We start from the raw sequence: 182077 nt of genomic DNA on the forward strand, positions 1-182077 counted from the left end.
AGATAGAAGTACCAATTATATTCTCATAGAAGCTATTAAAAATTTAAATATAGATGAGGTGTGTTAAAATGAAATTTCTCAAAAATAACTTTAAAACTATGCTATTTTTAGCGCTTGGCATAATAGTTACAATTGCTCCAAATGCATATGCTATGCACATAGCAGAAGGATTTTTGCCTCCAGCTTGGGCAGGGATTTATTTCGTACTTTCAATACCTTTTATAGTTATTGGACTTAAACACATAAGAAAGCAAACTGAAAAGAATGGAGATTTAAAAATGCTTTTAGGGCTTGTTGCAGCCTATGCCTTTATACTTTCAGCTATGAAAATTCCATCCGTTACAGGAAGCTGCTCTCATCCAACAGGAACAGGTCTTTCAGCTATAATATTTGGACCATTTATATCATCAGTGGTAGGACTTGTAGTACTTGTTTTTCAAGCACTTTTCCTAGCCCATGGAGGGATTACTACTTTAGGCGCTAATACATTTTCAATGGGAATTGTGGGACCGATAGTTGCTTATCTTTTATATACTGTATTAAAAAATAAAAATAAGAAAGTAGCAGTTTTTACGGCAGCATGCTTTGGAGATTTAGCCACTTATTTAGCAACTTCCGTACAGCTTGCATTAGCATTTCCATCTCAAACAGAAGGATTAATGCACTCATTTATAAAATTTGTATCTATATTTTCCATAACTCAAATACCTTTAGCTATAATAGAGGGAATTATTACAGTTATATTATTTGAATTCATTTCTAAATATTCTTCTAAGGAATTAGAGATATTAGGAGGGGCAAGATAATGAAAAGAAGAACTTTAGGTTTAATTACATTATGTATTGCAATAATTGGATTATCTCTTCTTATTGGAACTGCTAGAGGAGGAGAATTTGGTGGAGCAGATGGACAAATAGAGGAAGTTATAAGTGAAGTGAATCCAAATTATACTCCATGGTTTGAAAGTGTATGGACACCACCTTCAGGAGAAATAGAGAGTCTTTTATTTGCAGCACAAGCATCCATAGGAGCGGGATTTATGGGATATTACATAGGAAAGAAGAAAAATGCTAAAGCTTATAATGGCTCTTGCCAGAAGGAGTAAGCTTGTATATATACATCCTTTAGAAAAGGCATGTCTTGCAATAATTCCTATAATAATAATGGGATTTGTTAAAAATCCCATTATTATAATTATAAATATTTTGATATTTATAACATTACATATAAAAACTAATAATAACTTGGAGATAGTAAGGAAGTTTTCAATAGAAATTGCCTTATTTTCTGTGTTTTCATCCATTACTTTTGTGCTTGATTATGGATGGGGGTTTGTATTGGTAATAATTTTGAGAAGTATTTCTGCAGGATTATGTCTTTCTTTTTTTTCATTAACTACTCCCATAGATCAGATATTTTATGTTTTATCTAAAAGAAAAAGCCTAAGGGATATATGTGATATAGCTAAGTCCATGGAAAGATTTCTTGTAGTAATAAATGAAGAATACAGCATAATGTACAACTCCATGAAATCTAGGGGAGGATTTGACAGTTTTAGTTTAAAAATAAAGAGTACGGGAAAACTAGCAGCGCTTTTATTTGTAAATACAATGGAGAGATGGAAAAATATAAAAGAAGGAATATACAGCAGAGGGTATAGAGGATACATGCCTTATATTTCTAAGGAATTTCATTTTTCAATGCCGAGATTTATGTTTGTAATGATGTACGACTTAATTTTAATTACATTAGCATTTTATTTTAAATAATTTATGGAGATGGTGGCTTAAATGTTAGGAGTCATAGGTTTAAAGTCCAATGTGAAATTGGAGATAAGAGAAAAACTTTCTATAATACCAAAGCACTATGGAAGAGCCCTAGAGGGTTTAATGGAAGTCTGTGAAGAAGTGCTAATACTCAGCACCTGCAATAGAACAGAAATATATTATAACTCAACTAAAAGTTATGAAGAAGTAATTTTTAAGATATTTGAAAAGCTTAACTGGCATGAAGATTATTTTAAGTACATATTTCATTATGAAGAAGAAAATGCAATAAATCATATAATGCAGGTTGTATGTGGATTTGATTCTTTAATACTTGGAGAAGATCAAATACTTGCACAAGTTAAAGAATCGTATAAAATTGCACTAGAATATAAAAGCATAAAAAAAGATCTTCAAAAGCTTTTTCAAATGGCAATCACTTGTGGGAAGGAATTTAGATGTAAAACTGAACTCTATAAAGTGCCTGTGTCGTCAGCATCTATTTCTGTAAGTCAAGCAAGAAGAGATGGAGCTAAAAGTTTTATGGTGCTTGGCTATGGCGAAGTAGGAAGTTTAGCATGTAAATACATTATGTCAGGCAGCTTCGAAAAGCTATATATTGCAGTAAGAAATACTTCAGTTGTAAATATAGATGATTCAAGGGTAAAGGTGATAAGTTTTAATGAGAGAGCAGATTACTATAAGTACGTAGATTCTATAATAAGCTGTACTTCTGCACCTCATACAGTGGTATATAGTTCAGAATTACCACTAAAGTCTCTTAGTATATATGATTTAGCAGTGCCAAGAGATGTAGATGAAGAAGTGAATTATATGGAAAATATTAAGCTTTATGATATAGATAAAATAAGTTTTATGAACGATGAGAATTGCAAAAGAAGAGAAGAGATAATGAAATCTAATATGGATATAATTCATAAATATAAACAGGAATTTTATGAGTGGAGAAGTATTAAAGAAGTTTCAGGAGACATTTTAAAGCTTAAATCTCAAGGTGAAAAAGTATATAAAAGTAGATTGGAAACTTTTATAAACAAAAAGGATACCAAAGACAGTGAAAAGTTAGCTGAAGTCCTTTTAAAAAGCACTTCAGATGCTTATATAAATAGAGCTATTGAGGTGTTAAAAGAAGAGAAGCTGAAAGGCAGGTATGAGGAATGCTTGAAGCTAATAGAGAGAATATTTTACCAGACGGAATAAATGATATGTTTTTATCTATTGTTTCTTGTAAGATAAATGTTTTAATAGTAGGAGGAGGAAGAGCGGGATTTATAAAAGCTAAAACTCTTACTGAAAGAGGCTGCAATGTTACGGTAGTATCTCCAGAGCTTTCCTCTGATTTTAAAACCTTAAAAGAATATAACAATATTAAATTTATTAAAGATACATATAAAAGAGAATACATACGAGATAAACATTTAATAGTTATTGCAGTTCCAGAAGAATTTGCAATTGAAGTAAAGAAACATTGTGAAGAAGAGTTTAAATTGTACATAGCTTCTTATAGTTTTAGAGAGGGAATAGCAGTACTCCCTTATCAAAGAAGTACTAAAAGTATGAGTTTTGCTTTGAAATCCATGAAGGCTAGCCCTAAAACCACTAGATTCATTGGACAAAAGCTTGAAAAAACCTTAACGGAGTATGATGATTTTATGGAATATTCCTGTAGGCTGCGAGAAAAATTAAAAAGATATGAAAATAGAGAAGAAATACTGAACTTTATATCAAGTGATGATTTTTATTTCTCTTATACTAAAAATAAACAAGATTTAATACTTAAAATGTTTTTTGGAGATGATTTTAATGAATATAATAGTAGCTACTAGAAAGAGTGCTTTGGCACAAACTCAAACAAATCTGGTTATAAATGAGATAGAACAGAAGCATAATGTAAAATGTGAAAAGCTTTTAATAGAAACTACCGGAGATAAAATACTTGATAGAACGTTAGATAAAATAGGTGGTAAAGGGCTTTTTATAAAAGAAATTGAAATGGCACTTTTAGAGGACAGAGCTCACATTGCGGTTCATAGTATGAAAGATATGCCATACGAGCTTCCTTTAGATTTTATAATAGGAGCAATTCCTGAAAGGGAAGATGTACGCGATGTTTTAGTATCAAGGGATAATATGAGGTTTAAAGACTTGCCTAAAGGAGCAAAGATAGGAACAAGCAGCCGTAGAAGAGCTTCAGAACTTAAGCTTTTAAGGCCAGATTTGGAAATAGTTCCTATAAGAGGAAATGTTCAAACTAGAATAGATAAAATAGAGAAGTTAGGACTTCATGGAACTATACTTGCTGCAGCAGGGCTTAAAAGACTTCAAATGGAGCATGTAATAGCAGAATATTTCAATCCACAGGATTTAGTTCCAGCAGTAGGACAGGGAGCTCTAGGGATAGAAATAAAAAGTGGAAGCCCTTATATAAAATATATAGAAAACTTAGACGATAAGCATACAAGAATATGCGTAGAAGCAGAAAGAAGCTTTATGAGAGCTTTAAAGGGAGATTGTCATTCAACAATTGGTGCTTATGCACAAATTTCTGGAAGTGACATGAATATAGTTGGAATATTTGAAGTCAATGGTGAAGTTGTGAAAAAAGATATAACAGGAAACGTAGAGGATTATATAAATTTAGGTAATAAATTAGCTGAAAAAATAATGGAATAACTTAAGGAGGAAATTATGGCAAAGGTTTATCTTATAGGAGCAGGTCCAGGAGATGAGGAGCTTATAACTCTTAAGGCAATAAGAGTTTTGAAAAAATGTACAGCTGTAATGTACGATAGATTAGCAGGCCCAGGAATATTAAAATATTTAAATGAGGATTGTGAAATATATTATTGTGGAAAGGAACCGGGATGCCACTATAAAACTCAAGAAGAAATAAATGAAATGCTAGTAGGACTCGCTAAAAAGGGCCATGTAGTTGGAAGAATAAAAGGTGGAGATCCTTATGTATTTGGAAGAGGTGGAGAAGAAGCCTTAGCATTAATTGAAGAAGGCATAGAATTTGAAACTGTTCCAGGCATAACTTCTGCTATATCTGTATTAAGTTATGCAGGTATCCCTGTAACTCATAGAGCTATTGCTCAAAGCTTTCATATATTTACGGGAATGACAGCTGAAAAGGCAAATATAAACTGGAGTGGGGCAGCAAAATCAAACGGTACTCTTATATTTTTAATGGGATTTAGAAACTTTGACATAATAAAGTCGAGGCTCATGGAAAATGGAGTTAGTGAAGATACCCCTGCAGCAATTGTTATGAGAGGTACTACTTCAAAGCAAAAGAAGGTTATAGGAACTTTAAAGGATGTAAAAGAAAAGGCAATAGAGTCTGGTATAACTTCTCCTTGTATTATAGTTGTGGGAGAAGTAGTGAAATTCCATGATGAGTTTAATTGGTATGAAAAGAAGCCTTTATTTGGACAAAATATATGCATAACTCGTTCTAAGGAGCAGTCACAGGAAATAAAAGAGAAGTTAATAGATTTGGGAGCTCAGGTTACTGAAATTAATACTATTAAAATAGTAAATACAAATTCTACTTTAGATACATATAAGGATAAAATAGAAGATTATGATTATATAGCACTAACAAGCGTAAATGGAGTAAATGTATTCTTTGATTATTTAATAAAAAACGAAATTGATTTAAGAAATATAAAAGCTAAGTTCTGCGCTATAGGACCTGCAACAGCTAGAGTGCTAAAAGCAAAAGGAATACTTCCTTTTATAGTAGCAGAAGAATTTGTAGCAGAAGACTTATTTGAGAAAATGAAAGAATATATAAAACCAAATGATAAAGTACTTCTTCCACGTTCTGCAAAGTCTAGAGCTTTCTTAAAAGAAGCCTTAACAGAAAAAGGCTGTAATGTAGATGAAGCACATACTTATGATATAGAAAAGGGTGCCTCACCAGAAGAGGGAGTTTTTGAGGAAGTGGATACGGTGCTTTTCACAAGTCCTACAACTGTGAGAAACTTAATTGATATGGTTGGAAAGGAGCAGGTATCTCAAAAGAGATGCATAGCTATAGGACCAATAACCGCAAAAGAATTAGATGAAAATGGAATAAATTACGAAGTGTGTGAAGAATATACTACTGAAGGAATGGTGAAGCACTTAAGTGCTAGCAATTAGGTCTAAGGTACTAGGAGTTATTTAGTAACTAGTGATGATTAAAATGAAAGAAGGGTTTTGTTTTGTTTAGAAGACATAGAAGACTTAGAAAAAATGAATCCATAAGAAGTATGGTTAGAGAAACGGTTTTAATGCCAGAAGATTTTATATATCCATTATTTGTAGTTGAGGGAGACAATATAAAAAGAGAAATAAGTTCCCTTCCAGGAAATTATCATTATTCTCTAGATAGGTTACCAGAAGCTATAAAAGAAGTTGAAGAAGCTGGAGTAAGAGGAGTAATCCTATTTGGAATACCTGATCATAAAGATGAAATAGGATCAGGGGCTTTTAACAGTGAAGGAATAATTCAAAAGGCTGTAAGAAAAATAAAGGAAATATCTAAAGATATTTATGTTATAACAGATGTATGCATGTGTGAATACACAAGTCATGGACATTGTGGAATAATTCATGATCATGATGTGGATAATGATGAAACTTTAGAATACATAGGAAAAGTTGCATTATCTCATGTTGAAGCAGGTGTTGATATGGTAGCACCATCTGATATGATGGATGGAAGAATTCAAATTATTAGAGATGTATTAGATGATGCTGGATATAAGAATGTGCCAATAATGGCTTATAGTGCAAAGTACTCATCAGCTTTCTATGGTCCTTTTAGAGAAGCAGCAGGATCAGCACCAGAATTTGGTGATAGAAAGAGCTATCAAATGGATCCAGCAAATCTAAGAGAAGCAATGCTTGAAATAGAAGATGATATAAATGAAGGAGCAGACATAATAATGGTTAAACCAGCTCTTTCATATTTAGATGTTATAAGATGGGCAAGAGATAGATATGATCATCCAATAGCAGCGTATAGTGTAAGCGGCGAATATGCTATGGTGAAGGCAGGAGCAAAGCTTGGATATATAGACGAAAAGAAAATAGCATTAGAAATGCTAACTTCTATAAAAAGAGCTGGAGCAGACATGATTATAACTTACTACGCAGTAGAAGCAAGCCGTTGGATTAAGAATAGTTAGCCAGCATTCAGTAACCAGTGACTAAAGAATGTAGAAACTTTGCTATGTAAAGTTTCATCCAAGACTGGTAACTGGTTACTTAAAAGAAAGAGGTGTAACGTAGAGTGAGAAATCTTGAGATATTTAGAGAATCAGAAAAATACATGCCTGGTGGAGTTAATAGCCCTGTTAGAGCTTTTAAAAGTGTAGGTATGAATCCTCCAATACTTAAAAGTGGTCATGGTTCAAGAGTTGTAGACGAGGAAGGTAATGAATACATAGATTTTGTAGCTTCTTGGGGACCTATGATACTTGGACATAATGATGAAGATGTAATAAAGGCAATAGAAGGTATGCTTAAAAACGCAATAAGCTTTGGAGCGCCTACAGAAATTGAACTTAAACTTGCAAAGCATATGTGTGAAACCTTAGATAATATAGATATGATAAGAATGGTAAACTCAGGAACAGAAGCTACTATGAGTGCTATAAAGCTTGCTCGTGGATACACTAAAAGAGATAAAATAATAAAATTTGCAGGATGTTATCATGGACATTTTGATGGATTTTTAGTAGAAGCAGGTTCAGGAGTTTTAACAGAAGGGATACCAGGTTCCCCTGGGGTGCCAGAAGCAAGTGTGAAAAACACTTTAATTGCACAGTATAATGATTTAGCAAGTGTTAAAATGCTCTTTGAAAAAGAGGGAAATGAAATTGCAGCAATAATTGTAGAACCTGTAGCGGGTAATATGGGAGTAGTACCTGCAAAGCTAGAATTTTTAAAAGGTATGAGACAGCTTTGTGATCAGTATGGAAGCCTTTTAATATTTGATGAGGTAATGTCAGGATTTAGAGTAGCTTACAAGGGAGCTCAAAGCTTATATGGTGTAAAACCTGATTTAACTACATTTGCAAAGATAATGGGGGGTGGACTTCCAACTGGTGCTTATGGTGGTAGAAGAGAAATTATGAGTCAGCTTTCCCCTATGGGACCTGTTTATCAAGCAGGAACCATGTCAGGAAATCCAGTGGTTATGGCAGCTGGGTTTGCAGCGCTTACAAAGCTTTATAAAAACCCTAAGTATTATGAACATATTGAAGAAATAGGAACACTTCTTAAAAAAGGTGTAGAAGAAATTGCAAAGGAAAAAGGTCTTCCTGTAGTAGTAAATAGGTGTGGTGGAATGATTACCTTATTCTTTACAAAGAAAGATAAAGTTGAGTATTATGAAGATGTTAAAACCTGTGACACAGACCTTTTCACAAGATACTTTAAGCACATGCTTGAAAATGGAATATATCTTCCACCTTCACAATTTGAAGCTATGTTTATTGGAGTTAAACATAGCAGAGAAGATATAGAAAAATTCCTAGATGCTTTAAGAAAGTTTTAACGGGTGTCTAATATGAAAGCTATAATGATATCTTCAAATAGCAGTGGTGGTGGAAAGACCACCGCTACATTAGGACTTATGAGAGCCTTTATGAAAAGGGGAAATGAGGTTCAAGGTTATAAAGTTGGGCCTGACTATATAGATCCTGCTTTTCATAGTCGCATAACAGGTAAAACCTCAAGAAATTTGGATTTATATCTTATGGGTGAAGAGGGCACTAAAGCTTCCTTTAGCAGAGGAAAAGGAAATTTAGGAATAGTAGAAGGAGTTATGGGACTTTACGATGGCAAGGGAATAGACTCTAAATATTCCACTGCTCATGTGGCGAAAGTCTTAAACCTTCCTATAGTGCTTATAATTTCTCCCAAAGCACAAAGTGCTACTTTATGTGCAGAAATAAATGGACTTATAAATTTTGAAAATGCAAATATAAAAGGCGTTATATTAAATAATATTTCTGAAAGTTACTTTAAGCTTTTAAAAGCTGCTATAGAATATAACTGTAATATCAAGGTATTTGGATACATCCCAAAAGAAGAGAGCTTAAAGCTTGGGAGCAGACACTTAGGACTTATACAAAGTAGTGAAATAGATGATTTAGAAGAAAAGATTGAGTTATGTAGTGAGCTTATAGAAAAACATGTAAATCTTGATGAGCTTTTGCAAGAGTTTAGTGAAGTGGAAAGTTATGAAGATAAGTTTCATATAGAAAATAAAAACTTAAATATAGCTGTAGCATATGATAAAGCATTTAGTTTTTATTATAAGGAAAATCTAGAACTCTTAGAAGAAGCCGGAAAGATAACTTATTTCAGTCCTTTAGAGGATAAGAAACTTCCTGAAAATACAGATTTTGTTTACATAGGTGGAGGATACCCTGAAGTATTTATAGAGCAATTAAGTGATAATAAGGAACTTATTTGTGATATTAAAGATAAGCTTCAAAAGGGTACAAGATGCTATGCAGAATGTGGTGGACTTATGTATCTTACAGAAGCAATAGAAACTAAAGAAAACAATTTAAATACCGTAGAATTTTTTAATGGAAAATCAGTTATGACAACAAAACTGCAAAACTTTGGCTATGCTGAAATAGCTATAGATAAAGAAAACAGTATTTTACCTAAAGGAACAAAAATAAACTGCCATGAATTTCATAAATCATATATAGATAGCAGTGAAGAAAAGATATATAAACTGACGAAAACTATGTATGATGGTACTGAAAAGAATTGGACATGCGGTTATATAAAAAATAATACACTAGGCGGTTATGCACATGTACATTTCTTTGGGAACTTAGAGTTTTTAGAATATCTGCTAAAAAATTAAAGGGTGGTGTTTTTATCAATGGATTACATAAAAAAACCAATGGACATTGAAGTAAAGAGTTTTGAAATAATTGGAGAGGAAATGGGACCTCACAATTTTGATGATAGAGAGCTTAAAATAATAAAAAGACTTATACATACTACAGCAGATTTTGAATTTAAGAACATTACATATATTAGAGAGGGAGCTATAGACTCAGCTCTTGATATTTTAAAAAAGGGAGTAACTATATATACTGATACCAATATGGCAAAGTCAGGTATAAATAAGGCTGCCTTAAAGAAGTTAAATTGTAAAGTTGAGTGCTTTGTAGATAGAGAAGATGTAGCAGAAGTTGCAAAGGAAAGAGGAATAACTCGTTCTATGGCAGCAGTTGAAAAAGCAGTGGAAGAAGGAGTAGAGTTCTTTGTATTTGGGAATGCTCCAACAGCTTTATTTAAATTAAAAGAGCTTACACTAGAAGGAAAAGCTAATCCAAAGTTTATAATAGGAAGTCCAGTTGGATTTGTAGGAGCTAGTGAATCCAAAGAAGAGATCGAAAAAATGGATACTCCTATGATAACTATAAGAGGAAGAAAGGGAGGCAGTAATGTAGCTGCAGCCATTGTAAATGCTCTTATGTATATGATTGTAGAAAGATAAATTTTAGGTGATTAAAATGCTTGATATGTATGTAAATTGCGATGGAAAGAGACTGAGATGTGGATATACTACAGGTTCTTGTGCAGCAGCAGCGGCAAAAGCAGCTACATTATGTCTTTGTGAGAATAAGGATATTAATGAAATAAGTATAGATACTCCTAAGGGAATTAGGCTTACAATTCCAGTAGAAAAGCTCATAAGAGGAGAAAACTATGTGGAATGCTGCGTCATAAAGGATGGCGGAGATGATATTGATGCAACTCATGGAGCAGAAATATGGGCAAGAGCAGAGAAAAAGCCCTCTGGATATAGTTTAAAAGGTGGAAAAGGCGTAGGAGTAGTTATGGGAGAAGGCCTTTATGTAAAAAAAGGAGAACCTGCCATAAACCCTGTACCGCGACAAATGATAAATAAAGAAGTTACAGAAGTACTTCCAAAAGACTTAGGTGTGGAAATAACCATATTTGTGCCTAAGGGGGAAGAAATTGCAAAGAAGACTTTCAACCCTAGACTTAACATAATAGGAGGTATATCAATCCTAGGTACATCAGGGATTGTTATGCCTATGTCAGAAGATGCACTAATAGCATCAGTTGAGTTAGAAATAAATCAAAAAGTTGCAAAAGGAGCTAAGGAACTTATATTAGTATTTGGCAACATGGGAGAAACTAGAGGAAAGTCATTAGGACTTGATGAAAACAAGATGGTTGTAATTTCAAATTATGTAGGAAAAGCCTTAAATTCATGTATTGAGAATGAAGTATATGATATTACAATAATAGGCCATATAGGAAAGCTTTGTAAAATTGCAGCAGGATGCTTTAACACTCACAGCAGAGTATGTGATGTAAGAATGGAAGTAATAGCGTTAGAACTAGCTTTAATGGGATATCCTAAAGAAGTTGTTGAAAAGGTATATGATGAAAAGACTACAGAGGGAGCAATTAAATTAATAGAACAAACTCCTTCAATTACAAAGGAAGATGAATATAAGCTTTATAAGATTATAGCTGAAAAAGTAAAAAGCAGAATTGAAATATTTACCTATGGCAAGGTTAAGCCAAAAGTAGTTATGTACAGTATGGAAAAACAACTTAGTATCATAGATTAAAAAGATATATAAAACAGTAAAAGGAAGTGTTTGTGTGGTTTACATAGTAGGTATAGGACCAGGAAGCAAAGAATACATACTTCCTCAGGCTATAAAAGTCTTAGAAAGCTCAGATGAAATAATAGGCTTTGGAAGAGCAATAAATTCTCTAGATTTTATAGATAGTAAAAAGGTTAAGGTAAATAAAATAAGCGATGTTATTGAGTATTTAGAAGTAAATAAACATAAAAATATTGCAGTGGCAGCTTCAGGAGATCCATTATTTTATGGAATAACTAATTACCTAAAATCTAATTATGATGGGGAAATAGACATAGTGCCAGGAATTACTTCCTTTCAGTATTTAGCGGCTAAACTTAATAAGCCTTGGCAAAATGCTTTTTTAGGAAGTCTTCATGGTAGAGAACAAAGTTTCATAAAGGGAGTTTTAGAAAATAATTTAAGTATTTGGCTTACAGATAATAAAAACTCTCCAGAAGTTTTAGCAAAGATACTTTTAGAAAATGGATTAAACCCATATATCTATGTAGGAGAAAACTTATCCTATGAAGATGAAAGAATAGAAAGTGGAACAGCAGAAGATATTAGAAGTAAAGAATTTAAGGGACTTTCTATAATGATAGTAGAAAGAGAAGAAATGGACACAAAAGATAAAGAACTTCATTTTATAAAGGATGAGGAACTCATAAGAGGAAATTGTCCAATGACTAAGGAAGAAATAAGGATACTTAGCATAGCAAAACTTAATTTAAGAGAAGACTCCTATATACTAGATGTAGGAGCAGGTACAGGATCTATAAGCGTTCAAGCTGCAAAGTTTTGTCCAGTTGGAAAAGTTGTTGCTATAGAAAAAGATGAAGATGCAATAGATACTATAAAGAAAAATGTAACTAAATTTAAGCTGAATAACTTAGAACTTATCGAAGGAGAAGCAATGGAAGTAATAAACAGTATAAATTACTCATTCGATAGTATATTTATAGGCGGCAGCGGTGGAAATATTGAAGACATCATAAAAGAATATGGCAAAAAACTACTGCCTGGTGGAAAGATGATTTTAAACTTTATAACCATAAATAATTTATATAAAGCAATGGATGCATTAAAGAAATTAGGATATAAAGTTAGCTGCACTCAAGTTTCTATAAGTAAAACTAAAGGCGAAAGTTATATGTTATTTGGAAATAATCCAATATTTATAATAGAAGGAGAAAAATAATGGCTAAGTTATATGGAGTTGGCGTAGGGCCAGGAAGCGAAGAATTAATTACACTCAAAGCGCTAAAGGTTATAGAAAATGCAAAAGTTATAGTAGCACCATCCCCTAAAGAAAACGGACAAAGTGCTGCTTTAAATATAGTGAAAAACTTTGTAAAGGAAGATACAGAGGTAATAGTAAAGCAATTCCCTATGGGTGGAGAAGATCAAGAAGATAAGATTTATGAAGCTTTCAAAACAATAGAAGAAAGACTTCATGATGGACTAGATGTAGTATTTATAACTATAGGAGACCCATTTGTATACAGCACCTACATATATCTTTTAAAGTATATAAATGAAAAGGGATACGAAACAGAAACAGTACCTGGAATAACATCCTTTTGTGCATCTGCAAGCCTTGCAGGGGAAGCTTTAGTTATAGGAGATGAGCCACTTCTTATATTACCATCTACAAGACTAGATACAGTAAAAGAAGAACATAAGTATTTAGTAATAATGAAGGTATATAATAATGAAGAAAGCGTAATTAACTTCTTAGAAGACAAAGGTTATGAATATGTATATGTAAAAAGAGCTTACAGAGAAGGACAGGAAGTAATAAAAGATAGAGAAGAGATACTTAAAAATAAAGATTATATGTCACTTATAATTGCACATAAGAACTAGTTAACTATTAACTAAATAGAGCGGGGGTAAATAAAATTGAATAATAACATAAATGTTTATTTTATAGGAGCGGGTCCTGGAGATGTGGATCTTATAACTGTTAAGGGAAGAAAGATACTTGAAAAAGCTGATGTTGTAATATATGCAGGATCACTAGTTAGCAAAGAACACTTAGATTTTTGTAAGGAATCAGTAGAAATGCACAATTCAGCATCCATGACATTAGAAGATGTTATAGATGTTATGAAAAAGGCTGCAAGTGAAAATAAAATGGTAGTGAGACTTCATACAGGGGATCCTTCCATGTATGGAGCTATAAAAGAGCAAATGGATGAGCTTAATAAATTTGATATTAAATATGAAGTTGTACCAGGAGTCAGCTCTTGTTTTGCGGCAGCTGCAGCTATAAAAAGAGAATTTACACTTCCAGGAGTTACTCAAACACTAATACTTACAAGAGTAGAGGGTAGAACACCAGTACCAGCAGGAGAAGATTTAGAAAAGTTAGCATCAACTGGGGCTTCTATGGCAATATTTTTATCCATAAGCATGATAGAAAAAGTAGTAGAAAAGTTAAGACGTGGGTATGGAAAAAATGTTCCTATAGCTATAGTTGAAAGAGCTACTTGGGAAGATGAGAGAGTTATACTAGGAACTTTAGATGATATAGCAGAAAAGGTTAAAGAAGCTAATATAACAAAATGTGCACAAATACTTGTAGGTGATTTTATAGATACTGAGTATGATAAGAGTCTTTTATATGATAAAACTTTTACTCATATGTTTAGAGAAGGTGTGTCTAAGTAACCTAGGGCCGTCTTAATAACTTGAGAGGTGCTGATTTACTATGAATATAGCAGTGATTTCCATAACTAAAAATGGGGATAACTTAGCAAAAAAAATAAGAGAAAAGTTTAATATAGATTTATTCTCTAAAAATCTTTCTAAAGACTTTAATTTTAAAGAAGTAGTAAGAAATTCTTTTGAAAACTATGAGGCAGTGATATTTATAACTTCAACTGGCATAGCAGTAAGATCTATAGCTCCTTACATAACTACTAAAGATAAAGATCCTGCAGTGATTGTTATAGACAATTTAGGTAAGTTTGCAATAAGTCTTCTAAGCGGACACTTAGGAGGAGCTAACAAACTTACGGAAGATATAGCTTTAGCACTTAAAGCGGAGCCTATAATAACTACTGCTACAGATAATTTAGGGATTACAGCTCCAGATATGATAGCTAAGGAAAGTAATCTTATTATAGATAGCTTAAAAGATGCTAAGGATATAGCAGCTCTTTTAGTTGATGGAAAGGAAGTTGGATTTCTTGATGAAGAAGAACTAATTTCCTGCCCATCAGGTTATGTTTCCGAACTAAGTGAGTGCAGCGGAGTAGTTTATGTAACAAATAAAAATGAATTGGAGTGCATAGAGGAAAAGAAAATTCCTAAGAGGTTAAAGCTTATAAGAAGAAATATAATACTCGGCATCGGATGCAGGAAAGATTATCATATAGGCTCTATGAAAGAAAAAGTTTTAGAAGTTTTAAAGGAGCAAAACATAGATGCAAGAGCAATAAAATGTATTGCTACAGTAGAGGTTAAAAAGGATGAAAGAGCTATAATAGAACTTTCAAAATACTTAGATTGCGATATGAAAATATTCACTATAGAAGAAATAAAAAAGGTACAACATAAATATGAAGGAAGTGCCTTTGTAGAAAAAACATTAGGAATTACATCCGTATGTGAGCCATCAATTGAACTTGCAGGAGGAACTGTTGAAATTTCAAAGATGAAACTTGATGGAATGACACTAGCAATAGGAAAGGAAGTGTAGTTTTGGGAAAACTATATGTAATAGGAATTGGTCCAGGAGGCTTAGAACACATGACATTAAAAGCTAAGCAGGCCATTGAAGAAAGTAATATGATTGTAGGATATACAAAATACATAGAATTTATAAAGCCATTATTAGAGGGAAAAGAATTAGTATCAACTGGTATGAAGGGTGAAGTGGAAAGATGCAAAAAGGCATTAGAGCTTGCAGCAGATAACACAGTAGCTATTATAAGTACTGGAGATGCAGGAATATATGGAATGGCAGGACTTATATTAGAACTTAAAGAAAATCAAGACGTAGAGATAATACCAGGGGTTACAGCTTCTTCTTCAGCAGCTTCTGTAGTAGGATCTCCACTTATGCATGATAACTGCAATATAAGCTTAAGTGATCTTATGACACCTTATGAACTTATAAAAAAGAGAGTGAAATTAGCAGCAGAAGCAGATTTTATAATATCACTTTATAATCCGAGAAGTAATGGAAGACCTCATTACTTAAGAGAAGCTATTGATATAATAAGTGAGTTTAGAAACGGTACTACTCCTATAGCAGTAGTTAAAAATGCATTAAGAGATGGACAGGAAATACACTTATTTACACTAGAAAACTTCAATGAAGAAGTAGTAGATATGTTTTCTATAGTAATTATAGGAAATAGTCAGAGCTATATAAAAGATGGAAAATTTATAACTCCAAGAGGATACAAAGTTGGTTAATAGTCAATAATTAATAGTTGTAGAAATTCCGTTTAGGCGGGATTTCTTCGATTAAATAAGGTGGTGTTATTATGATTTGTGTTATAGCTGGAACCACTGAAGGTAGGGAAATGATTAAGGAATTAAATAAATACACCGATGATATTTTGGTGTCTACAGCAACATCTTATGGTGGAGAGCTTTTAAAGGAATATAGATATAAGTTATTAAATGATAAACCTCTTAATAGTCAGGATATGCAGAAGATGTTTGAGGAAAATAAAGTTAATGTTGTCATTGATACATCGCATCCATATGCAGTAGAAGTTAGTGAAAATTTGATGAATGTATGTAGATTAACTTCTATAAAATACATAAGATTAGAAAGAAAAGGTGTAGCTTATAAATTTATAAATGAGGATAAGGTTATAATAGTAGAAAGTTATGAGGAACTTTATTCTCATTTCAAAAATATTACAGGCAATATATTAAACACTACAGGAAGCAGAAATTTAAATAAAATTTTAGGATTAGAATTACCTAATAGGATAATACATAGAGTTCTTCCTTCCTTAAAAGTACTTCAAGAATGCTTAGAATTAGGAGTTAGTGTAGAAAATATAATTGCTATAAAGGGACCTATAAGCTATGATTTAAATAGAGCTTTTATAAAAGAATATGATGCAAAGGCAATACTGCTTAAAGATAGCGGGCCTGAAGGTGGAACGGAAGAAAAAATAAGAGCAGCAGTAGATGAAGATATATATACTTTTATTATTGGAAGAAAAACTTTAAAGTATGATAATATATTTTATGATGTTAAGGATGTAGTGAAAAAATTGGAAGGTATAGCTTAAATAGAGGGACTTATTATATTAGAATTTGAGCTATAATAGCGGAGGTATTATAATGAAAACAAAAAAATTAGTATTAACAGCACTATTTGTAGCGCTTTGTTTTATAGGAGCCAATATTAAGGTCATGGGATCAATAGCCTTTGATTCAATGCCAGCATTTTTAGCTGCAATTATGCTAGGTCCAGTATATGGAGCAATAGCAGGAGCATTAGGTCACTTTTTAACCGCATTAACTAGCGGATTTCCACTTACGCTACCAGTACATTTAATAACTATGGCAGCAATGGCTTTAACCATGGCGGCATTTGCTGTAGTATATAAAGCCTTTCTAAATAAGAATAAGGTTTTTGCAATTATATTTTCTATAATAATTGCAGTTATTATAAATGGACCTTTAGCACTTTTAGCCTTGACACCACTCTTAGTGCCTATGATGGGCAAGGCTGGGATTATGGGTCTTGTACCTATACTATCTGGAGTGGCAGCGATAAATGCACTTATAGCAATACTTGTGTATAATTTTTTACCAAGGAGTTTGAAGGAATATGAAAATAACTAAGGTAAGGGATCTAACTTTAATAACTTTAGATGAAAATAAAACTATGGTAGTAGCTTGTGATAGCTGTGGGAGTATAGGAATGAAAGAGGGAGATACCTTAAAGGTACCTTCCTTTTATGTAGGAAAGTTAATTGCGAGAGGGCCAATAATGGAAGTAATGTGTGCTGGAGCAGAGGTCATTACTATTACAGATGCAGTATGTAATGAGATGGAACCTACAGGAAGTGAAATAATAAAGGGGATAAAGGAAGAATTAAAATTAGCAGGTATAGCTGATATAGTTTTAACAGGAAGTACAGAAGAGAACTTTAAATCTATATCTACAGGCCTTGGAATTACCGTTATAGGAATAGCTGAAAATAAAAATTTAAAGGTCAATGCTATAAGAGAAAATTGTAAAATTATTTCCCTGGGAATCCCTAAGGTAGGAGCAGAAATAGGGTTAGATAAAGACTTAGATATAGCAAACTATGATGAGTTAAGAAAGCTTTTAAGCTTAGGTGGAGTATATGAAATAGTACCAGTAGGTTCTAAAGGGATACTTTACGAAGTATTGCAGCTTGCAAAGAAAAATAATATGAAATTTGTATTAAATGAAGAAGTAAAAGTAGATATACATAAAACTGCAGGACCTTCTAGTGTTGTAATAGCTGCAGTAAATGATGAAGTATTAAATGAAATACAAAATAATGAAAAAATAAGTATAATAGGTAAATTAAACAAAGTTTAGATTTGTTTAATATATAGGAGGATAAAATGAAAAAGGGAATATTAGTAGTAAGTTTTGGAACAAGTTATATGGAGACTTTAAAGCTTAATATAGAAGCTTGTGAAAATAAAATAAAAGAATCTTTTGAAGGCTATGAAATAAGAAGAGCATTTACATCAGGAATGATTATGAGAAAGCTTAAACAAAGAGATAATATACATATTGATACTGTAGAAGAAGCACTAACTAAAATGGTTAATGACGGATTTGAAGAAATCGTTGTGCAGCCTCTTCATATAATGCCAGGAGAAGAATACGATGATATAAAAAGAGATGTGCATAAATTTAGTCGTATAAATAAATTTGAAAACATAGTTTTAGGAAGACCAGTGCTTTATAGTGAGGAAGATTATAGAATTGCAGTAGAAGCATTAAAAGAGCAGCTTCCTGAATATGATGATAAAAAGGCAGTTGTTTTCATGGGACATGGATCTACACATTATGCTAATGCTTGCTATTCCATGCTTCAATACATACTTGATGATATGGGAGTTAAAAATGTATATATTGCAACAGTAGAGGGATTCCCAGAACTTAGACATGTAATGCCAAAGCTGAAGGAAAAGAAAATAGAAGAAGTAACTTTAATGCCATATATGCTTGTGGCAGGAGACCATGCGCAAAATGACATGGCAGGGGATGAAGAAGATTCATGGAAGGTTATATTAGAAAATGAAGGCTTCAAGGTTGACATATACCTTCATGGCTTAGGAGAAAATTCTGCTTACAGAGATATTTATGTGCAGCATGTAAGAGATTGTATTTAGTGCCACCCACGTGACAAGTGGCAAGTGAGAAGTAAATAATGATTAATTAGTATTTATAAAAGGGGATATTTCAAAAGAAATTTTCAATTTCTTTGAGATATCCCCTTTTAATAGAGTTTTTATGAATTTATAATGGTTTTTAGGTAAGTTCTTGTACAGGGGAAGCTTTATCAGATTCTTGGGGGGGTAAAGAACTTTCTTTTTTCTTAGAATTCAGCCGTTTTAATTCCACCCAAAGCCATATTCCAGTTATAACTGAAGACAGTAAATCAGATAGTGGAGCAGCGTATAGTACTCCATTTAGCCCAAAAGTTTTAGGTAAAATCATTACAGCTGGTATAAGAATAATCAATTGTCTCATTAAAGTAAGGAATGTAGATGCTTTTGCCTTACCAACTGCTTGGAAATAGCTAGCACCAACTACTTGAAATCCAACTACAGGTAAGCAAAAAAACCATATTTTGAGAGCATTAGTTCCAAAGAAAATTAATTCCTTATCGCTATTAAACATCTTAATTAAAGCTTCAGGGAAAATTCTTGTTATAAGCCAGCCTATTATTGTGATAGCAGTCGCAGCAGCAATAGCCCATTTTAAGGTTTCTTTTACTCTATGTGTTTTTTTAGCTCCAAAGTTATATCCGATGATTGGCTGAGCACCTTGATTTATACCAAAAATAGGCATGAGCATAAATGTTTGTATGCTATTGATTATTCCCATACCTGAAATTGCTATATCTCCACCGTATAAAATAAGACTTTTATTTAATGTAACATTTAATATACCATTACAAAACTGCCTTAAAAAGGAGGGGATACCCGTTTGTACAATTCTTTTCATAACATGAAGTTCCGGCTTCATATTATCTAACTTTAACTTAATGGAACACTTTTTTCCCGTAAAATATGAAAGAATCCATATAGTTGTTAAAAGCTGCCCGCCTACAGTTGCTAGTGCTGCTCCAGTCATTCCCCACTTGAAGCCATATATAAAGATAGGGTCGAATATAATATTAAACCCAGCCCCGAAAAACATTGTTATCATTGCAATTTTAGGGTTTCCATCAGCACGTATAAAATTATTAAGTCCCATACTTAGACACTGAAGAATTGCTCCCCAAAGTACAATCATCATATATTGTTTAGCATAAGGCATTACCTCAAGGCTAGAACCAAGTAATTTTAATATAGGCTCTAAAAATATAACACTTATAATTGTATATATAATTGAAGAACCAATTATAAGTGTTACAGCATTACCTAAATATTTTTCGGACACTTCAGGTTGTCCTTCACCTAATTTAATTGAAAACATCGTTGAGCCACCTATACCAAAAAGTGATGCAAGTGCCATTATAATTAGTGTTATAGGAAAGCTTATAGTAATAGCTGCCAGTCCTAAGGAACCTAGGTCAGAAGCATTTCCAATATACATTCTATCAATAATATTATAAAGAGAATTTACAACCATACCCACCATGGCTGGAACAGAAAAGGATACAAGTAAACTAGTTATTTTCTCTTCTCCAAGCCTATTTGTTTTCTTCACAAATTTCACCCCCATTTGAAAATAATTCTGCATAGTTTGTACTTCCTGCTTTTTCGGACATGGACTTAAGAGAATCGAGTACAATATCGATAGTATTTTCATCCATACCATTAGTAATAAGCTTAGTCCATCCTCGTAGGGCTGAATAAATAGTTTCTTTATAAGACTTTCCCTTATCAGTTGTAAATACCTTATTAGCCCTTTTATCAGCTAAGTTTTTTTGGCGTATTAGTAAACCTTTTTCTTCAAGAGATTTTAACGCTCTTGCAGTAGCAGCTTTGTCAATCAAAAGTAATGATGATAATTCTTCCTGACTAATACCTTCATTATTATATAGCTCTACCATAAAAATATATTCCGAAGAGCTTATATTTAAATCTTTTAGAGCATAGTTTATATATACATGGGATTGTCTATATAGTATAGAGACCAATTTTCCAACACTTTTCTCTTTCATATCTTCCTCCACTAATTTTCTTATTAATTAAATTATAGATAAATATAGTTGACGGGTCAACTATATTTATAAGCTAAGATTTGATAATTAACTTTTGATATAATACTTTGAAATAAGTGGGTTTAGGAAATTTAAAGATGAAGTTAAAACAAAAGGAAATTGCAAAGCAATTTCCTTAATTTTTTGGATTTTTATTGTCACTAATTTTCTTTATATCCCCTGATTTTTCATCCTTATTTTCTATGTATTTTTTTACAAGGTTCACATTTTCAGATTTAAATACAGCAACTTTCTGATCAAAGTATATCTTCATAGTAGCTATTGTAGGCGATGCTAAAAGCATTCCAATTATGCCTAAATATCCTCCACCTATAGTTAATCCAAGGATAATAAAAAAAGGTCTTACTCCAATGCTTTCTCCAATTAATTTTGGATCTAAATACCAAGCATCGAACTGTTGAAGAACAAATAGGAATAAAAACATTGTAATTGCCATCATAGGGGATACAAATAAGCCTATAAACAGTCCTATAATTTCTCCTACTAAAGGACCAAGATAAGGAACCATATTTGTTACTCCTACAATTAGAGATAATAATCCAGCGTAAGGAGCTTTCATTATTAATAGGCCGACTAAGGCAATAGTCCCAATAATTGCGGAATCTATAGCTTTAGTTCCTATATAAAGTCCTATCATTTTATTGTAAATTTTTATCCAGTTTATAAGATGGGTTCCATTTTTCTCCTTAAGCAGCATGTAAATCAAAATTTTAGTACCTCTTTTAAGTCTTTCTTTATCAAGAAGGACGTATATTGCAATCAAAAATCCCAAAACAACCTTTACTAAACTAGCAGTAGCTGAAAATATAGAGGAAACAGATCCTTCTAAAATTGTCATAAGTGTTGAGCCAAATTTTGATGATAATACAGATAAATAATCCAATAATCCTACATCTTTTATTAAATCATATAGATTTTCATTTTGTAATGCAGTATTAATCCATCTTTGTACTATTTGCATATATTTAGGCACTTCCGAAGTCATGGAAATTATACTATTTACAATATTGGGTAAAATATAAATAAATGCTAAAGTTATTAAGCTAAGCACAGTTATATAGGTTAACGTAATAGATAATCCTCTGTTGAATTCAAGTTTTTTTTCAAAAATATTCATTAATGGATTTAAGCAATATGCAATTATTAAAGCATATACAAAAGGTAATATTATAGATAAAAATCTTGTGATAAATGTAAAAAAAACACCATAATTTTTTATAATAATATATCCTACTACTACTGTTAGCACAAAGATTAATATATCCTTAAATTTTATATTTTTATTAAAAACCAATTTAAATACTCTCCTTCTTTAGTAATTACTATAGTATATTATATCATATAACATTTTCCATAATAAATTTAATATGGGGTATTATGATATTATCATTATCAATAGTATAAACCCAATTTAAAAGTGTCGCATTTTCTTTACAATTGTGCTATTATGATAATAGTAAAACATGTTAAATTAGTTGAAATGTGCTGGTTTATTTTAAATTCAAAATTTTTATAAATCATGCAGAAAACGTTTCAAATGAAGGAAAGGGGAATATACATATGGAAACAAAAGGTTACGTTCAAGTGTACACAGGAAATGGTAAAGGAAAGACTACAGCAGCCCTTGGACTTTCATTAAGAGCTGTATGTGCAGGAAAAAAAGTATTTTTCGGTCAATTTACAAAGGGAATGAAATATAGCGAATTAGAAGCAGTAAACATACTTCCTAACTTTAAAATGGAGCAGTTTGGAAGAAATGCATTTATAATGGGCAATCCTACTAAAGCTGATATTGAGGAAGCTAAAAAGGGATTTAAGAGAGCAGAAGAAGTTTTAACTTCTGGAGAGTATGATGTAGTAGTTTTTGATGAAATAAATATAGCATTATTTTATGAGTTATTTACAGTAGAAGAAGTTTTAGCTTTAATAGATAAGAAGCCTGAGAAAACTGAACTTATACTTACTGGAAGATATGCAAAAGATGAGATAATAGAAAGAGCAGATTTAGTTACTGAAATGAAACAAATAAAGCACTATTATACTCAGGGAGTACCTGCACGTAAGGGTATTGAAAGTTAAATAAAATAATAAGCGATGCTTTTACTGTGTAATTGTAAGGCATCGCTTATTTAATATATAATGCTTTTTTTATTTATATAAATATGCTAGAATTAGCTGTGTAAATTTATCATTTTCAATATTTTCATAAGAGATATTTTTTGGGAAAATGGGAATAAATATTTTAGAATGTACTAAAGAATAAACAAGTAAAAGAACAATAAATAAGGAGAGATAGTATGAATAATAGAGAAAAATTAGAAATGCTAAATAGAAATCAAAAATTGTTGAATGTATTATTTACTCTTACAACACTCGCATCCATTTTTGCAAGAAATTATGAAGGAAATTTAACTATGGTTGCAGTAGTAGTAGGATTTATGGTTGCAGCATTTGGAACTTATGTATATATAACATTTAAGACAGGGTTATTAAAAAGAGTAAAATTTAATATCGCTGCATTTTTAATATTAGTATTTTTAGTAGGAAATACTATATATGAATTATTCATACACTAAAATTTATAGGAAATATATAAGGAAACATCTTAATGAATTAAGATGTACTGATTTATAACGAAATCACAGATTTCTATAAATCATGCATGGTATGGCTAAAAGTCATACCATTTTACTTTTGGGGAAAGTTTGGTAAAATGTAAATATATTATTTTTTGAAAGGAGCCTGGGATATGGAATATATGAAGAACTATGAAAACTGGCTAACGGATGAACATATTGATGAAGAAACTAAACAAGAACTTAGAGGAATAAAAGAAAACTTAGAAGAAATAAAGGATAGATTTTATACAGATTTGGAATTTGGCACTGCAGGGCTTAGGGGGAAGATTGCAGCAGGTACAAATAGGATGAATATACATATAATAAGCAGGGCAACTCAAGGGCTTGCAAATTTTATAATAGAACAAGGCAGTCAAGCAATGAAAAGAGGAGTTGCTATCGCATATGATAGCAGACATTTTTCTGATAAATTTGCTAAAACTGCAGCTCTAGTACTAGCTGGAAATGGCATAATGGCTTATCTTTTTGAGGGATTGAGGCCAACTCCAGAGTTATCATTTACGGTTAGAAGATTAAATGCAATATCAGGCATAGTTGTAACAGCAAGCCATAATCCAAGAGAATATAATGGATATAAGGTTTACTGGGAAGATGGGTCACAAATTATTTCTGAAGTTGCAGATCCTATAACAAAGCATATAAGTAATATAAAAAGTTTTGGTGAAATAAAAAAGATTACAGAAGAAGAAGCTCTAGAAAAGGGTTTGTTGAAGATATTAGGGAAACAAATAGATGATGAATACATTGCTAATGTCAAAGCTTTGAGCCTTAGAGATGAAATAGATAAGGATATAAAAATAGTATATACTCCACTAAATGGAACTGGGAATATACCAGTTAGAAGAGTGTTAAAGGAAAGAGGATTTTCAAATATAATTGTGGTTCCTGAACAGGAAAACCCAGATCCAGACTTTACAACTGTAGGGTATCCAAATCCTGAGGATGTAAAAGCATTTAAGTATTCAGAGAAGCTAGGAAAAGAAATAGGAGCAGAGCTTTTAATAGCTACAGATCCAGATTGTGATAGACTTGCAATAATGGTGAAGGATAAAAATAATGAGTATATGGCTTTTAATGGAAATCAAACAGGAGCTATTTTAATAAGTTATATATTATCAAGTATGAAGGAAAAAAATAAGATGCCAAAGAAAGGCTGTATAATTAAGTCAGTAGTTACAGGAGATTTAGGGAAAGCTATAGCAAATAAATATAACGTAAGAACTTTTGAAACTTTAACAGGATTTAAAAATATCTGTGGCAAGGAAAGAGAGTTAGAAGAAGAAGGAATGTATAAATTTATATTTGGATATGAAGAAAGTATAGGGTATGTTACAGGAACTTTTGTAAGAGATAAGGATGGAGTAAGCTCTGCCATGCTTTTATGTGAAGCGGCAGCTTACTATAAAAGTATAGGAAAGTCTCTTATAGATGTATTAAATGAAATATATAAGGAATTTGGATACTATAGAGAAAAGCAGATATCTCTTGTATTAGAAGGAATAGAAGGTCAAGAACGTATAAGTAGAATGATGAAAGTTTATAGAAATGAATTTCCAAAGGTTATAGGAGAATCAAAACTTGCATCATATACTGATTTAGATGAAGGTAAGGATTATGATTTATTTACTGGAAAAGAAACTGAAAATATTATTGGGAAATCAAATGTACTCAAGTTTATGCTTGAAGATGGCTCATGGTATGCTGTAAGACCTTCAGGAACTGAACCTAAGATAAAAATATACATTTATACCAAATCAAATACTTTAGAAAAAGCAGAAGAAAAAATAAAGGTTATAGAAGAGATTGTAATGGGGAAACTTAACTCTGTGGAATAAAATGTGTTAATATTTCTATAGTAACAACTTAACACAGCAAAGTGAAGTTGAAACTTTTGAAATAAAAAGTTTCATAAATCAATCTATATTATATATACAAACCGTTGATAATTTGATAAAATAAAAAAGTAAAAAAATAAATATGCAATTTATGCAAAAAAAAAATTCAAAAAATGTTGTTGAATTGGGGGCATTTATAAAATGAACATGCAGAGTTATGTAAATGAAATCTTTGAAACAGTTAAAAAAAGAAATCCTGGCGAGTCAGAATTTCATCAAGCAGTAAAAGAAGTATTAGATTCGTTGGTACCAGTTTTAGAAAAACATCCTGAATATGTTGCAGAAGGCATAGTTGATAGAATTGTTGAGCCTGAAAGAATGATAATGTTTAGAGTTCCATGGGTAGATGACAATGGTAAGGTTCAAGTAAATAGGGGATTTAGAGTTCAATTCAATAGTGCTATAGGACCATATAAAGGAGGACTTAGATTACATCCTTCAGTTAATGGAAGTATTATAAAATTTTTGGGATTTGAGCAGATATTTAAGAATTCCCTTACAGGTCTCCCAATAGGAGGAGGTAAAGGGGGCTCTGACTTCGATCCTAAAGGAAAATCAGATAGAGAAGTTATGAGATTTTGCCAAAGCTTTATGTCAGAACTTTATAGACATATAGGACAATTCACTGACGTACCTGCTGGGGATATAGGAGTTGGTGGAAGAGAAATAGGATACTTATTTGGACAGTATAAAAAGTTAAAAAACAGCTATGATGCTGGAGTTCTTACTGGAAAAGGACTTAACTATGGTGGAAGTTTAACAAGAACAGAAGCTACTGGTTATGGATTGATTTATTTTGTAGAAAGAATGCTAAATGAAAAAGGAAATTCTATAAAAGATAAAACTGTAGTTGTTTCAGGTTCTGGAAATGTGGCTATATATGCAATTCAAAAAGCTCAAGAACTAGGAGCTAAAGTTGTAGCTTGCAGCGATTCAGCTGGATATATTTATGATAAAAACGGTATAGATGTTGAGATCGTAAAACGCTTAAAGGAAGTAGAAAGAAAGAGAATAAAAGAGTACTTAAGTTACCATAAAGATGCAGAATATCATGAAGGATCTACTGGTGTATGGACAATAAAATGTGATGTAGCTCTTCCATGTGCAACTCAAAATGAGATAGATGGAAGTTCCGCAAAGACACTTATAGACAATGGTGTTATAGCAGTAGCTGAAGGAGCTAATATGCCTTCTACACTTGAAGCTACAGAACTTTTCTTAAAAAATAATGTGTTATTTGGACCAGCAAAGGCTGCTAATGCAGGCGGAGTTGCAGTTTCAGCATTAGAAATGTCTCAAAATAGTATTAGACTTTCTTGGACATTTGAAGAAGTAGATGAAAAGTTAAAGCAAATAATGATAAACATATATGAAAATGCAAGTGCTGCAGCTAAGGAATATGGAAAAGAGGATAACCTAGTTGTAGGAGCAAACATAGCAGGATTTAAGAAGGTTGCAGATGCAATGGTAGCTCACGGGGTAATATAATAAATTTTTGAAAAATTATTAAAACCCCCTTGACATTATAAAAGAGAATATTTATAATTGACTCATTAATAAAAATTCACAGACTATGAAGAGAAGAGTAAGTATAAGATGTAGTTTAAGCGAGCTGGTGAAGGTGAAAGACCAGTACGAAGTTTATACCGAAGAACATCTCTGAGTTTCTAACCCAAATCTAGATTTTAGAAAGTAGGCTTAGACGGAGAACCGGACTGTTAAAACCGGAAAGTATTAATTATGATACTTTTATCAAAGTTGAGCTTGTTGTAAAGCTAACTAGGGTGGTACCGCGGAATTATAACCTTTCGTCCCTTATTTTTTAGGGATGAAAGGTTTTTTGTTTTATACAAATACATATAAAACTGGCCAGTTTTATAAAGTAAAGAGCATAAATTTAAATATTAAGAAAAGTTTTATAAAATCTAAATAATTAAATTGGAGGAAATAACTATGAGTAAATATGAAGAAAGATTAATTATACCAGAAGGATATAAATCAAATTTAAATTTAAAAGAAACAGAAATAGCTATAAAGAAAATAAAGGATTTCTTTGAGCGATCATTATCAGAAAGACTTAATTTAATAAGAGTATCTGCACCGCTATTTGTAAGAAATGATAGGGGATTAAATGATAATCTAAGTGGAGTAGAAAGACCTGTAAGCTTTACAGTAAGAGATGATAATGAAGCAGGTGCTGAAATAGTTCACTCTTTAGCTAAATGGAAAAGAATGGCTCTATATAGATATGGTTTTAAGGTTGGAGAAGGACTTTATACAGATATGAATGCTATTCGTAGAGATGAAGATTTAGATAACATTCACTCTATATATGTAGATCAATGGGATTGGGAAAAGGTTATAACTAAAGAACAGAGAAATGAAGGATTTTTAGTAGAAATTGTATCAGAAATATATAAGGCATTTACTGAAACAGAAAACTATGTTAATAGAGAGTATCCATTTATAGAAAAAATACTTCCAGAAAAAATAACCTTTATAACTTCTCAGGAGTTAGAGGATAAATTCCCAGGATTTACTCCAAAGGAAAGAGAAGATGCTATCGCAAAGGAACATGGTGCAGTATTTATAATGAAAATAGGAAAAGTACTTGAATCTGGAGAAAAGCATGATGGAAGAGCTCCAGACTATGATGATTGGGAATTAAATGGAGATATATTATTATGGAACCCAGTGCTTGGTAGAGCGTTAGAGCTTTCTTCTATGGGTATAAGAGTAGATGAAGAATCACTTTTAAAGCAGCTTAAACTTGCAGGATGTGAAGAAAGAAAGAACTTAGAATTCCATCAAATGCTTTTGAATAAGAAACTTCCATACACCATAGGCGGAGGTCTTGGTCAATCAAGAATATGTATGTTCTTTTTAAGAAAGGCTCACATAGGAGAAGTTCAATCTTCCATATGGCCAGAAGAAATGATAACTAAATGTGCTGAATATGGAATTGATATACTATAGAAATATTACGACGTTTTTAATGTTAAATCTTCCGCATTGGTTCTGCATTTAAGAAAGCGTTCACTGCGCAAAGAATCTTTAATATCTCTCAATTTAAATCACCTAAACTTTCTAAACTCGCTGTAGCTCAGACAGTAGAAAGTTCTTTACGGTGTTTTAAATTGAGAGATAAATAGCTTCTAATTGCTTGTTCAATGCTTTCTACAATGCAGAACCAATACTAAATTTACACTTATTAAAGGGCTGATAAGCCCGCAGACCGATAGGTCGTAAGATATTAAGTATTCTATTTTTTATCAGAAATCTTTTATTGTACTACCATATCTTTAACTTGTAAATTTTTTATTTATTTAGTATAAGTTCCTGTAATGTTAAGGACTGCCGTCCTAAAAGATCTTTATGTACTGATTCCTAAGATATCTTAGAAATTCAGTTAGCTGAATTTCTTCCTGCAGCAGTTCACATGAAGAACCTTTTAATGCTCTGGGAGTATAGAATTTTCATCGTAGAAGACATTGAATAAGCTTTAAAACGGCTTTATTTATAGATTTAAAATACCGTTAAGAGCCTCCTACTGTTTGAGCCTACGGCGAGTTTAGGAGGTTTAGGAATTTTAAATTTATAAATATTAGCCGTTTTTAGCGAAATGAACGTCTTCCTAGATGAAAATTTTATGAAACCCAGAGCATTAAAAACGTCGCAATATCCTCATAAGTTGCAACAATTTTAACACCTTTTATAGCTTCTTTGAATATATTAGTTGTAGTAATAATTTTTTAAGGAAGAATTATGAGGAATAGTAATATTTCGGAAGTTCCATATCAAAGACCTAATCCTACCGATGAAGAAAGGCATATCCAACTTAAATACACCCTTAATGCTGGGGGGAGACCTGAAGATTATGAAAACATACTTGAACTTTTAAGTCCACCAAAGGATATAACAACTATAGCTCCTAAAAACAGTGGTAAAAATGTTAAGGTTGCAGTTATAGGTGCTGGAGAAGCTGGTCTTGCAGCTGCATTTGAATTAAAAAAAATAGGATGTGATATTACTATTTTTGAAGCCTCTAACCGTATTGGAGGCAGAGTATATACTCATTACTTCGATTGTGAAGGGAAATATCCAGCTGAACTAGGTGCCATGAGAATTCCAGCTTCTCATGAAACTGTATGGCATTATATTAACTTGTTTAAGCTTAATACAGATGTATTTGTCACTAGGAATGTAAATGGATTATTTTATATTAGGAAGAGATGGGCTAGAAATGATGCTGAAGGCCTTAGTGTTATGGAAAATATATATCCTGCCTTTAATTTAACTCCTGAAGAAAGGAGAACTCCCTGGCAACAGCTTGTAGGAAGAATATTTAATAAATATGTATTGTCATTGCCGCCTGAAATTAGAAGAGAGATTATCGAAGTAAAACCAAAGTATTCGGAAGCCATAGAAGCAATGGATTGGCTGAACTATGAAATGGCATATGAAAGGTCAGGACTAAGTGAAGATGCTATTACTATGTTAAGTTATTTATCGACTTTTGATGTAGCATTCTTTAATGTTGGATTAGTAGAGGTAATGCAAGAAGCTTATACCGCTGATTTTTCATTTACTTATAGAATCCCTCAAGGTAATGAAAAGCTTACTGCAGCCTTTTGTGAAGCATTAATGAATAAGAGTGATAGTGCTTTTGCAGGAATTAGCTCAACTGAACTTGGAAATGTTAGCTTTCAAATGAATACTGCAGTTGATGGAATATATAAAGATCCTGATAAGGAGGGAATAATTTTAGAATGTAGAAAAACCCAAGATAATAGCATAAAATATGAAGATTTTGATTATATAGTATGTGCTATACCATTTACAAGCCTTAGAAGAATGAATATAACTCCTTTATTCAGTGTAGACAAAATGCATGCTATTGCTTCCCTAAATTACGAATCTGGACAAAAGACATACTTTTTTCTTAAAGACAGATTTTGGGAAAAAGGAAACAAAAATCAAAGAATTGTTGGGGGAAGCACTGGCAGCGATTTGCAAACAATAGCTACGTTTTACCCTTCAGATCACTCTATGCCTGTTCCGGGTAAGCTTAATACATGGGAATTAAAACCTGGGGCATCTCCCAATCAGCCTGGAGCCTTACAAGTATCCTATAATTGGGGAGAAGATGCAGAAAGAGTTGGGAATAAAAAGATAGACCTTCGTATTATGGATTTTATAAAACAAACTGAAATGATTCATTGTCTTCCTAGAGGATATATAGAAGAAAATATGATAGATTATGCCTCTATATACTGGCCTGATGTTCAATATATATGGTCTGGAAGCTGTCTTACAAAGCCTAAGGATAAAATTCTATTTTCTTATGTTGTTACTCAGCCTGAGATGAATAATAGGGTCTTCTTTGCAGGGGAACACATATCTCAAAAGCATGCATGGATTCAAGGAGCGCTTCAAACAGGAATGCTCGCGGCCAATGGAATTGCAGAGCAAATAAAGGCAAGAAAATAGCAAGAAAAAGCTCCCTGTCTTAGGGAGTTTTTTTCTTGCTAGCTGTTTGCTGCTTTATGTTGCTTAGCGATATTTTTACTTACAGGCAACACATGAGGTTTTCCTGTGATTGGATTTTTTATAAGACATACATGCATATTATAAACTTCTTCAAGATTTTTTTCCGTAAATACAGTTTCCACAGAGCCATGGGCTTTGATGTATCCATCTTTTAATAATATTAACGAATCGCTGTATTCTGCTGCTAAGTTGAGATCGTGAAGTATAGTTATAACCGTAATATCTTTACTTAAGAACTTTATAGTGTCTAGTATTTCAATTTGATGCTGTATATCTAAGTTTGATATTGGTTCATCTAAAAGAAGTATATCCGTATCTTGAGCTAGTGCTCTAGCAATTATAACTCTTTGTCTTTCTCCGCCGCTTAATTCATTTATATTTTTATCTTTAAGCTCCCAAGTATTTGTCATTTTCATACAGTCTTCAACTATTTTAAAATCTCTCTCTTGTTCATTCTGAAATCTTTTAAGGTAAGGAGCACGTCCCATCATAACTATATCTAATGCAGTGAATTCAAAATCGATATTTGTGTTTTGAGGAACGGAAGCTAAATTTTGAGCTAAATCCTTACTTGAAAGTGAATTAATATCATTATTATCTATATATACTTTTTTATTACTCACGGGAACGGCCCTAGATATGTTTTTTAAAAGCGTTGTCTTACCAGATCCATTAGGTCCTAAAATAGTATAAAATTTTCCTTTAGTAAATTCTAAATTTATATTATGAAGTATATTCTTATTTCCGTATCCATAATTTAAATCTTTTACAATAAGAGAAAAACAGTTTTCAGTAGGCATTAAGTCACCTTCTTTTTATTTTTTATTAATAAATATATAAAATAAGGAGCTCCAAATACAGAGGTTATGGCTCCCACAGGAATTTCAGCAGGTGGCACTAAAATCCTGGCTAAAGTATCAGCTATTATCATAAATATAGCGCCACCTATAGCTGAAAAGGGAAGAAGGGTTCTATGATCTGGACCTACAAGTAATCTTAGCATATGAGGAATAATAAGACCTACAAAGCCTATTATTCCACTTACAGAAACACAGGCAGCTACAATTATAGATGATATTACAAGTAATATTTTCTTAACTTTATCAACATCTACGCCAAGGCTTGAAGCTGTCTCATCACCTGTAAGCATTATATTCAAATCACGTGCATATATAATCATTAAAATACATCCAAGTATTATAAAAGGCAGTAATGACAATACCTGTTTCCAGTTGGCTGAAGCTATGCTTCCCATAGTCCAAAATACTATTTGTTCTACTTGCTCTCTATTAAATATCATTATGAGTGAAATTAAAGAAGATAATAAAAAGCTCACAGATACTCCAGCCAGCAGCAGTACATTTGTTGGAATCTTTGTACCAGTTTTAGCTATACTATACACTATTATAGTAGTAAGTATAGCGCCGAAAAAGGCAAACACAGTTACAAGGTTCATTCCTAGAAACATAACTTGAAGCCCCATAACTATTGCGATAGCGGCTCCCAATGCTGCTCCTGAGGAAATTCCAAGGACATAGGGATCTGCCATAGGATTCTTAAATATAGCTTGAAATGAAGCTCCTACCACGGATAGCCCCGCACCTATAAGTGCAGCCATAAATATCCTTGGAAGTCTTATATTTGTTATAATAAGAATCTGAGTATTTGATACATTACTTAAATCTATAAAGGCACCAATAAAAGGGATTTTAGATAAAAGTATTTTCATGGTTTGAATAAAAGTTATATTAGCGACACCTAAAGTGCTAGATAGTATTATTAGCACCAATAAAATAGCTATAGTTACTAAAAGTAATGTTCTATAGTAGATTCTTTTTTTGTCAATAGACATTAAAATCCCCCCATTAGGTAATTAAAGACTATTTAAACGCTTCAGGGTGAACAATTTTTGCCATAGCTTCAAGTCCATCAGCTAGTCTTGGTCCCTGTCTATCAAGCATGTTATTATCTATTTCAAATAAATTTCCTTTTTTAATAGCATCTAAATCTTTATAGCCTTTAGCTTCTTGAAGTCTTTTCTTGTAATCGAAATATACGGGACATATAACCATATCTGGATTTTTTTCTAATACTTTTTCTACACTATATTTCCAGTTAACAGCATCCTTAGCTATATTGTTACCACCAGCCATAGTTATCATTTTATCTATGAATGTATCTGATCCAGCAGTAAAATCTCCATATGGTCCAAAATCTATAACGTAGTAAACTGATGGAGTTTCTTTTCCTGCAACCTTGGCTTTAACATCTTCAACTTTTTTCTTCATATTGTTTATTACTTCAAAGGCTTTATCATTAGCATTTAAAACTTCACCTAATTTTTCAATAGTATTATAAGCGCCTTCGAAATCTTCCTTTCCATAAAGAACTACTACCTTTACCCCTAAAGATTCAAGTTTTTCTAGCATTTCCTTTGGAAAGTGAGTTGATCCTATAACTAAATCAGGTTTTAAGTCTACAATTTTTTCTATATTAGGTTGTTGGAGTGTACCTATGGATTGCACATCTTTTACTTCTTTAGGAAAGTCACAGAAATCTGTTCTCCCTATTAATTTATTCATTTTTCCTAGATAGTATATTGTTTCAGTAATATTTGGACCTACAGATATTATCTTTTGTGGCTCTTTATCTATAGTTATGTCTCTTCCAGATGAATCTTTAATAGTTAAAGGATATTTAGTGTTCTCTTTTTTTTCTATAGTAGCGTTTTCTTGATTATCTTTTGTGGCATTTTTATTATTTCCACAGCCAACAAAGGAAAATGCTAAAATAAGAGTTAAAATTATTGCGGATAATTTTTTGAACTTAGTGTACATTTAAAAGTTCCTCCTTAATGATATGTATAAATAAAAAGCCATTATCTTATTAAGATAATGGAGTTCTTTTACAGGACTACCATTAGCTTATCCACGTAAGCTAAATGAGCTGTGTTTACAGGCAGGTATCCTGGCTTAGATTCATTGCATATTAACGCCTTCCCCGATTGAGTGGCATAATGCTAATATACTCATCTTTACAGTGGCGGGACCGCAGAAGTATTTAACTTCTTTCCCATTTAATCCATTTGGAACCTATAAATTTTATGTATTAAATTATATTATAATATATGACTAAAAGTTATGTAAAGCCTACAATTTTGACTTTGTTTTATGTAGTATTTCCATATAAATTTAATTTTATTATAACCCGAATTGAGTTTAACATTTATAATATTATATGTCAAGATAACAGAATTAAATTCATGAATATGTTTTCATAGAAAGTTTTTTGATAATTATTAATTTAAATTGAGATGTGTACTTGCATTTATTTTTTTACGTTGATAAAATTAACATTAATTAAAAACTCGCATTTTGAAGTTCTGGTAACTTAAAATTGATGACTAGTAAAAGGAGTATATATTATGGAAGCGACAACCATTTATCCAGGCAGTATTGGAGAAATAGTTCAAGGAAGATATAATGGAATAGATGTATTATGTTCATGTCCTATAAATCTTTTCACCGAAGTAAAAGTATGGGAAAGTGAATCTCCACATGTTAAAAATAGATATAGCAAATCCTCTAAGTTTTTAAATAATATACTTGTAGAATGGGGAGAGGAGCAATATATACATACTCTAGATATTCTTATTAAATCCTCTATAACAAGAGGAAAAGGATTTGCTAGCAGTACAGCAGATTTATGCGCACTTTATCACTCCCTAATTAAATTATTTAAAAAGCCTTTTAATCAGGAAGAGCTTGTTAGAAATTGTATAGCCATAGAGCCTACAGATAGCATAATATTTAAAGAACTTTGTATATTTGACTATAAAAATGGAATGTATACTGAGGAGCTAGGAAAATATTTGGAGTTTGATATATTGGTATTTGAGGGAAATAAAACAATAAATACTATTGAGTTTAACAATAAAAAATTGCCTTCTCTTAGCAATATAGATGATTTGATTCCAATTTTAAAGGATGGAATTAAGTCTCGCGATATAAAAAAAATTGCTCATTGTTCTACTCAAAGCATTATAAGAAATGAAAAAAGACTGTCCTATGAGATACTTCCTACTATACTTAATATATGTGACGAATTAAATGGATATGGAATAATTGGAGCTCATAGTGGAGATGCTCTAGGAATAATATATGAAAAGGACGTAAATTTAAGTATTTTATCAAAATATAAGGATAAGCTTAAAAATTATAAAACATATTCACTTAAAACTATTAAATTATAAAGCTATTTAAATACATATAAAATTACTTGGTGTAAAAGATTACATATGGAAGCAAGAAGAATGTAGAAAAAAGAAGAAAAGGGCAGTAAGTTTCATATAAGTAAAGGTAAATTTGTCTTAACAAAAGTTTTATATTTGCTTAATGAGTGCTTTTTCTATAAAATAGTATAAATTTAGACGGTATAAACTTTATACAAATATACAAAAGTTTCGCGGTAATAAATACCACAAAACAGGAATATGCCTTTCGTACCTTGTTTGGATGAGAGGTTTTTTTATTTCAAAACAGGGGGGCTTTTTATGAATATTAATAAAAATACTAAAAACATAATTATCACAGGTTTTGCACTGTTTTCTATGTTTTTTGGAGCGGGTAATTTAATATTTCCACCAACACTTGGATTTATATCAGGAGACAAGTGGATATTTACTATGATAGGTTTTTTACTTACTTGTATAAGTTTGCCGCTATTAGGAATAATAGCAGTGGCTTTATGTGGGGGAAGTACAGAAAAATTTACAAATAAAGTAGGAAATAAATTTGGCAAGTTTCTTTGCTCAATAATAATGCTGTCTATTGGACCATTATTTTGTATTCCAAGAACAGGAGCATCCACTTTTGAATTAGGAGTTCAACCTATGTTTCCAAATGCAAATCCTATAGTAGTATCCATAGTTTTCTTTGCAATAACACTTATTTTAACATTAAATGAAAGTAATGTAGTGGACAGAGTAGGATCGATACTAACACCAGTTTTACTTATATCACTTTTAATTATAATAGTAAAAGGTATTTTCTTTCCGATGGGTGAAGCATTGAGTAATGATATAGTAATGCCTTTTTCAAGAGGATTTACTGAAGGATATCAAACTATGGATGCGCTAGGATCTATAATAATGGCCCAAATGGTAGTAGGAGATTTAATAGTTAAAGGGTATAAAAATAAAAAAGAGCAAGTTTCTATAACAATAAAATCAGGTATAGTTTCAGCAGTATGTTTAGCCATTGTATATGGTGGGCTTTTATATATTGGAGCTACTGCAAGTGGGATATTTGATAAGGATATTTCAAGAACAGCTCTTCTTATAGGAGTAACATCTAACATACTTGGACCGTCAAGTAAAATAATTTTTGGAGCAGCAATTTCAATAGCATGTTTAACTACTGCAATAGGACTTACTGCAACAGCTGGAAATTATTTCAGTAATCTTACTAACGGCAAATTAAACTATAAATTAGTAGTTACTTTAATATGCATATTTAGCGCATTTATTTCAAACTATGGAGTGGAAACTATAATTAATTTTGCTGTACCAGTGCTAGTTACTGCATATCCTGTAGTAATAGTTTTAATAATTATGAACTTATTTAATAATTACATTGAAGATACATACATTTATAAAGGTGCAGTTTATACAACTTTAATTATAAGTCTTGTAAATTCCCTTAATACTTTAAATATAAATATACCTTACGTTACTGATTACATAAATAAATTGCCAATGTCTACTCAAGGATTTGGATGGATAATACCATGTGCGTTAGGTGCTATACTAGGAAGTTTATATGGTAGAAGTAAAAAGGCACCATCCTTGTTAAAGGAAATCGGTCAAGAATCCTGATTTTAAACTTAATTAATATTATAACGAAATTTTAAAGGGATTTGGATTTTTGTCAAGTGGTCAAGTCATCACCCTCTCAAGGTGGAGTCGTGGACTCAATTCCTCTAGGAGCTGCAATTAAAAACCCACGGAATATTCCGTGGGTTTTTAATTTTAATAATGTTTAAGGAAATTATTACATTCCTCTTGCATATTATGTATTAATAAGTAATGGGAGGAATGCTTTTTGAAAAAAACCTATGTGTTGGACACCAATGTAATATTGTATTCTCCTGGAGCAATATTTTCCTTTGGCGAGAATGATGTAGTTATACCAGAAGTGGTTCTTGAAGAGTTAGATGCATTTAAAAAAGATAAAAATGACTTAGGTGCAAATGCTCGTCATGCTTCGAGAATTTTAGATAAACTTAGAATAGAGGGGAATTTAAATAAGGGAGTAGTACTTCCCGGAGGAGGAAACCTTAGGGTGGAAATGAATCACCAGGATGCTATAATTCCTCCAACCTGGGATAAAACTAAGCCAGATAATAGAATATTACAGGTGTGTAAGGGATTACAGGAAGCTGGAGAAGATGTATGTTTAATTACAAAAGATATATTTGAAAGAATAAAGGCAGACTCTGCCAATATAGATGTAGAAGATTTTCACGAAAAGGTAGTTCCAGAAAATGACAACCAATACACTGGAAGAATAGAGTTATATGCATCTTCATTAAAAATAGATGATTTTTATGCAAAAAAAATCCTAGATATAAAGGATGTTTTTTATTATAGAAAGGAAACAAATGAGTATGTTGAACCTTGTCTTTATAATAATCAGTTTATACTGATACATTCACTAGAAAATCCAAGACAATCTGCGGTAGGAAGATATAATGGAAAATCTATAGTTCCGTTATATTATAAAGATAAAACACCTCTTGGAATAGTACCAAGAAATTTAGGTCAAAGATTTATGTTAGAAGCACTATACACTGATGCAGATAAGGCTCCACTGGTTATAGTGAAGGGACCTGCAGGTACAGCAAAGACACTATTTTCCTTAGCTGTAGGACTTGATAAGGTAATCGAGGAACAAACAAAGCAATACAGGAGAGTACTAGTTTGTAGGCCTAATGTTACCATGGATGAAGAAATTGGATTCTTACCAGGAACAGAACAAGAAAAAATATCACCTTTCATGAGACCTATATTTGACAATTTAGAGATATTAGTGGATTCAAATGAAAAAGAAAGATATAAAAATGAAAGTGAGCTTACTGATAAAATAAGAGAGCTATTTGATAGAAGAATAATTACAACAGAAGCTGTCGCATATTTAAGAGGTAGATCTATAGTTAAGAATTGGATGATCATTGATGAGGCGCAAAACCTAACCCCTAAACAGGTGAAATCTATTATAACTCGTGTTGGAGAAGGCACCAAGCTTATATTAATAGGAGATCCTGAACAAATAGACCAACCATTCTTAGACTCAAGATCTAATGGATTATGCTATGCTTCAGAAAATATGAAAGGAAGCGAGCTTTGCTATCAAGTTACTTTAAAGCATGATGAATGTGAAAGGTCACCACTCGCATATGAGGCGGCTAAGAGGCTTTAGTTATAACTAACATCCTATTTAGGTTGTTTAAAAAGGCTGTAAATTGCAGCCTTTTTAAAATTACATAATTTAAATATCGTATTTAAGTAGCTTGAAAACTACTTTTACCATTAAATAATAAATAAATGCATTAATTTCTATTTAAAAATATCAAAATTTATTGTACAATAAAAAATGTATGTATTTATTAAGAAAGGAACGATAAGCGTATGGGAAAAAAGAAAAAGGTGAGGAAGAAAAAAAAGCTTTCATTTAGGATATTTTTCTTGTTCCTACTTTTTGAATTTGCATTTTCAGCAGCAACAGGACCTTTTATAGTGTTTTACGGACCGTTTAATAATGTAAAAAAGACTATAGTAGGGGCAGCTATGAGCACTCTAACTCATCAATATATAGCTACCACTTTTCTATCAGATCAAAAGATTAAGGATATTTTAAAAGATGATGTAATAGAAGAAATAAATCAAAATGAAGATGTACAAGACTTAGAATTTGAAAATAACCATGACTCAAATATAGACAGATATGATATAGAAGGTAAGAAATTTAATGGATCCATGCTTGTTATTCATGATCCTACTAGGGTAAAGGTTGGATATAGCAGCAAAATTGGTAAGTCAGGAGAACTAACAAGTCAGATAGCAAAGGCTAACAATGCAGTTGCAGCTATAAATGGCGGGGGATTTGTGGATCAAAGTAATGATGGAAATTGGACAGGAACTGGTGGACAGCCTGTAGGACTTTTAATGAGCAATGGAAAAATGATTCATAATGATATTAGTAATCGTGACGCCAAAAATGACACAGTAGCTATTACTTCTAAGGGAGTACTATTAGTTGGAAAATATACTTTAAATGAATTAGAACAATTAAAGGTAACAGAGGCAATGACCTTTGGACCAGCACTAGTAGTAAATGGACAACCTACTATTAAAAATGGTGATGGAGGATGGGGAATTGCTCCGAGAACAGCAATTGGACAAAGAAAAGATGGAGCAATACTGCTCTTAGTAATTGATGGAAGGCAAGTTTCTAGTATAGGAGCTACTTTAAGAGATGTACAAGATATTATGTTAGAATATGGAGCTTATAATGCTACTAATTTAGATGGAGGTTCTTCTTCTACTATGTATTATGATGAAGAAGTAATAAATAATCCTTGTGATCCATTAGGAGAAAGATCAGTTCCTTCTATCATATATGTTACACCTTAGAAAGGAAGATTTTATGAGCGCTTTAAAGAGAATAATAGGGTGGATAATGATTTCACTCATAGTTCAATTCGCAGGATTGTTTTATATAGATAATATTTATTTATCTAACAATGCACCTGTAAAGGTAAAAAAAATAGAGGATAAATCAAATAATAAGAAGAAGGATGCAGAGGTAGCTATACCGGAAAATGCTGAAAATATTAATATGTCTTTTGATGGTAAGTACGCGGCTTACTATGAGGAAGATATTTTAAAAGTTGTAAGTACTAAAACAGGTGAAAAAAAAGATATATATTTTGAAGAAGGAGTTAAGGTATCGTATTATAAGTGGCTTTCGGATAGAAACAGAATGCTTATAGCAGAAAAGCATTCTACTCAAAATGGAATGGCACTTAGACTTTCATATTATGATATAGACAAAGATACTAAAGAAGAGGTGAAAGATCTTACCTGGGCGGATACACAGTCAGAGGTAGAATCCATTGAAGCATCTACTCTTACTAATGTTATACACATTAAAGTATCAAGAGGAAGCGGAAGAAGCAGTCTTTATTGGATAAATATAATGAAGAATATGAAGCAACTATATACTAATGATTACTTCATAGGGGAAATACGTACATTAAATCACGAAGATAAGCTTTTATATGAGGGAAAAACATATAATAGAATATATGCTACAAATGTAAATAATTCCATTAAAGTTGATGGAGTACAGGTACCGAAGCTTTTAGGAGTGGATGAAGAAGATAATATATATATAGGCTCAGAGGAAAATGGAAATATAGTTAAAGTGTACTATGGAAACATAGAAAAACCTACATCTGAATGGAAAACTGTTGAGCTTACTGAACCGATTGACAAAGATGATATATATATATCTAAAAAAGGACAAATATTTTTAAATGACAATTTGAAGGGTATAATAAAAGAAGCATCTACAGGAAAACAAACGGCGTATAAAGGTACATTCCTTCAAATATATGATGATGGGGTTGCATCTATTAGTGAAGGAAAGCTTCAAAAAACTGAGTTGAAATAAAATTTTTTGTAGTCATTAATGGACATTAATTATCTAATAAATAAATTCCGGATCTTTCCGGAATTTATTTATTTATTCAGATAGGTTTCTTTATGATATAATATAAAATTAAGACAATAAATATATAAATTGAAATATGGTAATTTATAAGGAGAACATAGATTTTTATAAATTATAAAGGAAAGGATGACGACTTTGGGCATAGATTTAATGAGTAAAATATTAATGATACCAGCTATACTTATAGCATTTACATTTCATGAATACGCTCATGCATATGTAGCAGATAAATTGGGGGACAAAACCCCTAAGTTTCAAGGAAGACTTACTTTAAATCCAATAGCGCATATAGATCCTATAGGATTTATAGCCATACTTATAGCAGGTATTGGGTGGGCAAAACCTGTAGAAGTGAACCCAAGGGCTTTTAAGAATTATTATAAGGATGATTTAAAAGTTTCTATAGCAGGACCTTTAGCAAATATTTTAGCAGCAGTTATATCAGCAGCTGCAATGTTTTTAATTTACAAGATTGGGGATGTATTTCCCATAAGCAGTAGGAATGTGTTATATATATTGATTAGAATATTTAATACATCTGTATATATAAATTGTATATTGGCAATATTTAATTTAATACCAATACCAGGACTAGATGGTTTTCATGTTATAAGGGATATTTGGCCATCAGTATTTTATAAATATTCAGATGTATTATATAGATATCAGTTTGTAATATTCTTATTATTTATAATGACTCCTATCTCAAGAATATTGGTTTCAGGGCCAGCAGGTATGATATATGGGCTTATAATGACTATGTTTAATTTGTAGAATATAAATGTATTATGATTTATAGTTTGGAGGTAACAGTATGAGACTTAGAAAAAAGTGGTGGGCACGTCCAGAAATGGAAGCATCACCTTTAGTAATAACAAATCCACGTGAGTATAAGGGAAAGTGGAAAGAAGAATTTAAAAATGATAATCCTGTGCATTTGGAATTAGGCTGCGGTAGGGGAGGATTTATTGCTCAAAAGGCAGTACAAAACCCAGATATAAATTATGTTGCTGTAGATTTAAAGGATGAAGTGCTTATATATGTTTTAAAGAGAATTGAAGAACTAGAGATTACAAACGTAAGAATAGTTCCCCTAAATATAATGTTTATAAGTGAAGTATTTGATAAGGATGAAATTGAAAAGATATATATAAACTTTTGTAATCCATGGCCTAAGGAAAGACATAATAAAAGAAGACTTACTCATAATAGGTTTTTGGCGGAATATAAAAACTTCCTTAAAGCAGGAAGTGAAATTTGGTTTAAAACTGATGACACAGATTTATTTAATGCTTCACAGGAGTACTTTAAAGAAAGTGGATTTTCAATTAATTATTTAACTTATGATTTACATGAATCTGACTTTGATAAAAATATAATGACTGAATATGAAAAGAAATTCACTCAGCTTGGCATGAAGACTATGTTTTTAATTGGAAGGCTATAGATTTGTATAAAAAATTTATAAAATGATAACCCCAGAGCTTTTGCTCTGGGGTTTATCTTTATGTTGTATATAGTAAAAGTTCCTTAAATAAAGCACTAACAACGTTAGACCAATTTTGGCTTTGAGCATATTTTTTATTTACCCAATAAAAAGCATCTGTGTTTGCTGGCTTGTTTTTACATAAATTCAAAACTGTTCTAGCAGCAATTCTTGAAGTATCTTTTATGTTTGTATTATAATGCTGCCAACTATAAAATACATTATATGGGTTGTTAGCTATTGTATATGCCTGCTTATTAGTTTTAGGTACAAAGGATTGCTCTACACCTGTTATAGCGAACAGTATCAACGGGTTTAAATTAAACTCTTCTGCAGTAGATAATATAGTAGAGAAATAAGGTTCCTCTGCAAGTAATGAGTTTCTACCTACTAAGTATTTACGTAATCTAGCTGTGTTTACATCATGATAAGCAAAGTACGTAGGAATTCCTGAAGCTTGATTTTGAGCATTGAGATATGAGCTTACTGATTGATTTCCCCTTGATAGTTGTTTTGATGAAGTTCTTTTTACATCATCTTTTGATGGGGTCACTACATAATTATAACTATCAGAAACTCTTTTGTAGGCACCTAATGATAGCCATGTCACATTTTCATTTTTAATATTTAATGATAATTTACTTTTAATAAAAAGTTCATTTAAATTTTCTAAGTTGAAGCCTGATGCAAAGAAAATAGATACAATAAGCGCTGAAATAATATAAGTCTTTAAAATGCTCTTAATGTACTTACTCGGTTTACATTTCATATAATCACCTATACCTTATAATAATTTATTTGTATGATTTAAGGAAATTTATAAATTTAATAATTTACAAAAGTCTTTGATTTTGCTACAAATCATTTACCTCAATTTCTTTGGAGCATTTCCTTAAAAATCAATACGGACTAATTTACTTTAGATGGATACAAGTGAAATTATACCCACTTTTTATTTTTATAAACATAAAACATAAAAAAATTAATAAACTTTGAAATCAGTAGCTTGTAGAATGGATTCTTAAATAATTTTAGGAAGGCAGGAAATACTATAAAAAGGAGGTGGTAAGTTATGAATAAAGATAATAATCAAGCTAATAGCATAGTAGCAGTAGGAAAAGATGACGATAATGAAATAGTAAGTTATAAATTAGACAATGGAGAAATTCTTTCAAGAGAACAAGCTATATCAATGGCAAAGGAAGGTGGAATAAAAGGTGTGTCTGTTTCGACATCAAGAAAGGGAGAAGAATATTTGAGAAGTCTTCCAGATGATGATGAAAGCAATAATTTAAAGAATTTGCCAAATATAGAATAGTAGTTAATAGATAGCATTGCGACATTTTTAATGTTGAACCGGTCGTATGAGATTTGCATTTAGAAAAGTCGTTCACTGCGCAAAGAAGCTCTAATATTTCTGACTTCAAACCAACTAAATTTTCTAAACTCGCTGTCGCTCAAACAGTAGAAAATTCTTAACGGTGTTTTAAAGTCAGAAATACAGAGCTTCTAGTTGCTTGTTCAATGCTTTCTACAATGCAAATCTCATACTTGTGTTCAACATTAAAAATGTCGTATTTTTTCTACTTAGCGTTCTTAGCAGCTTCTAATATCTTATCGTGGTTTGGCTGCTCAGTTATTTCCTCAACGTATTCAACATAAACTACCTTATTGTTGCTATCTATAACAAAAGCAGCTCTTGTAAGAAGTCCTAATTCTGCAACATAAGTACCATAGTTCTCGCCAACCATTCTATCTTTATAATCGGATAATGTAATTACATTTTCAATTCCATGAGCTGCACACCATCTAGCCTGAGCAAAAGGTAAATCCATAGAAATTGTATATATAGTTACATTAGGAATAGAGGTTGCCTTGTTATTAAAAGTTCGTGTTTCAAGGTCACAAGTAGGAGTATCTATAGATGGTACTGTAAGGAGAATTCTAACTCCCTTTGTATCTTTTAATGATATAGGAGTTAAGTTATTATCAATAGCTGTAAAATCAGGAGCAGAATCACCAACTTTTACTTCAGTTCCTTTAAGAGTAACAGGTTTATTTTGAAATTTAATGTTCATTTAAATACCTCCCAGCTAATTAATATTAGGTAATAATTGCTATTATTAAGTATATAATAGCACTAAGTTTGGAGAAAATCAAATGTTTATGGGTAAATGTTTTAATAAATTTATAAGCACAACGTTAATAGTTTATTACTTTTTTATCAAAGTATTCTCTTTAAGAAAATAACTTATATTAGTTTAACTTTAAAATTGAACTTTCATACTTTATAATAAAAATAAGTAATGGATTTTTAAATAATAGATAATAATTTAACTCGTGAGATTTCTTGGGATAAGTAAATCTTATTAAGTAAAACTAATTATTATTTTAAAAGGATTGGTGAACAAGGTGGATTTAAATTTAAATGGAAAAGTAGTTTTGATTACTGGAGGAACAAGAGGAATTGGAAAAGGAATAGCTTTAGAATTTGCTAAGGCAGGAGCAATTCTTGCTTTGAATTATAGAAGTAATCATAAAGAAGCTAAAGCCACATTGGAGGAAATAAAGGCTTTAGGATGTTATGCAAGGATATTTAATTGGGATGTTGGATCTTATAAAGATAGTGAGGAAAATATAAATAAAATAATAAAGGAATATGGTAAAATTGATGTACTTATAAACAATGCTGGTATTTCAAAAGTTAACTTATTTATGGATAGCAGTGAAGATGATTGGGATGATATAATGAATACTAATTTAAAGGGAATATTTAATTGTTGTCGTCAAGTAGTGCCGCATATGGTTAGTAATCAAATAGGTTCTATTATAAACATATCTTCTATGTGGGGAAATGTAGGGGCATCTTGTGAGGTTATATATTCTGCATCAAAGGGTGGAATTAATGCATTTACAAAAGCACTTGCAAAGGAACTAGGACCAAGCGGTATAAGAGTAAATGCCATATCTCCTGGGGTTATAAATACCTGTATGAATAATTGGCTTTCAGATGAGGAAAAAGAAGGGTTAGTAGAAGAAATACCATTGTGTAAATTTGGGGAATGTGAAGATATAGGAAATACTGCAGTATTTTTAGCAAGTAATTCCTCAAAATATATAACAGGTCAAATAATTACTGTAGATGGGGGAATGTTATAATGTTAACACAAATTATATTAACAAATAATTTTAAATCCAGCACCAGCTGTAAAGTTAAAAGAAGAGTATGTAAAGTTAGTTGATTATATAGTTCCTAATGAAACTGAAGCAGCAATACTAACTGGAATTGAAGTAAATACCATTAAAACTGCTAGAGAAGCAGGTAGAAAACTTTTAGATTTAGGTTGTAAAAATGTTATAATCACTCTAGAATCTAAGGGAGTATTACTTATAAATGATAACGAAGAAATATCTAAGGAATCCTTTAAAGTTAAGCCAGTTGATACAACAGCTACTGGAGATTCATTTATAGGTGCATTTGCCTATTCCTTATCTAATGGAGTAGAACATGCTAAGGCTTTAGAATATGCATGTGCAGTACGTGCAATAACAGTTACTAAAATAGGTACTTAGCCATCACTTCCTAATTTCTCAGAAGTTAAGGAATTTATAAAAGAAAGACAAATAGAAAAAGTTAATTAAGCCAAATAAAAACTCACATTGGTAAATGTGAGTTTTTATTTCAGATAATATGTAGTAAAATAAAGAAAAACCAGAAAAACCAGTGCCACCCACGTGGCAAGTGGCAAGTTGCATATTTAAAGTATGGGAGTGATTATTATATGGATAATATATGGCTTAATGTGAAAAACGGCACGGATATTAGAGGGGTAGCAGTTGAAAATGAGGATAGACCTGTAAATCTTACAGAAGAAATGGTTAAAAGCATTGGAAAAGCATTTGTAGTTTTAATATCCAAAAAGAAGAATAAAGATTTAAAGGAATTAAAGCTATCCATAGGAATGGATTCTAGAATAACCAGTGAAAAATTAAAAGAAATATTAATGACAGAAATTAAGACTTTAGGATGTACTATATATGATTGCGGAATATGTTCAACTCCTGCAATGTTCATGACCACAGTGCTTGAGGGATATAAATTTGATGGAGCTATAGAAATCACAGCAAGTCATCTGCCATATTACTATAATGGATTTAAATTTTTCACAGATAAAGGTGGATTTGAAAGCGGCGATGTTACTGAATTACTTGAAATAGCAGAGCAGGGTGATTTTCCACAATCCAGCTTAAGTGGGAAAGTTATAACTGTTGATTTTATGGAAGTTTACAGTGAGTTTTTAAGAAATAAAATAATTGATGGCATAGATGATAACAAAAATAAATTAAAACCACTTAAAGGTTTTAAAATAGTAGTGGATGCAGGAAATGGAGTTGGAGGATTTTTTGTAGAAAGAATTTTAAGCAAACTGGGAGCAGATATTTCAGGAAGTCAATTTCTTGAGCCCGATGGAACTTTTCCTAATCACATACCAAATCCTGAGAACAAGAAGGCAATGGAAGCAATTAGAGAAGCTACATTAAAAAATGACGCTGATCTTGGAATTATTTTTGATACAGATGTGGATAGAGCAGCTATAGTTGATAATAAAGGCAGTGAAATAAATAGAAATTTAATTATTGCACTATCCTCTGCAATTGTTCTTGAAGAGTACCCAGGTTCTATAGTAGTTACAGATTCTGTTACAAGCAATGGTCTTAAAAAGTTCATAGAAGCTAAAGGCGGAGTTCATCATAGATTTAAAAGAGGATATAAAAATGTTATCAATGAAGCTATAAGATTTAATAAAGAAGGCAAAGAGTCTCATCTTGCCATTGAAACTTCAGGTCATGCTGCATTAAAGGAAAATTACTTCCTAGATGATGGAGCATACCTAGTGGCTAAAATACTTATAAAAATGGCTAAGCTTAGAAATGAAGGCGGAAAGACATTGTCAGATTTAATTGCAGACCTTGAAGTGCCTTATGAAAGCGTAGAACAGAGAATTAAGATTAACTGTGAAGACTTTAAAAATTATGGATTATCTGTTTTAGAAGATATAAAGGAATACGTTGAAGGTGTTTCTGGATGGAATATGGAGCCTAATAACTTTGAAGGTGTAAGAGTAAATTGTGATAAGAAAAACGGTAATGGATGGTTTTTATTAAGATTATCCCTTCACGAGCCTGTTATGCCTTTAAATATAGAGTCAGATGAAGAAGGCGGAGTTGAAAAGATAATGGCTAAGCTTACTGAGTTTTTAAAAAAATACAACAAACTAAATTTATAATTTTATAGCCACTGCACTAAAGTGCCACCCAAGTGGCAAGTGGCAAGTAATATTTTGGAAAATTCATGTTTTAAAAAAGACTACCTCAAAATAAAAGTTTGAGGTAGTCTTTTTTTATAGAACTTGCCACTTGCCATGTGGGTGGCACTTTTCTATAAAGCTAAGTTAAATATGTTTACGATGTCTTCTTTATGAAGCTTTACAAAGTTTCCAAGTGGACCATTTTCAGTTCCCTTGGCAGCCATTTCTTCAAATCTATCTAAAGGCACATTAGCTTCAGTGAGAGAAACGGGCATTCCTATTTTCTTAAAGAAATCTTTAGTTCTTTCAATTCCTTCAAGTGCAGTAGCTTCAAGATTATTTGTATCAATTTCTACATCCCATACTCTGTTTGCAAATTGAGCAAATCTATTTACATCCTGCTTATATACATATTTCATCCAAGCAGGGAATAGTATTGCAAGACCTGCACCATGAGTGATGTCATAAATTCCGCTTATTTCATGTTCCATGTCATGAGTTCCCCAGTCTTCAACTCTTCCAGTTCCAAGTATTCCATTGTGTGCAATAGTACCTGCCCACATGATTTCGGCACGAGCTTCATAGTTCTCAGGGTTTTCTAGTACTATAGGAACATTTTTAATTATAGTTCTAAGAGTAGCTTCGCTTAATCTATCTGTTAAATCTACATTAGGTTCATTTGTAAAATATCTTTCAAATATATGTGCCATCATATCTGCAGCACCAGCAGCAGTTTGATATGGTGGGAGAGTATAAGTAAGCTCAGGATTCATTATTGCAAATACTGGTCTCATAAGGTCGCTTCCAACAGCTCTTTTGTACCAGCCATCTTCATTTGTTATAACGGAACCTGTACTAGCTTCACTTCCAGCTGCAGGTATAGTTAAAATTACTCCCACAGGAAGAGTAGAATTTACTACAGCTTTTCTTGTATAAAAATCCCATACATTTCCATCGTAAGATGTACCTATTCCAATAGCTTTAGCAGAATCAATTACACTTCCTCCACCAACAGCTAAAATTAAGTCTATATTATTTTTATGACAAAGCTCTATGCCTGCACGTACTAAACTTAATCTAGGATTTGGCTTAACTCCTCCAAGTTCAAATATTTCTATGCCTGCATCCTTTAAAGATTTAATTACTCTATCATAAAGACCAGATTTTTTTATACTTCCACCACCGTAGTGAAGTAAAACTTTTTTACCATATTTTTTAGTTTCATTTCCAACTTCATTTTCTGTATCTTTACCAAAAATAATTTTTGTAGCATTTTGATAACTAAAATTAATCATGTTTTTAGCCTCCTTAGTTATACTTCTATATAAAGTTTATTATATCATTTTTAGCGCCACTCAAGTGACAGGTGGCAAGTAAAATTTAGATTGATAAAAAATTTATATACAGCATGTTTTTTATAAGCTTTAACTTGCCACTTGCCATGTGGGTGGCACTTAAATATTGACTATGTTAGGAAATTTTGTTATATTAAGATATATAAGTACATACATTTTAAAAGTTTTATAGGGTTCCGCAACTTTAAAGTAGAGCTGGTCTGGTCCGAGATAAAACGTACAGTTTAACTGTATACACGGAAGGATAAAAGCCTGGGAGGTATTTCAAATATCTACGTTGGCTTTTTTATTTTAGTGATTTTTAAGAGAGCTAGCAATGTATTTGCGAATAAATATTTTTATACTGATAAGTAATTATTAAGGGGGAAAGTTATGCAGTGGATTTTTTTAGTAATAGCAGGAGTTTTTGAAGTATGGTGGGCCATAGGGCTGAAGTATTCACATGGATTTACAAAATTAGTGCCAAGTTTATTCACAGCAGTAGGAATGGCAGCAAGTTTATACTTTTTATCATTAGCATTGAAAAACCTTCCATTAGGAACTGCATATGCAGTTTGGACTGGAATTGGTACCGTTGGAACTGTGATTTTAGGAGTAATATTGTTTAAAGAACCGATAGACATCACTCGATTAGTTTGTATTGGATTTATAGTAGTTGGGATTGTTGGACTAAAATTAGTATCACCTCATTAATTAAAGTTTATAGAAAGATTTTTTCACTTCGATAAATATATTATTATGACAAAATATAAAGAAATAAAGTTTATAATTATGATATACTCTTAAAGTAGTATAAAAGTTTGCATGTGTAGGAGTGAAAATATGAAGTTTAATAAAAAGTATCTTTTGGTTTTAGTTGTGGCAATTTTATTTCTTAATGGGTGCAGTAAATTTTCTAATACTACTTTAAAAAAAGAAGTAGTTATGGATGAAAAGATTCAACAAAGTTTGGATGCATTTTTTACTTATTTTTCTGAAGCAAACGTAAAGGATTTTAAAGAAAATGAATTGACAGAAGAAGAAATGATAAATTTCTCAGTGTATTATAACTTTATAAATGCCTTTGATAAATTTACTGTTATTAAGGAAAGATGTTGTGCACTTATTGAATCAAAGTATGTAAAAGAAAGTGAAAGTTATTTCTTTGGCAAACAAGCTTCAAGGCATGAATCTACAAGTAAATATGAAATTTTAGATAATAAGTATAAGGTGTTTTTAGCAAACAAAGGGGAACTAACGATTTCGAAAACAGATAAACTATATGATTTGGGAAATGAAGAATATTTAGCTCAGTTAAGTATCTATAATGTTAATGGATTTGAGGAAGATTTAAAGAGCATTTTTGAAGAACTTAAAAAAGGTGATAGTAAATTTATAAAACTTAAAGGTAAAAAAATAGCTAAGATAAAAAAGATAAATGAAAATGGAAATGAAAGATTTATTTTATTGTCTTATGAAACTGAGCAGGATAAATAAGCAGTATAATAAGAAAAACAAGAAGCGTCCTAATGATTTAGGATGCCTTTTTATTTTTAAGAAACTGTTAAGATTTAAGAGGCTTTAATAATAAGATTTTTATGTTAAGCTATAATTTGAGCATAATACTATATTAAATTAAATAAATGTATTAAAATATATATGTTAAATTATTGAGGGAGAGATTAAATATGGAAAAGGAAGTTATTTTGATAGTAGATGATGATATAGAAATAGCAAATCTTATAGCTATATATCTTCAAAATGAAGGATATGAAGTTATTAAAGCAGAAAATGGATTAAGAGCATTAGAAGTATTAAATAGTACTAATGTTGACCTTATATTATTAGATATAATGATGCCTCAAATGGACGGAATACAAGCTTGTATGAAAATAAGAGAAGAAAAGAATATGCCCATAATTATGCTATCTGCAAAAACTGAGGATATGGATAAGATATTGGGACTTACCGCAGGGGCAGATGATTATATAGGAAAGCCATTTAATCCGTTAGAACTTATAGCTAGAGTAAAGTCTCAGCTTAGAAGATATAAGAAGTTTAATGGTTCTATTTCTAGTGTAATTAGTGAAAATATTATAGAAATAGATGAACTTAGTATAAATGTAGATACACATCAAGTTAAAGTTGGAGAAAGAGAAGTAAAGCTTACTCCAAGGGAATTTGGGATATTAGAGCTTTTAGCAAGAAATAAAGGAATAATCTTCAGTAATGAAAAAATATATGAAAGAGTATGGAAGGAAGAATTCTTTAAATCAGATAATACTGTTATGGTGCATATAAGAAAACTTAGAGAAAAATTAGAGGATGATTCTAGAAATCCTAAATACATAAAGACTGTATGGGGTGTAGGATACAAAGTAGAAAATATATAATTTAGAGGTGAGATATGAAACGGTTATTTTATGGTTTGGTAAGATTCTTTACTGCACCCATTAGATTGATGTTAAGACCTTTAAAAAAACCTTATAGAAAAGTTGAAAGAAGGGTAAATCAAAACTTAAGATGGCAGCTTATAGTTGTATTTGCTATATGTTTTTTTGCTTCTGTAATGATGTTTTTCCTGGGAAATTCGTTTTTTCAAAAGAGAAGCTATTACACAGATATTGATTATTCAAGAAGTATACATGATATGCAAAATCAATCCTATTATATTGTGAGTGAGATTTATAATAAACAGATAAGCTCTAAGGATAAAGAAGATATAGAAAATATAATAAATAAGCATAATAACAACAATACAAAAATACTTATATCTGACCTAAAGGGAAAAATACTTTATAAATCTTCTAATGCTGAAGAAAGTTACATAGACATATCTATGGCCTTGAAAAATTCTATTAAGTTTAATCAATCTATGAATACCGAAGGCTATGAAAATTATAAAGGGGAGTTTATAGCTTTTTATCCACTGCAGTTTAAAGATGGAGAAGTGTCTTATGTAATATTAAAAGGTGTACCTATTGGAGATATAACTCGTAAGGAAATAAATAGGCAAAATTCATTTATAGCTCTGCTTTGGGCAGTTATGTTTTTTATTGGGTTGTTTTTTATAATTACAGGAAAAAGGGTTCAGTATTTGCAAAGTATAGCAACAACTATAATGAGTATGTCTAAAGGAGATTTAAAGCAAAGGGTACCTTTAATAGGAGAAGACGAATTAACGGTACTTGCACAAAATATAAATTTTATGGCTGAAGAGCTAAATAATAAAATAGAAGTAGAGAGAGAATTAGAGAAAACTAAAAGCGAACTTATTACTAATGTTTCTCATGATTTAAGAACACCTTTAACATCTATACTTGGATATTTAAATTTGATAAAGGATAAGAAATTTAGTGATGAAAATCAGCTAATGGAGTATTCGGGGATTGCATATAACAAATCTGTTAAGCTAAAAAAGTTAATAGATGAGCTCTTTGAATATACTAAGTTATCTGGAGAAGGAGTAAAGTTAAATATATCTTTAATATCACTAAATGAATTATTAGAGCAGCTCTTAGAAGAATTTGTTCCGGTATTTGAAGAAAATAATTTAGTGATAATAAAAGATATAAGAAAAGAAAATATTAGGCTCTACGCAGATGGAGAAAAGATAGCAAGAGTTTTTGAAAACTTATTAGGAAATGCTATAAGATATAGCTATAAACCTGGAGAAATAAGAGTAGGTTTGTATGAAGAAGATAAAAAAGTTGTTTTTTATATAAGTAATAAGGGCAATAATATTCCAAAGGATGAACTAAATAAGATTTTTGATAGATTCTATAGGGTGGAAAAATCCAGATCACAGTCTACTGGAGGAAGTGGACTAGGACTTGCCATATGTAAAAATATTGTTAAACTTCACAAAGGATCTATATATGCTAGTTCCGAAGACGATACAATTACTTTTAAAGTATATTTAAATAATAAAGCTGAATAACATAGCATAATAATTAAAAAATAAAGTAATAAACGCATATTTATGAAAAATGAGGCACAATGGCCTTATTTTTTTATTATAAAAATACACAATATTACAAACTTTTGGTATAATTTATTTGAAATACTTTTTAAGGGGGCAGGGAAGATATGAAAGATTGCTTTGGGGAAAGTGATTTAAAAGGTAAGGATATAGATAAAATAGATGAGCTGAAAAAGCAACTAATAGATAAGGAAATTGAAATTAGATATCTAAGAGAAAAATTGAAACATGAGAGGGAGAAAAGAGAGCAGAGTGAAAATGCTTTAAAGGAAATTAAAAATGCAGGGGAGATAATTTTAAGTTCCATCCCAGATTCAGTGTGTTATATAGATGCTTCAGGGAGATGGGTATATGCTAATGATATAGCAGAAAAAATTTTAGAATTAGGTAATAATTATAGGGGAAAGACAAATAAAGAACTTGGTGAAGTAAATAACTTTTTAAAAGATACATATAATTATTTTGATCATTGCCATAATCGAGCTTGGGAAAGTAGAAGTATTTTAAGGGAAGAGGACAGCATACCTCAAAAGGATGGCAGTGTTAAAATATTTGATACAGTAAAAGTACCTTTCTTTAATAAAGATAAGAGTGGAAATGGAATACTAATAGTTGCCAGAAATATTACAACTCAGAAGGAAGCTGAGTTAAGATTAAAGCAAAGTGAAGAAAGGTATAAAAGGCTTGTAGATGTTATGCCTGAAGCAATATATGTATTAGATGAAAATGGGAAAAATATATTTTCTAACAAGGCAGGCGCAAGACTTGCAGGGGTAGATAATCCAAAACAGCTTATAGGCATGGATTATAGGAGATTTTTATCTAAGGATTATCATGAAATATCACAAGAGAAATTCAGTAAACTTACTAGTAATAAAGTAAATAAAACTATACGCCTTGAAAGAAAATTTGTGACAATAAATGGTGACTTAATAGATGTGGAATGTAACTGTATTAAATACAAGTTTGAAGATAAGGATGCTATTCTAATTGTAGTAAGAGATGTAACGGAAAAAAAGAAAAATGAAGAACTTAAAATAAGAGTAGAAGAGAAGACTAAACAATTAAATGAAATAGTGGAATACGATAAAGTTAAGACGGAGTTCTTTTCAAACATATCCCATGAGCTAAAAACTCCTGTGAATGTCATATTTAGTGCCATTCAAATTGTTGAGATGATTTTAAAGGAGCATAAATGCAAAAATAAATGCACTGTGGAAAAATATATTTGCACTATGAAACAAAATTGTTATAGGTTAACAAGATTAATAAATAATATACTGGATATTAGTAAAATAGATTCGGGATACTGTAAATTAATCATGCAAAATGTTGATATAGTAGACCTCATAGAAAGTATAACATTATCTGTAGTTGAATATGCAAAGTCTAAGGAAATTTCAATAATATTTGATACTGATGTTGAGGAAAAAATAATGGCAGTGGATGTGGATAAAATTGAAAGAATAATTCTTAATTTGCTTTCAAATGCAATTAAGTTTACGGACAAAGAAGGAAATATATTAGTAAGTATTAAAAATGAGGACAACCATATTGTGATTTCTGTAAAGGATGATGGCATAGGCATACCAGAGGAGAAGCAAAAAAATATATTTGAAAGATTTATTCAAGTTGATAAATCATTATCAAGAAATAATGAAGGAAGCGGCATAGGGCTATCACTTGTAAAATCCTTAGTAGAAATACATGAAGGAAGCATCAGAGTTAAAAGTAATTTAGGGAAAGGAAGCGAGTTTATTATTAAAATTCCTGTAGCTAATATAAATAATGAAGAATCAGAAGTGAAATATACTGACGTAAATATTGAAAGGATAAGTCTGGAATTTTCGGATATTTATTTTAATTAAAAATTTACACTTTTATTAATAAGAGTTTACATTTTTACTAAACTGCACATGATATATTATAAAGTATAGGGTTTTACAATAGAAGGGAGAACGTTTATATGAGAATTTTAATAATAGGTGCAGTTGCAGGTGGAACTACAGCATCAACTCAAGCTAGAAGAAATGACAGCAATGCAGAAATTGTTATATATGAAAAAGATAAAGATATATCTTACTCAGGATGTAGTTTGCCTTATTATATAGGTGGATTAGTAAAAGAAAGACAGTATATTGTTCCAAGGGATAGTGAGAGATTTAAAGAAAAATACAATGTAGATGTAAAGATAAGGCATGAAGTAATAGCTATAGATGCTGAAAATAAAAATATAACAGTAAAAAATTTAGACACTGGTGAAGAATTTAAAGACAATTATGATGAGCTTGTTATAGCTACAGGTGCTAGTCCATTTGTACCAGTAAAACAGTGGCTTCAGCACGAAAATGTGTTTACTTTAAGAAATGTGGTAAGTGCAGATGAAATTAAAGAATATATCTTAAAAAACAATACTAAAAAGGCACTGCTTGTAGGAGCTGGAGCTATAAATTTAGAGCTATGCGAAAACCTTCAGGAACATGGAATAGAAATAACAGTACTGGAAGCTCAAAATCAAGTTATGGGACCATTAGACGAGGATATAGCTTTAAAACTTGAAGAGTATATAAAAGATAAGGGAGTTATTGTATACACAGGGGAAAAGCTTTCAAGTATAGAAGGAGAAAAAATAGCTACTAAGGTAATAACGGATAGAAGAGAAATTGAAACTGATATAATTATACTAGGTATGGGAGTTAGACCAAATACGGATTTAGCACAAAAGTCTGGAGTGGAAATAGGAAAAACAAAAGCTATACATGTAAATGATAGAATGCAAACCAATATTCCTCACATATATGCAGCAGGAGATTGCATAGAGGTTTATTCACTTCCTCATGATGATTATGTATATAGATCATTAGGTTCGCTTGCAAATAAAACAGGTAGAATAGCAGGTAAAAATGCCACAGGAGAGGACATAACCTTTAAAGGTATATTGTCCACAGGTATATTTAAAGTATTTGATATGACTATTGCTATGGTTGGAATGAACGAAAGGGAGGCTAAGGGATTAAATAAAAAGTTTAAATCCTACAGTTTTGAAATGCCAAGTAAACCTTTCTTTATGCCAGGAGCAGGGAAAATGCTTATAAAGGTGATAGTAGATGAAGACACAGATAAAATACTTGGAGTACAAATTATTGGAGATGATGGAGTAGATAAAACCATAGACATATTTTCAACTTGTATGATGTTTGGTGCAAAATATAATAGAGATTTATCTAATTTGGACTTAGCCTATGCTCCGCCATATTCTCCAGCCTTAGGCAATGTTATTCAAGCAGGAATAATTATGGAAGGAAGCCTTGGAAAGTAAATAGTAATCAATGGAGCAATGAATTTGAAGCTAATCTCTAGAGCAATAAAGTATACTCAATTTTTTAAAATATAAAAGCTGAACTTTAAACTGCAATAATGCAGTTTAGAGTTCAGCTTTTTATTAGGAAACTATAATCTAAAGTAAACAAAAAAAGGTATTTTAATTTTCCATTATAAGGCTGTTGACATATTATTAAGGTGAATGGTAAAATGAGTTTGCGAATATGAAAATCATTATCAATTGCAAAGAATAATTAATTTCAGTATATATTTAGATTTTTTACATACTTAATTAAGTTAATAGATTTCAATAGGAGGCAACATAAAATGAAAAAAAGAAGAATTTTAGGATTAATTGCAGCAACTATAGTTTCACTTAGTATGTTAGCAGGATGCGGTAATAAAAGTGAAGAGGTTAAAACACAAGATGATATAAAGAAGGTTAGCACGTTAAAGGGAGATGTTAGTATACCAGCTAATCCTAAACGTATAGTAGATATATCAGGAGTAAGTGAAGAATTATTAATTTTAGGACATACTCCAGTAGCTACTGCAAATTCGGATGCATATAAAACAAATGAATTTCCAAGCTATACAAAGGATAAAATGGGAAATGTAAAGATTGTTGGATATTATATGATGGATACAATGGATATTGAATCTATATTAGAAGCAGATCCAGATTTAATAATAATGAGCCAAAGACAAGAAAAAATTTATAATCAATTAAAAGACGTGGCACCAGTTGTTATGATGAAGGATTATGTTAATGACTGGAGAGCTAGGATGACCGACGTGGCTAAATTATTTGGTAAAGAAAGCGATGCTCAAAAGTGGTTTAATGAATATGACAAAAGGGCTCAAGAGATAGGAAAGGAAATCATTCAAAAGAACGGTAAGAAAAGCTACTTAACAGTACTTGCCAGCGGAGATCAATTTTTTATCTTTAAGGATTCAGGTATTGGTTCAATAATTTATGATGATATGAAATTAGCAAAGCCTTCTAATATACCAAATCAGGATGGAATAAGCTTACCAGTTGTGACTATGGAAGGATTATCAGAAATAGATGCTGACCACATAGTAGTTATAGCAACTGAGGCTGATAAAAAGAATTTAGAAAATAGCTCTGTATGGAAAAGTATGAGAGCTGTAAAAGAAGGAAATGTAACAATACTTGATAGTACCCCATATTTTGGTCAAGGATATTTACCAATGGGAAAAGAATTATTACTGGATTTAGTAAAAGAAGAAGTTATAAAGTAATTATTTAGGATGACCTGAGGCTTAAAAAGCCTTTTGTCATCCTCTATTGTTTTGATAGATAGGAGGTTTAAAGTGCTAATGAATGAATTAAAATACATGGATGATAAAAAAAGTATGAGTAGGATTATTATAACTTCTCTAATAATTATTATTGGACTCATTATATTATTTTTAGGTATGGGATTATCTATATCCTTAGGGGCTAAGGATATAAGTTTATATACAGTTTTTAATAGCATTTTTACAGGAAAAGAGGGAATAAACTCTCAAATTGTAAGGGATATAAGAATGCCTAGAGCAATTTCTGCAGCTTTTGTAGGAGCGTTTTTAGCTATATCTGGTGCTATTATGCAAGGGATTACTAGAAATCCTATTGCAGAACCTTCAATAATGGGAATTACTCAAGGAGCTACATTTACCATATCTATAGCCTTTGCAATGCAAAAGGGAATAGATAGTGTAGGATTAATGATTTTTGCTTTTATTGGAGCAAGTATTAGTGGACTATTAGTATATTTTATAAGTTCTAGATCTATTAAGGGTGTAGATCCAGTAAAGCTTGTTTTAGCTGGAACTGCCCTAGGAACCTTATTGATATCTTTAGCAACAGCTATAGCAATGTATTTCAATTTATCACAACAATTAAGTTTTTGGATTTCTGGTGGATTAACCACTGCAAAGTGGCCAGGTGTGAAAATGTTGTTAATTGTAGGTATCGTCGGAGTAACTGCTGCGATGATTATGTCTTCTAAGATAACTATTTTAAGTTTAGGAGAAGAGATAGCAATTGGACTTGGACAAAACACTAATGCAATAAGATTTATAAGCATTGTAATTGTAATAATATTAAGCGGCAGCGCAGTAGCGGTAGCAGGAAATATTGCCTTTGTAGGGCTTATAGTGCCACAAATAGTGAGAAGTTTAGTAGGGCCAGATTATAGATATATAATACCTTGTTCTCTTATAATAGGAGCTGTTTTACTAGTGTATAGTGACATTGTAGCTAGAATGATAAATCAGCCTTATGAAACTCCTATTGGAGCGCTAACTGCATTAATTGGAGTACCATTCTTTATATATCTTGTTAGAAAGGAGGCTAGAGAACTGTAATGGAGATGATGAGCAAAGAGAAAAAATTTATTAGGACAATAGGTATACTAGCCGTTTTAATATTTCTAACATTTATTATAAGCTTAAATCTAGGCTCCTTTTCTATAGAGCCCTTGGAAGTTGTGAAAACCTTATTTGGACAAGGAACTAAAAAACAAGAAATAGTACTTTTTAATATAAGACTTCCAAGAATAGTAATAGCAATTTTTGTAGCTACTGCTTTAGCTGTATCTGGCACCATTCTTCAAGGTATAACTAAAAATGATTTAGCTGACCCAGGAATACTTGGCATTAACTCTGGGGCAGCATTAGCTGTAGTTATATATATTTATTTTATGAATGGAAATGTTTATGACGGTGTTAGTAATTTAACTATATTTACCATGCCCATAGTAGCTTTGTTTGGAGCAGCACTTGGAGCGTTTTTAGTTTACTCTCTTGCTTGGAAAAAGGGTATAAATGCAACAAGATTGATTTTAATGGGTATAGGAATAAATGCAGCATTTAATGCTTTGCTGATAGTATTTCAACTTAAATTTACTACCCAGGAATTTAATAGAGTAATGGTTTGGATTTCAGGAAGTATATGGGGGACAAACTGGGATTATGTTTTAGCAGTAATGCCGTGGATATTAATTTTTATGAGTTTAACTATTTATAAGACAAGATATTTAGATGTTTTAAACTTAGGAGATGAGCTATCTGTAGGACTAGGTGTACAAGTGGAAAAAGAAAGAAGATTATTGCTAATATTTACTGTAGCTTTAGCAGGGGGTGCTACTGCTGTTGCAGGAAGCATTTCTTTTTTAGGACTTGTTTCTCCTCATATAGCTAGAAAATTGGTTGGACCTAAGCATAAAGTATTGATACCAACTGCAGCCTTGATTAGTACACTAATTTTACTGGCAGCGGATACTATTTCAAGAAACATGTTAGCACCTATAGAAATACCTGTTGGAATAGTGGTTTCAGTTATTGGAGTACCATATTTTATTTACTTAATGATAAAAGAGTAGTTAGGAGAGATTAAAATGAATAGTATAAGCACAAAAAACTTATCTATATCCTATGGAAATATAGACATTGTAAAAGATTTAAATTTGAATATACCTAAAGGAAAAATTACTACTATAATTGGTGCAAATGGATGTGGAAAATCCACCATATTAAAGACTATAGCGAGAATGCTACAACCTAAAAGTGGAGCAATTTATGTGAATGGTAAGGATATACAAGGACAAAGCTCAAAGGAAATAGCAAAAGTGATGGCAGTTTTACCACAAACTCCACAGGCACCTAAGGGGTTAACTGTGGATGAATTAGTGGCCTATGGAAGATTTCCTCATCAAAGTGGATTTGGGAAATTACAAAAGGAAGATAGAGAAGTTATTGATTGGGCTTTAGAGGTTACAGGAATAAAGGAATATAAAAATAGACCTATAGAGGCTCTATCTGGAGGACAAAGACAAAGAGTTTGGATAGCAATGGCGCTGGCGCAAGAAACAGAAATACTTTTATTAGATGAACCCACAACATATTTAGATTTAGCTCATCAATTAGAAATATTAAAATTGTTACAAGATTTAAATAAAAAACAAAAGAGAACAATTGTAATGGTTATTCATGAGCTAAATAATGCAGCAAGATTTGCAGATTACATGGTAGGTGTTAAAAAAGGAAAAATAGTTTGTCATGGAGCTGCAGAAGAAGTAATGACTAAGGAAAACTTAAAGGAAATATTTAATATAGATGCTGAAGTAGTGAAAGATCCTAGAGACAATAAACCGGTATGTATTACCTATGATTTGATATAAATAGAGGAGTGAATTAATGTTTTTTAAAAGTAAATTTATACAGTCAATCATTTTATCCAGTGTTTTTTTGCAGCTAGGAGTGTGGATTAGAAATTTTTCAGTTTTGCTATTTGTTATGGAACAAACTAACAGTAACTCCTCTTCAGTAGCTTTAGTTTCAACGGTAGAGCTTCTTCCTATATTTTTGTTTTCTTTAGTTGGAGGTATTTATTCAGATAGGTGGCTGCCTAAAACAACAATGATACGGGCTGATTTTTTGAGTGGGCTGTTAGTTTTTATTATTCTCATGGCTATTAGTCTTGGTGCATGGAAAGCGGTATATCTTATAGTATTTATATCTGCTAGTTTAGCACAGTTTTCACAGTCATCTAGAATGAGATTATTTAAGATGCATCTTAAGGAAGAACAAATGCAAATGGGAATGGCTGCATATCAAACCTTTATGGCAATACTTGCAATTATTGGTCCTGTAATAGGAACTTTTATTTATAATAAGTTTGGCATAAATATGGCAATTGCGGCAACAGGTATGTGCTTTGTTTTTTCTGCGGCTGTACTGACTTTAATTCCAAATGATAAAAAAATTCCTAGTGAGAAGGTTCAAGATGATTTTTGGATTCAACTTAAGGAAGGCTTGCAGTTTATAAGAAATGAAAAAGTTTTAACTTTACTTGGAGGGGTTTTCACAGCATTTGGATTTGCTGCAGGAGTAATCCAACCTCTTGGGGTTTTTATTGTTACAGAACGATTAGGATTGCCTAAGGAAAACTTCCAATGGCTTTTATCAATTAATGGATCTGCAATGCTTATTGGTGGTTCCTTTGTTATGATGTTAGCTAAAAGGATTAGTCCTGAAAGACTATTATTTATGGGCCTTTTGATTAATGCTATAAATGTTATTGGTATTGCATTATCAACTAATTGGTACTTAACTTTAGCAATTCAGTTCATAAATGGGTTATTTACCCCTTGTATTCATATCGGGATAAATACTTTGATATTAAATACAGCAAAAGAAAAGTTTGTAGGTAGAGTTAATGGGATTTTAACTCTTATGTCAATAGCAGCTATGGTTATTGCCACTAGTTTAGCTGGTTTGATAAAAGTTAAGCTTTCTCTAGTAACCATGTACGGTATATCTTCAGTATTTTTTGTTCTAGGGGTGTTAATAACTATACCTTTGTCGCAGGTTATAATACTAAAACAGCAAAAATTAGCAAGTTAAGTCTTTGGTTTTACAGTGCAAAGAAGATATATATGTAAAAGAGCATCCTAGGATTTTAGGATGTTCTTTTTGTGGTGCGCCAAGTATGGTCGACAGCTTGGTGGTGAAAGGCCACTAAGTTTAATGGGAATAAGTGTACTTAAGTAATGTAATTATAGCATACTTGGATAATGATTGGTAATTTATCCATATTATATATATAATAATAGGGGGATGTGCTTACCTAGAATTATTAACAAAGTAACAAGTACTTTATACAAAAGGGGGAGGAGCTTAATGGGTGTATATTTTTATATTATTTTAAATATAGTAATGAGTTATTGTTTATTACGTAGCTTATACGAAAGGATTTATGCAGGGAAGTTTATTATTAAGACAAAGCGAAAAAAGATTCCAGTAATAAACACTATGATGGCAGTATTATGGGGATATGCTGCAGTGAGGAGTTTTTTGGATTATTTTGCAGGTAGAGTTGGTGATATTTATGAAACTCTTCAGGGAGTTTTTTGGATACAGCTATGTATTTCACAATTTTTAGGCAGATTATCATTAGGAATAGCTGAAGGCGGTATATATTCCGGTGATTCTACGGTTTCTTATTTCACTAAATGGAGTAAAATTAAAAGCTATACATGGATATCTGATAATGTAATTGGATTTGAAACGCTCACAAGAAAAGGTAAAATTTTCAATAAAGAATTAGAAGTAGACTCAGAACAAAAGCAAGAAGTAAATAGAGTATTAAAGCATAATTTAAATGAAATAGATAGAGAAGTCAATGAAAGAGGAAGTTTTAAGCTCAAAGTATTAATTACTTTAACTATTGCTGTTATGGTTGGATTGAATGCAAATTTAATTAAAATAAGTAAACCATATATGACTCGGAAAATAAAGTTAAAAGAAGGCGAAGCTATATTAATACTAAAAAAAACATGGAAACCTTTAGCTGAGCTTAGTAAAGAAAATATAAAGTCGAGAGGAGAGTTTGACAAGCTGTTTCAAGAAACTATGACTAAACCAATGATAGATGAGTTATATGAAATACTTGTAGATAGAGACAAGTCTACATATGGAGATATTAAGTTTAAAGAAAAGGTACGTATACCAACTGTATATGATACAAAGATGTCCATAGAAAAGTCATATATAAAAGCTCCAAGATATATAGAGGGAAATAATCAAGTTATTACAGAAGAACTTATAATTAAAGAACTGTTGGAGCCATATGAAGATGGCTCGACTAGTTTCACAAGAAAGAGTACTTTTATAAAGAATAATAATGATGAATGGATACTGGATAGCACAACTGGGGTGCAAAGCCTTGGATCACAATAAAAAATAAATAAAAGATAAAAGTTTATGCTGAGTTACTAAATAGAAAGGAGTATTTGATTTTAATGTATTTTTGGAGTGTTTTAAATATAATGGCGAGCTATTTTTTATTATTTAGCTTATATCATTGAATTTGAAACCCTTACGAGAAAAGGCAGCATTTCTAATATAGAATTAGAAGTAAATTCAGGGCAAAAAGAAGAAGTAGATAGGTTTTTAAAGGAGAAACTATTGAAATGATTAAAAACTAACCAAGGAGGTGCTTTGAGTGAATGTTATATTTTTCTACGGCTCTATGATTGCTGTGATTGTATTTGTTAACAGCATGGTATTTGTGTTAAAAAAGGTTAAAAATAATGAAGATACTTCTGGTGGCACAGTATTAATGTGTATTTCATTAATGTTTATTATGTATTCTATATTTTTATTTTGTGCAAAATAATAAGGAGAAATAAAATGAGGTTTAAATATTCATTGAATAAGTACAAAAGTATTCATATTACTGTTATAGTGCTGATACTATTCTCTGCTTATTACACAGTTTCTTATGTAGTAAATAGTTTTTACTATAATCCATGTCAAAAATCGGTAGGTAAATATCATGAGGATTTATATTTTGATCTAAAGGTTTTTAGTGAATTAAATTTACCCGGATATGCAGTGGTGGGTGCGGATTCAGAGAAGTTAGGATTTGGAAAATATAATATACATATTGAACAATTAAATTTGTTTAATCGTGAAAGAAAGTATATTGATTTTAAAATTAAAAGAGATGATAAATTTGGCAATTTTCGGGATATCCTTGGTAGTGATTATTTAGGATTTACAGAGATTAAGCAGCCCAATATTGACATATCAGTACGAAATAAGGAATTTATTAATCATATTAAGGAGTTAAATCCTGTTTCGTATGTTTCTGCATATATAGCATTAACAGAAGATTTAAATCTAAAGGAATTTGATGACTTAAGTAGAAAGTATAATAATAAAATAAGTTTTAAGTGGGTAGGAGTACGTACTGAGGATAAAGGTAAGCCAACTAATTATTTGTCTGGATTTAATCCTAATTTTAATGACGGATCTGTTAGTTCAGATAGTGCAGATAAAAATAAGTATCCATATTTACAACTGATAGATTGCATGACAGATGAAAAAGATATCAATAAATTTAATAATGGTTCAATGGTAGAAGCATACACTAAACATTTTACTTCACTGCTTAAATATATGAATGACAGAGAAAAGGCAGTTACTGCATTGGAGTTTAATAGTGTTAAGATAGACTACTATAAAAATGCTTTAAATTATGTTGAAAAGAATGGAATAAATATTTATGGATTTTTAGTTTATGGCGAAGCAAGAGAGTTATTAGAATTTATAAACTATGGGAAAATTAAAGGTATAGAAATTAATGGCGTTTTGCCTTCCAAATATAAAAAGTAATATTTTATTTATAATAAATAGTGGTGTACTAAAATAGAATTAGTACGCCTTGTTTTAGTGATGACTGTCTGAGCAGCAAGAATCCTAAATTTGTTTAAGTATATAAACTAGTAAAAGTAAAATACTAAAGAAGAATGTAAAATCAATTTTCCAGAACTAATTTTAAAATACATGTAATGGTCAGGAGTGGAAAATTAATGAGCTTTTTTAGTATAGAAAAAGATATGGGAATTGACTTAGGTACAGCGACAATCTTAATATACATTAAGGGCAGGGGAATTATTCTTAAAGAACCATCCATTATTGCTTTAGATAAAAATAATAACAGTGTGCTAGCAGTAGGTGAAGAAGCAAGAAAGATGTTTGGAAAAACACCTGATAATATTGTAACTATCCGCCCAATTAGAGATGGTGTAATATCAAATTATGATGCTGCTGAAAAAATGCTTAAAAATTTAATCAATAAGGCCTGCGGTATTAAACGGACTCCTGCTCCAAGAGTAGTAATCTCTGTTCCTTGTCACGCAACTGGAGTTGATAGAAGGGCAGTAAAGGATGCAGCAATAAATGCTGGTGCAAAAAAAGTTTATTTGATTGAAGAGCCAATGGCAGCTGCTATAGGAGCTGGTTTGAACATCACAAAAACAAGTGGAAATATGATTATAAACATTGGTGCTGGGACTACGGATATTGCTGTCATTTCACTTGGTGGAATAGTAATAAGCACTTCCATAAAGGTTGCAGGAGATAGGTTTGATGAATCAATTATTCAATACATTCGTAAAAAGCATAAGACTGTAATTGGTGAAAGGACTGCAGAAAACATAAAGATTACTATAGGTTCTGCATATAAGGCAAAAAAAGAGAGGTTTATGGAGGTAAGCGGAACAGATGCCATTACAGGTTTTCCAAAGAAAATAACCATATCCTCGGAAGAAATTAGAGAAGCATTAAAGGAAGCAGTGAATACTATAGTTAAGAGTATACATTCAGTCTTAGAAAAAACTACACCAGAGGTCTCAGCAGATATATATGATAAAGGAATTATCATGACTGGCGGTGGAGCTTTATTAAATGGATTAGATATGATTATTCAAGAATCAACTAAGATACCTGCTCATATTGCAGAGAATGCAGTTTCATGTGTAGCTTTAGGCACTGGAAAGGTTTTAGACTATCTAGATAAGTTAGACATGGCATATGGTGAAGATGCTACATTATAAATAAAGGTGTGCTAAATTAAGCACACCTTTATTTTAATGATGGCATCCAGCAGAGCAGCCTGACCCCTTTGAACTGCATCCTGAACACCCAGAACCGCAGCCACCAGATTTGCCAGAACAACCTGTGTCCTCTTTTAAGGGAATAGATTTAATCATAAAACCATTATTTCTATAAACCAATTGAACTTCTTTAACCTTTTCTGTTAAAGCTTTAGGATATATTATATTTAGGTCTTCTATAGTATCTTTCATTTCTTCATTAGATTTTTTATTCAAATTATCTAAATAAATGCCTACCTTAGGATTACAGCAGCTAGATTCCATAGAAAACTTTACACAGTCAAATTGGTCATCATTTTTCAATATATTTAAAATTTTATTATAAGCTTGTTCTGATATTTTAATCTTTAATTTATCCATAAAAATCACTCCTTTTAAGATAATGTTGAATTAGAAGTAGGAGATTTGTTAATTAGTATTTATTATATAACAAATACAATACTATTCTAACTTTTGTGGGCTGTCAATTGGAAATAGATGAAAAACTTAGCGTTTAAGTGTTATATGTAGGAAATATAGTAATATTCAGAAAATACGGGCAAGATTAATTGGAAATGTTTTTGCAGAAATAAATTATTTTGGATATACTTAAGTTGGTTACATGAGTAACTAACCAACTAAGTGTTGTTTTTAAAATTGATAAAGAATTATTAAAAATTAAATGAATTTTAGGAGGAAAATTTTATGTGTAAAGAAGTTTGGAACAATTATAAGAAAGGTTTCAAATTTTTACTACCATTTATTTTAGTGAAGGTATTGTTTGAAAGTACTAGACTTAATTTAGAATTTGACAAATATGATTTCTTTGGAAAAGGAGGAAACTTACTAAAAAATCTCTCAGTTTCCAAGCAAATAATAATAAATGAGGCAATACCGATTTTATTTTATATATTTATAGGATCATTATTTTACTCATTTTTAATGGTGGTTATAAAAGCTTTACTAAATAAAAAGGATATAAATTATAAGGAAAATTTCAAAGAAAGCCTGGGCTTTTATTTAAGATATTTGGGGTTAAATATAATTATTTCTGCTATATCAACAGGGCTAATTGTTTTAGGATTTTGGGGAATATTGATACCATTTATGGTTATTTTATTAATACTTTTTAACGTGTTATTAATTCCATGTGATGCGTATTTAATATATTACAATACAAGTGTAGGAGAAGCCTTAAAAAAAGGAACGGCATTGGGTAAAAAGCATTTTGGAGAATTATTATTATTAGGCATTACGGTAAGTATTATCCTAGCTATCATAGGAGGAGTAATGGCACTAGCAAATATAAGTCCTAAAATTAATCCAATAGGCTCTGTATTGATGAATTTTGCATCAGCAAGTATCGGGATTTATTTATATATGTTCACCATGACTATTTGTAAAAAAGAAGAAAAAGTAGAAGAAAAAATAATAGAATGTTAATTTATTAAAATTATGGGATGGGTAGTGAAGATTTGTAATTTCTATTATGAATTTTCATCGTCCATCCCATTAAATATATATCAGTAGTTTATTGGGGGTAACGAAAATTATGAATAAGCTAATATACATGTTTAAAAGGGATTTAGGTATATATGCTATTATTGTTTTTACATTTATAAAAGATTATTTGCCAACATCAAATATTTTTGTACTTGTACTGGCAGCAATACTAATGGTAATCCTAATAGTAATTATATTTTCAAGGACATATAGTGAATTTAATATATTATTGTTATTTCAAATTTCTAGAAAAGAGTACTATATAAGCACTGTAATATATAATTTTTTATTCTCAGCTATAATATCATTGATATTGGCTTTAATAAAAATAAATTTTAATGGTGTACCTCAAAATGACCATAAAATGTTTTTATTTTACTTTACATTAGCTTTAGTATTTTTAAGTGCTAAATTATTTGATGAACTTTTTAAACAAAGTGATTATACAGCAGTAAGGTATGTAGTAGTTGTTGTATATTACTTAATATTTTCTAATGTATACTCTCCTGTCTTTTTTAATGATGATTTTAAATTAAGTCAGTATTATATCATTTGTAGCATAATTATAGCCTTTAACTATATAACAAGTTATTTTGTTCATAAAAGTGTTGAAGTTAAAATTATGGGAGAGGCAGAACAGTAAGCTATGAAATTAGTTAATAAAGGCATTTCTATAGGTTAAGGAGGCGAAGTTTTGATAAATAAGTTAATATACATGCTTAAAAAGGATAGGAGATTTTACATTATTTTATTTGCAATATATTTGGTAGAAATATTTGGAGGAAACTTAATATATCAAATGCGAGAATTTATTGTGGGTACGATAATAGCAACTACGATAATTATCCCTATATTAAGGAAAGTTGGAAGATTGGATGAGTTTTTATTGTTGGGCATTACTAGAAAACATAATTATATACTAACTGTAATATATGATTTTTTATTTTCAGCTTTGGCATCAGTGGCAATAACTTTAGCAAAAATACAAGTTGATGGTATACCTGAAAGTTACTTTAACTATATATTTTTATTTTATATTATAGTCACTTTAGTAATTTCTAGCACATCTTCATTTAATCAAATCTTTGGTCATAGTGATTATTCAGCAGTAAGGATTATAGTTTTTATTGTGTATGTATTGATATATTTCACAACATATTCCAAAGGCTTTTCTGCTGAAAATTTTACAAACTTTAATAAGAATTTGGTGAGTGATGAGGATATTAAGTTAAAAGAATATTATATAACCTGCCTTATAATTATAGGATTTAACTATATAACAAGTTATTTGGTTCATAAAAATGTTCAAATTAAAGCCATAGATCAGACAGAGTAGTAGATTGCGAAATTGAAATAATTAACTAATAGGGTGGTGAAATATTTTGCTTATTAATCCTAATGATATAAAGCCCATATATATGCAAATTGCAGATGGGATAGAAGATGACATTTTAAGAGGAATTATAGAGGAAGAAACACAGGTAATGTCCACAACGGAGTTTGCTCAAGTTTATGGTATAAATCCAGCCACCACAAGAAAGGCAATGAACATATTAGTAGATAAAGGCATTTTGTATAAAAGAAGAGGCCTTGGCATGTTTGCAACTCTTGGAGCAAGGGAAAAGATTAAAACATGGAAAAGGCAGGAGTTTTTAAATAATAAGTTGAAGAGTATTATAGAAGAGGGTAAAAGCATAGGTATTTCTGCTGAAGATATAATAATTTGGCTAAATAAGCTAAAGAACTAGGGCAAGGAGGGAGAGCTTTGATAAATAAGTTAGTATATATGTTTAAAAGGAGCAGTAGGTTTTATATTGTTTTATTTATAATATCTATATTAGAAATATTTCAAGGCCATTCAATAGATGGATTGCTAGGAATTATAATAGGTATGTCGGAATGGATTATTTTATATAAATTGATAGCAAATAGAAATAGAGGAATGAATGTTTTTTTAGGCTTTGGTGGAACAAGAACAGAATTCTATACACTGACTGTAATATATGATTTTTTAATGTCAACTATAATATCAATGGTAATAGCTTTCACAAGAGTAAAAAATAATAATATAGATAAAAATTATTTTATTTATGTATTTTTATTTTATCTTGTGGCTGTTTTGGTATTTTTTAGTACCCTGGCATTTAGTCAAATTTTCAGGCATACCGATTATTTAATGGTGAGATTTGGGATGTTGTTTTTCTATGCATTTATATTTATTGCAAGATACTCTGTAAGTCTTGTTACTGATAATTTTACAAATTTCAACGAGGAGTTAATTTCCTATCCCAATTTTACATTAAAAGAGTTTTATATAATGTTCCTTATAATTATAGGATTTAACTATATAACAAGTTATTTAGTTAATAAAAGTACTGAAATTAAAATTAAGGGGGAATTAGAGTAGTGAGTTATGCAATTGAAATAAGTAATTTAAAAAAAAGGTTTTGGAACAAACAGGTTTTTGAAGATTTAAATTTAAATATAGAGGAAAATAAAATATATTGTTTGGCAGGGAGAAATGGTGCTGGAAAAACCACTTTGTTAAGGTGTATTGCATCTCAGTATATAAAAACAGGGGGAAGTATAAAGGCCTTTGGAGAAGAGGTATTTGAAAATAAAAATGCTTTAAGTAAAATATATCTTTGCCAAGAAAATGCTTTGCCGGCAGACATGACAGGAAGGGAAATATTAAATGCAGCTAAGGTGTTTTTAAAATATTGGGATGAAGAATTTAAAGAAAGACTCATAAAAAAATTTAATGTGGAGCTTCACAAGACCTATGGGGACCTTTCTAAAGGAACGAAATCTTGTTTGAATATAATAGTAGCATTGGCAAGCAGAGCACCAATCACCATATATGATGAAGCATATGCAGGACTAGATCCATTAAATAGAGAACTATTTTATGAAGTGCTTTTAAAGGATTATGATGAAAATCCAAGAACGATAATTTTTTCAACTCATTATATAGAAGAAATAGAAAGCTTGTTTGAAAAAATTATATTTATGAATAATGGAAAAATATTATTTAATGAAGATATGAATGTAATTGATGAAAAGGCTTTTTATATAACTGGAAGAGAAGAAGAATTAGAAGATGTTTTAAGAAATGCAAAAGTGATATGTAAAGAAAAAGTAGGTTCCCTTATAAGAGCAGGTATATATGATAGCATAAGCTATGAAGAAAAAGTAGAGCTTCAAAATAAAGGACTTACTCTAGAAAAAATGCCTATTCAAAAGTTATTTGTAAATGTACTAAAGGAAGGTGGGGGAATTGAGTGATTTTAAGGAAAAGTTAAAGTTTATTATGGACAGTTCAATGATGCTTACTATTTTAGTAGGTGCAGTGCTGTCATTTCCAATTATGGGTGTTAGTGTAAAGAGCAGGGCAATGAATATAGGTGCCTATTCTTATATTTATATACCATTACTATTGTTTCAAGCATACTACAATAGATATGCATACATGAGGAATTTTTCGGTAACAAGGGATGAATATTTTAAAATTGGTCAAATTTTAAATGCAATAATTTCTTTATCAGTTTGGTGTATATTTTTGATAATGGTTTTTATAATGAATGAAAAAGTTAATATTTCAACTATGTTTTCAACTTTGATTAAAATTGCTTTTTTCACAACTCTAAGCAATACCTTAAGTCTTTTAGTGTTAAATAGTCCATTTATTGCTTTTATAGGTTTTGGAGGTATATTTGCAATAAGGTATGTGTCTGAAACCTTTTATTTTACCATAACCAATACAATGACAAATATTATCTTTATAATTTTAACTATATTATGCAGTGTAATTTCTAGATATATATTTAGAAATATAGATTTTAAGCTAAAGTAAATTAACTAAAAAAATAGGGTATTTTAAGCTGGATAAAAGGGATATTTTCAATTAATTTACAAGTGTAATTTCAGCAATATTTTTCGACAATAAATTATAAATGGAAATAAAAAAAATAAGCCCTTTAGGCTTATTTTTTTTATTTATCTGTTTTTAATTCTTCAAGACAAGCTTGACAGATGTTTTTACCTTTGTAGTTTATAACATCTTTAGCATTTCCGCAGAATATACAAGATGGGCTGTACTTCTTAAGTATTATCTGCTCTCCGTCAACGAAGATTTCCAACGAATCCTTAATTTCTATATCTAATGTTCTCCTAAGTTCTATAGGAATAACAATTCTTCCTAACTCATCAACTCTTCTAACTATACCAGTAGATTTCATAACACGGTTCCTCCTAAAACAATATTCGACTTTTATTAATTAAATAATAACAGTAATAACATAAATAGTCAATACATTTTTGCAAGTTTAAATAACATTAATAAAACTACTTATGCTTTTGTATAGAACTGAGAATAACGCAGTTATTTTAATATTATTAGTAAATTTTAATTTTTAATTTATAGAACATAATTTTTGTGGCATAATAATTAGTACGAAGTAATATTTGGTAATTTTTATTAAGGAGGAAAGTTATGAATTTAGAATTAAATAAAGAATACAGTGGATTTAAACTTTTAGAAAAAAATCATGTTAAGGAATTAAACTCAGATGCTTTTATATTCGAACACCTAAAAACTGGGGCAAAGCTTTTAAAACTTGTAAATGACGAAGATAATAGGGTGTTTTCAATATCTTTTAGAACTCCTCCAGAAAATAGTACTGGTGTTGCACACATACTTGAGCACTCAGTTCTTTGTGGTTCAAGAAAATTCCCAGTAAAGGAGCCTTTTGTGGAACTTATAAAGGGTTCTCTAAATACATTTTTAAATGCAATGACCTTTGCAGATAAAACTATGTATCCTGTAGCTAGTAGAAATGAAAAAGATTTCTTTAATCTTATGGATGTGTACTTAGATGCAGTGCTTTATCCAAATATATATAAATATCCAGAAATATTTATGCAAGAAGGTTGGCATTATGAGCTTAAAGATAAAAATGATCCATTAACTTATAAAGGTGTAGTTTACAACGAAATGAAGGGAGCTTTCTCATCACCAGAATCAGTGCTTATGAGAAAGATATCTCAATCTCTTTTCCCAGATACAACTTATGGAGTGGAGTCTGGAGGAGATCCTGAATTTATACCGGATTTATCCTATGAAGAGTTTATAGATTTTCATAAGAAATATTATCATCCTTCAAATAGCTATATATATTTATATGGTAATGGAGATACATTAAAAGAGTTAGCTTTTATTAATGATAATTATTTAAAAGAATTTGACAAAATAGAAATCCACTCTGAAATTAAAGAGCAAAAGCCTTTTGAATCCATGCAGGAAATGAAAGTGGAGTATCCTATATCCGTAAACGAAAAAGAAGAAGATAAATCGTATATGAGTTTGAATTTTGTGGTAGGAAAAGTTGTAGATAAGGAATTGTACTTAGCCTTTGATATTTTAGAGCATCTTTTATTAGATACTCCTGCAGCACCGCTTAAAAAGGCTCTTATAGATGCTAATTTAGGTAAGGATGTATTTGGAGTATTTGACAGCAGCATACTTCAGCCTAGCTTTAGTATTGTAGTTAAGAATTCTAGTGAAAACCAAAAAGAGAGATTTAAAGAAGTAGTATTTAACACTTTAAGAGAGTTGGTTAATAATGGTATAAATAAAAAGCTTATAGAGTCTTCCATAAACATTAAAGAATTTAGACTTAGAGAAGCAGAGTATCATGGATATCCTAAGGGCCTTGTGTATGGAATAAAGGCTATGGACAGTTGGCTTTATGATAAAGATCCATTAATGCATTTAGCTTATGAACCTCAATTAAATAAAGTAAAAGAAGCATTAACTACCAATTACTTTGAAAAGATTATAGAAAAGTATATATTAAATAACTCTCATAGTTCCATTTTAATATTAAATCCTAAAAAGGGCATGGCAGAAACTGTAGAAGAGGAAATAAAAAGAGAGCTTAAGGAATATAAAGATAGTTTAAGTGAAAGTGAATTAAATAAAATAATAGAGCAAACTAATAGATTAGAGGAAAGACAAACTTCAGAGGATAATCAAGAGGACTTGAAAAAGTTACCACTACTATCCATAGAAGATATAAATAAGAACTCGGAAAGGCTTCCATTGGTAGAAGAAACTTACAAGGATATTAAAGTTCTGAAACATCCTTTATTTACCAATAAGATAGCATATATGAATTTTTATTTTAATAGTAAGGCAGTTAAACAAGAATTTATACCTTATATAGGAATTTTATGTGCAGTACTTGGAAAAGTAGGTACAGAAAATTATAGCTATGAAGACTTATCAAATGAAGTAAATATACACACTGGAGGAATAAGTTATGGTTCAATACCTTATTATGATAATAATAATATAGATAACTTTATTCCTATGCTTAAAGTTAGATCTAAGGCTCTTGTAAGTAAGCTTCCTGAATTATTTAATTTACTAAAGGAACAAATAGTAACTAGTAAATTTGATGACTATAAGAGACTTAAAGAAATTATACAGGAGTATAAATCTAGAGTGGAAATGTCCTTGTTTGATGCGGGACATATGGTAGCAGCAGGTAGAGTAGCTTCTTATTTTTCTCAAAGTGCAGCTTATTCAGAATTTATTTCTGGGCTTAATTTCTATCATTTCCTAGTTGACTTAGATAATAACTTTGAAAGCAAAAAAGAAGAAATAGTAAGCACTTTAAAGGAAATAAGTAAATTAGTATTTAATAAAAATAATCTTTTAATAAGTATAACTCTAGAGGAAGAGGATTATGATAAGTTTACTGAAAGCTTACCATTATTATATGATTCACTAAATGATGAAAAAGTTAATTATAATGAATATAAATTTGAAACTGCTGCTAAAAATGAAGGGCTTATGACTTCAGGAAAAGTTCAATATAATTCTAAGGGATTTAACTTTAGAAAACTTGGATATGAGTATACAGGAATACTTCAAGTATTAAAGACTATAACAAGCTTTGATTATCTATGGAATAGAGTAAGGGTTCAAGGTGGAGCTTATGGATGCTTTGGAGGCTTTAATAGAAATGGAAATATGTACTTTACATCCTATAGAGATCCTAATCTTAAAAACACATTAGATGTTTATGATAATGTAGTAAATTACGTAAAGAATTTTGAGGCAGACGAAAGAGAAATGACAAAATATATAATAGGAACCATAAGTAACTTAGATAATCCACTTAGTGCATCCATGAAAGCTGACAAAGCTGTAGCTAATTATTTAAGCAAGGTGATTTTTGAAGATGTTCAAAAGGAAAGAGATCAAATATTAAATGCTTCAGTAGATAAGATAAAGGGCTTATCAAAACTTCTTGAAGATTGTATGGAAAAAAATTATATATGTGTATTTGGAAGCGAAGAAAAGATAAAAGAAAATAAGGAAATATTCAATAAAATAATGAATGTATTTGAGTAAGATAAAAGGAGAAGTTTGTATGTGCAAACTTCTCTTTTTACCTTTAAGATTATGATGAAAAATAATTTAACATATATTTCTTATTTACCCTTTATTTTTCTACAGACTATACGAAAATATTTGTATTAAATGCAAAACTAAAAAGGGGGAGAATTATATGTCCATAAAAAAGAAAATACCTTTATTGATAACAATTATAGTTATAGTTCTGGTATCTGTAATAACTATAGTCAATGAAGTTAGCTATAATTCTATATTAAATAAAAAAACATTAAGTGAAATGGAAGGCGTAGGTAAACGTGCAGGAGAGACTATAAGTGCCTCAATTGAAAAAGAACAACTAGCTGTTAGAATTATTTCAGAAAAAAATGTGGTTAGAGATTTACTTAAAACAGTTCAAGGCTCTACAAATAACGAGGATTTTATCAAAAAGCAGCAGTCAATGAATACAACATTAGTTGATTATGTAAATCAAACTAAAAATGTTGAACATGTATTTTTAGTAGATACAAAAGGTAATATAGTGTCAGATAGTGACAAAAATTATCTTGGGAAAAATTTAAATGATAGATCTTATAACAACACAAGCCTAGAGGGCAAGGCATCTATAAGTGAGGTGCTTTTATCAAAGGTAACTCAAAACCCTATCGTTGTATTTACTAATCCAGTTAAAGTGAATAATCAGATAGTAGGATATGTGGGAGTAGCAGTACATGGAAACAGCCTATCTAAATACTTAGGAAATGTGAAAATTGGTGATAATAAGTCAAGCTATGCTTTTCTAATTGATGATAAAGCAACTATGATTTATCATCCGACTAAAGAAAAAATAGGAAAATCAAGTGAGGTTCCAGATATAAAGGCTATTGCAAATAGGATAGCTAAAGGCGAAAATCTAAAGGGGGAGGCTATAGAGTATAATTACAATAATACAGATAAAATGGCATACTATACAGTAATTCCTGATGCTAAATGGGTTCTTGTTACATCAGTAACTACAGATGAAGTATTCAAACCAGTAAAAACACTAACCTATGTTATAATAGGAATATCAATTGTAGTTGGATTATTGGCAATTGGAGTAGGATACTTATTTTCTTTAAAGATTTCAAAGCCTATTATAGAAGTAGCAGAAGTTATTGATAGAACAGCCAAGCTAGATTTATCTTATGATAATAGTCTTGAACGATTCTACAAGTATAAGGATGAAGTAGGTACAATTTTCAATTCAATAGCACATATGAGAACAGTTTTAAGAGAAATGGTTGAAAATTTGAGTTCTGCCTCTCAGATTATAAATTCAAATGCATTAATAGTTGAAAATTTAACTGCTGAATTAAAAATCTATGCTGAAGAAACAGCACTTGAGAGCCAAAACCTTTCTGCTGGTATGGAGGAAAATGCTGCTACTGTTGAAGAAGTATCTGCTTCTTCAGATGAAATGGGTAACGCAGTAAATTCTATGGCTGAGAGAGCAACAAATGGGTCTGCTAATGCAAATGAAATCGCCAAAAGAGCAAAGGGGTTAAAGAAATCTGCTGTTGAAGCTAGTGGGAAAGCAAATGAAATATATCATCTAGTTAAAAATGATTTGGAAAAAGCTATTGAAAACTCTAAGTCTATTGAGAAAATAAATTCATTAGCAGCATCTATACTTGATATTACAGATCAGACAAATTTATTAGCACTTAATGCAGCTATAGAGGCAGCAAGAGCAGGGGAAGCTGGTAGAGGTTTTGCAGTAGTTGCCAATGAGGTTCGTAATTTGGCTGAGGAGTCTGCATCAACTGCTGAAAATATTCAAAATATAGTTCATCAGGTTATAGCTTCTGTAGAAGACTTATCTGATAATTCATCAAAGCTTCTTAAGTTTATAGATGAAAATGTATTAAAAGATTATCAAAAGCTAATGGAGACTGGTGAACAATATAATGAAGATGCGGATTCAGTAAATGGATTTATGCTTGAATTTAGCGCTTTGGCTGAGGAGTTAACTTCATCTATTGATGGAATAGTAGATGCGGTAGGACAAGTGGCTGGTACTGTAAGTGATGGTGCTAAAGGAGTTACTGAAATATCAAGTAAAGCCATTAATATAAATGAAAAGTTAGAAGGCATAAAAGAAAGCGCTGAAGTGAACAAAGAAAGCGCTGAACAATTAGTACAAATTATATCAAAATTTAATCTTTAACTATAACAAAGGAGCTCTAATTATGAGCTCCTTTGTTCAGGAAAAAGTTTCCTGAATATTCATAAATTTTTTTTTGAATTATGGTAAAATTATAGTATAAGTCATAATTATTAGAGGTGGATAGATGAGGAGTATTGAGTTTAATATTAAGGACGTTGATGGTGTAGAAATTCATGTGTACAAATGGAAAACAGAAGGTACTCCAAAGGCAGTAGTGCAAATTGCTCATGGGATGGGGGAGCATTCGGGGAGATATGAATATTTTGCACAAAAACTTATAGAAAATGGTTATGCAGTTTATATAAATGATCATAGAGGGCATGGGAAAACAGCAAAAAATAAAGATGATTTAGGATATATAGGAGATACGGATGGCTTCAACTGGATGATAAAAGACATGTATGAAGTAACCTTAATTGCAAAAAAGGATTATAAGGATGTACCAATATTTCTCCTGGGCCATAGTATGGGTTCCTTTTTAACGCAAAAATATATAGCTCTTTATGGAAAAGAACTTAAGGGAGCTTTACTTTCAGGGACAAACGGAAAGCAAGGACAAAAATTAAAGATGGGTATGGCTCTTGCAAAACTTGAGGTATCTATGAAAGGGCCGCGTAATAAGGGAAAAAGCTTAAATAATTTAATATTTAAGGGATATAACTCAAAGTTTGAACCAGAAAGAACACTATTTGATTGGCTCACTTCTGATAAAGGTGAAGTGGATAAATATATAACAGATGAATACTGTGGGCATGCCTTTACATCCTCATTTTTTTATTATTTCTTTAAAGGTCTTGATGAACTAAGCAAACCTCATGTTTTAAATAATATTCCAAGAGAGCTTCCTATATACATCTTTTCAGGTTCTGAAGATCCTGTAGGAGAAGAGGGAAAAGGCGTAACAAACTTATATAATACCTATAAAAAAATAGGAATACAGGATGTAACTTGCAAAATTTATCAAGGTGGAAGACATGAAATGTTAAATGAAGTAAATAAAAATGAAGTGATAAGTGATATTATAACATGGATGGAGCATAGAATTCATGATTAAGGTAATGGAATATAAATAATGTTGATTTTTATTATCTATCATTAGAGCAATCCTTAGAGTTTTTAATAAACAAGCGGCTAAGACTTTAAAACTTATGAACCGTTTTAAGCAGTTCATAAGTTTTAGTATCTGCCACTTGTGAAATTAGAAGCTCTTAAATTGCCTATTAGGACTAAATATAAAAAATCAACATTATTTACTTCACGATATATTTCATTGCAAGCTCCACAGGGTTATATGAGAGTTTAGCCTTTCTAAGACCTTCTATACCTAAATCCTGCTCTCTATTTACATAGGTTACGCTTATTAGGTATTCTTCAAGAAAGTGTCTATTTACAAAAGCATATAATCCACGAACATCAGCATCTGCTTTTTCTATATGAATTATAGCAGTATCCTCGTTAACTACTTCGCCTATAGTAAAGGCGGAAAGTTTATCATCCACATATACTGCCATTCCTACAAAGTTTATTTTGTCTATGTTTTTTAGAAGATCTTTTATTCCAAAGAGCTCATAAAGCACATATCCTTTACAGTCATTTTTATTACACCATTCTCTTCCAGCCATTAAACAATCATCTACTATATCCTCTGTAATAGGTACTGCTTTATAGTTATATTTTTTTACAAAAGCATTGTAATGATTTTTTTTCCCATGATACTTCTTTCCAGATAATTTAACTAAATCATCTCTTAAATATATATAATCGGCACCATCTCTATCTTCTTCAATTTCTAAAGAATCACCATATACTTCTTTTAAATCATTTATAAAACTTAATTCAGCATCTTTAAATAGGTAATCCATATTATTTTCTTTTTTATATTCTATAAGTGTATCAACTATTTCTTTAAGATCTTTCATTTTATAACCTAATGGTTGCATAAAGTGAGATGAATGGTTGAAATCCACTTTTTTTATAATAAGAACATCATTTATTATACTATAATGTATTTCACATCCTTTTCTCCATAAGAATAAACTTAAAAATGAATATTCAGAGGTAGAAAAATTATAAGGTGTTATATATTTTTCAAATAAATCTTTATCGTCTAAGGTTAATGGTTTAAATTCTAGCATCATAACACTCCTTGTTAATAATTATGTACTATTTTAATGTACTTTATATTTACTGATTATTATATGTTATTGTTTCCATAATGAATACAAAAAATAATAAATGTTAATATGTAATTAATAATCATTATTTATACACATATTAAGTATAGTATAGCTTTAAGAAAGGATAAAGTCAAACTTTATGAATTGTACAGAATAAAAAATACCGCATATCCATTTTAAATAATGCGGTATATAGAATTATTTATTTTGTTAGGCAGCCAATCATTTTGACCAGTGTAAAGGCCTACTAAGTGACATAGGTAACTTTGTTTCACAATCACCCTTTGCCGTATTAATTTGTCCTTGGGTCAGAAATATACTATTAGTAAGGTTAGTTCCACTAAGATCAGCATCTCTTAAATCAGCACCAATGAGATCGGTACCGCTCAAATCCATTCCTCTAAGGTTAGCAGCAATAAGATATGATCCACTTAAGTTTTCACCTCTCAGATTGGTCTTAGTGAGATCTTTTCCAATAAAATCTCGTCCTCGACCAAGAGCCTTTTGGTGTTTTGAAGAAGTCTTTTGAGCAATACGAAATTTATTTCGTACAAGTTCACTGGTTTGTTTAAGAAGAGCATTAACTTTAAAGCGGTGCGATGTAATATCAAGCTTTAAGAGAGAGTCAGCACTTAAAATAGTAAGTTTTTCTGTTTCAATGAGCATGGAGTTAAGCTCCTCTTTAATATTATGAGATGACCCCAATCTAAGTGCTTCTGTTAGATACCAGAGCATTTCATGAATTTGATGCATAATTAGGAAAACCTCGTACATTTGCTGAGCAGTTTCTGGGACTTGCCTCCAATCATGTCCACCATAGGTGGCCTGAGCAACCTTTTGCCCTGCCCCAAAACAGTCATAGGCAATACAACCTTTAAGTCCTAACTTTCTGAGGTCTTTATGGACTCTACAGCGAAAGTTTGATTGTAGATTGATGCAAGGAGTACCAGCATCTTTATTCACAGGGAATCCTTCTGAAGCTGAAAAGTACAGTGCAACACAACAAAAACCAAAGCAGTTCTCACAGTCAGCCCTAAGATTACTGCGATTTATATTAGAAAAAGATAAGTTTTCATCTTTTTTATTTTCACAGGAATAGTTCATATTTATTTTACCTCACATAACAAAGTAGAAAAATTTTTAATTTGATTTTATCATAAATACTATGATTGTTCAATTTCTAAGGATTTGGAATCAGTTTGTTGTTAATAATAGTACAAAAGCAATTGTTTGCTTATTTGAAAGAATTAAATATAACTAATTTGAATTTGATTTAGAAAGGATTTAGAAAACTTTTAGCGAAAAATAAAATTAATGACTATTATATAAGTTAAGAAGAGGTGGGAATGATGATTAAACATATTGTAATGTGGAAATTAAAAGAATTTGCTGATGGCAAAGAGAAACAAGAAAATGCTAAGATAATTAAAACAGGTTTAGAAAATTTAAAAGATAAAATTAATGAACTTAAATTTATAGAGGTTGGGATAAATGTTAATAGCTCACATCAAGCATATGATATTGTTTTATACTCACAGTTTGAAAATATGGAGGATTTAAACATATATCAAAATCATCCTGAACATATAAAAGTTGGAGAATTTATTAAGAAAGTTGTAAATGAAAGAGTAGTAGTAGATTATGAAGTTTAAAGAGTATTAGTATAGATACTTATACTTCAAAGAGGAGAAATTTATGGATAATATAGTTGTTTTAGATGTTAATTTTAATTTTGGATATGGTGAAAATATAATTTATCCTGTGATACTTCAAGATGAAAATGAAATGATTTTAGTAGATTGTGGATATACTGATTTTTTATCGATATTAGAAGAGGCTGCTTGTAAAAAAGATATAGATCTTTCTAAATTGACAAAGATAATTATAACGCACCATGATCACGATCATATGGGGAGTTTAGCTGCAATAAAGCAAAAGTATCCTCATGTTCAAGTTATTGCAAGTGAAAAAGATGCTCCTTATGTGTCTGGTGGATTAAAGTCACTACGCCTTGAGCAAGCAGAACAAACTCAGGTGATGCTGCCGCCAGAACAGCAAGAAGCAGGAAAGGCATTTCAAAATATTTTAAGGTCAATTAAAAATGTAGAAGTAGATATAACTGTAAAAGATGGGGACTATTTTACTTGGTGTGGAGGAATTGAAGTTGTTGAAACCCCAGGACATATGCCAGGACATATTTCTATTTATTTAAAAAAGTTTAAAGTTTTAATTAGTGGAGATGCTTTAGCCATAGAAAATGGAAATCTTGAAATTGCAGCACCACAATTTACTTTAGATATGGTAGAAGCAAAGAGATCTGTTTCAAAACTGCTTAAATATGATATAGAAAAGATAATTTGCTACCATGGTGGAGAGTATCAGGGTAATATATCAGGTGCCTTGCGTAATATAGAAAATATATTTTAGATAATTATAAAAATAAAATCTGGCTAAGTAAAATTAGTTAGGTTTTATTTTTGATAAGTGATAATTAAAATTAGAATAGTTTAATATGACATATAGCTGGCATATTTATATTGTTATCATTAAGCTATTATAAACGAAGGGAGTTTTTCTGCATGAAGGATTTAAAGGAGTCAATGGAGATTATAACATTAAATGAAGAAAATATTGATAGGGACCATATTTGCTGTGCTATATCAGATAAAAAATGTGTTGAGAGTTACCTAAAGAAAAAGGAATGGTTAAAGCAGCAATTTGCAAAAGGATATGTATTTAAGAAGTTTAATGTCAATCATAAGGTTTTTATAGAATACTGTCCTTCCGAAATTGCTTGGACGCCTATCACTGCACCAAACTATATGGTAATTAACTGCTTTTGGGTTGCAGGTCAGTATGCAGGAAAGGGTTATGGCAAAAGGCTTTTAGAGGAATGCATAAAAGACTCTGAGGGCAAGGATGGGATTATAGTTCTTACTAGCAATAAAAAGAAACCATATATGTCAGATAAAAAGTTTTTCTTAAAGCACGGATTTGAAGTTTGTGATACCGCTCCTCCATACTTTGAGCTATTAGTTTATAAAAACAATCCTAATGTTGAAAATCCTATATTTAATAAGTGTGCAAAAGAAAATATATGCAGCAATAAAAGTGGATTAACGGTATATTATTCAAATCTTTGCCCTTTTACTGAGTACTACACTAATACAGTCATAAAAGAATTGGCAATGAGAGAAGGCATTGCATTAGAGATTATTAAAATTAATAATAGGGAACAAGTAAAGAGTCTTCCATCAGCCTTTAGTATTTACAGCGTATTTTACAATGGTAAGTTTATTACTCATGAAATTTTAAGTGAAGCAAAATTTAATAAAATTATAGATGGTATAAAGATGGGAATATATTAATTCTTGTCGGTTGCCGTGAGCTATCAGGCAAAAGGCTATATAGAAGGGAAGTGGAGAATTAGTAGATTTATGTATTGTTATACACTTTTCTACTAAAAATGAAATATGGATGGAATAAATTATTATATTATTATAAATATAGTAGCAAGCTGTTTCTTATTAATTAGCTTATATGAAAAGATTTATGCAGGTGAATTTATTATCGAAACAAGAAAAAGAATTTCTTCGATAATATATATTATAGGACTAGTAGTATGGAGTTATGTAGCAATAAGGAATTTAATAGATTATATAACAGGTAAGAGTATTGATGTCCAAGAAATTTTGCAAATCACTATTCAAATACAGATATGTATTCTCTGGATTTTAATGCTATTACCATCGGAAATCACTAAAGATGATATGTATTCAGATGAGTCAATACTTTCTTATTTCGCTAAATCAAAAAGAATTAAAAATTATTTGTGGATATCTGATAATATAGTTCAATTTGAAATTTTTACAAGAAAAAATAGCATTATTACCACAGAATTAGAAGTAAACCTAGAGAAAAGAGAAGAAGTAGATGAATTTTTAAAGAAAAATATAAAAAAGATAGATGAAACGACCAATAAAAAAAGAATTTTTAAGTTAAGAATAGTAATTCTAGTAATTGCTATTATAATGGCTATGGGACATATAAGTTTAATTAAAGCAATAAGCCATATATGACAAAAGAAATAAAGTTAGAAGAAGATGAAGCTATAGCTATACTTAAAAAAACATGGAAACCTTTAATAGAAATTGAAAAAGAAAATATAAAATCTCCAAAGTATAAAGAGTTAAGTAAAGAAGGTAATGTAGTAGAAGAGCTTATAATTGAAGAATCAGGTAAGTTGGATGAAGGTGGACCTTTATCTCATTTCAAAAGAACTAGTACTTTTATAAAAAAGGACGATGGCAATTGGATATTGGATAGAATAAGTGGTTTGCAAAGTATTGGATGATAATAAGGTTGAATAAAAAAGGGGAATATTTATGGGTTACAATGTTAAAGTAAATGATAATTTGAAAAGGTCTGTTATGCTTGGTTCATTTGCATTTGGTATTATTTCATTTATTTTGCCTATATACAGTAAGAGGATTGGAGGAACTGCAATAACTATTGGAGGCTTATTTTCCATATTCAGTATTGTGACTTTAATATTAAGGCCATTGATAGGAAAAGGAATAGACAGATATGGAAGAAAGAATTTTTTTACTGCTTCATTTTTATTTTATGCAATTTCTATGGGTTTGTATTCTTACTCAACTAATATTATCATGTTATATGTTAGTAGATTTATTCAAGCTGTAGGCTCTTCATTTATGTGGATTTCTGCTTATTCCATAGCAGTGGATATTGCTGATAATGAAAAAAGAGGAAGTGCAATTGGTCAAATAGATGGTGCCCATGCAAAGGGAGCATTATATGGTAGTATAATAGGTTTTAGTGTAATAAGCAATTTTACTCTTATAAGTGGATGGAGCTTTTTATTTAAAGGATATGCAGTATTATCCATAATAGCAGGATATATTGTATACAAATACATTCCTGAAACGAGAACAGTAAACAATGAAAAAAATATAGGGCATAAAGTTGCATTAAATAGTGACTTTTTTAAGCTGTTAATTATAACTTTTATAAGTTCGATGTCATCTTCTATGATAACTCCACTTCTTATGGTTTATCTTCAAGATAAATTTACCACAGACATCGGGATATTAGCAACTGCATTTATTCCAGCCGCTCTTATATATGCTTTTTTACCATCAAAACTAGGTGAGTTTAGTGACAAAGTCGGCAGAATAATTCCCATGATTATAGGATTAACTGGTGCAGGCATAGTTTCTTTTGGATTTACAAATCTTTCAAGTATTAAAGTATTAATTGTACTTTGGATGTTAGAATCGATAGGAATGGTTATGGCTTCACCAGCTCAAGAAGCTTTAGTTGCAGACATAGCTGGAGAAGATACTCTTGGCTCTACTTATGGTATATACTTATTAGTAACAAGTTTGGGAGCAGCTATTGGCCCCTTATTTGGAGGATGGGTATATGAATCTTTTGGACATGCAACTCCATTTTATATAAATGGGAGTATATTATTAATTGATGCTGTTTTAGTAATGCTACTGTTTAAAAATTATAAAATAGGGGGGAATAAACTATAATGGATAACAATATCTCATGGTATGTAGAAAAACAAGTTGATAGGACAATAGATAATTTAAGAAAGCATAATATGGCGGGATATTTTGTTAAGGATGATGTAGAACTGATAGAGCTTTTAAAAGAAATTATAGCTGAAAATTCTGTAGTAGGTGTTGGTGATTCTATGACACTATTTGAAACAGGAGTTATAGATTTTCTTCGTAAAGGAAATTATAAATTTTTAGATAAATATAAAGGAAATATAACAAGTGAAGAAAAGAAGCAAATTTACATACAAAACTTTTCTTCGGATACTTTTATGTGCAGTACAAACGCTCTAACTGAAAATGGAGAGCTTTACAATATTGATGGTAATGGAAGTAGAGTTGCGCCAATGATTTATGGCCCTAAACAGGTTGTTTTAGTAGCTGGAATAAATAAAATTGTTAGGGATTTAAAAGAAGCAGAAAAAAGAGTTAGAAATTATTCAGCTCCAATTGACGCAAAAAGATTAAATAAAAATACTCCATGTACTACTTTGGGATACTGTGTAGACTGCAAAAGTCCTAATAGAATATGTAACGATTTTTCAATTATCACAGGACAATTTGTCAAAGACAGGATAAAGGTAATTATTGTAGGAAAAGAGTTAGGTTATTAGTTATTATTATATACAATTTAAAACTAATCAATCCTACATAACTGTGCATGAAATGTCGGATAGATACATTTGATTTTTGATATTCTATTGATGAAAGGGAGGTCATGTAAATGGATTTGCTTAAACAAATGAATGAAGCATTAAACTATATTGAGGAGAATCTTACCGAAGAAATTGATTTTAAAGAAGTGGCGAGGCTGGCTGTTTGCTCGGAATATCATTTTAAAAGAATGTTTTCTTTCCTTGCAGGTATTACACTTTCGGAATATATCCGCCGCAGACGTCTAACTCTTGCAGCGTTTGAACTTAGTAATAATAACATGAGAGTAATGGATATTGCAGTTAAATATGGATACAGCTCGGCAGATTCTTTTACTAGAGCTTTTCAAGGCTTGCATGGGATAACACCATCGGAAGCCAGAAATAATGGTCAATCATTAAAGGCTTATCCACGAATGACCTTTCAATTAACAATTAAGGGAGGAAATGAAATGAAGTATAGAATTGAAGAAAAAGAGGCATTTTCCATAGTTGGTATTACAAAAAGAGTTCCTATAATTTTTAATGGAGTGAATCCAGAGATTGCAGCTATGTGGCAAAGTCTAAATGGTGAAATAATAAGTGACTTTAAGAGCCTTTCTAATGTGGAGCCTTTTGGAATAATCAGTGCGTCAGCGAATTTTTCTGAAAATCGAATGGAGGAAAAAGGAGAGCTTGATCATTATATAGGTGTAGCAACAAATAAAGATTGCCCAGGCAATTTAGCTAAACTTGACGTTTCTGCATCAACATGGGCAGTATTTGAAGCAGTTGGACCATTCCCTGAGACTCTTCAAAATATATGGGGACGCATTTACTCTGAATGGTTTCCGTCTTCAAACTATGAAATAGCAGAAGGACCAGAAATCCTGTGGAATGAACAAAAGGATGTAACTTCCCCGAACTTTAAAAGTGAAATATGGATACCAGTTAGAAAAAGAAAATAATTAATTTTACTTTTAGGTACTAGCTGAAAGGTGTTAGATATTAGGACTAGATGAAATTTTCCCTTGTAAGGTTTCATCCAATCATAGTACCTAGCACCTTTAGTCTACTATATTAAGAGAATTTAGTGACTACTCTTTATTAAAGTATTTCCCATACATTAGTGGTTCGCCTTTTTCCCAAGGTGCATAGTCCTTAGCAAATTCCACTCTTTCTAAATAAGGTGGATGTGAATAGTACCATACTTCAAATAGCTTTCCAGGATAGGGAAGAGCTAGGCTTCCTTCATGAAGTTTTATGGTAGAGGTTATAGTAGCTTCTGTATTTTGAGTAAGCTCTAATTCAAATCTATCAGCTTCAATTTCCATACGTCTAGAAACGGTATTTGTTATTGGGTTACTTAAAAACATATAAAAGTTTAAAACAAGTAATATTAAAGGCAGTGCAGCAATATCAGATATCCTATTGAATCCAAATTTACCTTTAGAAAGCTTAATTATATAAAGCACACTTTTATTGGTTAAGTAAAGTACAAATATAATCAAAACTCCTCCAAGAATTATAGATTTCCACACATGCCCCATTACATAGTGGCCCATTTCATGAGCAAGCACTCCTAGGGTTTCTTCATCACTAAGATTATTTATAGTAGTATCCCATAAGACTATTCTCTTAGATTTCGAAACACCGGTCATGTAAGCATTCATTTCTTTTGTATCTACACTTTTATTTACCTGATATACATCGGTTCCTTCTAAATTTGCCTTCTTTAATTGAACTTCTATCTTTTGCTTTAGATTATTATCTTTAATATCTTCGTATTTATTAAATATAGGATCTATATAAAAAGGAGATACAAAGGTCATAAAAAATATAATGGGAATAGATAAAAATCCCATGTAAAGCCACCAGAGCTTTTCTTTTTTTCGTATAACATAATAAGGGAACCATATAAACAATGCCCCAGTTATAGAAGACAATAAAACACTTTTTAGTGAATCTGTAAGCCATTTCACTAAAGTTTGATTTGATAGTCCAAAACTATGAGGTTGAATAAAACTGCTATAAAATTCCAAAGGTAGCGTTATAAGAAAGTTTATAAGTGTAAATATAATAAAATATACTCCAGATATTATAAAAAATCTGCGAGTTCTTCTCTCTATAAAGTTTCTTATACCCTTTGAAAGGCCAGTTGCTAAGAAAAATATTGGAATTAAAAAGGTAAGTATAAAGCTTATAGTCCATATGTTTAAATTAGATTTTTTATATGCTATTGCTTTATCGCTTACTTGAGGAAGATTAATATCTTTACCATTTACAGTAACGCTATAGGTTACCCCTTTTAAGCTTTCTAAATTTCTATGCTCTGTATAGCGGGCTAATACTATAAATAGTAAAAGAAAAATCACTGCAAAGATTATTGGTTTATATGAGCATTTTTTCAAAAAAACACCTTCTTTTGACAAATTTATATTTGAAAACTGGTACATGAAAAGGTTATAATTATAAAGGTTTAATATAAATATAACAAAATTTAAAGTAAAGATTAATATATTATTTAAGGAGTGATATTATTTGCTGTTAACTAAAGAAAAAACCCATCCCCGCATCATAAGTATTATAGAATATTTTAAATATGATTCGTTATTTTATTTAACAACCATATTTATTTTTATAAAGTCCATACTTTTTTTAGGTGTTATAGCTCATGATAATGTGTCTGGAATAAATATGTTTAAGGCATTTTTTGCACCACCTCCACTTGCAGCATACCTTGCTTTTATAATGATTTTTTTAAGTATTGCATATTTGTTTAGTGGAAGAATTCATGGCTGGGTACTTTTTTTAGTTAATGTGGCTATTACTATATTATTACTATCAGACCTGTGGTATTACAGAGGTTTTGGAAACTTTATTTCTCCGTACATTTTTCAGCAAACATCTAACTTGGATAACTTAACGGATTCTATACTATCTATGGCAAGACCTATAGATATAATATTTTGGTTAGATATATTATATATGCCATATATGCTTATTAAAAATAAAATAGTATATAAATATTATAAGCGAAATATAATGTCATTTTTATGGATAGTGCTTATAAGTATAATATCAATATATTATATCCATTATAATATAGATATAAAAAAGACAGGAAAAGATGGACAGTACTTTTTTTATACTTGCTGGGCTCCTAATCAAACTATGTCCAACTTATCACCTATAGGATATCACATATATGATGGGTATAATTACTATCATGAAGTGAAAAAACCTTTTACTCTGAGTGATAAAGAAAATGACAAAATAAAGGCTTGGTATAAAGATAATAAAGAAAACCTACCTGATAATGAGTATAAGGGAATTTTTAAAGGTAAAAATGTGATATTTTTGCAAGTAGAATCTTTAGAAAACTTTGTAATTGGTAAAAAGGTTAATGGGCAAGAAATTACTCCTAATTTAAATAAAATTTTAAATAATAGCTACTATTTTTCAAATTTTCATGAGCAGGTATACAATGGTACAAGTGTGGATTCAGACCTTCTTTCCAATACTTCAATGCATCCCGTAAGAAAGGGAGCTACATTTTTTAGATTTCCACAAAATACTTATAATTCCTTTCCGAAACTTTTAAAAGAAGAAGGGTATTATACTCAAGCTATACATCCTGATAAGGCTTCTTTTTGGAATTGGAAAAATGGATTAACAGCTGTAGGATTTGATAACTGCATAGATTCTTCTCATTTTAAGTTGGATGAAACTATAGGGCTTGGATTAAGTGATGGAAGTTTTTTAAAACAAACTATACCACTTATAAAAAATGCTAAAAAACCATTTTATACATTTATGGTAACTCTCTCAAGTCATGCACCTTTTGATATTGAATCAAAGTATAGAGAGCTTAAAATTGATAAAGGACTTGATGAAACAAAGCTTGGAGGATACTTCCAAAGTATACACTATACAGATAAGCATATAGGAGTTTTCATGGATAACTTAAAGAAAGAGGGTCTTTTAGAGGATACAGTTGTTGTTATATATGGAGATCACGGCGGAATTCATAAGTACTATGAAAGTGAACTTAAGGATATAAAACCTCAAGAAGACTGGTGGATGAAAAATAACTGGGAAATTCCTCTTATCATATATAATAAGGATATAAGCCATAAGGAATTCACAGTAAATGGTGGTCAAATAGACACTATGCCAACTGTAGCTTATATGATGGGAATAGATAAAGAAAAATTTGAAAATACTGCAATGGGAAGAATACTTGTAAATACAAAAGAAGATTTTACAGTACTTTCAGATAGAACTTATATAGGAGATAAGAGTAATAAAAATCATGTAGAACATAGTATACTAAGTATAGATATTTCAGATATGATGATTAGAAGTAATTACTTTAATAAATAGGGGAGATGTGAATATGGAAGAAAAATTATGGGGAAAGCTTGAGGCTTTAGAAAAAAGTGATAAAACTTTAAAAGAAGTACTTCCACAGGGCTTTGAAAACATGATAAAGGTTTATATATTTAATAATCGTGACAATATAATAGGTTTTTTAAAGGGTATAGTAAATAACCCTAACTTTAAAAAGAAGATATCAGAGGAAATAGTAAAGTTTACATCAAATATGAATCCAATGATGGCAAAGTTTATAAATGTGGATAGTATGCAAACTAAAGTTGTTGAAGGAATAAATGGTTACCTTCAAGATGAGAACAATGTATATAAGATAATGGAACTTGTAAATGAAGGAATAGACAAGTTTAAAGATAAAAGAGCAGCGGAAGTACTTATGTATATTCCTTATGAAGGAAAGAAAGAACTTGTAAGATGGGTAAGTAAAATAGTAAAGTAGTAAAATAAAGCCTTGAAAATCAAGGCTTTATTTTTGCTTTGGCAGTCTTATATTTTCTAATAAATTTTCCTCATGGTCATATACTTCAATGGTATTCTTTTCTTCATAAAACTTAGCTACCTTAAAGCTTCTATGAAATGCGTCATCCATAGATTGATAAAATATAATATTATTTTCATCTTCTTTTTCTATATGACCTATTGAATAACCAAAGGCACTTATCATCATTTTATGTTCCTGTTTCATTTTAAAGTTCCCCCTTAAATGGCATGTCTACCTAAAGTATAAATTAATTAAAGATTCTATAGAATTTTTAATAGATAAATTATATTAATTTTTTTATACTTTTTCAAGACATATTACAACAGATTAATATGAAATTAGAACAAATATTTTATTTTATAATAATAATTTTAGTATTAAATAATAAGAAAATGAAGAAAATCAAAGAAAATGGACAGGCAATAAGAGATAACAGGATATAAAGGTAATTGACAAAATAGTCAGAAAATTATAAAATGTAATCAGACACCAAACAAAAACTAAAACATAAAAATCTAAAGATAGGAGATGATTCCACCAAAGCAATTAACTTTATTTAGACCTATTATAAAAAGTTTCAAAGAAATCTTTAAGATTGATAGGTAGGTGATGGTGGTATTAAAGGCTCCAATTCCTTTAAATGATTCTCTTAAACCAGTAAATGAAAATTGAATTAGGAGTTTAATAAAAGATTTAAATTTTAATAGATATAAGGGTTCGGCACAAATAGATGGTTCTAGCTGAACAACCTAATCTAAAGTAGTATTATTTAAGGAAAATCTTAAGAAAGGAATGATAAAATTTCAAATAGCTATTGATGGGTGTGGTCAGGAATTGGAAGCTGAAAAATAACCGGTTTGTATATAGTAAGAGAGTATACAAACCGGCTATTTTTTATGTAAAAATAATTAGAAAAATCTTATCTTCATAAAATATATAACTAATAAATGTACTGGATAAAAAGCATAAAAGGCATATTTGTATTTTTTGAATCCTTGTTTTTCATTATAATATCTTATTATTATTAGAGAAAATAATGAAAATAATTGAATTATTCCGCCTAACTCAAAAGAAGCTCCTCCAAGTATCACTGAAATGATATAAAGTGATATTAAAGCTATATTTAAAATTGCTTGAGATTTAATGAGTTTTTTGAAATCTTGGCTATAATAATAAAATAAAAATATAGTGGCAATACCATATGCAAAATAGTCAGTATTAAGTATTGTAGCAATAATGCTTGGAAGTATTATACTTAATTGTTTACCACGTTCATTTTGTTCCTTTTCATATTTATCATAGAAATAAATTGCTATTAATCCAAGAAGTAAAGTGAAAAATATATTTAAGCTTTGAGCTTTAAGTGCAAGATTAAATGGAACTTGAGATATAAGAGCAAAAATACCAAGTCTTTTCATATACCTTATAGGGTCGCTAGTATGTTTATAGCCTAAAGCAATCATCCAAGCAAATAGAGGAAAGGCTAGTCTACCAATTATCCTTAAAAATATATATTGTGGAAATAAAGCAGCTCCTATGTGGTCTATTAGCATGCACAAGCACGCAAGCAATTTAATTTTAAAGTTTGACATAGTAATTCTCCTTGCATGATTTATAGAAACTTATAAAGTGAAAAATAGTTTATTAATTCTTAATAATTTCATAACTACTAGTTAATAATTATTATTTATAATTAATTATATAATATAACTAACAAAAATAGTTTTGTTCAGAGAACCTCCCCCTTTTAATATACACAAAGGTGCTTAAAAAAGCACCTTATTTTTTTATGAAAATAAGATGCTGTAAAGGTATCTATTTATCGTTTTTATTTTTTTTGAATAGATTTTTAATGCTAAATTTCTTAGTGCTTCTTTTGGAAAGATATCTCATTATGAGGACTATAGGAATTATAATTATAAGATATGGTATAAAAGCAATTACTCCTATAATTGAAATCTTTAGTATTTGAATTACATTGTTTATGGAATCTATAAATTTATATTTGATTTTTTCTCCTAAATCACTTCCGGAATTTCCAAGAGAAAGTACATCAACTTCCTGTAAGTTTACATCCACGGTTGAATAATCTATAAGGTTATCAAGTCTCTTTAGTGTTCCAGTAAGGTTTTCGATTTCATAGCGAACAGTTGCAAGTTCTTTTTCTATTTCAAGTACATCCTTTAAGGTTCCTGATTTTTTTAATAGTTCCAATAGTCGTTCCTCTTGAAGTTTAAGTGATTTTAATCTAGCTTCTGTATCAAAATACTGAGAGGTTACATCTTCACCGCTTATGCTGGTGGTTACAACATTTCCTATAACAGATGAGCCAGCCATAAAGGAGTTAAAGTGCTTAGTTGGAATTCTTAAGGAAAAATTAGCGTGTCGCATTTGAGAGTTGTTTATATTTTCTACTCTATTTCCAGATATAGTTGAATTTTCAATATATCCACCTAAAACCTGTACCTTTTCATTAAGAGCAGCTATAGATTTTTGAAATTCCTTTGTTTGAATATCTAAATATCCTCTTTGTATTAATTTTCTTTGAGATAACTTAGACGTATCAATATTTTCTGGAGTGGTGGCAGCTTTAGATTCCTGTTTCATTTTTGAATTCTGACCGCTGGCTATATCAGCCTTAACATTCATTCGACTATAATCCTGAGCTATTTGGTTTCCAGATCTGGATGCCTCTTTTTTTGATCCGCAGGCATTAAAGGAAAGCATGGAAAAGATTATAGTTAACAAAACTAGAAAGAAAGATATTTTCTTTTTCAACAATATTCACTCCCTATAAAATTAGTTAAGAATAGGTTTATTTACTAATGTATACGAGTAAAATAAGAATATAGTCCTTGGCATTTTTAATGCTGAATTAGAAGTATGGAATTTACATCTAGGAAGGTGTTCATTTTACTAAAATACGGGGGTGTTTAAATTTGGCCGCTTATTCAAATAGAAGACGGGACCATATTCATTTTATAAAGCAATACAATATGGAAACTGGTGAATACACTGGTACTCGTATAGTTATATTTATAAAACCTAAGTATAAATCTATACATGATATAGGTGATTTCCAAAAGCATCCTTATAAAAGTCCTAAATCTAAAAATCATAATAAATCTTTATGGAAAGTAATCCATTGTGATATAGGAGAATTAATAAAAAAGGAAATGATAAATGTCAGTGAAGATAATAAGTATATTATGAGACACGTATTATATGAAAACCCTAAAGGAAATATAAAAGAGTATATAAGGGAGTTAATAAGTGAAGAAACTTAATTAGCTATGTAAATTTATTTCACACTATTTTCACATGATTTTCCCACCACTATGATGTATATTGATTTTCAGCAAAGTAGGATAATAATCTTAAATTTAAAATATACATTTGAAAGGGATGAACAAGATAAATATGAAAAAGAAAATGGTGGGAAAAATACGATATGTTGTGCAAGCTTTTAATATTCTCCTTACAGCTATTGGTGTTTTCAGAGGATATCCCGTAGCTAAAGCACTTTTGTTAGGCGTTACTCTTATTATGGGTCCTGTCTTTTGCGGCTGGATCTGCCCTTTTGGTACATTACAAGACTTCTTTGGAATACTAGGAGATAAACTAGGAATAAAAAAACGTACAGTTTCTGAAAGTCTAAATAAAGTTTTAGTATGCTCACGATATGTGTTGTTGATCATTACTATATTTATTAGTGCTGATTTTATTTTTAACTTATTAAGTCTAGATCCTCGTAGCAACCTGTCAGTGGTTCTTACAGGAAATAGTTTGACGGTAATAGGATGGATTGTCCTTGGAATATTTCTTGGAATATCCGTGTTTTTTAAGAGACCATTTTGCAATTATCTATGTATTGAAGGTGCAAAATATGGTGTTTTTAGCGTGTTGAGGACTGTGACTATAATTAGGGATAAAAATTTATGTATTAATTGTAATAAATGCAACAAAGTATGTCCTATGAACATAAATGTATCTTCGTATGGGCAAGTAAGATCTTTGCAGTGTGTTAACTGCATGGAATGTGTTACAGAATGTCCTGTTAGTAACGCATTAACTGTAAGTATAATACCGGTTAAGGGCAAAAAGAGGAAAATGGTCCTTCCCTTAATTATTGCTAGTGCCTTGTCAGTATTTGCATTTATTGTATATAATAATATTAGTTATGACAGTTTAAACATAGGTGTATTATCTAGTAATTTAAGTGATAAATCAACGGTTATTACTGGAGAGAGTACAGTGGAATATGGGGACGCTGTTGGCATAGCTGACGGAGTTTATACAGGAACTGGGAAAGGGTTTAGGGGAGAGATGACTACCGAAGTCACTGTACAAAGTGAACAAATTACCAAGATTGAAGTTACTGAAATGGTAGATGATGCCAAATGGTTTGATAGGGCATATAGTACTGTAGCTTCTGAGATTATTTATTCCCAGACGGCAGATGTGGATTCAGTATCTGGAGCGACTTACTCTTCAATGGGAATAAAAGAAGCTGTTGCCAATGCTTTAATAAATGCAGGTGGGAAGAATGTAGAAGCTATTGTCAATGACTTGCCAGAAGGTGGCCGTTCCCGTGGTGAAAGGCCTGAAGGTGGTCGTTATCATGATAGAAGACCTGACGGAGACCAGTTTAATAGATACTAATATTATTAAGGACGTGAAGGTATGAAAAGGATTTATTTAGTGGAAGATGAAAAGTCACTGAGTCAATTGCTAAGTGCATATTTAATAGAAGCTGGTTATTCAGTAGTTGTTTTCGACAATGGTTTAAAAGCTAAATCTAGAATCAATGAGGAACCAGATCTTTGGATACTAGATATAATGCTTCCAGGTATGGACGGCTACAGTTTAATAAAGGAAATAAAAAGATCTACACCAGATGTACCCGTTATTTTTACATCTGCTAGAAATGCAGAACTTGACAGGGTAGTTGGTCTGGAAATGGGCAGTGATGATTATCTACCTAAACCTTTTTTACCGAGAGAATTAGTTATTCGCGTCAATAGAATTTTAGAACGAAAAAATTCAGCAGTTGCTGAAAATAACTGTTATATTTTGGGAACATATATCTTTGAGCCTTCAAAACGTTCAATTTCTGTAGAAGATGGAATGGTTACACTATCTAACAAAGAATACGATCTTCTTGAGTTTCTTATTAAGTATATTAATCAAGCTGTTAGTCGTAATGATATGATTGATGCAGTTTGGGGGATGGATTATTTCGGTTCAGATAGAGTGGTTGATGATACTATTCGAAGGCTGCGAAAGAAGATGCCTAAACTTTCAATTGAACCAATTTATGGATACGGATATATGTTGAAAGGAGAAGATTTATGATTACAGAAAAGAGAAAAATTCATTCTATGAATTCACGAATTTGGCGTATGGTCATAGGAATTCTTCTTCTTTTCCTCATTTCAATTACTATCATAAATTCTGTTATTCTTAAGAAATCAAAGGAAGATTTTCTTTTTAATCAATTAAAAGAAGCCGCACAAGATAAAAAGAGATTTCAAAGAAGTGATAAAGAAATCACATATATAAATCATTTTTTAATTACGAAATCCGGAGATGATTATGGTATTTTAGCAGATCCTAAGACAGCGAGTCGTTATATGGATAAGGGCAATCGAAGTCATATATTAGAAGCCATTGGTAAAAAAGTCATTGAAGAAAAGATAAACGGATCTTATAGCCTTGGTAAGATTACTTTGGGGAACCAACTGCACTATTATTATGCAGAGTACGGTGATGATTCAGAGGGTATCATGGTATTCATTGCTTCAACTGAAGTTGAGCCGTTAATATCTTTATCATTTATCATTGCTTTTATGATTACTTTAATCATAAGTTTTATAGTGACAAAAATTATATCTAATAAGATTGTAAAACCGATTTATGATTTAGAAACTTTTGCTGAGGATATTGCAAATCATAAATGGGATGTAACTCCTCCTATCTCGGACACAGCCGAAATACAAGAATTATCAGATTCCTTAGATCATATGAGAGAAGCGCTAAAAACAAGAGATGATTGGGAACGAGAGTTTCTTCAATCAAGTTCTCATAGTTTGAAAACACCTGTTATGGTGATTAAGGGGTATTCACAAGCGATGATTGATGGTCTTTTAGTAGACTCACCTGAATCTCCTGCTGAGGTTATACGAAGAGAAGCTGAGAATCTTGAACGCCGTGTCAGTCAATTGCTTAAACTTTATACATATGCTCATGCATTAGAAAATGAAGGTAAACAAGATTCTATTCGTATTGACCGACTACTCAATAGCCTTATTCGTAGATTTCAAATAATTAAACCTAATCTCCGATGGGATGTGAATATAACCCCTGTAGAGGTTGAGGGAAATTCAGAAGCTCTATTAACAGCATTTGAAAATATTATAGAAAACCAGATTCGTTATGCGAAATCTGTTATAAGTATTAGCATAAAAAAGGAGACTATGTATTCTATATCATCAATTGTCATTAAGATTGCAAACGATGGACCACATTTTAATCAAGAAGATCCTATGTGCCTTTTCCATAGATATAAAAAAGATGAATCCGGCCAGTGGGGACTGGGACTTGCAATTGTAAAGCAAATCATAGAAGCCCATAATGGCAATGTAATTGCAGATAATACTGAGGAAGGTGTGGAATTTGTAGTGACGTTACAGGAGTAACCCAGCAGTTTTAAGGAACTGCCGGGTTATTTAAATTTCAAGTTAAATCCCCTTATTTCTTATTATTTTATCGAGTAGTAAAGAACACCATCTTCTTCTTCCATAGTTACTTCTCCTAAAGCTCTAAGATGTTCTAAATGGGCATGGGCCTCTCCAGCTGCAAACCATTTCTGTGCTTTGGGAAACTCATCCCAGTTTTTACTTTTAATATCCCAGTGTAGCTGCTTTGTTACTGTTCTCACAGTAGACCTTCCAGATTTTCTTAAAGCTTCTCTTGATTCATCTAATCTTTTAGCATGATGAGCATAAAGTTCTTCAATTCGCCTGCGGTGATCGTCTACTAAAAAACGATGGGAAGAAAACAAATAATCAATATCCATATTATAAACATGATCTAAACTTTCTAAATAAGTTCCTAATATATCGCCATATTGGAAACCCCAAAATGTAATATTTGGAGTTATTTTTCCTAGTATATGATCCCCGCAAAATAGTATCTTGTGTTCTTTATCATAAAGACCTACTATCCCTGGTGTATGACCTTTTAAATCTATAATTTCAAAATTATATTCTCCAATTTGAATACATTCACCTGGAATTGCAGAAATGAAATTTATATGAGCTGTCGGTCGAAATTTAAATCCAGGATGATCTTCGATATCTAGCTTGTCTTCTTCCAATCCTTGCCAAACTCCCTGTTGAATTGTATCTTGCCACATTGAATCTGATTTTTTTACACTATTATTTAATAAATCACCATCCATCTTACTCGCATATATAGTTAAACCCATTTCTTCTAAATAAGTAGCTAACCCCGTATGATCTGAATGTAGGTGAGTCAAAAAAAGAATAGTGTTTTCTGGTTTCAAATTTAATTCTTTAAAAGTTTTCATTATATCTTCTTTTGTATCTTCGCGGTTAAAGCCCGTATCAATGATCATAGATTTTTCTTGACCTTTAATAATATAAAAATTTAAGTACTTTAAGGGATTGTTTGGTAATGGGAGTTCTTCCAAATAAATATTTTTGTATACTTCTCTCATAGATTAGATCACTCTCCTAAAATTCCATATTTTAGCAATATGATAGTATATTATTTATATAAAGTCAACTATTCCATCTACTGATAAAACAGGGAAAAAAAGGTTTAGGAATGGTTTTTCGAAGAGTTGATACAAGATGTGTATATTGTTATAATTTTCAGAATTATCTAGTTCGCATTCAGGGAGGCTCTAATTAAGATGATATACTTGCATAACTAAATAATTATTGCCCTCTTGAATCCTATAATGTATCATTATTATTGTGAATTAAATACAATACTTAAGGAGTTTGATTGGATGTCTTCATCAACAAAAAATACAAAAGTTTATGAGCAAGTAATAGATCAAATTAAAGATATGATAATAAATGGTACCCTTAAGGCTGGAGATAAATTATCTTCCGAAAGAGAGCTTGCAGAGCAACTGCAAGTGAGTAGAACATCTATTAGGGAAGCTTTAAAAGCACTTCAAATTATAGGATTAGTTCAATGTAAACAGGGTGGAGGAAATTACATCAGTGAAGACCTTGAAAATGGGTTATTTGAACCTTTATCAATAATGTTTATGCTTAAAGATAGTAATCCTGAAGAAATTATTGAGGTAAGAAGAGTTATCGAGGTACAAACTGCAGCTATAGCTGCACAAAAGATAACGGATAAAGAACTTGAGGACCTTGAAATACTTATAAAAGCCTTTAAAAATTCAAAAGATGAAAATGATAACGTACAAATTGATAAAAGGTTTCACTATGAAATAGCTAAGGCTTCAAAGAATTTTATAATAGTAAATATATTAAATGCAATATCTTCATTAATAGATTCCTTTATTAAGGATGCCAGAAAAAAGATAATAGTAGATGAAGGAAATATGGAAGTCCTTGCAGACCAACATGAGGATATTTATATAGCACTAAAAAATCATAATCCCAAAAAAGCTTCTGAGGCTATGAAAAAACATTTAGAGTTTGCCAATAAATATATTATGATGAAGTAATTTAGTTAAAATACTAATTAGTTTAAAGGAATAAACTAATTAGTATTTTTTTGTTTCTAGATATGATTATATCAATAAATATCAGATAAAACTCCATATCAAATATAACATAATATACAAAATATTGTTAATTAAATAACAATATTATAGAGTTGAGTTTAATAATGATAAAAATTTAAAATTTTTTTGTCTCAATGGAAATTATTGAAAAGGTTACAACATATAGGTTCATGAATAATTCACATTTTTCGAAATATTGTTAATTGAATAACTATACTAGGAATAATAGTAAAAAAGTGGTATGATTTAATTAATACAGATTGGTCTTACCAGTTTGCGTAACACAGAGATAAGATGAATAATTATAAGCTATTTTTATTGACTTAATACTAGTGATTTGGCAGATGTTTTCGATATAGGTATTAAACATACCTGAACATAAGACAACGCCAATTACCTTTGTGATAACGTTTTTATTGGTGGTTATTGTGTGGAAAATGTCAGTTTTAGATGCTTTTAAGTCAAGTCTTGAGTGTGTACCAAATACATTAAGGCATATAATTCTTGTTATAATGGCAACAGTATTTATCTATAATTTATCCCTACACACAAAGAGTATGGATGTAATTAAAATATGACGATTGGTATTACCAAAGATAAAAGAATATTGGTTCTTATTCTAGCTTGGGGATTCGACGGATTTCTTAAAAAATTATATGTTATGGAGGAAATTTAAATGGGGAAAATTAAAATACCATATCATAAACAAATGCTTGAAATTGAAATAGAAGATAAAAATTTACTTGGAATATTAGAGTCAAAAGCAGAAAATTATAAAACAAAAGAAACTCAAGAAGAGCTTGTCGAAATAGCTTTAGACAACCCTATAGGGAGTGAAAGATTAGAAGATTTAGTTAAAGATAAAAAGAATATGATTATTATAAGCAGTGATCATACTAGACCAGTGCCAAGCAAAGTTACAATGCCAATATTACTTAGAAGAATAAGAAAAGCAAATCCTGATATAGATATAACTATACTTATTGCCACAGGATTTCACAGAGCAACTACTCATGAAGAGCTTGTAAACAAGTTTGGAGAAGAAATAGTTAAAAATGAAAATATCATAGTTCACGATGCTTTTGATGATAGTGCTATGGTTAAGCTTGGAATTCTCCCATCAGGTGGAGAACTTATAATAAACAAGCTAGCTTGCGAAACAGAATTATTAATTGCAGAAGGATTTATAGAAGCTCACTTCTTTGCTGGCTTCTCTGGGGGAAGAAAGAGTATACTTCCAGGTATTGCATCAGCAACAACAGTTATGGCCAATCACTGCAGCGAGTTCATAGGAAGTTCTAATGCAAGAACTGGAATACTTGAAGGTAATCCTATACACAAAGATATGCTTTATGCATCTGAAAAAGCAAATCTTGCTTTTATATTAAATGTTGTTATAGATAGTGAAAAAAAAGTACTAAAAGCATTTGCAGGGCATAGGGAAAAAGCTCATGAAAAAGGCTGTGAATTTGTAACAGAACTTTCAAAGGTTGATAAAATTCCAGCAGATATAGCAATTTCAACAAATGGTGGATATCCACTTGACCAAAATATTTATCAGTCAGTTAAAGGAATGACAGCAGCAGAGGCAACTTGTAAGGAAGGCGGAGTTATCATAATGGTTTCAGCTTGCAATGATGGACATGGTGGACAATCCTTTTATGATAATTTAGCACAGGCTAAATCTCCAAGAGAACTTTTAGATAGAGTAGCAAAGGTTCCAAGAAACGAAACTGTTCCAGATCAGTGGGAATTCCAAATACTTGCTAGAATGTTAGATAAATATACAGTAATAATGGTTACTGATATGTGTGACCCAGAAATGATAAAAAGTATGCACATGCAGCATGCATTTACATTTGAAGAAGCACTTAAGAAAGCTTATGAAATTAAAGGAAGGAATGCTAAAGTAGTGGTAATTCCTGATGGAGTATCGGTTATAGTTAGATAATTATAGTTAACAGTAGACAATAATTTTTAAAAATTTATTGCATAAGAATTATTAATTTAAATAGTAATATCAAAAATTTTAATAATCAAGAATGTAAAGGAGAGGTAAAATATGAATATTCTGATATGTGTAAAGCAAGTTCCAGATGATTCTGTTGAAATCCATTTGGATAATAAGACAGAAAAACCAAATTTAAATGGAGTTAGTTTGGTAGCAAATGCATTTGATACCTATGCATTAGAGTTAGCAGTTCGTTTTATGGAAGCTCATGGAGGAAATGTTAGTGTATTAACTGTTGGAGCAGAGGATTCTCTAAATACATTAAAAAATTGTCTTTCTGTAGGAGCTAAAGAAGCATTCTTTGTAAAAGATGATTTATATAAAGACTTAGATGCCCTTGGAACAGCTGAAGTTCTAGCGGATGCTATTCATAAAATTGAAAAAGATAAAGATAAAGAGTTTGATTTAATTCTTTGTGGAAAGGAATCTACAGATGAAATTACCGGTCAGGTAGGGCCAATGCTTGCTGAGAAATTGGGAACAGGCTTTGTCAGCAGTGCAATTGAAGTTAATTTAAAAGATAATGGCGTGGAAGTTCATCAAGAAACTGATGAAGGATATAATGTAGTTTCTATACAATCTCCTGCTGTAGTAACAGTAAGTAAACCAGATTATGATCCGCGTTATCCTACTATTAAAACTAAGATGGCAAGCCGTAAGGCAGTAATTCCAACTTATTCAGCATCAGAAATTGGAGAGGTAAAACAAGGAAAAGTACGCTTAATTGAATATGCTGCACCTCCTAAAAAAGAGGCTGGTATCAAGATTCAAGAGAAAGATGTTACTTTGGCAGTAAGTGCTGCTATGGAGCAAATGAAAAAAGATAAGGCAATTTAAGCAGAGAGCCTAAATCTTCGATTTGGTGCGAATCGCTTACTCCTCTGATAAGAGGAAGAGGAGTTTCATTATTAAAGGAGGGAAACGAAATTATGAAAACGTTATTGTATATTGAAACAGATGGAGAAAAAGTATTAGGCGGAAGTCTTGAATTGATTAGTGCAGTACAAGCATTAGATTCAGAAGGAGTAGCTCTTGTAGTAGGTAATAGAACTGCAGCAGATACAGTAGCTGATTTAGGGATTCCAGTTATTTTTGCAGATAATGCTACAGACTATGATAGTTTAACAGAAGTATTATCACAAGTTGTTAAGGAAGAAAATCCAAATATTGTTTTACTTGCAAATACAGCACTATCTAAAGATATTGCACCACGTATTGCAGGACGTATGTCCTTAGGATGTGTAAGTGACGTAATAGGAATGAATAAAACTGATGATAAGGTTATATATACTAGACCAGCTTATGGTGGTACAGTTTTAGAACATATTGAAGTAGAAGGTACAGCTGTAGTGACAGTTAGAAATGGAAGCTTTTCAAAGCCAGAAGCTAGTTCAAATGCAGGTGTTACAGAGAAAAAAATAGAAATTCCAGAGAGTAGCATTAAGGCGAAAATTATAGACACAGTAAAAGAAATTTCTGAATCTGTTAATTTAGAGGAAGCACAAGTTATTGTTTCTGGTGGACGTGGAATGGGAAATACAGAAAATTTCAAACTTGTTAAAGAATTAGCATCTATACTTGATGGTGTAGTAGGTGCAACAAGACCAGTAATTGAAGAAGGATGGGTTTCTCGTGCACACCAAGTTGGACAATCAGGAAAGATTGTAGCACCAAAACTTTATATTGCATGTGGTATTTCTGGAGCAACACAACATACATCTGGAATGACAGGCTCTAATTATATTATAGCAATTAATAAAGATGAAGAGGCTCCAATTTTTGAAATAGCTGATGTAGCTATTGTTGGAAATGTAAATGAAGTTCTTCCGGTTATGATTGAAGAAATGAAGAAAGTAAAAGAAAAATAAATCAATAGAAGCGGCATAGGACAAAAGAGCACTGAAAACAACATATGTAAAAAGTGACATTTAAGTGACAACCCAAAAATTATATAGACAGAATATGGTGCTAGAGTCAATTAATAAAAAGGCATTACTATATAAAAATTGAATGAGGGGATAAAAAAATGTTGTTTTTAAATTTTTTAATAGCCATAATACCAATTGTTTGGCTGATAGTTGCATTAAGTAAATTGAAAATGCCAGGTTATAAAGCTTGTCTTATTACACTTGCCATTACAGTAGTTTTAGCTGTTGGCTTTTGGAAATTCAATGCAGTTTATGCTGCATCAGCTATATTGGAGGGAACACTAAACGCCTTGTGGCCAATTTGTTTAGTTATTGTTGCAGCTTTGTTTGCGTATAATTTGACTTTACGTACAGGTGCAATGGAATCTATAAAACAAATGTTGGCTGGAGTCTCTACTGACAAAAGGGTTTTAGTATTAATTATTGGATGGGGATTTGGAAATTTCATGGAAGGAATGGCTGGGTTTGGTACAGCCGTTGCTATTCCAGCATCTATGCTTGCTGGTATTGGATTAAATCCAATTTCAGCAGTTCTAGCATGTTTGGTTGCTAATAGTACACCAACTGCATTTGGATCAGTAGGAATACCTTTGGTAACGCTTTCAGCAATAACCGGAATTGAATCCGGTACATTAGCAGCAAATACAGCAATAATTCAAGCAATTCTCTGTTTTATCAGCCCATTTATTATGGTATACATTGTAGGTGGTGGAATAAAGGCATTAAAGGGAGCATTTCTTATTACATTAATTTCTGCAATATCATTTGTACTACCTTGGTACATTACAGCAACAGTAGTTGGAGCAGAACTTCCAAATATAGTAGGTTCTATTTGTTGTATGGTATGTACAGTTATTGCAGCAAAAGTCCTTAATAAAAATACTCAAGTTGAAGCAGAGTGTTGTGCTGCGGCAATTGAAGTTAAGGGTAAAAAGGAAGAAACAGCTTTATCACTTGGCAAGGGGTTACAGGCATGGTGCTCATTTATTCTAATATTCATAATGCTACTTGCTACATCAACTCTATGTCCACCAATTAATCATTTTATTGCAAAATACAAAACTGTTATGGTTGTATATGCTGGACAGGGTGGAAATAAATTAAGCTTTAGTTGGATCAATACACCAGGTGTTATTATTTTTGTTGCTGCAATTATTGGAGGCTTTGTTCAAGGTGCAAAAATATCAACCATGTTAGAAGTATTGAGGGATACATTAAAGGGAAACTGGAAAACAATAGTTACAATTTGTGCGGTTATGTCAGTAGCAAAGATAATGGGCTATAGCGGAATGATTTCAGATATGGCAAGTTTTCTAGTTGTAGCTACTGGAGGAGCATATCCATTGATTTCCCCATTAATTGGATCCATTGGAGGATTTGTTACAGGCTCAGGTACATCAACAAGTGTTTTATTTGGAGGCTTACAAGTAGAAACAGCAAAAAATCTTGGACTTCCTGCGGCATGGATGGCATCAGCCAATGCTCTTGGAGGGGGTATTGGAAAGATGATTTGTCCTCAAAGTATTGCAATTGGTGCAAGTGCAATTAATAAGTCAGGTTCAGAAAGTAAAATACTCGGAAGTATGTTTAAATACTATATATTTTACGTAGTTGTTGGTGGCATCATATGTTTTTTAGGAACATTATTTTTATAAGAATATTATAGGGTAAGAATAAAATTGGAAAGGAATGATTATTATGGTTAAGTATAACGAGTTGACAGAAGAAATAATCTCAAAATTACAGGAGGCAGCTCCAGGACATATTTTAACAGGTGATGATATCAATGAAGATTATTCTCATGATGAAATGCCTATTTACGGAAAAATGGCTCCACAAGTTGTATTAATGGCCAACTCTACAGAGGAAGTTGCTGCAGTAGTAAAAATATGTAATGAAAATAAGATACCAGTAACTCCAAGAGGGGCAGGAACAGGACTTGCAGGAGGAGCAGTTCCACTACTCGGAGGAGTTTTAATTGATCTTACAAAGATGAATAAAATAATCTCTTATGATTTAGAAAATTTTGTAGTTCATGTTCAATCTGGTGTTTTGTTGAACGATCTTGCAGAGGATTGTTTAAAACAAGGATTATTATACGCTCCAGATCCAGGTGAAAAGTTTGCATGCCTCGGTGGAAATGTTTCAACAAATGCTGGAGGAATGAGGGCTGTTAAATATGGGGCAACACGTGATTATGTACGTGCAATGACAGTTGTTCTCCCAACAGGAGAAATTACTAAGTTTGGAGCTACAGTATCAAAAACAAGTTCAGGTTATAGCCTTTTAAATTTAATGATTGGTTCTGAAGGTACTCTTGGAATTATTACAGAACTTACTTTGAAGGTTATGCCAGCACCAAAGGTAGTTGCTAGTTTAATTATTCCTTTTGAAAATTTACATGATTGTGTTTCTACTGTTCCTAAATTTAAAATGGAACAAATGAATCCACAAGCAATTGAATTTATGGAAAGAGAGATTGTTCTTTCTAGCGAAAGATATGTTGGAAAGAGTGTATTTCCACAAGTAATTGATGGAGTAACTGCAAATGCTTATTTACTTGTTACTTTAGATGCAGACAACGAAGACGAATTAAATAACCTTATTGAGCAAGCTAGTGAAATAGTATTGGAAGCAGGAGCAATAGATGTTCTTGTGGCTGATACACCTGCAAAGATAAAAGATGCATGGGCAGCTCGTTCTAGCTTCTTAGAAGCAATTATGGCAGAAACAAAATTATTAGATGAATGTGATGTTGTAGTTCCAGTAAATAAAATTGCTTCTTATGTTGAATTTGTAAATAAAACTGGTGACGAATGTGGACTTACTATTAAGAGTTTTGGACATGCAGGAGATGGAAACCTTCACATATATCAATGCAGTAATGATTTAGAAGAAGAGGAGTTTAAGTCAAGAGTTCATAAATTCTTCAAGATTATTTACGAAGAGGCAACAAAATATGGTGGCCTTGTTTCAGGTGAACATGGAATTGGCAGTGGAAAGATGAGCTATTTGGCAGATAGTATTGGAGAAGTAAATATGGAATTAATGAAAGGTATTAAAAAAGTGTTTGACCCGAACTGTATTATGAATCCAGGTAAAGTATGCTGTCCATTGGATGCTAACAATTAATAAAATACAATTGAAATTTATATACACATATAAAAAGAAAGGTAGGAAATTAATATGAATTTTAAACTAGATGAAAATCATGAACAATTACAAGAAATGTATCGCGAATTTGCTGAAAATGAGGTAAAACCACTTGCAAAGGAAATTGATGAAAACATGCGTTTTCCAGGAGAAACTATACCCAAAATGGCTGAGATGGGCTTGCTTGGAATTCCATTTCCTGAAGAATACGGCGGAGCTGGAATGGATACATTAAGTTATATACAATGTGTGGAAGAATTATCTAAATGTTGTGCAACAACTGGGGTTATTGTTTCAGCACATACAAGTCTTTGTGCAACACCAATTTACACATATGGTACAGAAGAGCAAAAGGAGAAATATTTAAAGCCACTTGCTTCTGGTGAAAAATTAGGTGCATTTGGATTAACAGAACCTTCTGCTGGAACTGATGCTTCTATGCAAAAGACAACAGCAGTACTAGAAGGAGACCACTATGTATTAAATGGCAGCAAGATCTTTATTACTAATGCAGGATATGCAGACACATATATTATTTTGGCTATGACAGATAAGAGTAAGGGAACAAAGGGCATTTCAGCATTTATCGTTGAAAAAGACTATCCAGGTTTTTCTGTTGGAAGTCACGAAATAAAGATGGGAATCAGAGGATCTTCAACATGTGAATTATTCTTTGATAACTGCAGAGTTCCAAAGGAAAATCTTTTAGGAGAAGAAGGAAAAGGATTTAAGATTGCTATGGCAACTCTTGATGGAGGCCGTATTGGTATTGCTGCGCAAGCTCTTGGTATTGCAGAAGGCGCAATAGAAGAAACTATAAAATATGTTAATGAACGTGTTCAATTTGGACGTTCTATTGGAAAATTCCAAAATACACAATTTGAACTTGCTCAAATGCGTGCTAATACAGAAGCTGCAAAACTTTTAGTATATCAAGCTGCATGTGCAAAGGATGATCATGAAAATTATACACATTTAGCTGCTATGGCAAAATTAGTTGCTTCTAGAAACGCCAGCGATGTAACAAGACGTTGTTTACAATTATTTGGTGGATATGGATTCTCAAGTGATTATCCAATTGAAAGAATGATGCGTGATGCAAAAATAACAGAAATTTATGAAGGAACATCAGAAGTTCAAATGATGGTTATTTCAGGATGGATGGGCGTTAAATAATTAAAAGGAGGAGTGCTTCAAATCTTCCGCAAAGATGCCTAGTATCACTTAAAAATATAAGATTATGAAAATATGTCTATAAGTAAAATAAAAGGTTCATGGCAATATATGCATACTATGTTGCCATGAATCTTTCTTTTTTGAATAATCTTATTAAATTTCTTGATTTATAAAAAAAATGGATAAAAACACTTGTAAATTTAAAAAAAAGGACTATAATATAAAATATGAATGAAAATGATAATCGTTATCAAATAACACAAATAGAATAAAGATTTTTACAAGGAGAAATTAACATGGAAAAGATTATAAGTAAGAATGAATTAAATAGTTATATAAACATTGTAAATAAATACAGCAATATAGAGTACTTGTTATCAAAAATACTTTTTAGTGCTGCTCCAACCCTAGCAGGAGAAAAAGTATCATCATTGATTACTTTCAGTAATGATAATCGTAATATATATAACCTTTGGCAGAAAAATAAGGAACAAATAAAAGATATGCTAAATATTAAGTTTTTTGAATTGAAAAAAAGTGAGGACCACATTGTTGTGCTATTTTACAATGAAAAGAAATTAGAAAGTGCTATAAGAGAAAAAAGAAATATTAAGTTTTTAAATAGATTTGGATATAGCAAAGAAATGAGCTTGAAGGAATGTTTAGTTATTTTAAGCAAGCGATTTGAACATATATGTCCACATGAAATAGGAATTTTTTTAGGATACCCTGTAGATGATGTAATTGTTTTTACTGATTGTCCAAATAAAAAGTGTAAAATGATAGGGTATTGGAAAGTTTATCATGATATAGAGATAGCAAAGAAGATTTTTACAAGATATGATGAAATAAAATACAATATTATTAAAATGATTATAAATGGAATTAAGCCAAGGAAAGTATTAGATAATATTAGTATTACGATTAAACTAAATGTATAAATATAGCTTTACATATTTATTGATAATGACAATCAATATCGGCTGATATGTAAGTTATATTTCATAATAAGTTATATATTAATTAAAGAGGAGACAGGGATTGTATGAGTATTTTGGTTATAGGAGGAGACAAATTAGGCAGCATTACGCATAAGTTATCTGAAAATGGATTTTCAGATATACAACATATAAGTGGAAGAAAATATGGAGATAGAAGATTAAAAATAAGCTGTAAGACAGACTTAGTATTGGTTTTGATTGATTTTGTAGACCATGCAATGATGAATATTATAAAAAAAGAGTCTAAGAAATATGGAATAAAAATAACATTTTCAAAACGTTCATGGATTCATATGGAAAGTAATATCAAAAATAGCATTAAGGAGATATCATTGAGTTGACAGCAGGGGAAGCAGATGGAAATGCATATAGAATGGAGCATATCTACATAAAAACAATATAAATATTGATAGGTAATACAAACTTTGGAGGTGTATGTATGGAGAGTATTATAGGTAGCAAATCTATGCCTAGAACTTTAAACAAAACAGAAGGATTGGGTGGTCCAGTGATGAATCTAGCACAGGGAAGGATTAATACAGAATATACTATAAAAGATATTGATACTAATGATGAAGAAATTAAAGACTTCTTATTTACATTAGGCTGTTATGAAGGAGAATCAATAACTCTTATATCTATACTTGCAGACAATTATGTTATTACAGTAAAGGATGCAAGATATAGTATTGATAAAGATTTGGCTGAAGCTATTATTATATAGCTTTTTATTTGGCCGAAAGTTAACCTTGGTTAACTTTACATATGATTAAATTTATTGTAGGAGTTTTTTGCTCGCAAAAAGTTAGCTGAGGCTAACAAATATAAAATGAGGAGGTAAATATACATGAATATGGAGGGAAACATGAAAGTAGCACTAACGGGAAATCCTAATAGTGGAAAAACAACACTATTTAATGCGATAACAGGAAGAATTGAACATGTAGGTAACTGGGCAGGTGTAACGGTTGAGAAAAAAGAAGGGGATATTAAGAAAAATCTTAATAAGACAAATGTTCGAATTACAGCTGTAGATCTTCCAGGGGCATATTCAATGTCTCCGTTCACATCTGAGGAAAGTATTACAAGTAGTTTTGTTAGAAATGAAAATCCAGATGTTATTATTAATATCGTTGATGCAACTAACTTAAGTAGAAGCTTATTTTTCACAACTCAACTTCTTGAATTAGGGATACCAGTTGTTGTTGCCTTAAATAAAAGTGATTTGAATAAGAAGAAAAAAACAACTATAGATGTGGATAGGTTATCTAAAGCATTGGGCTGTCCTGTTGTTGAAACGGTATCAACAACAGGAAGTAACAATGGCTTAGAAAAGCTTATATCTAAAGTAGTAGGGGTAAATGGTAAGGTTCAAACTGCACCATTTGATGGTAAAGGTGCAAATATGGCGGATAGAAGCTCAGTTGAAGCTTCTGATAAAAAACGATATGAGTTTGTCAAAGGAATTGTTTCAAAGGTGGAGGCTAAGCAAATAAGTAGTAATAGTCAAACCAAACAGGATGCTGCTGATAGAATTTTGGCTCATAAATGGTTAGGAATTCCCATTTTTGCAGTGATTATGTGGGCGGTTTTTTCAATATCACAAACCCATGTAGGACCATTTTTGGCAGATGCTTTAGTTGGCTGGATTGATTTATTCTATGTATGGGCAGAAGGGGCACTTGGCGAAGGTGTATCACCTGTACTTTCTTCAATTTTATTAGATGGCATTATTGGTGGAGTTGGAGCCGTTGTTGGTTTCTTACCTCTTATCATGGTATTATTTTTCTTATTAGCATTACTTGAAGATTGTGGTTATATGGCTCGTGTTGCTGTTGTTATGGATCGTTTCTTCAAGAAAGTGGGTTTATCAGGGAAGTCAATTATACCTATGATTATTGGTACAGGATGCGGTATTCCAGGTGTTATGGCAACAAGAACAATTAAAAATGAAAGACAAAGAAGAACAACTGCAATGTTAACAACATTTATGCCATGTGGAGCTAAGCTACCTGTTATCGCATTATTTGCCGGTGTGTTCTTTAATGATGCGGCATGGGTAGGAACGACTATGTACTTCACAGGTATTGTAATTATCATTGTGGGGGCCCTAATAGTAGTAAGAATAACCGGTGAGAAACATGCAAGATCATTCTTTATTATGGAATTGCCGGAATATAAATTTCCAAGTATCAAAAGAGCTGCTTTAGAGATGCTTTCAAGAGGTAAGGCTTATATTGTTAAGGCTAGTACAATCATACTTCTTTCTAATGTAGTAGTACAAATCATGCAAACCTTCGACTGGCAATTCCAAGTTGTTGCTGAAGGTGCAGAAAGTACAAGCATTTTAGCAAGTATCGCATCACCATTTGCTGTATTATTGATACCTTTAGGTTTTGGTGCTTGGCAATTGGCAGCTGCGGCAATCAGTGGCTTTATCGCTAAGGAGAATGTGGTTGGTACATTAGCAGTTGTATACGGAATAACAAACTTTATTGATGGTGAAGAATTTGCTCTAATAGGTGATGGAGCAAGTGTTGCAAGTGTTATGGGACTAAGTTCTGTAGTAGCGTTAGCCTACTTAATGTTTAACTTGTTCACACCACCATGTTTTGCTGCTATTGGCGCCATGAATTCTGAGTTGGAGAGTAAAAAGTGGCTATGGGGTGCTATTGGGTTCCAATTTGGTATGGGTTACGTTGTGGCATTTATTACTTATCAGATTGGTACGGTGATTACAACAGGTTCAGTGGGTACTGGATTCATACCAGGCTTAATTGTTGTAACCGGATTAATTAGTTGTGTTGTATATCTTGTGAGAAAAGGCGATAAAAGAGCTGAAGAAAAGCTAGCTTTAAGTGCTTAGGATGCGTAACAATTGATACTTGTTACGTGTAAAGAAAGGAATACAGGAGGGAATTATGGCAAATATAATTGTAATTCTAGTTATATTAGCAATAGTATGTGCTTCAATCTCAAAGATTGTTAGTGAAAAGAAAAAAGGAGTCAAATGTATTGGTTGTCCACATAGTGGAACAAGTAAAAGTACTTGTGGTTGTAACACTCACAAGTAGGATAACAATTAAATACAATAAATGAAAAATCCGAGGTTGCTCGGATTTTTTACGCAATTATAGGGGTGATGGAGTGTGTTAAAATCTTTGTATAACATCTTTATGGACAACCTTAAAAGTGGGAGCATAACTAGATTTGAATTTGTATAAATCTAGTTATGCTCCCTGACACATGCAGAGATTTATAGTACTATAATATCTTTTTAGTTAAGCCATAAATCTCACGAGCTTCATCAGGAGTTGCTGCTTCTAAGTCAGCTTCTTCAAGTAGGCGTTTTGCACGAGCAACGAATTGAGCGTTATTAGCTGCTAAGACACCTTTTTTATAATATACATTATCCTCCATACCAACACGTAAATGACCACCCATAGCGATAGTAGCCATCATAATAGGTAGATGCCCGTGGCCAATTCCGCAAGCTGCCCATGTACTGCCTTCAGGAATAAGATTTTTTAAGAAGACTAAGTTTTCTACTGTATTGGTCATGCCACCTGGACAGCCTAGAACGATTTGGTAGTGGCAAGGAGCCTTTAGGACACCCTTTTTTGCGTAGTAAATGGAGTTATAGATCATTCCAGCATCAAAAATTTCGATTTCTGGCTTGATATTGCTTTCCTGAAGGGCATGGCCCAACTTTTCTAGGAAAGAAGGGGGATTCATGAATACGGTACGATGCTGCCAGTTGAGACTTCCCGCATCATAGGAAGCTAACTCAGGTAAAAGTTGTTGTAAAGGATAGATACGTTCCTCATCTCCAAAATCCACACTGCCGGAGCTAGTTATATTCAAACATATATCGCAGTCTTTATAAGCACGAATACGTTCGATGGTTTCTTTATACTTATTGAAATCAGTAGATGGAGACCCATCATCATTACGAACATGAATATGAGCTATTGCGGCACCAGCTTTCCAACATTCATAGACATCCTCAGCAATCTCTTTAGGCGTGAAGGGTACATTTGGATTATCATCATGGGTTGGCCAAGAACCTGTGACAGCAACAGTAATTACACGTTTTTTCTTTAAATCAGACATTTTGTTTACCTCCTATAGATAAAGAATAATGAAAAATCTTAAGGAAAATATGTTTCCTTTATCCTTATATAATAGCAAGAGTTATGCCAAACTTTTATGTTTATTTCTGTATATATATGTTTAAAAAAATAAGTCAAAAATGGTTTGTAAATCGATATTGGTTCAGTACAAACCGTTTTTGACTTAAATGAATAAGCTTCAAAGATTATATTTCGTTTTTCGTCTCATAATAGAGGTCTGACTGGTTCCTAGGGCATCAGCTATCTTATAAGATGTTTTATAACGGTTTAACGCGTGAGATAGATATGCCTTTTCACATTGCTCTAAATAGTCCTTCAAGGTAACGCCTTCATCTAGCATTTTTTCGCAGGAAGGTTCTGTGGTGGTGGAATTATTGGTAATTGGCATAGTATTAAGGATATCCGTGTGAAACTGGTGATGTTGATCACCTGAGATATACTCTATATTTTTAAGTTCAATTATATCGCCTATACTAACAACCACTGCACGTTCTACAAAGTTCTTTAGTTCACGTACGTTTCCCGGCCATTTATATTGTATAATATTGTCCATAGTCTGTGGGGAAAACATTTTTTTTCTATTATATTTGTAGCAAAAATGTTTTAAAAAATGATTAGCTAGTAGTATAATATCCTCTTTTCTTTCCCGAAGTGGAGGAATAGAAATAGGAACTACATTGAGCCTATAATATAAATCCAGACGAAATTGTTTTTTTTCAACTAGATCTAAAAGACTTTCATTTGTAGCAGCCACTAAGCGAAAATCAATATGTTTAAAGCGTGTTGAGCCAACCCTATTGATGGTTTTTGTTTCAATTGCACGAAGAAGCTTTCCTTGAAGACTAATTGGAAGAGAATTAATCTCGTCTAGAAATAGTACTCCACCGTCGGCCTCTTCAAAAAGTCCCTTTTTTCCTACAGAAGAGGCACCAGTGAAAGCACCTTTTTCGTAACCAAATAGCTCGGCTTCCAAAAGGTTTTCAGGTATAGACGCACAGTTAACAACTACAAATGGTTTGTCCTTTCTATTTCCAGTTTGATGAATATATTTAGCAAATACTTCTTTACCAGTGCCGGATTCACCTGAAATTAGAATGGTAGAATCTACATCAGAAACGGTTTGAATCATTTTAAGAAGATTCAATATAGAAGGACTCTTAGCGATAAAAGAGTCATTATCCCAGGTGACTTCAGCTGAAGGGAAAGAAGAAAAGGTTGAAACAATGTCAAACTGGCTAGCTTCATAATAAAGAGAATTAAGCATTTCAAGAGGATAAACCATAGCTAAAACGTTTTCGATTTTTCCCAAACTATTAAAAAGAGGAGTAGAAACAACAAGTTGGCGGATTTGTTTTCGGCCATAGCCTTGAGTGTCATATACATCCTGAAACATAACAATACGATGCTTTTTCTCATATACAATATCAGAAACACATACATCAATTTGTTTCGTTTGCAGGAAGTCGTGAACATTATAGTTTAATAAAATATTCTTTGGCATGTTTAACATTCGAATGTAAGAACTATTGACAAATATATAATTACCACAATCATCTAGTACGTAGATACCTTGTGACATATTATCCAGAAGTGTTTCATAAAACTTAGATAATTCCATATGTAAAGACTCCTTTCTCTGAATGTTAATCTAATTATATAAATAATATAGCAGATAGTTCTTTAGGTGTCATTCTTAAATTCATAATAAAAAAGTTTACATAGAATTAAGAAAAAGAAAGATAGATTTTTATTTGGCACAGAAATTGCTTTAATTATAAACATAATATTAAGAGGAGGTTTTTATTTATGAAAGTTGCAATTTTAGGATGCGGTGCCATGGGAACAGTCTTGGGTGCATATCTTACCCAAAAAGGTTGTGAAGTTGAACTCATCGACAGCTATAAAGAACATGTAGACGCACTAAATTATTCTGGAGCTCATATTGTGGGAACAGTAGATTTTACAGTTCCGGTAAAAGCTATTACGCCTGATCAAATGGAAGGAATTTATGATATTGTTTTTCTCTTCACCAAACAGACAAGTAATGAAGAGGTTCTTCCTAAGCTACTTCCATACCTAGGGCCTGATAGTACAGTTTGTACTCTTCAAAACGGTGTACCAGAGCCTTTTGTTGCCAATTATGTGGGTAAAGAGCGTACAGTAGGAGGTACAGTTCTTTGGGGAGCTACATTTATAGAACCAGGTGTTTCTGAGCTAACCCAAGATCTCTCACGAAATGACCATCTTTTTGAAATAGGAGAAATAGATGGTTCCATTACTCCGAGGATTCAAGCCGTAGCAGATGTTCTTAATTTTATGGGACATACAAAAGTCTCAGATAGCTTGATGGCTTCCCGTTGGGGCAAACTCATTAATAACGCTTGTATGAGTGGAATGTCAGCTGCCTGTGGTTGTACATTTGGAGAAGTTTTGGATAACGACATAGCTCGTGCTTGCTTAAGCTACCTAGGTAAAGAAGTTAAGCTCTGCTGCGAGGCTGCTGGATATAAGCTTCCAACTTTACTTCATGAGCAATCTCCTGAAACCTTAGATTTGATAGATCAAGCTATGTTTAATGCAGACCAGGAGATGTTCCTTAATATGTATTCTGATATGAGAGCAGCCAAGGCAAGTATGCTTCAAGATTTAGAAAAGAAAAAGCCAACAGAAGTAAGAATGATTAATGGTTACGTTTGTCAGACTGGTGATAAATATGGAATCGATACACCTTTCAATGATAAGGTTGTAGAAATTGTATCTAAAATTGAGAATGGAGAGCTTCCTCTTTCAATGAATAACGTAAATCTTTTTGATCGCGAACTCTTTACCTATGATCTTTATAATATCTAAGTCTTTTGGACAATCCTTTCAAAATTGAAATAAGGAGGTATCAGCTATCATGATTGGTATTATCGGTCTAATATGTGCTATTGCTGTTTTAGTTATTGGTGCCTATAAAGGTCTAGGTGCGCTTCCACTAACGATTTTGGCTTCTCTTGTTGCTATCGTTACAAATGCAATGCCCCTTTGGGATTCCTTTTCCATTCATTATATGAAGGGCTATACTAGCGCCTATATGAGTTATTTTTTACTATTTGCTAGTTCAGCTCTTTATGCTAAGTTAATGGATGAATCTGGCTGTGCTACAACAATAGGCTATAAATTTATTGATTGGTTTGGAAAAAAGAACATAATGTTAGTTACAATCTTAATCGTTTCTGTACTGACTTATGGAGGTGTAAGTTTATTCGTAGTTGTTTACGCTGTTGCACCGATTATGTTTTTATTATTTAAGGAAGCAAATTTGCCTCGGCATTTGACTATGGCTTGCCTTATCGTAGGGTCTGCCACATATACAATGACCACTCTTCCTGGCAGTCCACAGCTTACAAACGTGGTTCCTACTGAATATTTGGGTACAACTATGACGGCTGCACCTATTTTAAGTATTTTATGTACCATAGGAATATTCGTACTTTGTCTGGCTTATTGCACATGGGCTCAGAAAAAAGCTGTAGCACTTGGTGAAGTGTGGACTTATCCAGAAAACATGGATCCAACCCTTTTTGAGATCAAGGATCGTAGTTTGCTTCCTGTTTCATGGAAGGCATTCACTCCTATTGTTATCCTTTTGCTTATAATTATTGTTGGAGGGAAATTTGTATCTAACTCAAATATGTTGGCTACATGTGCAATGTTGGTTGGTGCATTGCTAACCTTTTTACTAAATTACTCTAAATTTAAAGGCAAGGATTGGACAGAAGTGTTGACGAATGGATTAGGAGGGGGTATATCAGGTATTGGAGGATTAGCTGCTGTATTAGCTTTTGGTACAGTGGTTCAAAGCTCCGGGGCTTTTACAGATATAGTGAAATGGGTGTTGAGTTTAAATATGCATCCTTATGTTCGAGGTATCTTTGCTACCAGCGTATTTTCTGGAATTACAGGCTCATCTTCCGGCGGATTGCGATTGATGTATCAATCCTTGGGAGATACCTTTGTTAACTCTGGAGCCAACTTAGGTGTATTACATCGACTTACTGCTATTGCTGCTGGTGGACTGGATACTTTACCACATTCTCCTGGGTTGTTTCTTATGTTTAGTGTATTAGGTCTAAATCATAAGAATGCTTATCGCCATGTATTTGTATGTAGTGTCTGCATTCCTGTAATTATTTGTGTTATTGCTACAGTTGCCTCCATTGCATTAGGAATTTAATACTGATTTCTTGTCATTTGTCCATATTATTAATTCATTCTTTTTTAAAATGAACGTTTCCCGGTATCATAATAAAAGGAAACGTTCATTATTAATAATATTTCTTATTTCTTTAAAGATCCAATAATTTTTTAATGATTTAGAAATACTGGCATGGACAAAGTTTTATATAGTATAAAGCTTCATAAATTAAGAAAGGATGATTCGTAATGAATAAAATAGCTACTATAGATCAAGTAATGGATAAAATAAAAGATGGAATGACTATAATGGTAGGTGGGTTCCTAGGAGTAGGGACTCCTGAAATATTTATAGATGAAATAATAAAAAGAGAAATTAAGGATTTAACAATTATATGCAATGATACTTCATTTCCAGATAAGGGTGTTGGGAAACTTATTGTTAATAAAAGAGTAAGAAAATCTATTGTATCTCACATTGGCACAAATCTGGAGACTGGTAGACAAATGAATAATAAAGAATTAGAAGTAGAACTAGTTCCTCAAGGGACACTTGCAGAGAAAATCAGATGTGGGGGAGCAGGTATAGGTGGTTTCTTAACAGCAACAGGTGTAGGAACTATTGTAGAATCAGGAAAGCAAAAAATTAAAGTACAGGATAAAGAATATCTATTAGAGCTGCCTTTAAGAGCAGATGTAGCTTTAATAGGAGGTTCTATAGTGGATAAGGCAGGAAATGCTTATCATAAAGGTTCTACAAGAAACTTTAACCCACTAATAGCAACAGCAGCTGATTTAGTATTAGTTGGTGCCGAGAAGATTGTTGAAGTAGGAGAATTAGATCCAAGTCATGTAATGACTCCAGGAATATTTGTGGACTATATCGTAGGAGGTAATGAGTAATGGGAGCTAAAAATGCAAAGGAGTTCATTGCCAAAAGAATTGCAAAAGAGTTAAATGATGGAGATGTAGTGAATTTAGGAATAGGTCTTCCAACTATGGTTGCTAATTATATACCAAAGGGTGTTAATATAATACTACAATCTGAAAATGGTTTTGTAGGTTTAGGGTCAGAACCTAAAGAAGGAGAGGTAGATAAAGATATTGTAAATGCTGGTGGACAACCTGTGACTATAATAAAGGGAGCTGCATTCTTTGACAGTGCAACATCCTTTGGAATTATTAGGGGTGGACATGTAGATGTCACTGTTTTAGGAGCTTTAGAAGTAGATCAAAAAGGAAATTTAGCAAACTTTATGGTTCCTGGCAAAATGGTTCCAGGTATGGGTGGCGCAATGGATTTAGTAAGTGGAGCAAAGAAGGTTATTATTGCAATGACTCACACAACTAAAGGGGAACCCAAAATATTAAAAGAATGTAGTTTACCACTTACAGCAGTTGGGAAGGTTAGTCTCATTGTTACAGAAATGGGAGTTATGGAAGTAACATCAAAGGGGCTTGTTCTAAAAGAGATTGCACCAGATGTAACGGTTAATGAGATATTGGAAGCAACTAAAGCTGAGTTAATAATTAGTGACGATTTGAGAGTTATGGAAGAGTAAGGGAACTAGTGGCGGTAAGCTTATTTAAACAATCTGTAAACTTATAAAATAATGTGAAATTTCATATAGATATTGAAGATCAAATAAAAATATATTTATTGGGAGGTACAGATAAATTATGCAAGGTTTAACTATTGATGAAATAAAACTAGGAGATAGATGTTATGTTGAAAAGACTATTTCTGAAACAGATGTATATCTATTTGCAGGTATCACTGGAGACTTAAATCCAGCTCATGTAAATCAAGTAGTTTCAGAACAAACAATGTTTAAAGGAAGAATAGCCCATGGGATATTAGTAACAGGACTTATTTCTACTTGCTTGGGAATGTACTTACCAGGTCCTGGAACTATTTATATGGGACAACATGTTAAATTTACAGCGCCAGTTTATATTGGTGACACAATAAAAGCTGAAGTAGAAGTTATAGATATAAACATAGAAAAGAATAGACTTAAATTAAAGACTGTGTGCACTAACCAAAATGATAAAGTAGTTATTGATGGTGAGGCAACGGTTATGCCTCCAAAGAAAGCAATAAGGAAATTATAAGAAGGATTAATTATGGAATTTGCATTGACAAGCATGAGAACATGCTAAACTTATAAAAGTAGCCGCATAGTATGGGCTACTTTTACATTTATAGAAAAAGTATTATTTAGGTTGATCATTTAAATATTTAGTGCAAAAATATAGAAATTCCTCTGCTTCTTTCGTCAAAATTGTATTTCTTAATTTTATCCAACCTATGTCCATTTTATCACTTAGATCGCTTATGGGAATGCTAATGATTTCCTTTTCTATTATTCCTTTTATAAGAAAACCTGTTCCTATGTTATAGCTATCAGTATGGCAGATTATATTATTCATTGTAGCCCTATCAAGTACATTTATGGATTGGTTGGTGTTGATATTTACAGCCTCTTCTGAAAAGTTAAGAGAATAATTTTCTTGTTCATAGCTAATAAATGGATAATTTGAGAGATCCTCAAGGGTTATGTAATCTTTTTTTTCTAAGGGATGACCTTTCCTTATAAATGCGTGAAAGCCTACATGACATAAGGAATTAAACTCAATGTTTTTAGAATCAAGAAATTTCTTCATGAAATTTTTCGTTGAATTGGAAATAAAAATAATGCCAAGTTGACTTTGTTGAAGGTATACGTCCTCTATAACTTGTCTTGTCTTTTTTTCTCTGAGTAAAAACTCATAAATACTATTTTTATGCTTTTTAAGCATAGCTATAAATGCCTTAACAACAAAGGCATAATGTTGTGAACTTACCATAAGACGTATAGGCTTATTTTTATCACTATATATTAATTTTTTCTGTATTTGATCTACTTGTTCTAGAACTTCCCTTGCAGCGATAAGAAGTTCCATTCCCTCGAGAGTGAATTGTAAACGCTTATTGTCTTTCCTAACGAATATATCTATGTTAAGATCCTCTTCAAGTTCTTTAATAGCCTTTGAAATGCATGGTTGCGAAACAAAAAGACTTTTTGCGGCCTTGCTTATAGTTCCTTGCTTGGATATTTCAACTAAGTAAATCAACTGTTGAAAGGTCATCCCCTCATTCCTCCATTTCCGTATAACTAAAAGTTACTATTTCCCATAAATTATAGGTATTTTACATGTAAATTTATGGATGGTATTATAATTATAACACATATGAGCATTAAGCAAAATTATCTAAATTAGTATGTGTAACATTAGTTTTATTAAAAAATTAAGATAAATGAATATGTTTCTAATTGGTTATTTTAAGGAGGAATTTGAATGTCAGAGAAAAAATTTAGTACAAGGGTAATTCATTCTGGAGAAGTTGACCTAATGAAAAAAGTTGCTTCTTCTGTATCCGTTCCAAAGGTAATGCCTATTTTTATGAGTTCAGTCTTCTCATTTGATGATGTTCCAACACTTGATTCCGTTTATGATGGCTCAGCGGAAGGATATGTATATTCAAGAATGACAAATCCAGGAACAGATGCTGTTTGTGAAGTTCTTGCATCAGCAGAGGGATGTGATGCTGGCATTGCGTTCTCATCAGGTATGGCTGCTATAACTACATCACTTATAGGTTCTGTAAGGGCTGGTGACCACATAATATCTTCTCCTGTTCTTTATGGTGGGGTTTGGGATTTTCTTGCAAACGAAATTACACGTTTTGGGGTAGAGGTTACATTTGTTGATTTTCTTACAGACGATGTTGAAAAATATATAAAACCGAATACAAAGGTTATCTACACTGAAACAATTACAAATCCATTGATGGAAGTTATGGATATTCCAGCTATTAGTGAAATTGCGCACAAGCATGGTTGTAAGCTTATTGTTGATAACACATTTGCTACAGCTGTCATCGCCAAACCTTTATCGCTTGGTGCTGATATTGTTGTTTATAGTGCAACAAAATATCTTGGTGGACACAGCGATATTATAGGTGGTGCTGTTCTTTCTAATAAAGATACAATAAATCATCTTCATCGATTTAGTACACTTTATGGCGCAACAATGAGTCCTTTTGACGCATGGCTGTTAGTAAGAAGTCTTAGAACTCTTGAACTTAGGGTTAAAAAACACAGCGAAAATGCATTGAAAGTAGCTAAGTTCTTTGAAAGTCATCCAAAGATTGAGAAGGTTTACTATCCAGGTCTTGAATCATCACATTACTATGAACTTGGACAGAAATTATTTGTTGAAGGTAGATGCGGTGGCATGGTGAGTGCAGATATAAAAGGTGGAGAGGAAGCTGCAAGCAAGTTTATTACAGAATGTGAAACTATTAAGTTTGTACCAAGTCTTGCAGGAGTAAGCACAACTATTTCATATCCAGCAAAAACATCTCATCGTGCATACTCAAAGGAACAAATGGAGGCTTGTGGTATATCAACAGGTCAGCTTCGTTTCTCAATAGGTCTCGAAGATGCTGATGATATTATTGCAGAGTTTGAAAAAGTTCTTGAAAAAATATAATAAAAAATTATATTTCATTTGTTTAAGATTGCTTTAAAGAAAATAGGGGGATATTATGGAAAAAAGTTTTAACCAGCTTGCAAACCAATATTATGATGAAATCGTGAAAACTGCATCGGAAATGCTTCAAATACCAAGCGTATCAGGTAATGAAAAAGATTTTGGGGAATATACAATTAAAAAAATGAAAGAGCTTAAATATGATGAAGTTGTAGTAGATAAAGTTGGTAATGTCATAGGAATAATGCGTGGAACAGGTGGAGGAAAAAGCACCATGCTCTACTGCCATATGGATACTGTTGAGGAAGGCAATTTTGATATGTGGAAATACCCTCCCTTTTCTGGGAAAATTGCAGAAGGCAAAATTTGGGGCAGAGGTGCTAGTGATACAAAGGGTACCTTTGCACCTATGATATATACTCCTTATATTTTGAAGGAAGAAGGAATTATGCCAAAGGGTGATATTTACGTTGTGGGAGTAGTTCAGGAGGAAACAGCAGGCTTTGGTGCAATGCATATGGCAATGGATGAAAAATATCTTACGGACTTTGCCGTTGTTGGTGAAGCTACTGAAAACGATATTGCTGTTGCCTGCAAAGGAAGGATATGTCTTGAAATAACCATAACAGGCAGATCGTGTCACGCAAGCATTCCTGAAACCGGTGTTAATCCTTTTGACTACCTTTATAAATTCCTTGAAGCACTTAAGCATTACCCACTTGAATATGATGAAAACTTTGGAACATCAAAAATCACTCCAACAAAAGTTGTATCTTCTGAAATTGGAACAAACATAGTCCCTCACAGTATAGTTTTAACTTTGGACTATAGAAGTGTTCCATCAGAAACAAATGAGTCCATATTGGAAAAGGTTCAAAAGGTAATAGACAGCTGCTTATTTAAGGGCATAGCTGTTGACATGAAAATTGTTATGGTTGATGTAACAACATATAATGGCTTTAAGGGAGAGGGAATACAGGGACTACCTGCATTTCTTATTGATAAAGAACATGAAGCTGTTGTTACAGCAAAGAAAGCCCTTGAGGATACCTTTAACAGAGAAGTTAGGCTTAAACCATGGGCTTTTGCTACAGACAGTGGACATTATGCATCAAAAGGGGTAGCTGTAATTGGATATTCCCCTGCAGAAATAAAGTATTGTCACACAGCTCAGGACAACATGGATCTAGAAATGCTAAGAGAGGGGATAGCTGGTTGCCTTGCTATTGCAGAAAGTCTTTCAAATTTACCACAATAATCTCAATTAATTAAAGGAGATAATTTTATGAGTAATAATGAAAAGAAAAAGAGTCGATTAAATATTAACCCTTATGTACTTATTTTCTGCGTAATTATTATAGGCTTCATAGCATCTTACCTTGTTACACCAGGTGTCTTTGATAGAGAAGTAGTTAACGGAAGAAGTATCGTTGTCCCTGGAAGCTTTAAAAACATAAATGCAGCACCTTTGTCTATTTTTAGTATTTTTAGGGCAATCCCTAAAGGACTTATAGGCTCTTCAAGCATAATTTTTCTTGTTCTTCTTGTTGGAGGAGCCATTGAGGTCTACAATAGAACAGGTGCTATAAACATGGGTGTAAAAACCCTTGTGCAAAAGATTGGTAGAAAAAATGGAGGGTTAGTGCTTTTCCTCATAATGGTAATATTCGCTATCCTAGGTGGCTTTTTAGGATGGATTGAAGCAGCTATTCCTTTCGTACCTATTGTAATTCCAATTGTTCTTGCTCTAGGATATGATGCAATGACAGCAGCAGCTCTTTGCATTTTAGGGTTAATGGTGGGATTTGCAGTAGGACCTACAAATATGTACACAATAGGTATAGCTCATCAGATAGCACAGCTTCCTATGTTTTCAGGTTTTGGCTTAAGATTTGCAGCTTTTGTTACTTTAGTAGGTGTTTCCTTTATTTATCTAATGATTTATGCTACAAGAGTTAAAAGGGATCCTTCAAAGAGCCTTGTGGCAGACATAGATGTTTCTTCAATTAAAATCGATTATTCACAAGATGAAGGTAAAAAAGTGACAGGTGTTCAGATATTATCTCTTGTAATTTTAGCTGTAACCTTTGCGGTTGTGGTATATGGAATGATGAAGTTTGGATGGGCTATAGATGATATGTCAGCAGCATTCCTTTTAAGTGGAATAGTAGTAGGTATTATAAATAAGATAAAGATTTCTGAAATTGCAGATGCATTTATTGTAGGTGCCAAGGGATCCATAGGTGGTGCAATGATAGTAGGAACTGCACGTGGTGTTCAATGGATTCTTGAACAGGGTGGAATTATTGACCCTATTATTAATAGCCTTTCAACTTTACTTTCAGGCCTTCCACCAATTGGTTCTGCAATAGGAGTACTTGTAGTTGTATCAATTTTAAATGGTCTTGTTCCTTCTGGTAGTGGTAAAGCAGTTGCCCTAATGCCTATACTAATTCCACTAGGAGAAATGATAGGACTTACAAGACAAACTACAACTTTTGCTTATCAGTTTGGTGATGGTATTGCAAATATGGCATGGTTTACTTACGGAACACTACTTATTTTTCTTTCATATGCAAAAGTGCCTGTTAATAGATGGTACAAGTTCCTGTGGCCATTACTGGTAATTCTATATGCACTTGCTATTATATTCTTGTTTATCGCTATTTCAATAGGTTATGGTCCCGCCTAAAGTATAATATTTATTCTTTTAGCAAGGTGGAGACTTCCACCTTGCTAAAACATTTCTTTGCAGCAATTTTTGTAGCAGGATATAGCCTTAAAAAGTGTAAAATTACAGCCTTAAAAGGAGCAAGATTCTTAACACAATATGAATTCTAAAGAAATAAGAAGGTGTAGATATATGGAACAACTTGCAGTATCAGAAATATCATTATCAGCGCAAAAAAAAATTAAATATTTTCATGAAATGCCTGTAAGGTTTTTTGTCTATTCGATGATGGCAGGTGTCTTTTGCGGTCTGGGTATGATTCTTGCATACTCTGCTGGAGGCTCCCTTAATAGCTTTGAAGCTACAAAAGGTTTTGCGAAAATAGTATTTGGTATTTCCTTTGCATTGAGTTTCACCCTTATTGTTTATGCTGGAAGTGAACTTTTTACGGGAAATGTGGGGGTTATGACCATAGGAGTATTTAATAGGGCGGTTTCTGTTAAAGAATCACTTTTGATGGTTTCGTTTGTTTACTTAGGAAACTTTTGCGGTGCTACCCTTATTGCTATTATAATAGGGGCAACAGGGCTTTTGGATGTGCCTATGACTGGAAACTATATAGTCTCAAATAGTGTAATAAAGATGCAGCTGCCTTTTGCACAAAGCTTTTTCAGAGGCGTCCTCTGCAATATGCTTGTAGTGCTTGCCACATGGAGCTGCAGTAAGATTAAAAGTGAACCTGCCAAAATGCTTATTCTTGTTTGGTGTGTGTACGGATTCTGTGCCTCTGGCTTTGAACACAGCATTGCAAATATGGCCCTTTTTGTAATGAGCATAGTGTCCCCTCTAAAAACAGCTGATATCTCAATAGCAGGATATATAAACAATATAATTCCTGTTACACTTGGTAATATAGTTGGTGGGGGACTTATTATAGGAGGGGGTTACTTTTTACTTGGAAGTGGGGAAAATAGGAAAAGTACTTCAGGGTTAGGTCAAGTTATTTCTAATGATGCTAAGGATATAGAGTAATCTTAGTACTTCTGAAAGAATAAATATAAATGAACCCATGGCAAAAAAATTCTAATAAATATAAGGTTGATTGTATTATCATGTTGTGCTATATCAAAAAGAAGGAGATCAAGCTGATTATAAAGCATTAAATCTATTATGCTATAGAAAGAGCATATTTACTCTAGATAAAAGTAAGGAATTATATAAAAATAGGAGGTAAGCCAGCAGTTTGATTATATCTGCTGGTTTATATCTTATTATAACCTAAGATTTATTGAAAGCTTCTATAACGTCTGTATTATATATTCTTATACATTCATTAGATGCTCTTGTGCCAATAGTAGCAGGGCTATTTGTTACATGTATTCCATAGTGAGGAATGCTTAATCCCATCCATCTAACTCTAAAAGGTCCACCAGGATTTACATCTCTATTTATTTTTTGTTCGTTCTTTTATATAAACTTGTAAACTCCTGTTAAATTTTTGTATTGTTAAAGCTCTATCAGAACGTGGCTTTTTATGTATTATAGAATAACAACAACGCTCTGGAGGTGGATCTGATAAGCGTGATAAATAACAATCGTCTGGAAGTAATGAGCATGCCACAGATTCGGGAAGAATTGTCCAGTCTTCCTCTTCGTTCAGAAATTCTACTGTAAGCTGTGCTAAATTCACTCGTAACTTTGCAAATCCAGGTTTCCACCAATAATCATGCCAATGATTATAATCTTGGCCGAAAAATTGAAATATTTCATTATTTGATTTTAATTCAGAAGGATGTACTATTTCAGAAAAAGAATTCTTATTTCCCTTTCTCATTACAACAAAATTTTCTTTAAATATTAAATTAGAATTTAATTCTGGATAAGGTGCTTCTCCGTTAGTTAATCCTATATCTACTTCTCTATTAGCTATCATCTCATAAGTAGGGATGGAATCAAGCAAAATGATTTCTAACTTCAAATTAGGATTTTTTCGTGATAATTGCCTAAAAAAATCTCTTAACATATAGGAGGCTAAACTATCAGGAACGGCTATAGATAAATGTTCAATTAAATTATTTTCTTCTAGTGAATTTACTTCGATAGAAAGAGCTAATATTTGTTCAGCTATTGTTAAAAAACGTTCACCAGATGGTGTCAATTGAACTGTGTCATGTCCTTTCCCTCGGAAAAGTAATTTGACGTTTAATTCTTTTTCCAACATAGAAAGTCTTCTACTAACTGTAGATTGGGTTAAAAACAAAGCACGTGCTGCTGTACTAATATTACGGTAATTGTTTATTTCCAAAAATATTTTAATATCTTTAATATCCATAGTAACAACCTCGTTTTTATTATAATTAATTTAAATATGATTGTTATAATATGCATTTATTACATATTATAATGCGAAAATCATCATTTTACAAATATTTATTGTGATGATAGTATTTAATTATAGTTTGCACGATGTGTACCTGACCTAAGACTCCCATCCTTTCAAGGTTGGAGTAAGGGCAGCTACGACAATGGATAACGATTTCTAAGTTATATAAAATATTTTAATTTTAGGAGGTTAAAATCGTGGTTACAATAGAATCAATTTATGAGGCTCAAAAACGTATTGCTCCTTATATCAATAAGACGCCTCTCCTTCGTTTAAATAATCTAGATGAATATTTAGGTTGTCAAGTATATGCCAAAATGGAATCTTTTCAAAAGACCAATTCTTTTAAAGTCAGAGGTGCTCTTAATGCTTCAATAAGCTTGGCAGAGGAAGCATTGAAAAAAGGAATTATAACAGCTTCATCAGGAAATCATGGAAAAGCTATAGCGTATGCGGCTAAACAACTAGGTACTAAGGCTTATGTTGTAGTTCCAGAAACTGCACCGAAAATCAAAGTTGAAGGAATCCAATCATATGGAGCGGAAGTTATTTTTAGTGTTCCTGCAGAAAGATTTAATGTAGCTAAAAAATTAAGTGAAGAAAATAATTTGAGTTTTATTTCACCATTTGATGATAATGAAGTCATTGCAGGACAAGGTACTGCAGGTTTAGAGATACTGGAACAACTGCCAGATGTAGATTATATAATTTCTCCAATTGGTGGAGGTGGATTAATTGGTGGATTATCTACAGCAGTTAAAGAAACTAATCCACAAGTAAAAATCATTGGAGCTGAACCTACATTAGTTGCCCGCTATACTAACAGTTTTGCAGCAGGTCATCCGGTTACCTTGCCTTCAGAATCAAAGTCAGTAGCTGATGGATTACAAACATTAAAACCTGGTGAACTTAATTATCCTGTTGTAGAAAAATATGTTGATAAAATTGTCACAGTAGATGAAGAAAATATTCTTAAAGCAACTAAGTTATTTTTAACTAAGGGAAAATTATTAGCTGAGATTTCTTCATGTATCACCTTAGGTGCTATCTTACAAGGATCAGTTAGATTTAATGCAAATGACAAAGTAGTTTTGTTTATTTCAGGTGGTAACATTGGAATGGATCAGTTTGGTAAATTTGAAGGTATGAGTATATAAGAGCAGTAGCAAGTTCTTAAAATAATTGTATACAGTTATTTAGATGAAATAAAAAGATAAAAGGGAGATGGATGAGCTATGAAAAAAATAGGATTTATTGGTTACGGAACTATTGGTAAGCAAATAGTAAAACAAGTGAATCAGGAAGAAAATTACAGCATAGAATTTGTTGTTATAGGTGATGATAAAGAAAAAGATGGACAAGAATTACCTTATGTGAAAGAAATTACTTCAGATTTATTTGAAAAAGTAGATTTGGTAGTAGAAGTTGCTCATGCAGATATTATTGAAAAATATGGAGAGAAAATTTTAAGAAGTGCTGATTTACTTGCATTTTCAACTACAGCATTTTCAAACGAAGAGTTATATCAAAGGATTTTAGAAAGTTCTAAAAAATACGGAACAAAAGTTTATATCCCTCATGGTGCAATATTGGGATTAGATGGATTGTTTGATGGAAGAATGGTTATAGATAGTGTTACTATTACTACTACTAAAAGTCCTAAAAGCCTTGGAAGACAGGATACAGAAAGAACTGTTGTTTATGAAGGTTCCACAAAAGAAATATGTAAATTGTATCCGCGAAATGTTAACGTACATGCTGCAATTGCTATGGCAGGACTTGGGTTTGATAAGACAAAATCAGTTTTGATTTCAGATCCATCAGTATCCACTAATGCTCATGTTATTTTGATTAAAGGACAAGGAATTGAATTTGAATTAAAAATAACAAGTATATCTCTAGGTGGTGTAACTGGCGCATATACTCCTATTTCAGCTTTTGGTAGTTTACAAAGAGCTGCAAGTAATCAGAAAGATTTTATATTCGTATAGATAGTATAGAGAAATTTATCATTTTTTAAATTTCCTAATAGGTAGAAGTAGGATGTTTACCAATCTATAATTGGTTAAGTATTGAGCTGGATGTAAAATATAATATTAACACAAAAGACACTCCGTAAATTCTTAATTTTGGATTTACAGAGTGTCTTTGCTATAATATGAGAAGATTAGAAGGCTCTTTTTATTTTAATAGTCTTTAGTTAATTTTTAATTTTTCTAAAGAAACTGTTGACATAAAGTTAACTTTACCCCTTATCATATGGTTATAGATGCAATTAATTATGATTAGCAATTACTCAGTGGAGAAGGGGGTGCTCTATGAGCTATACCATTAGACAAGTAGCAGAGAAAATGGGGGTTGCAGTTTCCACCCTGCGTTACTACGATAAAGAAGGACTTTTGCCGTTTGTGGATAAAAAGCCAGATGGAACCAGAGTTTTCAAAGATGAAGATTTTCAAGGCTTAGGTATTATAGCCTGTATGAAGAATTCTGGAATGCCAATAAAAGATATAAAAAGGTACATGGATTTGTGTATAGAGGGGGATAATACTCTTAAGGATCGGTTGGAGATTTTTCTTGAAAGAAAGGAATATGTTCAAAAGCAGATGGAAGAATTAAAAAAGGTAATGGAAACTATTGAACATAAAATATGGTATTATGAAACAGCGATTGAGGCTGGCACAGAGGCAATCCATAAACAAAACAAAGAGTATGAGTAAGAGAACAAAGTTAGAAAAAATGCTTTTAGTGCAAGAAACAAAATAAATTAGTGGAAATGGAAGGTGCTAACTTGAGTAAAGTATATTTTATTAAAAATTCGGAATCAGATTATGCGAGGCTTGGAAAAGATGCCTTGGAGCTATTAAAAAAAGTAGTATCAGAAACTGGACACCAGTTTGAAAAAGAAGTGCCTATAAAGGTTCATTTTGGTGAAAAGGGAAACAAAACCTTTATTCCTGCAAAATGCTACGAGGAAACCATAAGTTATTTGAAAGAAAACGGAGTATCACCGTCTTATATTGAAACTAATGTATTGTATAGGGGATCAAGGACTACTACAAAGCTACACATTGAAACAGCAAAAGCTCATGGCTTCACACAGATTCCAATCGTAATAGCAGATGGAGATATTGGAACAGAATATGATGAAATAGAAATAAATAAAGAATATATTAAAAAATGTAAAATAGGTAAGGGTTATGGGAAATTCAAACAATTTATTATTATGAGTCATTTCAAGGGTCATGTAGAAGCTGGATTTGGTGGTGCTCTAAAGCAGCTTGCTATGGGTTTTGCTGCTAGAGGTGGAAAATTGGAGCAGCATTCTGGCATATCTCCTGTGGTAACTGCTGAAAAATGTATTTCCTGTGGTATTTGTGTTAAAAAGTGCAACTTTGAGGCCATTCAAACTCCAGACACTGCGGTAATTGATAGTAGTAAATGCATTGGCTGTGCAGGGTGTATTGCTGTTTGTCCTCAAGGTGCAATTGAAAACACCTGGGGAGGCTCTCATTTTTTTGAGAAACTTTCAGAGTATGCCTACGGAGCGTCAAAAGATAAAGACAACATATACATCACCTTTGTACATAATATTACCAAGGAGTGTGACTGTGCAGGTACACATATGAAACCAATTGCAGATAATATCGGTATTCTTGCTGGAAAAGATCCTGTTGCTTTGGATACAGCATGCCTTGACTTAGTTCAGGAAAACAGCAGGAAAAAACTTTTTGAAAAGGGTAGGACATCTCTTAGTCATGCAGAAAAAATTGGATTAGGAACAATGAAGTATGAGCTAATTGAAATTAAGTAGAGTACAATTACTATTTATTAAACAAACTTTTTAAATTAAATATTGTTTTTTTATTCCCTTGGTAGAAAGTAGTAGAGAAATATGCTTTAATATTAAATATAAATGATAAAACAGGAATGAATTTGGAGGGGTATTATGAATGTAAAAGTTTGTGTAGGTTCAAACTGTACGCTGCTTGGAGCGATGGGTATTTTAGACCAAATTGAAGACTTAAAGGACATTATTAATGAAGACTTAGATAACTATAATGTTGAAGAATTGGAAGTTGAAGTAGTCAAGTGTTTAGGGTTTTGCAAAGGAACTAATAAAAAAATATCACCCGTAGTAGTTATAGATGACGAGACAATATTTAATGCTACTAGCCAGATTGTAATGGAGAAAATTATAAACAAAGTAAGAAAGAAGTAAAAGAAAACTACGGAGGAAAAGTTTGTCATGAAAGAAAGCTATGTTAATCTAATTAATATTAGAAGAAAGGTATTTTCTACTATTGCCAAAATGGCATACGATGCTTCTGATCTAAGCGAATTAGAGAAAGCATCTTTTGAAATTTTACCTAATGAGGTAGGTATATATAGAGATAGTATATTTAGAGAAAGAGCAATAGTAGACGAGCGACTAAGACTAACAATGGGTTTAGATGCAAGAAAACCAACTGAATATCACCGTGTTACTGATGGGATTTCCGAAGTAGATGTGGATAAAACTCAATTTATTGAGCCTTTGGTAAATGTTATTACCCATGCATGTGAAGCATGTCCGACTAAAGCCTTTTATGTAACAGACAATTGTCGAAAGTGCTTGGCTCATCCATGTACTAATGTATGTCCAACAAATGCAGTTTCTATAGGAAAGAATAGAGCAATTATTGATCAGGAAAAATGCATTAAATGTGGTAGATGTAAGGAAACCTGCCCATATAGTGCAATTGTAAAATATGAAAGGCCTTGTGCCGCTGCATGTGGTGTTAATGCAATAGATAGTGATTATTTAGGAAGAGCTCAGATAGACAGAGACCGATGCGTATCCTGTGGAAGATGCATTACTCATTGTCCTTATGGAGCCATTGCAGATAAGTCTCAAATATATCAGCTAATCAAATCACTAAAGACCAATACTCATATGTATGCCATAATAGCTCCCTCATTTTTGGGACAGTTTGGACCATTAGCTTCTCCGGTTCAAATATTTGAGGGTATAAAACAGCTTGGCTTTAGAGATGTGGTAGAGGTAAGCTTGGGCGCTGATATTACAACTCTTCACGAAGCAAAAGAATTTCTTGAAAGAGTACCTAATGATATTCCTTATATGGGAACAAGCTGTTGTAATTCTTGGACTTTAATGGTTAAAAAGCTATTTCCAGATCAATACGAATATATATCGGACTCTGCTTCTCCGATGGTTGAGACTGCAAAGCATATTAAGAAAATTGACCCAGATGCAAATATAACATTTATAGGGCCATGTATTTCCAAGAAATTAGAAGCATTAAGAGAAGATGTTAAGGACTATGTACACTTTGTAATAACCTTTGAGGAACTTATGGGTATGTTTGTTGCCAAGGAAATAGAATTATCAGAAATAGAAGTATCTAAAGAAATACAGGATGCTTCAACATTAGGTCGAGGATATGCTATAGCAGGGGGAGTAGCTGAAGCAGTAAAAAAGACTGCTTTGATTATTGACCCGTCAAGGGAAATTAACATAGAAGGTGTATCAACTTTACATGAATGTGTAAAGCTTATGAAGGTAGCAAAGTCTGGAAAAAAGAATGGATATTTGCTTGAAGGTATGGCATGTCCCGGTGGCTGTATTGCTGGACCGGGAACAATAGCATCGATGAATAGAGTTAAAAAGGCAGTAGTAAATTTTAAAAATGAGTCTGAATATAAAACTCCATTTGATAATGATATTATTGATAAAAAGTTAAGAAATAAATAAAATATAAGGTTCATATTAATGTAGCTTAGTATACATTGATATGAACCTTATATTTTATTCTGCATTTGTTGTATAAATCTCTTTTTTTGATGAAAAGAAAAACCGTCATCACTTTCGTGATGACGGTTGAAAACTAATAGTTTTTCAGTGGCCTCAGGTTATACACCAATCTTTTTGTAATCTAAGATGCAATCTCTTAGCTGCTTGCATATAAATATGTTTTAAAATTAGAATAAATAGATAAGGTTTGCATTTTGGTTTTCAATTAATGAAAAATATTATTTTTTAAATAATGTAAAAAAGTCTGCAAGAAATTGTCCCATTTCTAAGGAGGAAAACTTTTCGTCCTTTTTTGAATTGATCCATTTTATAAAAACTCCAGCATATCCATAGGAAAGAAGTATAGTTAAGTAGCTAATATATGGCTTAGGAAATATTTTCTCAATATCCCAGTCTTTGCGAGTTTTAGATTGCTCCTCAATTATTAAATTAGTTAATTTTTCAAGAAATAAGCCATCTCCGTTTTGACCAAGGAGCAATTTAAATATTTCAGCATTTTCTTCTATGTAATTGAAATAAGATGAATAGATTCGAGTAGCATCTGGTAATTCCAGAGTCAATGTTTTTCCTTGACTACTTTTTCTAACAGCGTGAAAGTTTTCCTTAAGCCCGTCAAGAAATTCAACTTGAATACTTTCTAGTAGCTCATACTTATTTTCGTAATGAGAATAGAAGGCTGCACGAGATACACCCGCTCCAGTTATTATATCCTTTACATGGATTTTATAGAAACTTTGTTTTTTTAGTAAAGACAAAAAAGAATCGCGAATTAGTATTTGAACTCTAGTCAAATTTTTGCTATAGCATTTAGCCATAAATACTTCCCTTTCTGAAATTTTGTTTAAAGCTATTATAAATAATATTTTTTTAAATAGCAAGTAATAAAATTTTGTCGTGCCTAATACAGTTATTTTATTTATAAAAGCAAAACTTTAAGTAATCTTTACCACTTGTATAAAACAGGTGAATGAAAGCGAATTTGAAATATCATAATCTATACTAAACAAATATTTGTACATTTTCTTAAATATGACCAATATTGTACATATATGTAATTGTGTTTATTGATTATGAAAGGCTAGTATTTTAATATTTATATATAAAATGACATAAAACAGTTGGCGTATGATTAAAGCTTAGTCAGATAATAAAAAAGGAGGATGAATATGAGAATTGGTATTTATGGTTGTGGAGCAATGGGAACAGTACTTGGTGCATTTTTAAGTAGGCAAGGATTAAACGTTGAGTTAATTGATGTTTATGAAGAACATGTAAATCAGTTAAACAGAAATGGCGCGACACTGGTAGGGTTTGAAAACTGGACAACTTCCGTAAAAGCGATTTTACCGTCTGAAATGGAAGGAATTTATGATTTAATTATTTTATTTTGCAAACAAACTGCAAATAAGGAAGCGTTTAAAATAATTAAGCAACATATTAACAATGAATCATCAATATTAACCTTGCAAAATGGTTATCCTGAGCCAAGCTTGATTGAAGTATTTGGGGAAGAGCAGACTTTAGGAGGTACGGTTTTATGGGGAGCTACATTTGTGGGACCCGGTGTATCTGAGGTTACAGAACCTTTAAATGAAAAAAATGAATTATTTGAAATAGGAACTATAAGCGGAAAAATCAATGAAAGGGTAAAGATGGCGGCAGACATTCTTGAAAAAATGGGATCAACACAAATTACTGAAAACTTAATCGCTTCTAGATGGACAAAGTTGGTAGCGAATTCTAGCATGAGTGGCATGTCGGCAGCATTAGGTTGTACATTTGGCGATATTCTAAAGAATGAAGAAGCCATGAAGCTGATTGGAAGAATTGGTGTGGAATCCGGGCTTGTATGCAAAGCTGCAGGTGAATACTTTGCTTCTCTTTTTGGCACAGATATTGATAATATTTTAAAAAATGGAGATCAAAATTCATGGATTAGGTTTGTTGAATCAGTATATAAAAAAATGGGTGCAGCAAAAGCAAGCATGCTTCAGGATTTAGAAAAAGGAAAGAAAACTGAAGTAGATATGATCAATGGATATATTTGCAAGTTGGGTGAGAAGCATAAAATAGCAACACCAGTAAACGATTCAATAGTAGAAATTGTACACGGAATAGAAACTGGAAAATATTCTTTATCAATGGACAATCTAAGATTATTTAAGAAATAGATTGTACTGCACTATATTTGAAGTGAATCAACTGATAGCAACAAAGAATTAATTAAACAGTTTAATTAATGGAATGTTATAGAAAAGGAGAGAAAGAATGATTATTGATAGTCACTTTCATCTAGATGAAACAATGTTAACACTAGAGACAATGATAAAAGAGATGGATAAGAATGGTATAGATAAAACTGCACTTATTGCTCCATTTAATGAAACAATGTTTTCAGAAGAGGAAACGACTGAAGGTAAAGCAGCATTTGATCACCTTAGGCAATTGTGGCTTGATGGAACCCCAGATGGATATGATATATACAATACTTTTATTGATGAAAAGAATTTTATACTTGGTGGGAATAAGTATCCTATGTATCCAAAGCCTGATAATGCTTTAGTTAATAAAGCAATAGAGAGATATTCAGATAGATTTTATGGATGGATTACAGCTCATCCAAAGCAGGAAGATGTAATGCAAGAACTTGAAACCTATATAAATAAACGTGGGTTTATAGGGGTTAAAGCTCATCCGTTTATGCATCAATATAAAATTAATGAGTTGGATAAGGTAGCTGATTTTTGTGTGGAAAGAGGGAAACCTATGCTTATCCATCTGTCAGGTGAAAAAGATTCATATAAATATTTATCCGAGAAATTTCCTAAACTAAATGTTATTTATGCACATGTTGGTGTACCACACTGGAAAGAAATGATGACATATGCCAACGTAACCCCAAATGTTTTTGTAGATTTATCAAGTGATTATCTTAGCCAATCTATTGTTGAGAAAGTGGTAAGTAAAATAGATTACCGTAAATTGATTTATGGATGTGACGGACCTTATGGAGCAAAGGGTTTTAATCAATATGACTATTCAGAAAAAAAAGGTTGGATAGAATCTCTTAATATTCTAGACTCACAGAAGGAATATATACTTGGTAAGAATTTTGTGGAGTTAATTTGAAAATATTAAGAAATGAAAAAATAGAGAGGTTACACCTGTAATAAGTTATTTAATAGGTGTGAGAATAAAAAGGATATTTCTTTTATCTAATTTCTATTGCATTTCGATTGCAGGAAATGAATTTATAAAGAAATAAAAATAATATATTTTTAGGAGGATTTTAAGATGAGAGATTTAAAGAATAAGAGAGTGATAACTGCGGCAATAATTGGTTCATGGCCAACAAAAAAAGATAATCCTAATATATCAATTACTCCACAAGAAATTGCAGATGATGTTTATGAATGTTGGAAGGCAGGCGCTGCTATTGCACATATTCATGTTCGAAATGATGATGGTACGCCAACAATTGATTTTGAAAAGTACAAGGAAACCATAGCATTGATTCGAGCAAAAAAAGACTGTGATATTTGTATCAATATTACAAGCTCAGGAGCTGCTGAATTTGATGATAATAGACGTATATATCCACTTCAGAAATTGTTACCGGAATTAGCTTCATTTGATGCAGGAAGTTTAAATTGGATGAACACAACCATTTTTGAAAATCACCCCAAATTTTTGGAAAAACTTGGTTATGCTCTTCAAGAATCAAATATCAAACCAGAAATTGAGATTTTTGATGCTGGTATGGTATATAATGCTATACATTATATGAAAACAGGAGTGTTAAAAGCGCCTTGCCATTTCCAAATAGTTCTTGGAGCACCAGGTGGAATGACTAATACTATTGAAAATTTAGTATACTTAAAAAATCTTATCCCAGAAGGTTCGACTTGGGCAGGATGTGGAATTGGTAGCGGACATATGCCTATAATGATGGCAACTATTGCAATGGGAGGACATCTTCGCGTAGGTATGGAAGACAACGTTATGTATCAAAAGGGTGTTATTGCAAAATCAAATGCACAATTTGTTGCGCGTGCAAAAAGGTTACTAGAAGAAGCTGGACTAGAAGCAGCAACACCAGATGAGGCTCGTGAAATTTATGGACTTACAAGAAAAGTATTTTAACAGGGATAATTGACTTTGTATTAAATTATTAAAGAGGTGTAATAGTATGAATTTACAATCAAAAGTAGCTTTAATTACAGGATCAGGAAAAGGAATAGGGAAAGCAATTGCAATAATGTTAGCTTCAGCTGGAGCAGATATTATTATAAATGATATAAGTATGAAAGATGCGGAAGAAACAGCGGCAGAAATAAAGGCAATGGGAAGAAAAGTAATGACTTCCAATGCAAATGTATGTGCTAGAGAGCAGGTTGAACAATTATTTAATGACATAAAAACTCAGTTTGGAAGATTAGATATCTTAGTTAATAATGCAGGAATTACAAGGGATGGTTTATTCTTGAAAATGACAGATGAACAGTGGAACCAGGTTATTGATATAAATTTAAATGGTGTATTTTACTGTACGCAATCTGCTGCATTATTAATGAAAGAGCAAAATTCAGGAAAGATTGTAAATCTGTCTTCTATGGCTGGACAAGCGGGCAATGTAGGTCAAGTAAACTACTCAACTAGCAAGGCAGGAGTAATTGGAATGACAAAAACATTATCAAAAGAATTAGCTCGTTTTAATATTAATGTTAATGCAGTAGCTCCAGGAATAATAAAGACATCTATGACAGATGCAATTCCTGAGAAAGTAATGGAGGGAATGCTAAAACAAATTCCCTTAGGAAAAATAGGTTTACCTGAGGACATTGCTAAATTAGTTAAGTTTTTAGTGTCAGAAGATTCAAACTACATCACAGGTCAAGTTATAGCTTGTAATGGTGGGTGGTATGTATAATTACTAATATGTGGAAAAATTAGAACTGACACCTGTGATAAGTTATTTCATAGGTGTCAGAATAAATAAGGATATTTCTTTCGTTTTATATGTATTTTATTCACATTAAAGTAAAAAAGCTTTAAAAATAATTATTGAAGTTTTCTATAAATGGTAATCTGATAAAGGATAGAACAGAGTTTAACAAATAATATAGACTTAGTATTGAGAAAGAGGGGTATTACTGTGAAAAATCAAATGAGAAATGTAGTAATTGTGGCTTATGGAAGGTCGGCTATCGCACGTTCTGGTAAGAAAGGAGCTTTAAGAGAACTACATCCTGTGGATATAGGTGGTTTGGTGTTAAAAGGGATTCTAGAGAAAAAAATACCACAGTTAAATCCTTCAAACATTGAAGATGTTATTGTGGGCTGTGCTCAACAAGATTTAAAGCAGGGGTATAACATGGCACGTCTTATATCTGCTAGGGCAGGTGTTCCAGATAGTGTTCCGGCAATGACAGTTAATCGTTTTTGTTCAGCTAGTTTACAAGCTATTGCGCTTGCAGCAGGACAAATTGAGTCTGGACTCAATGATATCATTGTGGCTGGTGGAGTTGAATCAATGACGGCTGTTCCGATGACTTATGATAGGACAACTTTTCAAAACGAATGGCTTGTGGAGAATGTGCCTGACCAATATATGTCTATGGGACTTACTGCAGAAAATGTAGCATCGCGTTATGAAATAACACGACAGGAAATGGATGATTTAGCAGCACAAAGTCATAAACGTGGTGCAATAGCACAAGATGCAGGTAAATTTGATGATGAGATTATTCCTTTACCTGGCGTAGATGACGAGGGAAAGGAAATTATTTTTAAAAAAGACCAGGGAATTCGTCTTGGTACTAGCAAAGATTCACTTGCTGAATTAAAACCATGTTTCATTGAAAATGGTATTGTTACAGCAGGAAATTCTTCGCAAACAAGTGATGGAGCTGCCTTTGTAGTTCTAATGTCTGAAACTAAGGCAAATGAACTTGGTATAAAGCCAATTGCCAAGTTTATAGGATATGCAGTAACTGGATGTGAACCTGGTTACATGGGATTGGGACCTATATATTCAGTACCTAAGGTTATGAAAAATACAGGATTGTCAGTAAATGACATGGACGTCATAGAGTTTAATGAGGCTTTTGCTGCGCAGGCTATTCCTTGCATGAGAGAGTTAGGAATGGATTGGGAAAAGGTTAATCCAAATGGAGGAGCAATAGCAATGGGACATCCGTTGGGCGCTACTGGTGCAGTTCTGACTTGTAAAGCACTAGGGGAGCTAAAACGAACAGGAGGCAAATATGCCCTTATCACAATGTGCATTGGTGGTGGTATGGGAGCAGCAGGAATTTATGAAATGTGTTGAAGGGAGACTTATATGAATTGGAAGGAAATTTATAAAAGTAAGCTTGTCAATTCGGAAGATGCTGCTTCTAAAATTAAATCTAGAGACAGAGTAGTTATAGGGCATGCAGCTGGAGAACCATCAGTATTAATTGACGCAATGATAGCTAATAAGGAGAACTACAGAAATGTAGAAATAGTTAGCTTTGTAATACTTGGTAAAGGTGAATATGCAAAGCCTGGTATGGAACAGTATTTCCATAGTAATACAACTTTTGCAAGTGGAGCTACTAGAGAAGCTATAGAGTCTGGAAGAGGAGACTTTATTCCTTGTTTCTTTTATGAAATTCCTAAGTTATTTAAGAAAGGATATTTACCTATAGATGTTGCCTTAATTCAGGTTAGTTCTCCAGATGAACATGGATATTGTAGTTTTGGAACATCGGTTGACTATATTAAACCTGCATCAGAATGTGCAAAAATTGTAATCGCAGAGATAAATACTAAGATGCCTAGAACCTTGGGAGATTCATTTATTCACGTATCAGAAATAGACTACATAGTTGAAACGTCTCACCCAGTATTGGAACTTCCGTTGCCTAAAATTGGTGAAGTTGAGAGGGCTATTGGTCAGAATTGTGCATCTTTAGTAGAAGATGGTTCAACCTTACAACTTGGTATAGGAGCTATACCTGATGCAGTACTTTTATTCTTAAATGATAAGAAGGATTTGGGAATACATTCAGAAATGATATCAGATGGAGTAGTAGAACTAGTAGAAGCAGGCGTGATAACTAACAAAAAGAAAACTCTTCATTCAGGGAAAATAGTTGTAACTTTCCTTATGGGAACTCAAAAACTTTATGATTTTGTTAATAATAATCCTGCGGTTGAAATGTATCCTGTGGATTATGTAAATGATCCTACTGTTATCATGAAGAATTATAAGATGGTTTCTATAAATTCTTGTGTACAAGTTGATTTAATGGGACAGGTATGCTCAGAATGTATAGGTTCAAAACAAATCAGTGGTGTAGGAGGACAAGTTGACTTCGTAAGAGGTGTAAGCATGGCGAAAGATGGTATATCAATAATTGCAATACCATCAACAGCTTCAAAAGGAAAAGTTTCAAAAATAGTTCCTTTCTTAGATCATGGAACGTCTGTTACAACTTCAAGGAATGACGTAGATTATATAGTAACGGAATATGGTATTGCTCAGCTAAAAGGCAAGACTTTAAGAGATAGAGCGAGAGCTTTAATAAATATTGCACATCCAGATTTTAGAGAAGAACTGATAGAAGAATTTAAAAATAGGTTTAAGTCTGATTTCAAATAAGCTGTGTAAAAATACTGTTTCTAATAAATAATTAGTTCTTGAACATTAAAGATTACTTTAAGAATGGAGGTTCAAATTATGGGCTCAATAGGATTGATATTAGGTATTATGATATTGATAATATTAGCATATAAAGGAGTGGGAGCATTACCACTTACTATATTAGCAGGATTAGTAGTTATTATTACAAATAAAATGAATGTATGGTCAGCATTTTCAGATTTCTATTTAACTGGATATGTAGGGTTTATGAAAAATTACTTTTTGATATTTGCAGCGTCATCGCTATATGCAAAATTAATGGAGGAATCCGGAGCCGCAATTGCTATTGGCTATAAATTCATAGACTGGTTTGGCAAAAAAAGAGCAGTAACAGTTATTTTCCTAGCAACAGCAGTATTAACATATGGTGGAGTAAGTTTGTTCGTAGTTATATTCGCTATAGCTCCTATTATAATGGTATTGTTTAAAGAAGGAGATATTCCAAGAAGAATTTCAGTAGGCTGTTTGACAGCCGGAGCATCAGGATTTACAATGACAGCATTACCAGGAACCCCAGCAATTACAAATGTTATACCAACAAAATTTCTTGGAACAAGTTTAACAGCAGCACCAATAATGGGTATTATAGCTTCTATTATGTTCATAGTTATGTCTATTTGGTATTTGAATTGGGAAACGAAAAGACTAAAGGATGCTGGAGAGCATTTTACATTTATACCTGGTACAGATGCTTCCAAGTATGAAATAGATAGAAGCAAGCTCCCTTCTACAATAACATCATTTATTCCATTGATTGTTATTATAGTTATGCTTCTTACAATGAAAAAAATAGTGACTAACTCAACTACATTAGTTGTATTGGCAATGGTTGTGGGCACAGCATTGGCATTGATTTTGAACTGGAATATAATATTAGACAAAAAGGCTGCAATAAACAATGGCTTGGGAGGCACTCTGGGTGCTTTAGCAGGACCGTGTGCAGTTGTTGGTTTTGGTACTATTGTACAAAATGCACCTGCATTCCAAGAAATAGTTAGTATGGTATTGGGCATGAACATGGATCCTTACGTAAAAGGTCAAATTGCAACAGCAGTTATTTCTGGTATAACAGGTTCATCATCAGGCGGGTTGACGATCACTCTTCAAACAATGGCAGAAACAATGAAGGCGTCCGGCGCAAATTTGGAAATTATGCATAGATTAATAGCAATTGCAGCAGGTAGCCTGGATTCACTTCCCCATTCAAGCGGACTTTTCTTGGTACTTGGATATTTAGGATTGAATCACAAGGAAGGTTACAGGTTTATAGGCATAACCACAGTTATTATGCCAATCATAATTTGTGTGGTATTAACATCTGCTGTAATTATGATGGGATATTAATTTTAATAGCAAAATATACATTGATTTACTTGAAGAATAGCCTAAAATTGAAACTAAACATTTATATGGGATATGCATATTGATGCACCTGTATTTATAAATTGAGGTGATAAATATTATGACAAAAATACATACTTTAGAAGAGGCATTAAAAAATATTAAAGAAAATACAACTATTATGGTTGGTGGATTTCTTGGAGTTGGAACTCCTGAAACAATCATAGATGGATTAATTGTTAATGGAATTAAAAATCTAACAGTTATAGCAAATGATACTTCATTCCCTGATAGAGGAATAGGGAAGTTAATTTCCAATAAGCAAGTGAAAAAAGTAATTGTATCTCATATAGGTACAAACCCTGAAACAGGAAAACAAATGAATAGTAGGGAAATTGAAGTTGAGTTAGTTCCACAAGGGACCTTAGCTGAAAGAATTAGAGCTGGTGGAGCTGGGTTAGGAGGATTTCTTACTCCAACAGGTATTGGAACAATTATAGAAGATGGAAAGCAAAAATTTAATATAAATGAAAAAGAGTATTTGCTTGAGCTGCCTATTAGAGCAGATATAGCTATTATTTTAGGTGCTAAGGTAGATAAGAAAGGAAATATCTATTATGATAAAGCTGCTAGAAATTTTAATCCTCTAATGGCTATGGCCGCAGATTTAGTTATTGTTGAAGCTGATGAAATTGTTGAAGTTGGAAGTATTGACCCTAATGATGTTATGACTCCAGGTATTTTCGTTGACATTATTGTACAGGGGGGGAATTAAAATGAATACATTACAAGCAAAAGAAGTAATTGCTAAAAGAGTTGCTAAAGAACTTAAGGATGGTTATGTTGTTAATCTAGGAATTGGACTCCCAACATTGGTAGCAGATTATGTACCAAATGATATAGAAGTAAATCTCCAATCTGAAAATGGTTTTGTAGGAATTGGACCAACTCCCAAAGAAGAAAAAGAAATTAAAAACTTAATTAATGCTGGAGGCATACCAGTTACAACAATGCCAGGGGCATCTTTCTTTGATAGTGCAACCTCATTCTCTATAATTAGAGGAGGACACGTTGATGTTACGGTATTAGGCGCTTTACAAGTGGACCAGAAAGGAAATTTGGCTAATTGGATGGTTCCAGGAGAGATAATACCAGGTATGGGAGGTGCTATGGATTTAGTAGTAGGAGCTAAAAAAGTGATTATCGCAATGACTCATACAGTTAAGGGTAAAGTGAAAATTCTAAAAAAATGTACTCTTCCGCTAACTGCACAAGGACAAGTAAATCTTATTATTACAGAAATGGGAGTTATGGAAGTTACTAATGAAGGTTTGCTCTTAAAAGAAATAAATCCTGAATTTAGCGTGAAAGAAGTGCAAGAAGTAACGGAAGCAGACTTGATTATAGATGAAGATTTAAAATATATGCTGACATAGTATGGAAAGATAGTAATGATTGTAATAAGATAAGAACAGTATAAATGATTTAGCAGTTTTTGCTAAATCATTTTGCAATTATATTTTCGAAATAGATAAAGTTGAGAAAATTTTTGCTGATATAAAAGATAAATTTGGAATACTTGGCATTTTAATTAATAGATCCTAGTTTTATTTTCCTCAATACCTCTAAGATGAGAGTTTTAATTTTGACCAATATCTTTATCTTGTGATTTTTTTTCAAGCTACTCTAGCTGGTTTTTAAGTTTATGTTTTGCCTTTCTTAAGCGTGTCTCCAGAAGGTTCTTTTCCGCATACATATCTAATATAAACTTTGTCAGGGACATGCTTCTTTTTCTCATCTATCATATTATGACCTCAGTGTTCACATTTAAGTATTGAAGATAAGAGATGCATACCTTGACGATTTAATAATTAAAGAAACAAGAATCAGGTGTAAAGGGTGCTAGTCAATAAGAAAGGGTAAAATTTTAGGAAATATATTGGTGATAAAACACAATCGATTTACAATTGCCATAGTATCTATTAAAAGACTACTGATTAATAATTTGTATTGGTGTTACAATAGGAACTGTATTGGCAAGCTCCAAAACATCTTTATTATACATTCTTATGCATCCATTAGATACTCTTGTACCAATCGATGCAGGATTATTTGTTCCATGTATTCCATAGTGAAGGATACTTAATACCATCCATCTCACCCCAAAAGGTCCTCCAGGATTCACCTAATGACTTGATACCTGAGTAAATATAAGCTTGGAATAAAATGCTTATAGTATTTAAAAGAAGTCCTTTGTATAATTGTAATATATTGCATAATGGCATTTGAGAGTCTAAAAATACAAAATAACTATGCTATAAGAAAAATGTGGACAAAGACTTAAATTAGTAAGACCATAATTATGAAAGTAACATATAAGTTGTACTAAGTTAATAAAGTCAAGAGAATCAGTGGAATAATGAAATATGTCTTCTATACATTGTTAAAAGCCAACGATTGTGAAGCACGATTAAAAGAAATTATTAATTATGGAAAATTATCAGAAATAGATGATGGAATGAAAATTGAATGCAAGTTGAAACTTCCAATTTTGATCCTGTTTATGTATATAGGAATGGCGCTATTATTTGGAGTGTATACAATAAAGGCAGCAGCTCTTTTTATAAATTATGTAGCAAGTTCATTTTCAAGTATAGTTAACGGTAAAAAAGATATATTTAATTCATTAATAGCATTACCAGTTTCTATTGTAATCATTTTGTTTGGCAAAGAAATAAGTAAATGGCAGAAAGAGAAAATAATCAGTAAGATGAAAACTACTTTACAAGTTTATAAAGAAGAAAATAAATAAAGTTTTAAGGCGTAAGGGTATGATATGACGACTTAACTATATCAAACTATTAGAATTAGGAATGATGAACCGTACCATAACTAATGTAGACCATAATAAAACTATGAGTCTGTACCAATAGTATAAACATACTTTTGGTACAGACTCATAAAATAAAGGCCCTTGTAATACTAATCTGTCAGCTGCTCTCGCATTTCTGATAAATACTTACCTCTTATGAACAGGAAGTAGAGAATTTGAACTAATAAAAAGCTTCCCATTACTAAGAATGCTGCACTAGTAACTTCCATTTCAAAGAGATTTTTTAGTGCAGTGAGGGCGAATGAAGAGTGAATTACAGCCACTATAAAAGGAATCAGGAAAAGTGTTCCAATCTCAAAGGTAACTATCTTTTTAATTTCCTTATAAGTAAGACCAATCTTATTGAGCTGCATGTATTTTCTTTTATCAGCTTCTTCATCCATGTAGAATCTGTTATATATAAAGCTTCCAGAGGCCACAAAGAATATAACCCCTATGAATATTGTTAAAAACAGTAAGGTTCCGTAGCCTCTTTTTTCAGATTCATAGATATGGGACTTGGATAATAACAAGCTGAAACTGTTCTCTCCATACTTTTCTGCAAACCTGTCATATACTTCATAACTTTCAGCCCAATTATTTACTTGATAGATGTATATGGTTGTGGAAGTATCTTTGTCCGCAACTCTGTCAAACAAACTATTATTAACTACGTAAACATCATTATTAATTACATATGTTAGCCTTGAGTCGGCTTTTTGGGTTACACTTAACAGGCTGTTTTCAATTTTTATTGACCCTCTTATTATCTTCCCATCCTCAAATGGAATTTGAATAGCCTCATTTTCATTTAAAGATAGAGGTTTAATATTTAATAGATCTGCTAATCCTCTATAAGTGCTTTCACTAATCAGAGTAAATATTTCATTATCCTTTGAAGTGTAGGTTGCGCTTTGAAATACTACTTTTTTATAATTATAATTTTCTTTTTTTAAAATATCTTCAAGAAAACCGGTCTCTTCAGCAACCATATCAGTTTTACCGAAAGTGGAGTAAACAAAAGCGTAAGGGTGTCTTTTTTCAATATTACCCAAGGTGTTTTTCCAAAATGCAAAACAGGTTCCTATAGAGGTAAAGGCTACTGTTGAGGTTATTGCTACAAGGAAAAACATTCTTGAATTGTCCTTTAATTTGTAAAACAGGTTTGAAATCCAAAGCAGGTTGGTATTTTTTAAATAAAGCTGTCGGTTTTTCTTTAAGAGCTTAATGAAAAAAACACTAAACTGTGAAAATAAGAGGTAGGTTGCAAAAACAACCATTGCTACAACGGGCAGCATGATTTTTTCAAGATTTTCCTTTCTGGCAGTTAGGGACATATAGTAGCCAACCAGTAAAATTACAAGTCCAAGCAGTGCCAAAAGGCTGAAGGATTTAGGCTCGGGCTTAGGTGCTTTTGTGGCTTTAAGAAGCTTTAACACTTCATTTTCTCTTATAATAAAGGAAGTAAAAAGTGAAACTAAAACTCCCAGCAAGATAAAAGAAGTCAGAGTAATGATTATTGCTTTTACAGGGAAATAAAAGTTCAAGCTATTAAGATTAAAAAACTTCTCTATGAGTCTTAAATAAATTTTTGAAAAAATCAATCCTAATATGATTCCGCTTAGGGTTGCGGCTGAGTTTATAATAATATTTTCAAGAAACAACATCTTGTGAAGCTGTTTTTTTGAAATACCGGTTATATATAAAATTCCAAATTCCTTATATCTGCTTTTTAAAAATACACTGATGGAGTAAAATACAAAGAAAGATAAAAACAGATATGCAATAATTTCAGTTATGAAAATTGCTATGTTTATATAGGATTTTAACTGCCCCTTGTTTGGGTGAAATAGGAACATGGAAAAGGAAAAAAATAACGCTGAGGATATACAAATGCTGAGAAAATAGGCAAAATAGGCTTTAGCATTTCTGGATACATTTTTATAGGTAAATTGATTAAATTCCATTAGTTAGCACCTCCGAGCATTGAAAGTACATCGATTATCTGCTGGTAAAACTGCTGGCGCCTTCCTCCATTATAAATTTCATTATATATGCTTCCATCTTTGATGAAGAGTATTCTATCACAGTAACTGGCTGCTGCAGGATCATGGGTTACCATTATAGTAGTAACCTTCTCGGATTTATTTATCTCTACAAACAATTCCATAACGGTTTTTGAAGCTTTTGAATCCAGGTTTCCAGTAGGTTCATCTGCCAATAGCAATGAAGGATTGTGAATCAAGGCTCTGGCTATAGCTGTTCTTTGAGCTTCTCCACCGGAAACCTCAAAGGTTCTTTTATTAAGTAATTTTTCTATTTTAAGTATTTCAGCTGCTCTTTTAAGGCTTTTATCCTGCTCAGTTACAGGAACAGCATCTAGTGTCAAAGGTAAAACAATATTTTCGCCTATGGTCAAGGTATCCAAAAGATTAAAATCCTGAAAAACAAACCCTAACTCTCTTCTTCTAAATAGAGAAAGCTCATCTCCCTTTAGAGACAGGGTGCTTTTTCCCTTAATCAGGATATCGCCTGCAGTAGGCCTATCTATAGTTGACACCATATTAAGCAGGGTAGTCTTACCGCTTCCGGAAGGACCCATTATTCCAACAAATTCACCATCTGCCACAGTAAAACTTATATCTTTTAAAGCATTGAAAAGTACTTTTTTTCCATATACTTTGCTTAGGTTTTTTACATTTAATATTTCCATTATTAACACTCCTTTATGTTTGCTGCATAGAACACCAAAAGTCTAATGAATTCTGATTCCATACTCATAAAATGCAAGGCTCTTTTTATGCTCTATATGCTTACATGTTTAATTATAGTAAGTATCATGGATTGAAGCTATTCAACTTTCTTACAGTTATATTACATCCATGTAAGGTAATAAGCTCTATTATAATTAAAACTTTCAGTATATATTAAAAAAGAACACATATTGATTAAAATACATGTCCTTCAAAGTGAACCCTTAAAATTTATCAATTTCTGAAAATATTAAACGCAGCTTGGTGCCCTTGCCCACTTCAGATTCAATTTCTACTTTGTGGTTCAGGTTTTCACAGATTTTTTTTACAATGTACAGGCCCATGCCAGTAGACTCTCCGTACTTTCGTCCGTTTTCTCCCGTAAAGAAAGGGTCAAAAACTCTCTTAATATCCTTAGCTGGTATGCCGATGCCTTCATCAATAATTTCCAGTATAATTTTACTGTCTTGAATATACGCCCTTATATTCAGCGTTTTGCCTATTCCTTTTGAGTATTTAACTCCATTTGTTATGATTTGGTTCAGTATAAATTTTATCCATTTACTGTCTGTATAAACTTCAAGGCTACTGACAATTGCCACCTTCGGCATTACTTTACTTTTAATAAAGAGCCTTTTTTCATTATTTATAGTGTCTAAAACCAACTGCAGCAGGTTGATTTTTTCTATTACAAAATCTTTTTCAAAAGCATCCATTCGTGCAAAATACAAGGCAAGATTCAGATTCTTATCCATTTTATATACTTCTTCACTTATATTTTCTGCAAGAGGTTCGCTTTCGTATTCTTCAAGCTGAAGCCGTATTACGGACAGGGGAGTCTTCATCTGATGAACCCATGTATTGATAAAGGTCAGGTGATCCTTCTGCTTTTTATCGTATTCCTGCATTTTTGCTTCGTATAGCCTGTATTGCTGACTGAATAGTTTTGATATATTCTTTCCGGCTAAAGAGTTTCCGAGAGAGACAGTGGACTCTTCAATTGAATTCATTCCCTTTTCAAACAGTTTATAAACCTCTTTGGTTTGGTAATATCTAAAAGCTAAAAAACATAGAAGTATAAAGGAATTAACCAGGATTAAATAAAAAATCTCTGACAAAGCAATATAGTTCATAAGCTCACAGTAGAATAAGGTTAATACAGTACCAAAAAAATATATAAATATGCAGACTTTATTATCCCTTAAAAACAGTTTCATTTAATTTATAGCCAACTCCTCGCACAGTCTCTATTCCATTTTCAATATCAAACTCCTGAAGCCTTCTTCTTAACCGTGTTACATTTACATTGAGGGTATTTTCCTCAACAAAAGCTGTGTCATCCCACATTTTTTCTAAAAGATAATCCCGGCTTACTACTCTAGGGTATCTTTTAATGAGACATTCCAGCAGTATCCCTTCCTTCTTGGTTATGATTAAGGTTTTATCTTTAAATTGAAGCTCCAGTCTTTCAGGGTACAGCTTCAAGTCGCCCAGCTCTACGACGCGCTCCTCGGTATTGGAAGCATAATTGCCATAAGCTCTTCTTATATGACTTTTTATTTTAGCCAGCACCACTTCTGAGTAGAATGGTTTTGTTATATAATCATCCGCACCGTTTTCAAGTGCCATTACCTGATCCATTCCGCTTTCTCTTGCGGATATAAAAATTATGGGAACTATTGATGTTTCTCGTATTTTTCTGCACCAGTAAAATCCATCAAACTTGGGTAAATTAACATCCATCAATACCAGATCAGGTTTGAAGGATGCGAATTCCTCCATAATGCCGCCGAAGTCCTTGGAAAGTTTCACTGTAAAGCCGTATTTCTCTATATAATCTCTTAACAGGCTGCCTATGGATAAATCATCTTCAACAATATATATCTTATACTCCATAGTAAGTACTCCTTCCATATTAACATAAACATTAATTACAATTATTAAAGCACAGGTTTCACAATAATATTAGTATAACAAAGTATGGGGTACTTGTATTATAAAAATTTAAGATAGAGAAAAAATATACGTTATAACCATTACGGAGAACCGTATCATAAATGAGGTAGACCTTTTGTATAAACATTATAAAATTTGATGTTTAGCAGAATATAAATATATTCTGCTGCTATTTTTAAAAATGTTAGCTCACTTTCATTCAAAAGCTTAGCAGCTCTTCCTATTATAATGGAAGAGACTGCATAATACTAAAGATTTTTTAGCTGTACTTATAAAGTTATACTAAAAGTATGTAAATATTATATTAATAGGAGAAAATACTAAAATGGATATAATATCTAATTCACCAAAAATCCCCAGAAACGAAGTGTTTAGAAAAAGGATTCTAGGGTCGGCAAGGACTCTTTTCATCGAAAAAGGCGTTGAAAATATAAATATGCATTAAATTGCAAAGATGGCCCAAATAGGTCAAGCAAGTCTATATAGACGTTATGCAGAAAAAGGTCAAATTTGCATGGAAATTGTGTCTGAAGAATGTCAGCCATTATTTGACGAATTACAAGCATATCTTAATCAGTCTTCAGATAATTTACCTTTGGAACGGCTTTATCAAGTAATTATAAAATTTATTCACTTCTTAGAAGTTAATACACCTTGGTTTAGTGATATTAATCGAGCTTCAATTGGATATGGTCCATTGCAATCTCCATTATTCAAGGGGATGCGAAACATATTCAACGATTTGCTTTAAACGAAGAGTATTTAGATTACTTGGAGGGCTTCGTAAAGGCGATATTAAGAGAGCAGGTTAAGGATGATTCAGGATGGCATAATCAAAGTATTGCAAGTAGGATTCCTAAATGGATTCAGGACTCAAAAAATAGGGAGAAAGTTTTAAAAGGTATTTCAAAATTAAGAGAAATGTTATGATGAGCAATATTTGACACTATAAATTAAATAGGGAGATAATTCTATGCAATGTTTTTGTAAAGAACAAAGTTATGATTTAGTGGTTGAAGCGGATTTTGGTGCGGACTCAATTTAATTTGTGAGATTCATAGCAATATAGCTTATTATATTACTATGAATCTTTATTATTTATTCCACAGGAAGTTTATATTTTATCACAACCTCAGATTTGTTGAAAACTTCTATACTATAAATTCTTTTTTTTAACCATAGCTTTATGTTGGCCGGATCATTTAATAATAATATTTCAAGGGATACTCTTTTTTTAGCTGCTTGAAGTTCTTCAAGGTGTATAATTCCAGCTTCAAAAGTAGTAATTTTAAATCATCCTAGCACCTAATAAAAAACTACTGATTAATAATTTGTACTGGTGTTCCAATAGGAACTGTATTGGCAAGCTCCAAAACATCTTTATTATACATTCTTATGCATCCATTAGATACTCTTGTACCAATCGATGCAGGATTATTTGTTCCATGTATTCCATAGTGAGGGATACTTAATCCCATCCATCTAACTCCAAAAGGTCCTCCAGGATTCACAGCTTTATTTACTATTTTAAAATTTCCTAAAGGAGTAGGAGTAGAGGGTTTACCAACGGCTACAGGATATGTCTTAACTACATTATTACCAGAGTATAGTGTTAAGGTGAGGTTTTTTGTATTAATTACAATTCTATAGTTTCCTTGTCTATAGTTTGATTGAGTTCTAAAATTATAATCTTCCATTGAGAATTGACTACCCATAATATAAGGGCAAATAAACATAATATAACCTCCAATAAATATTACATTAAGTATTATATTCATGATTATAGAAATAAGTTAATGAATATTCACATACATTATATGGAAATAATGTAAATAATATTATATAATATTTATAAATGTTAAAGTTGTGGGGTGATATTATGAAAAACATTGTTAAGGATATAGGTATTGGAAGCATATCTATATTTTTATTTATATTGTCTATAGGTTTTTCTATAAGTTTTAAGGGTTCTCCCGCAGTTGGTGACTTGGTTTTACAATCGATAGGATTAAAAGCTTGGTCCGATGAAAGTGGAGGACTTCATTATACTATACTTTATTCACTAGGCATGCTTTATTTATCTTGGCTTATAGGAAACAGCTTTCCCAATCATTTGTGGGCATCTATAGGCAGAAAACTATCTATAGCTTTAAGTCTATGTATAACTGCATTAATACTTGTATCTACTTCAATATGATATACTAACTAATTGGCTTTTGTTTGAAATAAGCTGATTCAGTGATGTATAATAACCATATGATACCTTACTACTTAGTTTAAACTTTACTTACATAATGATTTTGCAATTCATTTAATAATATTATTAGGAAAAATTAGGGGGGTAAAAATGTTAATTAAAAATGGAAAGATAATTACCATGACAGGAAAGGTTTATGAAAATGGATGTATACTAATAAAAGATGGTAAGATAATAGAAATATCAGAACATATAGAGGAAAAGAAGGAAAAAGTTGTAGATGCAAAAGGAGGATGGGTTATTCCTGGTATAATTGATGCTCACTGTCATGTTGGAATATTTGAAGAAGGAATTGCTTTTGAGGGAGCAGATGGTAATGAAATGACAGATCCAATAACTCCACATCTTAGGGCAATAGATGCAATAAACCCCATGGATAGTGCTTTTGAGGATGCGAGAAACTCTGGAATAACTACAGTTATGACAGGGCCTGGAAGTGCAAATGTAATAGGTGGACAGTTTGTGGTTATGAAAACTTATGGAGTTTGTATTGATGATATGGTTATAAAAGATTCAGCAGCTATGAAAATAGCCTTTGGTGAAAATCCTAAAAGAGTATATCATGGCAAAGGAAAAGCTCCTTCTACGAGAATGGCTACAGCAGGACTTCTAAGAGAAACCTTGGTTAAGGCTAAAAATTATATGGCAAAAAAGAACTCTGCAAAGATTAAAGGAGACAGTTTTGAGGTAGACATTAAGATGGAAGCATTAATACCTGTACTTCAAAAGAAAATACCTCTTAAAGCACACGCTCATAGAGCAGATGATATATTAACTGCAATAAGAATAGCAAAGGAATTTGATGTAAATTTAACTTTAGAACACTGCACTGAGGGAGAATTTATAGCTAAATATATAAATAAAGCTAATGTACCTGCAGTAGTAGGGCCAACTCTGACTTCTAAAACAAAGGTGGAAACTAGAAATAAGTCCTTTAAAACTCCAGGAGTTTTACATAAGGAAGGGATCAAAGTAGCCATAATGACGGATCATCCTGTAATACCTATTCAGTATTTATCTTTATGTGCAGGGCTTGCAGCTAAAGAAGGACTTGGAATAGATGAAGCACTAAAAGCTATTACAATAAATGCAGCTGAAATAGCAGGAGTAGATGATAGGATTGGAAGTATAGAGATAGGAAAAGATGCGGATATAGCTATCTTTGATGCTAATCCTTTAGAAGTATTTACAAATACGCTTTATACTATAATAAATGGAGAAGTTGTGTTTCAAAAATGCTAATGAACGTTTGTTAGGTGCTCATCAATAATTAGTTGTTTAACTGTGGACCTATTTTATATTAAAAACCATGTGCGTTTTTTAGCCGCTAATCACTAATCCTTAGCTAGAGATTAGTGACTAGCACTTTAAATAACATCAAGTGATTCTTAGACTCAGGTGGAGTTTGCTTATGAAGAATACTTATCTCCAACTGAGTCTTAGAAGAACTTATCCAGGGGCGTATCAGCAGCTATCTCCTACTTAAGAAAAGCAGATATCACAAATCTATGATTTGGTGATAGTCGCTTTCACAGAGTGTGATGGGAGTATTACGGATGGTTGCCATCGGATAAATAAAATCAAAGTAAACCTAAAGTTTGCTGGTAAATAGAAAAGGAGACTTAGTAATGGCTTCCTATGATAAAAGAAAATCAAAGTATGAAACTTTACTTATAAAGCAAAGGCAGCTTGCAAACTTTATAAGTACTTTAAGAATTATTATATTTGTAGCGGGATTATTTTTTACAATGTATCTTTACTACAAACTTAGAAGTGAATACATATCTACTATTATATTCTTAGCTTCGGTTATAGCATTTACAATATTAGTATATTGGCATGATAAGGTTATAACTTACAAGAATACTTTAGAGAATATATTTATATTAAATGACAAGGGAACAAAACGAATAAGTGATAAATGGAGAGAATTTGAGGATAAGGGAGAAGAATTCATAAATACAGAGCATCCTTATACTTATGATTTAGACATATTTGGAAAAAGTTCATTATTTCAAAAGATAAATGAGACTAATACCTTTTTAGGAAGAAAAAGATTAGCATCGGTGCTTTCAGGACTTAATTTTTCGACAGAGGAATTATACGAAAGGCAAGAGGCTATTAAGGAATTAAGCAAAAAAATTGGATTTAGAGAAAGATTTATAAGTGAAGCTATGATAAATAAGGGAGAATATAAAGACCCAGAAGGACTTTTTAAATGGGGAAAAGAAAAAATGCCAATATATAAAAATATGGCTATATTCCTAGGTACAAGAATAATCTCACTAATTTCAATAGCTCTTATAATAATATTTTTTATAGGAATTGTTCCGTATAGAGTGCCACTTACAGCATTGTTGATTGAAGGATTACTTCTTCTGCCTGGTGGAGGCAAAAGAGGAGAGGCATTAGGTATTGTATTTAGATATAAAAAAAATATAAGAAATTATTATAATTTAATAGCTCTTTTGGAAAAACAAAGTTTTAAGTCTTCTTATTTAAAAGAGATTCAGGAAAAATTAAAAAGAAGTAATAGTACAGCAACAAAAGCAATAGATGAGTTTTATAAAATTTCTAGCCTTACAGGGGATAGAGCTAATATGGTTTATATGCCTATAAATATAATTTTTCTTTTAGACTATTATATAGCGTTTCGTCTTGAAAGATGGAAATCTACCTCAGGAGAAGCGCTTCAGGACTGGTTTGACGCAGTTGCAGAGATTGAAGCATTAATGAGTTTAGCTGTACTTTGCTATGAAAATGAAACCTGGATTATGCCAGAATTTAAGGAGGAAGGACTTTTATTTGAGGGCAAAAATATAGCACATCCTCTTTTAAGTAATAATAGGATTTCAAATGATGTGAAAATAAATGATAAAAATAAAATTCTTCTAATAACAGGATCTAATATGTCAGGAAAAAGTACTTTCTTAAGAACTGTAGGAATAAATACAGTACTGGCTTATACAGGAGCACCTATTTGTGGTGAAAGGCTTACATTAAGTCCAATGAAAATATATACGTGCATGAGAATAAGTGATAATTTAGAAAAGAATATATCATCCTTTTATGGAGAACTACTAAGAATAAATATTATAGTAAAGGCAGTAGAGGAAAGGGAACCTATACTCTTTTTATTAGATGAAATATTTAAAGGTACCAACTCATTAGATAGGCATACTGGGGCTAAAATTCTTATAAATAAAATGAGTAAAGAAAATGCAATAGGTCTTGTATCAACTCATGATTTAGAGTTAGGAGATTTAGAAAAGAGCAATAGAGTTGTGAAAAACTATAATTTCAGAGAGTACTATAGTGAAGGTAAAATACATTTTGACTATAAACTAAGAGAAGGAATATCAAAAACAAGAAATGCAATGTACCTTATGAAACTTGCAGGTATAGATGCAGAAGAAAATACTTTATAGCGCATATTTTTAATATGTGCTTATTTTTATTGATAAAATTAAGAGCCACTGATTTATATAAAATCATGGATAGAATATGCATGATTATCGCTACATATAATTAATAGGTAAAAGTTTTAAATTGCTAAAATATTCTTTTGTAATAAGTTATATAAGGCAGTAAATTTTGAAGGAATTTTGAGGGGGATATTGAATTAGTACTATGGAACAATATTTCAATGATTTAAAATATACTGATTATAAATTGGGGGAATAATTTATGAAAAGTGCTGTATCAGATTGCTATGAGCCTAAATATGGCGAACCGTTAAGAATAATTCCTAAAGCACAGAGAGAGCAAGCTATAAAAAGAGCAGGATATAATACATTTCTTCTAAAACCACGAGAAGTATATATAGATTTATTGATACATAATAAAGTGAATAATAACAAATCAAAACAAGATATATTAAATAGTCAAGGTTCAAATTGTAACTATGATAAATATAGATTAGAACAAGTAGAATATCTTTTGGAAAGACTTAAAAAGGCTTTAATACCTGTAATAAATTCCAGTGCAGGTCAGGCTGTTTTTTTAGATGCAAAAAGGTTTTTATCACATATTCCACAGTCGCAGTTTCCAGCACAATCACTTGCAGCAGCATTATATGTAGACTCAGGGGTAAGGGGTATGGAAAGAGGAATAGTTTTTGCAGGAAGAGATAGTAAAACAGGAAAAGACCGTATCCCAAAGTTAGAACTTGTAAAGCTTACTATACCTCAAGGGGTTTATACCTATGCTCATTTGGATTATGTAGCGGAGGCTATAATATCTTTATATAAAAAGAGAAATGAAATTAAAGGTCTTAAATGGGAATATGAGCCTAAAATTTTAAGGTTTTTTACCGGTAGATTTAGCGTAATAGAATAAACTTTAGAAGGTACACATATGAAAAAAGAAAGAGTAAAACTTAGAACAAAAATTAGTGCATTAAATATAAGCGTAGTAGTTATTTCTCTAGTGGTTACTATAATTTTAATATATCAAATGAGGATGTCCTGGATAACAAAAGAGGCAGAAATTAATTTGATGAATATAAGCAAAATCATATCTAAATCACCATTTATAGTTAATGGATTGAAAAATAAAAAAGATTCAGATGAAATGCAAAGTTATGTGAAGGAAATAGTAAAATCAGGTAAGCATGTAGATTCAATAAGTATAGTAGATTTAAATGGAAATACTTATGCAAATTCCGATTTTGAAAAAATGTATGATACAAATATTCAGGGCATATCTGAATTAGCATCCATACAAAACAAAGAAATTTTAGAGGATAAGATAGAAAGCTTTGGAAAACTTATAATATCATTTGTTGTAGTAAGGGATGACAAAGGAGATCCCATAGGTTTTGTAATGGCAAAAGTATTAACTGAGAATATGGTAATAGCTGGATATGAAATAGTTATAACATTAATTCTTGTAATACTTTCAGGTCTGCTTATAGGAAGTGTAGGGTCACTTATAATATCAAAGAGTGTAAAAGAATCACTTTTAGGATATGAAGCAGAGCAAATTTCCAAGCTATTTATACAAAAGCAGGAGGTATTGGATTCCTTAGATGATGGCATAATTGCAGTAGATGATAGTTTAAAGGTAACCTTTTATAATAAGGGTGCTTTAAATATTCTAAAAATAGATGAAGATAAAATAGGAGAGAATATGATAAATATCATATCCAATTTCAATCTATCTCAGGTATTTAAAGATGGGGAACCTCAATATAATAAGGAAATAATTATAAATAACACAATAGTTGTCATAAATAGAATTCCAATAAAAAATAAAGACAAAGTTATAGGGGTAGTGGCAATATTTAGAGATAAAACTGAAATCACAAAGCTTGCCGAGGAGGTAACAGGAGTAAGACAAGTAGTAGAAGCACTAAGAGCTAATAATCATGAATTTATGAATAAACTTCATGTGATTTTAGGTCTTATTCAAATAGGTGAAACTGATGAGGCAAAAAAATATATAGTTAGTCAAACTAAGGAGCAGCAGCAAAAGGTAACTCTTGTTATGAATAAAATAGAAGACTCAACCATTGCAGCTCTTATGCTTGGAAAAATAAGCAGAGCAAAGGAAATGGGAGTAGAGCTTTATATTGACTCAAATAGTAATCTTAAAAGAACAAAGGGAAGAGTTAATAGCCATGCTTTAGTCACCATAATTGGGAACTTGCTTGAAAATGCTATAGAAGCAGTGAGTATAAGTGATAAGGAAAAGAAAGAAGTAAATATACTTATAGAGGAAGACTCCTCTTGTATTTTAATAGAGGTAAAAGATACAGGAGTAGGGATATCTAAAGAAAATTTGACCAAGGTGTTTTCTAACGGATATTCAACTAAAGGTGAAAATAGAGGAAAGGGACTTATGCTTTTAAAGCAAGTTGTTGAAAATTTAAATGGCAAGGTAGAAGTTTTTTCTAACGTAAACGAAGGATGTCAGTTTAAGATATACATTACAAAGGAGGCAAAGGATGATTAATGTACTTATAGTAGAAGATGACCCAATGGTAGCACAAATAAATAAAAGATACACGGAAAGTATAGAAGGATTTAAAGTAATTGGGGTTTGTGGCAATGGAAATGAAGCATTAAATACAATAAAGACCAAACAAATGCAACTAGTTATACTAGACTTATATATGCCCAAATTGGATGGAATAGAATTTTTAAAAGAAATTAGAAAAGAGCATATAATGACAGATGTAATAATGGTAACAGCTGCACACGAAACAAATAAATTAAATGAAGTATTAAAGCTTGGTGCTATAGATTATCTTGTAAAGCCCTTTGAATATGAAAGGTTTAAGGAAGCATTAAATAAATTTAAGCTAAGATATGAGCTTTTAAAAGAAAAGTCTACTTTAAATCAAGAGGATATAGATAAAATAACAAGTCAAAATTCTCCAAGTTTAAGTGAGGAATTTCAAAAGGGAATAAATGAGAGAACTTTATATAGAATAAAAAAATTTATAAAGGATTATAGAGAGGAATACTTTACCTCAGAGGAAATAGCTGAAGGAATGAAATTATCTAGAGTTACCATAAGAAGATATCTAGAATATATGTCATCCTTTGGAGAGCTAATAAGAGACATAGAATATGGAGAAGTGGGAAGACCAAAAACTAAATATAAAATTTCAATAGATAATAAATTAACAATGAAGTAGTACATAAAAAAAATTAGTGAAATGAGATGTATGTGAAAGTTGCAAAGAACTCATAAAAGTCCTTTGTAACTTTTTATTTTTGCAAATATATATCTTTTTTTATTCACAAATACTTTAAATTGATAAAGTCTATGTGTAAACGTTAACGATAATAACATAAGTTACAAAACAATTGCAATACTTTTGTAATGTAGAAGTTGTTAGAAAATTAGGATAATATATATTTAAGCAATAAATATACAATAATATTTAATTACACAAATAAAATCAATTGGCCAATTGGTTTATATTAGCATTAATTATATACTTAAGTTTAGGATTGAAGGGGGATATTATGGACTATAAAGAAATGAGCTTAAAGCTTCACGAAGAAAAGTGTGGTAAAGTAGAGGTTATATCTAAAGTTACAGTGAAAAATAGAGAGGATTTAAGTATTGCCTATACTCCTGGGGTAGCAGAACCTTGTAAAAAGATACATGAAGATATAGAAAATGTATATAAGTATACGGCTAAAAAGAACTTAGTAGCAGTAGTTACAGATGGAACAGCAGTACTTGGACTTGGAGATATAGGACCAGAAGCTGCTATGCCAGTTATGGAGGGAAAGGCAATACTTTTTAAGGAATTTGCGGATGTAGATGCATTTCCAATATGTTTAGATACAAAGGATGTTGAAGAAATAATAAAGACAGTTAAGTACTTATCTCCAACCTTTAGTGGAATAAACTTAGAGGATATCTCAGCACCAAGATGTTTTGAGATAGAAAAAAGGCTTAAGGAAGAACTTGATATACCTGTATTTCATGATGATCAGCATGGTACAGCCATAGTGGTTTTAGCAGGGCTTCTAAATGCATTAAAACTTGTGGATAAAAAGATAGAAGATGCAAAAATAGTTATAAATGGAGCAGGTTCTGCTGGAATATCTATATGTAAGCTTTTAATGGCAAGAGGAGCAAGAAATATTATTATGTGTGACATAAAGGGAGCTTTGCTAGAAGGAGAAAATTGGATGAACAAAGCTCAAGTAGAAATTGCAAAGGTTACAAATAGAAACTTCGAAAAAGGAACATTAAAAGATATTATAAAAGAAAAAGACGTATTTATTGGAGTTTCAGGACCTAATGTATTAAATGCAGAAATGGTTTCTACAATGAATAAAAATTCTATAATTTTTGCTATGGCAAATCCTTCACCTGAAATCCTTCCAGAGGAAGCTAAAAAGGGTGGAGCAAGAGTTATAGCTACAGGAAGATCTGACTATCCAAATCAAATAAATAATGTACTTGTTTTTCCTGGAATATTTAGAGGGGCATTAGATGTACGAGCAAGGGAAATAACAGAAGAAATGAAACTTGCAGCAGCAGAGGCAATTTCAAGTATTGTTAAAGATGAAGAATTAACTGAAGAATATATAATTCCAGACCCATTTAATAAAGAGGTAGTAGAAGCTGTTTCTAAGAAAGTAGGAGAAATAGCTATAAAAACTGGTATTGGTAAAATAAAATAAGAAATATTATAGGGGGCGATCAAATGGGTAAAAAGAAAATCAGTCTTGTAACCAAAATAATGCTAGGCTTAATACTTGGAGTAATAGTAGGATTATTTTTCACATCCTCACCTAAAATTGCTACAAACTATATAAAACCTATAGGCACATTGTTTTTAAACCTTATTAAAATGACTATAGTTCCATTGGTATTTTCATCCTTGGTGGTTGGGGCAGCAAGTGTTGGAGATGTTAAGAAGCTTGGCAGAATTGGCGGAAAGACTATGATTTATTTCTTTGTAACTACTGCTATAGCAATAATCATAGGATTAGTTCTTGCTAACATATTTAAGCCAGGGGTAGGCGTGACACTTATTGCGGGAGCTCAGCAAAAGGCTACTGAAGCGCCATCGTTAATTCAAACATTACTTGATATTGTTCCAACAAATCCAATAGATGCACTTGCTAAAGGAAATATGCTTCAAATTATATTCTTTGCAGTGTTTACAGGAGTAGGAGCAACTTATATTGGGGAAAAAGGAGAAGCTTACTTAAAGTTCTGTAATAGTTTAGCTGAAATTATGTATAAGTTAACTGAAGTAATAATGAATTTAGCACCTTATGGAGTATTTGCACTTATAGTTCCTGTCATTGCAACTAATGGACCAGCGGTATTGATTCCACTAATTAAAGTAATATTAGTTTGCTATGCTGGTTATATATTACATGCAATAATAGCGTATTCATTTTCTGTTAGTATGTTCTCCAAAATATCACCAATTGAATTTTTAAGAGGGACTTCAGCACCAACAGCGATAGCATTTAGCACAAGCAGCGGAGCAGGGACTTTACCTGTAGCTCTTAAAACAGTAAGAGAAAAATTTGGGGTATCAGAAGGAATAGCAAGTTTTGTGCTTCCGCTAGGTACTACAATAAATATGGACGGAACAGCAATATATCAAGCAGTATGCGCAATATTTATTGCACAGGCTTATGGAATTTCATTATCGGTTTCGCAGCAAATAACAATACTGCTTACAGCACTACTCGCTTCAATTGGGACAGCAGGGGTTCCTGGAGCAGGATTTATGATGCTCATGATGGTTTTATCTTCTGTAGGTCTTCCACTTGAAGGAGCAGCACTCATTGCAGGTATAGATAGAATACTTGATATGGGAAGAACTGCTGTAAATGTTACAGGAAATGTAGGAGCGTGTATTGTAATTGCAGGAACTGAAGGCGAAATAGATTATAGTAAGGCTTCAATAAAAAATAAAAATAGATCTGAAAATGCAGAAGCTTAAATTGGGGGATTAATATGAGTAAAATCGTGGGGATTTTAGGAGGAATGGGACCTCAAGCAACTTGTGATTTATTTAGTAAGATTATAAATTATACAAATGCTAAAAGTGATCAGGAAAATATTCACTTACTTATAGATGATAATGTAGAGATTCCTGATAGAACTAACTACATTTTGGGTAAAGGAGAAAATCCAATAACACCTATGGTAGAAACAGCAGTAAAACTTAGAAATGCTGGAGCAGAGATGATTATAATTCCATGTAACACAGCACATTACTTTTATAATAAACTGACAGAAGCTGTTGAGGTGCCTTTTATAAATATGATTGAAGAAGTGGGAAAATATATTTATAAAAGCTATGGTAAGTGCAAAGCAGGCCTTCTTGCAACCACAGGAACTTATCAAGGGAAAGTATATGAAACCTACTGTAAAAAGTATAATGTAGAAATTGTCTCGCCAAGTGATGACGATAAAAACTTTATTTTAGATTTAATTTATAGGGTTAAAGCAGGGGATATGAATTTTAATATAGACAAAATAATAGAAGTATTAAATGAGTTTAGGCGCAATGAAGTTAATACAATAATACTTGGATGCACAGAGCTTCCACTAGTGTTTGATAGTTTAGATAAAGATCTATTTAAGGACTTTAATTTTATATCATCTACAGATGTATTGGCAAAGAGAACGGTGGAACTAGCTCAAGCTAATTAATAATTAATACTTAGGGGGATTTAAAAATGAGATATAGAATAGAAAGTGACTCAATAGGAGAAAAAGAAGTTCCAATAAATGCTTATTATGGAGTACAAACCTTAAGGGCTTATGAAAATTTCAATATAACAGGACGTAGAATTCATCCACAGCTTATAAAAGCACTAGCTGAAATAAAAAAGGCAGCAGCTATAACAAACATGGATATTGAACTTTTAAATAGAAAAGTTGGAAATGCCATTGTAAAAGCTTGTGATGAAATTATAAAGGGGAAGTATCATGAGGAGTTTATAACAGATGCTGTACAGGGCGGCGCAGGCACATCCATGAACATGAATGCAAATGAAGTTGTAGCAAATATAGCTATACAAATCCTCGGAGGAGAAATGGGGGATTATAGTATAGTTCACCCTAATGACCATGTTAACATGGGTCAGTCTACAAATGACGTTATACCAACAGGGGGGAAAATTGCATCTATAAGATTATTAAATGGAGCTTTAATGAAGTTAAATGATTTAGTAGATGCCTTACTAAATAAATCAAAAGAGTTTGATCATGTAATTAAGATGGGAAGAACTCAACTTCAAGATGCAGTTCCAATAAGACTTGGACAGGAATTTAAGGCGTATGCAGATGCAGTAAAAAGAGATATAACCAGAATTAAGAGATCTATGGAAGATTTAAGGCATGTAAGTATAGGGGCAACTGCCATAGGAACTGGAATAAATGCTGATGAGGAATATGTAAAAAATGTAACTCCTAATTTAAGCATAGTTACAGAACTCGAACTTGTACAATGCGATGACTTAGTAGATGGGACTCAAAACCTAGATACCTTTGCAGCGGTATCTGGAGCATTAAAGGTTTGTGCAATAAATTTATCTAAAATATCAAATGACTTAAGATTAATGTCTTCAGGGCCAAGAACAGGTATAGGAGAAATTAATCTTCCAGCAAAACAAAATGGATCTTCTATAATGCCTGGAAAAGTTAATCCAGTAATACCTGAAGTAGTTAGTCAAGTAGCATTTAATATAATAGGAAATGATATGACAATTACTATGGCAGCAGAAGCAGGTCAATTAGAGTTGAATGCCTTTGAACCAGTACTTTATTATAAATTGTTTGAATCCATAGAAACTCTTACAAATGGAGTTAAAACCTTTATAGAAAACTGTGTAAATGGCATTACAGCAAATGAAAAGCGTTGTAAGGACTTAGTTGAAAACAGTGTAGGTATAATAACTGCCATATGCCCACATGTAGGGTATAAAAATTCAGCTAAAATAGCTAAAACTGCTATAAAAACTGGAGAATCTGTAAGAGAACTTATCTTAAAGGAAGGTTTATTAAAAGAAGCAGAACTAGATGTGATATTTGATGCATATGGTATGACTGAACCAGGAATTTCGGGGAAGGAACTTTTGAAGAGATAGTAATAATTGATTTAGTTATGAATTACAGAGTGGAAATAAAGTTCTAGAATTTGAAAAAGAAGTTTGCAAGTGTGCAAGCTTCTTTTTTATTTGAGCTAAACATAGGCAGCAATAGTGGCTTTGTAGAAAATAAGCTGCAGGTAGCTTGTTTGTTTTGCAAGAATAATAAAAAAAAGGTGCAAAAAAACACAATGGGTATTGGGTTTTTATGGATAAATCGATGTTGAACCGCAAGTTTGTTGGAATGTTTTTTCAAAACTTAGGAATTATTACATTGCTAAAGTAATATACATTTAATTGAAAATCTAATATAGGAGGCGTTCAAATGAAAGAAAAAAAGATGAGTCTTGTAACAAAAATAATGATAGGCTTGGTACTTGGAGTAATAGTAGGCTTATTTTTTACTTCATCACCTAAAATTGCTTCAGATTATATAAAGCCTATAGGAACACTATTTTTGAATCTTATTAAAATGACTATAGTACCATTAGTGTTTGCATCTTTAGTAATTGGTGCAGCAAGCGTTGGAGATATTAAAAAGCTTGGCAGAATTGGAGGAAAGACCATACTTTATTTCTTCTTAACTACTGGAGTAGCTATAGCCATAGGACTAGTTCTTGCAAATGTATTTAAACCTGGAGTAGGAGTTAAGCTTATAGCGGGAGTTCAGCCAAAAGTAAATGAGGCACCATCATTAATTCAAACATTAATTGATATTATTCCAACTAATCCAATAGATGCGCTTGTAAAGGGAAATATGCTTCAAATTATATTTTTTGCAATTTTTACAGGAGTATCAGCAACTTATATTGGGGAAAAGGGAGAGATGTATCTAAAGTTTTGTAATAGTTTAGCTGAAATTATGTATAAAATAACTGAAATGATAATGAATTTAGCACCTTATGGAGTATTTGCACTTATAGTTCCCGTTATTGCAGCTAACGGTCCAAAGGTTCTGCTTCCATTGATTAAATTAATACTAGTTTGTTATGCAGGATTTATATTACATTCAGTATTAGTGTATTCATTTTCTGTTAAAGCACTTTCCAAAATATCACCAAAAGAATTTTTTAAAGGAACTTCAGGTCCAGCGGCTTTAGCTTTCAGTACAAGCAGCAGTTCAGGAACATTACCATTAACTATTAAAACTGTTATGGAGAAATTTGGAGTGTCAGAAGGAATAGCAAGTTTTGTACTTCCTTTAGGTGCAACAATAAATATGGATGGAACAGCTATATATCAAGGGGTAAGTGCCATATTCATTGCACAAGTATACGGAATAGCATTGACACCGGGGCAGCAAGTTACTGTACTTTTAACAGCACTATTAGCATCTATTGGTACAGCAGGAGTTCCAGGAGCAGGATTTATGATGCTTATGATGGTTCTAACATCTGTAGGACTTCCGCTTGAAGGAGCTGCATTAATTGCAGGTATAGATAGAATACTTGACATGGGAAGAACGTCCGTAAATGTTATAGGAGATGTGGCAGGATCTATAGTAGTTGGTGCTACTGAAAATGAGATTGATTATGATAAGGCTTCTGTAAAAAAATAAACTTAAGGTATAGAAGTTTAGAATAGCAGCTTAATCTTTAAGTTGGGGGAGTAAAATGAGCAAAATTGTAGGGATTTTAGGAGGAATGGGACCGCAGGCAACTTGTGATTTGTTTAGCAAAATTATAAGCTATACCAATGCTAAAAGTGATCAGGAAAACATTCATTTACTTATAGATAATAATGTAGAAATTCCTGATAGAACTAGCTATATTTTAGGGAAAGGGGAAAATCCCATAGTATACATGATAGAAACCGCAGTAAAGCTGAAAAATGCTGGAGCGGATATGATTATAATGCCCTGTAATACGGCACATTACTTTTATGATAAGTTAACAGAAGCAGTAGAAGTGCCTTTTATAAATATGATTGAAGAAGTAGGAAGATATATTTATGAAAGCTATGGTAAGTGCAAAGTTGGACTTTTAGCAACCACGGGAACTTATAAGGGTAAAGTATATGAAACCTATTGCGATAAATACAATATAGAAGTTATCTCGCCTGATAATGAGGATAAGAATTATATATTAGATTTAATATATAAAGTTAAAGCAGGATATATGAATTTTAATGTTGAAAAAATAACAGAAATACTAAATAAATTTAAAGGTAATGGCATTAATATAATAATACTTGGATGTACAGAACTTCCTCTGGTATTTGATAGTTTGGATAAAGATTTATTTAAGGATTTTAATTTTGTATCATCTACAGATATTTTGGCTAAAAGAACGGTGAATATAGCAAAAGGTATTTAAAATATAATATCTTATATTAAAGGAGGACTTTTAAAGAACCTCCTTTATATTTTAAATATTAACAAATTGTTTTCTAAAATATCATGGTAAACTAAACCAAATTAAACTAAAATAAGTATTAGGCATTTCTCTTAAAAAGAAAACTTATACTAAAAAATGAAAAGTAATCATAAAAAATTCAAAAAGGGTATTGATAATTAATAATAATTATTATATAATAATAAATGTAAGTGAGAGAGGCGAAATTAAAATAATAATTAAAAATGATAATAACCCCATAAGATGGGATTAGAAATAAAAAATAAATGGATGATTTTAGGGAGGATTTTTATTATGAAAAAATTTGTATGTACAGTATGTGGATATATTCATGAAGGAGAAGCAGCACCAGAAAAGTGCCCACAGTGTGGAGTACCAGCAGATAAGTTTATAGAAAAAGTTGAAGGTGATTTTGCTTGGGCAGATGAGCATAAAATTGGAGTTGCAGAAGGCGTTGACCCAGAGGTTATAGAAGGATTAAGAGCAAACTTCACAGGAGAATGTACAGAAGTTGGAATGTATCTTGCAATGTCAAGACAGGCTGATAGAGAAGGATATCCAGAAATTGCTGAAGCTTATAAGAGAATAGCTTTTGAAGAAGCAGAACACGCAGCAAAATTTGCTGAGTTACTAGGAGAAGTATTAACAACTAGTACAGAAAAGAACTTACAGTTAAGACTTGAAGCAGAGCACGGAGCTTGCCAAGGTAAAAAAGACTTAGCAACACTTGCTAAAAAGTTAAACTTAGATGCAATTCATGACACAGTACATGAAATGTGCAAGGATGAAGCTAGACATGGAATGGCTTTCAAGGGCTTACTGGGGAGGTATTTTAAATAAGATAAAATCAAGCAATTATAAGACTTTTGGCACTATATAGACAACTAAAGGATACCCTGACGGGTGTCCTTTTTTGTTGCAGTGGTTGTATCCAACACTGTACACAACTCATAATACCAACCCCATACAGAGGTGAACACTGTACAACGCGTACAGCATTGATCCAAAAGCCTTTCGTGTCAATTGAATTAATTCAAAAGACCATAGACTACATTGATGAAAACATACGGGAAGAAATAACCGTAGATACGCTTGCAAGAATTGCAGGGTTTTCAACTTGCCATTATTATAGAGTATTTAATAGCATGATAGGATTATCAGTCATGGAATATATAACAAAGAGAAAACTTCAATTCGCCTTGTATGAGCTGAGTAATGGTAAAAGGATAATCGATATAGCTATGAATTACGGTTTCGAAACCCATGCTGGTTTTACAAAGGCATTTAAACGTTACTACGGGTATCCTCCGAATCTGTACCGAATTCATTCACCAGTTGGAGTACCTCAAAAGGTAAACCTTTCTAAACTGAAAACAAACAAAATGGGAGGCGTTGTTATGCAACCAAAAATTATTGAAAAGCCAACTTTCAAGGTAGTCGGATATGAGTTTAAAAATAACATGAAAAATACACTACACACACGGGACATCCCTGCATTTTGGGCACAAAGAGGGTTAACCGATGGAACGTGCGAAACTAAACTTTACAAATACTTAAATCCTCCCAAACATGGTGAGTATTGTATTTGTATAAATGCTGATATTTATTCGGATAATTTTTCATATCTTCTTGGTGATAAGCTGTGTTAGGGCTTGAAACCAGCCTGTAGCCGTTTGCGTAATCACCCATCTCAGCATCATATCGTGGGTCATTTACTGCCCGTCCAAAATTAATAAGATAAACAGGGATATGGATAAATATCTGACCTTGATGGATTTTAGAAATGATGAACATCTGGAATATAGTTTGCATAAAGTATACGAGGTGAACTAATTTCATGAGAGGAGTATTAAGTATGCTATATCTAAATATCCTTCAAGATATCGGTTTCGGAAACACTCTTACACAAGACGATCTGATAGAGCTGCTTTTGGAGAGGACAACCTTTGAAGAACTTGGATTTGACCACCTCATAAATGCAGAGTCGGATAGGGTCCAGTCAATTTTCAGCATACTGGATGGTCAAATTGTTAAAAATCCATCTATTACCAAGCTTGATATAGCAAACGATGGATTAAAGCGTGTACTGCAAGATATAACCAAAAAGGAAATGCCCGTTCAATCAAGCTTTAAGAACGTACAAGAAATACCAAGGGTAACCACAGGCTGCACTGCCACTACAACAACAACTACAACCAGTACTACAACCAAAACGACTACTACAAGCACCACCAGTACAACGACTACAACGACTTCAACAGCGTGTATCAGCCCTTGCCCATGCAGCCTGCTGACAACCTATAACGGAACTTATGACTATGTTGCCGGAGTCATTAACAGCGAGGGTGATCAGTACAATGGATGTATTGCAGAACTGTTCGCTGACGTTTGCGGTGATTGCCTCCGTTCTTCGTGCAGTTTAATAAAATACGATATCTATGGTAACGGGAGGCTGTATTATGAGTTAAACACTGACCCCATGTCATTTGACATCCAGTGTCCTGCTACAGGAGAGATAGTTATAACCGGCAGCGGTTTTGCAGCAGATAGTCTTGGAAATGTGGCGGGAGCGAGATTTACTTTGACTGCTCAAGATAATTCACTTGATAAATTTCAAATGGTTATTAATGCGGGAGCAGATGTTCTGAATCACAATAGTGGAATTATTGAATTGACTGGTCCTAAACAGGGAGACATTATAGTCAGTGATTGCACTTCTGCAGGAGTTGCAAAACTTCATGCGGAGGTGGATTACACTAAACTGGCAGAGAAAAAAGATAAACTTATTGAGCGTATTAACAAGTTGAACAAATAGTAACAAGTATGTGTAAGGCATAAAAAAAGGTGTGAATGAAATTGTCGATAATGATATATAAAGCCTCACCTTGTCAGCTTACATTCACAACAATACTAAGTATTTACAATGATATGCAAAAAAAGAAGAGGAATACAGGTATTCCTCGTATGGTATTTATACCGGATATAGGAAAGACTTTGAAGGTATAGTCTGTAAAGCATTTTTGCTTGACCTTTTTGCTAAAGATGAAACAAATGTACGGAGAAAGTATATAGAGATCGCACAATCTATGAAAGAAATAAGCAATATGTTTGTATCTGGGAGTACGCTCGGAAAGTGTATATTTTTTTGCACGTTATAAGGATTTTTATATCAGAAGCATTATCTTTCCCGATTATCAGGAGGCGTTTCCGAGTGAACTGCTAGCAGAGCTAGGGGTTTATTGCGACACCAATACGAATGGCGGGTATGTGTTTACCCTCTATTCTCATAATATTATTCATAATTTATGAGATCATCAATCTCACTTAGATGTAACTTAAAATGACGAAGGTAGTCAATAATCATTGCTTTTAGAGAGACGGTAGTATTTAATGTAGTGATCCATACGTTATTTAATTTATCAATATTTAAGTTGTTTATCACATGAATAATATGAGTATTGGAATATTTACATAACTGAACAAGATTCTGCCATTCTTCCTCCTGATAGTTCTGTATGGAAATCCATCTGTCATTATTACCTAAGTTTGCATAGTCCGGAAAAATCATAGGACTTGGTTGATATTGTAAATGTATTATTCTGTGTGTATTGTTTGAGGCGGAATCAACCATATGCCCGACAATCTGTTTAATTGACCTGTTTTGGCTGTTCCTTCTTACTCTTATCATATCTTCTGGAAGCTGTAGTAATTTTGATTCCCATTCATTAATTAACATCATAAGTTCTTCATTATTTTTCTTAAGTTCATGCATATAAAATCTCCTTTCGATTCAGATTAAAATAAATAGTTCTAAATGTTAGATAATATGGTATTATATGAGATAAGTTTAGTAAAATTGAAATATTCGAGAAGGAGCTGAATGTGAGATTATTTGAACGCCTGGGTCACAATATCACATTAACACCAGAAGGAAAGAAGCTACTTCCGATTGCTGAATAGATATTAAAACTTTCCGATGATGCAGTCAACATGATCGGAAACTCAGATAAACCGAGTGGAACTTTAATAATCGGCGCAGTTGAATCCTTATGTGTGTCTATGTTACCTAAACTTTTAAAAGCGTATCATTCAAGATAATAAAAAAGCAGTTGTAAAAGATTATAATCTTTTACAACTGCTTTTTATTAATAACTAATTCATCAGTCGCTAATCTCTAAAATAATTTAGCAATAACTCCTAGAGACTAGCGATTAGGGACTAAGGACTAGAGATTTACTGTAAATTCTAGCCCCCTAATTCTAATACCTACCCTAGCTCCTAGTACCTTTGTCCTAATTTTTGATTAGTGGCAGCCTGAACAAGTGGAGCATCCATCGCCATAATCACCCTTAAAAAGTGGTTCCAGTGAAAAACTATCTAGTCCAGTTTCCTCAGCAGATTTCAAAACAAAGCCGCCAAATTCAGCAACTAAGTCTTTATCAATAAGGAAAATCATATTTCCAATTTTAACAGCTTCATCATTGTTTTTTGGTTCATCTATAACAAGATTAAAAGATGGGCCTCCACAACCAATACCTGCTAAATTTATTCTAATTGTATCAGCAACTACATTGTTGTGAAGTAAAAATAATTTAAATTCTTTATAAGCTAAATCGCTCATGGAAAATGCAGCCATTTAAGTCACCTCCGATATTTTTGGAACTATATATATACTACTAAAATGGTAGAGAAAAGTAAAGAAGCTGAAAATAAATAATTAAAAGGAGTTGAGAAATTAATCTCAACTCCTTTTAATTAGTGGCATCCAGAACAAGTGGAACAGCCATCACCATCATCCTCTTTAAATACTGGGTCAAGTGAAAAGCCATTTAATCCATTTTCCTGACTAGATTTCATAACAAAACCACCATACTGATTAACTAAATCCTTATCAACTAGGAAATTCATATCTCCAATTTTAACAACTTCATCATTTGCCTTTTGTTCATCCAGAACAAGGTTAAAAGATGGGCCTCCTCAGCCAACGCCTGCTAAATGTATTCTGATTGTATCAGAGTTTACATTGTTTTCTTGTAAAAATAACTTGAATTCTTTATAAGCTAAATCGCTCATAGAAAATGCAGCCATGTAAGTCACCTCCATTATTTTTTAATATAACTATTGAAAGATTTTATGTTATGGGTATAATTGTAGTACATAGAATGTATATTTTCAATAGAACGATGATTCTGATTATACTTTAAATATAGTATAAGGGATAGGGGGAATGAGAAAATGTATGCTTGGCAGGAAGAAAGACCTTTAGTTTTGAAACAATATACCCCAGAGATGTTTTTTAAATACGTGTGTATGCTTATAGGAAAGGAATTTAATGCTGAATTTTATTACATAATGAAAAAGAATTCATGCGTACTTAGGATGTTTAAATATATTGTTCAAATAGAAAAAGAAGAAGTGGAAAGACTTCAATATAAGAAGCCATATGCTCTAGATAAATATCTGCTTGAAGAGTTAAAAAAACAAGGACTTGCCTTTGATATAAACAAAAGCACATATATAAAATGTTGCTACTATGAAGATGAGAAAAAGGAAGTTTATGATAAAAACAATACGGATTTAAAATTTAGTGAAAAGTTTAATATATCTATTCCAGAAGGAGGGTTGTTTTATCCATGCTGTGGAGAAGACAGCTATGAGCCTCTTTATTTGTTTATGGATATTATAAGTGAATTCCATTTTGCAGATAGTAATAAGATTATCCTTCCTCATTTAGAATGTGGAGTGAGAAGAACTAGTGAAGAAAGGAATAGTCTAGAAAATAATATAGGAACATTTAATTCAAAGGATGTTCCTTTTGCAGTAGCTATGTTTAATAATAAAAATTTCGAAACTATGAAATCCTTAGAAGATAGTCTTTTAATGAACTTGGAATTTATTAAGTTTTCAGATATAAGTAATAAAGAAATATGGAAGACAAAATATGAAAATAATAAGAAAATAGAAGTGTATACTCATAAATATGATGGTTTTTTAGGGATAATGAGCATAGAAAAAATATCTGTGTTTTATTATAGAGGAAGAAATAACAGAAATAAGAATGCAGCGTTTAATTGGTTTGAGGAGATAGCTTTTAATACTGCGATTGATAAACTTCAGGATGGAGGAATTATAGTAACAGATGGTATAAATCCTAATGAAAAGGATAAAGATAAAAGCGTTATTTGGAATGTTTTATGGAAGGATGAAAATATTAGTTTTAATTATAAAAATAGAAAGTTTAGTTTTATTGGAGAGCTAGGTAGATTGCTAAAAGTTTGGAAGGTAGAAAAAATAGTGATGAAAATGGACTAATACGGTATTATATTATAATATAAATAAATTTAAAGCTTAATAAAAAACTAAATTAACTTTATAGTAAGAAAGAGGGAGTTTTTGTGAATCTTTATGAGGTACTAGAAAATGTTAAGTTGTGGACAAGAGAAGTTGGAAAACTTCAACTAGAAAAATATAATTCTAAAATAAAATATACAAGTAAGTCTACTGTTGTAGATATGGTGACTGAAGTAGATATATTATCTGAAAAGATTATTATAGACAAGATAAAAAGTACTTATCCAAACCATGCTATATTATCTGAGGAAGAAGGAGAAATTAAAAGTGAAAGTGAATATTTATGGGTAATTGATCCTTTAGATGGTACAAACAATTATTTGCATGCTTTCCCAATATTTTGTGTATCCATTGCACTTAAAAAGGGAGAGGAAACTATACTTGGAGTTATCTATGTTCCAAGGCTTGACGAAATGTTTTATGCTATAAAAGGTGAAGGTGCATTTTTAAACGATGAAAAAATTGAAGTAGCTCAAAAGGGAAATTTAGAACAATGCATACTTACTACGGGATTCCCTTATGATAAAAAGATATCAAAGCATAATAATGTAAATTTATTTACTAATATAATAACAGAGCTTCAAGGGATAAGAAGAACAGGTAGTGCAGCTTTTGATTTATGCTGTGTAGCATGCGGAAGAATTGATGGATACTGGGAACTTAAATTAGGACTTTGGGATTTAGCTGCTGGGGCGCTTATAGTGGAAGAAGCAGGCGGAAAAGTAATGACTTCTTATTTAAACAAAGAAAACGGAGAAATAGGAGTTAATATAATAGCAGGAAATGAAACTGTAGTAGAAAAGGTTCTAGGCAAGCTAAGTGAAGTAAGCAATTATTTTAATAAATAGTTTATAGATAAGACTTAAGGGGGATGAGTAGTAATGTTTGATTTAAGTGTTTTTGATAATCTTACTCAAAAGCAAAAGTATGAAAGCTTGCTTTCAATGATGGATTCTTTATTAAAGGATGAGACAGACGTAATTACTAATTTAAGTAATGCATCTGCACTTATAAAGGCATTAGTTAGTGATGTAAATTGGGCTGGTTTTTATATTATTAAAAATAATGAATTAGTCTTAGGACCTTTTCAGGGGCTCCCAGCATGCAATAGAATTCAAATAGGTAAAGGTGTATGTGGAACTTCAGCATTCAAAGGTGAAACAATGCTTGTAAAAGATGTACATAGTTTCCCGGGACATATTGCTTGCGATTCTCAGTCTAATTCTGAAGTTGTAATACCTTTAAAACAAAATAATAAGGTATATGGAGTGCTTGATTTGGATAGCCCAACAGTGGGGAGATTTAATGAAGAAGACAAAACGTATTTAGAAAAAGTAGTTGAAATTATAAATAAATATGTAAACTTTGAAGAATTGAATTAATACATCTGAATTTAATTAGGGAGTTACTCTTAATATGTTTGAATAATTTTAATATTGACACAAAGGCGAAAATCCGTATTTTTTGTTATATAATAGTGGATATTACTTAAAAAATATATAAAAGGAGTCGTTGTCGTGAAGATAAGCAATTTTGTTTTATCAAGAAATACAATAGACAACAGGTTTAAATACGGAATAAAATTTGTCCCAGAGAAGGTTTTAAATAAATACCTAGACTATATGCTAGTAGTCTTAAAAAAATTAAACGAAAAAGAAGATGGATTTAACTTAACATTTAAAAAAGACAAGCTTTTTAATAATATACAACTTTCAACTAATGAATTTAAAACATATATAAATATGTTATATGACTTTTATAATTCGTTGGGAGAAGAAAAAAATGTAGAAGTAGAATTTATTACTAAGAATTCAAAGGATAAAATAATACTTACTTCTTTAAATGATGATCATATAAAGGTATGTTCTGTAAAACAAAATTTTGATGAAGAAAAAAGAGTATTTTTTATACTTATGAAGGAAGAGTTGATAGATTATATAACTTCACTAAATGCTGTATATAGAGAAAATGAAATTCAAAGAAATTTAAATGGTGTTTCTAAAGGCTTTATAAGAAAGTCTGAGAGAGATGCATTATATTTACAGACATTATATATATGGGCTAATCAGGCTTTAGACAATAAGGATATTAAGGCTTTTGAGTTAATATCATCAGAAATTAAAAAAATAAAAGAAAATTTATAAAAAAGTATGAAGAATGTGAATATTTTCTGAAGATAAGGGAAGATTAATTAATGGATAGAGGTAAGAAAACAATCTATCCATTTGCTGAACAAGCAACACACTAAAATCATCATTAAACAATTTCATAATAAGCTCCCCTTATCCAATATTTTATAAACACAGCACTGCATGTTAGGCGGTTGCTGTGTTATTTTTATTTTTTGTTATTATTGGAATTGGTGCCAACTTTAGGTTTGCTTTATAAAATAGTATAAAGTAAACTTTGTCTAATATTAAATCATAGATATAAATTATTTTAAATAATTAAGTTAATTAGCAGAAGTGCAGATATTATTTGAACAGTCGCAATTAAAATACCATACATTGATGCTTTAGGACCCTGAGTTACTAAGTCTTTAAATTTTACTCTCATGCCAATACCAGCTAGAGCTATAATTTCAAAGTTACTACTTACAATTTTAAATAATTTAGATAGTGTTTGAGGTATAACGCCAACACTAAAAAGTGTGCAAGCTATAAAAAAGCCCATAACATACCAAGGAATTTTAGCCTTAGCACTCCCTTGAGTTTCGCCTTGAGACTTTTTCTTCATATTTGCAAAGATGAGTACTACCACTATTAAAAATATAATTCTAACAATTTTAAATATAGTTGCTAAATCCTTAACGTCTTCATTAACAAGACTTCCGCTGGCAATAACTTGTCCCACGGATTGAAGTACTCCACCTATCATAGCAGAAGTTTTTAAAGTATCTAAAGAAAATGCTAAATTAGCAATTGCAGGTAAAAGAAGCATAAGTATAGTTCCTACTACGTTAACAATAGTAATTGCAATCCCTTTGTCTTTATCATCAGCCCCAATAACAGGTGCAGTTGAAGCGATTGCAGAAGAACCACATACAGCATTACCGCTTGCCATTAGTAGTCTAAAGTTTTCGGAAAAACCAAGTTTTTTACCAATGAGTATGGCAGCTATTATTGTAATAGCCATTTGAATAACTATAAATCCTACCCCGGAAATCCCTAATTTAAGTATGGTGTTAAAATTTAATGTACCTCCTAAAAGTACTATTGAATATGCAAGTAAATCACTTTCGGAAAATTTAGAGCCTTTAGCATACATCTTTTTATTTCCAAAGGTATTTCCTACAATCATACCTAAAAATAGAGCTAAAGATGCACCCCCTATAGCAGGCATATACATTCCTATAAATTTACCCGTATAAGCAATAGCTATACACATAAGCACTCCGGGAAAGATATCTTTTATTTTACTTTTCAGTTTAGATAAGTTCATTTTATGTCCTCCTTATATTAGTTAATAGTTCATATTAAACAGTTAGTGGAATTTAATGAAGGTGAATTTTATTCAATAAGTATTAACATTAACTATAAAAAGCTATCCTCCAACTTTTAAGAACCTCTATTATAGATTATAATACCTTTATAACCATAATAAAAATAAATCTTTTTAATTGTAACGATTAAAAAAACTTATAGTTTTATTGGGAGGAGATCGCTAATGCTTGATGAATTTAGATATTTTATAGCTGTAGTAGAGTATAAAAATTTTACTAAGGCTGCAGAACACTTGAATATTTCTCAACCAAGTGTAAGTTTACATATAAAGCACCTAGAAGAGGAGTTTAAAGTTACCTTAATAGAAAGATCAAGTAAACAAAAAAAGATAACAATAACTCCTGCGGGAAAGCTTTTCTATGAAAGAGCTAAAGAAATGATAGATTTAATGGAAAAGACCAAATCAGATCTTTTAGATTATAACAAAGTTATTAAAGGTAAATTAAAGATTGGAGCAAGTTTTACTGTGGGAGAATATTTTCTGCCACAGTTTCTGAAAGACTTTGCCAGGGAATTTTCAAAATTAGATATAGAAGTGGTGATAAAAAATACTATGGATATATGTGATTTAGTAAAAAACAAGGAAGTGGACATAGGCTTGGTGGAAGGAAGTGTACCAAGCTCCCATTTTAAGTATGATGCATTTTATCAAGATGAAATGGTGCTAGCTGTTCCATATAACCATAAGCTTTCTAAGATGAATTCCCCATTGAAGGAGCTACAAAGTCAAACATGGATAAGCCGTGAAGTAGGTTCAGGTACTAGGGATTATTTGAACTTTTTTCTTTCATCCAATAATATAGAGCCGGAAAATATAATGATATTTGGAAGTAATCATGCTGTAAAGGAGGCAGTTAAAAATGGACTTGGCATAACCCTTATATCTTCGTACGTAACTAAACGAGCTGTAGAAAGTAAAGAGGTTACAGTGATAAGTCTTCCTAAACATTATATAAGGCACTTTAATTATATAATACCTAAGGATGGAAACGCTCCTAAGGCAGTTGAAATGCTTATAGAAAAATTGAGACATATTTAATGTTGAATTTAGTATGAGATTTGCATTGTAGAAGGTTTTGAACAAGCAATTAGAGCTGCTTTACGCAGTGAACACCTTCTTAAATGCAAATCCCATACGTAAAGTTCAACATTAAGAATGTTGTAATATCTTTTTTAAGTGCCTATGAAACTCAAGGAGTGTTGTTTTCAACCAGTCTTTTATATTCTCTTACTATATCAAATTTATTATCAGTAGATTGAATGTAGCCTGCATGGGAATATACATCATTAAGTATTTTTTTCCCAACAGGATCCTTAGATATATCTATAAAGGCATCTTTGATATTTACCTTCCATTCAGGAGACATATCTGATCGTACAGATATAGTATCGTTTGGGATGGGTTTAGAAAAATAAATGGGTACAACTTTATCAAATACATCTTTAATATCTTCTTTAACTGTATTTCGTGCATCTTCAAATACTGCAGCAGCATCAACTTCATCATTTAATACTGCAATTACAGCAGTATCATGTCCATTTAACGTTACTTGTTCAATATCTGTTTCTATATTTATTCCAGCCTTTTTCAGTTCAGCCACAGGCCATATATATCCGCCAGCGGAAGTAGTACCTTGAAACGCAACTCTTTTTCCTTTAAGATCTTCAAGGTTCTTTATATTAGAATTCTTTTTCACAACTATCATTGAACGGTAATAATCTACTAAGTCTTTAGTAGTCTTACCATTTGGCTCTTGTATTGAATATCTTTGAGCTTGTAATAAAATATCCGCTATACCTCTGTCATTTGCTAAAACATAAGCTAATGGAGGCAAAAATCCAACATCTATTTCTTTTGAGGACATCGCCTCTACTGTACTATTATAGTTAGTTGCAACACTAACTTTAACTGGAATGCCAAGTTCTTTTGATAGTAGTGATTCAAGAGGTTTAATTTTTTCTTCTAAAGTATCTTTATGATGAGAAGGAACAAATTGAACAGTGAGCTCTTTAGGAATATAAACTTTTGGAGCAGGGGTATCTTTAGTTTTATCTACACAACTGTCAAACAATAATACTAACAATATTAATGTTAGTATAGTTACTGAAATTCTTTTACTCATGATACAGCCCTCCAATGTATGATTTGGTTATAAATTAGTATGTATTAATTTATTGAGATGCTTTCTTATGTATATTATGTATGAATACTGAAGATTATATTCATAAAAAAGGAAACGAATCCTTAATTTGTTATGAACGAAATGTAAAATTAAGCGAAGTTGGAATAGAAAAAGAAAAATCTCAAGCTATGGAAAAGGGTACTGTAAGATACGGTAACATAGGTTCTATAAAGCCACTAGCTGAACAAGATGTATTAAATATATTTAATATGGAATTCTAATAACTAGTGGTTAATATCTAATATAGTGTAGGGCATGAAACAGTTAATTGGATGGAAATTAAAATATTAGGTTATACAAGGAGGAGTATTTATGCCATTTATACAAATTGATATGGGTCCAAGTACAAAGGAAAAGAAAAAAGAAGTTATCGAAAAGATGACAAAGATATTAAGTGAAACAATCTCTGTACCAAAGCAAGCTATTACAGTTATAATTCGTGAAAGTAATGCGGATAATATAGGAGTAGCGGGAGAACAGCTTTCAGAAAGATTTAATAAATAGGGAGTAGGAAGTAGGTGCTAGGTTTATTTACAAATGTAAAAAATCTCCATATCATTACTCCTAGTACCTTATGCCTTAGCCCTAGATACAGGGGAGAATTGTATATGAAAAAAGTTGCATTATTCTTTGGAGCTGGAGCAGAACAAGATTATGGACTTCCTTCTGGGGGAGAATTTGCACTGGATATATTTAGAATGGATGTAGCAGAAGATAAGGAAATATTTAAAAATACACTTGAAAAGATAGACTTGAATTCAGATTATGCTAAATGGTTTCCAGATAGATTTTTGGAAAAAAACAGGAGTGCTTTTATAAGATCACAGTATGAAGAACTTGTAAAGGGAAGTCTTGAAAGTAAAAGAGATATTATTATTAAATATATGGACAATTTTGATGAGAATGTATCACGTATAGCGAAAAAAATAGAAAAAGGAAATGTATACATAGATCAGATATTTGAGAAGATACTTTCCTGTTCCTTAGAAAACTTAATTTATGAAAAGCATGTGAAGTTGAATACTTTACTTGATGGGAACCATAATGCGCTATTTGCATCAAAGTATTTTTCGGCATTTCTTATTGCTATGGAAACTAAAAATACAAACATAGCTTTTAAGAATAGCATGAAGGACATGGTAAGAACATTACTTGAACTCTTAATTGGATCTTTAGGAGAAAACTTAATACATAAATTAAATGATGGAATATTTGAAAGAAGCCCAGATACTTTAGATGTTTTTGATGATTTGGGGAGCATATTTTCCTTAAACTATGAAGCTACGGGTATGAGGGGATTAGAATGGATAATAGAAAAAAGTGGAAAGAATATATTTAAGCTAAGATCTGATGAGGAAATCATAGTGGAGTTTAGCAGGATGATACTTGAAGATTTATTTTCTAGAGCATTAGATTACAAATCTCTTTTAGATTCCAACTGGAGTTATTTATACAATCCCAAGACAGATTGGACTAAGTTTACAAAAGTTGTTATATTTCTGCATACTGTTAGAAGATATATACTAAATATTGCAAAAAGAAATTATAACAATATAAAAAATGGAGATGGATATTACCATGATCTAATAAAAATTAAAAGGGATTATGAAATAGTTGCAATAGGAACTGCTAATTATAATACCTTTATAGAAGATATCACTAATGAAGAGGTTTGCTTTTTAAATGGTTCTGTAAGAGATTTTTATGATCCATATTTAAATACAATAATAGATGAAGAAAAAGCAAAAATTAGTAATCATTTAACGGTTCCATTTCTTTTTACTCAAAATGGGATAAAGCCTCTAACATCTGTAAGAATGGCTGAAAGATACGTTGATATATATAATAGATTTAAAATGGCAGATATAGTATGTATTTGTGGATTTGGATTTAATGATTATGATAGTCATATAAATGGAATGTTTAGAGCTTTAATAGAAGATGAGAAAAAAAATATACTTATAATAAGTCATGCTCCATCAGGAAATACGGATATAAATAAATTGATGGAAACCTATAAAAAGAAATTAAGAATAGAAAATACAGATCATATTAAGATTCTACAAGTTAATAAAGAGAGAAAAATTAATAATGAAGGTATCATGTGGTATGAAAGTTTAGAATAAACAATGGATAAACTTTATATAACAGTAAGTATGAACTAAGTAACATAGTAAATATTTTTATAATAATTTTTTTTAAAATATGTATTGCATATTGGCTTTAATCATGCTATACTAATCAAGTCGTAGTGATTAAGAATAGAACGCTATGGCCAAGATTTAGTATGATTAATAACTATTCCTCTTTTTAGGAACGTTATGTATCAATTTTAGATCTTAGTTTTAAAATAAAAGGAGGAATATTAAAATGGCAGATAAAACATTAGTATGTAAAGATTGCGGAAAAGATTTCGTATTCACAGAAGGCGAGCAGGCTTTCTACAAAGAAAAGGGATTCGAAAACGAACCACAGAGATGTGCTGATTGCAGAAGAGCTAAGAAGCAACAGAACAACAACAACAGAGGATTCAGAAGATAATAATTTTTGAATACTTACCCTATAGAAGGTAACTTCTATAGGGTTTTTATATATTGTATAAACATTTGTTAGAATTTTGCTTGAAACTTGAAATATGATGCTTTGGATGGGTTTGAATTTTGCAATAATTGTGTAAATAATAAATATTTAAAAATAAATGTTGCATATTATTTACAATCATGATATAATAATTAAGTCGTAGTAATCGAATGTGCATTACTACACCAAGATTTAATACGATTAATAACCATTCCTCTTTTTATAAGGAAAGTTATGTGAATCCGTTTTAGATCTTAATATAATAAAAGGAGGAATGTTGAAATGGCAGATAAAACATTAGTATGTAAAGATTGTGGAAAAGAATTCGTATTCACAGAAGGCGAACAAGAATTCTACAAAGAAAAGGGATTCGAAAACGAACCACAGAGATGTGCTGATTGCAGAAGAGCAAGAAAGCAACAGAACAACAACAACAGAGGATTCAGAAGATAATAAGTTTTGAGCACTTAGTCCTATAGGAATCAGTTCTTATAGGACTTTTTAGTTTGTTCGGCATGGCTGTGTTATGAATGATTATTAAATTTAGTAATTATTCACAACATAGCCTGAAAAAAAGTTATATATAATTTAAAAGTGGGAAATTATATATAGTGAGTGATGTCGTAAGTGCTTATTCTGAATTAGAAGTAAAAATGGAAAATTTAAACAAAAAGGATGGAATGTTAATGAAAGAAATGAAATTTAAAGATTTAGGATTAAATGAAGATATATTAAAAGCAATAGATGATATGGGATTTGAAGAACCTTCAAGCATACAGGCTGAAGTAATACCAGTATTATTAGAAGGAAATGACGTAATAGGTCAGGCGCAAACAGGTACAGGAAAAACTTTAGCATTTGGAGCTCCAGTACTTAATAATATAAGCAAAGGTGGTAATAAGCCAAAATGTCTTATATTAGCACCTACAAGAGAACTTGCTATACAGGTAAATGACGAACTTGCACGTATAGCAAAGCATAGTAAAGCAAGTGTTCTTCCAGTATATGGTGGTAATCCTATAGATAGACAAATTAAATCTATCAAAAGAGGTATTGATGTAATAGTAGGAACTCCTGGTAGAGTGCTTGATTTAATAAGAAGAGGAGTACTTAATTTAAGAGATATTGAATTTCTTGTATTAGATGAAGCAGATGAAATGTTAAATATGGGATTTATAGATGACATTGAAGAAATTATAAAAAACTCAAATGAGTCAAGACAAACGTTACTATTTTCTGCAACAATGCCAAATGAAATTAAAAAACTTGCTAAAAGATATATGAAGGAAGATGCAAAGCATATAGCTATTGTAAAAAATGCTATGACTGTATCTACAGTAACTCAGTATTATTATGAAATAAAGCACAAAGATAGATTTGAAACTTTATGTAGAGTATTAGATGTAGATGAACCAACTGCAGCTATAATATTTTGCAAAACTAAAAAGGGTGTAGATGAGCTTGTAGAATCCATGCAAGCAAGAGGATATAGTGTAGAAGGTATGCATGGAGATATGACTCAAGTGCATAGAATGAACACTTTAAGAAAGTTTAAAGAAGGAAACTTAGAGTTTTTAATTGCAACAGATGTAGCAGCAAGAGGAATAGATGTAGAAAATGTAACTCATGTAATTAACTATGATCTTCCTCAAGATACAGAATCTTATGTTCATAGAATAGGAAGAACAGGAAGAGCTAATAGAGAAGGTGTAGCATATACTTTAGTTAGTCCAAGAGAGTACATGGTCCTTAAGCAAATTGAAAGAGCTACTAAAGGTAAAATAAAAAGAAAAGAAGTTCCTACTGTAGATGATATATTTAACGCAAAATATAAAAATATGGTATCAAGAGTTAAAGGCGTTTTAGAGAGCGAAGAATATAAGAGATTTATACCTATGGCTACAGAATTAGATGAAGAATTTAATCTTGTAGATGTAGCAGCAGCGCTTATGAATATTATATATAGTACAGAAATATCTTATGATTATACAGAAAATGCTATAGAGTCAACATCTTCATCATCGTCATCTTCTTCAAGTTACGTAAGATTATTCTTAAGTCTTGGAAAGAAGGATAAAATGAATCCAAAGACTCTTCTTCAATTCTTAATAGATAAGGCTAAGGTAAGAAAAGATGAGATTGGAGAAATACGTATATTAGAAAACTTCTCATTTATAGATGCGGCACAAGATGCTGTAGATTCAATTATGAACAATTGTAGCGGTAAAAGTTTTGGTGGCAAAAGATTAAATATTGAAGTAGCGAAGAAAAAAAGATAATATTAGTTAATATTTTAAAAGGAAGCTTGTGTTTGCAAGCTTCCTTTTAAAATTATAGTTACAATTTTGAAGAAAATTATGTAATGAGTTTAGATAGTTGAGGAAGGAAGCTGCATTTTATTTTATTAAAGGTAGGTAAACGAACTCAGGTGTATCTGCATGTAAAATATTAAGTATATGAAATAATGATTAAGAATAATATAGATAATTTAGTTTAATAACGATTAATAATATTAATCTACAAATTGAATCATGATAAGATAACATTCGTCGCTGAGATGAGCGATAGATAAATCAAATGGTTAATAACAACTTGAAAAAATATTTTCAAAGGTTATTGACAATAAGAAACAAAAATGTTAATATATAAAAGTCGCTTGGAGCGACAGGGTCTTTGAAAATTGAACAGAGAATAGAAACCAGTCAATTACTTAACAGTTAAATGTTAAGAAACGCGATGAGCGAAACAGATTAAACTTTTAAATTGAGAGTTTGATCCTGGCTCAGGACGAACGCTGGCGGCGTGCCTAACACATGCAAGTCGAGCGATGAACCCTTCGGGGTGGA

175 protein-coding genes, 1 rRNA gene, 3 pseudogenes, 2 riboswitches and 1 other annotated feature (1 of these 182 cut by a window edge) are annotated in these 182077 nt (G+C 31.7%); of the genes and pseudogenes, 144 read left to right on the top strand and 35 right to left on the bottom strand.

The window, feature by feature from the left end; genetic code table 11:
• The 23 genes and pseudogenes from BSD9I1_RS03945 to BSD9I1_RS04055 form a co-directional block, all read left to right on the top strand.
• Positions 1–67, top strand: partial view of a histidinol-phosphate transaminase gene (locus BSD9I1_RS03945; protein WP_186429231.1) — the end only. The gene continues 1043 nt to the left of window position 1, outside the view; the window shows 67 of its 1110 coding nt (coding positions 1044–1110); its start codon lies off the left edge, out of view; its stop codon occupies positions 65–67.
• A gap of 31 nt (positions 68–98) precedes the next feature.
• On the top strand, positions 99–806 hold the full coding sequence (locus BSD9I1_RS03950) for an energy-coupling factor ABC transporter permease (protein ID WP_035310020.1): 708 nt from the start codon (positions 99–101) through the stop codon (positions 804–806).
• Positions 806–1105 (top strand): energy-coupling factor ABC transporter substrate-binding protein, encoded by a 300-nt coding sequence (locus BSD9I1_RS03955; RefSeq protein ID WP_035309839.1) that lies wholly within the window; start codon positions 806–808, stop codon positions 1103–1105. The genes BSD9I1_RS03950 and BSD9I1_RS03955 overlap by 1 nt, the downstream gene beginning before the upstream one ends.
• Complete coding sequence (gene cbiQ / locus BSD9I1_RS03960; RefSeq protein ID WP_242966402.1) at positions 1068–1769, top strand: cobalt ECF transporter T component CbiQ; 702 nt, start codon at positions 1068–1070, stop codon at positions 1767–1769. Before BSD9I1_RS03955 ends, cbiQ begins: the two co-directional genes overlap by 38 nt.
• Before the next feature lie 21 nt (positions 1770–1790).
• The gene (gene hemA, locus BSD9I1_RS03965) at positions 1791–2987 is read left to right on the top strand and encodes a glutamyl-tRNA reductase (protein ID WP_186429232.1); all 1197 of its coding nucleotides are present in this window, start codon (positions 1791–1793) and stop codon (positions 2985–2987) included.
• Entirely contained in the window at positions 2945–3613 is a 669-nt protein-coding gene (locus BSD9I1_RS03970) for an NAD(P)-dependent oxidoreductase (protein WP_186429233.1), read from the top strand. The genes hemA and BSD9I1_RS03970 overlap by 43 nt, the downstream gene beginning before the upstream one ends.
• Positions 3591–4460 carry a hydroxymethylbilane synthase gene (gene hemC / locus BSD9I1_RS03975; protein WP_035309844.1) on the top strand — a complete coding sequence of 290 codons (870 nt, stop codon included), beginning with the start codon at positions 3591–3593 and terminating at the stop codon, positions 4458–4460. The genes BSD9I1_RS03970 and hemC overlap by 23 nt, the downstream gene beginning before the upstream one ends.
• A 15-nt stretch (positions 4461–4475) precedes the next feature.
• Positions 4476–5936 (top strand): uroporphyrinogen-III C-methyltransferase, encoded by a 1461-nt coding sequence (cobA, locus tag BSD9I1_RS03980; protein ID WP_186429234.1) that lies wholly within the window; start codon positions 4476–4478, stop codon positions 5934–5936.
• 62 nt (positions 5937–5998) lie between these two features.
• The gene (gene hemB, locus BSD9I1_RS03985) at positions 5999–6967 is read left to right on the top strand and encodes a porphobilinogen synthase (RefSeq protein ID WP_186429235.1); all 969 of its coding nucleotides are present in this window, start codon (positions 5999–6001) and stop codon (positions 6965–6967) included.
• A 104-nt stretch (positions 6968–7071) separates the two neighbouring features.
• Entirely contained in the window at positions 7072–8340 is a 1269-nt protein-coding gene (hemL, locus tag BSD9I1_RS03990) for a glutamate-1-semialdehyde 2,1-aminomutase (protein ID WP_186429236.1), read from the top strand.
• 12 nt (positions 8341–8352) lie between these two features.
• The gene (locus BSD9I1_RS03995) at positions 8353–9672 is read left to right on the top strand and encodes a cobyrinate a,c-diamide synthase (protein WP_186429237.1); all 1320 of its coding nucleotides are present in this window, start codon (positions 8353–8355) and stop codon (positions 9670–9672) included.
• Positions 9673–9690: 18 nt separating this feature from the next.
• The gene (locus BSD9I1_RS04000) at positions 9691–10314 is read left to right on the top strand and encodes a precorrin-8X methylmutase (RefSeq protein ID WP_186429238.1); all 624 of its coding nucleotides are present in this window, start codon (positions 9691–9693) and stop codon (positions 10312–10314) included.
• 16 nt (positions 10315–10330) lie between these two features.
• Positions 10331–11425 carry a cobalt-precorrin-5B (C(1))-methyltransferase CbiD gene (cbiD, locus tag BSD9I1_RS04005; RefSeq protein WP_186429239.1) on the top strand — a complete coding sequence of 365 codons (1095 nt, stop codon included), beginning with the start codon at positions 10331–10333 and terminating at the stop codon, positions 11423–11425.
• Positions 11426–11459: 34 nt separating this feature from the next.
• Positions 11460–12056: pseudogene (cbiE, locus tag BSD9I1_RS04010) on the top strand (precorrin-6y C5,15-methyltransferase (decarboxylating) subunit CbiE); the annotation flags it as partial.
• Positions 12057–12062: 6 nt separating this feature from the next.
• Positions 12063–12644 carry a precorrin-6Y C5,15-methyltransferase (decarboxylating) subunit CbiT gene (gene cbiT / locus BSD9I1_RS04015; protein ID WP_186429377.1) on the top strand — a complete coding sequence of 194 codons (582 nt, stop codon included), beginning with the start codon at positions 12063–12065 and terminating at the stop codon, positions 12642–12644.
• Positions 12644–13312, top strand: coding sequence for a cobalt-factor II C(20)-methyltransferase (locus tag BSD9I1_RS04020; RefSeq protein WP_035309855.1), 669 nt, complete (start codon positions 12644–12646; stop codon positions 13310–13312). Before cbiT ends, BSD9I1_RS04020 begins: the two co-directional genes overlap by 1 nt.
• Positions 13313–13348: 36 nt before the next feature.
• Positions 13349–14119 (top strand): precorrin-4 C(11)-methyltransferase, encoded by a 771-nt coding sequence (gene cobM / locus BSD9I1_RS04025; RefSeq protein ID WP_242966403.1) that lies wholly within the window; start codon positions 13349–13351, stop codon positions 14117–14119.
• Positions 14120–14159: 40 nt separating this feature from the next.
• Positions 14160–15152, top strand: a complete 993-nt coding sequence (gene cbiG / locus BSD9I1_RS04030) for a cobalt-precorrin 5A hydrolase (protein WP_186429240.1) — start codon at positions 14160–14162, stop codon at positions 15150–15152.
• 2 nt (positions 15153–15154) lie between these two features.
• On the top strand, positions 15155–15874 hold the full coding sequence (cobJ, locus tag BSD9I1_RS04035; protein ID WP_186429241.1) for a precorrin-3B C(17)-methyltransferase: 720 nt from the start codon (positions 15155–15157) through the stop codon (positions 15872–15874).
• A gap of 71 nt (positions 15875–15945) precedes the next feature.
• A complete protein-coding gene (locus BSD9I1_RS04040; protein ID WP_186429242.1) occupies positions 15946–16710 on the top strand; it encodes a cobalt-precorrin-6A reductase in 765 nt (254 codons plus the stop codon).
• A gap of 52 nt (positions 16711–16762) precedes the next feature.
• Positions 16763–17269: an ECF transporter S component gene (locus BSD9I1_RS04045; protein WP_186429243.1), complete on the top strand. Its 507-nt coding sequence runs from the start codon at positions 16763–16765 to the stop codon at positions 17267–17269.
• Complete coding sequence (locus BSD9I1_RS04050; protein ID WP_186429244.1) at positions 17256–17999, top strand: AIR synthase related protein; 744 nt, start codon at positions 17256–17258, stop codon at positions 17997–17999. The genes BSD9I1_RS04045 and BSD9I1_RS04050 overlap by 14 nt, the downstream gene beginning before the upstream one ends.
• Positions 18000–18025: 26 nt before the next feature.
• Positions 18026–18805, top strand: a complete 780-nt coding sequence (locus BSD9I1_RS04055) for a sirohydrochlorin cobaltochelatase (RefSeq protein ID WP_186429245.1) — start codon at positions 18026–18028, stop codon at positions 18803–18805.
• Positions 18806–18944: 139 nt separating this feature from the next.
• Here the strand turns inward: BSD9I1_RS04055 and BSD9I1_RS04060 are convergent, their stop codons facing one another.
• From BSD9I1_RS04060 to BSD9I1_RS04070, 3 genes are all read right to left on the bottom strand, one after another.
• Positions 18945–20351, bottom strand: coding sequence for an MATE family efflux transporter (locus BSD9I1_RS04060; RefSeq protein WP_207653877.1), 1407 nt, complete (start codon positions 20349–20351; stop codon positions 18945–18947).
• Positions 20335–20808: a MarR family winged helix-turn-helix transcriptional regulator gene (locus BSD9I1_RS04065; protein ID WP_035309871.1), complete on the bottom strand. Its 474-nt coding sequence runs from the start codon at positions 20806–20808 to the stop codon at positions 20335–20337. Before BSD9I1_RS04065 ends, BSD9I1_RS04060 begins: the two co-directional genes overlap by 17 nt.
• A 175-nt stretch (positions 20809–20983) precedes the next feature.
• Complete coding sequence (locus BSD9I1_RS04070) at positions 20984–22162, bottom strand: AI-2E family transporter (RefSeq protein ID WP_186429246.1); 1179 nt, start codon at positions 22160–22162, stop codon at positions 20984–20986.
• 218 nt (positions 22163–22380) lie between these two features.
• Here BSD9I1_RS04070 and cobO point away from each other — a divergent pair, with 218 nt between their 5' ends.
• From cobO to BSD9I1_RS04100, 6 genes are all read left to right on the top strand, one after another.
• On the top strand, positions 22381–22947 hold the full coding sequence (gene cobO / locus BSD9I1_RS04075) for a cob(I)yrinic acid a,c-diamide adenosyltransferase (protein ID WP_278281153.1): 567 nt from the start codon (positions 22381–22383) through the stop codon (positions 22945–22947).
• 218 nt (positions 22948–23165) lie between these two features.
• Positions 23166–23444 (top strand): hypothetical protein, encoded by a 279-nt coding sequence (locus BSD9I1_RS04080; RefSeq protein WP_186429247.1) that lies wholly within the window; start codon positions 23166–23168, stop codon positions 23442–23444.
• Between the two features lie 173 nt (positions 23445–23617).
• The gene (locus BSD9I1_RS04085; RefSeq protein ID WP_186429248.1) at positions 23618–25342 is read left to right on the top strand and encodes a phospho-sugar mutase; all 1725 of its coding nucleotides are present in this window, start codon (positions 23618–23620) and stop codon (positions 25340–25342) included.
• Between the two features lie 201 nt (positions 25343–25543).
• Entirely contained in the window at positions 25544–26890 is a 1347-nt protein-coding gene (gene gdhA / locus BSD9I1_RS04090) for an NADP-specific glutamate dehydrogenase (RefSeq protein WP_186429249.1), read from the top strand.
• Between the two features lie 76 nt (positions 26891–26966).
• Positions 26967–27221 (top strand) — a binding site (T-box leader).
• Between the two features lie 134 nt (positions 27222–27355).
• Entirely contained in the window at positions 27356–28378 is a 1023-nt protein-coding gene (asnA, locus tag BSD9I1_RS04095) for an aspartate--ammonia ligase (protein WP_035309878.1), read from the top strand.
• A gap of 789 nt (positions 28379–29167) precedes the next feature.
• The gene (locus BSD9I1_RS04100) at positions 29168–30892 is read left to right on the top strand and encodes an NAD(P)/FAD-dependent oxidoreductase (RefSeq protein WP_186429250.1); all 1725 of its coding nucleotides are present in this window, start codon (positions 29168–29170) and stop codon (positions 30890–30892) included.
• Positions 30893–30930: 38 nt separating this feature from the next.
• On the opposite strand, the gene BSD9I1_RS04105 is transcribed toward BSD9I1_RS04100, so the two are convergent.
• From BSD9I1_RS04105 to BSD9I1_RS04115, 3 genes are read right to left on the bottom strand one after another with little or no spacing between them, the layout of a single operon-like run.
• Entirely contained in the window at positions 30931–31752 is an 822-nt protein-coding gene (locus BSD9I1_RS04105; RefSeq protein WP_186429251.1) for an ABC transporter ATP-binding protein, read from the bottom strand.
• Complete coding sequence (locus BSD9I1_RS04110) at positions 31752–32804, bottom strand: iron ABC transporter permease (protein ID WP_186429252.1); 1053 nt, start codon at positions 32802–32804, stop codon at positions 31752–31754. The genes BSD9I1_RS04105 and BSD9I1_RS04110 overlap by 1 nt, the downstream gene beginning before the upstream one ends.
• 28 nt (positions 32805–32832) lie before the next feature.
• On the bottom strand, positions 32833–33789 hold the full coding sequence (locus tag BSD9I1_RS04115; protein WP_186429253.1) for an ABC transporter substrate-binding protein: 957 nt from the start codon (positions 33787–33789) through the stop codon (positions 32833–32835).
• 102 nt (positions 33790–33891) lie between these two features.
• Positions 33892–34063: riboswitch (cobalamin riboswitch) on the bottom strand.
• A 313-nt stretch (positions 34064–34376) separates the two neighbouring features.
• Between BSD9I1_RS04115 and BSD9I1_RS04120 the strand changes: the two genes are divergently transcribed.
• The 7 genes from BSD9I1_RS04120 to trmB all read left to right on the top strand — a co-directional run bounded on the left by BSD9I1_RS04120 (position 34377) and on the right by trmB (position 42193).
• On the top strand, positions 34377–35204 hold the full coding sequence (locus BSD9I1_RS04120; RefSeq protein WP_186429254.1) for a kinase: 828 nt from the start codon (positions 34377–34379) through the stop codon (positions 35202–35204).
• 300 nt (positions 35205–35504) lie between these two features.
• Complete coding sequence (gene brnQ / locus BSD9I1_RS04125; RefSeq protein WP_242966404.1) at positions 35505–36827, top strand: branched-chain amino acid transport system II carrier protein; 1323 nt, start codon at positions 35505–35507, stop codon at positions 36825–36827.
• A gap of 226 nt (positions 36828–37053) precedes the next feature.
• The gene (locus BSD9I1_RS04130; protein WP_035309887.1) at positions 37054–38430 is read left to right on the top strand and encodes a PhoH family protein; all 1377 of its coding nucleotides are present in this window, start codon (positions 37054–37056) and stop codon (positions 38428–38430) included.
• Positions 38431–38639: 209 nt separating this feature from the next.
• The gene (locus BSD9I1_RS04135) at positions 38640–39644 is read left to right on the top strand and encodes a phosphodiester glycosidase family protein (RefSeq protein WP_186429255.1); all 1005 of its coding nucleotides are present in this window, start codon (positions 38640–38642) and stop codon (positions 39642–39644) included.
• A 13-nt stretch (positions 39645–39657) separates the two neighbouring features.
• A complete protein-coding gene (locus BSD9I1_RS04140) occupies positions 39658–40686 on the top strand; it encodes a hypothetical protein (protein WP_186429256.1) in 1029 nt (342 codons plus the stop codon).
• Positions 40687–40872: 186 nt separating this feature from the next.
• The gene (locus tag BSD9I1_RS04145; RefSeq protein ID WP_186429257.1) at positions 40873–41520 is read left to right on the top strand and encodes a site-2 protease family protein; all 648 of its coding nucleotides are present in this window, start codon (positions 40873–40875) and stop codon (positions 41518–41520) included.
• A 40-nt stretch (positions 41521–41560) separates the two neighbouring features.
• On the top strand, positions 41561–42193 hold the full coding sequence (gene trmB, locus BSD9I1_RS04150; RefSeq protein ID WP_186429258.1) for a tRNA (guanosine(46)-N7)-methyltransferase TrmB: 633 nt from the start codon (positions 41561–41563) through the stop codon (positions 42191–42193).
• Positions 42194–42251: 58 nt separating this feature from the next.
• On the opposite strand, the gene BSD9I1_RS19080 is transcribed toward trmB, so the two are convergent.
• Positions 42252–43001: a hypothetical protein gene (locus BSD9I1_RS19080; RefSeq protein WP_186429259.1), complete on the bottom strand. Its 750-nt coding sequence runs from the start codon at positions 42999–43001 to the stop codon at positions 42252–42254.
• A 303-nt stretch (positions 43002–43304) separates the two neighbouring features.
• On the opposite strand from BSD9I1_RS19080, the gene BSD9I1_RS04160 reads away from it, so the two are divergent.
• Positions 43305–43550 carry a DUF3892 domain-containing protein gene (locus BSD9I1_RS04160; RefSeq protein ID WP_186429260.1) on the top strand — a complete coding sequence of 82 codons (246 nt, stop codon included), beginning with the start codon at positions 43305–43307 and terminating at the stop codon, positions 43548–43550.
• Between the two features lie 265 nt (positions 43551–43815).
• Here the strand turns inward: BSD9I1_RS04160 and tpx are convergent, their stop codons facing one another.
• Positions 43816–44310 carry a thiol peroxidase gene (gene tpx / locus BSD9I1_RS04165; RefSeq protein WP_186429261.1) on the bottom strand — a complete coding sequence of 165 codons (495 nt, stop codon included), beginning with the start codon at positions 44308–44310 and terminating at the stop codon, positions 43816–43818.
• A 334-nt stretch (positions 44311–44644) separates the two neighbouring features.
• Here tpx and ymfI point away from each other — a divergent pair, with 334 nt between their 5' ends.
• The 3 genes from ymfI to BSD9I1_RS04180 all read left to right on the top strand — a co-directional run bounded on the left by ymfI (position 44645) and on the right by BSD9I1_RS04180 (position 47520).
• Positions 44645–45391: an elongation factor P 5-aminopentanone reductase gene (gene ymfI / locus BSD9I1_RS04170; RefSeq protein ID WP_186429262.1), complete on the top strand. Its 747-nt coding sequence runs from the start codon at positions 44645–44647 to the stop codon at positions 45389–45391.
• 27 nt (positions 45392–45418) lie between these two features.
• On the top strand, positions 45419–45805 hold the full coding sequence (locus BSD9I1_RS04175) for a PfkB family carbohydrate kinase (protein WP_278281154.1): 387 nt from the start codon (positions 45419–45421) through the stop codon (positions 45803–45805).
• A 209-nt stretch (positions 45806–46014) separates the two neighbouring features.
• Entirely contained in the window at positions 46015–47520 is a 1506-nt protein-coding gene (locus BSD9I1_RS04180) for a phosphomannomutase/phosphoglucomutase (protein ID WP_186429263.1), read from the top strand.
• Positions 47521–47672: 152 nt separating this feature from the next.
• Here BSD9I1_RS04180 and BSD9I1_RS04185 read toward each other — a convergent pair whose 3' ends face one another.
• Entirely contained in the window at positions 47673–48836 is a 1164-nt protein-coding gene (locus BSD9I1_RS04185) for an iron-containing alcohol dehydrogenase (RefSeq protein ID WP_186429264.1), read from the bottom strand.
• Between the two features lie 217 nt (positions 48837–49053).
• A riboswitch (guanidine-I (ykkC/yxkD leader) is annotated at positions 49054–49157 on the top strand.
• A 111-nt stretch (positions 49158–49268) separates the two neighbouring features.
• Here BSD9I1_RS04185 and sugE point away from each other — a divergent pair.
• The 15 genes from sugE to BSD9I1_RS04260 all read left to right on the top strand — a co-directional run bounded on the left by sugE (position 49269) and on the right by BSD9I1_RS04260 (position 65591).
• On the top strand, positions 49269–49589 hold the full coding sequence (sugE, locus tag BSD9I1_RS04190) for a quaternary ammonium compound efflux SMR transporter SugE (protein WP_035309926.1): 321 nt from the start codon (positions 49269–49271) through the stop codon (positions 49587–49589).
• Positions 49590–49718: 129 nt separating this feature from the next.
• Positions 49719–50372, top strand: a complete 654-nt coding sequence (locus tag BSD9I1_RS04195) for a hypothetical protein (RefSeq protein WP_186429265.1) — start codon at positions 49719–49721, stop codon at positions 50370–50372.
• A 191-nt stretch (positions 50373–50563) separates the two neighbouring features.
• Positions 50564–51268, top strand: a complete 705-nt coding sequence (locus BSD9I1_RS04200; protein ID WP_186429266.1) for a response regulator transcription factor — start codon at positions 50564–50566, stop codon at positions 51266–51268.
• Between the two features lie 14 nt (positions 51269–51282).
• Entirely contained in the window at positions 51283–52815 is a 1533-nt protein-coding gene (locus BSD9I1_RS04205; protein ID WP_186429267.1) for a cell wall metabolism sensor histidine kinase WalK, read from the top strand.
• Between the two features lie 149 nt (positions 52816–52964).
• Positions 52965–54725, top strand: coding sequence for a PAS domain-containing sensor histidine kinase (locus BSD9I1_RS04210; RefSeq protein ID WP_186429268.1), 1761 nt, complete (start codon positions 52965–52967; stop codon positions 54723–54725).
• A 98-nt stretch (positions 54726–54823) separates the two neighbouring features.
• The gene (locus BSD9I1_RS04215) at positions 54824–56176 is read left to right on the top strand and encodes an FAD-dependent oxidoreductase (RefSeq protein ID WP_186429269.1); all 1353 of its coding nucleotides are present in this window, start codon (positions 54824–54826) and stop codon (positions 56174–56176) included.
• 329 nt (positions 56177–56505) lie between these two features.
• On the top strand, positions 56506–57444 hold the full coding sequence (locus BSD9I1_RS04220; protein ID WP_186429270.1) for an ABC transporter substrate-binding protein: 939 nt from the start codon (positions 56506–56508) through the stop codon (positions 57442–57444).
• Between the two features lie 114 nt (positions 57445–57558).
• A complete protein-coding gene (locus BSD9I1_RS04225; protein ID WP_207653880.1) occupies positions 57559–58554 on the top strand; it encodes an iron ABC transporter permease in 996 nt (331 codons plus the stop codon).
• Positions 58554–59570, top strand: a complete 1017-nt coding sequence (locus BSD9I1_RS04230) for an iron ABC transporter permease (protein ID WP_186429272.1) — start codon at positions 58554–58556, stop codon at positions 59568–59570. Before BSD9I1_RS04225 ends, BSD9I1_RS04230 begins: the two co-directional genes overlap by 1 nt.
• A gap of 15 nt (positions 59571–59585) precedes the next feature.
• A complete protein-coding gene (locus tag BSD9I1_RS04235; RefSeq protein ID WP_186429273.1) occupies positions 59586–60368 on the top strand; it encodes an ABC transporter ATP-binding protein in 783 nt (260 codons plus the stop codon).
• Positions 60369–60384: 16 nt separating this feature from the next.
• The gene (locus BSD9I1_RS04240) at positions 60385–61593 is read left to right on the top strand and encodes an MFS transporter (RefSeq protein WP_186429274.1); all 1209 of its coding nucleotides are present in this window, start codon (positions 60385–60387) and stop codon (positions 61591–61593) included.
• A gap of 276 nt (positions 61594–61869) precedes the next feature.
• On the top strand, positions 61870–62928 hold the full coding sequence (locus BSD9I1_RS04245) for a DUF5673 domain-containing protein (RefSeq protein ID WP_186429275.1): 1059 nt from the start codon (positions 61870–61872) through the stop codon (positions 62926–62928).
• Between the two features lie 265 nt (positions 62929–63193).
• Positions 63194–63367 carry a hypothetical protein gene (locus BSD9I1_RS04250; protein ID WP_186429276.1) on the top strand — a complete coding sequence of 58 codons (174 nt, stop codon included), beginning with the start codon at positions 63194–63196 and terminating at the stop codon, positions 63365–63367.
• A 14-nt stretch (positions 63368–63381) separates the two neighbouring features.
• Positions 63382–64368 (top strand): anti sigma factor C-terminal domain-containing protein, encoded by a 987-nt coding sequence (locus BSD9I1_RS04255; protein ID WP_186429277.1) that lies wholly within the window; start codon positions 63382–63384, stop codon positions 64366–64368.
• 197 nt (positions 64369–64565) lie between these two features.
• Positions 64566–65591, top strand: coding sequence for a rod shape-determining protein (locus tag BSD9I1_RS04260; protein WP_186429278.1), 1026 nt, complete (start codon positions 64566–64568; stop codon positions 65589–65591).
• Between the two features lie 33 nt (positions 65592–65624).
• Here BSD9I1_RS04260 and BSD9I1_RS04265 read toward each other — a convergent pair whose 3' ends face one another.
• Positions 65625–66011, bottom strand: a complete 387-nt coding sequence (locus BSD9I1_RS04265; RefSeq protein WP_186429279.1) for a hypothetical protein — start codon at positions 66009–66011, stop codon at positions 65625–65627.
• 324 nt (positions 66012–66335) lie between these two features.
• On the opposite strand from BSD9I1_RS04265, the gene BSD9I1_RS04270 reads away from it, so the two are divergent.
• The 7 genes from BSD9I1_RS04270 to BSD9I1_RS04300 all read left to right on the top strand — a co-directional run bounded on the left by BSD9I1_RS04270 (position 66336) and on the right by BSD9I1_RS04300 (position 70986).
• Entirely contained in the window at positions 66336–67073 is a 738-nt protein-coding gene (locus BSD9I1_RS04270) for a hypothetical protein (protein ID WP_186429280.1), read from the top strand.
• 109 nt (positions 67074–67182) lie between these two features.
• Complete coding sequence (locus BSD9I1_RS04275) at positions 67183–67776, top strand: hypothetical protein (RefSeq protein ID WP_186429281.1); 594 nt, start codon at positions 67183–67185, stop codon at positions 67774–67776.
• Between the two features lie 51 nt (positions 67777–67827).
• A complete protein-coding gene (locus tag BSD9I1_RS04280; RefSeq protein WP_186429282.1) occupies positions 67828–68469 on the top strand; it encodes a hypothetical protein in 642 nt (213 codons plus the stop codon).
• A 46-nt stretch (positions 68470–68515) separates the two neighbouring features.
• Positions 68516–68881 (top strand): GntR family transcriptional regulator, encoded by a 366-nt coding sequence (locus tag BSD9I1_RS04285; RefSeq protein ID WP_242966405.1) that lies wholly within the window; start codon positions 68516–68518, stop codon positions 68879–68881.
• A 17-nt stretch (positions 68882–68898) separates the two neighbouring features.
• Positions 68899–69540, top strand: coding sequence for a hypothetical protein (locus BSD9I1_RS04290; protein WP_186429283.1), 642 nt, complete (start codon positions 68899–68901; stop codon positions 69538–69540).
• On the top strand, positions 69540–70418 hold the full coding sequence (locus BSD9I1_RS04295) for an ABC transporter ATP-binding protein (RefSeq protein WP_186429284.1): 879 nt from the start codon (positions 69540–69542) through the stop codon (positions 70416–70418). The genes BSD9I1_RS04290 and BSD9I1_RS04295 overlap by 1 nt, the downstream gene beginning before the upstream one ends.
• On the top strand, positions 70411–70986 hold the full coding sequence (locus BSD9I1_RS04300; RefSeq protein WP_186429285.1) for a hypothetical protein: 576 nt from the start codon (positions 70411–70413) through the stop codon (positions 70984–70986). The genes BSD9I1_RS04295 and BSD9I1_RS04300 overlap by 8 nt, the downstream gene beginning before the upstream one ends.
• Positions 70987–71125: 139 nt before the next feature.
• Here the strand turns inward: BSD9I1_RS04300 and BSD9I1_RS04305 are convergent, their stop codons facing one another.
• Positions 71126–71371, bottom strand: coding sequence for an AbrB/MazE/SpoVT family DNA-binding domain-containing protein (locus tag BSD9I1_RS04305; RefSeq protein ID WP_097027470.1), 246 nt, complete (start codon positions 71369–71371; stop codon positions 71126–71128).
• Positions 71372–71625: 254 nt separating this feature from the next.
• On the opposite strand from BSD9I1_RS04305, the gene BSD9I1_RS04310 reads away from it, so the two are divergent.
• From BSD9I1_RS04310 to BSD9I1_RS04320, 3 genes are all read left to right on the top strand, one after another.
• A complete protein-coding gene (locus tag BSD9I1_RS04310) occupies positions 71626–74553 on the top strand; it encodes an insulinase family protein (RefSeq protein WP_186429286.1) in 2928 nt (975 codons plus the stop codon).
• 157 nt (positions 74554–74710) lie between these two features.
• Positions 74711–76744 carry a methyl-accepting chemotaxis protein gene (locus BSD9I1_RS04315; protein ID WP_186429287.1) on the top strand — a complete coding sequence of 678 codons (2034 nt, stop codon included), beginning with the start codon at positions 74711–74713 and terminating at the stop codon, positions 76742–76744.
• 124 nt (positions 76745–76868) lie between these two features.
• Positions 76869–77798: an alpha/beta fold hydrolase gene (locus BSD9I1_RS04320; protein ID WP_186429288.1), complete on the top strand. Its 930-nt coding sequence runs from the start codon at positions 76869–76871 to the stop codon at positions 77796–77798.
• 196 nt (positions 77799–77994) lie between these two features.
• Here BSD9I1_RS04320 and BSD9I1_RS04325 read toward each other — a convergent pair whose 3' ends face one another.
• Positions 77995–78879, bottom strand: coding sequence for a DUF2156 domain-containing protein (locus BSD9I1_RS04325; protein WP_186429289.1), 885 nt, complete (start codon positions 78877–78879; stop codon positions 77995–77997).
• Between the two features lie 264 nt (positions 78880–79143).
• Positions 79144–80025, bottom strand: a complete 882-nt coding sequence (locus tag BSD9I1_RS04330; protein ID WP_186429290.1) for a pentapeptide repeat-containing protein — start codon at positions 80023–80025, stop codon at positions 79144–79146.
• Positions 80026–80270: 245 nt separating this feature from the next.
• Here BSD9I1_RS04330 and BSD9I1_RS04335 point away from each other — a divergent pair, with 245 nt between their 5' ends.
• The 8 genes from BSD9I1_RS04335 to BSD9I1_RS04370 all read left to right on the top strand — a co-directional run bounded on the left by BSD9I1_RS04335 (position 80271) and on the right by BSD9I1_RS04370 (position 86109).
• The gene (locus BSD9I1_RS04335; RefSeq protein WP_186429384.1) at positions 80271–80573 is read left to right on the top strand and encodes a Dabb family protein; all 303 of its coding nucleotides are present in this window, start codon (positions 80271–80273) and stop codon (positions 80571–80573) included.
• 43 nt (positions 80574–80616) lie between these two features.
• Entirely contained in the window at positions 80617–81348 is a 732-nt protein-coding gene (locus BSD9I1_RS04340) for an MBL fold metallo-hydrolase (RefSeq protein WP_186429291.1), read from the top strand.
• Between the two features lie 152 nt (positions 81349–81500).
• Complete coding sequence (locus tag BSD9I1_RS04345; protein WP_242966406.1) at positions 81501–82289, top strand: GNAT family N-acetyltransferase; 789 nt, start codon at positions 81501–81503, stop codon at positions 82287–82289.
• Positions 82290–82394: 105 nt separating this feature from the next.
• Positions 82395–83000: a hypothetical protein gene (locus tag BSD9I1_RS04350; RefSeq protein WP_186429292.1), complete on the top strand. Its 606-nt coding sequence runs from the start codon at positions 82395–82397 to the stop codon at positions 82998–83000.
• Positions 82997–83275, top strand: a complete 279-nt coding sequence (locus BSD9I1_RS04355) for a hypothetical protein (RefSeq protein WP_186429293.1) — start codon at positions 82997–82999, stop codon at positions 83273–83275. Before BSD9I1_RS04350 ends, BSD9I1_RS04355 begins: the two co-directional genes overlap by 4 nt.
• Before the next feature lie 31 nt (positions 83276–83306).
• On the top strand, positions 83307–84482 hold the full coding sequence (locus tag BSD9I1_RS04360; RefSeq protein ID WP_186429294.1) for an MFS transporter: 1176 nt from the start codon (positions 83307–83309) through the stop codon (positions 84480–84482).
• The gene (locus BSD9I1_RS04365; protein ID WP_186429295.1) at positions 84482–85123 is read left to right on the top strand and encodes a lactate utilization protein; all 642 of its coding nucleotides are present in this window, start codon (positions 84482–84484) and stop codon (positions 85121–85123) included. The genes BSD9I1_RS04360 and BSD9I1_RS04365 overlap by 1 nt, the downstream gene beginning before the upstream one ends.
• A gap of 110 nt (positions 85124–85233) precedes the next feature.
• Positions 85234–86109: an AraC family transcriptional regulator gene (locus tag BSD9I1_RS04370; RefSeq protein WP_186429296.1), complete on the top strand. Its 876-nt coding sequence runs from the start codon at positions 85234–85236 to the stop codon at positions 86107–86109.
• Between the two features lie 129 nt (positions 86110–86238).
• Here the strand turns inward: BSD9I1_RS04370 and BSD9I1_RS04375 are convergent, their stop codons facing one another.
• Positions 86239–87552: a M48 family metallopeptidase gene (locus BSD9I1_RS04375; RefSeq protein WP_242966407.1), complete on the bottom strand. Its 1314-nt coding sequence runs from the start codon at positions 87550–87552 to the stop codon at positions 86239–86241.
• A 130-nt stretch (positions 87553–87682) separates the two neighbouring features.
• Here BSD9I1_RS04375 and BSD9I1_RS04380 point away from each other — a divergent pair, with 130 nt between their 5' ends.
• Together BSD9I1_RS04380 and BSD9I1_RS04385 are read left to right on the top strand one after the other, a co-directional pair.
• Complete coding sequence (locus BSD9I1_RS04380; RefSeq protein WP_242966408.1) at positions 87683–89527, top strand: LTA synthase family protein; 1845 nt, start codon at positions 87683–87685, stop codon at positions 89525–89527.
• A 13-nt stretch (positions 89528–89540) separates the two neighbouring features.
• Positions 89541–89975 (top strand): hypothetical protein, encoded by a 435-nt coding sequence (locus BSD9I1_RS04385; protein WP_035309967.1) that lies wholly within the window; start codon positions 89541–89543, stop codon positions 89973–89975.
• Positions 89976–90002: 27 nt separating this feature from the next.
• Here the strand turns inward: BSD9I1_RS04385 and BSD9I1_RS04390 are convergent, their stop codons facing one another.
• The 3 genes from BSD9I1_RS04390 to BSD9I1_RS04400 all read right to left on the bottom strand — a co-directional run bounded on the left by BSD9I1_RS04390 (position 90003) and on the right by BSD9I1_RS04400 (position 92795).
• Entirely contained in the window at positions 90003–90221 is a 219-nt protein-coding gene (locus BSD9I1_RS04390) for a hypothetical protein (protein ID WP_035309970.1), read from the bottom strand.
• Between the two features lie 704 nt (positions 90222–90925).
• Positions 90926–91609 (bottom strand): TraX family protein, encoded by a 684-nt coding sequence (locus tag BSD9I1_RS04395; RefSeq protein ID WP_186429298.1) that lies wholly within the window; start codon positions 91607–91609, stop codon positions 90926–90928.
• A 223-nt stretch (positions 91610–91832) separates the two neighbouring features.
• Positions 91833–92795: a DUF4349 domain-containing protein gene (locus BSD9I1_RS04400; protein WP_186429299.1), complete on the bottom strand. Its 963-nt coding sequence runs from the start codon at positions 92793–92795 to the stop codon at positions 91833–91835.
• A 161-nt stretch (positions 92796–92956) separates the two neighbouring features.
• Here BSD9I1_RS04400 and BSD9I1_RS04405 point away from each other — a divergent pair, with 161 nt between their 5' ends.
• The 4 genes from BSD9I1_RS04405 to BSD9I1_RS04420 all read left to right on the top strand — a co-directional run bounded on the left by BSD9I1_RS04405 (position 92957) and on the right by BSD9I1_RS04420 (position 96715).
• Entirely contained in the window at positions 92957–93304 is a 348-nt protein-coding gene (locus tag BSD9I1_RS04405) for a hypothetical protein (RefSeq protein WP_186429300.1), read from the top strand.
• A 133-nt stretch (positions 93305–93437) separates the two neighbouring features.
• Positions 93438–94679 (top strand): FMN-binding protein, encoded by a 1242-nt coding sequence (locus BSD9I1_RS04410; RefSeq protein WP_186429301.1) that lies wholly within the window; start codon positions 93438–93440, stop codon positions 94677–94679.
• Positions 94680–94700: 21 nt separating this feature from the next.
• Complete coding sequence (locus BSD9I1_RS04415; RefSeq protein WP_186429302.1) at positions 94701–95372, top strand: response regulator transcription factor; 672 nt, start codon at positions 94701–94703, stop codon at positions 95370–95372.
• Positions 95369–96715 carry a HAMP domain-containing sensor histidine kinase gene (locus BSD9I1_RS04420; protein WP_186429303.1) on the top strand — a complete coding sequence of 449 codons (1347 nt, stop codon included), beginning with the start codon at positions 95369–95371 and terminating at the stop codon, positions 96713–96715. Before BSD9I1_RS04415 ends, BSD9I1_RS04420 begins: the two co-directional genes overlap by 4 nt.
• 62 nt (positions 96716–96777) lie before the next feature.
• On the opposite strand, the gene BSD9I1_RS04425 is transcribed toward BSD9I1_RS04420, so the two are convergent.
• Entirely contained in the window at positions 96778–97758 is a 981-nt protein-coding gene (locus BSD9I1_RS04425) for an MBL fold metallo-hydrolase (RefSeq protein WP_186429304.1), read from the bottom strand.
• 297 nt (positions 97759–98055) lie between these two features.
• On the opposite strand from BSD9I1_RS04425, the gene BSD9I1_RS04430 reads away from it, so the two are divergent.
• The 13 genes from BSD9I1_RS04430 to BSD9I1_RS04490 all read left to right on the top strand — a co-directional run bounded on the left by BSD9I1_RS04430 (position 98056) and on the right by BSD9I1_RS04490 (position 111154).
• Positions 98056–98751 (top strand): FadR/GntR family transcriptional regulator, encoded by a 696-nt coding sequence (locus BSD9I1_RS04430; RefSeq protein WP_186429305.1) that lies wholly within the window; start codon positions 98056–98058, stop codon positions 98749–98751.
• A 428-nt stretch (positions 98752–99179) separates the two neighbouring features.
• Entirely contained in the window at positions 99180–99389 is a 210-nt protein-coding gene (locus BSD9I1_RS19085) for an L-lactate permease (RefSeq protein ID WP_373419340.1), read from the top strand.
• Positions 99390–99487: 98 nt separating this feature from the next.
• Positions 99488–100762: a nickel-dependent lactate racemase gene (gene larA, locus BSD9I1_RS04440; RefSeq protein ID WP_186429307.1), complete on the top strand. Its 1275-nt coding sequence runs from the start codon at positions 99488–99490 to the stop codon at positions 100760–100762.
• A gap of 111 nt (positions 100763–100873) precedes the next feature.
• Positions 100874–101659: an electron transfer flavoprotein subunit beta/FixA family protein gene (locus BSD9I1_RS04445; RefSeq protein ID WP_186429308.1), complete on the top strand. Its 786-nt coding sequence runs from the start codon at positions 100874–100876 to the stop codon at positions 101657–101659.
• 92 nt (positions 101660–101751) lie between these two features.
• Entirely contained in the window at positions 101752–102690 is a 939-nt protein-coding gene (locus BSD9I1_RS04450) for an electron transfer flavoprotein subunit alpha/FixB family protein (protein ID WP_186429309.1), read from the top strand.
• Positions 102691–102848: 158 nt separating this feature from the next.
• Positions 102849–104405, top strand: coding sequence for an L-lactate permease (locus BSD9I1_RS04455; RefSeq protein WP_186429310.1), 1557 nt, complete (start codon positions 102849–102851; stop codon positions 104403–104405).
• Between the two features lie 43 nt (positions 104406–104448).
• Positions 104449–105882: an FAD-binding oxidoreductase gene (locus BSD9I1_RS04460; protein ID WP_035309989.1), complete on the top strand. Its 1434-nt coding sequence runs from the start codon at positions 104449–104451 to the stop codon at positions 105880–105882.
• A gap of 54 nt (positions 105883–105936) precedes the next feature.
• A complete protein-coding gene (locus BSD9I1_RS04465; RefSeq protein WP_186429311.1) occupies positions 105937–107079 on the top strand; it encodes an acyl-CoA dehydrogenase in 1143 nt (380 codons plus the stop codon).
• 296 nt (positions 107080–107375) lie between these two features.
• Positions 107376–108020: a DUF3793 family protein gene (locus BSD9I1_RS04470; RefSeq protein WP_242966409.1), complete on the top strand. Its 645-nt coding sequence runs from the start codon at positions 107376–107378 to the stop codon at positions 108018–108020.
• A gap of 104 nt (positions 108021–108124) precedes the next feature.
• Positions 108125–108421 (top strand): DUF2325 domain-containing protein, encoded by a 297-nt coding sequence (locus BSD9I1_RS04475; protein ID WP_186429312.1) that lies wholly within the window; start codon positions 108125–108127, stop codon positions 108419–108421.
• A 98-nt stretch (positions 108422–108519) separates the two neighbouring features.
• Positions 108520–108804: a FeoA family protein gene (locus tag BSD9I1_RS04480; RefSeq protein WP_306345879.1), complete on the top strand. Its 285-nt coding sequence runs from the start codon at positions 108520–108522 to the stop codon at positions 108802–108804.
• Positions 108805–108945: 141 nt separating this feature from the next.
• Positions 108946–110946 carry a ferrous iron transporter B gene (locus BSD9I1_RS04485; RefSeq protein WP_186429388.1) on the top strand — a complete coding sequence of 667 codons (2001 nt, stop codon included), beginning with the start codon at positions 108946–108948 and terminating at the stop codon, positions 110944–110946.
• Positions 110947–111001: 55 nt separating this feature from the next.
• Positions 111002–111154: a FeoB-associated Cys-rich membrane protein gene (locus BSD9I1_RS04490; protein ID WP_186429313.1), complete on the top strand. Its 153-nt coding sequence runs from the start codon at positions 111002–111004 to the stop codon at positions 111152–111154.
• Positions 111155–111344: 190 nt separating this feature from the next.
• Here BSD9I1_RS04490 and BSD9I1_RS04495 read toward each other — a convergent pair whose 3' ends face one another.
• Both BSD9I1_RS04495 and BSD9I1_RS04500 read right to left on the bottom strand, forming a co-directional pair.
• Positions 111345–112193 carry a 3-keto-5-aminohexanoate cleavage protein gene (locus tag BSD9I1_RS04495; protein WP_186429314.1) on the bottom strand — a complete coding sequence of 283 codons (849 nt, stop codon included), beginning with the start codon at positions 112191–112193 and terminating at the stop codon, positions 111345–111347.
• Between the two features lie 198 nt (positions 112194–112391).
• On the bottom strand, positions 112392–113831 hold the full coding sequence (locus BSD9I1_RS04500) for a sigma-54-dependent Fis family transcriptional regulator (RefSeq protein ID WP_186429315.1): 1440 nt from the start codon (positions 113829–113831) through the stop codon (positions 112392–112394).
• 188 nt (positions 113832–114019) lie between these two features.
• On the opposite strand from BSD9I1_RS04500, the gene BSD9I1_RS04505 reads away from it, so the two are divergent.
• The 5 genes from BSD9I1_RS04505 to BSD9I1_RS04525 all read left to right on the top strand — a co-directional run bounded on the left by BSD9I1_RS04505 (position 114020) and on the right by BSD9I1_RS04525 (position 118507).
• A complete protein-coding gene (locus BSD9I1_RS04505) occupies positions 114020–115063 on the top strand; it encodes a ketopantoate reductase family protein (RefSeq protein WP_186429316.1) in 1044 nt (347 codons plus the stop codon).
• Positions 115064–115112: 49 nt separating this feature from the next.
• Positions 115113–116432: a GntP family permease gene (locus BSD9I1_RS04510; RefSeq protein ID WP_186429317.1), complete on the top strand. Its 1320-nt coding sequence runs from the start codon at positions 115113–115115 to the stop codon at positions 116430–116432.
• Between the two features lie 209 nt (positions 116433–116641).
• Positions 116642–117295 (top strand): CoA transferase subunit A, encoded by a 654-nt coding sequence (locus BSD9I1_RS04515; protein ID WP_186429318.1) that lies wholly within the window; start codon positions 116642–116644, stop codon positions 117293–117295.
• Positions 117295–117954 (top strand): 3-oxoacid CoA-transferase subunit B, encoded by a 660-nt coding sequence (locus BSD9I1_RS04520; RefSeq protein WP_186429319.1) that lies wholly within the window; start codon positions 117295–117297, stop codon positions 117952–117954. The genes BSD9I1_RS04515 and BSD9I1_RS04520 overlap by 1 nt, the downstream gene beginning before the upstream one ends.
• A gap of 118 nt (positions 117955–118072) precedes the next feature.
• Positions 118073–118507, top strand: coding sequence for a MaoC family dehydratase (locus tag BSD9I1_RS04525; RefSeq protein ID WP_186429320.1), 435 nt, complete (start codon positions 118073–118075; stop codon positions 118505–118507).
• 102 nt (positions 118508–118609) lie between these two features.
• Here the strand turns inward: BSD9I1_RS04525 and BSD9I1_RS04530 are convergent, their stop codons facing one another.
• Positions 118610–119524, bottom strand: coding sequence for a LysR family transcriptional regulator (locus tag BSD9I1_RS04530; protein WP_186429321.1), 915 nt, complete (start codon positions 119522–119524; stop codon positions 118610–118612).
• A gap of 210 nt (positions 119525–119734) precedes the next feature.
• On the opposite strand from BSD9I1_RS04530, the gene BSD9I1_RS04535 reads away from it, so the two are divergent.
• From BSD9I1_RS04535 to BSD9I1_RS04550, 4 genes are all read left to right on the top strand, one after another.
• On the top strand, positions 119735–120931 hold the full coding sequence (locus tag BSD9I1_RS04535) for a PLP-dependent aspartate aminotransferase family protein (RefSeq protein WP_186429322.1): 1197 nt from the start codon (positions 119735–119737) through the stop codon (positions 120929–120931).
• 55 nt (positions 120932–120986) lie between these two features.
• Entirely contained in the window at positions 120987–122189 is a 1203-nt protein-coding gene (locus BSD9I1_RS04540) for a M20 family metallopeptidase (protein ID WP_186429323.1), read from the top strand.
• A 27-nt stretch (positions 122190–122216) separates the two neighbouring features.
• Positions 122217–123623 carry a YfcC family protein gene (locus BSD9I1_RS04545; protein ID WP_186429324.1) on the top strand — a complete coding sequence of 469 codons (1407 nt, stop codon included), beginning with the start codon at positions 122217–122219 and terminating at the stop codon, positions 123621–123623.
• A gap of 171 nt (positions 123624–123794) precedes the next feature.
• On the top strand, positions 123795–124634 hold the full coding sequence (locus BSD9I1_RS04550; RefSeq protein WP_186429325.1) for a formate/nitrite transporter family protein: 840 nt from the start codon (positions 123795–123797) through the stop codon (positions 124632–124634).
• Between the two features lie 246 nt (positions 124635–124880).
• Here BSD9I1_RS04550 and BSD9I1_RS04555 read toward each other — a convergent pair.
• Together BSD9I1_RS04555 and BSD9I1_RS04560 are read right to left on the bottom strand one after the other, a co-directional pair.
• Positions 124881–125054, bottom strand: a pseudogene (locus tag BSD9I1_RS04555) (L,D-transpeptidase); the annotation flags it as partial.
• Entirely contained in the window at positions 125047–125934 is an 888-nt protein-coding gene (locus BSD9I1_RS04560; RefSeq protein WP_186429326.1) for a LysR family transcriptional regulator, read from the bottom strand. The pseudogene BSD9I1_RS04555 and the gene BSD9I1_RS04560, both read right to left, overlap by 8 nt.
• Before the next feature lie 248 nt (positions 125935–126182).
• Between BSD9I1_RS04560 and BSD9I1_RS04565 the strand changes: the two genes are divergently transcribed.
• The 6 genes from BSD9I1_RS04565 (at position 126183) to BSD9I1_RS04590 (ending at position 131740) form a co-directional block, all read left to right on the top strand.
• Positions 126183–127142 carry a threonine/serine dehydratase gene (locus tag BSD9I1_RS04565; protein ID WP_207653878.1) on the top strand — a complete coding sequence of 320 codons (960 nt, stop codon included), beginning with the start codon at positions 126183–126185 and terminating at the stop codon, positions 127140–127142.
• A 78-nt stretch (positions 127143–127220) separates the two neighbouring features.
• The gene (locus BSD9I1_RS04570; protein ID WP_186429327.1) at positions 127221–127976 is read left to right on the top strand and encodes an aspartate dehydrogenase domain-containing protein; all 756 of its coding nucleotides are present in this window, start codon (positions 127221–127223) and stop codon (positions 127974–127976) included.
• A gap of 327 nt (positions 127977–128303) precedes the next feature.
• Positions 128304–128705, top strand: a complete 402-nt coding sequence (locus BSD9I1_RS04575) for a MerR family transcriptional regulator (RefSeq protein ID WP_186429328.1) — start codon at positions 128304–128306, stop codon at positions 128703–128705.
• A 71-nt stretch (positions 128706–128776) separates the two neighbouring features.
• On the top strand, positions 128777–129799 hold the full coding sequence (locus BSD9I1_RS04580; protein ID WP_035309999.1) for a DUF362 domain-containing protein: 1023 nt from the start codon (positions 128777–128779) through the stop codon (positions 129797–129799).
• A gap of 135 nt (positions 129800–129934) precedes the next feature.
• A complete protein-coding gene (locus BSD9I1_RS04585) occupies positions 129935–130207 on the top strand; it encodes an NAD(P)H-dependent oxidoreductase subunit E (RefSeq protein WP_035310001.1) in 273 nt (90 codons plus the stop codon).
• A 27-nt stretch (positions 130208–130234) separates the two neighbouring features.
• The gene (locus BSD9I1_RS04590) at positions 130235–131740 is read left to right on the top strand and encodes a 4Fe-4S dicluster domain-containing protein (RefSeq protein WP_035310003.1); all 1506 of its coding nucleotides are present in this window, start codon (positions 130235–130237) and stop codon (positions 131738–131740) included.
• Between the two features lie 278 nt (positions 131741–132018).
• Here BSD9I1_RS04590 and BSD9I1_RS04595 read toward each other — a convergent pair whose 3' ends face one another.
• Positions 132019–132615, bottom strand: a complete 597-nt coding sequence (locus BSD9I1_RS04595; RefSeq protein ID WP_186429329.1) for a TetR/AcrR family transcriptional regulator — start codon at positions 132613–132615, stop codon at positions 132019–132021.
• Positions 132616–132966: 351 nt separating this feature from the next.
• On the opposite strand from BSD9I1_RS04595, the gene BSD9I1_RS04600 reads away from it, so the two are divergent.
• The 9 genes from BSD9I1_RS04600 to BSD9I1_RS04640 all read left to right on the top strand — a co-directional run bounded on the left by BSD9I1_RS04600 (position 132967) and on the right by BSD9I1_RS04640 (position 142267).
• Positions 132967–133971: a ketopantoate reductase family protein gene (locus BSD9I1_RS04600; RefSeq protein WP_186429330.1), complete on the top strand. Its 1005-nt coding sequence runs from the start codon at positions 132967–132969 to the stop codon at positions 133969–133971.
• Between the two features lie 97 nt (positions 133972–134068).
• Complete coding sequence (locus BSD9I1_RS04605; RefSeq protein ID WP_186429331.1) at positions 134069–134929, top strand: amidohydrolase family protein; 861 nt, start codon at positions 134069–134071, stop codon at positions 134927–134929.
• Between the two features lie 165 nt (positions 134930–135094).
• Positions 135095–135943: a 3-keto-5-aminohexanoate cleavage protein gene (locus BSD9I1_RS04610; protein ID WP_186429332.1), complete on the top strand. Its 849-nt coding sequence runs from the start codon at positions 135095–135097 to the stop codon at positions 135941–135943.
• A gap of 46 nt (positions 135944–135989) precedes the next feature.
• Entirely contained in the window at positions 135990–136730 is a 741-nt protein-coding gene (gene fabG, locus BSD9I1_RS04615) for a 3-oxoacyl-[acyl-carrier-protein] reductase (RefSeq protein ID WP_186429333.1), read from the top strand.
• Between the two features lie 237 nt (positions 136731–136967).
• A complete protein-coding gene (locus BSD9I1_RS04620; protein ID WP_186429390.1) occupies positions 136968–138131 on the top strand; it encodes a thiolase family protein in 1164 nt (387 codons plus the stop codon).
• Positions 138132–138143: 12 nt separating this feature from the next.
• Entirely contained in the window at positions 138144–139448 is a 1305-nt protein-coding gene (locus tag BSD9I1_RS04625; RefSeq protein ID WP_186429334.1) for an acetyl-CoA hydrolase/transferase family protein, read from the top strand.
• A gap of 78 nt (positions 139449–139526) precedes the next feature.
• Positions 139527–140834, top strand: coding sequence for a GntP family permease (locus BSD9I1_RS04630; RefSeq protein WP_242966411.1), 1308 nt, complete (start codon positions 139527–139529; stop codon positions 140832–140834).
• A 118-nt stretch (positions 140835–140952) separates the two neighbouring features.
• Entirely contained in the window at positions 140953–141606 is a 654-nt protein-coding gene (locus BSD9I1_RS04635; RefSeq protein WP_186429335.1) for a CoA transferase subunit A, read from the top strand.
• 1 nt (position 141607) lies between these two features.
• Positions 141608–142267: a 3-oxoacid CoA-transferase subunit B gene (locus BSD9I1_RS04640; protein WP_186429336.1), complete on the top strand. Its 660-nt coding sequence runs from the start codon at positions 141608–141610 to the stop codon at positions 142265–142267.
• 554 nt (positions 142268–142821) lie between these two features.
• On the opposite strand, the pseudogene BSD9I1_RS04645 reads toward BSD9I1_RS04640, so the two are convergent.
• A pseudogene (locus BSD9I1_RS04645) lies at positions 142822–143016 on the bottom strand (L,D-transpeptidase); the annotation flags it as partial.
• A gap of 234 nt (positions 143017–143250) precedes the next feature.
• Between BSD9I1_RS04645 and BSD9I1_RS04650 the strand changes: the two are divergent.
• A complete protein-coding gene (locus tag BSD9I1_RS04650; protein ID WP_186429337.1) occupies positions 143251–143643 on the top strand; it encodes a hypothetical protein in 393 nt (130 codons plus the stop codon).
• A 170-nt stretch (positions 143644–143813) separates the two neighbouring features.
• On the opposite strand, the gene BSD9I1_RS04655 is transcribed toward BSD9I1_RS04650, so the two are convergent.
• The 5 genes from BSD9I1_RS04655 to BSD9I1_RS04675 all read right to left on the bottom strand — a co-directional run bounded on the left by BSD9I1_RS04655 (position 143814) and on the right by BSD9I1_RS04675 (position 150109).
• Entirely contained in the window at positions 143814–145670 is a 1857-nt protein-coding gene (locus BSD9I1_RS04655) for an FtsX-like permease family protein (RefSeq protein WP_186429338.1), read from the bottom strand.
• Complete coding sequence (locus BSD9I1_RS04660) at positions 145670–146416, bottom strand: ABC transporter ATP-binding protein (RefSeq protein ID WP_186429339.1); 747 nt, start codon at positions 146414–146416, stop codon at positions 145670–145672. The genes BSD9I1_RS04655 and BSD9I1_RS04660 overlap by 1 nt, the downstream gene beginning before the upstream one ends.
• A gap of 264 nt (positions 146417–146680) precedes the next feature.
• Positions 146681–147673 (bottom strand): HAMP domain-containing sensor histidine kinase, encoded by a 993-nt coding sequence (locus BSD9I1_RS04665; protein WP_186429340.1) that lies wholly within the window; start codon positions 147671–147673, stop codon positions 146681–146683.
• Positions 147651–148352: a response regulator transcription factor gene (locus BSD9I1_RS04670; RefSeq protein ID WP_186429341.1), complete on the bottom strand. Its 702-nt coding sequence runs from the start codon at positions 148350–148352 to the stop codon at positions 147651–147653. Before BSD9I1_RS04670 ends, BSD9I1_RS04665 begins: the two co-directional genes overlap by 23 nt.
• Before the next feature lie 1376 nt (positions 148353–149728).
• Positions 149729–150109, bottom strand: a complete 381-nt coding sequence (locus BSD9I1_RS04675; protein WP_186429393.1) for a L,D-transpeptidase — start codon at positions 150107–150109, stop codon at positions 149729–149731.
• A gap of 182 nt (positions 150110–150291) precedes the next feature.
• Between BSD9I1_RS04675 and BSD9I1_RS04680 the strand changes: the two genes are divergently transcribed.
• From BSD9I1_RS04680 to BSD9I1_RS04750, 15 genes are all read left to right on the top strand, one after another.
• The gene (locus tag BSD9I1_RS04680; RefSeq protein ID WP_186429342.1) at positions 150292–150609 is read left to right on the top strand and encodes a hypothetical protein; all 318 of its coding nucleotides are present in this window, start codon (positions 150292–150294) and stop codon (positions 150607–150609) included.
• Between the two features lie 150 nt (positions 150610–150759).
• Positions 150760–151911 (top strand): amidohydrolase, encoded by a 1152-nt coding sequence (locus tag BSD9I1_RS04685; protein ID WP_186429343.1) that lies wholly within the window; start codon positions 150760–150762, stop codon positions 151909–151911.
• 386 nt (positions 151912–152297) lie between these two features.
• On the top strand, positions 152298–154097 hold the full coding sequence (locus BSD9I1_RS04690; protein WP_186429344.1) for a MutS family DNA mismatch repair protein: 1800 nt from the start codon (positions 152298–152300) through the stop codon (positions 154095–154097).
• A 259-nt stretch (positions 154098–154356) separates the two neighbouring features.
• Complete coding sequence (locus BSD9I1_RS04695) at positions 154357–155007, top strand: beta-eliminating lyase-related protein (RefSeq protein ID WP_186429345.1); 651 nt, start codon at positions 154357–154359, stop codon at positions 155005–155007.
• A gap of 18 nt (positions 155008–155025) precedes the next feature.
• A complete protein-coding gene (locus BSD9I1_RS04700) occupies positions 155026–156624 on the top strand; it encodes a sensor histidine kinase (protein WP_035311383.1) in 1599 nt (532 codons plus the stop codon).
• The gene (locus BSD9I1_RS04705; protein ID WP_186429346.1) at positions 156617–157312 is read left to right on the top strand and encodes a response regulator; all 696 of its coding nucleotides are present in this window, start codon (positions 156617–156619) and stop codon (positions 157310–157312) included. Before BSD9I1_RS04700 ends, BSD9I1_RS04705 begins: the two co-directional genes overlap by 8 nt.
• A 334-nt stretch (positions 157313–157646) precedes the next feature.
• Positions 157647–158822, top strand: coding sequence for an NADP-dependent malic enzyme (locus BSD9I1_RS04710; RefSeq protein WP_186429347.1), 1176 nt, complete (start codon positions 157647–157649; stop codon positions 158820–158822).
• Positions 158823–158845: 23 nt separating this feature from the next.
• Positions 158846–160105, top strand: a complete 1260-nt coding sequence (locus BSD9I1_RS04715) for a dicarboxylate/amino acid:cation symporter (RefSeq protein ID WP_242966412.1) — start codon at positions 158846–158848, stop codon at positions 160103–160105.
• 14 nt (positions 160106–160119) lie between these two features.
• Entirely contained in the window at positions 160120–160821 is a 702-nt protein-coding gene (locus tag BSD9I1_RS04720) for an aspartate/glutamate racemase family protein (RefSeq protein WP_186429348.1), read from the top strand.
• A 26-nt stretch (positions 160822–160847) separates the two neighbouring features.
• Positions 160848–162260, top strand: coding sequence for an aspartate ammonia-lyase (locus BSD9I1_RS04725; RefSeq protein ID WP_186429349.1), 1413 nt, complete (start codon positions 160848–160850; stop codon positions 162258–162260).
• 325 nt (positions 162261–162585) lie between these two features.
• On the top strand, positions 162586–163818 hold the full coding sequence (locus BSD9I1_RS04730) for a dicarboxylate/amino acid:cation symporter (protein WP_373419339.1): 1233 nt from the start codon (positions 162586–162588) through the stop codon (positions 163816–163818).
• 55 nt (positions 163819–163873) lie between these two features.
• Complete coding sequence (locus BSD9I1_RS04735) at positions 163874–164575, top strand: aspartate/glutamate racemase family protein (protein ID WP_186429350.1); 702 nt, start codon at positions 163874–163876, stop codon at positions 164573–164575.
• A gap of 333 nt (positions 164576–164908) precedes the next feature.
• Complete coding sequence (locus tag BSD9I1_RS04740) at positions 164909–165454, top strand: NADH peroxidase (protein ID WP_186429351.1); 546 nt, start codon at positions 164909–164911, stop codon at positions 165452–165454.
• 176 nt (positions 165455–165630) lie between these two features.
• Entirely contained in the window at positions 165631–166263 is a 633-nt protein-coding gene (locus BSD9I1_RS04745; protein WP_186429352.1) for an AraC family transcriptional regulator, read from the top strand.
• 188 nt (positions 166264–166451) lie between these two features.
• Positions 166452–167429 carry a hypothetical protein gene (locus tag BSD9I1_RS04750; RefSeq protein WP_186429353.1) on the top strand — a complete coding sequence of 326 codons (978 nt, stop codon included), beginning with the start codon at positions 166452–166454 and terminating at the stop codon, positions 167427–167429.
• Positions 167430–167906: 477 nt separating this feature from the next.
• Here the strand turns inward: BSD9I1_RS04750 and BSD9I1_RS04755 are convergent, their stop codons facing one another.
• From BSD9I1_RS04755 to BSD9I1_RS19060, 3 genes are all read right to left on the bottom strand, one after another.
• Entirely contained in the window at positions 167907–168386 is a 480-nt protein-coding gene (locus BSD9I1_RS04755) for a DinB family protein (protein ID WP_186429354.1), read from the bottom strand.
• Between the two features lie 531 nt (positions 168387–168917).
• The gene (locus tag BSD9I1_RS04760; protein ID WP_035311669.1) at positions 168918–169250 is read right to left on the bottom strand and encodes a HesB-like protein; all 333 of its coding nucleotides are present in this window, start codon (positions 169248–169250) and stop codon (positions 168918–168920) included.
• Positions 169251–169369: 119 nt separating this feature from the next.
• Positions 169370–169702, bottom strand: coding sequence for a HesB-like protein (locus tag BSD9I1_RS19060; protein WP_081957317.1), 333 nt, complete (start codon positions 169700–169702; stop codon positions 169370–169372).
• A 147-nt stretch (positions 169703–169849) separates the two neighbouring features.
• On the opposite strand from BSD9I1_RS19060, the gene BSD9I1_RS04770 reads away from it, so the two are divergent.
• The 4 genes from BSD9I1_RS04770 (at position 169850) to BSD9I1_RS04785 (ending at position 173109) form a co-directional block, all read left to right on the top strand.
• Entirely contained in the window at positions 169850–170926 is a 1077-nt protein-coding gene (locus tag BSD9I1_RS04770) for a hypothetical protein (RefSeq protein WP_186429355.1), read from the top strand.
• Positions 170927–171009: 83 nt separating this feature from the next.
• On the top strand, positions 171010–171813 hold the full coding sequence (locus BSD9I1_RS04775; protein WP_186429356.1) for an inositol monophosphatase family protein: 804 nt from the start codon (positions 171010–171012) through the stop codon (positions 171811–171813).
• A 33-nt stretch (positions 171814–171846) separates the two neighbouring features.
• Positions 171847–172347, top strand: a complete 501-nt coding sequence (locus BSD9I1_RS04780; protein ID WP_186429357.1) for a GAF domain-containing protein — start codon at positions 171847–171849, stop codon at positions 172345–172347.
• 135 nt (positions 172348–172482) lie between these two features.
• The gene (locus BSD9I1_RS04785; RefSeq protein ID WP_186429358.1) at positions 172483–173109 is read left to right on the top strand and encodes a hypothetical protein; all 627 of its coding nucleotides are present in this window, start codon (positions 172483–172485) and stop codon (positions 173107–173109) included.
• 295 nt (positions 173110–173404) lie between these two features.
• Here the strand turns inward: BSD9I1_RS04785 and BSD9I1_RS04790 are convergent, their stop codons facing one another.
• Positions 173405–174406, bottom strand: a complete 1002-nt coding sequence (locus BSD9I1_RS04790; protein ID WP_186429359.1) for a YeiH family protein — start codon at positions 174404–174406, stop codon at positions 173405–173407.
• A 225-nt stretch (positions 174407–174631) separates the two neighbouring features.
• Here BSD9I1_RS04790 and BSD9I1_RS04795 point away from each other — a divergent pair, with 225 nt between their 5' ends.
• On the top strand, positions 174632–175507 hold the full coding sequence (locus tag BSD9I1_RS04795; protein WP_186429360.1) for a LysR family transcriptional regulator: 876 nt from the start codon (positions 174632–174634) through the stop codon (positions 175505–175507).
• 151 nt (positions 175508–175658) lie between these two features.
• Here the strand turns inward: BSD9I1_RS04795 and BSD9I1_RS04800 are convergent, their stop codons facing one another.
• A complete protein-coding gene (locus BSD9I1_RS04800) occupies positions 175659–176591 on the bottom strand; it encodes a phosphate/phosphite/phosphonate ABC transporter substrate-binding protein (protein WP_186429361.1) in 933 nt (310 codons plus the stop codon).
• A gap of 80 nt (positions 176592–176671) precedes the next feature.
• On the opposite strand from BSD9I1_RS04800, the gene BSD9I1_RS04805 reads away from it, so the two are divergent.
• The 7 genes from BSD9I1_RS04805 to BSD9I1_RS04835 form a co-directional block, all read left to right on the top strand.
• Positions 176672–176872, top strand: a complete 201-nt coding sequence (locus tag BSD9I1_RS04805; protein WP_186429362.1) for a hypothetical protein — start codon at positions 176672–176674, stop codon at positions 176870–176872.
• A 91-nt stretch (positions 176873–176963) separates the two neighbouring features.
• The gene (gene dmpI / locus BSD9I1_RS04810; RefSeq protein WP_186429363.1) at positions 176964–177155 is read left to right on the top strand and encodes a 4-oxalocrotonate tautomerase DmpI; all 192 of its coding nucleotides are present in this window, start codon (positions 176964–176966) and stop codon (positions 177153–177155) included.
• Between the two features lie 104 nt (positions 177156–177259).
• Positions 177260–178777: a hypothetical protein gene (locus tag BSD9I1_RS04815; RefSeq protein ID WP_186429364.1), complete on the top strand. Its 1518-nt coding sequence runs from the start codon at positions 177260–177262 to the stop codon at positions 178775–178777.
• A 244-nt stretch (positions 178778–179021) separates the two neighbouring features.
• Positions 179022–179192: a zinc-ribbon domain-containing protein gene (locus tag BSD9I1_RS04820; RefSeq protein ID WP_035311658.1), complete on the top strand. Its 171-nt coding sequence runs from the start codon at positions 179022–179024 to the stop codon at positions 179190–179192.
• Positions 179193–179513: 321 nt separating this feature from the next.
• Positions 179514–179684 carry a zinc-ribbon domain-containing protein gene (locus BSD9I1_RS04825; protein WP_186429365.1) on the top strand — a complete coding sequence of 57 codons (171 nt, stop codon included), beginning with the start codon at positions 179514–179516 and terminating at the stop codon, positions 179682–179684.
• A 233-nt stretch (positions 179685–179917) separates the two neighbouring features.
• On the top strand, positions 179918–181510 hold the full coding sequence (locus BSD9I1_RS04830; protein WP_186429396.1) for a DEAD/DEAH box helicase: 1593 nt from the start codon (positions 179918–179920) through the stop codon (positions 181508–181510).
• A gap of 480 nt (positions 181511–181990) precedes the next feature.
• Positions 181991–182077: ribosomal RNA gene (locus BSD9I1_RS04835) — 16S ribosomal RNA — on the top strand; the annotation flags it as partial.

This window comes from Clostridium sp. BSD9I1 (assembly GCF_900185645.1).
Taxonomy (GTDB): Bacteria; Bacillota; Clostridia; order Clostridiales; family Clostridiaceae; genus Clostridium_AK.

Coding starts and splice junctions, on each gene's coding strand:
- BSD9I1_RS03950 (WP_035310020.1), top strand. CDS start 99: ATGCTATTTTTAGCGCTTGGCATAATAGTTACAATTGCTCCAAATGCA.
- BSD9I1_RS03955 (WP_035309839.1), top strand. CDS start 806: ATGAAAAGAAGAACTTTAGGTTTAATTACATTATGTATTGCAATAATT.
- cbiQ (WP_242966402.1), top strand. CDS start 1,068: ATGCTAAAGCTTATAATGGCTCTTGCCAGAAGGAGTAAGCTTGTATAT.
- hemA (WP_186429232.1), top strand. CDS start 1,791: ATGTTAGGAGTCATAGGTTTAAAGTCCAATGTGAAATTGGAGATAAGA.
- BSD9I1_RS03970 (WP_186429233.1), top strand. CDS start 2,945: ATGCTTGAAGCTAATAGAGAGAATATTTTACCAGACGGAATAAATGAT.
- hemC (WP_035309844.1), top strand. CDS start 3,591: ATGAATATAATAGTAGCTACTAGAAAGAGTGCTTTGGCACAAACTCAA.
- cobA (WP_186429234.1), top strand. CDS start 4,476: ATGGCAAAGGTTTATCTTATAGGAGCAGGTCCAGGAGATGAGGAGCTT.
- BSD9I1_RS03995 (WP_186429237.1), top strand. CDS start 8,353: ATGAAAGCTATAATGATATCTTCAAATAGCAGTGGTGGTGGAAAGACC.
- BSD9I1_RS04000 (WP_186429238.1), top strand. CDS start 9,691: ATGGATTACATAAAAAAACCAATGGACATTGAAGTAAAGAGTTTTGAA.
- cbiD (WP_186429239.1), top strand. CDS start 10,331: ATGCTTGATATGTATGTAAATTGCGATGGAAAGAGACTGAGATGTGGA.
- cbiT (WP_186429377.1), top strand. CDS start 12,063: ATGGACACAAAAGATAAAGAACTTCATTTTATAAAGGATGAGGAACTC.
- BSD9I1_RS04020 (WP_035309855.1), top strand. CDS start 12,644: ATGGCTAAGTTATATGGAGTTGGCGTAGGGCCAGGAAGCGAAGAATTA.
- cbiG (WP_186429240.1), top strand. CDS start 14,160: ATGAATATAGCAGTGATTTCCATAACTAAAAATGGGGATAACTTAGCA.
- BSD9I1_RS04040 (WP_186429242.1), top strand. CDS start 15,946: ATGATTTGTGTTATAGCTGGAACCACTGAAGGTAGGGAAATGATTAAG.
- BSD9I1_RS04045 (WP_186429243.1), top strand. CDS start 16,763: ATGAAAACAAAAAAATTAGTATTAACAGCACTATTTGTAGCGCTTTGT.
- BSD9I1_RS04050 (WP_186429244.1), top strand. CDS start 17,256: ATGAAAATAACTAAGGTAAGGGATCTAACTTTAATAACTTTAGATGAA.
- BSD9I1_RS04055 (WP_186429245.1), top strand. CDS start 18,026: ATGAAAAAGGGAATATTAGTAGTAAGTTTTGGAACAAGTTATATGGAG.
- BSD9I1_RS04065 (WP_035309871.1), bottom strand. CDS start 20,808: ATGAAAGAGAAAAGTGTTGGAAAATTGGTCTCTATACTATATAGACAA.
- BSD9I1_RS04080 (WP_186429247.1), top strand. CDS start 23,166: ATGAATAATAGAGAAAAATTAGAAATGCTAAATAGAAATCAAAAATTG.
- BSD9I1_RS04085 (WP_186429248.1), top strand. CDS start 23,618: ATGGAATATATGAAGAACTATGAAAACTGGCTAACGGATGAACATATT.
- gdhA (WP_186429249.1), top strand. CDS start 25,544: ATGAACATGCAGAGTTATGTAAATGAAATCTTTGAAACAGTTAAAAAA.
- asnA (WP_035309878.1), top strand. CDS start 27,356: ATGAGTAAATATGAAGAAAGATTAATTATACCAGAAGGATATAAATCA.
- BSD9I1_RS04100 (WP_186429250.1), top strand. CDS start 29,168: ATGAGGAATAGTAATATTTCGGAAGTTCCATATCAAAGACCTAATCCT.
- BSD9I1_RS04105 (WP_186429251.1), bottom strand. CDS start 31,752: ATGCCTACTGAAAACTGTTTTTCTCTTATTGTAAAAGATTTAAATTAT.
- BSD9I1_RS04110 (WP_186429252.1), bottom strand. CDS start 32,804: ATGTCTATTGACAAAAAAAGAATCTACTATAGAACATTACTTTTAGTA.
- BSD9I1_RS04115 (WP_186429253.1), bottom strand. CDS start 33,789: ATGTACACTAAGTTCAAAAAATTATCCGCAATAATTTTAACTCTTATT.
- BSD9I1_RS04120 (WP_186429254.1), top strand. CDS start 34,377: ATGGAAGCGACAACCATTTATCCAGGCAGTATTGGAGAAATAGTTCAA.
- brnQ (WP_242966404.1), top strand. CDS start 35,505: ATGAATATTAATAAAAATACTAAAAACATAATTATCACAGGTTTTGCA.
- BSD9I1_RS04135 (WP_186429255.1), top strand. CDS start 38,640: ATGGGAAAAAAGAAAAAGGTGAGGAAGAAAAAAAAGCTTTCATTTAGG.
- BSD9I1_RS04140 (WP_186429256.1), top strand. CDS start 39,658: ATGAGCGCTTTAAAGAGAATAATAGGGTGGATAATGATTTCACTCATA.
- BSD9I1_RS04145 (WP_186429257.1), top strand. CDS start 40,873: ATGACGACTTTGGGCATAGATTTAATGAGTAAAATATTAATGATACCA.
- trmB (WP_186429258.1), top strand. CDS start 41,561: ATGAGACTTAGAAAAAAGTGGTGGGCACGTCCAGAAATGGAAGCATCA.
- BSD9I1_RS19080 (WP_186429259.1), bottom strand. CDS start 43,001: ATGAAATGTAAACCGAGTAAGTACATTAAGAGCATTTTAAAGACTTAT.
- BSD9I1_RS04160 (WP_186429260.1), top strand. CDS start 43,305: ATGAATAAAGATAATAATCAAGCTAATAGCATAGTAGCAGTAGGAAAA.
- tpx (WP_186429261.1), bottom strand. CDS start 44,310: ATGAACATTAAATTTCAAAATAAACCTGTTACTCTTAAAGGAACTGAA.
- BSD9I1_RS04180 (WP_186429263.1), top strand. CDS start 46,015: ATGGATAATATATGGCTTAATGTGAAAAACGGCACGGATATTAGAGGG.
- BSD9I1_RS04185 (WP_186429264.1), bottom strand. CDS start 48,836: ATGATTAATTTTAGTTATCAAAATGCTACAAAAATTATTTTTGGTAAA.
- sugE (WP_035309926.1), top strand. CDS start 49,269: ATGCAGTGGATTTTTTTAGTAATAGCAGGAGTTTTTGAAGTATGGTGG.
- BSD9I1_RS04195 (WP_186429265.1), top strand. CDS start 49,719: ATGAAGTTTAATAAAAAGTATCTTTTGGTTTTAGTTGTGGCAATTTTA.
- BSD9I1_RS04200 (WP_186429266.1), top strand. CDS start 50,564: ATGGAAAAGGAAGTTATTTTGATAGTAGATGATGATATAGAAATAGCA.
- BSD9I1_RS04205 (WP_186429267.1), top strand. CDS start 51,283: ATGAAACGGTTATTTTATGGTTTGGTAAGATTCTTTACTGCACCCATT.
- BSD9I1_RS04210 (WP_186429268.1), top strand. CDS start 52,965: ATGAAAGATTGCTTTGGGGAAAGTGATTTAAAAGGTAAGGATATAGAT.
- BSD9I1_RS04215 (WP_186429269.1), top strand. CDS start 54,824: ATGAGAATTTTAATAATAGGTGCAGTTGCAGGTGGAACTACAGCATCA.
- BSD9I1_RS04220 (WP_186429270.1), top strand. CDS start 56,506: ATGAAAAAAAGAAGAATTTTAGGATTAATTGCAGCAACTATAGTTTCA.
- BSD9I1_RS04225 (WP_207653880.1), top strand. CDS start 57,559: ATGAGTAGGATTATTATAACTTCTCTAATAATTATTATTGGACTCATT.
- BSD9I1_RS04230 (WP_186429272.1), top strand. CDS start 58,554: ATGGAGATGATGAGCAAAGAGAAAAAATTTATTAGGACAATAGGTATA.
- BSD9I1_RS04235 (WP_186429273.1), top strand. CDS start 59,586: ATGAATAGTATAAGCACAAAAAACTTATCTATATCCTATGGAAATATA.
- BSD9I1_RS04240 (WP_186429274.1), top strand. CDS start 60,385: ATGTTTTTTAAAAGTAAATTTATACAGTCAATCATTTTATCCAGTGTT.
- BSD9I1_RS04245 (WP_186429275.1), top strand. CDS start 61,870: ATGGGTGTATATTTTTATATTATTTTAAATATAGTAATGAGTTATTGT.
- BSD9I1_RS04255 (WP_186429277.1), top strand. CDS start 63,382: ATGAGGTTTAAATATTCATTGAATAAGTACAAAAGTATTCATATTACT.
- BSD9I1_RS04260 (WP_186429278.1), top strand. CDS start 64,566: ATGAGCTTTTTTAGTATAGAAAAAGATATGGGAATTGACTTAGGTACA.
- BSD9I1_RS04265 (WP_186429279.1), bottom strand. CDS start 66,011: ATGGATAAATTAAAGATTAAAATATCAGAACAAGCTTATAATAAAATT.
- BSD9I1_RS04270 (WP_186429280.1), top strand. CDS start 66,336: ATGTGTAAAGAAGTTTGGAACAATTATAAGAAAGGTTTCAAATTTTTA.
- BSD9I1_RS04275 (WP_186429281.1), top strand. CDS start 67,183: ATGAATAAGCTAATATACATGTTTAAAAGGGATTTAGGTATATATGCT.
- BSD9I1_RS04305 (WP_097027470.1), bottom strand. CDS start 71,371: ATGAAATCTACTGGTATAGTTAGAAGAGTTGATGAGTTAGGAAGAATT.
- BSD9I1_RS04310 (WP_186429286.1), top strand. CDS start 71,626: ATGAATTTAGAATTAAATAAAGAATACAGTGGATTTAAACTTTTAGAA.
- BSD9I1_RS04315 (WP_186429287.1), top strand. CDS start 74,711: ATGTCCATAAAAAAGAAAATACCTTTATTGATAACAATTATAGTTATA.
- BSD9I1_RS04320 (WP_186429288.1), top strand. CDS start 76,869: ATGAGGAGTATTGAGTTTAATATTAAGGACGTTGATGGTGTAGAAATT.
- BSD9I1_RS04325 (WP_186429289.1), bottom strand. CDS start 78,879: ATGCTAGAATTTAAACCATTAACCTTAGACGATAAAGATTTATTTGAA.
- BSD9I1_RS04330 (WP_186429290.1), bottom strand. CDS start 80,025: ATGAACTATTCCTGTGAAAATAAAAAAGATGAAAACTTATCTTTTTCT.
- BSD9I1_RS04335 (WP_186429384.1), top strand. CDS start 80,271: ATGATTAAACATATTGTAATGTGGAAATTAAAAGAATTTGCTGATGGC.
- BSD9I1_RS04340 (WP_186429291.1), top strand. CDS start 80,617: ATGGATAATATAGTTGTTTTAGATGTTAATTTTAATTTTGGATATGGT.
- BSD9I1_RS04345 (WP_242966406.1), top strand. CDS start 81,501: ATGAAGGATTTAAAGGAGTCAATGGAGATTATAACATTAAATGAAGAA.
- BSD9I1_RS04350 (WP_186429292.1), top strand. CDS start 82,395: ATGGATGGAATAAATTATTATATTATTATAAATATAGTAGCAAGCTGT.
- BSD9I1_RS04355 (WP_186429293.1), top strand. CDS start 82,997: ATGACAAAAGAAATAAAGTTAGAAGAAGATGAAGCTATAGCTATACTT.
- BSD9I1_RS04360 (WP_186429294.1), top strand. CDS start 83,307: ATGGGTTACAATGTTAAAGTAAATGATAATTTGAAAAGGTCTGTTATG.
- BSD9I1_RS04365 (WP_186429295.1), top strand. CDS start 84,482: ATGGATAACAATATCTCATGGTATGTAGAAAAACAAGTTGATAGGACA.
- BSD9I1_RS04370 (WP_186429296.1), top strand. CDS start 85,234: ATGGATTTGCTTAAACAAATGAATGAAGCATTAAACTATATTGAGGAG.
- BSD9I1_RS04385 (WP_035309967.1), top strand. CDS start 89,541: ATGGAAGAAAAATTATGGGGAAAGCTTGAGGCTTTAGAAAAAAGTGAT.
- BSD9I1_RS04390 (WP_035309970.1), bottom strand. CDS start 90,221: ATGAAACAGGAACATAAAATGATGATAAGTGCCTTTGGTTATTCAATA.
- BSD9I1_RS04395 (WP_186429298.1), bottom strand. CDS start 91,609: ATGTCAAACTTTAAAATTAAATTGCTTGCGTGCTTGTGCATGCTAATA.
- BSD9I1_RS04410 (WP_186429301.1), top strand. CDS start 93,438: ATGAAAAAGAAAATGGTGGGAAAAATACGATATGTTGTGCAAGCTTTT.
- BSD9I1_RS04415 (WP_186429302.1), top strand. CDS start 94,701: ATGAAAAGGATTTATTTAGTGGAAGATGAAAAGTCACTGAGTCAATTG.
- BSD9I1_RS04420 (WP_186429303.1), top strand. CDS start 95,369: ATGATTACAGAAAAGAGAAAAATTCATTCTATGAATTCACGAATTTGG.
- BSD9I1_RS04425 (WP_186429304.1), bottom strand. CDS start 97,758: ATGAGAGAAGTATACAAAAATATTTATTTGGAAGAACTCCCATTACCA.
- BSD9I1_RS04430 (WP_186429305.1), top strand. CDS start 98,056: ATGTCTTCATCAACAAAAAATACAAAAGTTTATGAGCAAGTAATAGAT.
- larA (WP_186429307.1), top strand. CDS start 99,488: ATGGGGAAAATTAAAATACCATATCATAAACAAATGCTTGAAATTGAA.
- BSD9I1_RS04445 (WP_186429308.1), top strand. CDS start 100,874: ATGAATATTCTGATATGTGTAAAGCAAGTTCCAGATGATTCTGTTGAA.
- BSD9I1_RS04450 (WP_186429309.1), top strand. CDS start 101,752: ATGAAAACGTTATTGTATATTGAAACAGATGGAGAAAAAGTATTAGGC.
- BSD9I1_RS04455 (WP_186429310.1), top strand. CDS start 102,849: ATGTTGTTTTTAAATTTTTTAATAGCCATAATACCAATTGTTTGGCTG.
- BSD9I1_RS04460 (WP_035309989.1), top strand. CDS start 104,449: ATGGTTAAGTATAACGAGTTGACAGAAGAAATAATCTCAAAATTACAG.
- BSD9I1_RS04465 (WP_186429311.1), top strand. CDS start 105,937: ATGAATTTTAAACTAGATGAAAATCATGAACAATTACAAGAAATGTAT.
- BSD9I1_RS04470 (WP_242966409.1), top strand. CDS start 107,376: ATGGAAAAGATTATAAGTAAGAATGAATTAAATAGTTATATAAACATT.
- BSD9I1_RS04475 (WP_186429312.1), top strand. CDS start 108,125: ATGAGTATTTTGGTTATAGGAGGAGACAAATTAGGCAGCATTACGCAT.
- BSD9I1_RS04480 (WP_306345879.1), top strand. CDS start 108,520: ATGGAGAGTATTATAGGTAGCAAATCTATGCCTAGAACTTTAAACAAA.
- BSD9I1_RS04485 (WP_186429388.1), top strand. CDS start 108,946: ATGAAAGTAGCACTAACGGGAAATCCTAATAGTGGAAAAACAACACTA.
- BSD9I1_RS04490 (WP_186429313.1), top strand. CDS start 111,002: ATGGCAAATATAATTGTAATTCTAGTTATATTAGCAATAGTATGTGCT.
- BSD9I1_RS04495 (WP_186429314.1), bottom strand. CDS start 112,193: ATGTCTGATTTAAAGAAAAAACGTGTAATTACTGTTGCTGTCACAGGT.
- BSD9I1_RS04500 (WP_186429315.1), bottom strand. CDS start 113,831: ATGGAATTATCTAAGTTTTATGAAACACTTCTGGATAATATGTCACAA.
- BSD9I1_RS04505 (WP_186429316.1), top strand. CDS start 114,020: ATGAAAGTTGCAATTTTAGGATGCGGTGCCATGGGAACAGTCTTGGGT.
- BSD9I1_RS04510 (WP_186429317.1), top strand. CDS start 115,113: ATGATTGGTATTATCGGTCTAATATGTGCTATTGCTGTTTTAGTTATT.
- BSD9I1_RS04515 (WP_186429318.1), top strand. CDS start 116,642: ATGAATAAAATAGCTACTATAGATCAAGTAATGGATAAAATAAAAGAT.
- BSD9I1_RS04520 (WP_186429319.1), top strand. CDS start 117,295: ATGGGAGCTAAAAATGCAAAGGAGTTCATTGCCAAAAGAATTGCAAAA.
- BSD9I1_RS04525 (WP_186429320.1), top strand. CDS start 118,073: ATGCAAGGTTTAACTATTGATGAAATAAAACTAGGAGATAGATGTTAT.
- BSD9I1_RS04530 (WP_186429321.1), bottom strand. CDS start 119,524: ATGACCTTTCAACAGTTGATTTACTTAGTTGAAATATCCAAGCAAGGA.
- BSD9I1_RS04535 (WP_186429322.1), top strand. CDS start 119,735: ATGTCAGAGAAAAAATTTAGTACAAGGGTAATTCATTCTGGAGAAGTT.
- BSD9I1_RS04540 (WP_186429323.1), top strand. CDS start 120,987: ATGGAAAAAAGTTTTAACCAGCTTGCAAACCAATATTATGATGAAATC.
- BSD9I1_RS04545 (WP_186429324.1), top strand. CDS start 122,217: ATGAGTAATAATGAAAAGAAAAAGAGTCGATTAAATATTAACCCTTAT.
- BSD9I1_RS04550 (WP_186429325.1), top strand. CDS start 123,795: ATGGAACAACTTGCAGTATCAGAAATATCATTATCAGCGCAAAAAAAA.
- BSD9I1_RS04560 (WP_186429326.1), bottom strand. CDS start 125,934: ATGGATATTAAAGATATTAAAATATTTTTGGAAATAAACAATTACCGT.
- BSD9I1_RS04570 (WP_186429327.1), top strand. CDS start 127,221: ATGAAAAAAATAGGATTTATTGGTTACGGAACTATTGGTAAGCAAATA.
- BSD9I1_RS04575 (WP_186429328.1), top strand. CDS start 128,304: ATGAGCTATACCATTAGACAAGTAGCAGAGAAAATGGGGGTTGCAGTT.
- BSD9I1_RS04585 (WP_035310001.1), top strand. CDS start 129,935: ATGAATGTAAAAGTTTGTGTAGGTTCAAACTGTACGCTGCTTGGAGCG.
- BSD9I1_RS04590 (WP_035310003.1), top strand. CDS start 130,235: ATGAAAGAAAGCTATGTTAATCTAATTAATATTAGAAGAAAGGTATTT.
- BSD9I1_RS04595 (WP_186429329.1), bottom strand. CDS start 132,615: ATGGCTAAATGCTATAGCAAAAATTTGACTAGAGTTCAAATACTAATT.
- BSD9I1_RS04600 (WP_186429330.1), top strand. CDS start 132,967: ATGAGAATTGGTATTTATGGTTGTGGAGCAATGGGAACAGTACTTGGT.
- BSD9I1_RS04605 (WP_186429331.1), top strand. CDS start 134,069: ATGATTATTGATAGTCACTTTCATCTAGATGAAACAATGTTAACACTA.
- BSD9I1_RS04610 (WP_186429332.1), top strand. CDS start 135,095: ATGAGAGATTTAAAGAATAAGAGAGTGATAACTGCGGCAATAATTGGT.
- fabG (WP_186429333.1), top strand. CDS start 135,990: ATGAATTTACAATCAAAAGTAGCTTTAATTACAGGATCAGGAAAAGGA.
- BSD9I1_RS04620 (WP_186429390.1), top strand. CDS start 136,968: ATGAGAAATGTAGTAATTGTGGCTTATGGAAGGTCGGCTATCGCACGT.
- BSD9I1_RS04625 (WP_186429334.1), top strand. CDS start 138,144: ATGAATTGGAAGGAAATTTATAAAAGTAAGCTTGTCAATTCGGAAGAT.
- BSD9I1_RS04630 (WP_242966411.1), top strand. CDS start 139,527: ATGGGCTCAATAGGATTGATATTAGGTATTATGATATTGATAATATTA.
- BSD9I1_RS04635 (WP_186429335.1), top strand. CDS start 140,953: ATGACAAAAATACATACTTTAGAAGAGGCATTAAAAAATATTAAAGAA.
- BSD9I1_RS04640 (WP_186429336.1), top strand. CDS start 141,608: ATGAATACATTACAAGCAAAAGAAGTAATTGCTAAAAGAGTTGCTAAA.
- BSD9I1_RS04650 (WP_186429337.1), top strand. CDS start 143,251: ATGAAATATGTCTTCTATACATTGTTAAAAGCCAACGATTGTGAAGCA.
- BSD9I1_RS04655 (WP_186429338.1), bottom strand. CDS start 145,670: ATGGAATTTAATCAATTTACCTATAAAAATGTATCCAGAAATGCTAAA.
- BSD9I1_RS04660 (WP_186429339.1), bottom strand. CDS start 146,416: ATGGAAATATTAAATGTAAAAAACCTAAGCAAAGTATATGGAAAAAAA.
- BSD9I1_RS04665 (WP_186429340.1), bottom strand. CDS start 147,673: ATGAAACTGTTTTTAAGGGATAATAAAGTCTGCATATTTATATATTTT.
- BSD9I1_RS04670 (WP_186429341.1), bottom strand. CDS start 148,352: ATGGAGTATAAGATATATATTGTTGAAGATGATTTATCCATAGGCAGC.
- BSD9I1_RS04675 (WP_186429393.1), bottom strand. CDS start 150,109: ATGGAAGATTATAATTTTAGAACTCAATCAAACTATAGACAAGGAAAC.
- BSD9I1_RS04680 (WP_186429342.1), top strand. CDS start 150,292: ATGAAAAACATTGTTAAGGATATAGGTATTGGAAGCATATCTATATTT.
- BSD9I1_RS04685 (WP_186429343.1), top strand. CDS start 150,760: ATGTTAATTAAAAATGGAAAGATAATTACCATGACAGGAAAGGTTTAT.
- BSD9I1_RS04690 (WP_186429344.1), top strand. CDS start 152,298: ATGGCTTCCTATGATAAAAGAAAATCAAAGTATGAAACTTTACTTATA.
- BSD9I1_RS04695 (WP_186429345.1), top strand. CDS start 154,357: ATGAAAAGTGCTGTATCAGATTGCTATGAGCCTAAATATGGCGAACCG.
- BSD9I1_RS04700 (WP_035311383.1), top strand. CDS start 155,026: ATGAAAAAAGAAAGAGTAAAACTTAGAACAAAAATTAGTGCATTAAAT.
- BSD9I1_RS04705 (WP_186429346.1), top strand. CDS start 156,617: ATGATTAATGTACTTATAGTAGAAGATGACCCAATGGTAGCACAAATA.
- BSD9I1_RS04710 (WP_186429347.1), top strand. CDS start 157,647: ATGGACTATAAAGAAATGAGCTTAAAGCTTCACGAAGAAAAGTGTGGT.
- BSD9I1_RS04715 (WP_242966412.1), top strand. CDS start 158,846: ATGGGTAAAAAGAAAATCAGTCTTGTAACCAAAATAATGCTAGGCTTA.
- BSD9I1_RS04720 (WP_186429348.1), top strand. CDS start 160,120: ATGAGTAAAATCGTGGGGATTTTAGGAGGAATGGGACCTCAAGCAACT.
- BSD9I1_RS04725 (WP_186429349.1), top strand. CDS start 160,848: ATGAGATATAGAATAGAAAGTGACTCAATAGGAGAAAAAGAAGTTCCA.
- BSD9I1_RS04730 (WP_373419339.1), top strand. CDS start 162,586: ATGAAAGAAAAAAAGATGAGTCTTGTAACAAAAATAATGATAGGCTTG.
- BSD9I1_RS04735 (WP_186429350.1), top strand. CDS start 163,874: ATGAGCAAAATTGTAGGGATTTTAGGAGGAATGGGACCGCAGGCAACT.
- BSD9I1_RS04740 (WP_186429351.1), top strand. CDS start 164,909: ATGAAAAAATTTGTATGTACAGTATGTGGATATATTCATGAAGGAGAA.
- BSD9I1_RS04750 (WP_186429353.1), top strand. CDS start 166,452: ATGAGAGGAGTATTAAGTATGCTATATCTAAATATCCTTCAAGATATC.
- BSD9I1_RS04755 (WP_186429354.1), bottom strand. CDS start 168,386: ATGCATGAACTTAAGAAAAATAATGAAGAACTTATGATGTTAATTAAT.
- BSD9I1_RS04760 (WP_035311669.1), bottom strand. CDS start 169,250: ATGGCTGCATTTTCCATGAGCGATTTAGCTTATAAAGAATTTAAATTA.
- BSD9I1_RS04770 (WP_186429355.1), top strand. CDS start 169,850: ATGTATGCTTGGCAGGAAGAAAGACCTTTAGTTTTGAAACAATATACC.
- BSD9I1_RS04780 (WP_186429357.1), top strand. CDS start 171,847: ATGTTTGATTTAAGTGTTTTTGATAATCTTACTCAAAAGCAAAAGTAT.
- BSD9I1_RS04790 (WP_186429359.1), bottom strand. CDS start 174,406: ATGAACTTATCTAAACTGAAAAGTAAAATAAAAGATATCTTTCCCGGA.
- BSD9I1_RS04795 (WP_186429360.1), top strand. CDS start 174,632: ATGCTTGATGAATTTAGATATTTTATAGCTGTAGTAGAGTATAAAAAT.
- BSD9I1_RS04800 (WP_186429361.1), bottom strand. CDS start 176,591: ATGAGTAAAAGAATTTCAGTAACTATACTAACATTAATATTGTTAGTA.
- BSD9I1_RS04805 (WP_186429362.1), top strand. CDS start 176,672: ATGAATACTGAAGATTATATTCATAAAAAAGGAAACGAATCCTTAATT.
- dmpI (WP_186429363.1), top strand. CDS start 176,964: ATGCCATTTATACAAATTGATATGGGTCCAAGTACAAAGGAAAAGAAA.
- BSD9I1_RS04815 (WP_186429364.1), top strand. CDS start 177,260: ATGAAAAAAGTTGCATTATTCTTTGGAGCTGGAGCAGAACAAGATTAT.
- BSD9I1_RS04820 (WP_035311658.1), top strand. CDS start 179,022: ATGGCAGATAAAACATTAGTATGTAAAGATTGCGGAAAAGATTTCGTA.
- BSD9I1_RS04825 (WP_186429365.1), top strand. CDS start 179,514: ATGGCAGATAAAACATTAGTATGTAAAGATTGTGGAAAAGAATTCGTA.
- BSD9I1_RS04830 (WP_186429396.1), top strand. CDS start 179,918: ATGAAAGAAATGAAATTTAAAGATTTAGGATTAAATGAAGATATATTA.